Here is a 230,686-nt window from a genome sequence, read left to right on the forward strand (position 1 = left end):
CCCGACGAGGGGCCACAACATAGCGTAGCCGTAGAGCCGTTTTATATGGGTAAGTTTGAGGTCACCTGGGATTTATACGACCTGTTTGCTTTTACTACTATGGAGAAAGAAATGGCCGCAAAATATACCCAGATGGACGCGAATCTGGCTAAAACAGATGCTACGACGCGCCCTAGTCCGCCTTATGTCGATATGTCGTTTGGCATGGGCCGGGCCGGTTATCCAGCTATTAACGTGACCCAGTACGCGGCCATTAAATTCTGCGCCTGGCTGTATGCCAAAACGGGAGTTTTTTATCGCTTACCTACCGAAGCTGAGTGGGAATATGCCTGCCGTGGGAATGATAAAAATGCTACGTTGGCTTATTCATTTGGCGCCGATGTGAAAAAATTAGGCGAATACGCTGTCTTTAACGGTAATAGCGAAGGTGGCTACAAAAAAGTAGGCACGAAAAAGCCAAATTCGTTCGGGCTGCATGATATGCATGGGAACGTAATGGAATGGACGAAAGACCAGTACATCGAAGATTATTACAAACAGGTTGCCAGTGGGAAAGTGAAAGAGCCCTACGCGCCAACCACTACGTTATACCCGAATTCTGTACGTGGCGGTTCGTGGGATGATGGCCCTGAAGTGCTACGTTCGGCGGCTCGAACACCATCGGTTCCTGCCTGGAAAGTAATCGATCCGCAAAGCCCGAAATCAGACTGGTGGTTAACCTCCGCTTCGTTTCTTGGTTTCCGGTTGGTACGTCCGGCGAAAACCCCATCTGAAGAAGAAATCAAGGCCTATTACGATATTAAGCCCATCAAAGATTATTAATAAATGAAAGAGCGAAAGAATGAAAGAGCGAAAGGGTGCGAACAGAGCCAAAGCAGTAGTTTGGGCCATGTGGAGCACGCTTTCGCTCTTTCACCCTTTCGCTCATTTACAACCTTCCTTCTCCTCGGGGCCAACCTTGGCGACCGTGCTGCTACGTTGCAGAAAGCTGTTAAACGGATTGAATACTACGTTGGGAAGGTTCAACAACAGTCGCCATTGTACGAAACGGCTCCGTGGGGCGTAACTGATCAGCCTGCTTTTCTGAATCAAGTAGTTACTGTTGAAACGACGCTGGAACCCGAAGCTGTGTTGAAACAAACACAGACGATTGAGCAGGAATTGGGTCGTGTTCGGATGGAGAAATGGAGTGCACGAACCATTGATGTTGATATTCTTTACTACGAACACCTGATTTGGCAAAGTGCTACGTTAACAGTACCGCATCCTTATCTGCATCAGCGTCGATTTACGCTAGTTCCATTAGCCGACGTAGCACCAGATTTCGTCCACCCTATTCTTGGTCAGACAACCCTTGATTTGTTAGCCATCTGTGCGGATAATGGTGAAGTGAGCCGTTTTTCAATGAATAATGAATAACGCAAAATAAATAATGCCCTTTCGGTAGGGGTAGGCGTCTACCATTGTTCATTATCAATTATTCATTTTGCATTAGCCAGACAATCCGAGCCTATTTTTCTTCGTTATTCAGCCGTGTTGTACGATTAACCCTCTTTGGTTATGCATGTGCGAGTGGCTTTATCCCTACCTCTTTTTTTTATTACGTCTTTGATGCACGAGCCTGTAACGGCTCAAACCAATGCGCCGGTACTGCCGTTTGGCTCAGGTGCTTTTATCTGTAGTTACACGGGCGGCAGTGTTGGGCCGCAGGTTGTCTGTTCACCCAAAACGTCTTCAAATGGTCATGCCGAGCGTGTGGTCGACCGGATTCTGAAGCCCATCGGACTGATGCGGAATTTTAAAGTAATTGAGTGTTCCAATACCGACAATTGCTTTGCTACGGTGCTGAAAGGGCAACGCTATATTGTATACGATGGCGCGTTCATGGCCCAGATTGATCAGGATACCGAAACGGACTGGGCTGCTATTAGTATTATGGCGCACGAAATAGGCCACCATTTGCAGGGACATACCATCGACGGTCGGGGAGGGCAGCCGCAGAAAGAAATTGAAGCCGATAAATTTTCAGGCTTTGTGATGCACCAGTTGGGCGCATCGCTCGAAGACGCTTCTGCTGCTGTAAGGGCTCTTGGCGATGAACATGCTACGTCGACACACCCAGCTAAACCGGCCCGTGTCGAAGCCATTCGGAAGGGGTGGCTCGAGGCTGAGTCCATGTATCCAAAAAGTCGGGTATTAGCGAAAGCTCCGGCTGCTATGGCTCCAAAACCAATCACTACGTCTAGTACTCCCGTTGTGGCTTCACGTGCTGTAGTTGCTCCTAAAACACCAACACGTGCTACGGTAGGCTGTATTTCGGGCGACTGTCAGGATGGAAAAGGTACGTTTGTGTACCCAACCCGCGAACGCTACGTTGGCGAATTCGAAGAAGGAGATAAGCACGGCGAAGGCGTTGAGTATTATGCCGATGGAAAGGTAAAATACAAAGGAAATTTCCGTGATAACCTTCGCTGGGACTACGGGGCTTACTATTATCAGAATGGCGATAAATATGTGGGCTGGTTTAAAAATAACGTGCCCAATGGCAAGGGCACGTATCATTTTGCTGATGGTGAAAGTATAAGCGCTACGTTCAAAAACGGGCAGCCGATGCAATGAAACCAGTTTATAAAGCGGTTTGGAAATATAGCATTTTGTTATTTCGACCCTAGGGTCGAAATAACAAACATTACTGAAATACAACGTAACGAGTGAAAAAAGCTTTACATAAAGCCCGCTACGTTGTTAAAACGCCAGAATCGTTTTTTCGATAATGTCGCAGGATTCGTGAATCTGCTCTTCGGTGATGACCAGTGGAGGAGCAAATCGAATTTTATCGCCGTGAGTTGGACGGGCAAGCAAGCCGTTCTCTTTGAGCTTCATACAGATTTCCCAAGCTGTTTCTTTGCCGAATTCTGGACGCTCGGCAATCACTACGGCATTCAGCAAACCTTTGCCTCGGATAGAGGTAATCAGATCGGTCTGCTGACGTAGCGTTTCCATACGAGCCCGGAAAATTTCACCCATAGCGGCTGCATTTTCGGCAAGCTTTTCATCTTCGACCACTTGTAAAGCCGCAATCGTTACAGCGCAGGCCAGCGGATTTCCGCCATACGTACTGCCATGTTCGCCGGGTTTAATGGTCAGCATCACTTCGTCGGAAGTTAGAACTGCGGATACAGGCATAGTACCACCCGATAGAGCTTTACCCAATACCAGTAAATCGGGCTTAACATCCTCGTGATCACAAGCAATGCGTTTACCGGTACGTCCGATACCCGTTTGTACTTCGTCGGCAATGAACAGTACGTTGTATTTAGTACATAGGTCGCGTACTCCACGCAGATACCCCTCGTCAGGAACAACAACACCCGCTTCGCCCTGAATTGGTTCGACCATGAAACCCGCAATATTCGGGTCACTTTTGAACGTATCTTCTAGTGCGTTGAGATCGTTATAAGGAATCACAATATAGCCCGGCAGGAGTGGACCAAAATCGTTGGTACTGCTTGGGTCGGTCGAGGACGAAATAGCGGCAAGGGTTCTCCCCCAGAAATTACCGGCAGCATAGACGGTTTTTGCCTGATTCTGCGGAATGCCTTTGACTTTATACGCCCATTTACGGGTGAGTTTCAGCGATGTTTCGCCGGCTTCGGCACCAGAGTTCATCATCAACGCTTTGTCGTAGCCAAAATAATCGCAGAGGTATTTTTCGCAAAGGCCCGTTTTGTCGTTGTAAAAAGCACGCGATGTTAGCGTTAATTGCTGGGCCTGACGAATCATGGCATTAATGATTCGCGGATGGCAATGACCCTGACTGACGGCACTGTAGGCCGAGAGAAAATCGAAGTAGCGTTTCTGCTCTACATCCCAGACAAAAACGCCCTCGCCCCGTGTCAATACTACCGGAACGGGGTGGTAGTTATGTGCGCCATATTGCCATTCTAACTGCATGGCCTGCTCAGCCGATGCCACAGAGAGTGTTGGTTCGAGTATCATGGTGAATGTGGTTGAGTTGTGTTTGTTGATGGAATGTTACGTTGCTGAAACTTCCGGGCAAGAATGCCCGTTTTTCAAAAATACGGTTTCTTCCAGAGACACCAAAACCAATGCCTACCCAGTTCTCGAAGAAAAAAATCCCCAATCTGGCCGATGACGATTATTACTACACACCCGAAGGCTACGTTGTGTTTACGGCAGCGTATCATCAGAAACGAGGGTATTGTTGCCAGAATGGTTGCCGACATTGTCCTTATGGATTCAAAAAAAAAGAGAAATGACTTGCAGATTATGAATTATTTAGCCAATTTTGCGCCCTCATACGGAAAACGAGTACGGTAATGGCCAGAGTTTGTCAAATAACAGGAAAACGCACACGCTCGGGAAACAATGTTTCTCATGCTAACAATAAAACGAAGCGTAAATTTTACCCAAACCTTCAAAAGAAGCGGTTCTTTATCGAATCGACTGGTGAGTGGGTTACGCTAAAAGTGGCTACGTCGGCCATTAAAACCATCAATAAAAACGGGCTGGAAGCTACGTTACGGAAAGCGTACGAACGCGGAACGTTGTCGCTATAGTCTGTTTGCGAATACATTGATTACAAGCCTCTTCCGGTTAGGATGGGGCTTTTCGTTTTTAGTCAATAAGCCTTACTCGTAGAATAAACGGCGAAAAGGCTCATTGATTAATAGCTGACCAATTCGATGAAACTGAATTTTGAAGACCTTATTCTTTTCGAGAATGAGGACTATATTATCATTAACAAGCCGCCACACGTAGCGTCGCTCGATGAACGTACTACGGATCGGACTGGAGTAAGTATTGTCAGGATGGCTAAAGCGTATCATGCCGATGCACAACTTGGCCACCGGCTGGATAAGGAAACGTCTGGGATTCTGGCAATAGCCAAGAATCCGGGAGCATACCGGCACCTGGCTATGCAGTTCGAGCATCGTGAGGTGACCAAACGGTATCATGCCGTAACGAATGGCATTCACGATTTCGATGGTATTTCAGTTTACCTGCCTATTTCGCCCATTAAAGACGGTACAGCGGTTCGGATTGACCGGGAGAAGGGAAAAGTAGCGGAAACGATTTTCAATACGTTGCAGGCCTATCGGAATGCTACGTTAGTTGAATGTATGCCAATTACAGGCCGTATGCACCAGATTCGGGTTCACCTGATGTGCCTCAAAGCGCCGATTGTCAACGACGGAACCTATGGCGGAAAGCCAATTTTTCTCTCCGATCTGAAACGGAAGTTTAATTTAAAACAGAATACCGAAGAACAGCCTCTAATCCAGCGAGTTGCTCTACATGCGTATTCGCTGACCTTTACGTTGCTCAATGGTGAAGAGCAAACATTTGTGGCACCTTATCCGAAAGATTTTAACGTATTGGTGAAGCAGTTGGAGAAAAATAGTTAGAAGTTTGTGGTTCGATGGTTATGGTAGTAAATAACCTTGAATCAATTAGTCTAAAAACTTCTCTTCTTTTTCTCATGTTTGTTCATACCGTTTTTTTCTGGATGAAACACCCAGAAAACAAGGCTGACCACGATGCGCTTCGGGCGGGGCTCGAATCGCTCAAAGAAATATCCGACATTTCGGTCGCTTATGTTGGTACGCCTGCCGAAACCCGTCGGCCAGTAATTGATCATTCTTACGATTTTGCGCTAACACTTGTCTTTGCCGACAAAGCCGCTCACGATACGTATCAGGAGCACCCAATTCATCTGAAATTTGTAGCCGACTGCGCTCATATTTGGGAGGGTGTAAAAATATATGATGCGGTGAGTTAAATTAAATGGTTGAGTTGTTGAATGATTGAATGTTATGCTTGTGCCCACAATTTAACCATTCAACAACTCAATCATTTAATCTACACCAGTACCTCGATTTTCATATCCATATTACCTTTCACCGCTTTAGAGTAAGGGCATACGGCATGGGCTGTTTCGGCTAATTGCTGTAACTGGTCGTGATCCATGTGAGGAGCTTTCACGGTGATTTTGCCGGATAGAAACATATTATTGCCATCCTTATTCAGCGAAATACTCACCTCGACCGCATGTTCGGGAAGTATGATTTTCCGACGTTCAGCTACGGCCATCAAGGCTCCATCATAACATGCGCTGTAAGCAGCCGCAAACAACATTTCCGGGTTTGTAGCGCCCCCTTCGCCGTGCATTTCAACAGGCCGTTTGAGGTTTAATTCCAGAATTCCATCTAACGATTTTACGTCGCCATCGCGCCCGCCAACATTACTGACCGTGGCCGTATATAAAGTTTCCATTGACTATTAATTATGTTCAACGCTTTTTGCGTAAATTTTTACAACAAGTAAACTCTGACCTGCCCGAAAAGTTATTGCTGCTACGTATCATTTTGAACCACTACGTAGTGTTTTGCGACCTAAAAGGCAAAGTATTTGCAATAGCATACGTAGCAGCAAAAAGTTCTTAATCTGGTAAATGAAATAGGTGAAAAGAGCGTTTAGAGCCGTTCTGTAAGGCTATTGGGCGTATGCAAATCATTCCATCATTTTGAACTACCTTTGTCTAAGGGGATTAGTCGGATGAAAGCTGCAATAGAACGAGACAGAGCACGTTTTGATAAATAAGTTCCTCCGAGAGTAAACAGCATGAACACGTTATACACACATCGCGGCAATCGATACCTACTGAGAAGCCTGGGCATCTTTGGATTGCTTTTGTGGGTTGGCTTATTTCCGGCAATGGCTCAGCGTCAGTCGGCTAAAGCTGACACGGCACTGGCAAAGGCCGGTACCACCACAACGGTACGTATTGAAGCCGAAACGCAGTTTACCGAAGGTATCCGGTATCTAATGACCGACGAGCCGGCGAAGGCAATAACGCAGTTTGAGAAGCTTTTACAAAAACAACCCTCAAATGCCGCAGCTCATTATTCGCTGGCAAACGCATTGGTCAAAAGCGGGAAGTTAAATGATGCTGTTGCTCATGCCGCTAAAGCGCACAATCTGAGTGCTGATAATAAATACTATTCCTTATTACTAGCCGAATTATATGTAAAACAGAAACGCTACGCAGAGGCCGAAGCACTATACGAAGCTATTCTGAAAAAAGGTTCCGAAAATGCCGAATATGGTGTTGAACTTGCGGCTATTTATCTATTCGATGAAAAGCCAGATCAAGCTTTAAACGCGTATAATCTGGTTGAACGGGAGCTAGGCACGAATGAAGAAATTACCCGCCAGAAGCAGCGTATTTATCTGAAACAGAATAAAATTGATAAAGCTATTGAAGAAGCCGAAAAGCTGGTTGCGTCGGAGCCCAGCGAACCGGATTATCTTCTCGAAGGTGCCGAATTGTTGATTGCCAATGATCGTGTTGATCAGGCTATTACCTGGATTGACCGTGCACTTAAACTAAATTCGGATTTACCACAAGCTCACGTACTGCTGGCCGATATTTATCGGAAAAAAGGCGACATGGCGCGGGTTAAAACCGAGCTGAATCAGGTACTGGCTAATCCAAATCTGGAAGCTGGTCTGAAAGCAAGAATATTGTCGAGTTACGTTAACCTGACAGGCGAAAGTCCAACGGCTCAACAAGATGCGCTTGGAATGGCCGAGAAATTGGCTAAGTCGTCGCCAAACGACCCTAAAACACAGGTTATGCTAGCCGATTTGCTGGTGCAACAGGGTAAAAAAGTGGAAGCACGCGACGCCTACGCCAGAGCTGCCAAACTCGATGGTTCCATTTATGAAGTCTGGGGTGCCTTATTGCAGTTAGATGGTGAACTGAATCACGTTGATAGCTTACTGGTTCACTCTGAGCAGGCACTCGAAGTATTTCCAACGCAGGGATTGTTCTGGTATTCTAACGGGTCTGCCAATCTATTCAAACGAAAATACCAGCAAGCTGTCGATGCGCTCGAGGAAAGTCGTAAATTGTTGGCTGCCAGTACAAATACAGAATTGAGAAAAGGTATCGACGCTCAGTTGGGCGATGCTTACAACGGACTAGGCGATTACCCTAAATCTGACGAAGCCTACGAAGCTGTATTAAAAGTAGATCCGTTGAATGACCACGTACTGAACAATTACAGTTATTTTCTCTCGCTACGAAAAGACAAGCTTCAGCGGGCACAGCAACTGGCGCAGAAACTGGTGGAACGAAATCCGACCAACGCTACGTATCTGGATACTTACGCATGGGTGCTATACGTAGCGAAAGATTATACTAAGGCACGTCAGTATCTGGAAAAAGCACTGGCAAATCCGGCCAATGTAAGTGGAACAATTATTGAACACTACGGCGACGTACTTTACCAACTCGGCCAGCACGATAAGGCATTAGAGCAGTGGAAGCAGGCCAAAGTCAAAGGCGGGGGCAGTCCTGAGCTGGACAAAAAAATTGCTACCGGCAAGCTGTAAAACAGTTTCGATTTTCTGACAGTTGCTCGTCATGAAATCGAAGCCGAAACTACCCTAAATGAATAAACATATTTTGTTTGCGCTGTTGCTGAGCGTATTTGCTACCTCCGAAGGGTGCCGAAGACAACAGCTAACGCATACTACGTCTTCAACTACACCAACTACTCCGCCCGATACTGCGAAGGTGGTTGAACGTCAGCCACCTTCGCCAACTACCGATGCTCCGACAATTCCACCAGCAGCTACCGGAGGAAATGAACTAGCTCGTGCCAACGTAGCAGAAGTTGATTTTCGTTACCTGACAACGAAATCGAAGCTGTCATTTAAAAGTCCAAAGCAGGAAATCGACAATGCCAACGTAACGATTCGGGTACGTAAAGATAGCCTGATTTGGATCTCGGTTTCGAAACTTGGCATAGAGGCAGTTCGAGCCCAAATCACCCGCGATTCGATTATGATTATCGATAAAATTCATCGAGAATATGCTGCTTCAGACTTTTCAACATTGAGTCGGCAGTTTAATTTTCAGATGAGTTTTGAGTTATTACAAGCGTTGCTTGTTGGCAATTTGCCGCTGCCGAATGCGCCTGCTCAAAAGAGTAAGGGTGAAAATGGTAATCTGCTTTTGCGCCAGAGCGAGGGTAAATTAGTGGTTGAAAACTATATTGGTGAGCAGGATCGGAAATTAAAGAAACTGACATTGTCGGAACCATCGACCAAAAATACCCTTCGGATGGAGTACGAAGATTTTACTTCGCTTGCTACTTATCTGTTTCCATACGGAAGTCAGGCAACTCTTGATTATCAGTCGAAAACCGATGGGCAATTGAATCAGACGTTGTTACGAATCAAACATAGTAAAGTAGAACTGGCTGATCAAACGCCCGGATTTCCGTTCACAATTCCAGCAAGTTACCAGCGCCGTCCTTAATTTAGTGAGTCGTTACCTGTTACCAGCGTATCAATTTGTTAACCCCGACATGTAATCTTTACTTTTAGAGTTGTTTCAGTACCTATGCTTTCCCACTTTCGGTTTTCTTTCTGGTTTATGCGCCAAATTCTAACTGGGTTGATTCTGCTTGGTTTTTGCTGGCTGGGAGGCTCTGTGAAGGCTCAGCAACAGCAGCAACAAACCTTACGTAATCGGCAGGCGCTGGAAAAGGAAAAAAAGCAGAATCTGGAGCGCATGGGCCAGATTAATACGATTCTAAAACAGACAACTTCCGAAAAACAGGTTGGCCTCGGACAACTTAAAGCCCTAAATCAGCAGATTCAGACACAGTCGAATCAGATTAACTTATTAAACAAAGATATTCGCCTGACCGAAACTGAAATTTCCGAACTCCGTCAGGCCATCAATGCGCTTACCAAAGATTTAAACAAACTAAAGCGCGAGTATTCGTCCATGATTTATGCCGCCGACAAACGACGCCAGCAGGTTAATCCGCTGGGTTTTCTATTTGCGGCCGATAATTTCAACCAGTTAGTAGCACGGTATAAATACCTGCGTCAATATTCCAACGCCCGGCAAAGTCAGGTGCGGCAGATGAATAACGTGCGAACTATGCTCGATGGAAAGCAACAGGCTACACAGCGTAAACGTGAAGAGCAACGTAGCACTTTAACCGTAAAACTAGGCGAAACCAAAAAGCTGGAAACGCTGAAAACCGAAAAAAATGCTGTTGTGAAGGAACTGAGTCAGAAAGAATCTGAACTGGCAACTGAACTGGCCGAAAGCCGTAGAGCTGTAAATCGACTCGAAGCGATGATTACACGTATCATTGCTCGCGAAGCCAAAGAACGAGCTGAACGGGAAGCGCGTGAACGAGCCGAGCGCGAACGTATTGCTAAGCTTGAAGCGGCTCGAAAAGCGGCTGAACGTAAACGGGCCGAAGAAGCCATTGCCGCTGCTGAAAAAGCGGGAGAAAAACCAGCTCCTGCCGACGTAGCGAAAGTAGAACGTATCGACAAGGCCGGAGAAGCCGAAGTTGTGAAGAAGCCTGATGAACGACGTAATAACAACCTGAACGATGAGGAAACGGCTCTTGCTACATCCTTTACCTCATCGCGTTCGCGATTACCTTGGCCCGTCACAAAAGGGTTTATCTCTGATCATTTCGGACGTAAAGCCCACCCGGTTTTAAAAGGGATTTTCGTAGAAAATCAGGGTGTCGATATTCAGACAAACGCTGGCGAAGGTGTTCGTTCCGTATACGACGGTATCGTTCAGGACGTAACGAGTATGCCGGGAATGAATAACGTAGTAGCTATTCAGCATGGCGATTATTTTACGGTTTATGCCAAATTGAAAAGTGTATCGGTTCAGATTGGTCAGCGGGTAAAAGCGCGTGAGCCCATTGGCATAGTGGCTACCGACAAAAACGGTGTTTCTGAAATCCAGTTCCAGATCTGGAAGGAGTTTACCAAGCTTAATCCTGAGTCCTGGCTAATACCAAGGTAAGGTTATAGAGTTATAAAGTTGTAGGGTTATAGGGTTGTATGGTTGGCTGCTGTGTTCAAACTTTATAACTCTATAACCTTACAACTTTATAACTTTACAACTTCACAACCGTACAACTGCCCACAATGTCTGTTCATAATCCCGATATCAAGCGCGTTACGACGCATACCATTCAGGAGTTAAAAAATAAAGGTGAGAAGATTTCAGCACTAACGGCCTACGATTATTCGATGGCGCGGGTAGTTGATGCGGCTGGCGTTGAATTGATTTTGGTTGGCGATTCGGCATCTAACGTAATGGCGGGCCACGAAACAACATTGCCCATTACGTTAGATCAGATGATTTACCACGCCAGTTCGGTAGTTCGCGCCGTTAAACGGGCGTTGGTGGTGGTCGATCTGCCGTTTGGGTCGTATCAGGGCAATTCATCGGAAGCGTTACGTTCGGCGATACGTATCATGAAGGAGTCGGGTGCTCATGCTGTTAAAATGGAGGGAGGGCTCGAAATAAAAGAATCGATTGTGCGGGTTTTGAGTGCGGGTGTTCCTGTAATGGGCCATCTGGGGCTAACACCACAATCGATTTACAAATTTGGTACGTATGCCGTGCGAGCTAAAGAAGAGGCCGAAGCGGAGAAATTGATCGAAGATTCCCAGATGCTTGAAACACTGGGCTGTTTTAGCCTTGTGCTCGAAAAAATTCCGGCTACTTTAACCAAAACAGTGTCGCAGCAACTTCGAATTCCAACCATCGGAATTGGCGCAGGGCCAGATGCCGATGGGCAAATTCTGGTTTTCCACGATTTGTTGGGTATCAACAACGAATTTAAACCGCGCTTCCTGCGTCGATACGCCGAACTGCATAAAGTGATGACGGAAGCCATTGCGCACTACGTCGATGATGTGAAAGCGAATACATTTCCGAACGAGAAAGAAGCGTATTGAGTTAACGTAACGTGGTTGGACTGGCGCACCAGCCTGCTGTATGCAGTGCATTTAATTTGGCAAACTCCCTGTTAGTGCGCCAGTTCGACCGTATAACTATGAAAAAGAGACCATTTCAGGTAGTTTATGAAGATAACCACCTGTTGATTGTTAATAAAGAACCCGGTATTCTGGTACAGGGCGACCGTACGGGCGACGTTACGTTGCTGGACGTAGCGAAAGATTATATTGGAGAAAAGTACAATAAACCCGGCGAGGTTTTCCTTGGCTTAGTGCATCGGCTCGACCGACCAGTGAGCGGATTGGTTGTGCTGGCACGTACCTCGAAAGCGCTGGAACGAATGACGGAAATTTTCCGGAAACGGCAGGTGCAGAAAACGTATTGGGCTGTTGTTCGAAGAAAGCCGCCAAAAGACGCCGATAAGCTGGTGAACTGGCTGGTGAAAGATGAGCAGAAAAATCAGGTAGCCGTTTACGATTACGAGGTTCCGGGCTCCCAGAAAGCCGAATTATCGTATCGGGTATTAGGGAAAATTAATGAACACTATCTGCTCGAAGTAAATCCAATAACTGGTCGGCCGCATCAGATCCGGTCGCAACTGGCACATATGGGTTGCCCGATTCGTGGAGATATTAAATATGGATATGACCGGGCGGTGGCGGACAAGAAAATCTATTTGCACGCTCGTCGGCTTTACTTCATCCATCCTGTAAAGAAGGAACCACTTATTTTTCGGGCAGGTTTACCCAGCGATCCTTTCTGGGAGGAGTTTCTGGAGCTGGATAACGAAAGCTATAAAGACAAGGATTTAGATCGCCTGTTCGAGTAGGCGAGCTTAGGGTATAAACACAAAAGCCGCGTCTGGTTAGAAAACATGCAGACGCGGCTTTTGCCTGGCTGAGTCTGGTTCAGTCAATCAACAGTTGGGTGTGGTTTCCCATTCGGAATTACATCATCAACGAGTTGATCCATCACACGTTCTGCCATTTGCATTGCTCCCCGTATTGCTCCGTAAATCAGGCAGAGTGGTAAAATAATGGGCAGAAAAACGACCCATTGAAAAATCATGTAAAGTCTAACATTTCTCATTGGCTCAGGACTAAAATTTTGTAGTTAAGTGTACGGTTACGGAGATAAACAAACTTGCGCACTTGTGTCGGGTAGCCTGCTTTCAATTAAAATCAAAGTTAACCTTGTATTAATACAAAATCAAGGTCGACAAAAAAAAGTTAATTAAAAGTTTTTTTTATCAGACAGTAAATTACGTAAAATTGTTGTCACTCGTATAACCTTATTTCTATATTATTACCCTGTCAATTTTGATGCCAATTCAATTAATTCATCAATTGATACAATGAAATAAAGGAGGAGATGTATTTGTTGATTTGTATTTTTGTGGAATAACATTCTGTATTAGCGTGTTTCGTCTAGCAAATTGTCGGTTTGGGATTGCCCGCTTCCTGCTTGGTCTGTACGTTGCCGTACTGGTCAACGGAGTGGTGTTTCGCCATGCCCACCGATTAACCGATGGAACAATCATTTGCCACGCGCACCCGTACAAATCATCGCCGGGAACAGAATTTCCGAAACACGCGCACACTCGCGATGAGCTGATCTGGCTCGACGCGTTTACCAATGCTTTTTACACGAATCCGGACGTAGTTGGCTTAGTGTTAACTGCACTGATTGTTTTTCTGTTTCTGACCGTAACGGAACCCGCGAGACAGATTAGTTTTCAAACCGTCCATACGGCATTTCAGCACCGAGGCCCTCCCGTGCTTTGAGTTAATTCCTTATTTTCATGTCTGATAGTTCTATGCCTTTACAACCTCAAGCGAGGAATGAATTGGTATGGTATGACACTATGGGCATGAGTAATTCATTGGTTTTTCTCAAATGTTACTCCTCGCTTCATGCATCGACTACTCCTTATTTTCATGCTGGTGCCAGCTCTGGTATCAGCTCAAGCGACACTTGTTGGTAAAATCACCGATAAAGGCACCCGACAGCCTATTGTTGGGGTTACGATTTATTTTCCGGGCTTGCAAAAAGGCACCAGTACCGATACACTCGGTCAATATCAATTGGTTAATTTACCTGCTGGCTCGCATAAAGTGGATATTCGCTTTCTAGGCTATAAAAATCAATTACGTACCGTTCGCCTTTTAACAGGTACAACAACGTCCGACTTCGTACTTGAACCTGATGCGGCTGAGTTGCAGGAGGTTGTGGTTACGGGTCTAACAACTGGTTCGACTGTGAAAGACAGCCCGGTACCGATAATGACCTATAACAAAATTCAGTGGCTTCAGAACAGTTCTACGAATTTGGTCGACGCCGTTGGAAAATTGCCCGGTATGTCGCAGATAACCACGGGTGTTGGCTTATCCAAGCCAGTTATTCGCGGGCTGGGTTTCAATCGGGTTATTACGGTTCATGACGGCGTTCGGCAGGAAGACAATCAGTGGGGTGAAGAACATGCCCTGCAAATTGATGAATACAGTATCGACCGTTACGAGATTATCAAAGGCGCGGGCAGTTTGTTGTATGGGTCGGATGGATTGGGTGGCGTAATGAGTCTGATTTCGGCCCGCCCGCCCGAAGCTGGCGTATTTCGTGGTCAGTTACTGACCAACTACCAGAGCAATAACGGCATGGTTGGCGGTTCGGTGATGGTAGAAGGAACCTCGCAAAAAGGCTTGTTTGGCCGATTCAGGGCCAGTACAAAAAGTGCGGGAAATTATCAGAATCGTTACGACGGACGCGTATACGGTTCGGCCTATCGCGAATACGATTTTAACGGAACGATAGGTATTAATCGTTCGTGGGGTTATTCTCAGGTCTACGTATCAAACTGGCATCAGGATATCAATATCGTAACGGGCGAACGTGACCGTAGTGGCCGTTTTCAGGAACTGGTTCGTGTTTCGAGCGATTCAGAAGCACTGGCCCCCGTGTCTGACGCTACGTTGCAAGGACGGTCTATCGACCCGGCTAACTATCAGAACCTGAATCACCTCAAGTTTTCGTGGAATACGTTCGTGAAGATAGGAAAGGGCAATCTGGCCGGAATTGTAAGTTATAGTCAGAACCGTCGGCAGGAGTTTGCCAGTACGCTTACACCGGGCCAGCCTGCCCTGTATTTCTATCTGCAAAACGTATTCTATGATCTTAAATATTACCTCAGTGGTGGTAACGGCTGGGATTTTACAATCGGCGGTAATGGTCTTTCGCAGTATAATCAGAACCTGGGGCTCGATGTACTTTATCCCGGCTATCGGTCATTTGATAACGGATTATTCGTGTTCGCGCAAAAGAAAACTGACCGATTAACCTTGAATGGCGGTTTGCGGATGGACGTTCGGCAGATGCGAATCAATAAGCTCTATGCCAGCGCCGATGGCGTATTTAGCGAAAGCCCAATTGCGGGTGGCGAAACCCGTTTTGGTGGTCTGGATAAGACCTATTCGAACCCAACGGCGAGTTTCGGTGCTACGTACTCATTATCGAGCCGCTGGATTATCAAAGCGAACCTGGGACGCGGTTTCCGGGCGCCTGCTACGTCGGAACTGTCGGCCAATGGCGAACATGCCGGTACGTTCCGTTATGAAATTGGTAGTCCCAATCTGCTGTCAGAAACATCATTTCAGGCTGATTTAGGGATTAACTACGAATCTCCCGACGTAACAGTAACAGCCAGTCTGTTTCAGAATCGTATCAATAATTATACGTATTCGGAGAAAGTGCTTGATCGCTTTGGTCGCGATTCGATTGTTGATCCGGCCCGGCCTATTTTGACGTATCGCTATACACAGGGAAATGCTGTGTTATTTGGTGGAGAAGCCATGGTAACGGTTAACCCACGTTCGGCACGCTGGTTTCATTTCACCGGCAGCTATTCGCTGGTACGTTCGCGAAATTTATCGGCAAAAAATGATTCGGCGAAGTACCTGCCTTTTCTGCCGCCACCACGTCTGATCAGTCAGGTGAAGTTTACGAAGGCCGAAGCTGGTAATCATTGGAGAAATATGTACGCGTTGCTGGAAATTGAAAATAACTGGCGTCAAAACGAAGCGTTGCTGGCGTATGGAACCGAAACCGAAACACCCGGCTATGCATTGGTTAATGTTGGGGCTGGTAGTGACATCATTAACGGTAAAGGCCGAACCATGGTATCTGTTTACTTCACGGTGCAGAACTTATTCGACGTAGCATATCAGAGTCATCAGAACCGGCTTAAATATTTTGGTGTCAACGAAGCCACCGGCCGTAGCGGTGTATTTAATATGGGGCGTAACTTAAGTCTGAAAGTTGTAGTACCATTTGGAAACCGATAGACGCGATAAACAGAACGTCGTTCGTTTCTAGTTGTCAGGAAAAGGCCTGATTTACCAGAAACGAACGACGTTCTGTTTGCAAAGAATTAAGCTCTATTTCAACGTAGCAACCGCATCTTTGATCCGTGTAACGGCTTCGGTAAGGGCTTCATCAGAGGCTGCTGTTGAGATACGCAGGCAATCAGGAGCGCCGAAACCCGAACCCGCAACGGTCGCTACGTATGCCGTTGCCAACAACCATTCAGCGAAGTCATCCGAGTTACGAATTGTGGTCGTACCATCCGATTTACCGTAGTAATAGCTAATATCTGGGAAGGCGTAAAAAGCACCTTCGGGTACGTTCGTTCGGAAATGAGGTACTTCTTTCAGCAGTTTTACTACCAGATCACGCCGACGCTGATAGGCTTTGGCCATTTCCTGCGAAGGCTCCAGTGGGCCATTCAGGGCAGCAACCGTTGCTTTCTGAGCAATTGAGTTCGTGCCCGAGGTAACCTGACCTTGTAGTTTTTCAACGCCATCAGCAATCCATTTGGCGGCTCCGATGTAGCCAATACGCCAGCCCGTCATAGCAAAGCCTTTCGCCACGCCATTAACCGTAATAACACGTTCAGCAATCTCTGGAACCGAGCCAATGCTGAAATGCCCTTCTGGCGTGAAGTTGATGTATTCGTATATTTCGTCGGCCAGTACAAAAATGTTTTCATGGCGAGCCACTACGTCGGCAATGGCGCGCAAATCAGCTTCCGAATAAATAGAACCGGTTGGATTGTTTGGCGACGCGTACATAACGATTTTAGTACGTTCGGTAATAGCCGCTTCGAACTGTTCGGGCGTTACTTTAAAGTTATTGTCGAACGCACCGTCGATCACCACCGCTTTACCTTCGGCCAGTTTTACCATTTCGGAGTAACTAACCCAGTATGGCGAGAAAATAATGACTTCATCGCCGGGGTTAATCAGCACCTGAATCACGTTGGCCAGTGAGTGTTTGGCACCCGTTGATACAACAATATTTTCAGGCTTCCAGTCGATATTATTATCACGCTTGAATTTATCAGCGATTGCTTTCCGAAGATCGGGATAGCCAGCTACGGGGGAATAACCGTGAAAACCGTCGTCGATGGCTTTCTTGGCAGCTTCGCAGATGTGCTGAGGGGTTTTGAAATCTGGCTCTCCGACACTCAGGCTAATCACTTTGTGTCCCTGCGCGGCCAGTTCACGGGCTTTCTTGGTCATCGCCAGCGTGGACGATTCCTCCAGCGCGTTGATGCGGTCGGCTAACAAACTCACGGTGTCAAGCGTGGCAGACATAATTGGGATGTTTTAAGAAAATGATAACAAACTGGGCGCAAAGGTACTACGTTTTCAGCGGAGAGCCGATATTGATTCGAAAATAAAAACGCATGGGGCAAAGGGCATGGATATTCCTGCTATCAACTTTTACCCTATGCCCCTTGCCCTATGCGTTTTTATTTAAACTGCTGGATGGCTACTCGACCTTTGGCCCCAACGGCATAACAGGTTCCTTTGGCGCAGGCTACAGAATGAAATCCTTCGCTATCGAGTTGCTGCCAGGTTTGACCCTGATCGGCCGAAATACTGCTTCCCGATGGGCCGACTGCCAGCAGACGATCGTTTGGGAGTAAAGCAATCGCTTCCTTTAATCCCGGTGGGTCGGTAGCAGCAACCCGCTGCCAAGTCTGTCCGCCATCGCGGCTAATAGCTACGTTGGGGCCGGGCAATTGCTCTTTCTTGTAATTCCCGCCAACAACCATTCCTACTTTCTCATTGAAAAACTGCATACCGAAAAGCCCTGTTGCCTCACCCGCCGGTAAAGGCGTAACACTAACTCCCCAGGTTCGGCCCCGGTCAATTGATCGAAAAACTCGCCCGACCGTGCCTCCGCCTGAAGCAATCCAGGCGTTACGTTTACCCTGTACAATCAGCGACGTACCACTAGCGGCAAAAGCAGCTTCGTTAGGCTCCATGATTGGAAGCGACGAATGTGGAACGGGCTGCCAGGTTTGCCCACCATCGTCAGTAGTCAGCATGAACCAGCGACCTTCTACGGGATCACTAAAAACAAGACCGTGCTGTTTATCCCAGAACGCAATACCGTCGAAAAAAACACCTGCCTTTTTTGTTTCGTATTGTAACGTCCAGGTCTGGCCACCGTTAATTGTTTTGTAGATGCGAGCCTGACCTTGTTCGGCCGGTCCTGCGCTCATGAGGTAGGCCATTTGGGCATTAATGGCCTGAACATCGCGGAAGTCGCAGTTTTGAGCATCGGGAACACTGCCGGTGAGCCATGTTTTTCCGCCATCAATCGTGCGTAGAAATGTTCCTTTGCTGCCACCGATCCAGGCTATATTGGGACCTGCAATACTGACTGATCGAAAATTGGCATCGGTGTTTACCGTCTGTAATTGCCATTGGCCCAACGAAGGCAAGCTATAGCAGAAGAAAGTTGCTAGAAATAAGATAATATGGCTCATAGAGGTGGGCGATAATAATGTTGGATACTGTCGGTCAATAACTGATAGATTGCTGATAACCGGGGCTGATTGATGAGGTAGTTCAGGTGTGTTTCGATTGTTGTCTGATCTCCCCGCCGAGCCGGGCCTGTCTGTACATCAGCAGGATTTTCGGCGGCTAAACCTTTGCGAAAGGTCTCTGCAATCAGTGGACGTAGCAAGTCAAATTCTAATCCTTCACGCGTGGTCAGATCATGAGAAAGTGCCAGAAGATGATTGGTGAAATTGCAGGCCAGTACCGCTGCTACGTGTAATGAACGACGTTCTTCCGACGTAACAAGGTATACAATGTCACTGACCGATTGGCCTAATGTAACCAGTATATCTTCTGTTTGTGGGTCACTGGCTTCAATACAAAGCGGAATCTCATCGAATGCCATCAGAAGTTGTCCGCGTGTAAACGTTTGAAGCGCATAAAAAACACCCGTTTGAACTGGTACGTCGCTGTAAATACTCATCCAATGGGCCAGGGAGTCGAGCGAACGCCCGCCTGATGTGTGAACAAGAATTGCATTTTCGGGGAGAACGAGCCGTGAGCAAACCTCTTCAAGAGCATCGTCGGGAACCGCCAGAATAAATAATTGTGAAGGACTATCGGCAAAATTTAATTCGGAGTGTGTATGTGCATCATATAAATTATTGACTAACTGACGGGCATGTTGAAGCTGTCGACTATATATTTCGTTGATATGATGGCCCGAATTTTCGAGTGCCGGAGCAAGGTGCCAGGAAATATTACCAGCACCAATAAATGAAATTTCCATAGCTCAATTATACGTATTTTGTGCCAATAGAAGCCAATTTGATAACTATCAGACGATTACTACATAATAGAAGAAGGGAATAGATTCACTACGTTACGTTCATATATATACGCTTTCTTGGTTAATATTGATTGATTGTATCTACTAATCGTTGTTTCGAAGCGAACCAGAAGCTCAAATAAGGAATTTTAGACAGAGTTGGCCCGGTAATTGTAGACGCCAGTGGTACCGGTCAGGAGAAATTCGGAGAATAGATCGGCAAGCTTCGTATGAAGTCAGGTTAATTCTTACTTTTGTTACCGTATAGCCAAAAAATATGCTCGAAGAATAAATAAAAAATATGCGGTATCGTTAAACGATTGGCCCAAGGCTGGCCGTTTGATAGAATAACGAACCATACGCTACTAATACTGAACCCGAAAGTACCTTCTCAATGGTGAACCCCTACTTTGTTCACAATACTGTAATTAGCACGCCTATTGCCCTTATCAGCCGGTTTCTGTTTATGCCAAACGGTTGGTTGATAGTGGGTTGCTGGATGCTTTTAGGGGTAAGCAGCAGCTTTGGCCAGGACCAGCCAGCACCGGCCCGACGTGGGGCGGCTGCACGGCGGCAACAAGCGGCTGCCGACTCTGCCCGCGCGCAGGCACGCCGTAGGGCTGTTATACGTGCCGATTCGGTAAAAAAGGCACTTGAAGATCGGAATGACAGCATTCGGGCCTTACGTAACGCCAATCGTCGACCAACGATAAACTGGCCAGACCGCCGGGCAACCCGCTTCTCAGAACGGCCATCAAAGTCTCCTTTTATTCTGCGTGACCCAAAAGGCGTATCGACCGATTTTCGACTTGGATCAAATGGAGGTATAGGCGTATCAGAACGTGTTAAGACGGGCGTATCGCTGTCAGGAGCGCCTTTGGCGAATTCTGTAGAAGGACGTAGTGACCAGACAACACCAGCCTCTTCAGGAACGGTAACGCCGGGTCCTATACTACCACCTTCGCAGTTCGGAATGCCGTATCGACCGGCTGAAACGATTCCATTCTCTACGTTCAATCAGCTTCAAAATCAGCGGGTTGAAAAAAGCATTCTGCGCGAGTATAGTTCACAGCGCGATGGGCAAAGCGCCATGAGTGGGCGGGGATTGATTCCAAAACTCGAACTGCCTCCCATTATTGACCGGATTTTCGGCGGAAGCCAGGTCGATTTTAAGCCGAACGGATTCGTTACACTCGATTTTGGCTATCTCTATCAGTTCAATGACCGTCCTGATATTCCGGTACAGCAGCGCCGGAATGGGAATTTTATTTTTAATGAGCAGATTAGTATCAACTTCAATGGTAAGATTGGTGAACGGCTGGGCGTACTGGCCAATTTCGATACGAAAGCCAGTTTTAACTTTGAGAATGCGCTGAAACTTAATTATAAACCGGGTGGAGGTTTACCCGCATTCGGTACCGGACAAGGCTTACCTAATCTGCCAAACGCGCCTAGCTTACCCGGTGTGCCCAATTTGCCCGGTGCTGATGGGAAACTACCCGGATTTACGCCACAGAACGAAAGTATTTTACAGGGGCTCGAAGTCGGTAATATTAGCTGGGCTGTTAATAGCCAGTTGATTCCGGGTGTGCAGAACCTTTTCGGTATTAAAACCCAGCTTCGTTTTGGCCGACTTAATGCTACCTTGGTAGCCTCTCAACAACGCTCACGAAAACAGGAAATCGTTCTACGGGGAGGTACGTCGAATCGCCCATTTGAAATTCGGGCTGACCAATACGATGAAAACCGCCACTTCTTCCTGTCGCAGTTTTTCCGGGCAAATTATGAAGGGGCGCTGAAGACGTTGCCGCAGGTAACTTCGGGGGTAAATATCACACGTATTGAGGTCTACGTAACTAACCGGACCAACACTACTGAATCGCTACGTAACGTAGTAGGTTTTCAGGATTTGGGTGAAGGCAATCCATATAATCAGGCGAACCCGAACATGTCGCCGTTTACGCGGAACAACCGGACGCCAACCGATAACGTAGCCAACGGACTCTTCGGCAAGTTGACCGCACAGGCCACCAATCTGTTTCGGCAAGTTGACCGGACCAACGAGGTGCTGACAACTAGCTATAATCTGGCGAAAGGAACCGATTACGATCTGCTACGTGGTGCCAAGCGCCTGACCGACCGTGAATACAAACTCCAGCCCGAACTGGGTTATATTTCGCTCGTTACACCGTTACGTAATGACGAGATTCTGGCCGTTGCCTACGAATATACGTATCAGGGCCGACGCTATAAGGTTGGTGAGTTGACTGAAGATTATCAGTCGCGGGCCGATGATCAGGTGTTGGTACTCAAGTTGTTGAAATCCGCAACGTTACGTAACAACCTGCAATTGCCGATGTGGAATCTGATGATGAAAAACATCTATTCGCTCAACACGGCGCAGATTACCCGACAAGGATTCCAGCTTCGGATTATTTATAAAGATGACTTGACAGGTATCGACAACCCGAACTTACAGGAAGGACGTCTGACGCAGAACCGCCCGTTGGTACAACTTTTTGGGATGGACCGACTCAACCAGCAACTCGACGCGCAGCCCGACGGAAACTTTGATTTTGTTGATAACATCACGATAGATAGTCGATACGGAAAAATTATCTTCCCGGTTCTGGAGCCGTTTGGCTCTTACCTTGATCGGCAGTTTGGTCCCGACGAAGCGGATCTGAAAGCCAAGTACACATTCAATCAGCTCTATAACACTACGTTGGCTGATGCGCAACAGATTGCTGATAAAAATAAGTTTTTCCTGAAAGGTTCTTTCCAGTCGGGCAATGGCGCGGAGGTGCAATTGCCGTATGGCGTTAATGAACAATCGGTGCAGGTAACAGCCGGTGGCGTGCCGCTGACACCGGGTCAGGATTACGTACTGGAAGCACAGATTGGCCGACTACGTATCATCAATGAAAGTGTTACGAATTCAGGTCGTGAAATTCGTATTAGCTACGAACAGCCCGATTTATTTCAGAATCAGATACGTACACTTGTCGGTACGCGGCTCGATTACATGATCAACCGCGACTTTACGGTTGGGCTGACGGCCATGCACATGAAAGAGACGCCCGCTGGATATCTGACTCGCGTAGCACTCGGCAATGAGCCTGTTAATAATACGATTGTTGGGCTTAGTGCTAATTACCGGAAAGATTCGCCCGGCCTGACCCGACTGCTCGATGCATTGCCCATTGTACAAACCAAAGAATTGTCGACGATTCAGATCAATGGGGAGGTAGCGCAACTGTTTCCGGGCACAAACCAGCGTGCGAACAACGAAAGTTATCTGGACGATTTCGAAGCGGCACGTACCATTTTCGACCTGACCCGTCAGCCAACTCGCTGGCGTTTGGGAGCTACTCCCCAGCAGTTTCCGCAAGGTTCCTTTGCTGACCCCTTGCCGTATGCCTATAACCGTGCTCGTATTTCGGTCTATTCCGTCGACCCAACCATTTATGCGCAGGGTACAGTATCCGTTTCAACAAATGTCGATCCGGAAGATGCAAATCGGCACGTATATGAACGGTATTTTTTGCCAACAGATTTATTTCCAGGCCGGTCGGCCAGACCCGTTCAGCTTCCGGAGAACATTCTGGACGTAGCGTATTTCCCAAGTGAACGGGGTATATACAACTACAACCCAAATCTAAGTGCTGCCGGGTTGCTCTCTAATCCGAAGCAAAATTTTGGCGCTGTTACGCGAGCAATTGCGTCGGACATTGATTTCGACAATGCCAACGTAGAAAACGTTACGTTCTGGCTGATGGACCCGTTTGTTACGGGCGAAGCTGGTAGGGTTCGTGGTAGTAACGATCCGAATAAGAACATCAACAACACGACCGGTGGTAAACTGGTTTTCAATCTGGGCGATGTTTCGGAAGACGTAATGAAGGATGGTCGTTATACGTTCGAAAATGGCTTCCCGGTTGATGGCGATACCGTCACTACAACACGCCAGCGCGGTACAGACCCCACGGCATGGGGACGAGCTCCGAAGCAGCAGTTTGTAACCAACGCGTTTCCGAGTGGTGGCCGTGAGCAGCAGGATATTGGTCTGGATGGATTAAGGAACGACGCTGAAAAAACGCACTTTCAGAATTATATAAGAGCCGTTGAGTCACGGGTAACCGACCCAGCAGCCTTAGCTGAAATACAGGATGACCCTTCGGGCGATGATTTTAAATTCTATCTGGGCGAAGAGGCTGATGCGCAACAATATATTGTTGCGCGATACAAGAAGTACATGGGTATGGAAAACAACTCCCCCGAAAGTGTTGGAAGTACCCAGATTTTAACTCCAGCTTCATCGGTCCTTCCCGACATCGAAGATCTGAACATCGATAACACCATTAATGACACTGAAGCGTATTACGAATATGAAATTGACCTTCGCCCAGGGCGTTTGGAAGTAGGGCAGAAGTATATTGTCGATAAAGTATCAGTACCATCGGCGGGCGCACCGGGGGGCGTAGTGAACTGGTATCAGTTCCGGATTCCGGTGCGGGAGCCACTACGTAAAGTAGGCAGTATCAATGGCTTTAAGTCGATTCGGTTCATGCGGATGTATCTGACCGACTTCGACCAGCCTGTTGTGCTCCGTTTTTCGCAGTTGCAGATGGAAGCCAACCAGTATCGTAAATACACCGGCGACCTTACCCAGCGTGGTTTGCAGGAAGTTCCTGAACCCTACGACGCCAACTTTACCGTATCTACCGTAAATATTGAAGAAAATAGTAGTGTGCAGACGACCGCACAGGGGGGAGATAAATTCCCGTATACCGTGCCTCCGGGCTATCAACGTGACCGTGATTTTACGGCAGTAAATACGGTTGAATTGAATGAGCAGTCGATGCGGCTGAGCGTAACAAACCTACGGGATAAAGATTCGCGGGGGGCTTTCCGTAATACGAACTTCAACTTGTTATTTCGGGAACGGCTCAAAATGTTTATCCACATGCACAATCCCGATAATGAAGATGGACAGGTATCGGCTTTTGTGCGATTGGGTACAGATTATACTGACAACTATTATGAAATCGAAATTCCGGGTCTGAAGGCAACTCCGCCGGGCAATCAGGATGCCTCTGTTGTGTGGCCATCTGTAAATGAGTTAGATCTTGCGTTTGAAGAGTTAGTAAATCTCAAGGCAGCACGTAACAGAAGTTTAACTCGCCAGACCTCATTGCCATTTAGTTTATCGTCAGTTAATGGTCGATACAGGCTTACCATCGTTGGTAATCCGGATTTGAGTTCGGTGCAGTCAATAATGATTGGGGTGCGTAATCCTGGTATTATGGGCGATGGCGAACGACCAAAAACGTTTACTATCTGGGTCAATGAACTTCGGGCAAACGGCTACGACCAACATGCCGGAACAGCTGGTATTGGTTCTGTGAATCTAAAACTGGCTGATTTGGGTACATTAACGGCTTCAGGACGTATCACTACGTTCGGATTTGGCGGTGTGCAAACGCGGATCGGTGATCGTGCGCTCGAAACTACCTCGGAATTTGGGGTTTCGTCGGCCATCGCGGTCGACAAATTCCTGCCGGCAAATTGGGGACTTCGTATTCCGTTATATGTCAACTATGACCACCGGAACGTAGATCCACACTTTGATCCGCTCGATCCTGATATGCCATTAGAGACGTCGCTCTCGACCAAGCAATCGGAAGCAGAACGGGAAAGTTATCGTCAGCTTGTGCAGGATAATACGACGCGCCGGGGGTATAACTTCTCTAATGTCCGGAAAGTAAAGACTAACCCAAATGCCAAATCACATTTCTGGGATTTTGAAAATCTTGCTTTTACGTATGCTTTTAATGATACCAAGCGGACAAATATTCTGACACAGGAGTATTTGCAACAGCAGCATCGTGGCGGAATCGCGTATACGTTTGCCGGGCAACCAAAAGCATTTGAACCGTTCCGGAATGTACAGTCGTTCGAAGCACCGTATTTGCGTTGGCTTAAGGATTTCAACCTGACACTTTTGCCCTCACTGGTGTCGATTCGGGCTGATATGGATCGGAGTTTTATCAAAACGCAGCTACGTTCTTCCGACCTGACAACCAATGGTATTACACCGCAGTTTGAGAAATACTTCCTCTTTAATCGCTACTACGATCTGACATTTAACCTGACCCGTAATCTGGTGCTGACGTATCATGCACAGGCCAACTCAATTATTGACGAACCTGCTGGCGATATCAATACGGAAGCAAAACGCGATTCGATTCTGAATAGCATTAAGCGGTTAGGACGTCTGAAGAATTTCGTGCAGGACATCCGCGCTACGTATCGGATACCACTTGACAAGATTCCACTGCTCGACTGGATGTCGGCCGATGCTATTTATCGTATTGGCTATCAGTTTCAGGCTAACTCGTTCGGTGTTTCCGATACGCTTGGCGTACCGTTTGGTAATGTGATACGTAACGAACGAGAACGGGGTGTTACGGGGCGGGTCGATCTTATCCGCCTTTACAACAAAATACGTTACCTGCGTTTTGCCAATACGCCCGCACCTGTTCGGAAAAATTTCGCCCGAAATCCGGGTGACATTGAAGAAATTGAACGGGGTGATAGTAAGATATTGAAAAACTTTACGCGGGCGTTGCTTACAGTACGGGGAATCAATTTCTCGTATTCAGTACAGGAATCGACTATTCTACCTGGTTTCCTGCCAACACCCCGACTTTTCGGCGTTGATGAGAATAACGCACCGGGTTTGGGTTTTGTGTTAGGAAGCCAGGATGGTAGTATAGCGTATCGGGCGGCTCAGAAAGGGTGGTTGTCGCCGAGTACGGTGCAGAATACCGCTTTTCAGCAAAACATTACCAGGAAGTTTTCAGCCAATACTACGTTGGAACCGTTCAAAGATTTCCGGATGATTGTAAACTGGCGTTTAGATCGCACAGATGCTTATCAGGAGTATTTCCGGCCGGGTGCACAGGGTGGTCCATTTGAATCGTTCTCGTCTGTTCGAAATGGACAATTTAGTATGTCGTTCTGGTCGTTCCGGACGGCGTTTATTGGCCTTCGCTCTGATAATACGTCGCCAATCTTCGACCAATTTGAGAAATATCGCGAGTATTTTATCAACAAACTAACGGCTGCGAATCCAGAGAAAACAGGCAAATACACTAAAACATCGCAGGACGTATTGATTCCGGCCTTTTTTGCTGCCTACAGTGGTCAGCCAGTAGAAAAAGCAAGCCTATCTCCCTTCTATAATTTCCCTTTGCCGAACTGGCAGGTGACGTATAATGGCTTGTCGGGCCTGGAGTTTATTCGGAAACGATTTACATCGTTTACCGTTAACCATAACTATTCCTCAACCTATAGCGTAGGGAATTTTATCTCGAATCTGGATTATACAGCCGCATACGTGAATCTGGCGGTTCAGGGATACCCAATGGCGGCTTCGATCAACCAGCAGGGGCAGTTTGTGCCGGTGTTTGCCATGAGCACCATCACGATGTCGGAGAAGTTTGCGCCCATGTTGAGTATTCAGTTTCAGACAAAAGGCTCTAGCCCCAGCCCAGCCGCACCCGGTCAGCCAGCTACTGGACAGTCGAAAGGAATTACCGGACGGTTGGAATATAGCCAGAGCCGCGACGTAGCATTGAATCTCTCGAACTCGCAGGTGGCCGAACTGAGCAGCAAAGATCTGACGGCTTCGCTTGGTTTCACACGGCAGAACTTACGGATTCCGTTCCGGATCAATGGTGCCTACAAGCGGCTCAAAAATGACCTGACGTTTGCCTGTGCGCTTACCTTCCGCGATACACGTACCATTCAGCGGAAGATTGATGCCGAACAGATTATTACGGCGGGTAACGTTAACTTCCAGTTACGTCCGCAGATTAGCTACATCGTGAGTCGGCGTTTGAATTTTAACCTGTATTTCGAACGGACCTTCAACGATCCGCTCGTATCGACGAACTATTACACGTCCAGAACGTCGGGTGGCGTTCAGTTGAAATTCAATCTGGCCGAATAAAAATGGATAATGGAGAATGTATAGTGGAGAAATAGCCTAACTCTCCACTATACATTCTTCATTAAACGGTTAGTCATCATCAAATTCCTCATCATCGTCGTCATCACCTTTACCCAAACGGACGAACGCACCTCGTCGGGGAGCGGGCATTACGCTGTGTTGACCACGTACTGTTTGCCAGACAATTTCGCTGAAAACCAGATCGTCAATATCATCAGGGCGAGATAAATTGAATTCCGAAGATCGTTTCGAATTACGGTTTACAGCCACATTTTTTTCGGTCAAATCAATGCCGGGTTCTTTCGCTGTGAATGGCGTCGGGTTCACTTTTTTATCAAAGCAGCGCCACATAGGTGTAGCGGCAGCATCGTACTGACTCATTGGCTTTAAGCCTAAAATCAACTCGATAGTACGTAGCATTCCCGAAGTCGAATACATCGTATGATCGACGAAACCACGTTTTACAAATCCACCGGCTACAAATGCTATCGAACGATGGGCGTCAACGTGATCGGGGCCGTTCTGTGCATCATCTTCCAGAATAAACACCACCGACTCCTTCCAGATCGGGCTTTTGGATAAATGCTCTACAAACCGTCCTACGGCCAGATCGTTGTCGGCTACGGCGGCACTAGGCGTTGGCATACCAACCCGCGCACCCGATGTATGGTCGTTGCCGAAGCGTAACGTACTCAGTGTCGGTAACTTGCCCGATGCAACCAGTTGGTCAAACTCTTTTTCCCAGGACTCCTCCCGCTTTACGTCCATATAGCCAAGGTTATATCCCTTGAAGGTAGGCGAGTACTTTCCATCGACGGTTTTAATGTTCGCTTTTTCGTTGTCGGCAAACCAGCCATACGTGCGAAACGAAATACCCGCCTGCTGGCAATGATCCCAGATGAAACCATCGCGTGGGTGAGCAATTTCTTTCTGGCCTTCGTAGTCATACGTACCACCCCGACCGCCGTAACTCGTCACCCAGTTTTTTTCAACGTAATCATTAGCATAAGCCGCCGACGACCAGTTGTGCCCATCAGCACTGACTTCGGCATCGACGTAGAAATTATCCAGCAACACAAATTCACGGGCCAGCGCGTGCTGATTAGGGGTAACTTTTTCCGGAAACAGGCACAGTGCCGCATCACCATTTCCCTCCTTCATATCGCCCAATATCTGATCGTAGGTGCGGTTTTCTTTGATAATATAAAAGACATATTTGATCGGAGATGGAGCGCCTACGCGTCGGGGAATCGGGTTGCCCGCTTCGCCCTCACTTTCTAGTTCCTTGCTTTTCGTATAAGGCGTATTGGCATAGACTAACCGCGAGTAAGCGGCCAGTACGTCGGTGTTTGGTACGTCGATGACTGACAAGGTTCCTTTGAACAGACCAGCGATGTACTCAACAGGGCCAGCATTGGCTTGTGGATTTGGCCCTATTTGCTGAGCGGTACGTGCACGTACTGGATTGGGGCCTTTGGGATTGGCTTTCGAAGAAAACCCTTTTCCGTTAGTGACAAACAATTTAGAGCCAATGACTTTTACCGATGTCGGGTACCAGCCCGTTGGAATAAATCCGCTGGAGTGACTGTGCCCTTTCTGCGTTACGTCGAACACGGCCAGACAATTGTTGTCGGCATTGGCGATATATAACGTATTGTCGTCTTCGCTGATGGCGAGTGCGTTGGGCGTAGTGCCTACGGGTGCGTTTGGAAAGAGCGACGTAGTAAGCGTTTCCAGAACCTGCCGCTTTGCTACGTCGATTAAAGCGACTGTATTGTCGTTTCCATTGGCGACAAACAGGTATTTCCCGTCGTGAGTCAGCAGGAGATCGTTCGGGTTTTTATTGGTAGGAATCTGTGCAGTTATCTGATACGTATCGACGTCGATAAGCACTACTTTCGCACCGCCCCAAACCGAAACAAACAGTGTTTTCTTATCGGCCGACAACAGACACGTATATGCGGCCGCTCCGACGTTTAATTTGTGAATGACACCCCGTGTTTGAGTGTCTGTTACGTATAAAGAACTGTCTTCTTTTGTGACGACATACAACCGATTCCGCGCATCATCGACGCACAAACCGGTCGGTGAGATTTTTACGGGCCAGGGTTTGCCGAGTGTAATTGGTTGATCAGGCACCAATTGGTCGTTCTCAAGTTTGTAGACCAGAATCCGATTATCATTTCCGCCCGATGCATACAGCCGTTTTTCATCGGAACTGAAGGCCAGACCCAGCCAGGCTTTACCCACTTTTGCAGTATCAAGAATTTTCTCGGTCTGTGCGTCGATCAACGTAATGCTTTGCGTACTCTGCCCGTTGTTCGTAACGGCTACGTATTTTTTGGAAGGAGAAACCACCAGATTCAGCGGTAGATCGTCTAAGTTGAGACTTCGTCCGGTGGGCGTAAGCGACCAGCCATTGGGAAGATTTATGCGGTTAGCCGCTAATTTTTTGTAGGTTTCGGCTTCTTCGGACGAAGTTGTTCTACTACTTTCCCGTCTGCAATTTGTCAAAGAGAAAAGAACCAGAATAAGCAACCCATACGTAGCGGTCGAGCGTAGTGGTATAAAGGGGCGAGGTTTAAGAATATTACGTTTCATTGGCGTTTATAAGTAGCAGATATACAGCAAATTCAGGCGTTTTTGGGTAAATATCAAGACGCTGGAAATAACACAGCTCAAAATAGGTGTTCTTTCGATTTGTCAGACCTCCGAGAAGGTTAATTGATTGTAAATCTTATCAATAGGCGGACAAGCTGGCCAGTACTCAAGCTGGCCAGTACTTACGTTGCTGAGGAACTCCGAATTATACAGATGTTACGTTATTATGTTGATGCGCAGTTTTTGAACCCGTTATAAAGACAGACTGTTGCGGCTAAGGAAGTGCTTTATCAAGAACCTAATCAACTCAACTATGCAGTATAACCAACTCGGAAACACCGGCGTATTAGTATCAGAACTTTGCTTGGGTACCATGACTTTTGGCGGTACCGGTTACTGGAAAGCTATGGGTGAACTCCAGCAAAATGCCGTAAACGATATTGTAAAAACAGCTATTGATAGCGGAATTAACTTTATCGATACGGCCAACGTCTATTCGTTTGGTGAATCAGAGCAACTATTGGGGCAGGCGATTAAAGCACTGGGCCTGTCGCGCAATGAGCTTATACTAGCTACCAAAGTACGCGGACGTATGGGCGAAGGCAAAAATCAGGTAGGATTGGGGCGGTTGCAGATTATGCAGCAGATCGAAGGAAGTCTCAAACGACTCCAGACCGATCACGTCGATTTATACCAGATTCACGGATTTGACCCAATAACACCGCTTGAAGAAACGATGCGTGGGCTGGAAGATGTAGTACGTAGCGGAAAAGTGCGGTATATCGGTTGCTCGAATCTGGCTGCCTGGCAGGTGATGAAAGCCAATGGCATTGCTGATAAATACGGCTGGACAAAATTTATTTCCACCCAGAATTATTACTCTATTGCCGGACGCGATATTGAAAACGAGCTGGTGCCGATGGTAGAAGATCAGCACATGGCCATTTTACCCTGGAGTCCGCTAGCAGGTGGTTTTCTGTCGGGGAAATATACACGTAGCAACAAGCCAGAAGGCGATTCGCGCCGGTTAGGGTTCGATTTTCCTCCGGTTAATCAGGAACGGGCTTACGATATTATCGACGTAATGGCGAAAATTGCCGAGAGTCACGGCGCATCAGTAGCGCAGATTGCGCTGGCTTGGGTGTTGGCAAAACCCGGCGTAACTAGCGTAATTATTGGTGCAAAAAATACCGATCAGCTAACTGATAATATCAAGGCAACCGAAGTAAGCTTAACCAACGAACAGCTTCAGCAACTCGATGAAATCAGTGCTATGCCGAAGCCATACCCGCAATGGATGATTCAGCGGCAAAGCAGCGACCGCCTGGGAGCATATAATTTTTCCCCGAACCAGCCGGCGGTCGTGAAATGAGGTAACACTCGCGTAACGTAGCGTTTGCAAATCCGCCCTTGTCTACCGTATTTTGTGACCACAAATCAATTCTCTCTACAATGAATTTCCCCGCAGAGCTGAGTTACACAGAAGATCACGAATGGATTCGGATCGAAGAAGATGGTACGGCTGTTATTGGCATTACCGAATTTGCTCAGAATGAGTTAGGCGATATAATTTTTATAGATGTCAATACGGTTGGGCAGTCGCTTGCCAAAGGCGAGGTGTTTGGCGCAGTTGAAGCCGTTAAAACCGTATCTGATTTATTTTTGCCCATCGAAGGGGAAGTACTTGAGTTAAATCCGGCTGTTGAAAAATCACCTGAATTGCTCAACAGTGACCCCTATGGTGAAGGCTGGATTATTCGACTGAAACCGGCTGATGCGTCGTTGGCTGATGGCCTGTTGACTGCCGAGGCTTACCGGGAACTGGTTGGCGCCTGATCTAGTATTTATTGAACCAGAAGGCTCCGAGAGGGGCCTTTTTTGTGAACTAACTCAACCCCGCCCCGCTCGCTCAAACAAAGTGGGGAGTTGACTATGCAATTTCTGATTCGTTCGGCCCGTGTGATTGACCCTGCTTCACCGTTTGATGGTGAGAGAGTCGATTTATTGATTGATAATGGTCTGATTCGCCAGATTGGCCAAAACCTGGAAAGTGACTCCAATACGCAGGTTATTGAAGCCAATGATTTGCACGTATCGCCCGGTTGGGTCGATTTACGGGTAACTGCTCAAGACCCTGGCTATGAGCACAAAGAGGATTTAAACACCGTTTGTCGGGCGGCTGTTGCCGGTGGTTTTACCGACATTGCCGTATTGCCCAATACGTCTCCTGTAATCGATACAAAGGGAACGCTGGGCTACGTCCAGCGAATGGCCGAAGGTCACCCGGTACGTGTACACGTAGTGGCTGCCGTGACCAAAAAAGCCGATGGTGAGGATTTTACGGACATGCTGGATTTGCATCATGCCGGAGCCATTGCATTTTCAGACGGGCATCATCCCATCCAGAATCCGGATTTATTACTTAAGACCCTGCAATACCTTCAGCCCATTAATGGCTTGCTCATGAACCGGGCCGAAGAACTTTTGCTGACGCGGTTTGGGCAAATGCACGAGGGTGTTCAAAGCACATTGCTGGGGTTGAAAGGCATTCCTGCGCTGGCCGAAGAACTCATGATAGAGCGTGATTTACGCTTACTGGAGTATGTGGTTGGGGCAGCAGTAGCTCCAGGCAAGGATAGATCAGAGCAGAACGTATCGACTAGTGGATACTACGTATTTTCGGAAAATGGCGAGCCATCGGCACTTCATTTCTCTACTATTTCGACAGCTCGTTCGGTCGATTTAATTCGGAAGGCAAAAGCAACCGGGCTTCCTGTAAGTTGTGACGTAGCAGCACATCAACTCGTTTTTGACGATACGTCGCTGGCGGGTTTTGATACAAATTTGAAAGTGAATCCTCCGTTCCGGTCGTCGGAAGACGTAGCAGCTTTGTGGGCAGGTTTAGCCGATGGCACTATTGATGCCATTGTGTCGGATCATACACCGCAGGATGCCGAAAGTAAAAACGTAGAGTTCGACGTAGCAGATTTTGGGGTTATCGGCCTCGAAACCGTTTTTGCGGCTATTATGACTCATAATCGCCAATTGCCGCTGACGAAACTTGTTGATAAACTAGCGATACGTCCCCGGCATATTTTACGCCTGCCGCCCATTTCAATTGCTGAAGGACAGCCAGCCAGTCTTACACTTTTTGACCCCACCCGTAGCTGGACATATACGAAAACAGCCTCTAAATCGAAGAATTCGCCGTTTTTTGGACAGACGTTTGCCGGTCGGGTTATCGGAACACTATATCGGGGGCAGTTCAATGCTAATCTATGAAAACCATACTTGATTATTTCAGCCACCCATTGTTAAAAATTCCGCTGTTGGCGGGGTTACTAACGGGTGTGCTATGCTTTCTCTATTTTCTGGGCTTATATGCACTCAATATTCCTGCTTTGGGAAATATTCGGGTGCTCGATTACGGCATTCATATTATTATGATGGTGAGTACTGTCTGGTATTATCGGAAAAATATCGGTCATGGGCGGCTACACTTGTGGGAAGGATTGACTATTGGTTATGTGCTTAATACCGTAGCCGCTCTGATTACGGGGTGGCTTATTTATCTGTTCGTGACGCAAATAGATCCCGGTGTTTTTGCTGAGTACGTAACTAACTCGAAAAAGCTGTTGCTTGATGGCAAAAAACAGATAACCGACCAGTTCGGTCCGGAAACATTTACTGAGCAATGGACAAAGACCATCAACATGGAGCCGTCGGTATTACTGCCCGATGAGTTGACCAAGAAAACAGCATTGGCTGTGCTGCCTGTACTGATTATTTCGCTCCTATTCCGCAAGCAGGATTATAACGTAATGGATATCTGATAAGCTTCTATCAAGCACGTATCAAATCACTAAAACAAACGTACCGTTCGGATTACGTATGAATGAACAAGCTTCTCCAACACGTACTGCCCTAAAGTGGGGCCTTATACTCGGCATTGCCCTAATCGTATATTCGGCTGTTACGTTCCTGACCAACAATACGGCAAATACCTGGGCTGGCCTTGTTAGCTATGGTATCACCATTATAGGCCTTACGTTGGCTATGCGCAATTTTCGGTCTCTGAATAATGGCTTCATTACGTATGGCGAAGGGTTAACGATCGGTACGTTGGCAGCGGCAATCTCCGGGTTTATTTCGAGCCTGTTTTCGGTGTTTTATACAACCATAATTGATACAGGTTTTATGGAGCGGGCTGCCGAAAAAGCAAGGGAGCAGATGGAAGATCAGGGAACTATGTCGGACGAACAGATTGACCGGACCATTTCCATGATGGAAAAATTTCAGAGTCCTGGTCTTTTATTTGTGTTTGGCGTGTTTGGTTCTATTCTAATCGGCCTTGTTTTTTCGCTGATTATAGCCGCTTTTATACGTCGAACCAAAGACAATCCGTTTGATTAAGAAGTAGGTAAATCGTATTGGGTTTCGCATTTAAAATGTAAAGTAAAACCTGATAGTTAGAACATTAGAAAGCTTATCCCTGTGCTGGCTGTTTTTCGGAAAGAAGTCAATCAATTTTTCTCATCGCCCATCGCCTATATTATTATGGGCGTATTTTTAGTAGTAGTGGGCCTGATGTTGTGGGTATTTCCCGATACAAGTTTATTAGATAATGGCTATGCCGATTTAGGTACGTTTTTTAACGTAACACCTTACGTCATGCTCTTTCTGGCACCTGCCATTACTATGCGTTCGATTGCTGATGAAATTCGGGGAGGAACACTTGAATGGTTGCTGACAAAACCTGTAAGCCGCTGGGCTGTAGTAGCGGGAAAATTTCTGGCGAGCTGGTTGCTGGTTTTCCTGACCTTACTACCTACACTGATTTACTACGTTACGTTATACCAATTAGGCTCTCCTGAAGGTAATATCGACTCCGCTGGCGTGTTCGGCTCTTATATCGGGTTACTTCTTTTGGGTGGCGTTTTTGTGGCTATTGGCTTGTGGGCATCGTCGCTCAACGACAATCAGGTGGTAGCGTTTGTATTGGGCGTTTTTCTCTGTTTTATATTATATGCAGGTCTGAGTTCGCTGGCTGGCCTTTCGTTTACCGGAGATTTATCTTATTATCTGTCTTGGGTGGCAATGGATGAACAATATCGGTCATTGGGACGGGGCGTTGTCGATTCACGAAACGTAATTTATCTGCTTAGCCTTATTACCTTCTTTCAGGTATTAACAGTGCAGCGGTTAACAAGAAAAAAATGAAATTTCTACTAGGTTTTTTTAACAACGTAGCGGTGATGCGTGGGCTGGGTATTATCTGGACCGTCATTATTCTCATTGGCTGCCTCACACCACACGCCGAACTTCCGGGCGAAATACTGACCTTGAGCGATAAAGCGTTACACGTAGCGATATTTGTTCCGTTTGGGTTTCTGTGGGCACGAACGGGTTTTCAGTTTAGCTGGGTGTTTGTAGCGGGTACGTTACTCGGTGCTTTTATTGAGCTTCTTCAATATATGCTTCCGATTAATCGTACAGGCGAATGGGTAGATCTGGCGGCTGATGTAGTTGGAACGTTGGTTGGGATACTGATTAGCCGAGCTTTTGATAAAGTGCTTGTAAAGCAATAAGGTTATTTAGTACAGCTCTATAAATGATGCTGCACTAAATAACCTTATTGTGTGTATTGCTCTGTTTCTACTGCTTCATTGCCGTAACCCGTTGTACGTTATTGCATTTGGCTGCAATGATTTTATATGCATCTGAATAGCCCAGCTCTCCCGCCCGGCTCATATCAATACACGCGTTCGATTCGTCTCCTGCATCATACCGAATAATTCCCCGAAGGTAATAAGCTTCGGCATGACGGGAATTGAGTTTTATTGTGCTATTGCAATCAATCAGTGCGCCTTTCTGATCACCTAAGGAAGACCGAATCAGGCTCCGAATAAAATAGGCTTCAGCATTTGTAGGATTTAGTTCGACAGCACGGTTTAAATCCTGCAAGGCAACTTTACTATCTCCTGCCGAATTTTTCAGCATACCACGTACCAGAAAAGCATCCGAACGGTCGTCCGACATCTCAACAAATCTATAGCGATCATGCATAACCGATGCCAGAATAGGCATAATATTCGCCGTAATAAAATCACTATAGTACGCCTTGCTTTGCGCTGATGCCGAGCCCATTTCAATCGATTTGTCAAGATCGGCAATAGCCTGCTTGCCAGTGCCTAAGCGACCTTTGCAAAAGCCACGGCTAAACAATGCTTTGTGGTGAGCGGGATTTAACTGGATTGTTTTATCGAAATCAACAACCGCGTTCTCAAATTCGCCCAGACGAGTACGTACCAGACCCCGGCGATAATATAAATCGGCCTCGTCTTTGCTTAACTCGATGGCGCGGTTGAAATCAGCCATTGCTCCTTTATAATCTTCTAGTTTGAGCCGGGCCGACCCACGACCTGCAAGTGCCTGTGTTTTGTTAGGTGCCTTCTCAACCGCCAGCGAATAATCGGCCAGCGCTCCTTTAAAATCATTCAACTGCATTTTGCAGTTTCCACGAGCTGTCAGTACGTTAGCGTCGGCGGGTAGCAGGGTTGTGGCTTTGTTAAAGTCGGTTAGAGCGCTATTCAGGTAGTTAATCTGCAATCGGCACAGACCGCGCTGATAATAAAGTAAACCGTCATTACCATTTAATTCGATGGCGCGGTTGAAATCCTGCATGGCTCCCCGAAAATCTTCCTGACGAGTACGGTTTATACCCCGATATAGATACGCATTGGCATCGGTTCCGTTGAGTTCGATCGACTGGTCGAGGTCCAGATTGGCGCCCTGAATATCGTTCAGTTTAATTTTAGCCAGTGCCCTATTGTAATAACTGGGAGCATTTTCCGGATTGATGATAATGGCAGCAGTGAAGGCTTGTAATGCACCCGGATAATCTTTTGCATTACTTTTCTGGACGCCTTCGTTAAAATAATCGGTAGCGGTTTGCTGCGCCTTTGTAAAGTGGACTGAAAAGAACGTAATGAGGCATAATACACTTATGGAAAATTTTAACATTTTAAAGAATGGATTAGGTTAAAAAAGAGACTGTTAAAGACAAAAATAAGTATATATCTATTATTTGAAAGTATTAACAGATAAAAAGAAAATTAAAATAAATTAGGTACTAATACCTAAATGTATATTGCTAGCAACAAATGATAATAAAACAATATCTTAGATTGAATTAATTGTACTTTTCTGTAAAAACTCTTACTCCGATAAGGTCGTTGTTGGTCAGTTTTTTGTAGAAAAAAGAACTTTACAACTGAAAGTCGGACGTCATAAAGTTTTTATGAAACAATTCTTGATACTTTACCACTTATCTAAGTAGTGGAGTTTTCGAATTAAATCTCCCGTTGCTTTCGGAAAAGGTTTGAGGAAAAATCGCCAACTTGGTTATTTAAATCACAAACTAAAATGCATATTGGATTCATCGGTTTAGGCAAAATGGGGTTCAACCTCGTTAGTAATTTGATCGATCATGGCCACACAGTAGTTGGTTATGATATCAACCCGGCTTTAGTAGAAGCTGTTGAGAACGTGGGTGCAACGGGTGTAAATTCGCTAGACGATTTATACAAAGCATTGCCCGACAAACGTGTGCTATGGCTCATGATTCCAGCCGGGCCGCTGGTCGATACCGTGATTGAGCAATTGCTGGCGTTTATGCAATCCGGCGATGTAGTGATTGATGGAGGAAACTCACATTATAAAGATTCGCTACGTCGGCATGAGTATCTGAAGCAGAAAGGTATTGGGTTTCTAGATTGTGGTACGAGCGGAGGAATCAGCGGTGCCCGTCATGGAGCCTGTACAATGGTGGGCGGAGATGCCGACGTAATAGAGCCATTACACGGCGTATTTACCGACATTTCGGTGAAAGATGGCTATCTGTATACCGGACAAGCAGGTAGTGGTCACTTCACTAAAATGGTTCACAATGGCGTTGAATATGGCATGATGCAGTCTATTGCTGAAGGTTTTGAAGTGCTGGAAAAAAGCCAGTTTCCGATGGATTTTGAAGCAGTTGCCAAAATGTGGAATCATGGATCTGTGATTCGGAGCTGGCTGATGGAACTGGCACAGGATGCGTTTAGTAAAGACCCTCAGCTCGATGCCATCAAAGGAAAAATGTTCTCGTCGGGCGAAGGGAAGTGGACGCTCGAAACCGCGCTTGATTTAGGCGTTTCGACCCCTGTTATCGCCCTTTCTCTGCTTACGCGATACCGTTCTTTGCAAGATGATACGTTCTCGGGTAAAGTAGTTGCTGCACTCCGTAATGAATTTGGCGGCCATGCCGTTGAGAAAAATATATGATAGGTATTAGGCCGTAGTTCAATCTAATTAAAAAAAAATCGTTAGTATTACACAAGGTTCGGGCAGTTTCGATTGTTGACCAACGTGAAATCGAAACCCCGAACCTTTTTATAATCTTTAACCGCCGTAACATACATGAAGGCATTAGGCCCCATTCAGGACCCCACGTTTACATCGCGTCCCTACAATCGGTTCGACCGCTTTTTTCTTCAATACATCAAAGACGAACGTGATTTACCTTTCATCTATCTTACGCTGCGTATTACGTTTACTTTAATTCCACTAAGTGTATTGCTGTTCATGCCTTTCCTGACGGGCTGGGCCTGGTGGGCTGTAGTAGCGATCCATTTTTTTATCAGTAATTTCAGATTCAAAGGTCCATTCGGATTAATGCTGCACTGCACCAGTCATCGGCAGTTTTTTAAGCCAGAATACGATTGGATGAATAAGTATCTGCCCTGGGTGGTTGCTCCATTTTTTGGCCATACGCCCGAAACGTATTATAGCCACCACATTGGTATGCACCATCCCGAAAACAATCTGGAAGATGATGACAGCAGCACCATGGAATTTCAGCGCGATAGCTTTCGGAGTTTTCTAGCCTACTTTGGTCGCTTCTTCGTGGTAGGTGTACGGAATCTGCTACAGTATCTGCGCAGGAAAAACCGACCAAAATTGGCTACACGCGCACTAAAAGGGGAGATTGTTTTCGGAATTGTGTGTGTGTTACTTTGTTTTATTAGCTGGCCTGCTACGGTTTTTGTCTTCTTACTGCCTCTTGTTATTTACCGGCTTATTGCCATGCTTGGCAACTGGACACAACATGCTTTTGTCGATTTTGAAGATCCGGGTAATGCCTACAAAAACAGTATTACGTGCATCAATGTGAAATACAACAAAAAATGTTGGAACGATGGCTATCATATCAGCCACCACATTCGGCCAGCCATGCACTGGACAGAACATCCCGGATTTTTCCTGAAAACGATTGATAAATACGCGCAGAATCAAGCGGTTATTTTCGATGGACTGGATTTCCTGCAAATCTTCTTCCTGCTCATGCGCGGACGTTACGATGTGCTTGCGCAGCATATGGTAAATGTAAACGGAGCGTTTGCCAATGATAATGAAGCCATTGCCCTATTACGTCGACGTACGCAACGTATCATGCTACGTACGAACGTAGCAGAAGTATCGGAAACAGCCGCTATTGCCGCATAAGACCTTACAGTTTACGGTCTGTGTTGTCACGTATAAGAAGACAACACAGACCGTAAATTAATTTACGCTACCTCCATCGATACGTGCCTCAATGATACGTTGAATGTCGGTTGGTACGTTCGATAGGAAGTCGTAACCAGTAAGACTTTCCAGATTGTCGACGCTGGTGAGATAGGCGCGCCAGGGTTTGTCGGCAGCCGATTGTTCATTGGGAATAGTAACAGCAATCAAACGGGTATTTTCTGTTACCTCAAACGTATTAGCAGAACCAACCGGAATAACAACCAGAATTTTCCAAAGGGTAGCCGGAACAGTTAATTTTCCGCCCGCCAGTGCCGTTGCAGAACCATTTTGTCCGGTGCCTCCCATACCCATTGCACCAGCGATAATGTACACATCGTTTCCACTAAGCATTAGCTCTCGTCCATAATCTTCTAAATTTTTCCATACTTCGCGGTTATGACGTGGGGCTTGTGGCACGATGTTGGTTAGAAGAAATGTTGCGGCATTATCTTCGGGCGTTACGTCGCGGTCGTCAGAAGGGCAGAGGTGCCCCCGATCAAAGCCTGTATTGGTGTAATCCGAAGGTCGAGCCGCATACCAGCCTGTTGGTAAAGCCGGATCAGGTTTGAAAGCATCGGTTCTGCGGCTGTTGCCTTTCCAGGAAGGATTCAGGCACCAGCTAACCCAATTGGCAATGCCTCGGCTACGATTGTAGGATAAGATATATTGAGAACGGGTAATGAGGTAATTGTCAGGATCTTGAACCGAAGCTCCGCTTGGATTACCCAGTGCCATATTATCGGTACGATTTAGCTCGGTTTTGGCTGAAGTGGTTGGTTTAACCGTTAAACAGCCACTCAGAGACAGGCTAACGATAACAGTTACGAGAAATGTTTTCGCTTTATAATATACTTGAATTGATTTTGGTAACATTCTTATAGAACTTTGACAATCCATAAATGTAGTGATTCTCTACTTAGTCTACCCGAAAAACTGAGGAACGAGTCAGATTCATTTAAAACGACGAGTTATCTGCTGTTATGGCTAAAAAAAAGCAATCATTGGGCAACGATGCATCTCGCCCGGTGACTCCCAAAACTACCCCAACACCTAGTGGTCCGGCCCGTTCGACGAATGCGCGTACTGCCGAACCTGTTCAACGCCCTCCGGTACGCCCGGTAACCCCTAAACCGGCTGCTCCAGCCGTAACGTCCGATTTGCCAATAGAAACACGTCCTGTGGCCTGGTGGCCGGTGGCTGTGCTGACGTTACTCGGATTTGCGTTGTACATCAATACGTTCGGGCACCAATACGCCCTTGACGATATTGCCGCTGTTGGGCAAAACCTATTCGTGAAAAAAGGTCTGGCGGGTATTCCTGATCTGCTACGTACCGAATTCTGGCACTTTAGTAATATCTCGTTAGGGTATTATCGTCCGCTATCGCTCATTACGTTTGCGATGGAGCAGGAGTATTTTAAAGATAATCCGAATATCAGCCACATGATTAATGCGGGCCTATATGCATTAACAGGTCTGGTGATTGGGATATTACTCCAGAAATGGCTGAATGGCCAGACGATTATTGCTTTCCTGATTGGGTTGGTGTTCATTGCGCACCCGATTCACACGGAGATTGTAGCGAACATTAAAGGACGAGATGAAATCCTGAGCTTTTTGTTCATTGCATTGATGTTGCTGACGTATTGGAAGCATCTGGAAGCTAAATCGCAGTTCTGGTTTAAGGGCCCTGCTACCGATTGGCTGTTGGGCGGACTACTCGGCCTGTTTTCGATTGTTGGCGGATGGGTTATTGGTAGTAGCTTAATGGTCAACTCATTAGGTAGCACGGTTGGTGGTGTAATCGGTATTCTGATAATGGGCGCCTTGTCGGGAAGCTGGCTTGGGTTGGCCTGTGCATCGCTTTATTTCGCCTTCTTGTCGAAAGAGTCGTCTATTGTGAGTTTGGCGTTGATTCCGGCCATGCAGTACTGGTTCGCCCGACGTAACATCTGGCAATCGATGATTAGTTTGTGGCCGTTTCTGGTTGTAGCCGCGCTGTTTTTCTACCAGAAGCAGAAAATGATTGGTACCCTCAGCGGAGCACCGCCAGTCGACTGGGCCAACTATCCCTATGCTATCGAGAAGACGCAAAAGTCGACCATGTTCAAATTTCTGATGTATTACCTGCGTCTGCTGGCCTTACCGCATCCGTTGGTGTATGACTACTCCTACAACGTAATACCGTCGGGTGGCAAAGGTGATTTGCTCACGTGGGCTGGGTTTTTCTCGTTCCTTGGTCTAATCTGGCTTGCCTGGAAAGGTTTTATTAAGCGCACACTATGGGGCTTTGGCATTTTCTGGTTCTTCGTAACGATGGCTCCGGGATTGGGCTTCATCTGGATTCGGGGAGGTATTTTTGCTGAACGTTTTGCGTATGCGGCTGTGATGGGCTTCGGATTTGTGTTGGTTTGGGCGCTGCAAAAACTACTAGTACGCGATAAAACTAGTGTTGATGGCGACGTAGCAACTAAACCTGCTTTGGCGCGTTACGCTCCGTTGCTGGGGCTTATGGCTGTAGTAGGCGGATTATATTCGTTCAAAACTATTGAACGGAATCCGGACTGGGAAAATAACTTTATCCTGTTCAATTCGGCCTTGCCTTATGCACCAAACAGTTGTCAGGTGCAACGGCACGTAGCAAACGAATGGATCGAGAAAGGGTTGAAAGACCGTACAAAAGCCGATTCAATTGCAAACGCTACCAACGCCATCAAACCTCGACCAACGCCTGAGCAGGTCAAGAAAGCACAGACAGTGATTGACACAAACATTGCGCGGGCAAACAAGCACGGTCGCTGGGCGCTCGATCATTTGCAAGAGTCTACCCGTATTTATCCGAACTTCGGAGAGGCTTACTTTTCAATGGCTTATGTTTTCCAGAAAATTACGCCAAACGTGGACTCGGCTAAGTACTATTATAAGCAGACAATTCGGGCTGCCAATGCTTACGCTCCTGCCTACAACAACCTCGGCGTAATTTATCAGGGTGAAGGTTTTGCACAGAATAACCGCCAAAAGCTGGAACTGGCTTCGTATTATTATAATCGGTCGATGGTAGTAAATCCGGCTTATGTTGACGGTCAGAATAATCGCGCCAGCCTGATGAAAGCTACAGGCATCGATGTGAAAATCCTGCCCGATTCGGTTATCAATAAATATTAATCAGTATTATTAGTAAAATATCGCATAAAACAGAAAGCCCAATTCTTACTCAGGAATTGGGCTTTCTGTTTTATGGACAATGCTAGGCTGAGTAAATTAGCTTGCCAGCAGTTCCGTCAGAATTTTCTGGGCGGCCACTGAAATCACCGTGCCGGGACCAAATATGCCTTTTACGCCTGCATCATAAAGAGACTGATAATCCTGAGCCGGAATTACTCCTCCGGCAATAACCAGAATATCGTCACGTCCGATTTTTTTCAATTCCTCAATGAGTTGTGGTACCAGCGTTTTATGACCAGCCGCCAGACTTGATACACCTACAATGTGTACATCGTTTTCAGCGGCTTGTCGGGCTACTTCGGCGGGTGTTTGAAAAAGCGGGCCCATATCCACGTCGAAACCCAAATCGGCAAAGCTGGTTGCAATAACTTTGGCTCCCCGGTCGTGTCCGTCCTGCCCCATTTTCGCAACAAGAATCCGAGGTCGACGGCCGTCAATTTCGGCGAATTGATCACTCATACTACGTGCCAGTCGAAAGTTTTCATCGTCAGAAACTTCGGCAGAGTAAATGCCTGAAACGGCTCGAATAGTGGCTTTGTGGCGGCCAAACGCTTTTTCCATAGCATCAGAAATTTCACCTAACGTAGCGCGACAACGAGCCGCTTCAACAGCAAGAGCAAGCAGGTTCGACTGGAGGTTAAGGGTGTGGTTCAAAGCTGCATCTGTTAGCGCCTGTAACGCTTTTGCTACGTGCTCGTTGTTACGTTCGGCTTTTATCCGATTGATACGTCGAATCTGCGCTTCCCGGACTGCCTGATTATCGACCTCAAGTAAGTCAATGCTGGTTTCAGAAGCAGGCTGGTAGCGATTTACGCCGACAATTACGTCTTTCCCAGCGTCGATTCTGGCCTGTTTTCGGGCGGCTGCTTCTTCGATACGTAGTTTGGGTAAACCTGTTTCAATTGCTTTGGTCATACCACCCAACTGCTCCACTTCCTCAATCAATGCCCACGCTTTTTCGATTAATTCGTTCGTCAGAAATTCGACGTAGTACGAACCGCCCCAAGGGTCGATGGCGCGCGTTACGTTGGTTTCGTGTTGTAGATAAAGCTGGGTATTGCGGGCAATTCGAGCCGAAAAATCGGTTGGTAACGCAATTGCTTCATCGAGCGAGTTGGTGTGTAAACTTTGCGTGCCCCCCAGTACGGCGGCCAAGGCTTCGATTGTCGTACGTGCTACGTTGTTGAACGGGTCCTGTTCGGTAAGACTGTAACCCGAGGTCTGGCAATGTGTGCGTAGTGCCAGCGATTTCGGATTCTTGGACGGTTGGCCGCTGCCGTCGAACTGCTTAACGATACGTGCCCATAACAACCGACCCGCCCTGAGTTTAGCAATTTCCATAAAATGATTCATGCCAATGCCCCAGAAAAACGAAAGTCTTGGCGCAAAATCGTCAATCTGCATACCGGCTCGTAAACCCGTTCGAATGTATTCCAGTCCGTCGGCCAGCGTATAAGCTAGTTCGATATGCGCCGGAGCACCCGCTTCGTGCATATGATAACCGCTGATACTGATGGAATTAAATTTCGGCATATTCTGGGCGGTATACGCAAAAATATCACCTACGATACGCATCGACGGTTCGGGTGGGTAGATATACGTGTTCCGCACCATAAACTCTTTCAGAATATCGTTTTGAATCGTTCCTGAAAGTTTTTCTAGGGATACACCCTGTTCTTCGGCAGCTACGATATAAAACGCCATGATCGGAATTACGGCCCCGTTCATAGTCATACTGACCGACATCTGATCAAGCGGAATCTGGTCGAACAGGATTTTCATGTCTTCCACCGAATCAATAGCAACGCCCGCTTTACCAACATCGCCTACTACACGTGGATGGTCGGAATCATAGCCCCGGTGGGTAGCCAGATCGAAAGCTACCGAGAGTCCTTTCTGACCAGCCGCCAGGTTTCGGCGGTAAAACGCGTTCGATTCTTCGGCCGTTGAAAAACCTGCATACTGACGTATCGTCCACGGCTGACGAACGTACATACTGGCATACGGGCCACGCAGGTAGGGCGGAATTCCAGCCTGTAAGGACGTAACGTTTGATAAATTCGCATCAGCAGCCGTAAACGATGGTTTTAGTCTGATTCCTTCAGCCGTAGAAAAAGCAGGTATACGTAGTGACGACGTGGTTCCAGCTTCGGGTGCTACGTCGGTTTTTGACGCTACGTTATTCGTTGAAAAGTTTGGTCTCATAGGTCGGTCGCTACGGTTTATTCAAACGTTTCGGCAAGCCGCCGTTTGGGTAATAGATCGGCAGCATCGGCCTGAATCGGATTGGGTACAATCGCTGCTTTAGTGTCGTCTGAACGGAATTTGGTAACACCCACAATAACATTGCCTTGCCGTACAGCTTCTCGTTTAGCTTCATATGCTTTGTTTAGTTCAGTCTGAACAAAACCGCTGGCCAGAGCTTTTGCAAAGCCGCCCTGCTTTTCTATTACTAAAAATAAAGTCCATGCCTTGTTAACTAGCTGATACGTAGCGTTCTCTACGTAGTAAGACCCTGCTGATGGGTCGGCCACTTTATCCAGATAACTTTCCGATTTGAGCAGAATCGATACGTTCCGGGCAATACGTTCGGCATGACTTAGCTCAGCTTCACTGGCCGATTTGCTAAATATCGTATTGTACGGATGGACCGTCAGCGCATCACAACCACCAACAACGGCCGCCATAGCTTCGGTAGTTGAACGAAGCAGGTTGGTGTAAGGCGTTGCGATAGCGTCGTAGAATGTAGAGGTCTGGGCGTGAATAAATGGCGCCTGAAACGCTACGTTTGGCGAGTAATGCGACACTAAACGCCTGAACAAAACACGTAGCGCCCGTAGTTTAGCGATTTCCAGAAAATAGCTGGTTCCGATAGCAACCGAAAAAATCGTTTTTGGCACCAATTGCTCAATCGTCAATCCTGCATCTGTGAGCGCATCATACGTATCGACTAGTGAAGCCAGCGTAAACGCAAGTTCCTGTGTGGCGGTGGCTCCAGCGTTATGAAAAACAGTTCCATCGGCGTGAACAGTCCGAAATTGGGGCGAATCGGCAGTTTGGCGCGTGGTTTCGGCGGTAGCGTTGGTTGTGAGCAAACCACCTTTAATCTGATAAGGTGCTATCGCTTTTAGTTGTAGTACCAGTTCTGCGGCTGATGTTGGACTGATAGATTGAAAGAAAACAGGCGTTTCGCTCAGCTTGATTCCATTGAGAAGCCGTGATAAATCAACACCTGAATTAATCGATACTATTAGCGCATCAGCACCCCGATTTAAAGCGTCACGTAGTGTTTCATTCGTTGCTTTTTCGTCAAAAACGTTATAGGCTGGTGCATTTAGCCAGTCGGGTACCTGTTTCTGGGCAGACTGGATTTCCTCCAGTGGCAAACTGGCTAAATCGTCAAGCGTGTAATAGGGTTCCAGCGTAAACTCTTCAGGCGTATGCCAACGTAGTGTTTCATATGCATCCTCCGATTTAAGTTCACGTTGTACCTGCTTTAGCCAGTTGGCTTTGTCGGCAGCAGGGAAGTTAGTTGATGAAAAAGGCTCCATCAGGAAAGGTGTTTAGGTGCAATTCTGTTTACAGATTCCTTCTTATATAAAAGAAATTTGATTGACCGATTTACGCGAATGCTCTGGTTCCTAAAAGTACAGCTTTTTCTTTTTTCGGGAGACAAAGCTTATTTTTTCCGTTTCAAGCCGACGGCGTTGCATTATTCGAAGGGATTTCATTTAGCCCTTGATGTTCAGTTCGAATCACTTAATTTTAAGTTAACATTCCATCCGAACCCTGAATCTACACCATGATTAACACAAAAAAAACGTGCCTCAACATGTTCGAGCTGCCCAGATAATTCCTACATTTGCCTCCCTTTTTCGGTAACTCGAATCGTAACTGTCAATGTGCTTTCTTCATCAAACCTATTCTACAGCCAGGCATGCAGCGTGAGGTAATGACGGTGTGGAACCGCTGTTTGAGTGTTATCCGGGAAATTGTACCCGAACAAAGCTTTAACATTTGGTTTGAGCCAATTGTGCCGTTACGCCTTTCCGGTAGTGTGCTGACGATTCAGGTGCCAAGCGAGTTTTTCTACGAGTTTATTGAAGATAATTTTGTACATGCGCTCCGGAAAGCGCTCGATATAGCTATTGGGCGAGATGGACAATTGGAGTATTCGATTATTGTTGATAAAGGGAACGAGCAGAACCGGCCACTTACGGTTAACGTACCGACCACCAAAACTCCACAAACGTCGAAACCCGACAACGTTAATCCTGATATTCTAAAAAGTCCCTTTCAGCTTAAAGACCTCGATTCACTCTCGCTTGATTCATATCTGAATCCAACCTATACGTTCGATAACTACATAGAAGGTGACTGTAACCGGCTGGCTCGTTCGGCAGGCTATGCAGTGGCCGAACGACCCGGTGTTACGTCCTTTAACCCGCTGATGATTTATGGGGGAGTGGGGCTTGGTAAAACGCATCTGGTGCAGGCAATCGGCAACTACATCAAGAATAACAATCAGGATAAGTTTGTCCTATACGTTACGTCGGAAAAGTTTACCAATCAGTTCCTGAACGCAGTACGTACCGACGGCATCCGCGATTTTACGTCGTTCTACATGCAGGTCGACGTACTGGTCATTGACGATGTGCAGTTTCTCCAGAAGAAAGAGAAAACGCAGGAAATATTCTTCCACATTTTCAATCACCTGCACCAATCAGGCAAGCAGATTATCATGACGTCTGACCGCGCTCCCCGTGCGCTCGACGGGCTGGAAGATCGGCTGCTGTCGCGTTTCAAATGGGGACTCTCCGCCGATTTGCAAACGCCTGATTTAGAAACACGGATTGCCATTATCCAGAAAAAACTTCAAACCGAAGGTATTTATATTGACGATAATGTAATTGAATATCTGGCACATAGCGTCAATACCAACGTGCGTGAGCTGGAAGGAGTGATTGTTTCGTTGATGGCACAGGCTTCGCTCAATCGGCGTGATATCGATCTGGAATTGGCCAAACATACGCTACGTAACATCGTTGTCGATTCAGACCGTGAAGTGACCATCGATTCGGTTCAGGAGATAGTGGCCGATTATTTTAACGTAACCATTGCCGATCTGAAGGCCAAGAGCCGTAAACGCGAACTTGTTCATCCCCGACAGGTGGCTATGTATCTGGCTAAAGAAAAAACCGACCTGTCGCTTAAATCAATCGGGTATCATTTCGGTGGTCGCGACCATAGCACCGTGATTCACGCTATTCAGACAATCAGCGATTTAGTAGCGAAACAAGCCGAAACACGTGATTTGATCGAGAAGCTGAAAACACAGCTTTAATCGTTTTCTCTACGAGTTACCATAGTTTACTTTCTGCGTCAGCAGAAAGCTATGCTGAAAATTCTTCACCGCACAGAAATTGATACCAATGCCTGGAATGCCTGTGTAGCTGCATCAATGCAACGTATTGTTTACGGCTATTCGTGGTATCTGGATGCCGTATTGCCCTTGCCCATGTGGAAGTGGGAGGGCATCGTATTGACAGATGAATCTGCTACGTATCAGGCTGTTATGGCTATTCCGCTACGTCGGAAACAGTGGGCTGGTATTACGATTGGCTGGGTTGTGCATCAGCCTTTTTTCTGCCAGTTTCTAAGCGTTTTTTGCCGAACTGAAACAACAGACTGGCACCCTTTTTTTCAGTTGCTGGTGGAACGATATTCATACGGGGCCATACTCAATTTAATTGAGCGGCCAAATCCTACGTTTTTCGATACTATCGAGCGATTTTCAACACATACGATTGATTTATCGAATCACTACGTAAACATCTGCGGAAATTATTCTCTCGACCGAAAAACAAACCTGAAACAAGCCAGAAAAGCTAACTGGCACGTAGTGAAATCGACAGATGTGAGGCCGCTGATACGCTTGTTTCAGGAAAATCATGCCGCCAAAATTCCCGGTGGTGTAGCTGACTGGGCTTACGAAATTTTACAAAATCTGGTCAAGACATTGCAGAAGCACAACGTAGTACGGTTGTCTTACGCCATAGGTAACGGACGTATTGAAGCTGGCGCGTTGTTTGTTCAGGAAGGCCACCGAATTATTTACCTGTTTAATGCTGCGTCGAAAGAAGGGCGGAAAGGAAATGCGCGGACAGTATTGATTGACCAGCTCATTCAGGAACAAGCTGGCAAATCGAACGTAGCAGAACCAGTACTGTTTGATTTTGAAAGCCCATCAAGTCCGTCGATTCGGGCATTTTATCAGAGTTTTGGCGCTCTTGAGACTACGTTTTGGCAAGTAAACTGGAATCGCCTGAACCCGCTTATTAAGGCTGTGCTACGTGTCCGACAAGGATGGAAGTAATTGAGCCTAATAAAACCTGAGCGGATGCTTCAGACCGCTGTTATGCTTTAAGTCCATAACCATGGAGCCGACCCACAAATCGACTTCTACTTTCACTGGCACCTTATTAGGATCGTCGGAAACGAAAATACGGATGGATTCTTCTTCCTTAAAGAGCTTATTGGGCGGAAGCACCGGATTTAGTTTGAAGACGTTGATTTTTCCATGCTTGGTTTTAATTGTTGTTTTTCCCCGGTATCGAATTTTCATGTTATAGACCTTTTCATCGTAAAAGGCCGGCACTTCAATAACCTGACCGGAGTTGAGCCGCTCTAAATCAATGGTTCGAAGAAAATAGTATCCACTGATTAGATCATGCACATTATCAGGGACTTTGAAGATGTCTTTTTCGGTTTTTTCTTCCGATTTCGCCGTATTCGTTTCATGATTGAACGTAACGTTTTCTTCTTTACGATAGTTATTTTCCTGAAGATTGGTGTAAAACTTTTGGGGTAAAATGGCCGACGTATCGATGTACGAACGCCACGTATCGCGAATGCGCGTAACGAGGTCGAACGCGCCCACAGTACGCCCATCGACATTGACGCGATAGCAGGGGCGATCATTCACTTTATAGAGCGTAGGGCTTACATCAACTACAGCTTCAGCCGCGTTCAGAAAACCATAGTGTACACGATATTCGAGGTGCTCGCCCGGCCCAAAGCTGTTGTTCACAACCCGGCGATATGAGTCCATTGTTGTGAATCCCACGCCCAGAATCGAAAGAATACCAATGCCAATTAATAACTTCTTCATAAGGAACAGCCGCCTGATTATCAGGCTTCGTTTCGTTTAAAACGATGGATAGGTCTGTTTAAGATACGTTAGATACCGTTGAAAATCTCCGCCAAACTTCTGCTCAAACTCTTGCCGAAAACGATTTTGCTGTTTTCGGTACGTTAAATAACCCATAAAATACGCGTTATTCGGTAGGTTTAGTTTGTCGAGTCGTCGTTTTTTTACTAAACGTATCGGGTCAGGTTTTCGCTGATCGGTAATTGTGTCGGATGAGGTCACAATCTGGCGGATGGTTTGCCACTTCAGCGAATCTTTGACCATATTCGGCGTAGTAGGTTTAAACGTTCGGTATAAACTATCGAGCGTTTGGGTTCCCCGCAAAATATGGTCATCATATCGTTCATAAAACGCTTTTGTAGCCAGATAGTTTTTATAAGGTACAGAGTCCTTACCGTACTTCTGGGCCAAAAAACGTAACGCTCCATACTCTCCTACGAAGTCGGCCAGGTTTTCGTTGTACTCCAGATTATTTTTTATGAACAACGTACCATGCGTTAGTTCGTGGATAATCAATTCGGCCAGACTTCCCTCTGACCTGTCCAGAAAACTGGACAAGATTGGATCATTTAAAAATCCTAACGTCGACCATGCTGAAACTTCGCCGGTTCGGGTGTCGTAACCCTGTCTTTTCAAATCGGCGAGGGTCGAATCGGCCCAGTCTTTCTCAAAAAAACCTTTATACGAAAACGTACCCAAAATAGGGAAATGCCATTGTTTTGCAACTAGTTGATACGGTTCAGCGGCTGTAACGACCCACAGAATAGGATTCCCCTTCTGATCATAAAACGACTCGTAACTTCCCGATTCGTCGAGCTTTAACGAATCTATTGCAAAATGCTTGATTTCGCGGATAAGTTCAATTTTTCCCTTCAGCGAATCTGGATAGGCCGGATCTGCCAGTACGTCGGCAACGGGTGTAGTATTCCACAAAATTCGCAGTTGCCCACGTCCCTGCATCCAGCCATATCGAACCAGCTCCCATTGCCAGACAACTAGCACGAGTAATACCCCTATAACTACTAGAGCAATTTTTTTGACCATGCGTTGGAACTACGTATCATAAATTTGATACAAAAGTAGTGAATGGCGGCATTAAACAGAGGGCCTTAGGGTATGGTTAATTTATGGAATTAACTGGTTGATATACAGTGAGATTAGTGTATTTTGTTCCGTTGTATACATATCATTCCAGAGCCTGATAAACGGCTATGCGGAATTTCTTTACAAAATCACCATAATAGGCATACGGTTGCACGTTGGTGAAAATCAGCATAATAAGCTCTTCTTTTGGGTCGATAGTAAATTCGGAGCAGTACATGCCTCCCCACGTAAACGATCCTGGAGTCGCCTGATCGCCATAACGAGAATTTTCGGTAATTAGCTGGAAGCCAAGGCCGAACTTGTCTTTTCGATCCCAGACTTCAGCGGCTCCAATCTGATTCCGTCGCATAAGCTCGATTGTCTTACGGCCAAGAATCCGTTTATTATTGAACGTACCGCCGTTGAGCAGCATCTGACAGAATTTAGCGTAATCCTCTACCGAACTAATCAAACCCGCCCCGCCCGAAAAATACGTTTTAGCACCCGACGTAGCGGAGTTTCGGTATACCTCATTTGTATGAAGACTCAACGGTTTATCCATACTAGCCTTGCTATACAACTCTACCAGCCGATTTGCCTTATTTTCAGAAAGATAGAAATACGTATCGTTCATGCCGAGTGGCTCCAGTACTCGTTCACGCATAGCTATGTCAAGTGGTTTACCGGATAAGATTTCCACCAGTCGGCCGATGATATCGATGTTTAAGCCATACGTAAATCCGGCTCCCGTTGAATCCGTTCCGGGATCGCGCAGGAGTGGGCGTTTGGCCAGTTTGTTTACTACGTCCTCCAGTTTGTCGGGATCGGTTGAGTTAAAAAACGGTATTTTAAACTCAGGCCGTTTGTCGAGCGGGTGTTCGTAGGGAATACCAGCGTTATGACTCAGCAACTGACGAATGGTGATTTCACTTTTAGCTGGGCGCGTATCGAACGTACCGCCGACAGGGTCATTTTTATCGTATCGCGTAAGAACACGCGGACTTTTGAAAGCTGGAATGTATTTCGAAATTGGCTCGTCGAGGAGAAATTTTTCTTCCTCAAACAAGGTCATTAACGTAACGGTAGTAATGGCTTTCGACTGTGAGGCAATGCGGTATAAATCGTCGCGCTTGAGCGGAGTTTTCTTCTGTAAGTTACTATATCCGAAGGCTTTATAATGAACAATTTTGCCCCGATGTGCCACAAATGTAACGGCATTCGGCGCAATGTCTTTATCAACTAATTCCTGAAGCCAGCTATCGAGCCGTTTCAATCGTTCGGGCGAAAAGCCCGCTTCGGACGCTGATTTTGTTGGTGTAAACGATTGAGGGACAGGCTGCGCAGCGAGCGAAGACGTAACGAAAAGGGCAAGAATAAATAAACGCATTGCGGTTCAAGTTCGGGAAGAGACGTAGCAAAATCAACGTATTGTTGTAATCTCTAAATTCACTACGTCGTGAATTCTACTTTCCCAAATGCCAGGCCACGACAACCCACGTTTCACCAATCGTAGAGTCATAAAACTCGTGAATCGACTCAAAACCAACGCGGGCGTGGGCACGTAACGACCGGACATTATTGGCCGAAATATCGGTAATCAGCAATTGGTAGCGATTTCCGTAAACTTCCTGATGATGTTGAAACATCCGGTCGAACAACTGCTGACCGCGATAACCATCGGCCACGCAAACCTGCCCCATTACGTACCACGAATACTGATTCAATGGCTTCTCTTTATACGTCAACGTATTGATTAGCGCAAAAAGTGGCAACAGTTCCGGCACATCGGCCCCAAATTCGGGTAGCATGGTTAGTGCGTAACCAACCACCGTATCGCCATCTTTAGCAATAATACTCGGCGCTGCCTGATTCATACGTAGCAGCACACTTGGATCGTGTTCTACCGTAACAAAACCCTGACTAGCCTGTAAATCAGTTGATACGTTTCGGCGTAAATTAGCCTGTTGCAGGGTTAGAATACCTTGCACATCGGCCTCAGATTGAACAGTGGTAATAACAAGCATGTACTAAAAATAGATACGTTCGCCAACCTGACTTAGTTGGTGATTTTGTACATCATTCCATCAGAACGGGTAATAATGTAAAGTTCACCCTGCGCATCCTGACCGAATCGTAAATCAATTTTGCCGACCTGACAAAGGTCTTTCAACGTAGTGGGCTTGCCATCGAGCAGTAGCGGAAATTCGTAAATGATAGCCTGAGAACCTTCCCGAAGGTCGCTTAGATTAACAAAGAAAACCCGTCCCCGTACAATCTCGCCAAAGATATATTTGCCCTTTAACATCGGTAGCTGAGTGCCCGTATATTCGAAACCACCCATAATGGCATTGCCTTCGTCGTGATCATATTGTGCCACCGGATACGTATAACCAGCATCATCGGCAGGTAATGGGAAAACGGCGTTCACGGTTGTTTTGGGTTCTATCGAGAACGTGCCTTCACGCTCGGGCCAGCCATAATTTTTACCGGGTTTCAGCAGATAAAGCGATTCAATGTTTCGCTGACCGATGTTGGTAGCCAGGACTTTACCATCCTGCATCCATGAAATTCGGTTCGGATTTCGGAAACCGCTGGCATATACCTCGCTCAATTCGTTTTGACCCACAAACGGATTGGTTTTTGGAATTCCATACTGCCCGTTTTTACTATCCCGTCCGGTTGGATCGATCCGAAGAATTTTGCCCCATACGCTATTTTTATCACGGGCAATAAATCGGTATTCTTCTTCCACAGCTCCACCATCACCAATGCCGATATAAAGCAAGCCATAATCTTCATCGCCAGATTTGGCATAAGGATTAAACGCAATTTCCTGCATACCGTGAATCTGCGTAACGACATTTACACGCAGAATTTCGCGGGGTTTCCCAGTCACGCTACGTCCCGATTTATTGTCGATAGTCCATTCATTAATAATCCATTGTAGCTTCACCGGAATGCTATCGGCGTAAGCGAAATCGGCTTTTATCTGGCCGGGCGGTTCGGTATGAGTGGTGTAAAAAAGTCCATTCTGCGCAAAATCTGGATGGAAAGCGTAGCTCCCTAAACCGGTAGCCAGCCCCGGTACGTTCGTAAATTTGGGGAAATGCTGCTTGACGTCGAAAAAGACATCGGGCTGATTTTGGGCGTTCAGAATATAGATTTTCCCCTGCGAATCGGCTACCAGACTTTCCTTTGTGATCGGATGAAAGCCCATTTTGTTGATCCGCGTAAACGGCCGGATGTTATTTGTAGCCGGAAACTGGAGTACTTTTTTCAGATTCAGGTTAATATTGGCCAGTGGAATCGGGACTGGAATAGGATTTATGATCCCCTCTTTTTGCAAAACGGCTGATTTTTTTGCCGCAGGTGTTTTGAGGATATAGGCCACTAACTCTTGCATTTCACCCGGTTTCAATTGAGGAAAATCAGGCATGATATTGCCGAATTTCTTTGATTTTTCCAGCGCACGCGGGTGCTTCGCGTCGATCATCTTTTTAGGACTTTTGATGAACGCCGTCAGATATTGGGCATCAACAACACCTTTTAAACCGCTTAGTTGTGGGCCAATGCCATCCTGCTTGAACGAATGACACGTAGCACAATGGAGCGAAAAAAGCTTTTCACCCTTGGGTTCATTCTGAGCATTCACAGAACTGGAGTTGAACAGGCCAATTCCCGTGAACACGGTGAAAGAAAAAAGTCGTAGAAAGGATTTAGGAGCAGGAAAGTTCATGAGTCAACGTAGCAACGCCGATAAGGTAAAGGAATCAATCGCGAATGTTTAGGAAATGGTAACAGAGGGCATTCGTTTCAAAAAGGCGGAATCGACTTCGGCACCGATTCCGGGTGTTTCAGGTAGTTCAATTTGGTAACCGTCATACGTAATGCCTCCGTAAACAGGGTCGTCGGCATGTTCGAAACAGCCGTCTAAATCGTAAAATCGAACATTTTGTCGGGCCGATGCAAAATGCGCATTGGCCGTCAAGCCCAATCTCGACTCCGACATACAGCCAATCATACAGGGAATACCAGCCGCTTCGGCAATGGCGTTTATCTTAAGCGCTTCGAAAATACCCCCGCTTTTCGAGAGCTTGATATTAAAATAATCGACGGCTTCTTCACGCACAAGTCGAATGGCGTCAACACTGTCGAACAGGCTTTCGTCGGCCATAATCGGTACGTCCGAACGCTGCCGAATCTGACGTAGCCCGGCAATATCGTGTCGTTTTATGGGCTGCTCGCAGTATTGAACGTTCAGGCCGCCGATGGCTTTTAAGACCGCCGAAGCCGTTACTACGTCCCAACCCTGATTGGCATCGGTACGTATCGGTATTTGACCGCCAATTGCATGACGAATGGCTTCGATACGGTCAACATCATCGCGGAGGTTGGTACCCAGTTTCACCTTGATGGCTTCAGCACCTTTTTCCTGAATACGTAGCGCATCATCGACCATGCGTTCCGGCGTGTTGATGTAGATTGTTTCGTCGGTAATGAGCGTTTTTTTGCTGCCGCCCAGAAAAGCGTAAAGTGGCATTCGGGCCGCTTTGGCCGCAATATCGTACAACGCCATATCGAATGCCGAACGGGTAGTTGGGTGGGCGGGGAGGTAACGGATCAACGCTTGCAGACAACCCTCAATATCAAGTGGATTACGGCCTAGTAGTAGACGTGCCATATCATCGGCAGCCGCCAGACCCGATGCCTGTGTTTCGCCAACAATCATCCAGAACGGCGACCCTTCTCCCCAACCCGTAATACCTTCATCTGTCTGAATTTCAACCAGTATATTTCGCGCATTGTCAATAGTACCCAGCGAAATAGCAATCGGCGCTTTGAGCGGAATATCGTACCGATAAAGGGTAATAGCGGTAATTTTCATTAATGGCCAATTAATTGTCGAGAAAGTTATCGAGAATTGGTTTGAAATCTGCTAGTTGCACGCAATTGACTGAAGGAAACGGAATCTCTTTGAGCAAGCGATAATGTCGATCATTTGTGATGATGTAATCAGCATTAGCTGCTATGGCTGCATCAACAAATTTGTTATCATCAGGGTCGTTGACAATCAATAACCAATAAAACGATAACGGATTAATCCGAACTAAAGTGGGGAGATTAAGTAAGGCAATTAGGATAAATTCAGCATAATCGGGTGCATAAAATAATCCTAATTGCTCTTCGTATTCGGCCAATATTTCAGTCGTAACAACCAGATGGATCTCTCCATTTAAAATTGCATCGTATAACCAGCGATACTGAGATTTTCGAGGAACGGCAGCTAACAAACAGTTCGTATCAACAACAACGCGCATTGGATCAGGATTGGGTCGATTTTTTCAATGGGCCCTCCAGAATGTCGTCCATATCTTTTTGGGTCAATGCTCGTTTCGACCAAATTTCGTCCATTCTTGCATCAGCTTTTTGGGCGTAATACGTTACTATAAGTCGCTGGATTTCCTCGGTTTCCTGCTCAGATACAGGATGTTCGCTGAAGAAACGTAGCAGATGCATCTGCATTGAATTTAGTTTTTCTGGTAGCGCATTCATCTTGTATAAGCTGTTTATGCAAAAAAGTACAGTAACCAAATATACATTATTAGTTTGGAAACTGGCTTTTGTCGAGTCCTGGAATGATACGTAGCGCGTTCTTGTAATAGACTTTTTTCAGAATATCGTCGGGTAATCCCATGCCGTACATGCGCCAGAATGCGTGGTATTTTTTGTGGTAGGGAAAATACTCATCGTTGGTTTCGAGCACGCGGAAATACGTTGCGTATTCCGATGGAACCCAACTATCTTTACCAAACAGAATCCGGTTCTGGTATTTTTCAAAGAAAGCCCGGCTGGCTCTGGGCTGGCGACCCAATTCGGCAATGACGGCCCCGATTTCGACGTTCATGTTCGGGAAAACGGTCATGACGCTGTCGAGTCTTTTCAGGTCATTCGGATACCAGCCCATGTGTGCCGCAATGAAGGTGGTTTTGGGATGCTTGCGGAAAACGTTATGCTGTTCGGCCAGCAGTTGATCGAAAGGGACAGGGTCGTTTGGGCCGCGTTTCCGGCCACCGTGTAATTTAAGTTCGAGCCACCGTTCGTTATAGCGATCCATTGGGTCCCAGAACGATTTTGGGTCGGCGGTGTGAATCAATACTGGCACGCCCAATTCACCACATTTTGCCCAGATTGGGTCCAGACGTGGATCATCGACACGAACGCGGTTGCCCTTGTCGTCTTTTACACTAAAGCCTAAGCTTTTGTAAATTTTCAGCCCTTTGGCACCCTTCTTTACGTCTTCTTCGAGTGTTTTAACGGCCTTTTCTGTCCAGCCTTTATCGTTTACTCCTGAGAAGTTGATGTTTGTGAACAGCACCAGCCGTTTCGGATTGGTTTTCTGAATGTTAGTCAGTGCATTGTCGAAAAACTTGGTGCTTTCGACTTCGTTATCCGCAAATCCACGACCGCTCAAGTTCACCATCAGGCCCATGTTCAGTTCGTCCATCTGACCAATCAGCTTGCCCAGATCGCCTTTGTCCATCTGAAACTGGTGATTATGCACATCGATGAACGGAAATTTAGAGCGCGTCAGTTTGTGTTCCGGCACTTTCAGCGTCGAAACGGGGTCATATTCTTCAAAGCCCAGAGGTGCATCAGGTTGAGTCGACTTTGCAGATTGACCGCACGCCATTACTCCCGAAAGAAGAAAAACAGAAAGGTAGAGCAGACTTTTCATTGTCAGGTGGTTGTTTCGATTCTAATCTTTAAATATAAGTGCTACGCAGTGAGCCGCAATACCTTCGCTACGTCCAACAAAACCAATGTGTTCAGACGTAGTGGCTTTAATCGAAATATCTTCTTCTGAAATAGCCATTACCTCGGCCAGACAGGTTTTCATGGTCGGAATGTGCGGATTAAGTTTCGGCTCCTGCAACACAACCGTTACGTCGACATTCGAAATCTGATAGCCTGCACTACGTACCATGCGCAGTACTTCGGCCAGCAGGATTTTACTATCAACGCCTTTCCAGCGAGGGTCTTTATCCGAAAAATGGTACCCAATATTCCGCATGTTAGCGGCTCCCAATAGTGCGTCGCACAATACGTGGCACACTACGTCGGCATCGGAGTGACCAACAGGCCCGAATGTGCTTGGAATCTGAATACCGCCCAACCAGAACGGACGCCCTTCTTCCAGCCGGTGAACGTCATAACCTTGTCCTACTCGAATTTTCATAGGGTAAAACCATTGTCTCGTAAATATGCGTCAACATGGATTAAGAATTCTGTCGATTTTTCAACGGCATCCTGAGCGTCTTCTACTGAAATGTCGAAATCTATTTCATAATCGCTCCCCTGTCGAAGATTAAATAATTCAGTAATTGTATTGCTAGTTGTTCGAGCGAATAAACCTGTCTGTATAAACTGTTTTCGAAATTCAGTATGAGCACCCGTATGCGTTTTAGGGAGCGGCCCATTTGTTGTGAACAAAAGAGCAAGAATTCCATCAAACAGGGCGTAATACGCTCGGTTACAAGTGCCTTCAGCGCGATTGGCTGCCAGAAGTATTTGTGCATCGGCTAGGTTGTCTTTCGCTTTTTGTAAATAAGCAATTGCACGATTGCTGTCATTCATAGTAAGGCACCTTCCTGTTGCACAGATTGATAAAAAAATGTGTTGCCAGAATCGTATTTGAGACTTGTTGCCGGAAATACGGAAACCTCTACCGAATATTTGAGTGCAAGTGGGCCAATAGCTGGAGCCATACGTCTGACTTCTTTACCCGCTTGTACATTCTCATCGTTCAAAACCACCATATAATCCACATCAGATTCCGCATGAAAATCGCCACGAGCATAGGAGCCGTACAAAATAACACGGTCGAGCCGATTGCCGTACAACTCTGTCAACGTCTGTTTTACATCCTTCGACAAGGCACGTAGCTGATGGGCGGTAAGTGGTTTAGAACTATAGGCTACTTCCATCGTCAGTACTGATTTATATTATACGGCAACTTCTTCGGCGCGACGATAGTACAAGGTTGAACAGTTGTCTTTACGTAGCACCTGCTGGGCCATAGCCTGAATATCGACCGACGTAATTGCCTGAATCTGTTCCGCTTCCTGATTTACCAAGTCCGGGTTTCCTGCGTTGGCCGCGTAAGCCAGATTCATTGCCCGGTTCAATAGTTCAACTTCTGAAAATGCCAGCGTGGCTTCGGCCTGATTTTTTACTTTAGCCAGTTCTTCGTCTGATATCGGACTGTCGATAAATTCCTGAACAAGTGCTTCAACGGCGGCATCAGCTTCTTCGAGCGAAACATCATTGTTGAGCATTCCCTGAATAACGAGCAGGCCGGGGTCGATGGATGCGGTGATGTAGCAATTGATGCTGCTGAATATCGGATTGTCACGTAGCAGTTTCTGGTACAGACGCGACGATTTGCTACGTCCTAATAAATCGCTCAGGAGATCGACCTTATGAAAATCGGGGTCAAATCGGCCGGGCATATGGTAGGCTTTGTACAAACCGTTTAGTGGTACGTTGGCCGACATCTCCAGTTTACGCGCTTCCTGCTGAACGGGTTCGGAAGGCAACTGACGAACGTAAGGATCGCCCGCTGGAATCGGTGAGAACCACTTGGCACACAGTTGCTTTATTTGCTCAACAGTTACGTTGCCTGCCACTACCAGAATCGCGTTGTTGGGCAGGTAATATTTGAAGAAAAACGACTTCACGTCGTCTAACGTAGCGTCTTCGATATGGCTGATGTCTTTACCAATCGTGGCCCAGCGATATGGATGTTGCTGATAGGCCAGCGGACGAAGTTTGAGCCATACGTCGCCGTAGGGTTGGTTCAGATAACGCTGCTTGAATTCTTCGATAACCACTTTCTGCTGTACGTCAAGTGTTTTCGGGTCGAACGACAGACTTAGCATCCGGTCAGATTCGAGCCAGAACGCGGTTTCCAGATTGGCGGCTGGTAATGTAATGTAGTAATTTGTAATATCGGGGCTGGTGAAGGCGTTATTTTCGCCACCGACCTTTTGCAAAGGTTCATCGTAGGATGGAATGTGTTTCGATCCGCCAAACATCAGGTGTTCAAACAAATGTGCGAACCCTGTCTTGGCCGGATCTTCATCGCGGGAGCCGACGTTATATAAAATATTGACAGCAGCGATTGGTGTAGTGGCATCTTCATGCACAAACACCCGAAGGCCGTTGTCTAACACAAATTGTTCGTAATGAATCATAGGGTAATAGTTGGCAAACAGCCCTTATCAGTCAGGCACATTGAACAAAAGTACGCTTCCGGGCGTATAGAATCAAACGACATAATCTTAGTGAACAAATTGTCCCTTTTTAAAAACGTACTGCTGCTTCTCGCTGGGCTTTGGCTACCCATATTTTCGTCGGCGCAGGTGATCTCCGAGCCTATTACACAACAGACCATTCTGAAGACACTCGATAACATTTATAATCTTGAATTTGCTCAGGCCGATGCATTGATCCGGCAACTTCAGTCGCGTTATCCACAGCACCCAATTGGTCCTATTCTGCGGGCCACGCAGCTTGATATTCAGTATTTGCCTCTGTCTGAAAATAAAGCCGCTACGGCTCAGTTTATGCAGTTGGTTGGGCAAGCTATGGAACTGACGAAAAAAATGCTCGATAAGGATGAGAAAAACCCAGAAGCGGTATTTTTCATGCTTACCTGCCACAGTTATCTGGCTGCACTTTACCACAATCAGGGCGAATCGCTGAAAGCGGTGGGCGAATCGAAAAAGGCATATAGTTACCTGCGCGATGGCTTTAAACTGACCGAAAAAATTCCGGATTTTTACTTCACCACCGGCCTGTATAACTACTACGTAGAACGCTATCCTATTGATCACCCGATTGTAAGACCGTTCATGTTTTTCTTTGCCGACGGCGATATCGCACTGGGTATTAAACAAATGGACGTAGCAACGCGCAAAGCCCTGTTTATGCGGCCTGTTGCCAATTACTATCTGTCGCACGTATTGTTGAAGCACGAAACGAACGCAGGGCGGGCTGTTGGCTACATGAAATATCTGGTGGATAACTATCCGAATAATCCACTTTTTGCCATGACTTACGTCGAATCGCTCATGTTAGCAGGCCGTTACGTTGAAGCTCGCCCGTATGTTCAGCGACTTAAAACAATGCCTCATAAATTAGTGCCGCTAGCTTTTAATACGTTCTCTGGAATGTTGGCTGAGCAGGACGATAAAGACGACAAAGAAGCTACTACGTATTATCAGACAGCACTTAAACACCCTTTCGACAAAGGCTATACCAAAGAATATCAGGCTTTCGCCTATGCAGGTCTGGCCCGTATAGCGGCTCGGGCCAATGATCGAACTCAAGCCAAGCTGTATTATAAAAAAGCACTAGATGTAGGCGAATACAAATCGCTGATTAAGGAAGCGAAAGGATTTAAATGAGCGATAAGTGATGAGTAAGAATGAAGAAAAAATAAAAATAGTTTTGTAAATCACTCATCACTCATCACTCATCACTCATCACTCATCATGTTGTCTCGCCGGTCATTTTTGCGTAGTTCTCTGGCGGCTTGTAGTTTGCTACGTCGTCCGGAACGTATCGTATATACAGTGACAGGGGCAATGCCCGCTTCGAGAATGGGATTGACGCTCGTTCATGAACATGTACTGGTCGACTTTATTGGAGCGGATAAAATCACGCCAGATCGCTGGAAACACGAGAACGTAGTGGCGAAAATGCTGCCGTATCTGAAATCGTTGAAACAGTTAGACTGCCAAACCTTACTCGATTGCACGCCAGCTTACCTTGGGAAAGATCCCTTGCTTTTAAAAGAATTATCGGAACGTAGCGGCATCCGTATCTTGACTAATACCGGCTATTATGGCGCATCAGACAATAAGTATTTACCCGATTTTGTACGTAGTGAAACCGCCGACCAGCTCGCCGAACGCTGGATTGCCGATTGTCAAAACGACATCGACGGTTCGGGAATTAAACCGGGATTTATAAAAATTGGCGTCAATCCGGGTACTTTATCTGAACTGCATCGAAAACTTGTGATGGCGGCTGCCCGAACGCACAAACGTACCGGATTAACGATTTGCTCACATACAGGCCCTTACGTACCAGCTTTTGAACAGCTTGAGCTTTTGAAACAGGAAGGGGTTCGACCTGATGCATTTGTGTGGGTACACGCCCAGGGAAACAACATGGTTCACTACGGCCGTATGGTGCGTGAAGGAGGTTGGGTGAGTCTGGATGGACTTGACAGCAGTAATGTTGCTAAGTATGCCGATACGTTACTTCTGATGAAAGAAAATAAATTTCTTCACCGAACGCTACTCTCGCACGACGCCGGTTGGTATGACCCCGCTAAACCAAACGGTGGCTCCATTGATCGCGATTATACCGTTTTGTTCAGGAGCCTAATGCCCGCACTCAACAAACGAGGTTTTACAAAAAAAGACTGGAATCAGATTCTGATAGCAAATCCAGCCGAAGCGTTCGGAACTGGTATTTAGCTGATTGACGGATAAAACAGATTTTGTTGACTTACTTTCTGTGAAAGCGCTTCAACGAAGCGAAAAACAAAATCTGTTTTAATCCATCAATCAGTTAAACACCGCGAGGCCGCCCGGCGGTTCAGGGAACTGATTCCCTGTTACTTACAATACGTAGTGAAATTTTTTCTGAAATTATTGCAATCTGCATAAGGGTTTTTGCTGGGTGAGTGTGTCTACTGGTATTCGCGCTTGACGCACTTTTTAACCATTGGCACTCAATTCCTAAACATGCGGCAAAATGGTACCTTGCGGGTCTTTACGACTACCGAGTCACACCCAGATAAACGTATGGATTCACCTGTTCCGAATGAGCCTTCTGCTTCGGATACCGAACTATTTATTCGGCAGGCCTTCCAGACAGATGCCCGGCTGGGATGTGAATTGCTTTTTCGGCACTACTACGTTCCGCTGTGTAGCCATGCCGTTCGGTTTGTTGGCTCTAAGGCCATCGGCGAAGATCTGGTAGCCGACGTTTTTGAGCAGTTCTATTCGGAGCAGATTTTTCAGAACATTACGTCGTCGTATAAAGCCTATCTCTATAAAACGGTACGTCACCGGGCCTACAACTATCTCCGCCAAACACTACGTCGTGATACCGATCTGGAAATGGCGCAATATCAGGACGTAGCAGATGCCCAACAGCCCGACGCTATCACGCATTACGAAGAACTGTATCAGGACGTAGAACAGGCATTGCAAACCTTGCCCTTGCAACGACGACGTATTTATCTGCTGCATCGATTCGAAGGCAAAAAATACGCGGAAATCGCCGAAGAACTTGGCCTTTCGATACGTACAGTAGAAGTACAGATTCGTCAGGCCAGCCATCAATTGCGGAATCTGTTGAAAGATAAATGGCTCCTTTTGCTGCTTTGCGGGATTTTGCAGCAGCTACTCTGATCCGATAATCAGCTACTCAACTCAGGACGCCTATCGTTCTGAAAACTAAGACTATCCATGAACGAAAGCATCAATAAACAGCGACTTTTCGACTATTTCGCCGGGAAAGCAACCACCCTGGAGAAACAGCAGATTGACGAATGGTGCCGCGACCCTATCAACGAAGAGCAGTTCTACAACTGGCTCGACGAATGGGAACTGAGCCATCTTCAATACACCGCCAGCCAGCCCGTTGCGCTGGAGCGATACCACAGCTTTTTGTTTGCAGGCCAGCCGAACGATAATCAGCCAATAGTTGCTGATTCTGACAAAGTGACGGAGCGACCACGTAGCGTTCTGAATCGTCTGTCGTGGTGGGGATGGGCGGTAGCGGCATCATTGCTCATTATGCTGGGGCTTTTTGGGTTCCGGGAACAATTGCTGAATCAAACCTACACAACTGAATATGGAGAAACACGGTCGCTGACACTCGCCGACGGTAGCAAGGTTGTTTTAAATGCGAATTCATCCCTACGCGTGCCCCGGTTTGGATTTGGTTCCCACGGTCGGGATGTACATCTGTCTGGCGAAGCTAACTTTTCGGTCATTCATACAATTGATGATCAGCAGTTTATCGTACACACGGCCAAAGGTGTAAACGTAGTAGTACTAGGCACCGAGTTTACGGTTTTTACTCGCCCCCGCGAAACAAAAGTGGTTCTTGCCAAAGGGAAAGTATTAGTAAACTACCCAACCGCTACGCAACAAATTGGCCAGTTGATGCTTAAACCTGGGGACCTGATTACTCTCGACGGACGCGGACGACTGAAACGATCTACAACCCATCAGCCTAGTGACCATGCCGCCTGGCAACGCAATCAGTTTGTTTTCGATCATACCACACTCCAGCAAGTAGGTCAGCTATTGACCGAAAACTATGGTATTCATGTCCAGATAAACGGCGATACGTTATCCCATCAAACCCTTACCGGCTCTTTTCATGCCGAAACCGCCGATGAATTACTTCAGGCTATCTCAGAAGTGCTGGGTATCAACGTAGTACGGCATGATGACCAGGTAGTTTTAACTGATAATACTTTTTAAACCCTCATAAAATGAAGAAAACGTACCTACTTCGTTTGACTCCTCTGCTAACCATTTGCTTGATCACCGGCCTGTCGGGTACAGCTCAGCCGCTGGCGATGGCCCGATTGCAATCGGCTCGACAACAGAGAGTTGCAACACAGTTGGCCCCCACTGTTCGTCAGTTGAAAGATGTGCTGATCGAATTGAAGACGCATTATAATGTCGACATTCTTTTTGCTGACCGGGCGGTGAACGGCTTAACTGTTTCACAACCAATCAATTTCTCGGCTGCCATCGAGCGAAATCTGGATGCTGTCTTAAAACCCACCGGATTACGTTACAAGAAAATAAAAGCCGGTACGTATCTGGTAACCGAACGTAAGTCGGAGAAAAACAACCCGCGTACGTCTGAATCGCAGGGGTTTATCGATTTCGAAAACGAGACGGCTGAGTCAGAACGTAGCGTAGTTGCTCAGGAAGTTAACCTTCTGTCGTCGCTGCAACAAGCACAACGTGCTGACATACAGATAAAAGGCCGTGTTACCGATACTGAAAAAGGAGAAGGATTACCGGGCGTAAGTGTACTCGTAAAAAACTCAACACGCGGTACAACCACCGATGCCAACGGAAACTATCAGCTTGCAGTACCTGATCAGAACGCTACGTTGGTGTTCAGTTTTGTGGGATATGAACGGCAGGAAGTGGCTCTGGGCAACCGAACAACGGTGAACGTAGCACTGGCCGTTAGCGATAAAACACTGAGCGAAGTTGTGGTGGTAGGGTATGGTCAGGTAAAGAAAAGTGACCTGACAGGAGCCGTGGCAACAGTGCCGATGGATGAACTTCGCAAAGTAGCTGCTACGTCACTCGATCAGCAATTGCAGGGCCGGGCTGCCGGTGTGCAGATTACCCAGAATTCGGGTTCGCCCGGTAGCGGCACCACCATCCGGATTCGGGGAGGAAACTCGATTCAGGGTGATAATGAACCGCTCTACGTGATCGACGGAATTCCGTTTAAAAACGACGGAGGTAGTAATGGATCAAGCTTTAACGTATTGAGTACGTTGAATCCGAGCGATATTGAATCGATTTCGGTACTGAAAGATGCTTCATCCACAGCTATTTATGGGTCGCGGGGAGCTAATGGCGTGGTTATCATCACTACCAAACGGGGTAAAGCCGGTCGGTCAGTCGTTAATTTCGATGCTTACTACGGTATTCAGAACGTCCGGCGTAAATACCCAGTCATGAACGCCCGCGAATATGCTCAATTTGTCAATGACGCTAATACGAACGAAGGCCGGGCGGCTATCTATACGCAGGACCAGGTGAATGCGTTTGGCGAAGGTACCGATTGGCAGGATGAGATATTTCAGCAGGCACCCATTCAGAACTATCAGTTATCGCTCAGCGGGGGCGACGAAAAAACACAGTACGCCATTTCGGGAGGTTATTTTAAGCAGGGCGGTGTTGTAGTAAATTCGGATTTTGATCGTTTTTCGTTTCGGGTTAACCTCGACCGTAAACTGACTGACCGGCTTAAAGTTGGCAACAGCCTGACCGTTAACCGAACGGTTACGAATCAGGCACGTAGCGATGGCGATCTGGGCAGTGCGGGTCTGGTAACGATAGCCGCTCTGCAATTTCCGTCTATCCTGCCAGTCTATAACCCCGACGGTACGTATTTGCTCACTAGTCCGGCCCTGCCCTTCACCGCCGATAATCCGGCTGCACTGGCCCGCAATAGTAAAAATCGGAATACGGCTTTCCGTACATTTGGCAACGTATTTGCTGATTATCAGATCATTGAAGGGCTGTCGCTACGTGTTCTACTGGGTCTCGACGCCGTTCTTCAGAAACAGGATTCATACCTGCCTCGCTCGGTTTCGAGTGGTTTAGCACAGGGCGGATCGGCCTCAATTTTTAATGGGCAAGCGGTTACCTGGTTAAATGAAAATCTGCTGACCTATACCCGAACGTTCAACAGCACCCATAACGTGAGCGCTTTGGTGGGGTATACGCAACAGGCCAACCGTACTGAAAATAGCACAGCGTCGGCCCGTAATTTTGTAAACGACAATCTAGGATCGAGTAATCTCGGTGCGGCTTCTGTGCCATTGGTTCCCTCGTCGGGCATAGGAACCTGGGGATTACAGTCTTATCTGGCACGCGTCAATTATGGGTACCGAGACAAGTATTTGCTAACCGCCAGTTTCCGGGCCGATGGATCGTCGCGGTTTGGGGCCAATAAACGCTACGGTTATTTCCCATCGGCGGCAGTAGCATGGCGGGTGAGTGAAGAAGCATTTCTGAAGAATTCCAGCGTAGTGAACGATCTGAAATTACGGGCTACGTATGGATCAACGGGTAATCAGGATGGTATTGGGAATTACCCAGCTTACTCGTTGCTTGGCACCCAGAATTATGTATTTAACAACGTAGTATCGACGGGTATTGGCCCGAGCCAGATTGCTAACCCCGACTTATCGTGGGAAACCACTACGCAGGCTGATTTCGGTGTGGATGTGGGGTTGTTGAACAACCGGATTACCGTATCTGCCGATTTGTACCTGAAACGTACAAAAGATTTATTGCTGAACGTAACAATTCCGAGTACATCGGGCTATTCAAGTGCTATCAAAAACTTGGGTCGTGTTGAGAATAAGGGCGTAGAATTGAGTATTTCGTCGCGTAACATCGACAAAGCGTTTAAATGGAATACAGATTTGAACCTGGCTGCGAATCGCAATAAAGTGCTAGATATTGGCGGGGCACCGCAGATTTTTGCCGGACAGGTTGCCAACATCGGGCAGAACCTGACGTCGGGAATTATCCGCGTGGGCGAACCGTTGGGATCGTTTTATGGCTACGTAACAGACGGTCTCTACCAGACTACCGACGAGCTGAACACGATTGTTGACCCGCAGGCACGTAAACCGGGCGACCGTAAATACGCTGATCTGAACGGCGATAAAAAAATCGATGATAACGATAGAACCATCATTGGCCGGGCACAACCCAAATTAGTTTATGGCCTGAATAATACATTTTCGTATAAAGGGCTGGAACTGACCGCATTTTTTCAGGGAGTTTATGGGAATAACATTCTGAATGCCAACCGATTTGAGCTGGAATATCTGAATGCTACGTCTAACCAGGATCGGGATATGCTGAATCGATGGACGCCCACCAATACCAATACCGATATTCCTCGTGCATCGACTACGCGCCCGGCCAACCGGATTTCGACCCGACAGATTGAAGATGGTTCTTATTTGCGGTTGAAGAATATTCAGCTTGCGTATAATCTGCCCCAATCGGCGTTGAAAACACTGAAAATTCAGTCGTTACGGGTGTATGCATCGGCGCAGAATTACCTGACCATCACCAACTATTCAGGTTTCGATCCGGAGGTGAACCGGTTCGGTCAGGATAGCCGTAGTCAGGGTTTCGATTACGGTAGCTATCCATCGGCAAAAACCATTCTTTTTGGTCTTAACGTTGGCTTTTAATTAAAGAGCGAAAGTGTGAAAGAGTGAATGAGTTATAGACCTAATCGCTCTTGATACTTTCCTCGATACCTTAACGACACTGACATGAAATTACATCTTGCATTAACCGAAACAGCCGGGCGAAACCGTTCGCTCTTTCTCTCTTTCACTCTTTCGCTCTTTATTTTCTCCTGCGAAGTGCTGGATAAAACGCCCGAATCGAACTTTACGCCCGAAAATTTTTACCGCAACGCCGACGATGCCAAAGCCGCCGTCAGCACGGTATATGATCCCATGAATTCGGCCAATATGTATGGGCAGATCATGTGGATACTTCAGGATCAGGCTACCGACGATGCCGAATGGGGCAACGGTCGCTCAACGGCAAACCAGCCCAAAAACGATCTGGATAAATTCGCCTTTACACCTGCTACCGTTACGTTTCAGTCGCTCTGGACAACGGTTTATCAGGGAATCAACCGGGCCAATACGGTGATTGCCCGCGTACCAGGTATTGCGATGGACAATAACCTGAAGGCGCAATACGTAGCGGAGGCCAAATTCATGCGCGGATTTTACTATTTCACGCTGGTACGCCTGTTCGGGGGCGTTCCCGTAGTGTTGAATGAAACCACTTCGCTCAATAACCTGAACGTATCACGAGCATCGGTTGAGGATGTGTATAAGCAAGTAATTCAAGACTTTACGGATGCCGAAACCACACTGCCGCTCCGATTCACGGGGGCCGATCTGGGCCGGGCCACAAAAGGTGCAGCAAAGGCATATCTGGCGAAAGTATATCTGACTCGTCAGGAATGGGCCAAAGCGTCGGCCAAGGCGAAAGAAGTGATCGATTCGGGCGTGTATGACCTTTGGACCAACTTTAATGAAGCGTTTTTGCTGGCCAATAAAAACGGGAAAGAAGCGGTTTTCGAAATACAGGCTCTGGGCGGGGGCGTTGGCGAAGGTAGTCTGATGCAAGGCTACATGCGCCCAAACTTCGACCGGTTAAATGGCGTAGCGGGTTTTGGTGACGATCCTGTCACCGAGAATTTATACCGAACCTACCCGGCCGCCGATAAGCGACGTGACGTAACGATCAGAATATATTCGGCAACCACCACACCGGCGGCTCCAGCCAGTGTCGTGTTTCCGGGTTACGTGTACAAATACCTCGACCCAACCGCTACCGGAAATAACGACGGGGCCAACAATTATCCGCTTATCCGTTATGCCGACGTATTGCTGATGTATGCCGAAGCACTGAATGAGCAGACGGCCGGAAACGCTGAAGCATACGCGGCTGTCAATCGGTTACGTAAACGGGCGGGATTGGTAGACTTGGCTGGCCTGACACAAGACCAATTCCGGGACGCAATCTTACTGGAACGTCGGCTTGAACTGGCCTTTGAAGGTCACCGCTGGTATGATCTGGCACGTACCAAACGACTTATTAGTGCCATGAAAGCACAAAACCCAACCATCATTGTGCAGGATCGCCACTACCTCTTTCCAATTCCGCAAACGGAGCGGGATGCGAATCCATCGCTGGATCAAAATCCGGGTTATTGATTGAAACCCCACGGTAACGGCCTACCGTCCTAAATCCCTCCCTCACGGGCGAGGGATTTAGGACGGGGTTTATTTATATTTCTTTATGATACGTCGCAACTTTCTGCAAGCAGCATTAGCCATTACGTCTTACGGCTTGCCAAAGCCTAAACACGTAGCGTCAGCAATATCGCCTACCATTATTAATGCGGGGGTTGGGGGGAACAATACGGTCGATTTGCTGGCACGTATCGATACCGATTGTCTGGAGCACCAGCCAGAACTGACTATTCTTATGGTTGGGACGAATGATGTGAACAGCAAAAAATACGTTCCCTTACCCGACTATGAGCGAAATCTTCGTACCATTGTCAGTAAAATACTCACTATAAAAAGTCAGTTGGTGCTGATGACCATTCTGCCCGTTTACGAACCCTATCTGATGACTCGTCACGATCCTGCGTTTTACAAACCTGAAGGCCACGCAGCTCGCAAACAGGCCATGAACAACGTAATACGGAACGTAGCAACTGACAATCGATTGCCGTTGATCGATATGCACCATATTTTCGATACGGTCGGTATGATCGGTCTGGACGCGGCAAGTCTTATAAAAAATGAAGCCAACAGTGGTAAAACCGATGGTATACATCCAACACCGAACGGTTATCGAACGATGGCAGTGGCTATTTATACGTTCCTGATTCAGAATCAATTACTCAAAAATAAAATCGTTTGCTTCGGCGACAGTATTACCAGAGGAGACAGCGATGGTCAGAATTACCCGGCCTATCTTCAGAACCTGACTAAATCCTGATTATGAAAAAATACGTTCTCTTTCTTAGCCTTATCTGCGGTCTGGTTTCACTTACCGGCACTACGTTCTCTGTACAACCAACAACGGCCCCAACTACCGCCGTGAGGCAGGCTGATGTTATTATTTACGGCGGTACGTGTGCGGCTGTTACGGCGGCTGTACAAGTCAAAAAAATGGGCAAATCCGTTATCGTCGTTTCGCCAGATAAACACCTCGGTGGGCTTTCATCTGGTGGTTTGGGTTTTACTGATACAGGTAATAAGGAAGTGATTGGCGGGCTCTCGCGGGAGTTTTACCAGCGTCTGTATAACCATTACCAGAAACCGGAATCGTGGCAATGGCAGAAACGGGAAGAATACGGCAACAAAGGTCAGGGAACACCCGCCATCGACGGAGGTAGTCGCACGATGTGGATTTTTGAGCCCCATGCCGCCGAGCAGGTTTTTGAGGATTTTGTGAAAGAATACAAACTGACTATCTATCGCAACGAATGGCTAGACCGGTCGGCCAAGGGGGTGCAGAAAAAAGATGGCGTGATCCAATCTATCCGAACGCTAAGCGGGAATGTGTATCAGGGGAAAATGTTCATCGACGTTACGTATGAGGGTGATTTGATGGCTGCTGCGGGGGTGAAATATCACGTTGGGCGCGAAGCCAACAGTGTTTACAATGAAACGCATAATGGCGTGCAGGTAGGTGTTTTTCAACATGGCCATTACTTCAAAAAAGACGTAAGTCCTTACAAAAAAGCGGGTGATCCTGCCAGTGGTCTGCTTCCTGAAGTATCGTCCGAAAAACCCGGCCCGAACGGTTCCGGCGATTCGAAAATACAGGCTTACTGCTTTCGAATGTGTTTGAGCAACCACCCCGACAATCGGATTCCTTTCCCAAAACCCGCTGGCTATAATGCAGATCGGTACGAACTGCTAGCCCGTGTATATGCGGCCGGTTGGGGCGAAACGTTCCAAAAGTATGACCCGATTCCAAACCGAAAAACCGATACCAACAATCACGGACCGTTCAGCACCGACTATCTGGGCAAAAATTACGACTACCCTGACGCTACGTATGAACGCAGAAAAGCGATTATCAAAGATCATGAGTTGTATCAGAAAGGGTTGATGTATTTCCTGCAAAATGACCCACGCGTGCCCGCCGATGTTCACGAAGCGATGCAACAGTGGGGCTTACCCAAAGATGAATTCAAGGACAATGGCAACTGGCCGCACCAACTTTACATCCGCGAAGCCCGGCGTATGTTGGGGGTGTTTGTCATGAAAGAAATTGATGCGTTGGGGAAAACCGACGTACCGCAACCTATTGGCATGGGATCGTATGCGCTAGACGCCCACAACGCCCAACGTTTTGTAAAACAGGATGGCTTCGTACAAAACGAAGGCGACATTGGCGTGCATCCCGACAAGCCGTATTCTATTGCCTACGGCTCGATTTTACCCAAAGAAAACGAGTGTAAAAACTTGCTTGTACCTGTTTGCTTATCAAGTTCGCATATTGCCTTCGGGTCGATTCGGATGGAGCCAGTCTTCATGATTTTGGGCCAATCGGCGGCTACGGCAGCGGTTCTGTCGATCAACAATAACGTATCACCCCAACAATTATCCTACGACAAGCTTAAAGACGTATTACTAAAAGACAAACAGCGGCTTACATTATAGTCTGAACCGGAATTTTAACAAGATTGTAAAGATTGGCAGGATTGGACTACGTAACGAGAAGTTACACAGACAACAAAATCCTTTAAATCCTTCTAATCTTGTTAAAATTCCGGTTCTAATAATCAACTTCCAGATTCAGCAATTTTCTGAATTCGTGAAGAGCCGGATTTTTCTCGGCCAGAAAATTGAATTTGTCCTGTGAGCTGTAAATCATTTTCTTGACTTCCTGCACCACAACTTTTTGCTCAATCTGAATCTGCCTGTTTTGAAGTTCGTTACGTAGGTAGCCTAGCAAATCAGGTTTTAAGTCGTTCAGAAAATCGACCTGAAGCGTATTGTCGAGCGTCAGGTGAATAGTGGTTCCTTCTAACGTTAGTTCACGATTCAGCACCACCTGCTCTGACGTGTTGTCGTTACGTTGTCGACGGAGTCGGGCAAATGTATTCCAGGCATCCTGCAAATCCTCCTGAGTGAATGGTTTGTCGGGGCGAGTTACAGATTTTGCAGCAGGCGTTTCATCTACATTGGCCGAGGCCGCTATAGGCCCTGTTGTTAGCGAAACCGTTGAACGTAACCGACTTGTTGCCGGACGGGCAGGCGGAGTAATTACTGGATTAGTCGACGTACCGTTACGTACTGCGGTGGCCGTTTCGACACCATTCGTTCCTATCGGATACCCATTCGACGTTGCTACGTTAGCAGGCGAAGGCGTTGGATGGTAACCATTTACCGGCTCACTGGTGGTAGGGTGCGATTCGCTTAACTGGCCGTTTGACTCAGGCTGGGGTTGCGGATTGGCGTTTTTTTTTTCGGTTACTAACGTACTGCTTCCGTTTGTATCGCTGATGGCTGATTTGCTGAGGGGTAACTCCGGTAGTGCATCCCAATCTAGTACGTTACGTAAGTTAGCCAGTTTCATCAGCCAGAGTTCAACGTGTAATCGCTGGTCTTTGGCCTGTTTGTAATTCATATCGCATTGGCCGCCCAGACTCAACGCCGATAGTAAAAATGACATCGGCGCTTTTGCTGCCTGATCGAGATATTGCCGACGAACGTTTTCGGTGACCTGTAGCAACTGAACCGTGGCGGCATCTTTACAAACCAGCAAGTCGCGGAAATGTCGGCAAAGGCCAACTACAAATAGGTGCCCATCGAACCCTTTTCTTAGAATTTCATCGACGGTGAGCAACGTTTGCGGTAGGTTTCCGGCCAGCAATAAATCGGTCAGTTTGAAATAATAATCGTAATCAAGGATGTGCAGGTTATCAAGCACTTCCTTATAGCGAATAGTCCGATCAGTCGAAAACGTTACGTTCAGGTCGAACATCGACAACGCATCACGCAAACCCCCATCGGCTTTTTGGGCAATCAGGTCGAGGGCTTCTGTTTCGGCCGAAATTTCTTCTTTATCCGCAATTTTCGCCAAGTGATTCGCAATGTGCTGTGGCTGAATTCGGTTAAAGTCGAAAATCTGACAGCGCGACAGAATCGTGGGCAGAATTTTATGCTTTTCTGTCGTCGCCAGAATAAAAATAGCGTAGGAGGGAGGCTCTTCCAGCGTTTTCAGAAATGCGTTGAAAGCCGCCGACGAAAGCATATGCACCTCATCGATAATATAAATCTTGTATTTCCCCGATTGTGGTGGATAACGTACCTGGTCAATCAGATTACGGATATCTTCAACGGAGTTATTCGAAGCTGCATCTAACTCATGAATATTGAATGAGGCACTCTGATTAAAGCTTACACACGATTCACACTGGTCGCAGGCTTCGCCTTCGGGGGTTAGGTTTTGGCAATTGATGGTCTTGGCCAGAATACGGGCGCAGGTGGTTTTGCCAACACCACGCGGCCCACAAAACAGAAACGCCGACGCTAAGTGATTGGTCTTGATGGCATTCTGAAGTGTAGTTGTAATATGCTCCTGCCCCACAACGGTGTCGAAGGTTGCCGGACGGTACTTGCGGGCCGAGACCACGAAATTTTCCATACTCAAAGTTAACAAGGTCGGCTTGGATTTCAAACGTAATAGGGCGACGGAAGCGGATAGAGTTGCGTATCGGCTCCCCATTTAGGTAGTGCCTTATCTGGCTTATTTGAATACACGTACAACTATTTATAGATTTCTCTGTATTATTAGACGTTAGTTTGTGTAGTTATGCGGTATTGGTTGCTGGTTTTAACTTTTCTGGTTCTAGGATGTAATCGCGAACAATCGGCGAATCGTGTGTTAACATTCTGGTGCTCAAACAATGCCGGAGAAATTGCCTTTGCAAAAGAATTTTCCGATCAATGGCAACGTAACAGACCCGACAAACCGCTATTTTATCAGCCCATCCCCGAAGGGCAGTCGAGCGAAGAAATTATTCTGGCGTCGGTGGTTGGTAAAACAACACCTGATATTTACGCCAACATGTGGCAGGGTAGTGTAGAGATGTATGCCAAAGCAGGTGTGCTTATACCGCTCGATACGTTGAAAGGATTTACGGATTTTCTCCGAACCCGTTGCGATAGTGCGGTGATTAAAGAAATTACTTCGGCCGATGGTCATATTTATCAGATGCCGTGGAAAGTAAATCCGATTATGCTGCTCTGTAATACCCGTGCTGTCGATAAGCTACGTAACGCGCAGCCGCCCTATACCTACAATCGATATTTTGAAGCGGGACGCCAGTTTACGGTCGATAAAAACGGCGATGGTTATGCTGATCAATGGCTGGGATATACGGAAGTAAAACCGATCTGGTACGAACGCCTTTTTAACTTTTATCCGCTCTATCTGGCTGCTTCAAACGGTGCTCCGCTAATTGTCAATAACCGGGCGGCTTTCAACAATCAATACGCAATTGAGGTATTTCGGTTTTTACAGACGCTGTATAAAGACAAGTATTTTGCCCGCGAACGACTTTCTGCCGCCCGCGATCCGTTTCTGGCCGAACGTATCGCTACGCAATTTACGGGTCCATGGACGGTTTCGTTTCTGGAGAAATTCAAAGATAAAGGGTTTGAGTATGGTACGTATGCCATGCCCGTTCCTAACAACCATCGTGGCCCGGTCTACACCTATGGTGATCCTAAAAACATTGTCATTTTCAATACGTGTCGCGATCCGCAGGCAGCGTGGGAATTTGTAAAAACGATGGTCGATAAAACGGGCGATTTGAAATTGATGGAATTGACCAACCAGTTTCCACGCCGACGTAACATTGATTCTGACCCATATTTCGCGGATTTTCTGGCGAAGAATCCACGACTACGTCCGTTTGCCGAACAGGCGCGTTACATCAAAGGTGTCGATAACTGTGAAGTGATCGTTGAGGTTTTCGACATCATCTCGCAGGAATACGAAGCCTGTGTCATTTTCAATAAAAAAACACCCGAAGCCGCTATTGCCGATGCTGCCAAAGCGGTGGATGTACTTTTAAATAGCGAAAGAATGAAAGAGTGAAAGCTATTCGGTAGCCAATTTTCGCTCTTTCATTCTTTCGCTATTTAAACACTTACACTTATGAAGAAGTGGACGCCTTACCTGCTGGTTTCGCCATATATACTGCACTTTGTTGTGTTTGTGGCGTTTCCGGTTGTGTTTTCAATCGTGCTGACCTTCCATAGCTGGAATATCATTTCGCCGATGGAGTATGTCGGTCTGGCGAATTACGAACATCTTTTCAAAGACCGATTGTTCTGGCAAGCCGTCTGGAATACAGTACGTTTTCTGATTGTTCATATCCCGTTGCAGATTGGACTGGCGCTGGCGCTGGCCGAGTTGCTGAACCGAACTGTGCGCGGGACTTCGTTTTTTAGGGCGGCTTTCTTTCTGCCGGTTATCGTGTCGGGCGTGGTAGTTACGATTTTGTGGCAACAGTTGCTGAGTTTTAATTCAGGAATTCTGAATCGGATACTGACCGAATTAAGTATGCCTCGTGTGGCCTGGCTCGACGATCCGAACGTAGCAATGTATTCAATTGCGGTTATGGCAACCTGGAAAAACGTTGGTCTGTACACCATTCTGTTTCTGGTAGGGCTGCAATCGGTTCCTGTTCAATATTACGAAGCGGCTGATCTGGAGGGTGCCACGAGTTGGCAGAAATTCAGGCATATTACGTTACCGATGATCAATCCGACCATTTTCACCGTAGTGGTCTTATCGACCATTGGCGGGTTTTCGCTGTTTGTGGAGCCTTATATCATGACCGGCGGTGGCCCAATGAACTCAACGCTGTCGGCTGTGATGTACATCTACCGACAGGCGTTTCAGTATTATCACATGGGTTATTCCGCTACGTTAGGCTTCTGCTTTGCGCTGATTATTCTGTTTGTAGTAATTATTCAGCGACGCTACGTAGAACAGGAAGTGTAGCTATGAATTTCGTTATGACTCGAACCCTACTAAAATACGTACTACTCACGCTGGCGGCATTGTCGTTTATCTATCCGTTTATCTGGATGCTAAGCGCGTCGTTATCATCCGAAAACGGATTGGCGGAGTTGACTCTGTTACCCGTTGATTTTACGATCAATAACTACGTAACGGTTTTTACCAAAATTCCCCTCGATCGGGCTTTTTTGAACAGTGCTTTTGTTGCGATACTAACCACTACGTTGGTGCTTGTTTCGGGAGCTATGGTTGGCTATGCAATAGCGCGACACCGTTTTGCAGGGCGTGACCTGATTTTCTATCTTATCATTTTTTCGATGACATTGCCGTTTCAGATTACGCTGATTCCCAATTATATAACAATGGTAAAATTAGGCTGGGTCGATACGTATCTGGCGTTGATTGTACCGTTTTCGCTCAGTTCGTTGTCCGTATTATTGTTTCGACAAGCCTTTCAAAGTCTACCCGAAGCACTCATCGAAGCGGCTCGGATGGATGGAGCCAGTGAATTACGGATCATTTTTCAGATCCTCGTCCCAAACGTTTTACCTACCGTTTTGACCATCACGATTCTAACATTTATGGGTTTGTGGAACGAAGCCTTGTGGCCGCTGATCGTGATTCGCGACGAATCGACAATGACCATGCCGCAACTTGTTACGTTATTTTCGGTTGGTGGTCGGGCCGAAGCGCAGTTGGGCGTAAAAATCGCGGCTGCGGTGATGCTGGCCATTCCAATCGTGATTTTGTATCTCTTTTTTCAAAAGCATTTCATACGTAGCATGGCCTCGTCAGGAATGAAAGACTAGTAACGCGGCCGAGCTGACGTCCCAGAAATATGAATCGAATCACATCTATAAAAATACTCACATTGCAGGTGTTGCTGGCATTTTCGTATGCAAACGAAGCTGTCGCACAGACACCTGCACCAATCAAACGCTACGTTAATTTATTCCATCTTGAAAAGCTATATCAACCGGTAAAGTTAGCATCCAATGGGGTTGAAGTTGGTACGGTAGCTATTTACAGCGAAGCACCTGATTATCATCTCGTAACGGATGCCGATGAAGGTTTTACCTGTATCGACGACGTAGCACGGGCGGCTTTATTATACCTGCACGAGCCCGATTTGTCAGTTAATAAAGACAAACAGAGCCGGTTACGCGCAATGACCGAATTTGTGCTACAGCTACAGGCTGATAGCCGGGACCCCGGCGCGGGCTATTTTTACAATTTTCTCTGGCCTACTTTCACCATCAACAAAACCTTTCGGACGAGCGTTGCTGAACCTAATTTCTGGTCGTGGCGGGCTATGTGGCTGCTGACGGAAGCGTATCCGTATTATCAGAAAAACGACGTAGCGTTTGCCGCCCGAATCCAGTCAGCCATTCAAAAGCTAACCACGAATCTGATGCGTGATTTTGGGAGCAAGTCTAAAACGTATACGTCTGTTAAAGGAATAAACGTGCCGAAATGGCTTCCGTTTGGTTCGGGCACCGATCAGGCGGCTATCATCCTGCTCAGTCTGGCAAATCTCAATCAACAAGTCTCTGATGTCAACGTAGTAAAGCTGGCCGATCAACTGGCCGAAGGTATTCTCGCGATGCAACATGGCGATGCTACTACGTATCCATATGGCGCTATTTTAAGCTTTGAAAATCATTGGCACGCTTACGCCAGCGACCAGTCGTATGCATTACTACGTGCTGGAAAGGCATTTAACAGACCTGCCTGGATTGCCGCATCAAAACGTGAAATTGACAATTTCTATCCGTATCTGATTCAGCAAGGCTTTCTAGAGTCTTTCGAAGTTGAACAATCGGATAGTAAGATTAAACCTGTAAAAATCAGCCAGTTCTCACAGATTGCATATGGTATGCGACCTATGATCTGGACCACATTAGAAATGTATGACCAGACGAAAGAAGCTAAATATGCCAATATGGCGGGTAAACTGGCGAGTTGGTTTTTGGGTAAAAACGTGGCCAATAATGTAATGTATGACCGAAATACAGGTCGCGGGTACGACGGCATTGGTGCGAATGGAAAGGTAAATCGGAATTCGGGTGCCGAATCGACAATTGAAGCGCTTTGGACTTTTCAACGTATTGAGCAATATCCTGAAGCTATAAAAGCACTGGAGACTGCTAAATAACGTATTGCGCTACGTAGTAGGCAAATGTTCCGACAACCTATCTGTGACGAAGCGTAAAAAACGTAACTAACGTAGCGACGGCTGCGAGACCACCGGCAAACAGACCAATGGTAGGAGCCTGTACTACGTTCAGGGCATGGCCCGCCAAGTAAGACCCGGCAATATCTGAGAGATTTACAAAGGCCATATAGGTTGTAAACTGGGAACCTTCGACACCTTTTCGACATAAGGTCATAAGTACGGGCATAGCTGCTACGCTAATACTTGGGTCCATAAAATAAAGCGATACCAATCCCACCTGTGCCACCTCCTGATGCTTCCACAACGCTGATAAGCTATTGAAAGTGAGCAAATAAATAGCAACCAGACTCAGTACAAAAACTAATAATCGTCTGGGGCCAATCCGGTCGGCTACAAAACCACCGGTGAGGGCTACCAACGTAGCGACAATCATACCATACGTACCAGTAAGCAACGACACCGACGTATCGGCCCAGCCCAGCCTTTGAATCAAATGGTAGTTATAAGCTCGCAGAAATAGGCTGATGCTGACGTAAGCCATAACCACCGAGCCAAATAAAAGCAGGCTCTTTCTGGAAAATAATCCTCGAAACAATTCCGTAAATAACCACCGAAAATCGGGTTGATACGTAGCAGAAGAAGGAGTCGGTGTTGTGAGGATTCGGTTCGATGTAATAGCTTTTTTTCGGACAGGCCAGGGAAGAAGCTGGTCTGCTGGTCGTTCGCGGATGAATAACGTCAGCAATGTGAACGCGAGCAGGCAAAGTGATTGTGTCAGCGCAGCGGCATAAAAACCACGATTACTTAAGATATGTGAGAAAACGGCCGCGCCTACCCCCGTGCCAATCAGAAAACCAGCCCGCATAAATGCATTGATACGTCCTCGTTCATTTTCGGGTATAATACTGATGGCCATAGCATCGACGCTGGCATCCTGAATACCCGCAAATACACTATGTCCAAAGAAAAACCACGCCAGTGTAGTAATCTGATTCATAGGGTTTGGTAAGAATAAAATTCCCAATGAAGCCAGAAAAGCCAGAATTTGAGCGCCCAGCACCCACGGTTTTCGGCGGCCCATTACCGAATTCTGATAACGGTCGATCACCGGTCCCCATATAAATTGAAATGCCCAGGGTAAGCCTACAATAGCTGTGAATGAACCAATAGTAGAAGGATTAATGCCTTTGGCTGTGAGGTGATTTGTGAGCGCTGTTAAGGAAAAACCCGCCGGAATTCCCTGCATTACATATAGATAAAAAAAGACGACGTAACGAAGTGGCTGACTTCGGCTAAGGACAAGCCAGTGGCGTTTAGAAGCAAAAAAATCAGCCATACATTCAGTAGTGTCGGCCAGCGAACCAATCTCTGACCAACGTTTGAGCGTATAGGACTTGAGGATTAAGAAATATGTTTTGGCCGTTGGCGAACTATCCTAAAAAAAATCCGTTATGCTATTGCAAGACCCGGATAATCTATCTAAAATTGTCCGCGTTTTCGCACAAACCCAAATGGCAAAGCTCGTTTACATACCGACCTTCTTCCATACTACGCCATTTCGGTTTAGGTCCGAAAGGACTATTTCTTTTTGTTTGCCTATGTGGTAGACCTCTCCGCTCATTTTTTCGTTTTTTTTCTCACAACAGATCCGTACGGATTACACTGTCTCCGTTTCTGCGGCTTCACAACCGCCCGATAAACGACAATGATTAAACCCGAAGTAGTTAACGACGAATATATCGTTCAGGTAGCCAACGAAAACCATCTACGGTTGGCCGAAACCATCTGTAAAGAGATGGAGGAAAGTGCAAAAGCTCGGGGAACCGGTATTGCCAAGCGCTCGCCTATTTACATCATGGAAAAAATGCTGGAGGGCAAAGCAATTGTTGCCACAACAATCTCCGGCGATTGGGTTGGGTTTTGCTACATCGAAACATGGGAACATGGTAAGTTTGTGGCCAACTCAGGCTTGATTGTGCATCCTGAATACCGTAAGAGCGGTATTGCCACCAAGATCAAAGCCAAAGCCTTCGAGCTTTCGCGGACGATGTTTCCGACGGCTAAGATTATTGGTATTACCACGAGTCTGGCAGTTATGAAAATTAACTCAGATCTTGGTTATCAACCGGTTACGCTCAGCGAGTTGCCCGGCGATGAGGCTTTCTGGAAAGGTTGCCAGACCTGTACAAACTTCGACATTCTGACCCGCACCAATCGGAAGCATTGCCTATGCACGGGTATGCTTTATAATCCGGAAGAGCATAAGCAGGAAGAGAAGAATGAAAAGTGGAATTTCCTGAAAGAATCGAAATTGTACGAACGCTGGATGCGCCTGAAAAAGCGTATTCTGCTACGTATAAATCCAATTGAACGGGCGCGGCTAAATAAGCGCGAGCGCGAAATGGAGCCAGCCTGATTCAGCTAATAAATTCTTGAAGCGAGTTGTGAAAAAGTTGATGGCAAAAAATGCCGGACTTTTTCACAACTCGCTTTTTGTGTTTTTAGATGTAATAAGTACCCGGCTAAAATCCCTCTCGGCCTGTCGGAAAACGCTCGGCTTCTGCCGGACTGTGACCTCTGACTTTTTTAAGTCCCTCCTCTGGTTTTTAGGGGAGGGAATACGTAGCACGGCTACTTTTTACTGACGTAACGGTTGTCTTTGATATAGTAGCGATAAGGCAAATCGACTCCCTGTGTAATACCGATACGTGTTGTCGTAACCATGTCGAAATCGTGGAGAACAGGGCCGCGTATGAAGATATTACCTGTAATTAACGATGTATCATTGTCGCGCTCACGACGAATGCCCATTGCGATGGTGAGCTTGCTGGGGCCGTTACCTAAACTACGTTGACCTGCGGCATTTTCCAGATTGATACTGTTGTTTCGGTACCGTTCGAAACCCGTTTTAAACGCTTCATTCCGACGTAACGCCATCAGATCAAGCCCTTCGGTGGGTTCTAAAGCACGAATCAACACGGCCTCTCCTACGCCTTCTGGGCCGGTTACTACGTTGATGCAGTTGTAATGATTGTAAATCTGATACACATATAACGTACCGGCCGGGCCAAACATAGCGGCATTTCGGTTCGTTTTTCGGCGGTAGGCATGACAGGCCGGATCGCCGGTTAAATATCCTTCAGTTTCGACAATAATTCCCGACGTAGTGCCCTCGGGTGATTTATGTACGAGTTCACAACCCAGCAGTAACTGAGCTAGGGTGAGGGTATCGTGTTTCTCGTAAAAGGTCTGGTCAAGGATGGGCATTTCTTGTTATAAAGTTGTAGGGTTATAAGGTTGTAGAGTTCATGTTCGTCAAGCCAAGAACTTTACAACCTTATAACCCTACAACTTTATAACTCCCTTTGTTTAAATCACATTCATGGTCTGCTCTTTTATCTTTTCCAGTTCGTCTTTCATCTGTACTACGTAGCGCTGAATCGTGGCATCGTTTGCTTTGGAGCCAATTGTATTGATTTCCCGGCCAATTTCCTGCGAGATGAAGTTGAGTTTTTTACCGTTCGCTTCTTCGGTTGCCATCACTTCCAGAAAATAGCTGAGGTGGTTTTTCAGACGAACTTTCTCTTCAGAAATGTCAAACTTTTCGACGTAGTAAAGCAACTCCTGCTCAAAGCGGTTATGGTCGAACGTATCGTTATCCAGTAATTCTTTGACCGAATTTCGCATACGCTCACGAACAGCGGGCATACGGCGAATATCCTGTTCCTCTACGTCCTGCAAACGATCTGAAATAATCTGAATATACTCCTGAAACTTACCTTCCAGCACAGCACCTTCCTGCGTTCTGAATTCATTACAACGCCGGAGAGCTTCCTGCACTGCTTTTTGAACAGTTTCCCAATCGGAGACATCGGCCGTAGGGTCTGCTGATTCGGTCAAGAAGGCATTAGGTTGTTGCAAGGCTAACTGAAATACTTCGCCGTCGGGAATGCTCATGAGCATAGAATTCGCGGTTTCTTTCAGATCATTGACATAGGCAGCTACGAGTTGCCGATTGATCACAACGCCCGGACGAATGGCGTTGGTACGGGCCAGATTAAGCGATAATTCTACTTTACCTCGTTCCAGTTGATGGGTTAACTGCGCGCGGAGTTCAATTTCTTTATCCGAAAACTGACGCGGAATACGGCAATGAATGTCTAAAAATTTGGAGTTCAGCGTTTTTACTTCGGCTGTTACAGCCAGACCGCCTGCTTCTACGGTTGCATTGCCAAAGCCGGTCATTGATTTCAGCATCAGGAATAAAGTTATAGAGTTGTAAGGTTGTAAAGTTATAGAGTTATAAAGTTGTAAGGTTATAGGGTTGTAAAGTTGTAACGTTTCAACGGTTGTTACACTCACTTTATAACTCTAAAACCTTATAAGCTTACAACTCACTTAAGCGCTCCTGCTTCAAGTTCCAGAAATTCCTTTCGGTAGCGTGCTACGTCGATGGCGGTGTAAATCGCCTGAAGCATAGAGGTTTCGTCGGCAATTCCTTTTCCGGCTATATCATAGGCGGTGCCGTGGTCGGGCGAAGTGCGAACAGCAGACATTCCGGCGGTGAAATTAACACCTTCCTCAAACGCAATCGATTTAAACGGAATCAATCCCTGATCGTGATACATAGCCAGTACAGCATCGAACTTTGTATAGGCCCGTGTACCGAAAAATCCGTCGGCAGGGTAGGGGCCAAAAACCAGTTGCCCTTTGTTGCGCCAGTCATTCAGCAGCGGCTTAATTACTTCCTGTTCTTCGTTGCCGATGAGTCCTTCTTCGCCAGCGTGTGGATTTAGACCCAGTACAGCAATTTTTGGTTTCTCGATACCAAAGTCCTGACGTAGCGACTGCATCATCAGCGTAAGTTTCTGCGAAATACGGTCGCGTGTTACGTTCTGGCGCACACGTCCGAGCGGAATATGGCCTGTAACAACGCCTACACGCAGCTTTTCGCTCACCATAAACATCAGGTTATCCTGAACGCCAAATTCCTGCCCCAGATATTCAGTATGTCCCGGAAACTTGAACTCTTCCGACTGAATATTATACTTATTGATCGGGGCCGTAACCAGCGCATCCAGTTTCCCATCTTTCAAATCATCGACGGCACGTTGCAGGCAGGCAAAAGCGGCCTGTCCGGCTTCGGGCGTTACGTGTCCGGGCTGAATATCCTGATTCTGGTCGGGCCAGCACGTAATGACATTGGTAAGCTTATGACTGATCTGCCCAATTGTCTGCGCACCGTTCAGATTCCAGTCTTTTAAGTTTAACAGGTTCCGATACCGATTCAAAATCCGCATGGAACCGTAAATGACTGGCGTACAGATTTTCTGCAACCGATTGTATTGCAACGCTTTCAGAATTACTTCGGGGCCAATACCATTATAGTCGCCGAGCGAAATGCCAATAACCAGTCGATCTTCGCGCCCTCCCTGTTCTGCCAACGTAGGAGCCTGATTGCCAGAGTCGCGCGGATCGGCGTAGGGATTATTCATCGATTCGCGGGCCGACTGACGATTTTTAGTATTGTTGCTACGTTCGGGTTGGGCATCGTCGCGTTGGCGGGCTTCGGTCGGACGCTGATTATTTACTTGTGCAGCATCACGCTGCTGCTGTGGTCGCTGACCAGAACGCTGATTCCGGTCGGCCCCATTAGCATCGGGCGACTGGTTATTGCTGTTCCGATTTTCATTCCGCTCACCGCGATTGTTCCGATGCCTGTTATCGCGCTGCTGCGACGGTTGTCGGTTATCTGGATGCCCATTTTGAGGGGCATTTGCTGGTTTTTCAGTAGGCTGGGCATTGTTTTTTTGCCCATCTGCCGATGTATTTTGGGGTTGGTTCGATTCGCTGGGTTGGCGTTGTTCCATGCACTTTTCGTAGTTTCGCCAGAGTAAAATGGATAATTTACAATGAATAATGAACAACGGACAGAGCCTGAAGGGCATAATATCCCTTATTCAATTGTAAATTATTCATTTAATATTGGCGCAAGTTACAAAAACCCCACAGATGTTCCAGAGTCCTCCGTCTATTCTGATTGCCGATGAAATGCATCCATCGTTATTTGCGATGCTTACCGATGCGGGCATCCACTACGATTATCAACCTAAAATAAGTCGTAACGAGCTTCTGACGGCCTTAGAGCCATTTACTGGCCTGATCATACGTAGCAAAACAACTATCGACGACGAAGTGCTACGTAGCGCCCCCAACCTTCAATTTATCGGCCGGGCAGGTGCTGGTCTGGATCTGATCGACCTCAACGCGATTGAACGACGGGGAATTCAGGTTTTCCATGCGGGAGAAGGCAATCGCGATGCCGTGGCTGAGCATACTCTTGGTATGTTGCTAGGACTATTGGCTAATATTCTAAAAGCCGACCGAGAAGTAAGACAGGGTATCTGGGATCGCGAAGGCAACCGAGGCTACGAACTGGGAAATATGACAGTTGGCCTGATTGGTTATGGCAACAACGGCCGGGCTACGGCCCAGCGATTGAGCGGTTTCGGTTGCCGGGTGCTGGCATACGATAAATTTCTCACCAACTACGGCGATAGGTTCGCGCAGGAGGCTACACTGGAACAGATCAAAGCCGAAGCCGACGTAATTAGCTTACACATTCCGCTCACCAGCGAAACGCGGATGATGATTAACGATACGTTCATTGCAGAGGTAGCGAAACCGTTTTATCTGATCAATATTGCCCGTGGCGAAATTACGTCACTGGCTTCCGTAGTTCGTGGGCTGGAAAGTGGAAAAGTACGTGGTGCTTGTCTCGACGTACTGGAAAACGAGAAACTGGCAAAACTTACGCCCGAACAGCAGGATACGTTCAATTATCTACGCCAATCAGATCGGGTTGTACTTACTCCACACGTAGCGGGCTGGACGCACGAAAGTTACGTTCGTATCAACGAAGTTCTGGTTCGACAGATTCAGCCAATTCTTACTTCGTTACGGTAAAACTGGCAGTGGTACAAACGGTACCTGCTTCGTTGATCAGGCAGATTGGGCCTGTAACAGCGCCGGCGGGTACCGTCACTTTATACGTATTGCCTACCCCAACCATTGTAGCGGCAACCGACGTACCGTTTCCAAAACGAATTTCTTTGACCGACGCGATATTATCGCCCTTCATGATAATATCATCACCGACTTTCCCTGTCTGGGGAGAAAAGTCGATGTTAGTAATTAGCCGTATTGCTGTGAATGCGGGTGTTGTGGATTCGCCAGCCGCATTTACTACACGCATCGCGCCCGTCTGAGCCGTGGCAGGTACAGTTACCCAACGCTCTACATCCGTGTTCCGGCCACCGTCGGGGGCTTCGGTTGTCATGCCTGAAAAGAAAATCTGAGCGTTCAGCAGGAAATCGCCACGCAGCACCACGCGGTCGCCGGGGCGGGCTTTGGCCGGAATAATATCGGTGATAACTGGGTTCTGTACAACCACAAGCGGAGTTGTTGTAGCGATAAAACCTGCCCTGTTGTATACCGTAATGAGGCCGCTGGTTCCATTGGCTGGTACGTCGACAATAAGCGAACTTCCTTCAGTACGTGTTGTAATAGGCACCGAAATGTTATTGATACGAACTTCGGTAATCCGATGAAGATTTTGGCCAGTAATGGTAACTGGTCTGCTACGTATCTGCCGCACCGGACTAAACGTAATGGTCGATGGTGCTACGTAGAAGAAAAACGATTCTGTGGCTGTAGCCGCACCGCCAACACCACTTACGGCAATGGCAACTTGTGTTGGTGCACTCAAAGCTGGAACCGTAGCTTCGATTTGCGTATTACTCAACACCCGGAACGTAGCAGCCGTGTTGTTAAACATAACAGACGTTACGTCGGCCAGATTGAAACCGGATAGAACAATTTTATCCCCTGCAATACCATCACGAGCATTCAGACCACCAACATAAGGCGGCTGAATAATCAGCAGACTATCCGGACTTGTAGCCACCAGTTTTTCAAAAACGGTAACCGTAACAAACCCCGACGTAGCGGCCTGTGGCACGATGGTTCGTATCTCAGAATCTTTTACAGTGGTCTGATTTCTGTCCATAGCCAGCCCATTGATACGTACTACGCCATCGGTAAGGTTTGTGCCGGTAATAACCAGCTCGGTTCCCGGTCTGATTTTTCGGGTCGAAAGGCTGTTAATCTGCGGAGTACCGGCAACAATAAATGTAGTCGTGAATTGATATTGTTCCTGAGCGGTTTCAATGGCTAAGGTTCTGGGCCCGCGAATCACCGTTGCTGGCACACGTACTAAAATTTTTGTTGCCGAGCTATCAACAATAATGGCATCGATTTCGTCGAATCTGACCCGGTTTAATTGATTCAGATAATTGCCTGTTATCGTTACCAGAGTTCCGGGTAGCCCATTGGTTGGAGTTATCGAAACACCTGAAGGTGCGGGTTGCCTAACTGTGAAAGGAAGTGGATCAGATGAACCCTCGGTGTTACGTACCCGAACTTGAGTCAGACCGGGAGCCACGAGCGGAACCGTTACCTGAATTGTATTTTCGTCGTGGCTGATAATAGCCGCAGTGACGGCCGAAGCAGCCATCCCAAACGTAACAACTGGTTCTGAGCCAAACTGGTAACCAGACAGAACAATTGTTTTGCCAATGTACTCTCCTGAAGCCGATAATTTGATTAATTCGGGCGGGTTATTCTGAACACGACAACTCAGTGCACCAAGAAATAGAACGAACAGGAAGAAAAAAGATGTAATCGTCTTCATAACAGCTACCAGCAATCCCCTCGACGGTAATGGGGGCAAAATTAGTCAATTTAAGCGTCTAAAAACCATTTCCTTCGAAAGCCTGTTGTTTAAGTGATGAGTGATAAACGATGAACGATACGTAATGAACGACGGATGCAGTTGATGCATAATCGTTCTTTACATATCACTCATCGTTCATCATTCATTATTCATCACTTAGAAAAAATGAACTACCGCAGCCTGAAGCCATCAAAATTATTATCGATTACTACGTTAGGCGACCTGAAAGCCGCCGGTTATCAATCCCGTTCGATTAAGCAGGAACTTCGCGAAAATCTGATTGAACGAATAAAGGAGAAAGAAGTAGTGTTTCCCGGAATATGGGGCTATGAAGATACCGTTATTCCCGATGTGGAGCGCGCCATTCTATCGATGCACCATATAAATCTGCTTGGCTTGCGTGGTCAGGCCAAGACCCGGATTGCCCGTCTGATGGTCAATTTGCTGGATGAATATATTCCGGTGGTGGCTGGCTCCGAACTGAACGATGATCCGTTACAGCCCCTGTCGCGTTTTGCGCAGGACGTAGTAGCCGAAAAGGGTGATTTGACACCAATTACCTGGTTGCACCGTAATGACCGTTACACCGAAAAACTGGCCACGCCCGACGTATCGGTGGCTGACTTGATTGGCGACGTAGACCCGATCAAAGCCGCTACGCTTAAACTCCCGTATTCCGATGAACGTACCATTCACTTTGGTCTGATTCCTCGTTCGCACCGGTGTATTTTTGTGATTAATGAATTGCCTGATTTACAGGCTCGTATTCAGGTGTCGCTGTTCAATATTTTGCAGGAGGGTGATATTCAGATCCGGGGTTTCAAGCTTCGTTTACCGCTGGATATTCAATTCGTTTTCACGGCTAACCCCGAAGATTATACCAATCGCGGAAGCATTGTTACACCCCTGAAAGACCGTATCGATTCGCAGATTGTAACCCACTACCCCAAATCCATCGAAATCGGCAAGAAAATTACCATGCAGGAAGCTATCGTAAAAACGGAGCAGAAAGGCATGGTAAAAACCAACGAGCTGGTAGCGGATTTGATCGAACAAATTGCGTTGGAAGCTCGTGAAAGTGAATACGTCGATTCGAAGAGTGGTGTTTCAGCCCGGATGACGATTTCGGCCTATGAAAACCTGCTTTCTTCGGCTGAGCGACGCGCGCTTTTTAACAGCGAAAAAGAAACCTACGTACGTATCGCTGATCTGTATGGCGTAGTACCTGCCATTTGCGGTAAGGTTGAACTGGTTTATGAAGGCGAAGTTGAGGGACCGGTTATTGTGGCGCAGAATCTTATTGGAAAAGCTATTCGGAACCAGTTTTTGAATTATTTCCCGAATCCGGAAAAAGCCAAGAAAGATAAACGGGGAAATCCTTACAAGAAAATTACCGATTGGTTCGGCGATGGCAATACGATGGATATTCTGAGCAATCTGACCAATCGCGATTACGAAGCTCGCCTACGTAGCATCGACGGTCTGGATGATCTGATTGATGAGTTCCATCCCCGTATAGGCAAGTCAGAGAAATTGTTTATGATGGAGTTTGCTCTGCACGGTTTGGCCGAACATTCGCTGGTTGGTAAAAAAGCCATGGATACGGGCCAGTCGTTTAAAGATTTGCTCGGTTCGATGTTTAACCCCGGCTCACATTTCGGTGAAGAAGATGAGGAGGAAGACGACGATGACCGCTTCTGATTTCTATTAAATAATGCAAAAAGCGCTGAAAGCAATAACCTTTCAGCGCTTTTTGCATTATAAACCAGTCTATTACGATGCTATAACGGCTGTGCCGTTAGCACTCACCATTAGCATAGAGCCGTTACCACCGATGGTTTCGTAGTCGAGGTCAACTCCAATAATAGCGTTGGCACCGAGCCGGGTAGCCTGATCAATCATTTCTTTAATCGCAATACTTTTGGCCTCGCGCAGCCCCTGTTCGTAGGCGCCCGAGCGTCCGCCAACGACATCGCGGATGTTTGCAAAAAAGTCTTTGACGAAGTTTGCCCCAATGATGGCTTCTCCATTAACAAGTCCAATGTATTTGGTGATTTGCTTGCCTTCAATATTGGGCGTAGTGGTTACGAGCATGAAGAATAGTTCTTAGTATGATTCGTAAAGTTATAAAGTAATTATTTCCGGGAGAAACTCGAAAGAAACCAGGCCATCGGTTAATGATACGTATTGGCCTTTATAAATGACAGGATAATTTAATAAATCATTATGCTAAAAAAGGTTTCTCTGTTATTTGCATAAATTCTATTGGGTATATACGATGTGAAATTGAATTTTATGTATCAATTTTAGACGTAAAAGACTCATCTCCCTCTTTTATTAGCAAAAACGTATGCAAAAGCTCAATTTCTCGCATGTATTGGCATGGTCTCTTATGCTGACTATACCGTTCTGGTTTGGTTCCTGTAAGAAAGAAGAAACGACGCCCACTCCATCCAGCACTTCGATTGATGGTACGTATAAAATCAGTACGCTGAAAGTAGATCCGAAAGTTTTGGGTATATATGATGACCTCATTGCGGCATCTAAATTACTTTTCAATAATACTACCTGCCTGAACGACCTTACAATTACATTCAAAACCAATGGTGATGCCGCAGCCGATAACCCAACATCTTGCCAGAGCATCGGTGTGCCGGTTAGTATGTTCACCGGTATAAGTACCTCCAGTAAATGGACGTCGAGTAATAATAAACTTACCATTACACAGGCAGACGGTACAAAAACCGAGTATACGATTTTGTCGAATGCGGGGGGAATCCTGAAATTACAATGGCAGGGTTTACTGAACTACCCAACACCGAGCACAACCATGTATACCTATACGATGGAGTTGAAGAAATCGTAAAAAGGTCGCTCTGACAACAAATTGATGACCGATTGGACCATTCAGCAATAGATTGGCCGTTAAATAAGTCGTATAGAGAAAAACTTTTTGGAATATATAAGCTTTGCGGTTGAGTTTTAATCTTAATTTAACCGTAAGCAATCAATGAGAAAAGTAAACACAGTACGTCTATGGGCATGGGTATCGATTATAGCATTACCCTTATGGTTTGCTAGTTGTAAGAAAGGAAGCGACGACGTAGTAACACCATCGAAATCGGCAGTAGAAGGAAACTGGCAGTTTTCAGGATTAAAAATTAGTCCAGCCGTCGATTTCGGCACGGGGCAAAAAACGGACGATTTGCTATCTGTCTTTCAATTAATTCCGAATGGAAGTCAGCTTGTTAACTGCCTGAAAAAAATGACCATTACATTTAATGCCAATGGTACTGTTACAGGAAAAGTTGATAGCCAATGTGCGGCTTTGGTCGATGATGTGAACCCAATTGAAGATAAATCGACCTGGAAACTAGATGGAAGTAAGCTAACAGTTACCAGCGGTACGGAAGTAAATGTTTTTGACGTGAGTTTGAGTGGTAATCTGTTAAAACTATCGGCTCCTTATGTTGATGATTTTGACGGTGATGGAAAAGACGAAACCTACACCCAAACTATGGAATTGACCAAATTGTAATAAATCAATTAGCGTAGAAGGATGAAGAGCCGTGCTATTGACCGTAGCACGGCTTTTTTATGCTTCGTCTAGGCAGTCGTACAACGTAGTGATGTACTTTTTCCGGTATAATGCTACGTCTTTTGATTTATATTGAAGAATGTAACGTGGGTGATCTAACGTAACGATACGCTCAAAGAAACCTTGTTCTTTGTTCAGGCGCTGAAGATACGCTTCATTTTTACGTCCTAAGCAAACAGCTACCCGCCGGTCACTGCCAAACGTAAGCTGTGTTCGAACCGCTTCGGTGATGGCTGGCCAGAGCGCATTGGTTGTGTTTCGGTCGTCGTAAAAATTGTAATTTTCCCCTGCTTTCGTCAGTGCTAACGGGAATAGAGATGTCAGAAAAAAGTGTCTGTAAAATGCTTCGGCTCCACCAAATGCTTCGACAACCTGATAAATAAATCGGCTCGATAATTCGGGCGTATCGCGCAGATCATTTTCAATGCCGCAGTAGCGACGGAGATTCTGAGGGGTTGTAAACGAAATGCCGGTGACGCCCGCTCCAAACCGTCCGGGATTAATGCCAAGCAGAAAAACGCGTGGCTGATTATCACTGAAAAATCGCGTATAAAACTCTTCTACAAGGTGCTTGACAACAGGCGTTTGAAATGAATTTAATACGTCGACGTCTGGCGGCAGATTAGTTGGAGACGCCAGCGAATGATAATAAGGAATCGCTTTATCGGCAAAAGTGGTCATTAGTAAATTTTGTTGTTCATGTGTTACTACGTCGGCCGTTGCGATTTAGGATAAAAGAAAAGCCGAGACCTCGGCCCCGACTTTTTGTATTATCAATAACGTAGCGTTTGGCAGACGTTTCTGGAATTATTTGATATTCTTCCGGCGATTTCGCTGAAAATCCTCGAACATCATATTGCCAAGCCCTTGCAAACCACTGTAATAAGCCCGGCCGTTGTTCACCTTCGTAAATTCCTGAACAAACTGTTTCAGATACGGATCAGAAGCAATCATGAACGTAGTGATGGGAATATCGAGCCGACGACACTGTGCGGCCAGCGTGAGCGTTTTACTCACTACTTTACGGTCGAGGCCAAACGAGTTTTTGTAATATTTAATCCCTTCTTTCAAACAAGTCGGTTTTCCATCGGTAATCATGAAAATCTGCTTGTTTTTATTCTTCCGCCGACGTAGCAGATCCATTGCTAACTCAAGCCCAGCTACGGTGTTAGTATGGTATGGTCCAACTTCCAGATAGGGCAGTTCTTTAGCTTGAATTTGCCAGGCGTCATTCCCAAACACCACAATATCGAGCGTATCTTTAGGATACTTGAGTTTTACCAGCTCAACCAGCGCCAGCGCCACTTTCTTGGCAGGCGTAATACGATCTTCGCCATACAAAATCATCGAGTGGCTAATGTCAATCATCAGAACAGTCGATGTCTGGGTTTTCTGCTCTTTTTCCGTTACTTCCAGATCACGCTCCATCAGCCGAAACTCTTCAACGCCACTGTTAATCTGAGCGTTTTTGATGGATTCGGTCATCGAAATCTGCTCTAGCGTGTCGCCAAACTGATAGCTACGCAAGTCGCTACTGAGTTCGTCGCCAGTGCCCGTGTAAGGCGTTTTATGATTACCGCCTGATTTCGAGCGTTTCAGCTTGCCGAAAATTTCTTCGAGAGCCGCCCGACGTATCGTTTGCTCACTCTTGGGCGTCATAACGATACGTCCTTCCTGATTATCGTCGGTCAGGTAGCCTTTTTCTTTCAGGTCTTCGAAGAAATTTCCGATGCCGTATTTGTCGTCGGTTAAACCATACTGGCGGTCAAGCTGGCTCATCCACGACATGGCCTGCTCTACGTCGCCCGATGTCAGCAGCAATAACTGCTGAAATATATTGAGCAGCTTTTCGAAGTTGCTGCCTTCTTTTTGTTCGGGTGGAATATAATCTGAAAATCGGAAGCCTTTCATCAGTAAGAGTCGTTATTCGTTAATTGTATCAAATGATACGGTTGTCTTAGATAGCATCTTGCTGTCTGACGTGCGGCAACAGCTAATCGCTGTTTATAAACCTTTAGGAACGTAGCAGCGAATAAGTCCACAACAGGAGAACAGTATGGTTAGCGGATTTGTTCGCCTTACTTTTTCACAATCGGTAACCGAATCTGCGATGGATACTGCGCCGTGTGAATAACCTGATTACGGGCAATAACGCCTTTCGTTTCGGTGTAATTATCACCACCCGTATTCATATTTCGGTCGAAACGTGGGAAGTTACTGCTCGATATTTCAACCCGAATGCGGTGACCGGGCGCAAAATAATTGCTGGTCGACATGGGACTTAACGTAAGCTTATAAACCTTGCCTTTTTCTATCCATACTTCTTTGTCAAACCCATCGCGATAGCGGGCACGTAGTATCGTTTCGTCCAGATTATACGCTTTCCCATCTGGGTAAACGTCAATCAATTTAACGGTAAAATCAGTGTCTTTAGCATCCGACGATACGTAGAGCGTCGGTTCGATGGAGCCGGTTACCTCAACGCCATCGGCAAACGGTTCGGTTGTGTACACCAGAATATCCTGCCGCGTTTCCATCTGATGCTGATCAAATGAACCACCTTGCACGGCGCTTCCGGTGCAACAGACGTTGCCACCATAAGAAGGCACTGGATACGCAGGATCGTAAGCAAAAGCATCTGGTTTTTCGTCCTTGCCAACTGGTTTGGTTGTTAGTTTTCCATCACCATACAAACTGTTAGCTCGTCCACCGCTGGATAGGTAATATGTTGTCATGTCAACATTGGCGGGAGGCCAGGTTTCGGAGGTTTGCCATTTGTTAGAACCCATCGTATAGTATTTCACACGAGGCATATTTTTCACTACGTCGTTAGTTTCGCCTTTGAGCCAATGGTCGAACCAGCCGTAAATCATGGCGTCGTAATCCAGCCGGGCATCGCCAACGCTACGTTCGCCCACGATGGTGTTTGCTGTAGCGCGTTTGTACGCACAGTGCAGGGTAGGAGCGATAACCAAATACTGACTGTCGCGCATTTTGGGATCAACTGCATTCTTGCGGACGTGGTTGAACAACGCCAGATTCGGGCCGGTCGATACGTCATACCACGAGGCAAACCAGTAGCTCGGCACGTTGAAAGGCATATTATCGTGGTAAAGACCGCCTTTGTACCAATCCGGATCGTTGGGTTTACGGGCAATCATTTTCTCGTAAACGCCTTTCTGACCATTCACATTCTTAATTATATCCTGAACCGGCAAATGCTTTAACCCCTGTACCCAATCGACTTTGGGCATTTCGGGTGCCAGATCGTAGAAGCGCGAAACGCGGGTTAAATCTTCACTGGTGGCTGTTTTTGGGAAAAGTGGCCGTGCTGCCTGATCGACCTGCGTACCGTAAAGCCACGTAGTAAATAACATCTGTTGCGCCCCACCTCGATACCAGTTGCCTTGCTCGTAAAACTGCCCGACCCGGCCAACGCCAGCGCCAAAACCCATCGGAACCATAGCCGCATGTGATGGATGCGCCAAAGCCGCTACGGCCATTTGCCACTCGGCTGTTGAGGAGCAACCATACGTACCAATTTTTCCATTCGACCAGGGTTGTTTCGCCATCCAGGCAAAGGCATCGTAGCCATCGGTAGTTGGCGGCCCCAGAATATCCCATTCGCCTTCGGAAAAGAACACGCCCCGTTCGTTCTGTACTACGTAGGCATAGCCGTGTTTTACGGCGTCGAGAGCCGTCTGATACGTATTGGGTTTTTGTTCGCCATCGCCCCAGCTATTGAAATTGTAGGGTGTTTTTGAGAAAATAATCGGAACTTTCTGATTGGTTTTTGGGCGATAAATGTCGGTTACCAGCCGAACGCCATCGCGCATGGGCATCATCACTTTCTGCTCGATGATGGCAATTTCCTGTAATTTCTTGAGCACATCTTCCTGCGCGTATACGTAGCGTGTGAAGCAGAGGAACGTAACAAAAAGGACTCGAACTAACGTAGCGGATTGTTTCATTGATGAGGCTATACAAGTGGAGGCAACGTAGTGAAATAACGTATTTTAGGCCATAAAACAAAAGCAGAGCAACTCATCGGCTGCTCTGCTTTTGTTACGTTCAGGAAACGATAAAGCTTTATACGGCTATTTGCATACTTAACTCGGGCAATATGGTTTCGCCTGATAGGCTAACCGTTGGGCCATGTTTTATTTCGATAGAACCATCTTCCCGATAAACAAATACCTGATGCCCTGCCCGATCAATCAGCCAACCCAATCGGCAACCGTTATCGCGATATTCTTCCATCTTATCTTTTAAGTCTTTCAAATCGTCGCTTTTCGAGCGAATTTCGACAACAAAATCCGGGCAGACAGGCGCGAATCCTTGTCGCTCGATTTCTGGAATTGATTCCCAGCGTTCCAGACTGATCCAGCCAACATCGGGCGAGCGGACGGCTGAGTTAGGGAGTTTAAAACCTGTTGAAGAGTCGAATACATGGCCAAGCTTTTTTCGGCGATTCCAACTCCAGAGTTCGCCAGATAGATCGGCGTTGTAACGTCCTGTTTCTGTTCCGGTGGGGGGCATAAAAATTATGTTTCCACGAGCATCACGTTCGAGACGGGCTGTTTTGTTGGCCTGACACAGTGCAAGGAAAAAATCGTCATCGAATTTCTGATGCCGGGGAGGGTGTAATGTATGAAGTTCCAGTTCCATCAGCGATACGCTATTTTTTCAAAAATAAGAAATTGTCAGGAAACACTCCACCTTACCGCGTGCTTACGTTCGAGCCGGCTGCGTACCATAAGTTGGCGAGGGCTTTCTGTTGTTTTGAACGTAGTTCTTCCAGCTTTATCTGAAGATCGATCAGTTTTGATTCCCGGCTGTTGACCAGAAACAGCGAGCTTTCACCTAGCTGAAATTTCTCTACTTCAGCACGTACCAAAACCTGCTGATTGGCCGCCGTTTGCTGTTGGGTCGTGATTTGTCGTTCAAGAGCCGCCAGTTCATTCCAGCCCCGTTGTACATCGTTTACAATATCACGACCGGCCTGCTGACGTTCCAGCCCCGTTTGCTGGTTCTGTAACTGCACCTGCCGAAGTTTACCGCGTTCGGAACGTAGGAAAATCGGGAAGGCCAGATCGACGCCAATTTTGTGATTATCTGTCTGAAAACCGTAGTACGTAGCACCGTCGTTTGCCCCACTCGGCAGTGGCCCACGGCTTAACAGGCTGGCTTCTAAATTAACTTTCGGTAGTAAAAGCGAGCGCCGATAACGTTCTTCAAGCGTTAATTGCTGTTGCCGATTGCTTAACCGAATCAGTTCGGGATGCCGTTGCGATGCCCGTTCGACCAGCTCCTGAAGCCGGATCTGATTTGCCTGATTTGGTGGTGCTGTCTGGGGTGCTACCGACGCGGGTAAATCGATTGGTTGCGGATCTCCAGATTGGCTACTCCATAAAAACGTGCTCAGCAGCAGACGTGTATTCTGTAACTGAACGTCCATCTGTTGTAGCTGAACCAGCCGATCCTGAACCGTAATGAGCGCTTCGGTGGTGTCGATAGCGGCCGCGTCGCCAATCTGATTACGTTCACGAATGGCCAGAAACCGTGTTTGTGCCAGTTGATACCCCTGATCAATCCAGCGAAACTGCTGATAAGCCTGATACCAATCCCAATAGGCTTTGGCCGCGTTCAATAATGTTTTATTGATCAGATCTAGCTGCTTGGCTTCGGCCATATTCACCGATAGTTGTGCCTGACGTAACGTATTTCGGCGCGAATCGATCAGTAAGCCCTGTGTAATGGGTACATTAAGGCCAACGGCCATTAAGCCGGTTGGTGGTACGTTGTTTTCAGGATTCAGGTATTTACCAGTGTTTCGGTCGTAATACATTTTCAGATCAAGCCCACCCGGCAGTATGGGAACCGATACGCCAGAGCGCCATTTTTCGTAATACAACGTATTGCCGAAGTTTTTGCTGGCGTAATCGGTCATCAACTTTGGGTCGAAAGCACCACGAGCCTGCATCACCTGGGTTTGGGCCTCCTGACTAAGTAAGGTTGCCTGTTTCACAATTGGATGATGCTGCATAATGGCCTGATAAAACTCATCGGCCGTAAATACGGGTAACGTATCGGCCACAAGGGTCAGATTGGCAGGCTTTGTTGGTAATCCAGACGTAGTGCCCGTGTTTTCAATAACCGTGCGAGACAACACGTCATTTTTTGGCGTAGCTGTTATACTGTTTGGTACGTTGAGAGCGGGGCCAGTTTGTTGGCCAAACATAGAACCTGACCAGAGCAGAAAGCCCCCTATCCAACCATACGAAAGGAATAGCTTCATTATTTTTCTGTCTTAGCAGGTTCTTGTTTTAAACTGGGTGGAAATCCGTTCAACTGACGCCATATTTCATACCAGATCGGTACGTCGTCAAGCATTACCCAGCCGACAACGCCCGAACCAACCCGTAACTGTTTAGGCCAGGGCTGATCGCCTGGCATTACTTCCGGACGTACCAGTAAGCGATATTTGCCGTCGGTGCTGCTAACTGCGTCAATAACAGCTACCTTACCACCAAATGTACCAACAGCTACAGCAGGCCAGCCCGAAAACTGAATGGCGGGCCAGCCATCGAACTGAAGCCGAACGATTCGACCGCGTTGAATAAGGGGTACGTCCATCGCACGAACGTAGAGCTCAACGGCCATTGTTGGGTTATCTGGTTGTAACGTAGCAATGGATTCACCTTCTTTTATCGTCTCACCAATACCGGCTTTCAGGGCACGAACGATGTAGCCATTCTGCGGAGCACGAATGATGTATAGGCCACGACGTACTGCTACGTTACTAATTTTGTTGCGCATCACCGCAATCTCGTTGTAGGCACTGGCTTGACTCGATACAGCCGAGCTGCGATCTGACATCGTTTTGGCGATTTCCTGTTCATACTTGGCCTGAATCAATTGCAGGTTAAGTTGCGCATTTGCCAGCGCCTGACGCGATACGTTCAGTTTGTTGTCCTGAACAATCACCTTGGCGTAATCCTGCTGGAGAGTGATTCGGCGGGTTTCGAGATCGGTGAGCGAGAATAGCCCATCTTTATAGCCTTTTTCGTAGCGTTCGAGCCGGGTAACCGCAATCTGATAATTCCGGCGAATCGCTTCCAGGTCTGCACTGTCGATACGTACCTGCAACTGACTTTGTTTTACCCGATTTTTTGCTGAAGCCAGATCGACTTTCACGCCTGCGCTTAAGGCCTTCATTTGGCCGTCTAAAGCCTGAATTTTTGCATCGGTAGCCACTCGTGAGCCTTCTTTTGCGTTTAATTGTTCGCGAAGACGCTGGGGCAGGTTGGGATCAAAATATTCGTCTTTGATTTCCGAAATAACGAGCAATGTATCACCTTTTTTTACGTATTGTCCTTCCTGTACCGACCAGTGTTCGATTCGTCCGGCAATGGCGTTTTGAAGCGATTGCGGACGATCTTGTGGTGATAAAGCGGTTATTGTTCCGGTGCCGCTGATATTTTGCCGCCAGGGCAGGAACATGATGATGATAGTCAGTATGAGAAAGAAAAGCAGCCATCGGCCAAGCTTTCGACTACTTCGGGGATGCGGGAGTTTTTGTAATGATTTAAGCGGGTGCTTTGCAACAATCAGCTCATCATCAATTTGTTGATTGGATATGTTAAGCATGGGTTGGTGTGTCTGTTTCGATGGGTAAGTCGGTTACCATACCAATTTTTTCAACACTGGCCAGCATATCGAAAATGGTGTCGAAGCTGGAAATTAGTTTGTCGACAGCGGCTGTTACCAGGACGATAACTAACTCAGAAGCAACAAATTGACCCAGCGACATCTCGCGGCTAACCACCAGCGATGTGCCCAAAATGAGTAATCCACCCGTAACTAGCATCCGGAATGCGATGGATGTATAATAGAACCGTTTCAGGATGCTGAAATGCTTGTTCCGATTTTTTAGATAACTGGCCAGATGTTGGTCAATCTGGTCGATGGGCGAGCGGGAATCATCTAACGGACGATTTTGCGATACAGCAAGCGAATACGTTTCGAGCCAGTCGACTACCTGATACTTATCGCTCGATTCTTTAATGCTTGTATACGTTCCTTCTGGACCAAACAGGCGAACCACACTGTAAATAACCAATAACGTTACGACGCCAAAGCCAATAAAAACAGGGTGATAGAACGATAGCAGAATAACACCAAACAAAATCTGGATGATTGCTGCCGGTAAATCGATCAGGATTTTCGACATTCCCTTTTGTAATGTAACCATGTCGAAAAACCGGTTCATAAGTTCGGGTGGGTAATAGGACTTCAGGGCGTCGGGTTTAATACGGGGTAACCGATACGTGAATTCGAAGGCTGCTTTTACGAAAATTCGTTGCTGAATAATCTCGACCAATGTAAGTTGTACTACTGTTAATAAACCGCCAACCAGCACGCCGACAATAACCAGCCCGATCATTACGTAGACCGAGCTAAACAGCATACCACTGGATACTAAATTAAAAACTGCCTGAATACCAAGTGGTAAGGTTAATCCGATTATACCGGTGATGATGGCAAATAAAAGTGTGTATACTATATCTTTTCGTTCAGTTCCCAATAATCGCATCAATCGTCGGAAGGGCGATGGTGGGGGTTGTTGCGTAATAACCGCCATATAATTAGATTACTATTAACATTAAAAAGGCATTAAAACTCCTTTAACCACAACGACGTGAATAGATTTTTGGTTTACTCCGATTGATGAAAGTAGAGGCTTAAAACCGCAAATTTCACATTTTTTAACATTTTAATAATTTGTACTTTTTCAACAACGCTTGAAAAATAGACGTAGTAAAGAACCGTAATATTGGCCGTATTGTTCTGATTTTTAATCTGTTTAGCTGGCTTCCTTACGTTATAGAAAGTGTATTAAGACAAGTTATGATCAAGTCATAATTTAAGTCGGTGTATAGACTTATGACAATTGACGGGATGTGAGGTCGCTAAAAATGGGCCATTCTTAATCCGTTAAGCAGCAAGTAGCCGCTTAAGAAGAAGTAATACCTAAAGTATGAGCCAATACAAGCGAGTTTCTACAACTGTGCCAGCAAATACAGCACCGCCATACGTACTGCTACGCCGTTTTCTACCTGATCGAGAATGATGCTGTGAGGAGAGTCGGCTGCATCGGAAGTTAGCTCTACTCCGCGATTGATGGGGCCGGGGTGCATCAATACAATCGGCCGGTCCAGCTCGTCGAGCATTTGCTTCGAGATTCCGAAATAAAGCGAATATTCACGTAGTGAAGGGAAGTATTTAATCTGCTGACGCTCCAACTGGATACGTAGTACGTTCGCTACGTCGCACCAGGCTAAGGCGGCTCGCACATCATGCCCAACTTTTACGCCCAACGATTCGATGTATTTCGGAATCAGCGTTTTAGGGCCGCAAACCATTACCTCGGCTCCCTGTTTTTGCAGGCAGAAAATATTAGAAAGGGCTACACGAGAATGGGTAATATCGCCAATGATCGCGATACGTTTACCCGCTACGTCGCCCAGTTTTTCTCGTATCGAAAAGGAATCAAGCAGAGCTTGGGTTGGGTGTTCATGCGTGCCATCGCCCGCGTTTACTACGTTGGCTTTAATGTGTTTGGTAAGGTAATGCGGGGCACCGGGGCTGCTGTGGCGCATTACAACCATATCCACCTTCATGGCCAGAATATTATTGACCGTATCGAGTAGGGTTTCTCCTTTTTTGACTGAACTGCCCGATGCTGAAAAATTCACTACGTCGGCTGATAATCGTTTTTCAGCAAGTTCGAATGAAAGTCGGGTGCGGGTCGAATTTTCGAAAAAAACGTTGGCAATCGTTACGTCGCGCAGGGAGGGTACTTTTTTAATCGGTCGGTTAATGACTTCCTTGAACTGTCCGGCGGTTTCCAGAATAAGTTGAATATCAGACTCGTTCAGGTCTTTAATACCCACCAAATGGCGGACGCTAAGGGATTGGGCCATAAAAACGATGCAGCTAAAAATCGGGCAAAGATAGGCGACAGACCGATACAGATAACAGTTGACGTAGCGGTTGTGAAAGTGAACCGCTAAAAATAGGGCTACAACAAGGCTACTAATTGACGTAGTTCATCGGTAGGGGCTACATTACGTTCGACCGCATCCGTATATATCTGTTTGATACGATTATAGTCATAACGGGCTCCGTAGTGACGGGCGAAGGAGTTGAGTGCCGTCAGCAGACCTTCTTTATCGTGGGCATCGAAAGCAGCTGTTGCCCATTCAACGTAAACATCGGGTGAGAGCTGATGCCTATAAGGTACATGAACTACTCGTTTTACTAATCCCCCCGGATTCTTCATCATGTAATAGGCCTGTTTCACTAATGCAATATTAGCTATTAGTCCGGCATCGCTAAGTGTATACATCACGGAATCGGCTTGAACGGGCTTGTGATCTACTACGTAGGCAATGGCTTCGTAAACAACCGGAGTTTCCCATTTAGGCTCTAGCTGGTGGGCTTGTTGGAAAGCCGAACGAGCCATTGAAATAGATCCCTGTTGCATGTAGGCACTTCCCAGTTGAATAAACGTAGCAGGACGTTTTCCTTTTTCGATGGAAATTGCTTCTTGGTATAAAGGAAAAGCTTTGGCATAATCGTCTCGTGCTATGTAAAGTGATGCCAAACGGGCTTTGTAACGACTAGACTGCGGATGCTGCTGACAAACTTCGCTCCAGATAGCGACGGCTCGGTCGTAACATCCTTGTTTGTCAGCGGCTGACAGATTGGTATCGTTTAAGGATGACAAGGCCAGTGTAACTAATTGATCGGCAACATCTGTTTTGCCCACTGTAGCTGTGCGATACGTTTGTTCAAGCAACGTAGCACGTTCAAAGAGGGTTGGTTTTTGATTGAATTGGTTTAGCTGACGTAGCGTTTTGACAGGAATAGAGATAGCGAAATAGGCAAACAGTAGTAGAGAGACTGTAATCGCAAGACGGGTGGGCAAAAGCCACACAGGCGTACTAACCGAAAATTGTGTATTGACTAATCTGGAATTTTCTTTAGCCGTATTCTGGAACGACGTATCTATAAAGGCAAGCAGGAGAAAAAAGCCCTGCAACGCCAACATACTATCAGGGTTGAAAAGATTGAATAAAAAGTAGCTGGCCAAACCCGCTGTTAATACGCATTTCTGTAGAACTGGCAGTCCTGATCGGATAAGCTGCCATGATCCTACTACCCATATTGCTACGTATAGCAGTAATCCTAGTATGCCTCCTGAAAAAGCCCATTCAAGTGGTACGCTATGAACCCGATCGTACCAGTCGGTGCCTTCCAAGGCCAAACCAGGAACGTAATGCCGGGCAAAGCCATAGTTGTAAGTATCCTGCCCCCAACCTAACAGGGGTTTTTCGGCAGTGGCAGAAAGGGCAATTTGAGTACTCAATTGTCGTGGCCGCCAAGTGTCAAGTGATCCCGATAAGTGGGTGAGACGATAAATGACTGGTTGTTGCTGTAACGTATCAGTTTGTAAAATAACCCAACCAATACTTGCAAGCCCGATAGCAATTCCAGCAAATAACGCAACCTGTTTAGGGTGAGTGCCTACGTAGCGAATGCTGAGCAATACGCCTACTAAAAATACACCTACACCAAGGCTGATCAGTGCAGAACGAGATCCCGTCAAGAAAATTCCGGCCGTCAGTATGATACCTATAACGAGTAAGCCACCTATAGCTGGCCAATTGCGTAGGCCGTTGGAAGACTTTTCGATACGGCTTATAAGTAAAGCGCTGACAATGACCTGTTGAAGCAAGTAAACTGCCATAAACGCAGGATTTCCTACGGTTCCTATTAAACGGTGATCACTAGCCTGCCAGCCAAACTTGCTCCCAAAAGATAGGACAAGCACCAATAGCGCTATGACGACAGATACCACAAAAGCAACTGTCCATTGTTGATTTGAGAAATCAAGGCGTGATAGCAGTATGAAATAAAGGCCAAGATAGAGGTACGTAACGAAACCTTCCATTCGAGAAAATCCCGACCAGAAGCTGGCTTGTGGATCTATTCCATGCACATTGGCAATAGCCATTATGCCTAAAAAAGTAAAAACTGTATACTGTAATAGCGATACGTTCTGATGCCAAATCGTTTTCTGCCAGATGGCTGTGAGTGCCATAAGCGTTACTATAATTGAGAAATAGAGAACCCGAACCGAAGTAAATCCAAAGAAAACGCTGGTACTAAATACAACAGGCGAAAGTAAAGACAGGATCAATAAACCAAATTGTAGTCTACTGGCAATCGGCGAAGCGGGATTACTGGATTGATGATCTTTTTCTGGAATGGGCTTCGTCTGGATAGGTTTCGCAGATGGTGATGAGGGTATTTTTTTGTCGCGGGAGGAAGGTGTAGATGATTTGGCCATATTGTACACGTTGGATATTGTCAAAGATAACTTGTGCGAACTACCAAAAAAATACCCGGCTGTTGTTTCCAAAGCCGGGTATTTTTTTGACGATCTAGCGACTAGGGACCAACCCGCACCTTACCCGTAGTGGCAATGACAATTTTTCCTCCGTTGCTGTAGGTGATTTTCTGACTAAGACCCGTATAACTGGCTGGTACATTGACGATATGCCGAATGTCAACTGCATCTGCCGAGGTCGGTACCGCTCCACACGACCAGGTTGCCGGTGTATTCCAGGGGCCGTCCTGTACTGTATAGAAGCCACCAGCGCAACCACTACTTGTAGCGACAACAAGCGTGAACCCGTTCGAGACTGTGCTGCTATTACATCCGTTCGATACCACACAGTAATACGTACCGGCCTGACCAAATTGCACATTTGGTAGCGAGAGCACGGCTGAGGTTTGTCCAGCGACAATATTGCCCGGACTTGTGCCGTCTTTATACCACTGATACATTAGCGATGACCCCGTAGCTACTACCGATGCTGATGCTGTACTACCTACCACAAAAGTGGCTGAAGTAGGTGGCTGCTGAGTAATTATAGCTGGAGCACAGTTAGTGGTCCGGAAAGCGAGAATATTACTAAACGTACTGCCCTCACAGAGTACTCTGACCCGCCACTGGTAACATGAGCTGAGATTAAGGCCAGTGAGATTATAATTATTTGTCGATAGATTCGAGACGGTTGACCAGGGATTCCCTGCGCTGGTTGTATTGTTTATGCAACCACCATCACCTGTTGTAGCATTAGTGGCATTGGCCCGCCATTGAACTTCATATTGTACACCACTGCCCAGATTATCCCAATTGAGTTGGGCCGAAGTACCTTGAATTGGGTCTGTGCTCAATCCGGTAGGTGCTGGTCCGCAGGCAGTAGTGAAGTAACCCGTAGATGATGTAAGGCTGCTGGTACATGTGCCAATTACTCGCCACTGATAACAGGTACCGGCTGTCAGACCTGAAAGGGTTGTGTTGGTGGATGTCTGACTGCTTACGGCGGTAGTCCAGGGAGTACTGTTATTGGCCGTACACGACCCGGCTGGCATAGCCCGATATTCGACCGCATAGTAAGTGCTGGCGGCTGTCCAGCTCAGGCGGGCCGTAGTCGGCGTTACGATAGCCGGTGCGGGAACTGAGTAGCCACAACCAGACGTATAAAAATTGAATGAGTTGCTAAAACCGCTAGTGCCAGTAGTTGAACATATGGCTTCTACCTGAAATTCATAAGTTGTCGAAGGGGGTAATCCTTGCAATACGTATGGAGGAGCTGAAATGTTACTCACAGTTGTCCAGGGGGTTGTACCTTGTTTTCGCCAGCGCAAATTATACCCCAAAGCCCCAGCCGGAGTCCACGACAGCGAAGTATGAGTGGCTGCATAGACATTATACGAGCCATTGGTTGGAGCCTGGCAACCTGATGTAGTGAAACTAACGGGAGAAGTAAAGCTTGAGCTACTACTTGGCGTACAAAATACACGTACCTGATATTCGTAGGCCGTACCCGGTGTTAACCCGCTTAGTCTATAAGTAACCTGACTTGAGGTGACATATGTACCATTCAAATTAGAAACTACATTCCAGGTACTACTACCCTGTTGCCGCCACTGAAGTTCATGTAATGAACCGGGCGCTGGGGTGTACCACAGAAGGTTTGCCGAATTCGAAAAAGCAGTCGCATTGGGAGAGGTAGGTGTTGTGCAAGCTCCTGTTGTGAAGGTTCGAATGCTAGTTGCAGGTGACATATCAGTACCCCCACATAACGTTCTGACCGTCCACTCATACGTAGTAGATGTGGATAAGCCAGATAATGTGAATGGTTTGTATGTACTGCTTGATGTCGCAACCGCTGTGGTTGAATTCCAGGTAGTGGTTCCCTGCGGACGCCAGTTTACGTCAAAGGTTGAGTTAGTGTTATACCAGTATAATGAAGCCGAAGCTGCATATATTTCGTTCTCTCCCGAAGATGTTGGCTGGCTGCATACGGTGGTGAAATTAACCGGATTACTATATCCCGACGAACTGCTTTGGCCACATGTGGCCTGTACCTGAAATTCGTAAGCGGTGTTGTTGGTTAACCCTGTTAACGAATACGTATTTGTTGGTATGCCAGTTACAGTGTTCCAGGTGGGGTTTCCCTGCGGGCGCCATTGCATTGTATACGTAACACCAGTTCCTAAAGTGCTCCACCCAACAAGTGCAGAGTTGGAATAGATTGATGTTGAATTTACATAAGGGGATGAAGGTGTATTACAGAGCGGTGTGGTAAAGTTGCTGGGGCCTGCTAGTGAGGAACTAACTGTAGGTGAGCATGTTATACGTACTCCCCATTCATAAGATGTATTTGGGGTGAGAGTGGTCAGCGTATAATTTTGTGTTACAATACCAGGTATACTGTTCCAGGTGCTGCTACCCTGCGGTCGCCATAACACTTCATAGGAGCCAGCATTACTTTGATCATACCAGTATAAATAAGCACTAACCGGCGTAATATTATATTGACTAAGGCTGGTGGGTGCGTTGTTACAGTTTGTTGTAAATGTTGACGGTGCTGTCATTGCCGACGATTCAGTCGATGAGCAAATCCGTGTTACAGCCCACTCATAAACGGTATTGCCCATAAGTCCTGTCAGGTTATAGGCACCTGCATAGTAGCCCTCTGAAACGGTTGTTGAGGCTGGGGTCCAGGTTGTAGTGCCCTGAACCCGGTAACTGACCTGGTAAACATTGGCGTAATACCCTGTACTATTCCACAGCAGTGATGCTGTCGTGTAACCTACTGTTGATGTTCGTAGATTTGTCGCCGGATTCGTACAGTCGGCAAATGGTAGCTCATGATATTTAGTAAGGTTTGGGTTGTCCAATGTTCTGGCCGATACGGCCATTGCCAGCAAAGAGAACACGGCGAAGCATAGGGCAAGAATGGCCCGATGGGGGGCGTAAAGAAGGGGCATAGGCTTGGTGCAGTTAGATGTATATAACGAAAGTACTATAAGGGCCGATTAGCTACTGTAGAAAATAAGTGGATTTACTTTTCGGTAGTTCTAAATAGAAATTTGTCAAATACAATAGTTAGCCATTTTATTATTTAGGTACTCGCGTAGTCAAATTATTACCAGTGGCAAAAATTGTTTATATGTAAATATTTGACTTTTAGTACTTTGTTTTGATTAAGATGAACTCCGAGATTCTTTGTACAGCCTTTTTTTGTGGGAATAAAGGTCTCTTTGTTGATGTTGTGTAATTAAATACAGCAGAAATAATTTAAACTGGTTCTGTTACAGAGTTGAGTATTTATACTTTTTTCTTATAGCTTATACTGAATTTTTAAGGTGATGAAGGTACCGACGATTTGGCTAGGAGTTTCTACGGATGGTAAAGTCAAAGGGTATAAATCGTCAAAAAAATACCCGGCTATTATTTCCTGAGCCGGGTATTTTTTTGACGATTAGCTGATCATGGACCAACCCTCACTTTGCCCGTAGTAGCCATACTGATTTTGCCGCCACTGCTGTAGGTAATCTTCTGAGCAAGCCCCGTATAACTGGCTGGTATGCTCACTACGTGCCGTATATCGACTGGATCGGCAGACGTGGGAATTTGACCGCACGACCACGTACTGGCTACGTTCCAGGCTCCGTTCTGAACCGTATAGAAGCCACTCTGACAACCACCGACGGAAACTGTCAATGTAAAACCAGTTGAAAGGGTACTACTGCAATCATTGGAAATAAGGCAATAGTACGTATCGGCATCGTTAGCCTGTACATTAGTAAGCGACAACGTAGCGTTGGTCTGCCCGCTGAGTATATTGCCGGGAGCTGTTCCACCCTTGAACCACTGATAAATAAGTGGCGGAGCACCTGTGGCCGTAACCGAAGCCGATGTAGAACTACCGGCGCTCACCGTTGCCGATGCTGGCGGCTGTTGCGTAATTGAAACCGGCGCACAGCCCGACGTTCGGAAAGCGGATACATCACTAAACGGGCCTCCGTTGCACTGAACCCTGACTCGCCATTGATAACAACTGCTCAGATTGAGGCCGTTAAGCTGATAATTACTGCTACTTATATTCGATACGGTGTTCCAGGGATTGGCGTTATTAGTCGCATTATTCACACAACTACCGTCGCCAGTAATCACGTTCGTTCCGTTGACCCGCCACTGCACCTCATATTGAGCGCCACCTCCTAGATCATCCCAGTTGAGCTGGGCCGACGTACCGGCTGTTGAACGCGCAGTTAAACCCGTCGGCGGCTGATTGCAACCCGTTGTAAAATAACCTGTCTGAGACAGATACGTAGTACTGCAGGCTCCCGTTACTCGCCACTGATAGCACGTTTCTGTAGTCAGACCCGACAAGCTAAGCGTATTGGCGGTTATACCAGCAACGGCTGTTGTCCACGGGTTAGCCGGGTTTGTAGTATTGGAAAGACAGGAACCCGCTGGCATGGCCCGATACTCTACAGTATAATTGCTGGCCGTGGGTGTCCAGTCCAGACGAGCGGTGGTCGGCGTTGCACGCGCCTGCGACAGTACAGGTGTGGTACAACTTGTTGTCGAGAAATTAATAGTACTGCTAAAGGTGCTGGACGTAGCATCCGAGCAAACTGCCTGTATCTGATATTCGTAGAGCGTAGAAGGTGTGAGTCCCTGTAGTACGTAGGTTGAACCTGTCAGGTTATTAACGGCTGTCCAGGCGGTTGTTCCTCCTCGCAAACGCCAGCGGATGTTGTAAGCCATCGCCCCGTTATTCGTCCAGGTCAACGTAACGTTTGTGGCTCTGGGCGTGTTCGAACCACCGTTTAAAGGTGTAGCGCATCCTAACGTAGTAAAACTTGCCGGGGCCGAGAACGTAGAGCTACTGCCGGGCGTACAAAAAACGCTCATCCGAAACTCGTAGCCAGTAGCCTCCATCAACCCTGTAAGCGAGTAAGAGAAGCGGTTTGTGTTGAAGGGAATAAGCGTACCGATCAGGTTACTAACACTGTTCCACGTAGTACTTCCCTGCTGCCGCCACTGGAGTTCGTGTGGTGTATTCGGGGCTGGGGTTGTCCACTGAAGCGTGGCTGAATTGGCGTTTCTGATCGCCGATAAATTGGTTGGTTCGGTGCAGTCGGCCGTTGTGAAATTGCTGATGCTGGTGAGGGCTGAAAACTCCGTATTAGTACATTTCGTCCGAACCTGCCACTGATACCCGGTCGAAGGCGTCAGCCCGGTTAGGTTGTATCGCTGGGGAGCACCGGTAGTAAGAGTCGTATTGTTCCAGGACGTAGCACCCTGCTCGCGCCAATAGAGGTCGAACGTAGTATTACTACTTACCCAGCCCAAAATGGCAGAATTTGAATACGTAGTAACGACGGCCGGAAGAGTTGGTACGTTACAGCTTGTCGTAAAAGTAGTCGAATTGCTGTAGGATGAAGTAGCATTTACTCCGCAGGCACTCTGCACCTGAAATACATAGGTCGTATTATTGGTCAGTCCAGTTAATGTATAAGGGGAACTGGTCACTCCCGACACCGTGATCCATGTTTCGCTTCCTTGTGGTCTGTATCGTAAGTTATAGGTCACTCCAGTGCCGCTATTGCTCCAGTTCAGCAGGGCCGATGTTGCGGAAGGAGTTGGCGTAAACAGATTTGGTGTTGAACAGGAAGATGTCGTGAAATTGAGGGGGTTTGTAAATGTCGAACTTGCCGCTGCGCTACAAACGGTATTTACTCGAGCCTGATAACCTGTAGACGGATTTAAATTGACCAGTGTATAACTCGAACTCGTTGTTGTCGAGGTTACGGTTACGCTATTGGGCCAGTCTGGATCACCCTGTTGCCGCCATTGTATTTCGTAGGTGCCAACTGCATTGGCGTCGATCCAGTTTAAACGACTGCCACTGGAGCTAATCTGGTTGACATTGATACTCGTCGGGGCATTACAGGTTGCGGTTGTAAAACTAACCGGGGCCGTAAACGACGAACTCTCTGCTGCAGAACAGATACTACTTACCCGCACTTCATAAGCCGAACCAATGTCCAAATTGGTTAGAGTATAGTTGGACGAAGTGCTGGAGCTGTTGACTGTGAGACTGTTTGCCCACGTTTCGCTACCCTGTTGCCGCCATTGAAGCTCATATAGTCCCGTATTAAACTGGTCAAACCAGAGTACTTGTCTGGACGTTGGTTTGTTCAATGACGTAGTGGGCGTGTTTGGGGCTCTACAAGTGGTCGTAAAACTGATCGGGCCAATAGCTGTAGCGCTTTCCATTGCCGAACAAACCCGTGTAAGGGTCCATTCATAAGCCGTATTCGTTGTAAGGCCAGAAAGACTATAACTCATTGAAAAGTTAGCCTGAGCAACAGGTGGGGGCGGAGCGGTTGTCCAGGAGGTTTCTCCCTGAAGGCGGTACTGAATAGCATACGTACTAGCCGTATTGATCGAATTGATCCAACTCAAAGCGGCTCTTGTATAGCCAGCCTGTGTCTGTACATTCGTAGCCGGGTTGGTACAGGCCAACGTAGTGAAGCTGGCTGGTGCAGCATAGGTCGATGTAAAACTTGCCGAACATACGCCTTGCACCTGCCACTCATAAGGCGTATTGCTGGCTAGCCCCGTTAACGAATACGTAGTGGTTGTTACAGTGACTGGATTACTCCATGTACTGCTGCCCTGCGGTCGGAATTGAATGGCATATCCTGGTGGAATAGGTGCTGCGATCTGCCAGCTAAGGGTTACGCTGCTGGCTTGAATGGAATTGCTGGTGAGGCTCGTAGGAACCGAAGAACAATCTGTAAGAAAGGTTTTTAACGCACTGGGTACGCTGGTTGCCGTTGCTGAGCATACGCTGCTGACCCGCCACTCATACGTAGCACCCGGCGTTAAATCGGTCAAGGTATAGGCCGAAGTTGTCAGACTGGTTACCGATGTAAACGTTGCGCTGCCCTGTTGCCGCCATTCTAGGGTGTACGTGTTTACACTGCCATAACCAATCCAGCTTAACTGGGCCGATGAGCCCGATAAAACCGTAGTAGAAAGCACGTCAGGTGCTTCGCAGCTAGCCGCTATACCTACAGGATTCTCTTCGGTTGCTGGTCGTGATTTGGCCTCAAGAATACCCGATGGTATTATAAAAAAGAGGAGACAGACAGAAAGTAAAAAGGAGCGAAAGTAAAGATAAATCATACGCAAGAGCAGATAAGAGGGAGTACGAATGTAGACAAATAAACGGATGCTGGTTATTCTATGGATTTAAGCCTGAACCAGTGGAAGTTCAAATTTACTGGGCGGTACAAACCTATTTGTTAGGTTTGTAATTCTAACTTTTCAGTACGTCTCCGGTGCAGATGACGTAGTAAATCGGGATGGGGTTGTTCGGTTCATTTCAAAAGCGAAGACCAGTTGATAAGGATTGCGGTAGTTCGGGGCAATTTCCGTATTTTTGACGTTCTTTTTTATCCGACATGTCCCGTAATTATTTGATAGTGAGCCGTTTTTTGCTGATTTTCTGCTGGTTGTTCTCAATGCCGGCCTTCGCTCAGTTAGAGATTATTTATCCCACCGCCCGCATTGTTATTCAGCGCGGCACCGACAACAAAGCTTCTCTTTTTATTGCGGGTACATATGCCCTGCCTGTAGACAGAATAGAAGCTCGTGTGCTATCCGTAACAGCCAGCATGGGGCAATCTGCCGACTGGCAGGTAATTACTCCATCGCCCCAGAACGGCATATTTCAGGGTACGCTACGTGTCTCCGGAGGTTTGTATCGACTGGAAGTACGTGGGCTTCGGCAACAGCGGGTGATGATGCAATCGGCAGTGGAACGGGTAGGCGTGGGGGAGGTTTTTCTCGTCGCGGGTCAGTCGAATGCAATGGGGTTGCCCGATCTGGGTTCGAAAGGCGCGAGTGAGCGGGTCGTATCTATCAATGGAACCAATACATTTCTCAATAGCGACAACGTAATGGTTTCGGCTGATAAACCATTTGCACCGCCAGTTTTATCGCCACTACGCGCAACTAACCTCGTTTTTCCGATGGGTGAATCGGCCTGGTGCTGGGGAGACTTGGGTGATGCAATTGCTGATAAGCACAACGTACCCGTCGCTTTTTTTAACGTAGGATTTCCGGGGACGGTTGCCGAAAACTGGAGCTATACCGCACACGGACAAACGGCTACCAATATTTTTACCAGCAAATCATGGCCTTTTTTACAGCCATACGCCAACCTGCGTAATACGCTTCAGTATTATCACAGCCAGTTAGGGATTCGGGCTGTTTTATGGCACCATGGCGAATCGGATGCAGTTCCTTACAATACTCCGCTCGACGAATACCGCCGATTGATTCAGGATTTAATTGACCAGAGTCGGCAGGATTTTGGTCAGAATATGCCGTGGGTCGTAGCCCGATGTTCGATAACGCCATCGGGGCCGGTGTCGAGTACGGCTATTATTGGGGCACAGAATGCACTCATCAAAACACCGGGCAACAACGTCTGGGCCGGGCCAGATACCGATACCATTCAAACGCCCCGGCCGACACATGGCCATTTTGAGAACATTGCCGGTGGAAAACAGGGACTTACCGAGTTTGGCTTGTCGTGGCACCGGAGTATGACCGACCAGTTTTACAATTCAACAAAACCCATCCAGCCGCAACAATTTCTGCGTATTGGTCTGTTGCCCAGCCAGATTCCGGTGGGTAAAGAAGTTCTTGTTCCGTATGATCAAATGGGTTATTCGGCAAAACCCGATGTAGCGGTGCAGTTATTGAACCAAACCAGTACCTTCGTAACCAACGTATCGGCAGTAGCGAGCAATAACACGCTACGTGTTCGTTTGCCCGATACGTTACGTACAGGTCTGTATCAGCTACGTATCATTGCCAAATCGCCGGTTTTGCCGAGTGCCCCATCGGCCTTATTTCGGGTCGTTGGAGCCGGTCAGCCGCTGAATCCGCTTCGGGATGTGCAGGCCGAAACCGACGGCAACACCATACATATTCACTGGCAGTCGGCGCAGGAGCCACCGGGAAGCCGGTTTGTGATCGAACGTAGCGAAGGCCGAGATCAGTATGTATCAATTGGTTCGGTAGCTTCAGCGACTGACGGACTCCCGTATCATCTTTATTCGTTTACGTCGCCCGATTCCCAGACGGCAACAGGTACGTATCGGATTCGGCTGGATTTACCCGATGGAACCAGCGTTTATAATCCGGATGCGTTTATTACGGGCAATGCAGAACCGCTGCCAAAGCCGCAGATTTTCCCAAACCCAAGCAATGGGAAAACGCTGACTGTCCAGCTTCCTGAAAGTGGTCAGTGGCAACTTTCGTTAATTAACATTGCCGGACAACGTATTAACCAGCAGATGGTTACAGCTACAGCCAACGTAGCAGTTTCGGTTGCTTTTGATACGTTGCTATCGGAAGGAATGTATCTGATTCAGTTAACGTACCGCGACCACGTGCATACACAACGATTACTTGTGGTACATTGAGGAGGAAATTAGCGAGAGTTAGGCGGGTAGGTATACAGTGAACGTAGCACCTTCGCTCGGTTTGGCTGTGGCGGTAATAGCACCACCATGATTGACAACTATTTTTTCGCAGATGGCCAGACCAATGCCTGTACCCGTAAATTCATTTTTGCCGTGCAGCCGCTGAAAGACCTGAAAAATACGTTCTGCATATTTCTGATCGAAACCTATGCCGTTGTCTGCTACCTGAATCTGGTAATACGTTGCCGACTGGCGGGATGGAACAATGCTGGAAGGTAACTGGCTGGCAGCCAGAGTCTGATACGTAACGTTAACCCGGGGTTGATTGTCTGCACGATGAAATTTGATGGCGTTACTCAGTAAATTCTGAAACAATTGCCCCAGTTGCGATGCATCGCCCAATACAACTGGAAGTGGACTTACGGTAATGCTGGCGTTGGTTTCCTGAACGCGTAATTCTAAGTCGATGAGTACTGAATCAATCACCTCATTTAAAGAAATGCGTTTGGTAATCTCGCCCTGCGACGTAATGCGGGAAAAATTAAGAATGTCACGAATCAGCGCCGACATGCGGCTGGCAGCGGCCTGCATTCGTTCCAGATAATCCCGCTCCTCGCCTGTCGATTCCATATGACGGATTTTCAACAGGTCGCCAAACTGCTGAATCTTACGGAGTGGTTCCTGTAAGTCGTGGCTCGCTACGTAGGCAAATTGCTTTAAATTATCGTTCGAGCGATTTAGGGCCTGATTCGTAAACGCAAGTGCTTCGTTGCTGGTCTTTAATAATGCCTGAGTTTGTTTCTGAAGCGTTAAGTCGGTAAAAATCAGGCTTAGGCAGTCGCCTTCGTCAAGGGCAAGCGGTGTGGCTGATATGAGGCAGACAAGTTCGGTCTCACCCTGCTTCATAGTCATTTCTGTTTTTTCGGACGACAGCCAGCTCGCTTTTACAAAATTTTCATAAAGTTGCCGGCAACTGGACTTAACATACGTATGGAGCGCTGAGCCAATTACAGTCGATAATGGCAACCCGACCATACTGGCAAAGGTTGAATTACAGTAGAGAATCAAGCCTTCCTGATTAAGGGTGACCGCTCCCTCATGCATTGTTTCGATGAATACCCGATACGTCTGATCAGCCGTTTTGAGTGTGTAAATCTCATGCCCCTGATCGCCCTCAATCACTACGGCATCGACCTGCCCTGAACGAATTGCATGAATCGTTTCAGTTGCTTCCTCTAACTGGATGCGTAATTCTTCATTTTCAATAACTAACTGTTCGTACGTTTTGGGCGGATTCATAAGCTACTAATACCTAAACCTTTAAGTACTTTTTGAGTATCTGAGAGATCACCAATAAGTCGACGTTCAGGCCAGGGAGCTTGTTTGACGAGTAAAGGTAGTGCAACTAACTGAGCCGACTGTGCCAATTGTTTCTGCTGATGAACATCAATAATTTCCAGCGTATAGTTGTCAGCTATATACGTATCGCAAATGTGTTTGATATTCGCTATTGCCCGAACCGAGTGCATTGATGCGCCGGCAACAAACAAGCGAAGTATATACGGCTGGTTATTGCCAGTCAGATTTAAATTAGCATACTCGGCTGGCTCATTCATCTTATTTTTTCGCCGAGCGAATGTCTAAACCCACCAGAACTTTCTCTTCATTCGACAGATCACCAATGATCTTACGAATGGGTTCGGGGACTTTCTTAACGAGAGTAGGTACAGCTAAAATCTGATCGCCAGCGGCTAATTGAGGCTGTACCAGCAGGTCGATTACCTCAATAACATAGTTACCGGGCAAATGTTCTTCACAGTATTTTTTCAGATTGTTCAGGGCCATAACGGATTTGGGCGTCTTGCCCGCTATATACAGCCGTAGCTCCCAAACATTTGTAGTGTCTTGTTCCTCCATTAATTAAGGTATAGTAGGTAATCGATAATTACTGACCGCTATGACGACTCCGGATCAATTGTTCGCGGTTTTTCTCCAGTATCTCTTTGCGAAGTTCATCTTCGACAAAGGTTTTATTTAACTCGTCCTGTACCGACTCAAATTCTTCCTTGAGACTGGCAATCCGGGATTCAAGTACTGTTCGTTTTCGTTCGATTTCGCGGTCTTTTCGGCTTATGGCATGATCACGTAATGCTACCCCTGTTTCTTCCTGTAATTGCTGTGCTTCGCGCGCAGATCCTGTCAATACGCCATCAATACCCAGATAAACATCGATAAGCTCCAAACCTTTGTCGGTAATAACAAATTCACGAACCTGATTGGAATGTTTCATTCCCCGTGATTTCATGATGTACATGCCCCGGTTACGCTCACCATTCAACTCAATATCACGTACCAGTAACCAAGCGTCGACCAGCGACGAAATGCCTTCGTCTGTTTGTTCATTGACAACCGTATTAAGGGAAAGAGCTGTGAAAAGTACGGTTATCTGGTTTACCTGTAAAAAATCGATCAGCCGAATCAGCATAGATCTGACTTCACTCAGCGAACCAACCGTTACCAGATTTGTGATTGGGTCAAGCACCACAACATTAGGCTTAAATTCAGAAACTAGTTTATGAATCTTTACCAAATGCATCTCCAGGCCGTTGAGCGTTGGGCGAGATGCCTGAAATTGCAATAACCCATTGTCGATATGGGGCTGTAGGTCAATGCCGATAGAGTGCATATTCCGGCAAATTTGCTGGGGAGACTCCTCAAAAGCTAGGTATAGTGCACGTTGTTTTCGTTGGCAGACTGCGTCGACGAAGCTGGCGGCAATACTTGTTTTGCCCGTTCCGGCAGTACCTGATACCAGTATACTGCTCCCGACAAAAAAACCTTTGCCCTCCAGCATGTCATCTAAGGCTGGAATGCCGGATGAAATTCGTTTGTTTGATACGTCATGATCAAGTGTAAGCGATGTAACGGGTAGCACCGAAATTCCATCTTCATCGATCAGGAAAGGATATTCGTTGGTGCCATGTAGGGAACCCCGATATTTTACAATTCGAAGTAATCGGGTCGAAATCTGGTGAATTACCCGGTGTTCCAGCAAAATAACGCAGTCTGATACGTACTCTTCAAGCCCATGACGGGTCAACGTACCATCACCTTTTTCACCAGTAATCATGGTTGTTACTCCCTTGTCTTTCAACCACGTAAATAACCGCCGGATTTCACTACGTAATATGCCTTCGTTTGTGAGGCTGGAAAACAGATTTTCGATAGTATCGAGCACCACCCGTTTGGCTCCAATACGGTCTATAGCGTAGCCCAGACGAATAAATAATCCATCCAGATCATATTCGCCGGTTTCTTCTATTTCGATACGATCGACATGGACGTGATCGATTGTAAGAAGCTGATCCTTTTGAAGTTGTTCGAGATCGAATCCCAGCGATGCTACGTTCGCGGTAAGTTCATCCGCTTTTTCTTCAAAGGCCATGAATACACCGGGCTCGTTGTACTCAAGTGCTCCTCGAACAATGAATTCAAGAGAAAAAAGTGTTTTGCCGCAACCTGCTGCACCGCATATAAGCGTAGGACGGCCTTCAGGCAAACCACCATTTGTTATCTCATCCAAACCAATAATACCTGTAGGGGCTTTGGGTAAGGAGGGCAGCGATTGGGGCGTTTTTTTTGTTGAGGAGCGATTCATCAAATAAGCAATAAATGACAAACATATCAAAAAAACGAAATATATAGCCCACTAACCGTTCTTGCCAAAGCTCATATTTCTTACTTGGGCTACTGTTTATGTATAAACAAGCAAGTATATTTTTAGTTTTCGAATACCTACCAGTTGGTATTAATTATTTCTGGTAATATGGTGTGTTTTGGCGCTGTATAGTTATTGATTGCCAAAGGGAAATAATGTTGATTCAATATGCGATTTTTTCATCAACTGGCTAAGTTCCTGCGCTTTTTCTGGATTCGTTGCCGCTATATTTTTAGATTCGGTAGGGTCAGTTGCGAGGTCGTAAAGCTCAACCGGACTGTTGGGATTCGTGGCTGCCTGTAAACGTACCGCTTTCCAGTTTCCCTGCCGAATGGCCTGCCTGCCGCCGTTTTCGTGAAATTCCCAATAGAGGTAGTCATGTTTCTTTTGCGTGCCTTTGCCTGTCAACGTAGGCGCAAATGATAGACCGTCGATAGAAGTGGGTGTTTTGGCTCCTGCGAGTTCGGTAAACGTAGGAAGTAAATCCCAAAAAGCGCCGATGTAATTGCTCGTAGAACCGGGTTTGATAACGCCCGGCCAGTTGGCAAAAAACGGCTCCCGAATACCACCTTCGTAGAGATCACGTTTCACACCCCGGAAGCCGCCACTGCTATTAAAGAATTTTGGGTCGGCTCCGCCTTCGATATGTGGCCCGTTATCGCTTGAAAAAATGACCAGTGTATTTTTATCTAGCCCCTTGGCTTTTAGTGCGGCCATTACCTGACCCACATATATATCGAGTCGACCAACCATGGCAGCATACGTAGCGTGCGGGTAAGCCTGTGAAGCATAGCCACCTGTTTTGGCATCAGAACCGTAGTTGGCACCTTTAAACGGCTTTTCGTCAGGAAACTTTGTTTTATAGTACGCCAGCAGACTATCGTCGGGTGCAACAAGTTCGGCATGAGGGAGAATATAAGGAAGAAACAGGAAAAACGGCTTTTTGTCATCCTGCGTTTTCAGAAAATCCAAGGCCTGTTTCTGGATCAGATCGGGAGCATATTCTTTCGTTTTTTGCAGATTTTCGTTGGCTGCCAATACAATTTTCTCACTGTTGTTCCACAAATGATTGGGGAAATAGCGATGCGCCAGCGACTGACAATTATACCCATAAAATCGGTCGAAACCCTGTTTGTTCGGGTCACCTTCGGAGCCTACTGGTCCTAAACCCCACTTGCCAAACGCTGCTGTTACGTACCCGGCCTGCTTTAATAATTCGGCTACAGTAACCACTGAATCGGCAATCGGTTGCTGCCCTTCAGGCTCTACACTCTTATTTCCCCGAATAAATGTATGTCCGGTATGTTGCCCGGTCATAAATGATGAACGCGATGGAGCACAAACCGACGTACCGGCGTAGAATTGTGTAAACCGCATACCCTGATTCGCCAACCGATCAATATTGGGCGTTTTTATGAGCTTCTGTCCGTTAACGCCAACGTCGCCATAACCCAGATCATCGGCCAGAATAAAAACAATATTGGGCCGCGATGCTTTCTGATTTTGGGCCAGAATTGGTTGATTCAGCAACGTAGCAGCGAAGAGAAAGAAAAGAGAAGAACGCATGGTGTTACAAGAGTTGATACGTTATTGAACAGCCGTAAACGTCATTTTGGGCTGTTGCATGGCGTTTTCGAGAAGTTTGATTTCCAGTTTAAGAATCGCTTCTTCAGAGGCTACGTCGATTTTATCAGCATCGTCGGTGGGTTTGTGATAATCGGGGTGCCCGCCTGTATGGAAAAATAGCACTGGAATTTGTTTGGCGTAAAAAGCGGCATTATCGGAGCCACCGTTACCAGCCCGGTCAGTGAAAAATTTAATCGAACTTTCCACACCTTTAAAAACGATTGGCCAGGTATCGCTGGTACCGTATCCACCAATGCCAACACCCCGTTCGGGATTGTAACGTCCGATCATATCCATACAAACCATAAAGTTCAGTTTGTCTAACGATAGGGTCGGATTATTGAGAAAATAACGTGAACCCTGCAAGCCAAGTTCTTCGGCCCCGAACCCCATAAAAAGCAGATTATAAGGCTCTTTTACGTTGTTTTTGGCGAAATATTGGGCAAGCTCCAGCAAACCGGCCACACCCGAAGCATTGTCGTCGGCACCGTTATGAATTTTATCCTCCGGGGCTGTTTCCAGCGAACTACCTTGCCGACCCATGCCCAGATGATCGTAGTGAGCACCAACGACTATGGTGTAGGGAGCTTCGTTATCCAGAAAACCGATCACATTAGAAGCCCTACGTAGACTATCTGGAACAACTACACGCCTGACTTTCGCAGTAAAATCCTGATAATACCCATTGGTGCCCAGTGGTTTGAGTCCGTATTTGCGAAAGTGCCGGGCAATGTAATCGGCGGCTTTGGCATTTTCGGGGCTTCCGGTGCCCCGGCCTTTCATATCGTCGGATGCCAGTTTCTCAATATGCCGGGCAATACGTTTCTTCGAAGGCTCCTGCCCAAACAGAGAGTGCGTGAGAAACAATAGAAAGAGAAACAGTCGTAGGCTCATAATCAGTAAAAGGAATAGACAACGTTGCTATACCAATGCGTAACGTAGCAACCGTCAAATTTTAGGTGATTTACCGTAACACGACGCAGGAGTAGGCTGGTATGTGAACATGATCGTTGAGAAGCTGGCTTCCCGATACGGTTTCAAACTCAATACGATGGCACCAATATTCTGCGGGTGAAAGCACTACGTCCATCGGCTTTGCAGTCAGGTTATGAATCACCAGTGCTCGTTGTCGATTTTTGGAAAGACGTATAAATGAAACCGTTCCCGCTTGTCGGATACCTGTTTGTTGAAGGCGGCTCAGATTGTCGTTTAAGATGAGGTGACTATTCCGAAACTGAATTAACCGTTTGTAATGACTGAACAGTGAATCAGGATCGGCTTGCTGCTCGGCCAGCGGACGTACCGTCTGACTGGTGCTGTATTTGCCACGTCGCCAGCGAGTACGTTGCCTGTCGCGGGGGCGAATGTCCCACAGAAACGGTTCACGGATGTTTTCATCGGGTTTCAAACCAAGCATACCGATTTCTTCGCCGTAATAAATGTAAGGCAAACCGGGTAAGGTCAGTAATAGATTGGCTGCCACTTTCAGGTGGTTTAAATTACCCTTCAACAAACTGCCGATCCGGTCCTGATCGTGGTTCGACAGAATCAGCCCGTCAATAAAATTGGGGTTTACGTTGGCAAATGCCGCATGAACATAGGCCAGAAACTCAATCAGGTCTTCGGTATCGTCTTCCTGCCGAACAATTTCTTCGAGCATCAGGCGCAGGTCGAAATTGAAATTCGCCTTTAAACCCCGGAAATAAGGCGCGATACGTTCGGGCCGTGTCCAGACTTCCCCGACCGTATATGCACCGGGTTTCATTGCGTCAATGTTCCGACCGAATTCTTCCCAGAATTCATAGTTTTTCGGCTCTTCGGTTTCGCGATACAAGTGACGGGCGGCATCGAGCCGGAATCCATCGACACCAATATCCTGAAGCCAGTAACGCGCAATTTTATACACTTCTTCGCGAAGGGGCGGGTGGTCGAAATTCAAATCGGGCATACCGCTCCAGAACATACCGTAGTATTTTTCTGTATTTCGACCGCTACGTACTGAATGCCAGGGACTACGTTCGCCCGAATCGGCTGTAATATCGCGAGTTGCCAGATTCCGAGCTTTGATTTCGCTGGGAGGTAGCCATTTATAATAATTTCGGTACGTATTATCAGGGCCTTTGGCCGCTTCCTGAAACCACCGATGCTGACTGCTGGTGTGGTGAATGACCAGATCAATCACGATGGCGATACCTCGCTGGTGAGCTTCGTGAATGAGCCGCCGAAAATCATCGATCGTACCGTACTCAGGATCAATACCGTAGTAATCTGTTACGTCGTATTTATGATAACTTGGCGATGGACTGACGGGCATAAGCCAGAGTGCCGACACACCGAGTTCTTTCAAATAATCGAGGTTATTGGTAATGCCGTTGATATCACCAATACCATCGCCGTTGGAGTCGGCAAAAGAACGAACGAAAATTTCATAATGAACGCCCGTCTGACCAGTGCTAAGTTGCATAGGTAAATGAGCGAAAGAGTGAATGAGTGAAATCGGACCGCCGAAGCGGAGCGAATACCTGCCGGATGGCTCCGCTCTTTCACTCTTTCACTCTTTCGCTCTTTGTATATTGTTTCAAAACCTGATACACTTTATGCGTAGGTAGCCCCATAACCGTATAAAACGAACCCTCGAGTCGTTCGATACCTACCAGCCCAATGAAATCCTGTGCCCCATACGAACCTGCCTTGTCGAATGGCTGACACTCGTGGATGTAATACGTTATTTCATTGTCCGACAACGTAGCGAATGTTACGTGGGTTTCGTCGGTAAACGATTGCTGGGAAACGCCACCATTTGAATCAGGAGCGAGTACGCATACACCCGTTCTGACACGGTGAGTTTGCCCCGACAAGGCCCGTAGCATTCGACGGGCATCCTCCTCATTCTGCGGCTTGTTCATAATCTGTCCGTCCAGAATTACTACTGTATCGGCGCAGACGACGATACGTTCCTCCGGGTCGCGTAGAAATTGGGCGGCTTTCTGACAGGCGAGGTATTCTGCTACGTCGTCGACAGGCATATCATCGGGAAACGTTTCATTGGTGGGGCGAATTTCGACTGTGAACGTAAAGCCCGCATCGCCCATCAGTTGTTTTCGGCGGGGCGAACCCGATGCCAATGTAAGTGGGTAACGTAACGAAAGCATAAAAGAGAGAAAACGGTTCAGGTTATAGTGCTACGTATTAAGCTGTTAAAACGCCAGTGAGTAATAAACGGTATGCCGAAACATCGAACTTTAAACTCTAAACGTAAACAATCTAGTTACAAAGTTGTGTGCCCAGCGTTAAAAATCGTAATTCGTACCGCATAAACACGCCAAATAAAGTTAACTCCGCTTACTTTGCTGATCCAACCTGCTACTACTGCCGATGCGGCAATTCTGACCGATTTATCGGTAAAAACCATGCGCGAAGCGTTTGGTCCACCTCATAATCCTGCTGAACTCGTTGAAGAATACATTTCCCAATCGCTGGATGAAACTACACTGATTCAAGAGCTTAAAGACGCTCGATCATATTTTTTTCTGGCCCGTTTAGCCGATGGAACACCTGTAGGTTATATCAAACTACGGCGGCACGCGCCACCCCGCCGGATGGAGACACGTAATGCTATTGAAATTCAGCGTATTTACCTGTTACAGAGCCAGATAGGGCAGGGTAGCGGTCGCCAGCTTATGGATTTCTGTTTAAACTGGGCACGTAGTGCAGGGGTCGAAGCCGTGTGGCTAGGCGTGTGGGAACGTAACGAACGGGCACTGGCTTTTTATAAAAAAATGGGGTTCGAGCGGTTCGGGTATCATTATTTTCAGTTCGGCTCTGAACGTCAGCGGGATTTTTGGCTTCAAAAACAGTTATCTATAAAAGCTTAGTAACTGAGGTTATCTGTTAAACCATTCCTGACAACCTGGCTCTAAAGGTCGTTCCGACGTATCCATGAATAATTTGCATCCGACTACGTGCATGGCGAGCCTGCGGTGTATGCTGCTGGTATTAATTGCATTGGTCGGATATGGCCCATACGCTGTTGCACAGGAGGATACAACCCGAAAGGCATCGCAAAAAACATCAGGATTAGCCCCCGAACGGGTTCGTGTCGATTCGGTGGCTAAAAAAGTGGCTGCCGATTCGTTACCAACCGCCTATTCGGCCGAAGTTACGGACAGCATATTGGTACAGCGCGATAGCGTATTTTATACGCGGCTGAAAACCAAAATGTATAAACATCGATTGACGCGCCAACTCTACGATGCAGTGTTTCGGGACGTATACAATAGCCGTGTGCAAACGGGTGAGGTTAATCAGTTGGAAGTCAATCCATTTAAGGCGTTCGAAGGTAAGGTGATCGGCACCATTTACATTCGTCGGTTAAATGTGTTTGGTCAGACGGTTTATGATACGTTACGTAAACCGGCCAACTGGGTTGAGCGGGCTGGTAATAGTCTGCACCGAAACACCCGCGAAAATATAATTCGTCGTTCATACCTACTCTTTAAAGAAGGCGATCAGGTCGACCCAAATGTATTGCGTGATAATGAACGGCTGCTGCGTAATACGTCGATTTTTCATGATGCCCGTATTCTGGTGATGCCACGCCCCGGAAGCCGACAATTTGTTGACGTATATGTGATAACGCAGGATGTCTGGTCGTTGCTACCCAATGGAGGTTTCGGGAATTTTAAAAGCTTCAGTATTGGTTTCGATCAGCTTAATTTTCGTGGATTGGGGCATCAGCTTTTTGCACAGGTGGCATATTCTGGCAACGACCCGCGCCAGAAAATGGAATATCAGGCACGTTATAAAGTGCCCTTTATTGGGAAGACATTCTTAACCGCCGAAGGTGATTTCCGGTATCTACGCGACCTGAAGCAGGTCTCGGCCCGCGTTTATCGCCCGTTTTTAACCCCAGATACAAAATATGCAGGTTCGGCTGAATTGAGTTATACCGAGATTAACAACCGATTACTCACACGGGCTGATTGCGTCTATATTTTTCCGCTCAGTTACACCTATACCGATATTTGGGTTGGCCGCTCGTTCCGGTTGTTTTATCGGGAAGGGAATTCCGACGAAAAAGGGCGCGCCCGGCTTATTATAGCGGCACGTAACACCGGGTATACGTATTACCGACGCCCCGACGTAACAGCCGATACAAATCAGATTTATCAGGATAGCCGTACATCGTTGTTCAGCGTCGGTTTTTCCCGTCGTAAATACGTTCGCGACGTCCTGATTTATGGCTTTGGGCGTACGGAGGACGTACCAGTGGGCGAATCCATTGTGGCCATTGCTGGAATAGACAATGCCGAACTTGGGCGACGTAGCTATGCTGGTATCAATTATTCGCAGGGGCAATACATCAAACACGTTGGCTATCTGTATGGGTTAGTCAGCCTGGGAAGTTTTTTTCGGGGAAATAAAGTTGAGCAAGGGGTTTTTTCCTTCGAATCGAACTACTTCAGTCCGTTGATAAAGAGCCGATGGGGAAACATGCGGCATTTTATCAATACGCGCTACACCACCGGTATTGGCCGATTCGATAATGAGTACATTACGTTAGGCAGCACCGGAACCGGATTGATTACGGACGGAATCGGTGTAAATAGTGATGCGTTACGTGGCACGAAACGATTTTTGCTGAATTACGAAAATATTTTGTTTTCCCGGCTTAGCCTGATTGGCTTTCGGGTGGCGTTTATTACGTTCGCTAATTTTGGACTGGCTAGTTTTCCAGATAAGCCAATGTTGCAAGGGCCTCTTTACCAGGGATATGGCATTGGATTTCGGCTCCGGAATGAAAACTTGACGTTCAATAGTTTTCAAATTCGCCTAACGTATTATCCGAATATTCCGGGTAATACAATACCCTTCCGACAGGCGTTTGAAGGCGTACCAACCCTGCGATTTAGAGATTTTGATTTGTCGGCTCCACAAATTATTCCATACCGGTGAACTTAAATTTACTAAAATGATGTTGGTACATTAAATGCATTTGTCTTATATTTGCACCATGTCAATAGAAACCGACATCAAACAAGTCACCCCGTTCAGAACGCCTTACCACCGGGTAATGGTCAACCTGATTTATACCACCAACTGGGTTTCGGATAGTCAGAGTCGGCTGCTGAAACCGTTCGGGTTGACTATGCAACAGTACAATGTACTTCGAATACTACGCGGGCAGTTTCCAGCTCCCGTTAAGGTGAGCGACATTACCGAGCGCATGCTCGATAAAATGTCGAACGCTTCCCGATTGGTTGACAAGCTGGTCGCCAAAAAGTTTGTGCTACGTACCGAATGTCCCAGCGATCGGCGGGCTGTTGACGTAGTTATTACGGATAAGGGAATGGAATTACTGAACCAGTTAGACATCTTACAGGCCGAATGGGACAAAGTCCAGACCTGCAAGCTAACGCCCGAAGAAGCTACGTTGCTTAGTCAATTACTTGACCGAATGCGCGAATAATCGTTTGAATACAACCTGAATAAAATAAACCACAATACAATACAAAAAGTAACCATGAAAAAAGCAACCTTATTTGCTGCCGTACTATTTTCATCTGTAAGTGCTTTCGCTCAGAGCTGGACTCTCGATAAAGCACACTCAAGCCTAAACTTTACCGTAACACACATGATGCTGTCGGAAGTTGATGGTAAATTCCAGGACTTCGACGTGAAAATGACGTCTTCGAAAAGCGACTTTACCGACGCTCAAATCGAACTGACGGCCAATGTAAATAGCATCAACACCAATCAGGAAAAACGCGATGCTCACCTGAAAAGCCCCGATTTCTTTGACGCTGCCAAACACCCAACGCTGAGCTTTAAAAGCAAATCGGTTACCAAAGTATCGGGTAATAAATATAAAGTGGCAGGTGATCTGACCATGCACGGTGTAACAAAACCTGTTACGCTTGATGCAGTAATCACTGGTCCTGTTACCAACCCACAAAACAAGAAAACGTTAGCCGGTTTCAAAGTAACGGGCGAAGTTAAACGGGCTGACTTCACACTGGGTAGCGCTCCTGTTGCGGTTGTTAGCGACGAAATCGGTATTCGTGCCAGTGGCGAGCTGGTGAAGCAGTAAGAAATTACGTAGTACTGTTTGTTCTGGTTCAGAATCCCCGGTCTCATCAGGAGCCGGGGATTTTTATATAAAAAAGATTACCTCCCCCTGAAGCTAATCTTGTAGGGGTTTTGAGGTAACACTACGTAAAAGCTGGAAAATCGTCCATAAACTCGATTTCGGCTGTTGTATGATTGACAGAGCAGCAGTAATGCAATAAACCGTTAGAGACCACTAGGTAAGGAGCCCGATGGATGTGATTGTAACGGGCAATCTGGTCGAAAACATTTTGTGCGAGGGTTATGTGCGGAGCCTTGCATTCAACGATCAGAAACGGTTGGCCCTGTCGGTCAAATACAACTACGTCCGTACGTTTCTGGGTTTGATTGAGTGTTAAACCGCCTTCGGTACGTATCAACGCTTTGGGGTAAGCGTAATGTGTCAGCAGCAAATTCACGATATGCTGTCGGACCCACTCTTCGGGGGAGAGCCGAACGTATTTTCGACGTAGCGAATCAAAAATGTATACTTTCCCTTCGACATGTTTAGTTTTGTGCTCGAAAGGAGGTAGGTTTAACGTGACCATATATCAAAGTTACAAAAGAGCGAAAGAATGAAAGAGCGAAAGAGCGTATTTTCAGCGCAATCACCGCTCCGGCGACCCCCTCTTTCGCTCTTTCACACATTCACTCATTGACACCTATGAAAACAAAAGAAGAAATTGTACAGAACTGGTTACCAAGGTATACTGGTACGCCTATCGAACAGTTTGGGGAATACATTCTGCTCACCAATTTTATCAATTACGTCGAAATTTTTGCCAAAAAATTTGACGCCGAAATTTTTGGCATCGGACGGGCGATGCAAACAGCTACGGCCAACAACATTACTATCATCAATTTTGGTATGGGCAGTGCTATGGCGGCTACTGTCATGGATTTGTTATCGGCTATTGAGCCGAAAGCCGTTTTGTTTTTGGGGAAATGCGGAGGGTTGAAGAAAACCCAGATTGGCGATTTAATTCTGCCAATTGCAGCCATTCGGGGCGAAGGTACCAGTAACGATTACATGCGCCCTGAAATTCCGGCTTTGCCATCGTTCCGGTTGCAGCGCGCGGTATCATCGACCATTAAAAAATACGAACTCGACTATTGGACCGGCACTGTTTATACAACCAATCGACGTATCTGGGAGCACGACGAAGCATTTAAGGATTATCTGCGCGAACTTCGGACGATGGCTATCGATATGGAAACAGCTACCATTTTTACGGTTGGTTTTGTGAATTCCATTCCACACGGAGCCCTATTGCTTGTGTCTGATAATCCATTGGTACCGGAAGGTGTGAAAACGGAAGAGAGCGACAAACGGGTAACAAGCCAGTTCGTCAACGTTCACCTCGAAATCGGTATCGATGCTTTAATTGAGCTGGAATCGTCTGGCGATTCAGTAAAGCACTTGAAGTTCGAATAATAGATTCAGTTTATTGAGAAATTCGGGAAAAGCGTAAGTCCCATTTGATGGTAATTAGCTATCGAATGGGACTTACGCTTTTTCGTTCACCAGATATGACTTGTGCAAAAGCCCCCATTTACGTAGTGCTTCAATAACTTCGTCCAATGATTGACTGTGTGGCGTTAAGGCATACGTCACTTTAATCGGAAACGAGTCTTCTACGGTTCGTTTGACCAACCCGTTGGTAACAAGATCCTGTAATTCTTTAGACAGCATTCGGTCAGTAATACCATCAATTTCCTTCGCTATTTCGCCGAATCGTTTTTCGCCAAAGCGTAGCGCTACGATTATGGGCAATTTCCATTTGCCATTCAATACGTCCAGCGAGTCGCGAATGGGACGTAGCATGGTTTTACAGGCTGAATGATCTAGTGGGTCTATTTCGTTCATACAATTCTATCCTTGCTATTCTTTTGTATAGTGCTATCATAAAGTATAGTACTTACGATTGTATAGTAAAGATAGGTAAATTTGTTTCATACTAAATGACAGCCGATAATAAAGTTGAAAGGCTATCATGATTAGCTAACAGACGAACTCATGGAAAGGATAATAAACCAACAAACCACTACGTCGAGAAACGTAGTAGCCGTTCATACACCACCTCCACAACAAGGATTTTTGGGTCAGGATCACATTGCCCGTGCTGTTATACAAGCCGATTTTGCCACGAGCGATCCGTTTATTTTGTTGATGGATGACCAGCTCGACAAAAAGACCGATGAGCCTGTAGGAGGCCCCCATCCACATGCTGGATTTGAAACCGTTACGCTGATACTCGAAGGTGAGTTAGGAGACGATGATCATAGCATGAAAACGGGTGATTTTCAGATTATGACCGCCGGAAGTGGTATTGTGCATACGGAAACCATTGAGAAGAAAATAAAGATGCGGATTTTGCAGATGTGGCTCAACTTACCGAAGCAACATCGGTGGGCACAACCCCGCGTGCAGGATATCCGGTTGGAAAGTGTTCCTAAGTTGGTAACCGATGACCTGAACATAAAAGTCTATAGCGGTTCCTTTGCGGGTCTTCGCTCGCCAATCCAGAACTACGTGCCGCTGATTATTGCGGATATACAACTGAAACCAGGTGTTAGCACGACGCAACTACTTCCGGCCTCGTTTAGCGCTTTTATGTATGTGATTGACGGTTCTGTTACGGTAGGCGATGATCAGACAGTAATCCATCAGGATCAGGTAGGATGGCTAAATAAAACGACAGGAAGCGGTCAAAGCGAACTGCAACTGACTGCTGGAGAACAGGGTGCACGCCTGATTTTATATGCCGCTCAGCCTCAGCATGATCCTATTGTTTCGTATGGCCCGTTCATTGCCGATACGCAGGATGAAATCAGGGGATTATATAGAGATTTTCGGCAGGGAAAAATGGAGCACGTGTCTGTGCTTCCCCAAAGTCAACAGTACGTATATTAAATTAAAAAGCGTCGTAAGCTACTCTCAGCTTACGACGCTTTTTAATCAGTAAAAAGTAATTAGTTACAGTAATCGCTGATTGCTTTATAAGCAGGATTATAGCCTAACTCACCCGCTTTCGATAGATCAAGGCAGCCGCCATTTTCATCGCCTAAGCTGTGCTTGATAAGCCCTCTAACGTAGTACACTTCGGCGTAGCGTGGATTCAGTTTAATGGCACTGTTACAATCCATAATGGCCCCTTTCTGATCGCCCTGATTAGATTTGATCAAGCCCCGGCTGAAATACGCTTCGGCATACGTAGGGCTAAGCTCAATAGCCTTGTTAAGGTCAACGATGGCCCCTTTCTGATCGCCTTGTTTATTTTTGCTGACACCCCGGCTGAAATAAGCTTCGGCTCGTTCTGTTCCTAACTCAAAAATTTTGTTACGTTCCTGAACCTGATCGCGCAGTTTGTCGAGCGTAGCCCGGTTGATACGTCCGGTATAAACTACTTTCGAATCGGCATTCACATTGTTGATCTCAATTGCCTGATTCAAATCCTGAACCGAGCCACGTTGGTCATTTAGTTTGCTACGGCAAAAGCCACGACCGTAGAAAGCCCGATAATTATCTGGTTTCAACGTAATAGCCCGATCATAATCGGGGATAGCTCCTTTGTAGTCTTCTAATTTACTTTTTGCAAATCCACGGTAAAAAAACGACTCACCATCTTCTGGGCTGAGTTCAATAGCTTTGTTTAAATCAGCAATAGCTCCCGCGAAATCACTCAATTCGACTTTCGACATACCCCGACCTGCAAATGCCTGCGGTTTTTTGGGCTGCATTTCAATCATTTTGGTGAAGTCGGGCAAACTCCCGGCAAAATCGTCGAGTTTTTGTTTCGTGATACCCCGCGAGTAATACGTTTGCGGATTGGCCGGATCAAGCTCTATTGATTTGGTGAAATCGGCCAGTGCACCCCGATATTGTTCCAGTCGGCTCCGGCTGGTACCCCGGTTGTAATACGTTTGTGGATCGTCGGGGTTAAGTTCGATGGAGCGGCTAAAGTCGAGAAGAGCGCCCCGATGATCTTCCTGTTTGCTTTTGCTAATACCCCGGCTCAGGTAGGCCAGTGCGTCTTTACCGTTGATATCAATGGCGCGGTCATAGTCCAGAATAGCACCCCGGTGGTCTTTCAGATTGGCTTTGGCAACCCCCCGGTTGTAATAGCTTGCGGCATTGTCGGGATTCATTGTGATTGCCATGCTGAAGGCCTGCAAGGCTCCCATAAAATCACTTGCTTTACTTTTAGTTATACCGCTTTCAAAATAGTCGACGGCGGTTTGTTGAGCAAATGAGGAAATTGTAAGGCTGGAAAAAAAGAGGATAGCCAGCGGCAGTAGTTGTCGCTTCATAATAAGGGAATGAAATTTTGGTAAGTACGTACGTTTTGAGCGGTTTAAATTTAAAGCTTTGTTACCGAACAGCCAAGTTAATGAATGGTTAAGACGGTGATAGAGTTATTTGGTCAGCGAACGTACTGCAAAATAGTTGCCAATTTTACCGAATATATACGACAAAATGGCGTATTTTAGTCCCATGAAGATAATTATAATGACAAAGTGGCGTGTTTTTGATTGGAATATGAATTGGTACAACGTTTGAAGAAAGGGAGTTGTGTTTGACAGTAAAACAACCTAACAATTCAGAAATCATGGCAACTTTAGTTCGTTACAATAACTACCCTACGTTTTTCAACCCTTTCTATGGTCGTCCTGCTGTAAATCGCTATCAGGCTAACACAACCAACGTACCAGCAGTAAACGTAAAAGAAACCGAAACCGCCTTCCAGCTTGAACTGGCAGCTCCGGGTTTGAAAAAAGAGAATTTGAAGATTAACGTAGAAAACAACAGACTGACGATTTCCTATAATACAGAATCGAAAAGCGAAGAAACCACTGAAAAATTCACCCGTCAGGAGTTCGGCTTTACCTCATTCGAGCGGAGCTTCAGTCTTCCTAAAACGGTAAATGCCGACCAAATCAAAGCCGCTTACACCGATGGTATTCTAACGGTAGAATTACCAAAAGTAGAAGAAACGAAAGTGGTAAAAGAAATCACAATTGCCTAAGCAGGGCAGGGATTGCATGGAGCATTGGCAAAGGCCTTGCTTCATGCTTGATTATCAAAATGGGTCACGCTACGTAGTATGACCCATTTTTTTGCGCGTATAGAATTGTAAAAAACATTCTCTGCAATCCTCGCAACCCCAGCCATCTTTGCTATCCCAGCACTTCCTTCATAAACGCTTCGAGTTTACGCTCATCGAGTTGGCCGTTGCTACGTACTCCACTACAGATATCGAGGCCAAACGGTTGTACCGTATCAATCGCCTGACGAACATTCTGGATATTTAGCCCACCCGCCAGAAAGACTGGTACCAGTGATTGCGTTACAATCTGTTGACTGACAGTCCAGTTATGGACTCGTCCAGTGCCGCCAAGCTCTTTCACCGCCAGATTTGGATTGCCGGAATCCAGCAGTAAGGCATCGACGCCATCGTCAACAGCTTTCAGGGCTTCGTCGATGTTACGTTCGTCCAGTACGTGAATAACCTGAACCAGTTTAATAGCAGGGAGTACGATACGTAGCTGCTTGTACGTATCGGCAGGGACGGCATCAACCAACTGGATGGTGTTCGCACCTACGCGCTGTTGATGAGCCACAATGTCTGCTACGTTGGTTTCGCTGGTGAGCATGAACGTAGCGAGGGGAGGGGGCGTTGCCCGAACAACCTGAGCCGCCAGATCGTCGGCCACTACACCGGGGCCGCTCGGCATTCGACCAACCAGACCAAGCGCATCGGCACCGTATTTTATGGCTAAACGAGCTTCATCGACACTACTAATACAGCAAATTTTAACGCGGGTTCTGAACTGAGATTCCATTATTTGGGGTTGATAACGTAACGATTGGCCAACAAATATACAATTGGCCAGTCATTAGCATGGTACAACAAACCACCAACGACACCTTCGCTTCCCTCCGTTTTCCTGAATTCCGGTATTTCATATCAAATAGTTTCCTGATCACCGTTACGTTGCTGATTCAGGAAGTAATTCTGGGTTACGAACTCTATAAAATGACGCACGACCCGCTCATGCTGGGTTTGGTGGGGCTGGCCGAGGCTATTCCGTTTATTGCGCTATCTCTCTTTGGCGGGCATCTGGCCGACCGTCGCGATAAAAAAAGTATTCTGCAATGGAGTCTGCTGGTTATTATTCTTGGCTCTATTATTCTGTATCTGGTGTTTCAGCCATCTGTAGCGGCCAAGTTGTCGCAAACGGCTCAACTGGCCACTATTTATGGGGTTTTGATGCTGATCGGTACGGCCAAAGGATTTTATTCGCCAGCCAGTTCATCGCTGAAACCGTTTCTGGTTCCCCGCGAATTATACGCCAATTCTGCTACGTGGAGTAGCTCGTTCTGGCAGGCTGGCGCCATTGTGGGACCGGGCGTGGCGGGTTTCTTGTATAGTTTGGTGGGTTTCGATAACTCACTCATTGTGGTTATTGCGCTGCTTGTTGTCTGTTTTGTGCTGATCAGTCTAATTAGCCGAAAACCAGTCCCGGTAAGTAATGAACCTGAGCAGGGTTTTCGCGAGAGTCTGAAAGAAGGTTTTCGGTTTGTGTTTAAAACGCAGATTGTACTTTATGCGATCTCGCTCGATCTGTTTTCGGTTTTGTTTGGGGGCGTAGTGGCTATTTTGCCCGTTTTTGCCGAAGACATTTTAAAAGTAGGTGCCGAAGGACTTGGATTCCTTCGGGCGGCACCATCGGTAGGCGCTTTGCTAACGATGGCGTTTATGACAAAATACCCACCAACCCATAACGCCTGGCGAAACATGTTGCTGGCAGTAGTCGGGTTTGGTATTTCAACGATTGTCTTCGCCTTATCTACTGATTTCTACCTGTCGCTGGTGATGCTCGCACTAACGGGTGCTTTCGATAGCGTGAGTGTAATTATTCGCCAAACGATCCTGCAAATTTTTCCGCCCGATCACATGCGTGGACGTGTAGCAGCCGTAAATGGCATTTTTGTCAGTTCATCGAATGAAATCGGAGCCTTTGAATCAGGCGTGTTAGCCCGGCTGTTAGGAACGGTGCCGTCGGTGGCACTAGGTGGCGTGGTTACGCTGGTGGTCGTGACGTACATCTACACCAAATCGAAAGCCCTATTTGCTGTGCGGCTTAGTTAACGGCTCAAAAGCAGATTCCCGAAAAGTTGAACGTAATGCCCAGCTTTTCGGGAATGTTCGTTGTTGGGTGGAGTTAACTTTGGGTGATTTGAGAATTGAGATCCCGAACGAAGAGATTGATATCAATCGGCTTGTTGAGTAACACGCGCGTATTGAAAACCTCCCAGAACATCTCATCGGAGAGTTGGTAATCCTGTTGCAGCCGTACCATGTCGCGGATGCTCGGTTTGAGTTGCCCGACTGGTGTTTGCACCTGCGAAGCAAGGGATTGGTAATTTGCCATAACCTATTGTTTTTTAGTGTGCGATAGGGTAAACACATTCGTTTTTCGATTGTTTTTACCTGTATCGACACACAACTTGCTGATCGTTAGAATAATTATATTTTGTCTTTTACCTCTGCGTTATCAGGCAATTACGACCCCTGCATGATGCAACTAAAAAAAATCACAAAAAATTAACTCAGTATTTTTACTCATGCCGAATCGTGGTTGTTTTTTCGTATCATCAGCAACCATGCCAGTTTTTTTAACCCGCGACTAAATTTGCCAGACAGACCATGAAACAAACTCTCCTTGTTGCCGCAGCTTTTATTAGCGGAGCTAGTTTACTTGCCCTAACGCCACCCCCCGTTACGTCGAAACCGCCTAAACTGGTAAAAGTCTGGGAAACTGACACTACGTTACGTACACCCGAATCGGTACTCTTTGATGGACGTAGTACGTTATATGTAGCTAATATCGACGGCAAATCGGATGCATTGGATGGCAACGGATTTATTTCGAAGGTATCGCTGGATGGTAAGATCGAAAATCTTCGCTGGACGAGCGGTCTGAATGCGCCCAAAGGAATGGGTTTGTATAAGAATCGACTCTACGTGACCGACGTGTATCGGCTCGTGTGTATTAATACCCAGAATGGACAGGCCGAAAAAACATGGGATGCCGTTGGGCAGGGTGCTTTTCTGAACGACGTAACAATTGATAAAGAAGGCACCGTTTACGTATCGGATAATCGGAACAACAAACTATACCGGCTGAAGGACGAAAAATGGGAAGTTTTTATGGAAGGCGAACCGCTCAACAATCCGAATGGCGTACTGGCAGTTGGTACTGATAAGCTGATGGTTGGCAACACAAAAACGGGTGCTTTGTGCGAACTGGATCTGAAAACGAAAGCACTGAAGCAACTGGCCGATGGAATGGCCAATACAGATGGGATTGTGCCCGAAGGCAAAGGTAACTACTTCGTTTCGGACTGGAATGGTCGACTGTTTCACATTGCGGCTGATGGCACCAAATCCGAACTGCTCGATACCCGCACCGATAAAGTAAACGCTGCCGATATTGAATACGTAGCAAAGAAAAAACTGTTGGTCGTACCCACGTTTCTCAAAAATAAACTGGTAGCGTATAAGGTTGAATAAACGTAACGCAGTGGTGCAATGTAACGCGGACATTCCGTCCTCATAGTGACACGAACTAAATTGCGGACAGAATGTCCGCGTTACGTAAGCCACCGCCCGACCAGATTGGTCGGGCGGTGGTATTAATGGCTATTGTTGCGTATCGCATGACCGTTCCCTCAATACTTTAATAGGTTTTTAATTATAGACAAGATATTTGTTTTTCAACGATTTAGCTATTAACATATATCAACGTTTGGTATGCAAAAAGGTCTATTCCTTTGGTATCGTGCGGTTCCTCTACTCTTCTTTTATGGGTTTCTATTTCTTTTCTGTCTCATTCCTGATGCCAGTGCACAAATCATTAGAGCATTTGCGGGCAATGGTAGTGAAAACGTACCGGCCACCACTGCCCATTTGGCAACTCCCTATGGAGTAGCAGTTGATGGGAGTGGCAATCTCTATATTGCCGATCAGAATAACCACCGCATTCGCAAGGTGAGCCCATCGGGGGAGGTCACTACGGTGGCCGGTAATCGCATACCGGGCTTTAGTGGCGATGGTGGTCAGGCGACCTCCGCCCAGTTGAGCACCCCTACCAGTGTGATTGTCGATGGCCTTGGCAATCTCTACATTGCTGATAGGGGGAATAACCGGATTCGCAGGGTGGGTACAACGGGGGTAATTAGTACGGTGTCGGGTACTATCACTGCTGGTTATAGTGGCGATGGGGGACCGGCTGCCAACGCTCAGTTGGATAGCCCTAGTAGCGTAGTGAGGGATGCTAGTGGCAATCTCTACATTGCTGATACAGGTAACCACCGCATCCGTAAAATAAGTACGTCGGGAGTGATCACTACGGTTGCAGGTAGTAGCACTGCTGGACACGGTGGCGATGGTGGCCCGGCTACCTCCGCTCAGTTGTATGTTCCCAGTGGCATAGCCGTGGATGGGAGTGGCAATCTCTACATTGCCGATTATTTTAATCACCGCATTCGCAAAGTAAATACTTCAGGCGTGATCAGCACGATAGCCGGTACGGGTACGGCGGGCTACAATGGCGATGGGATCGCAGCTACCACTGCCCAGTTAAGAAACCCTACTAAGCTGACGGTGGATGCCAGTGGTAATCTCTACATTGCCGATCAGTTTAGCCATCGTGTCCGCAAAGTGAATCCGTCTGGCATAATAAGTACGGTGGCCGGAACGGGCACGCTGGGCTACAGTGGCGATGGATTGGCGGCTACGTCTGCCCAAGTCTATAATCCTAGTGATGTGGCTCTGGACGGAAGCGGTAACCTCTATATTGCTGATTCGCAGAATAATCGCATCAGAAAGGTGAGTACAACGGGCGTAATCAGCACGGTGGCTGGAACGGGCATATATGCCGATGCTGGTTTTAGCGGTGATGGTGGCGCTGCAACATCTGCCCAATTATATTTACCTCGTAGCATGGTGATGGACGGTAGCGGCAATGTCTACATTGCCGACCAGAAGAACCACCGTATCCGTAGAGTGAGCCCGGGTGGAATCATCACAACGGTGGCTGGCACGGGTACGTCGGGCTATAGTGGTGATGGGGGAGCCGCTACGTCCGCCCAACTAGATGATCCGGTTAGCCTGGCATTGGACGGGAATGGCAACCTCTATATTGCTGATCAATCTAGCAATTGCATCCGTAAGGTGAATTCGTCAGGGGTAATTAGTACGATGGCTGGTACGGGTACATCGGGCTTTAGTGGGGATGGTGGTCTGGCCACCTCGGCTCAGTTGAATTTTCCCAATAGTCTGGCGATGGATGGTAGTGGCAATCTTTACATTTCCGATCTGTACAACAACCGTATCCGTAAAGTAAATTCGTCGGGTATAATCAGCACGATAGCTGGCACAGGCATCTTTGGTTTCAGTGGCGATAGTGGCCCGGCTACCTCCGCCCAACTGGCTCAGCCTACTGGTGTGGCATTGGACGGAAATGAGAATCTGTATATTACTGATAGCCAGAATCATCGTATCAGAAAGGTGAGTACAACGGGCGTAATCAGCACAGTAGCTGGAACGGGCACCAGTGGTTTTAGTGGCGATGGTGGACCGGCCACCTCCGCTCGGTTGGCCAGCCCTACTAGCATAGCCGCAGATGGCAGTGGCAATCTCTATGTTGCTACAAACAATCGAATTCGCAGGGTGGGCGCAACAGGGATAATTAGTACAGTGGCAGGCACGGGTACGACAGGTTTTAGCGGGAATGGTGGAGCAGCCGTCTCCGCCCAGTTTTATACGCCTATGGGTGTGATGATCGATAGCCTTGGCAATCTCTACATTGCTGATTACTATAATCATCGCGTTCGTAAAGTGGATGGTCCTCCCAGCGTGCGTATCACCCCCACCAGTCCATCGGCCGTTTGCTGGCCCGGTACGTTTAGCCTAACAGCTACTGCCGCTAACTTCACACCCAACTCGTATAGTTGGAGTAGTCAACCAGCAGGTCTTTCGGCTACTGGCGCCACACCGACTTTTACGGTTCCTAAGCTCACTTCGGCCACTACCTACACAATTACCGTTATAGCCAGCGATGGTTCCCGTACCGCCCCATCCAGTGTTACGCTTGTTGTCAATGAGGCTACCTCTGCTGGTTTGATCACAAGCGGTACGTTAACCTGTGCCCAAACCAGCGTGAGCGTAACGGCCAGCGGTGGCGGAACGTATCAGTTTAGCGGCCCCGGTATTGTGAGTCAGTCAGGTAACGTAGCAACGGTTAATATAGGTGGTACGTATTCGGTAACAGCGACAGCGGTTAACGGCTGTACGGTAACTGCATCAACTACGGTTTCTTCCAATACTGCAGCACCCAGTGCTACGTTGTCGGCGAGCGGTACGTTGACCTGCTCCCAAACCAGCGTTACGTTGACGGCAGGGGGCGGCACTACGTATCAGTTTAGTGGTCCGGGATTGGTGAGCCAATCGGGCAACGTAGCGTTGGTCAATCAGGCGGGAACATATTCGGTGGTTGTTACGTCGGCTAATGGCTGTACGGCTTCCAGTAGCCTGACCGTGGGCTACCAGAACTGCCCGCCCACAGTAGCGAATGTGATTCCCACTCAGTCGGCTACGGCGACTGTGGCATTTAGTATGAGTATTTCGGCTAATACGTTCACCGATCCAGAAACACCCAACAGCCTCACACTATCGGTGAGCGGTTTGCCTTCGGGTTTAAGTTTTGTGGCTCCGAACACCATCTCGGGTATACTATCGTCCTCAGTGGGTTCGCCGTTTAGTGTGAGCGTAACGGCAACTGATTCGGGAGGTTTGACGGCCAGCACCAGCTTCAGCCTGACGGTGCATCACGCACCAAATTGTCCACAGATGGTTACTGTGAAGGTGGGAGACTGGAACGATCCGAGTGTATGGTCTTGCGGTCGGGTACCAGCAGTAACAGACGTAGTAACGATCAGTCACGTAGTGAATCTGCCAGCCAGTTATATCGGTAAAGCGCTACGGGTAATCTATACCGGAACAGGGCGCGTGTTGTTGAATGGCAGCAGTCGGCTCAAGCTGGCGGTCGAGTGAGTGAAAGCGATTGATGGATAAGTCTGATTAGCAGAATCATAGACTTATTCTTGGTTTCTTGTAGCTGTTCTGCATTGCTTATGAAACGGTGAAATGGTGCATTATTTATTTGTAATCAATCAATCAATCAATTATGTGCCAGCGTTCTATCCACGTTTAACTATGATGTTACGACTTTTCTTTCGTATAACCGCTGGATTTCTGATTCTGCTACGTATCGCCACTGCCGTCTGGGCACAGAACATCAGTACGGTTGCTGGTAATGGTAGTGAAAATGTGCCAGCCATTTCTGCTCAGATATCTACGCCCAATAGCGTAGCTGTCGATGCGAATGGCAACCTGTATATTGCCGACCGGAGTAATAACCGCATTCGCAAGGTAACCCCGGAAGGTATAGTCACCACCGTGGCCGGTACGGGTATTGCCGGATACAGTGGCGATGGAGGCCCTGCTACGTCAGCTCAGTTATTTTACCCGTTTGGAGTAGCCGTTGACTGGGGTGGAAATCTCTATATCGCTGATACCTATAACAGCCGTATTCGCAAGGTGACTCCAGACGGTATCATTACGACCGTAGCAGGCTCAAGCATTTCTGGTTATGGTGGGGATGGAAATTTGGCTACGTTGGCGAGATTAAATCAGCCTTATGGGGTAGCTGTGGATGGGCTTGGTAACATCTATATTGCTGATACAGGTAACCACCGCCTTCGGCGAGTGAATACGAGCGGCCTAATTCATACGATTGTAGGGAATGGTACGGCGGGCGATAATACAGGAGGAGGAGTGCCTGGTATGACCCAACTTAATGGACCTCAGGGTGTTGCTCTTGACGGTTCTGGCAATATCTATATTGCTGATACTGGTAACCACCGGGTTCGGAAGGTGCAAAATTCGTTTAGTAGCATAATTAATCTGGCTGGTACAGGAACGCTTGGTTATAGTGGCGATGGCGGACCGGCTGCCTCCGCTCATTTATACCGCCCTACGGGAGTAACAGCCGATGCCAATGGTAATGTCTACATAGCTGATTCGAATAACCAACGGATTCGCAAAGTGAACACCGGTTTCGTTATAACCACCGTAGCGGGTACGGGTATGGCTGGTTACAGTGGCGACAACGGGAACGCTACGTCGGCTCAGTTGAACCTTCCGTCAGGAGTGGCTCTGGATAGCAACGGCAGCTTCTATATTGCCGATCAAACGAATAGCCGTATTCGGAAAGTAAATGCCATGGGAACCATAACCACCGTGGCCGGAACAGGTATTAATGGTAGTGGTGGCTATAGTGGCGATGGAGGCCCGGCTATCGCTGCCCAGTTATATAGCCCGTTTAGCGCAGCACTAGACGGAAGTGGTAATCTGTATATTGCTGATTCGGGCAACAGTCGTGTTCGTAAGGTAAGTAGTTCTGGCGTGATCACTACGATAGCGGGCACGGGCAGCTTTGGTTTTAGTGGCGATGGAGGCCTGGCGACTGCTGCTCAACTAAATGGGGTTTACGGTACTACTGTAGATGGGAGTGGAAACCTATATATAGCGGATGCAAATAACCATCGGATTCGGAAAGTGAGTACAACAGGCGTAATTACAACCGTGGCGGGGGCGGGTAGTGTTGGCTACAATGGCGATGGAATACTGGCTACGTCGGCCCAGTTAAATTATCCCTCGAGTGTGGCAGTAGATGGAGCGGGCACTCTGTACATTGCTGATCGGTTTAACCATCGCGTTCGCAAGGTCAGTACAACGGGCATTATCACGACCGTAGTGGGTACGGGTATTTCAGGTTTTAGTGGTGACTTCGGGGACGCTACGTCGGCCCGATTAAGTAGCCCTTATAGTGTCGCGATAGATGGGAGTGGGAATCTGTATATTGCTGATCAATATAACCATCGTATTCGTATGGTGAGCTCGGGCATGATTACTACCGTAGCTGGTACAGGTTTCGCTGGATACAGTGGCGATGGTGGCGTGGCTACCTCCGCTCAACTGAATCTTCCGTATGGAATTGCGCTGGATGGGGGCAACAATCTGTACATTACGGATCGGAATAACCAGCGTATTCGCAAGGTAAATAGCGCAGGCATAATTACCACCGTAGCGGGTACGGGTACTGCTGGCTTTACGGGTGATGGAGGGGCTGCTACGTCGGCTCAACTAAATTCGCCTTTCGGAATCGCGGTGGATGGAACAGGCGCTATCTATATTACCGATACCAATAACAATCGAATCCGGAAAGTTGACGGTAGTAGTTGTTCGAACATGTATACGCTAAAAGCAGGTAGTTGGTCGGATGTGAGTGTATGGTCGTGCGGACGTTTGCCGGTAGTAACCGACGTGGTAACGATCAATCATGTAGTGAACCTGCCAGCCAGTTATGTAGGTCAGGCACAACGGGTAATTTGCAGTGGATCGGGCGGCCTTTTGTTGAACGCCAGCGGTCGGCTTAAACTGGCTGTTAATTAATAACGAGTTCGACTTTAAGTTAGTAATTGCTACGTTATAAATCCTGCCTAACTTATTTTGGTAATCAGATTCCTGAAATGACCTTAGTGAAGCCCCGGAGTCTAATCGAAAAGTTTAACTAATACTACGTATGCTGATTGAAAAAGACCTCTCCTTTCGGGGAATGATGCGATTTTCGGGCCATCACCTGATCTGGCTCACCATCTGGATGACTTTTGTGGCGACGCTCTATTATTACACTCGCTGGAAATGGTTGTCTATCCCGTGGCTGCCGGTTTCGCTGATTGGTACGTCTGTTGCATTTTACGTCGGTTTCAAGAGTAATCAGAGTTACGACCGCCTTTGGGAGGGGCGAAAAATATGGGGAGCTATTGTAAACGGAAGTCGGGCCTGGGGAAGCGTAGTACGTTCGTTTATTCAGAACGAAAATAGCCAGAATACGTTTTCCGACGCTGAATTACACGCCATCAAAAAGCAGCTAATCTACCGGCACATCGGCTGGATTTACACGCTACGTCACCAACTCCTGCAACCAACGTCCTGGGAGCACATGAGCCTGAAAATAATTGGTATTGGCAACTACAATGTTCAACGTAGCAAAACGCTGGGAATTGGCCTGTATGCCGACGAAACCTACGAGAAATTCCAGCAGAAATACCTCCCCAACGAAGAGTATGAACGTATCAAAACGAAGGCCAATCCGGCTACGCATCTGATTGATAGACAGGCACAGCAACTGGCTGAGCTAAAAAAGCAGTCGCTAATTAGTAGCTTGAATATGAGCGATATGCAACGGATGCTTAATGATTTTTATGACCAGCAAGGCAAAGCTGAACGTATCAAACGAACGCCTTTTCCACGTCAGTACGCCAACTTAAGCTTCATTTTCGTCTGCATATTTATTGGTCTGCTGCCCTTGGGTATCGTAGGCGAATTTGCCAAGATTGGCGATGGAGGAATCTGGCTTTCCATCCCGTTTGGCATCATCGTCGGCTGGGTATTTGTGAATATGGAACTGGTTGGCGACTACTCCGAAAACCCGTTCGAGGGTTTGTTTAACGACGTACCGATGCTGTCGATTTGCCGGAACATCGAAATCGATTTATTGCAAATGCTGGGCGAATCGGAAACACCGACTGCTATTCAGGCGAAGAATGGCGTATTAATGTGATTCTTCAGGCCCCAACAGGCTCCGGCTGTTGGATACGTAGCAATAAAACTGTTAACCGCAAAGGCCCCGACAGACTCTGGCTGTCGGGGCCTTTGCGGTTAAAAAATATCTATTCCAGTAATTTGGTAATTGCTTCCTGCGCCTGAGTTGCCCCAAAACCATTAATAGCCTGTGTCATTTGCTGCACAATAAGGTCATTTCCCAGATTACCAATGCTGCCTTCGTGGGTATGACGTAGCGTGCGAGGTGCTACGTAGGTATGTTCACCGATTTCTTTTCCCACCGTCCGATACGCTTCGCGAAATGGAACGCCCTGTAAGACAAGTTCATTTACACGCTCTACGCTGAATAGCAAATCATACTTCGGATCATCCAGCAAATTAGGTTTCACCTGAAGATGCTCCAGCATAAACTCGGTGATGCTCAGACAGTCGAGCATATCATCGAAAGCAGGCATCAAAATTTCTTTCAGAATCTGCATATCGCGATGATAGCCAGAAGGTAGATTACTCAACACCAGCGTTATCTCCATCGGAAGTGCTTTCATCCGGTTGGTTTTGGCCCGAAGCAGTTCCGCTACGTCCGGATTTTTCTTGTGCGGCATAATGCTGGAACCTGTTGTCAGCCCATCCGGCAAGATCAGAAACCCAAAATTCTGGCTGTTATACAAACAGATGTCCATCGCCATCCGCGACAACGTAGCGGCTATGGTTGCCAGCGCACCAAGGGCGGTCTGTTCGGTTTTTCCCCGGCTCATCTGCGCATATACTACGTTGACGTGCATGCCTTCGAAACCGAGCAATTCAGTGGTCAGTGTTCGATTCAAAGGGAACGATGAGCCGTAACCTGCGCCAGAACCCAGTGGATTGCGGTTAGCCAAACGATAGGCCGTTTGCAGCGTCAGCATATCGTCGGCGAGGGCTTCGGCATAGGCACCGAACCAAAGTCCGAACGACGAGGGCATGGCAATCTGCAAATGGGTGTAACCCGGCAAAAGATCGTCTTTGTGTTGATTGGAACGGCTGATAAGTTGATCGAAAACCCGCTTCACAGCTTCGGTAACCTGCCACAGTCGATTACGGGTGAAAAGTTTCAGATCGACCAATACCTGATCATTCCGCGAGCGGCCCGAGTGAATTTTCTTGCCAACATCACCCAATTTCTGAGTGAGCAATAACTCTACTTGCGAATGAACGTCTTCAATACCATCTTCAATCACAAATTGCCCGGCCTGTATTTGCCCATAAATCTGCTTCAGTTCGTTCTGCAATAAGCTTAAATCGTCGCTGGTAAGCAGCCCGATTGTTTCAAGCATTTGAGCATGAGCAAGGTTGCCTAATACGTCGAAAGGAGCGAGGTAAAGGTCCATTTCACGGTCGCGCCCAACGGTAAACTGTTCGATTTGTTCGGCTGTCGATACGCCTTCTTTTTGCCAGAGTTTCAACGTAGTAAAGAGTGAAAGAGTGAAAGAGCGAACGATTTGCACGCTCGTTAGCAGCTACAAAGGTCGTAAAGAAAGCCGGGCCGACAATTTATAATATAATTTGGGTTGCTTTCTTCTGCTAGATTCTTGCAAGAACTGTAGTGAAAATTGAAACTTTGCTTGGTTAAAGACTGGTATATCTGCACCGCCGGGAGTAATCCAGAAACTTCAACAAGCGTTGTCTGTAAACTTTGATTTATTTTCGATTGTACTGATAAAATATTCCAGTATCGAAAGGTGTCCAGAAACAAGCTAATTGATCACAGCTTTTAAGCCCGTTATTGGCCCACGTATTACATGTATGAAATAGATTATATCTACCTTTTGCTTCATAAAACGTATCACTATCACCATAATTAGCATTCGATTTTATATTGATCAAATGTCCGTTTGAGTCGAATTGGAAACTATTATTTATATACTGAATAAGCTTTATATACTGCGTTTTCGAGAGCATAATTTTTACGCAATCTTCACTTTCCGACATATTTTTATAGAACGTAGCGTGAATAGCTGTTGATCCTAAACCAAATGTAGCGTTGAATGCAGTACTAAATTTCAAATCGGCCCAGGTAGGCGTTTCGAGATAAAATCCTTTGTCGCCCCATCCGAGGGCAACGTATTGAAATAGAGTGTCTTTACTTACTGTATTTTCGAATTTTATTTCCTTACTCCAGTCAATTTGATCATTCCTGATTGGCATGACTAAATCAGTATGAACGCCGTTCGTAAGAATATAAATAGCGATATCATTTGTAATTTCACTCTTTTTATTGACGCTAATTCTTGATAATAAATAGGCTGAAAGTAGATATATTGCAGTTAAACTTATCAGGATTGCTAGCGAAATTCCAATAGACTTTATCAACCTGAAAACACTAGTTGGCATAGCGTTAGAACCAGTTTAAAAAGATATAATTTGTCTTGTAAAAACAGGAGATTAAACGATTAGTTGCAAGATTGAAAATATAAATTAATATCAGGCGTATCAGAAAATAGTTGTTGCTGAATTTTATAGTTATTACGTAGCAACAACAATTGATTTTTGGGTCTGATGCATTTGTTTCCCCAGCCACCAGAACCCAATGGCTGCCAGCAAACTAATCATGACAATGAGTAGCCAATGTATCGAAAAACCGAGTTGTGCTACTACCAGCGAGCCTAAAGCGGGGGCCGTTGTTTGAGCTAGTGCTGCACTCATCGATTGTAATGCCAGATACTGACCGCGCGTGGCTGGAGTAGAACGTTCAACGGTTAGCGACTGCAAAAAAGGCATAACCAGCATTTCGCTGAACGTAGCAAACAGAATGTAGGCCAGTGGTATAATCAGACTAGTCGAAAGAAGTGTTGATAAACTAGTGCCAGAACTCGTCAGCCAGCCGTGTAGGCTAAGAATGAGAAAGGAACAACTGGTCAGCAAAACGCCCCGCACAATCAATTTGGTTTTCGACCATTGCCGTTTTTCAAGTTCATACACCAGCGCCATTTCAACCGTAACAATCAGCAGCCCGTTTAACGCCATCAGCGAGCCAATGGTACGTTCATTCAGGTGCATGATTTGCTTGAAAAATAAGGGGACGATGGTGAAAAATTGCATAAACGCAATCAGAAACAGCGCATTACAACAGATGAAACCGATGAACATGTAGTCGCGATAGGGCGATACGTTCGCTGGTGGCGTTGCCGATGACGTAGCGTTTGTAGGCTGTGTTTTAAGCTGATTTTCGTTTTGGGGAACGGGTAAAAAAGCCCAGAGAACAAGCCCTGCTGATAAACAGGTTAAGCCATCCGTCCAGAAAAGCAGACTGTAGTTTACGCTGGCCAACCAGCCACCAAGCCCGCTACCTACGGCCCAGCCAAGATTGATCGCCAACCGATTAAAGGAAAAAGCACGGGTACGTGTTTCTGGTTTTGAATAGTGCACAATAGCGGCCTGATTGGCTGGACGGAAGGCGTCGCCTAGTAATGTAAACAGAAAAACACTCGCGCAGAGCAGGTGAAAATTGGTAATGAACTGAAGCGTGAGCAGGGCAGTTCCGCCAAACAGTAAACTGAGTAACTGAACGTAGTAAAATCCGAATCGGTCGGTCAGGTGCCCGCCGAGAAACGTACCAATAAAAGCGCCCGCTCCGTAAACGGCCATCACAATGCCGGTATGTGTAACGGAATAATGTAAATGCTGCGTCAGGTAAAGCGTCATATACGGCAACACCATCGTACCGCAACGGTTAATCAGCATTACCCCAGCCAGTAACCATACAGACGGAGAAAGTCCTCGATACGCCTGCCGATAGAGATGAAGAGTTCGCTGAAACATGGTCGAAAGTTACGACGAATGCCTGTCAGCGTAAATTGATTCCTGAGTAAATGGCCCAAAAACTATTGGAATCTGGAATGCTTTCTTCGGGCGTCGGGGTCTTCGCCGGGCGCAACAAATATTTTCTTGTCGACAATCAACGGTCGGTGTTCTTCCAGAAAGGCTTTAAACAAACGGATTTCCTCCAACTGTTTCTCAATCGGATGTGTCAGGGCATAACTTTCTACGTATACTTCTGAATTTCCGCCCGGTTGAAAATCCGTTATAACATATTCCATCAATTTGATTCCTTTCCGTTTCAGCGCATGCAGGTACAGATTCTGATGGTTGTGTAGGAAGCGGCCGGGCTGATATGAACCGGTCGTTTTTATATCTACGGCTTTGAATTTTCCGATTAAATCGACGTAACCGTAAAAAAGCACATCCTCAACTTCCAATTGGCAATACACCTGCGTATCGACAATAGGGCGGGGGAGAAGTTTACGTACTTTTTTGATGACTTCGGCATCGAATCGATCTTCGCCAATACCTTTTATAACCGCATCTTCAAATGAAATACCCCGTTCCTGAGCCGCAGTGGTTGGCGTGGGTACCCGATTGATGGAATCGATCAATTCCTGCGCCGACAAATTCCCGCCTTGTAGATAGCGTGAGAAAACATTGAGAATGGACGGATAAAAACGGTACTGAATCATCGACGTAGCATAAAACCGAATAGTGATATATCTATAGGTTCAAACCCGCAAGTTTAGACATAGTTTCAGAAACGAGAAATTCGTTGACCTGCTACGTAGTAACACCATCCTAAATCCCACCCCCGTAGGGCTAATCTTGTAGGGGTTTGATTTTACCACCCCTAGCCAGAACGCTGGCCCGGCCCTCCTACAACAGGAGGGGGGCAGGGGTGGTAAATAACTTCTCAAAAAGAAAAAGGCCCCGTCGAACGACAGGGCCTTTTTCTTTTCTCATCCACTAACTTCTAACGACCACGTGTCTTTTTGATGACAAACGGTACGCACTTGGCTGGCGGACAGTCGGTTTCCAGACCAGCGTCGATAGCTAGTACATCTGGTTGAACCGGATTCGTTGGATCAAGCGTAATTGGTGCCGAGCGACCTGTTGTTGGGTTTGCATCGCTGTTTTCGGTTGTTGGTACACCTGGCCGGTTCTGGTTCGGGCTGATGATAAAGCCCGGTGGCAAGGTGGTTAGATCGAACTCAACAATGTAGGTTCCAGCAGGCAGGTTGGTGAACAGATACTGTCCTCCGCCCGTCGTAACAGTTGTCGAAACAACCGTGTAGTTACCTGGCGATGTTTCCTGGAGTAGACGTACCGTAACGCCATCCACACCGGGCTCACCTGGATCACGCTGACCGTCTCTGTCGAGATCGTTCCAGACATGCGAACCGATGCTGCCTACTGGTATCAGGAAGCCTGCGTCTACCGACGTATTGTTCTCGCCAGAGGCTAACGTGATCGAGCTAACGATACCGCCAATTGGATCAGAATCAAGGGTGTCGTCTCCACCTTGGTTTGGCAACGTAGCACTGTAACCAGTCGGAGCGGTAAAGCTTAGCGAGTACGGTACACCCGGTGTTAGACCCGTGAAGCTGTATTGTCCCGTGCTGGTGGTAGTCACTGATGCAATCGGCGTGTTAGTACCATCGAGTAACGTAACAACTACACCTGCTAGCGGTGGTTCACCGGCATCCTGGATACCATCTCTGTTGAGATCAACCCAAACGTAGTCACCCAAAGAGGCCGGACGATAGTAGCCCATATCCACCGTCGGATTGAACTCGCTAGCTGTCAGACTATACGTTCCTGTCAGACCCGTTGTTGGATTACCGTCCGAGTCAGTGGCATCGTCACCCTGATTCTGCAACGTAGCACTGTAACCCAGTGGTGCGGTGAAGCTCACCGAGTACGGTGTGTTTGGTGTCAGACCGGTGAAGGAGTAGATACCGTTGGCATCCGTCGTTGTTGTACCTGCCAGTATAATTCCATTTTCGATCAGACTCACGGTCACTCCTGGAATACCGGGTTCCCCGGCGTCTTGCTGACCGTTGTGGTTGAGGTCTTCGAAGACATAATCTCCGAGTCCAGCCGTCACTGGTGAGAAACCTGCATCCTGGGTTACACTCTGACCTGAAGTCAGCGTCACTGATGGGGTCAATCCGCCAATGGCATCCGAGTCGATGGTGTCGTCCCCACCTTGGTCCGGTGTGGTGGCGGTGAAGCCAGCCGGGGTGGTGAAGCTCAGCGAGTACGGCACACCCGGTGTCAATCCGGTGAAGGAGTACAAGCCACTGGCATCGGTGGTGGTGGAGGCCACCACAGTACCGTTGCTGATGAGCGTCACCACGACTCCTGGCAGGGCAGGCTCACCGGCACCTTGTGTACCATTGCGGTCAGTGTCGATCCAGACATAGCCATTGAGCGAAGCCGGACGATAGTAGCCCATGTCGACAGTCGGGTTGAACTCGTTAGCCGTCAGACTGTAAACACCCGTCAGACCCGTTGCTGGGTTACCATCGGAGTCGGTAGCATCGTCGCCCTGATTCTGCAACGTAGCACTGTAACCCAGTGGCGCGGTGAAGCTTACCGAGTACGGCGTATTCGGTGTTAGTCCAGTGAAGGAGTAGAGGCCGTTGGCATCGGTGGTCGTGGAAGCCACCAGCGTACCGTTGCTGATGAGCGAGACGACCACATTCGGAATGCCCGCTTCACCCGTATCCTGCTGACCATTATGGTTGAGGTCTTCGAAGACGAAGTCGCCCAGACCCGCTGTCAGCAGATAGAAGCCAGCGTCAATCGACGTATTGTTCTCACCTGCAGTCAGCGTGATAGGCCCTGTAATGCCACCGATTGGATCTGAGTCGGTATCCGATGAGCCTACATTCGGCACAGTCGCCGAATAATTGAGCGGTGTCGTGAAGCTTAACGAGTACGGTATACCCGGAGTCAGGCCGGTGAAGGAGTACAAGCCACTGGCATCGGTAGTCGTAGATGCGATAGCCACACCATTCTGAATGAGCGTCACCACTACACCCGGAATTCCCGGTTCGCCCGGATCCTGTGTGCCATTATGATCAAGGTCATTCCAGACAAAGTTACCCAGACTAGCTTGTGGAATGTAGAAGCCTGCATCCAATGACAGGTTGTATTCGCCAGCCGCTAACGTAACAGAGGGTGTCAAGCCTGTGATTGGGTCTGCATCAGAATCCAGCTCATCGTCACCGTTGTAATGTTGGTGTGGCAACGTAGCTGTGAATCCAACTGGAGTCGTGAAGCTCACCGAATAGGGAATGCCCGGCGTCAGACCTTCAAATAGATAGAAGCCATTTGCATCCGTAAGCGTGCTTGCTACGATTGCACCATTTTGCAACAGTACAACTACCACATCCAGAATGCCCGGTTCGCCTGCATCCTGAACGCCATCGCGATCCAGATCATGCCAGACAAAGTTGCCTATAGCTGCTGCGTTCGATTGGCAGTTTTGAGAAAGCTCTTCTGTAACACTGCAACCGTTTAGCGATATCGTAATCGTAACGATTTGACCAGATGGAATTCCTGTAATCTGGTTACCAGCAATGGTTCCTACATTGGCCGTTACCGTAGCGCCAGCCGTTACCGTGAAGCTCACGTCATACGTAGCAATACCATTACAAGCGACAGTTGTTACTATAGTTGGTAGCGGATTCACTGTTACCGTAGCTGTCGTCGTGCTGATACAACCGCTAGCGTTGGCCACCGTAACCGAGTAGGTTGTTGTTGCTGTTGGGCCAACCACTAATATACCTGTCAGGTTTGTCTCACCTGTCGAGAAGGTGTAGGCCGTACCGCCCGAAGCGACCAACGTTGCCGATGTACCTTCGCAGGCTGTTGCCGAAGTTAGTCCGGCAACTGGTAGTGTATTGACATCCACCGTAGCCGAAGTTACACTGATACAACCGCTGGCATTCACTACAGTTACAGCGTAAGTGGTCGTACTAATAGGATTAACAACCAGTTCGCCTGTTGTATTTGTAACACCCGTCGAGAAGATGTACGATGCACCACCCGACGCAACCAGTGTAGCCGATTGGCCTTCGCAGATCGTTGCCGATGTCAATTGCGCTACAGGTAACTCATTTACCGTTACAGTCCCTAACGTAGTGCTTTCACAGCCTGCTGCGTTGGCTACCGTTACCGAATACGTAGTAGTGGTAGCTGGTGAAACGGCCAGTAAGCCAGTTGTATTGATGGTGCCATCGGAGAAGGTGTATAACGTACCACCCGTTGCGGTTAGCGTTACTGGCTGACCAACGCAGATCGTTGCCGATGCCAGTTCAGCTACCGGGTATGGTTCGATAGTGATGCTACCTGAACCCGTGCCATTGCAACCCGTTGAAAGGGCCGTTACACTATACGTTCCAGCAACAGTACCAACTGCTACGTTCGAATTGCCAACCTGCGCCAGACCCGGCGAGAAAATATACGTATCATAACCCGCTGTAGCAATCAGCGTTGCCGACTGACCAGTACAGATAGTAGCGGAGCTGAGTTGAACAATCGGATTCGAATTAATCAGAATTGAACCGGTTGCAGTAGCTGAGCAGCCTGCGGCCGTAATCGCCGTTACTGAGTACGTACCATTGGTTGAACCCGTTGCTTCGTTCGATGTGCCGATTTGTGTCAGACCAGCCGAGAAGATATAGGTTGCGAAGCCTGGCGTTGCTCTGAGAGTAGTGACCAGACCAGCGCAGATCGTTTCCGACGTGAGCGTTAACACAGGTAGGTCGTTTACCGTTACCGAGCCGCTCGTTGTGCTGATACAACCCGAAGCATTGGCCACCGTTACCGAATACACAGTCGTAAATATTGGATTGATAACCAATAGGCCCGTTGTATTTGACGTACCATTCGAGAAGGTATAGGAACTACCGCCCGACGCAACCAGCGTAGCCGACTGGCCTTCGCAGATCGTTGCCGATGTCATCGTTGCTGCTGGTAATGGATTGACCAAGATAGTCGCCGATGCAACGCTACTACAAGTCGTACCTGCGGATACCGTTACTGAGTAAGCTGTTGTCGAGCTTGGGCTCACGATAAGTACGCCTGTCGAATTGGTTATACCAGTTGAGAAACTATACGTCGTTCCACCGCTAGCCGTTAGCGTTACTGTTTGACCTTCGCAGATGGTTGCCGAAGCAGGAATCAGGCTCGCTACAGGAACCGTATTTACCGTTACTGATCCCGTAGCTGTGTTGAGACAGCCACTGGCACTGGCCACCGTTACCGAGTAAGGCGTAGTGCTCGATGGGCTTACCGTGAATATACCTGTCGAATTAACTTCGCTGGTTGAGAAGGTATAGGACGTACCGCCCGACGCAATCAGTGTAGCCGATTGACCTTCGCAGATCGTTGCCGAAGTTAGTGCTGCTTCTGGCAACGGATTCACAGTGATCGTAATTGCCGTAGTGCTTTCACAACCGCTGGCGTTGGTAACTGTTACAACATACGTAGTGGTTTGGACTGGGGTAACTACCAGAACACCCGACGTATTGATTGTACCCGATATGTTATACGACGTACCACCGCTGGCGGTCAGCGTTACCGATTGGCCAACGCAGATGGTCATAGCACTGGCTGCGACATTGGCTACAGGTATAGCATTTACTGTTACAGTACCCGACGTAGCGGCTGTTGTTGTGGTGCTTACACAGCCGCTGTCGTTGATGGCCGTTACCGAGTAAACCGTTGTCGACGTCGGACTTATGGCCAATTGACCCGATGAGTTCACATCACCCGTTGAGAAGGTGTATGACGTACCACCCGAAGCGATCAGTATTGCCTGTTCACCTGAACAGATTGTGATCGAGCTGAGCGTAGCGGTTGCCGACGGATTGACCGTTACAATAGTCGATGCCGTACTGGTACAACCGCTGGCGCTTGTTACTGTAACCGAATATGTCGTGGTTGTTGTTGGGGCAACTGCCAGCACGCCAGTAGTATTGGACGTACCGTTAGAGAAGATATACGACGCACCACCCGAAGCAGTTAACGTAGTTGACGTTCCTTCACAAATGGTAGCTGAACTTGCGCTTATCGTAGCAACAGGTAGTTCATTTACCGTTACCGAGCCGCTCGTTGTGCTGATACAGCCGCTGGCGGTGCCTACGGTTACGGAGTAGATCGTTGTGGTTGTGGGCGTTACCATCAGCACTCCGGTCGCGTTAACCAAACCTGTTGAGAACGTATATGACGTACCACCCGACGCAACCAGTACACCTGTTTGACCTTCGCAGATGGTTGCTGAAGTGATGGCTGGCGTTGGTAACGAGTTTACTATTACCGTTACGTTGGTCGTACTGATACAGCCATTGTCGTTCGCTACAATTACCGAATAAGTTGTGGTTGCTGTTGGTGCCACTTCCAGTCGGCCATCTGTACTAAGCGTACCGTTGGAGAAGGTATAGGAACTACCACCCGATGCAACCAGGGTTACCGACTGACCAATACAGATGGTTGGGGATGCTGGGCTGAAGACAGCCGTTGGCGGTGAGTTTACCGTTACCGTAGCCGACGTAGTACTTACACAGCCGCTGGCATTGGCCACCGTTACCGAATAAGCTGTGGTCGAAGTTGGACTCACCACCAGACTACCGTCGAGGTTGGAGGTACCAGTGGAGAAGGTGTAGGAACTACCGCCACTAGCCGTCAACGTAGCCGATTGACCCACGCAGATAGTGGCCGAACTGAGCGTTGGAGTTGGCAATGAATTTACATTAACAACCGCCGTGGTGCTGCTGACACAACCGCTACCGCTGCTGGCTGTCAATGCATACGTAGTAGTTGCTGTTGGCGCTACCACTAATTGCCCGTTGCTGTTAACCGTGCCATTTGAGAAGGTATAGGACGTACCGCCCGACGCAGCCAGCGTAGCCGATTGACCTACGCAGATGGTGGCTGGTGTTGGTGTTAACGTAGCGGTTGGTAGTTGGTTCACCGTTACGGTCACGCTGGTGGTGCTGACACAGCCGCTGGCACTGGCCACCGTTACCGAGTAAGCCGTGGTCGAGCTTGGGCTCACCACCAGTGCACCTGTGTTGTTGGAGGTACCGTCGGAGAAGGTATAGGAACTGCCACCCGACGCAATCAGGGTTACCGACTGACCAATACAAATGGTTGGGGATGCTGGGCTGAAGACGGCCGTTGGCGGTGGGTTCACCGTTACCGAGCCGCTCGTTGTGCTGATACAACCCGAAGCATTAGCCACCGTTACCGAATAAGCTGTGGTCGAAGTTGGACTCACCACCAGACTACCGTCGAGGTTGGAGGTGCCAGTGGAGAAGGTATAGGAACTACCGCCACTAGCCGTCAAGGTGGCCGATTGACCCACGCAGATGGTGGCTGAACTGAGCGTTGGAGTTGGCAAGGAGTTGACCGTTACCACGGCTGTGGTGCTGGTGATACATCCGCTGGCACTCACCCCAGTCACGGCATAGGTGGTGGTCACGGTTGGACTCACTGCTAAGCGACCCGAGTTGTTAATGGTACCGTTGGAGAAGGTGTGTGAGCTGGCACCCGTTGCCACCAGTGTGGTCGACTGGCCTACGCAGATGGTGGCTGGCGTTGGGGTGAGCACCAGATTCGGCAGTTGGTTCACCGTTACGGTCACGCTGGTGGTGCTGACACAGCCGCTGGCACTGGCCACTGTTACCGAGTAAGCCGTGGTCGAGCTTGGGCTCACCACCAGTGCACCTGTGTTGTTGGAGGTACCGTCGGAGAAGGTATACGAGCTACCACCCGATGCAACCAGGGTTACCGACTGACCAATACAAATGGTTGGGGAAGCTGGGCTGAAGACAGCCGTTGGCGGTGGGTTCACCGTTACCGAGCCGCTCGTTGTGCTGATACAACCCGAAGCATTGGCCACCGTCACCGAATAAGCTGTGGTCGAAGTTGGACTCACCACCAGACTACCGTCGAGGTTGGAGGTGCCAGTGGAGAAGGTGTAGGAACTACCACCACTAGCCGTCAAGGTGGCCGATTGACCCACGCAGATGGTGGCCGAGCTGAGCGTTGGAGTTGGCAAGGAGTTGACCGTTACCACGGCGGTGGTGCTGGTGATACATCCGCTGGCACTCACCCCGGTCACGGCATAGATGGTGGTCACGGTTGGACTCACCGCTAAGCGACCCGAGTTGTTGATAGTACCGTTGGAGAAGGTGTGTGAGCTGGCACCCGTTGCCACCAGTGTGGTCGACTGGCCTACGCAGATGGTGGCTGGCGTTGGGGTGAGCACCAGATTCGGTAGTTGGTTCACCGTTACGGTCACGCTGGTGGTGCTGACACAGCCGCTGGCACTGGCCACCGTTACCGAGTAAGCCGTGGTCGAGCTTGGGCTCACCACCAGTGCACCTGTGTTGTTGGAGGTACCGTCGGAGAAGGTATAGGAACTACCACCCGATGCAACCAGGGTTACCGACTGACCAATACAAATGGTTGGCGAAGCTGGACTGAAGACAGCCGTTGGCGGAGTATTTACCGTTACTGTACCTGTGGCTGAACTGATACAATTCGTTCCTCCAGAGGCTGTTACTGAGTAAGTCGTTGTTGCCGTTGGTGCTACTTCCAGCAGACCGTTGTTGTTGGTTGTGCCATTGGAGAAAGTGTAAGAAGCTCCACCGCTAGCCGTCAGCGTTACAGACTGGCCGATACAAATCGTTGCCGAACTCAGTGAAGATGTCGGAACCTGATTCACGGCTATAGTAGCCGTTGTAGTACTTACACAGCCGCTGGCACTGACTACCGTTACCGAATAGGCCGTGGTCGAGCTTGGGCTCACCACCAGACTACCCGTGGTATTTATTAGCCCTGTTGAGAAGGTGTAAGACGTACCACCCGAGGCTGTGAGGGTGGCTGAATTACCGATACAAATCGTTGCTGAGCTGAGCGTGGCGACAGGTAATTGGTTTACCGTTACTGTAGCCGACGTAGTGCTTACACAACCGCTGGCATTAGCCACCGTTACCGAATAAGCTGTGGTCGAAGTTGGACTCACCACCAGACTACCGTCGAGGTTGGAGGTACCAGTGGAGAAGGTATAGGAACTACCGCCACTAGCCGTCAACGTAGCCGATTGACCCACGCAGATCGTAGCTGGGCTAAGTGTAGCCACAGGACGTGGATTTACCGTTACGTTGATGCTTGCCGTTGCCGAGCAACTATTGGCATCTGTTACAGTTACCTGATAGAGGCCAGATTGAGCTATCGTTGCATTGTTGATAACAAGCGGGTTGTTGTTATTTCCGCCAAGACCTGGGCCACTCCATACATACGCTAAACCACCTGGGCTAGCCGTCAGCGTGATGGATTGACCTTCGCAAATGGTCGTCGTTCCGGCAATCGATACCGCTGGCGCATTTGGCACGGGGTCGATTGTTACGTTGGTAGCTGGAGAAACGCAGCCCGTAGCAATTGACCGTACTCGTAACTGATACACGTCAGGTACTAAACCTGCCAGTGTTGGCGAAGCCTGATAAGAAATACCGTTATTTAAACTGTATTGAACGCCGGTTGCTGGTGTCTGAATGATAACAGATCCGGTTGTTGTTGAGCAGTTTGGTTGCGTTGCCGTAAAGGTTGGCGCATCAGGTAGTGGACTGATCGGTAAGGTAATCGTTCCCGATGTTGTACAACTGTTGGCATCTGTTACAACTACTGAATAGCTACCACCACTTACGTTTGTAAGGTTTGGTGTTGTTTGTCCATTGCTCCATAAGTAGGTATAAGGCGTTGTGCCTCCGCTAACCAGACTGGTGATACTGCCCGTTGCCTGACCCGTACAAACCGAACCACTGCCCGTAAGCGAAACCGTTAGCTGGGCGGGTTGCGAAATCGTTGCCGACTGAACTACCGTACAACCATTGGCATCCTGAACGGTAACTGTGTAGCTACCAGCACCTGTTTGTAAGCTACTGACACTGGCGGTATTCTGCGTAGACACAACACCTCCGGCATTGGCGTAGGTAAGCGAGTATGGCCCATCGCCACCACTAATGGTTACTGTAATAGAACCCTGCTGACCAAAACATGCTGCATTAGTCGACTGAATGTTGACAGCAATTGGGTCAGGCTGGGCAACTGCTACACTCGCCGTGTTGCTTACACAACCGCTGGCGTCTGTAACAACAAGGCTATAGGTGTCGGCAACACTGAATATAGGATTGGCTGAGGTTGAGATCACACCCACTACGCCCGTCCGATACCATGCATAGCTTACCGGTGGCGCGCCACCTATTACCTGTGTAGCAATTGCAACACCTGGACCATTACCCGTACAAACAACACTGGTGCTCAGAATTTGGGCTACTGGTGCTGGTTTAACCGTTACGTTAAAGCTGGCTGTAGCCGTACAGCCATTTGCATTCGTAACTAATACCTGATACGTACCCGAATTAGCAGTGGTGCTGTTAGCAATTGTCAGCGGGTTGCTGCTGCCTAAACTACCGCCGGGGCCGCTCCATGCATACGTTAAGCCTGTTGTTGGGTTGGCCGTCAGCGTGATTGTCTGACCCGCACAGATGGAGGAGTTTCCTGAGATCGTTGGCGTTGGTAATGAATTCACCGTTACCGTGCCTGTGGCTACTGCACTACATCCTTGTGCCGACGTTACCGTTACTGAGTAGGTCGTTGTAGATGTTGGAGCTACTACTAATAGACCCGACGTATTCGTGTTGCCTGGGCCAAACCGGTATGAGCTACCACCCATAGCCACCAGCGTGGCGCTGGTACCACTACAAATTGTTACGCTGCTCAACGTGGCCGTTACCGATGGATTAACCGTTACCGACGTAGTGGCAATAGCACTACAGGTAGCTCCATTGGTTACCGTTACTGAATACGTGTTACTGCCGATAGCAGCGGGAATGACAGAAACGGTTCCTGTAGAATTCGTTGTGCCGTTGCTGAAACGGTAGCTCGAACCACCTGCTGCTGTTAACGTAACAGTCTGACCCGCACAGATAGTCGCTGGACTTGCAGATAAGGTTGCCGTTGGTAGTGTATTTACTGTAACTGTACCCGTTGCTGTGCCGATACAGCCATTAGCGTTGGTTACTGTGACTGAATAGGTAGTGGTGGTCGTTGGGTTTATCGCTAATTGACCCGTACCATTCGATAGACCCGTCGAGAAGCTATAGGACGTACCGCCCGTCGCCGTTAAAGTAGCAGTCTGACCCACACAGATTGTGGCGTTGCTTAACGTAGCGGTAACGGCCGGATTTACCGTTATGATAGCGGTTGTGGTACTGATACAGCCCGAGGCATTGGCTACTGTTACTGAATACGTAGTGGTGGCCGTTGGGCTTACCACTAATTGACCCGTGCCATTCGATAGACCTGTCGAGAAGGTATAGGACGTACCGCCCGTTGCTGTTAAGGTAGCTGTCTGACCCGCGCAGATCGTAGCCGAGCTAAGTGTTGCCGGTGGTAATGAATTTACCGTAACTGTACCTGTTGCCGTACTAACACATCCATTAGCGTTGGTTACTATGACTGAATAGGTAGTGGTGGCCGTTGGGCTTACCACTAACTGACCCGTGCCATTCGATAGACCCGTCGAGAAGCTGTAAGACGTACCGCCCGTTGCCGTTAAGGTAGCAGTCTGACCCGCGCAGATCGTAGCATTACTTAACGTAGCGGTAACGGCCGGATTTACCGTAACTGTACCCGTTGCCGTACTAGCACATCCACTGCCATTAACAACTGTTACCGAATAGTTAGTGGTGGTCGTTGGGTTTACTGCTAACTGACCTGTGCCATTAGAAAGACCTGTCGAGAAGCTGTATGACGTACCGCCCGTTGCCGTTAAGGTAGCAGTCTGACCCGCGCAGATCGTAGCATTACTTAACGTAGCAGTGACGGCCGGATTTACTGTTATAGTAGCGGTAATGGTGCTGATACAGCCACTGCCGTTAGCCACTGTTACCGAGTAGGCGGTGGTTGAGGTTGGTATTGTTACCAACCGGCCGGTATTGTTTGTCGTGCCGTTGGAGAATGTATAGGCCGTGCCGCCCGTGACAGTCAATGTAGCTGACTGACCCGCGCAGATGGTTGGGGAATTCACGGCAGCAATTGGCAGTGCATTCACTGTAACTGTACCCGAAGCGGTGCCCGTACAACCGTTGCTGCTTACCGTTACCGAATACGTAGTAGTGGTTGTTGGTGTTACCGCTAACTGACCCGTGCCGTTAGAAAGACCTGTCGAGAAAGAGTAGGACGTACCACCGGTTGCTGTTAAGGTGGCTGTCTGCCCTGCGCAGATGGTGGCATTGCTTAACGTAGCAGTGACGGCCGAATTCACCGTAACTGTACCCGTTGCTGTGCCGATACAACCGCTCGAATTAGCTACCGTTACCGAATATGTAGTAGTGGTTGTTGGATTTATCGCTAACTGACCCGTGCCATTCGATAGACCTGTTGAGAAGCTATATGACGTACCGCCGGTTGCTGTTAAGGTGGCTGTCTGCCCTGCGCAGATGGTGGCATTGCTTAACGTAGCAGTGACGGCCGGATTCACCGTTATGATAGCGGTTGTGGTACTGATACAGCCCGAGGCATTGGCCACTGTTACCGAGTATGCCGTGGTTGAGGTCGGGAATGTTACCAGCCGGCCTGTATTGTTGTTCGTGCCGTTGGAGAAAGTATAGGACGTACCGCCGGTTGCTGTTAAGGTCGCTGACTGACCCGCGCAGATGGTTGGGGAGTTGACAGACGCAATTGGCAGCGAATTTACCGTAACTGTACCCGTTGCCGTACTAACACAGCCATTAGCGTTGGTTACTGTAACTGAATAGTTAGTGGTGGTCGTTGGGTTTACCGCTAACTGACCCGTGCCATTCGATAGACCTGTCGAGAAAGAGTAGGACGAACCACCAGAAGCAACCAGCGTAACCGATTGACTCGCGCAAATAGTGGCTGAAGTAAGGGCTGCGGGCGGTAGTGAATTTACCGTAACTGTACCCGTTGCTGTGCTGATACAACCGTTGGCATTAGCTACCGTTACCGAATAGTTAGTAGTCGTGATTGGGGCTACTGCCAGTTGGCCGTTGTTGTTAATAGCTCCATTTGAGAAGGTATAGGACGTACCGCCACTAGCAACCAGATTCGCTGTTTGACCTACGCAGATAATAGTCGAACTTAACGTAGCGGTTGGTAACGTATTCACCGTTACACTACCTGTGTTTACGGCCGTACAACCGCTGGCGTTAGTTACCGTTACCGAATAATTAGTAGTAGTAACTGGAGCTACTACTAGTTGACCATTGTTATTGATAGTTCCATTTGAGAATCTATAGGACGAACCACCCGTAGCGATTAACGTAGCGGATTGGCCTACGCAGATGGTGGCTGAGGTGAGAGCTGCGGTTGGTAGCGTATTTACCGTTACCGTGCCCGAAGCGGTGCCCACACAACCATTGGCATTGATCACCGTTACCGAATAAGCCGTGGTAGAGGTTGGAACCACTAAAATCTGGCCGTTGGTATTGGTGGTACCCGTTGAGAAGGTATAGGACGTACCGCCCGACGCAACCAGCGTAACCGACTGACCTGCGCATATTGTTGATGAACCAAGCGTTGCTGTTACGGCAGGGTTGACTGTAACCGTACCCGTTGCCAGATTTGTGCTTCGACAGCCATTCGCATTGACAGCCGTTACCGAATACGTAGTGTTAGCCGTTGGTGTTACCGAGAGGATTCCTGTGACATTAGACGTACCGTTGGAGAAAGTATAGGACGTACCACCGGTTGCAGTCAGGTTTACAGACTGGCCTGCGCAAATAGTAGCTGAGCTAAGAGCCGCCGTTGGTAGTGCATTTACTGTTACCGTTACTGTTGCTGTGGTTGAGCAGATTGGACTCGTACTAACCGTTACGGTAAAGGTACGTGTGCCGGTTGCCGTCAGGCTCGATGCGGTGGCAGTTGCTGTGGTTGCTCCAGATAGCGTAATACCGGCAGGGGCACTCCACGCATACGTATAACTGTCGGCTGGGCTTACCTGAGCCGACAGAGTTACAGTACCTCCCTGACAAACGCTGGCACTACTCGCAAGTGCCGTAAGTGATGGTGGTACACAGGGTGCATAACCTGCATCATACGAAAAATTATTTTGCCCCGAAGAACCTAATGTGAAAACAATCCGACCTGCCGAGTTGGCATCTGTATCGATATTGCTGGCATTGGCGCCTGTGGCTGAGTTTGGTTTGCTGCTTATGTAAGCATTGCTGGCTGTTACGCTGGTTGGAAACGACAGCGTATAGGAACCGCCCGCTGTAAGACCTGTTAAACCATAAGTGAAACCACCTCCGCTCGTTCCGGCAGCATTCGTAAAATAATACTCACCATTGGCGTTGGTTGTTACAGTAGCAGTGCCGCTTATACCGGGGCCAGTGAGTGTTACCACAACACCCGCTAGGGCTGGTTCGCCGGGGTCTTGTATACCATTGTTGTTGGAGTCGAGCCAGACACGGTTCCCTATTTCGATTGGCGCAGGATTACACAAAGCCTGTATACCACCAAGGCCGTTTGCTTTACCGGCAGTCCCTGCCCCGTCGGCAGCTAATGTATTGTAAAGCTCTGCCGATTGAGTTCTGGCACCTGTTCGGTTGTTGAACCAGCCTATCCCTCCTGTAAAGATATCCGTCGGGTCCATTATGGTGGTTACAACTACGTTATAGCCAGGAATGGAATAGCCACTACCCATTGATGTTTCTTGGTGAATGGCAGTAGATGAGGATGGGTCGGTAAAGGATTCCTGGTAGTAGAATTCCCCAGAAGGAGTATTATAACCCGACGTCGTAGGTGTGCCCGGTCCCTGGCCGTTTCCGACTCCCCCCGCACTGGTCAAACCGCCAACTGTACCGTTATTTTCCAGTACCCACTGCGAGCCATTATAGTTTGCCCGCAGGAGATCTCCACCAATGTAGCCACCATATATGGTAGGGGTAGCGCTGTTGTCGGTAGTATTACGTTGCCGGTATCCCAACTGGAAACCCGTACGGTCGGCGAGGTCAAGAATCATGTCGCCATTATCCGCAAACGTAATATCCGTAAGCATGGGTTGCGGACGGCCTACCCGAACCCCCCCCGTTGCTGTAACGGAGCTAATGCCCAACTGACTGAATCCTGTAACCCAGGGTTGCCAGGTTGAGCCAATAGCGGCATCACCAACCCGTACGGCTCCTTTGGTATAATTCAGCCGGAACGAGAAGGTAGGAGTACTTGAAAGAGTCGAAGCACCTTCCTGCATCGAGTATACAGTAGCATACAGGTCGCTTGTTCCGCCTGACGTTACCGTGCCCGACATGCCGGAACAAACCCCGCCAACGTAAACCTGATTATTTTTGACGGAAACAGCAAAAGGGCGGAAGTCGCCGTTTGTACAGCCCGTAACAGGAATTGCGATTGTTGTTAATGAGCTGGTCGATGAGATTGCAGCTACGGCAGGGTTACCGACATTAAGCGCCAATAAGTTACGATTGTATAAATCGACAACGTACAGGATTTTACTATCGGAAGAGAACGCCATGCCGCCCAGACCGGCCGTTCCTACTAAACTAAACGCTGTTGGGTCGGTACTCGATACCGTACCACTACCGGGCAAGGTAGAGCGGGTGCCTAATTGAGTTTGCCCTAAGTTAATATTGAACGGTGCATTTTCTAAATCGACCAGTAGCGTAGTGGTGCCACTGGTTGTGGTGGCGTAGATACCACCTAAGCCCGCAGGCCCGAGTCCTACGTGGCGTTTTAAAAATGCAGAAGAGAATACCTTTTGTGTTTCGCGCTGATATGCCACCCCCCAGACACTACCAATGTCGGCTCCGTCGGCAATTGACGTTGCCGCAACAGCCGTGCCCGATGAATTATAGGGTAGCGTAACCAGTACGTGTTCGCTAGCCGCCGTACCAGTTATCAATGGATTACCATTTACATAACAAGGGACAACCAGATTGGGCGCGGCCTGACAGTAATCTAAGGGGTAGTTTATCCCAAAGTTTACGTTCCCCAGGCCAGTGGCTGTGGTTGGCGTAACGAATTGTACGGACGTTGCATTGTTGCCTGCGGCCGTGGCTCTGAACGACTCGTAATCACCTCCGCCCAGATTCGTAAATTCAACCCTATGGGGGTTTGTATTACCAATGGTGAGCGTATAGGTTCCGAGCGAAGCAGTAGCCGTACTACTAACTGTAGTGGCAACTGCTACTCCGGCAGCATTATAGGCGGTCACCGTAATGCCTCCTACGCCGGGTTCCCCATAGGAATAGGTGCCGGAAGAGGGAAAGGCGGTATACACGCCGTTGCTGTTGAAGTCGCGGAAAACAGTTCCCGAAATAGTCTGTCCAAAGCTGGGTAGTGCGCTTAAGAGCATCACCACAACAAGCATTACCGACGACGTGAAGAAAAGTTTCGTAGAAGTACGCATATAGTATCCTTTAAGTATTCAAGAGAGGCAACTCATCTCTTGAATACACAAATAATATGCCGCTTCCCTGTAGCAAGGTTACAAATAGAATTAATTATCTATTCTTACTATATTGTTAGTTGTAGAAAACGTTTATAAGTAATCTTTTGATATTATTTAGTTATACTAATCTCAAATACTATGCCAGAATGGTTAATTATTTTGCGATCTTAGTTACTGAAATTGTATTGTATTTAACTAGTAGTTTCCTGGTTTGATAATAGCAACGTACTGCTCGCCATTTTTTATACCAATTTTTTTATGGAAATTCTTATTCTGCTTTATCTCTTAACAACAAAACCTCCCATAAGGAGGCTTCGTTGTTAAGAGATAAAGCAGAAGTTACTGTTTAAGGATCGAAATAACTTTTCGTTCATTGTGTCGGATCACTTCGAGCAAATGATTGCCTGCAGGTAAGCTATTTACTTGAATAATACGTTCTGACTCTGCTCCGGTCATAGTTGCCTGATGGCGTACCTTACCATCAATGCTGATCAGACGTAACTGGGCTTCCTGGCCATTCGGTTTGATTCGTACCTTAACGTATTGATCGGCTGGGTTTGGATAAACGGTTACTTGAAGTGATTGATCAGTCACTGTTTCTGCTACGTCGTTGGCGGCTTCTCTCGCAACCGGGCTGCCACACGGATTGCTTACCGCCGGACCTATACCTGTTGGTGTATACGTAGCACTCGTTGTCATTACAATCTTGTCGATTCGAACCCCGTCTTCGCGCATCCATATATTCAGCGTATGAGAACCTGCCGAGTTGACAACCACTTTAAAAGCTGTGCTTCCGGCCGCTTTTAACCAGGTCCAGGTTGTACTACCGTTGTTGTAGTTGCTGCTATTCGGATTCAGAGTTACGGCTGTACCATCGAGCCCAATATGAAACGAATCGTCATAAATACCGTCGCTTCCGGCGGCCATTCGTACCCATACGTAGTATGTACCAACAGTGCTGAAATTCAATGAATAATCTAAACGGGGGCCAACCAGACTGTTCTGTACATTAACACTGGCACCGGTTATTGTCATGGCAGTGGTTCCCGATGCGTTGGCTACACTGACCGGCGTCCAGTTTCGACCTGCGGCAGCTCCTGTTCCGGCTGTTCGGGTTGTATAACCTTCAGCCTCAAATACAACCATTCCACCGGTTTCGCGATAGCAGTTTGTAGTGGGAGCTGCCTGTGTTTTCACCGTTGCGGTTGCATACGTAGTGCCACAAGATGATTTTACCCGCCAGTCATATGTCGTATTAGACGTTAGTCCGGCAAGAGTATATGTGGTTCCGCTGACATTGATATCTGCGGGCCATGCCGTTGTACTCTGTGGTTTTATGGAGACAGCATATGACGAACTTCCGGTAACTGCCGACCAACTCAGTGTGGCACCCGTTTGTGATACGTTGCTGGAAGTTAGCGTCGTTGGCGTACCGCAATTGTTTGAGAATGTCAGAGTCAAAGTATCCTTAATAACGGATAAACCATTATCTACAGCCACTTCAAACGGAATTTGAGTGCCATTGGGCGTATTGGCTGCAATAGAAAACGTAGTAGAATCAGGCGTCGACTGGAGCAAACCTAAACCGATATACGTTTTGGCAGGTCCGGTAGAAACAACGTAAGAACTCAAACCCGTTGTGGTTACAGTATAACTAGCGGGTTTTATACTGAAATTCTGAAATTGATAACGTAGCGAACTCGTCGTTGCACTGAAAATAGGAGAACCACTGGCGGTAGCGCGACCATAATACGTTGAGATACGTAGCATCTTCCGGTTCATGTCGATCATGGTATTACTCAGTGGAATAATTCGGGAAGAAGCGGGCCAGAAACCATCCGATGACGTACCGATTTCTGGCGTAAAACCATAGATTTTACTTTTAGCTACCTGCTCGCCAAACTCCCAGTCAGGGGCGGTTCCATTGGCTTTGTAACCAACCGTTTCATAGGCATTGCCAATTTTAAAACCGTTTTCAACGGTCAAATACGTAGCGGCACTTCGGAAAGTGTTTAATTCGGAATTGTTGTTCGGGTTAAGACTCTCAAACGGATAGATACATACGTTACTATATGAGTGATAGTTGAACGTAGTAACAAATTGGTGTTGAGCGGCAAAGTTGCGAAGAGCAGCCGTCTCTGGTTCAGAAAAAGCTCCTGTACCCCGATACGTATCAGACGAAGTCGTTGGCGATGAACCCGTATTATCTAGAGCGTAGTTGTATGAATAGTTGCGATTGAGGTCAACGCCATACGTACCACCTGAGTTTGCCCGCCGATTTTTTCGCCACATGCCCCCACCGTTCGGATTCGTAGTTTGATTATAAACGTAGCCATCCGGATTCATACAGGGAACAATGTAGATTTCGGAGCTATTGACAAGTGTCCGTATTTCTTTATCCGTATTATAGTTTTCAAGGATATGCCACATGAAGAAAATCAACTGGCTAAGGCTAACTGGCTCGCGGGCATGGTGCAATGCATTCAGCAAAAGTTCGGGCTCATTTTCATCCACATCCGGGTTATCGCTGATTTTTACTACGTATAAAGGCCGCCCCTGAACTGATGAACCAATTGTTGATTTAACTGTAATTAAATTCGGATACAGCGTTCGCATTTTATCCAGAATAGTTGGCAGTTCGGCAAAGGAGTAATAACCACCGAACGAACCTAAACTGAAATTAGTGGGTGTAGAGACAGCCTCGGCGCGTGCCTTCTGGCTGGAGCGGTTATTCTCCTTGTCAATACCTGCGTTGATCTTCTGGTAATTCTTTTCAAGGTCACGAATCAGGTAAGTAACCTTTAAACCATGTTTACGCAAAATGATAATATCGGCGTCTGATACTTCAGCCGTGAAAACAGATTTATTTTCGTAGGAAAAGTGATCGACTTCGAGACCGTTATTGAACAGATGTTCCAGTCGTTCGGGATTAATGTTAACCCGGATACGATGATATTTGAGCTGTTGGGCCAGACTGAATTGAGACGTAAAGAGGCACCCTAACAGAAAGAGGAATAGGTAGATTTTCTTCATATTATATAACCTTTAGAGTAATTTTCGGTATAATTTATGAGTAATTGTTACTAATATAAAGCGTTGATTAATATTTTATTTGTTTTTAATGTGGTTGTGGTCTAAGAATTACCCGTCAGCAAAAATCGCCTGAGCCGTTTTCACTAATGGGTAATTTTTGTGCCTCTATCTTGTACTGCTGGACACGACTGTGTTGCGAGTATATAATCGATATATAGCTATATAACAACAGAGGGACTCACATGAGTCCCTCTGTTGTTATATAGAATCCTGTTTGTTGTTAGCCATCAAGCATTACAACCTCGTTTTATCATCTTGTCCGTAGAATCAGGATAGGTATACATTGAGCTGGCGGACAACCCTGACATGATACGGGTGCGGTATAGGTAGTGCTAGCGGTTTGGCCTGCAAAAGTTACCGTTACCGTATGCGAACCTGTGCCGCTGGCAAGACCTGTCAACGAATAGGGAACCGACGTAGCACCGGCAGTTATGGCTACTGTTGTCGAAACCGCACCATCGGTAATGGTGGCCGTGCCAGCCGTAGCGTTAGTCAGGCTAAGCGTGCCTGTAATTGTGTAGCTATTAGTCGCACTCTGACAAACACCCGGCGTAACGGAAAGAGCCATTCCAAGTGTGCAGCTAGCGGGAGCGGTGTAGGTAGTGCTGGTTTGTCCGCAAGACGTAGCAGATGCCACCACGCTGTGTATAACGCCATCGCTGGATAAGCCAGTCAGTGTAAAGCTGGCCGGGCCGTTACCTGTTAGTGTGACGGTGGTGCTACGGGTGCCGCTGGTGATGGTTACAAGCTGACTACCGCTGGCATTAACTGCCGATACGCTACCCGTTAGTGCGTACTGGTTAGTAGCCGAGTTGCATACTCCGGGAGTAACAATCACATTAAGCGCACAAGGAGGGGCTACCGTACAACTTACTGGAGCAGTATAGGTAACACTGACTGTTCTGCTGGCGTAGCTGACGGTCACCGTGTGGGAACCTGTACCTGAGTTGAGTCCCGCCAACGTATACGGCACTGACGTAGCGCCCGCACTCACCGAAACGGTGGTTGTGGCCGTACCATCGGTGATAGTGGCCGTGCCGGCAATAGCGTTGGTCAAGGACAACGTACCACTCACCGAATACTGGTTCGTTGCTGACACACAAACCCCCGGTGTAACTGAGACGGCTACATTGACCGAGCAGGAAGCTGGTGCAGCATACGTAGTACTGGCTGTTTTGTTGGCATAGCTCACCGTCACTGTGTGCGAACCCGTACCAGAAGTTAATCCAGTTAGCGAGTAAGCCACCGACGTAGCACCCGCACTTATGGTCACCGTGGTCGACACTGCTCCATCGGTGATGGTGGCGGTTCCAGCCGTAGCGTTGGTCAAGGACAACGTACCACTTACCGAGTAGCTGTTGGTTGACGCTACGCATACACCCGGCGTAGCCGATATAGCGACACCTATCGTACAGGACGCTGGAGCCGTATAGGTCTGCGACTGGGTATTTCCATTGAAGGAAGCTACCAGCGTGTGCGAACCCGTGCCCGAGTTAAGTCCCGTCAACGAGAAGCTTACCGACGTAGCACCAGCCGCTACTGCCACAGTAGTGGACGTAGCACCATCGGTAAACGTAGCGGTTCCTGCCTGCGCATTGGTCAGTGAAAGTGTGCCCGTGAGTGCGTATTGGTTGGTGGCTGGTATGCAGGCGCTTGGTGTGATGACCAGCGCCACGCCCAACGTACAGGAAACTGGTGCGGTATAAGTCGCACTGGCGGTTTTGCTGGCGTAGCTCACCGTGACGGTGTGTGAACCCGTACCTGAGTTAAGACCGACCAGGGTGTAGGGTACCGACGTAGCCCCCGCACTCACCGAGACAGTTGTGGTACTGATTCCATCGGTGATGGTAGCGGTTCCGGCGGTAGCGTTTGTTAAGGACAACGTACCACTTATGGAGTATTGGTTAGTGGCTGGTACGCAAGCTCCCGGTGTAGCCGAAATAGCAACCCCTACTGTACAACTAGCCGGTGCGGCATACGTAGTGCTGGCCGTACCACAACTGCTTAATGTGGCGGTTACGGTGTGGCTACCGCTGCCCGTTGCCAGGCCTACCAGACTGAAGCTAACGGCTGTGGTGCTGGTTGCAACCGCTGCCGTCGTGCTTATGATACCATCGGTGATGGTTAACGTACCAGCCTGAGCTCCTGTTAACGAAACTGTTCCTGTTACGTTATACTGGTTGGTTGCTGTGTTACAAGTGCCGGGCGTAATAGCCAGACTTAAGCCGCTACGGATAACTTGTACCGTATCACTACAACCCACGCCCACCGAGAGAATAAAGTTATACGTGCCGTTGGCGGTCATACCGGCTACCTGACCACCCTGCGTAATAGTAGCACTGGCCGGATTACCTGCCTGTGCTGCCCAGGTTTGGCCCGCAGCAGCTGCAACTACCGTAGCGCTGGTAACTGGCGCACAGATGCGTACATCAGACCCCGCATTAGGCTTAACACAGTTCTGTACGATTACATCGATAAGCAGACTGGCATAACAACCTTCGGCACTATTGATGTTTACTTTATAAACCCCCGCATTTGCCGTTGTGGCATTGGGTATGGTTGGATTCTGTGTCGTAGAAACGAAGTTATTCGGTCCTGTCCAGTTATACGTAGCACCACCACTGGCCGATAGCGATACAGTACCGCCGATAGTCACCGGTGAGTTAGATGTTACCGAAGGCGTAATACCGCAGTAGATACCCAAATCCCAGCTTAGGTCTTCTTCCAGTGCATCTAACGTAGTGATTGACGTAATGTAAGCCGGGGCACCCAGATACGTGGTGGCTGTTCCGTCTGAGTCAATTGCATCGTTTGTACCCTGATTCGCTGGCGAAACCGAGTAGCTAACTGGTGGGAAGAAAACAGCGTAGTAATTGCCCGGCGTCAGGTTGGGGAAGAGGTATTTACCCCCGTTACCGGTGATGGTAAAGGCAATTTCGGTATCCGTAGCGGGATTGGCTACGTTGTCGCCGTTATCCTGAAACAGGATTACTTTAACCCCATCAACACCTTGCTCGCCGGGGTCCTGAAGGCCATTGTGGTTGGTGTCGTACCAGACAAAATCACCATAATAAGCCGGAGCCGGAGCGGCCAGACTGATACCTACTTTAATCGGTTCAGCCGCTAGTAACGTTACGTTATTGTCATTACGGGTCGCCACGAAGCCGAAGGAGTTCCAGGCGATTTCACCGTTGGCGGGTGCATCGATTGGCGCACGCATAGGCCAGGTTAATTGCAGCGAATCGCCGGGGTTGACGACAATGGTGCCAAAGTCGAATTTGAGTGATTGTACGGTAGTGATGTCACTAGGAGGCACTGTGCTCCAGTTGGCTGGTGTACAACCCGTTGGGAATGGTGAGGGGTCCGATGAGGATTTCATCTCATCGCGGCACGGATTCTGAGCAGTCGAGTAATAGACAGTAATGCCAGTCGGTGCAGAAATCGGTGCTGCCAGATTGGGGCGCCATTGCGTATCACGGTTGCTAAGATCAATAACGCCTTTATCGTTTATGAACGGAAGAATATCAACAATGGCTACATTCTTCATCGGAATGTTACCCGTGTTTTTCACAATGAGTTTGTAATCAGCTTTGCCTCCGCGCACGGTAAGCCCTGATGCAGGGTAGCGGGAATAGTCGGAATCAAGCTGGCCTTTTACCCACTTGACCGACTCCATCGAGGCTGAAGTTCTTACTGTAATACCACAGCTCCAATAGGCGGTTGCCTGTGTTCCTAGTGTATCGGTAGTGCGCCCGTTGTTATTAAGGTCATACTGATCAATTTGCGTTATTGAGGGGCTTCCGTTATAGTGGTGATACGCACCAATGTTTGTTCCACTCGTATAGAAACGCAATACATGCCCTGTTAAGCCAACATTGGTTAATCGGAATTTTGCCTCAACACTTACACCGCCACCACTAGGTAGTACAGTACCCGCTGGATACGTCCAGCGGAGGAGTGGCCGCCCAGTACCGGCATAGTTAGGTATATACTCAAATGTAGGCGTAACGGTTAGACTGCTAAACGCTGTTAGAACTATTGCACTGTTGGGTACATACTCAAAGTAACCAGCACCTTCAGGCATCATCATTAAAACAGGATTCTCGATGCCTGTACCACTCACAAGTGCCGATAACGAACCTACCTGAGTGAAAATTTGACCAATTGGATATGGTCCTGCGCAGGCTGGTGCGTGTGTTGTTCGAACAAAAGCCTGTGCGGTTGTTTGAGCAGCCGCTAACGTAACACTAGGCGCGCAGCTTGTGCGTGAGGCAGGTATACCTGACGTAGTACTGCTCCAGGAAGCACAGTTTGTGACAACTGTATTATCTGGCGTACCGGGAGCGCGGGAAAATCTAACTACCAGACAGTTATTACCTCCATTAAAATTACTTAGAGAGGTATTGGCCGGAAAAGGTGAAACGAGAACAAACTTGAGCCGAGTATAATACACACTGGGATCACCAGCAACTGGCCCTGGCCCAGCCAAGGTCAAGGTTTGCCAGGTAGAACTGACATTGGTTTGATATTCAATATGATCAACGCCACTAACATTACCGGTTCGGCCCACGTAGCGTAACGTAGCAGGGATTTCTTCAATGATTTCTACGTTTGCCAGTTCTACGTTACCACTGTTTCTAAAATTGAGACAGTAATCAATATTTTGCCCGACGGGAATGGTTGTACCCTGACCTGTATCCAGCGTTTTGGAAAAAGAAGCTTCAACATTGGGGGCCGCCAGCGTACTGGTTTCGTCCAGATCGTTGACGCAGGCGCCAGGGTCTAGCTGCATACCGTGGCTGACATGAACAGGAGTTCCACCAAACGGGGTAAACGTAATGCCGGCCCGATTTTGAATAGTCTGGCCAACCGCGAAACCATTGGCCGTGTTGTAGCGAACTGTGATAAAAAGACCATAGTCTGGAACAGTCCAGTCCGCGCCAGTTCTAGTCGCAATAAGGTCGGGTATGGTTGCCGTTATAATGCTGCCACTTTGGGTAATGGTTGTCGGAACAATAGTACTGCCACCACGGCGAAGTTCAGCACTGATAAAGGTAGCACCAGTTGGTAGGGTGTCCTGTACAGTTATGTTGGTTGCATTTAGGTAGCCATCGGCTACATAGTTATTCGTGCTGCTTCGACCAGTGACTCGGATCAAGTAGGTGATGTTATTATCAACGGTGGGTGCCGATTGAACTGTTTTCTGTCCGCAAATCATCGGATTGCCTGCCGTTAGGGTCACCGAATAGTTTTTTGGACCGGATGTGAAGCCGCCATTGCTGGTAAATTCGGCTGTAGTCGGCAGTACCGTACCATTCGGAACGTTCCCGTTAGCTGTATATAAACGGACGTTTAACGTACCATTCGAGCCCGAAGGAAGTGGACTGATGAAATTAATTTCCAGCTTTTTAGCCCCCGGTGTATTGGTAAATACAAAGTTGGCCACCGGGGCGTGAGTTGTACCAACAAAATTATCCGCTGCAATGATCTGATCGGGTAGGTTAAGAACCATCTTGGCCCCCGTAATACTGGTAGTCGTACTTGAAGCAGAATATTTCATCTCCATAAATAACTGACCACCAGCGGGCATGGTAGTTGTGTTATTCTGCTCAGTGTATTCCAGCGACAAGGTGACCTGTGCTTTTGTCTGGACACTAAAAAACAATAGTCCTACAAACCAGATTAAGCTCCAGAAGCCTGAATTGGATTTAGTAGATGATAGAAGCATATATAAAGTGGTTAAAGCGCTCGACAGAAATTGCTGATCAGAGTGAAATCGTTCTAGCAGAGATACTCTGGATAGAAAGAGGGTATGGTAGTTGAGAGTTAGCGATACTCGTGGCCAGATAACTCAAACTAGAGTTGGCTTGAAGAGAGGTTGTAGCTGCTTTCGGAAAAATCAACGTAGAGCAATATGGCATACCGAAACGAGTAGATTGGGACATTCTCAATCTATGCTTGCCTACTTACACAAAGGTTATGCCATCTGTAAAATGCCTATACTTATTTATGAATTGAGTCAATAATAAGTGTTTCAAATAACTTGTTAAGTTAATTTAAAGTGTTTGATTTTTTTTATGTGTAAGGTGGGCTATTTTTGAGCAATTACTATGCCATTTAGTGTTTTGATGCTATGAATAGTTGTTTTTGTGATTCAAATACGGATTAACTATTGTTTGTAGAATAAACAACCTTATAACAACACCGTCGAAGCCCAATCCTGTGCAGGATTGGGCTTCGACGGTGTTGTGTTCTACTTCTTTACCTTTCTCTTAACTACAAAATACACACATGTAGCTGGTGTTCATTATCGAGGATCGCCAATCCGTTTTACCCGCTTGGTTTGCTGAATTACAAACGGCACACAAACCTCCGCAGGGCAGCCGCATACGGTTGGTCGTAAGATGACCGTTACGTCGGTATAACAACCTGCACTGTTGTAGACACGTACAGTATAGAGTGCATCTGTTGTTGGGTTAGCCAGTGTATTGGCAATAATACCGTTAGCTGGTATGGGTTGTCTAGCACCCGATAAGGAAGCTGCTTCATCAAAAGTCGCTCCTGCTGAGTACTGATAGGTATAAGCGGAGCTAAAATCTGCTAGGACAATTTGCCCGTTCACCTGAACCGAGTTACCAATACAGGTGGCAGCGATGGCGTTTGCCCGGAAATTAGGTACGGAGTCTTCTTCGATAATGAATGGGCAGCAACTAAAATCGGGACATTGACCATTCGCATTGTTAACTCCCAGACTATAGCTGCCAGCAGCGGTTACGCTGAGTACATTACTGGTTTCTCCCAGAATTGGAGAACCGTCTTTATACCATTGATAGGAGCTTCGGCCTGTGGGGGCAGTCAATTCGAATTGGAAGCTTTCGCCCTGACAAACTCGATAGGGTATCGATGTGCAAACAGACGCCGTATCGCCCGGAATCATAGCTTTGTTATAGAGAATACCGCTACTGTCTGCTATGGCCTGAAAGGTAAGGGTTAAGCTCTGCAGTGGGGCCAGCGTTGGAATAGTCCAGGTGCTGACGGGAGAGCCGGGGGCAAACGTAGTACCTAATGGCGCAGTTGCTGAATTGACGGCATACCTAAGCCCTACAGTTACCGAATCTCTGACCGTTATTGCTGTGGCTGTTGCCGAACTCGTGTTGGTGATAACGATAGTATAGGTTAACAAATCTCCTACATTAGCTTTAGACTGACTGACCCTCTTTTCCAGCGATAATGTTGGTGCCACTGAACAGGATGCTGGCGCGGTATAGGTAGTACTAGCCGTTACGCTCAGGTAGCTGACGGTAATAGTACGATTGGCTGTACCTGATGATAAGCCCGTTAATGAATAAGGTATCGACGTAGCACCAGCCGTAATGGCAACAGTAGTCGAAACTGTACCATCGGTGATGATTGCTGTTCCGGCTTGAGCATTGGTTAGCGACAACGTACCACTCACACTATACTGATTCGTAGCAGGTTGGCAAGCGTCTGGAGTTGCTGACAACGTAACGCCGGGGGTACAACTTACCGGAGCCGTATACGTAGTTGAGTTGGTACCACAATTGGCGGCCGAAGCAGTTACCGTATGCAAAATACCATCGCTATTCTTACTGGCCAGTGTAAAGCTGACTGGGCCGGCTCCGGTAAGAGTTGCGGTTGTACTGGTTACTCCATCAGTAATCGTTACTATCTGGCTACCAATACCATTGACCGCCGATACCGAACCAGTTACTACGTATTGATTCGTCGTTATGTCGCATGGACCTGGCGTAACCTGCACAGTTAACAAACAGGGAGGTGCTACGGAGCAGGAGACTGGTGCGGTGTACTGAACACTGACGGCCTGATTGGCATAGCTTACTGTTACCGTGTGTGAAGCTCCATCAGAGGCTAGTCCGTTTATCAAATATGGAATCGACGTATCGCCAGCGTTAATGGTCACCGTTGTGGTGCTGGTACCATCAGTAATAGTAGCCGTACCGGCAACAGCATTGGTCAGTGACAACGTACCGCTAACAGCGTATTGATTCGTAGCTGGTGCACAGGCGCCCGGCGTTGCGCTAATGGCTACGCCTACCGTACAAGACACTGGTGCCACATACGTAGCGCTGGCGGTTTGTGTGGCGTAGCTGACGGTAACGGTACGATTGCCTGTGCCGGAAGTCAGGCCAGTTAGTGAATAAGGAACTGATGTAGCACCAGCAGCTATGGCAACCGTGGTTGAAATGGTTCCATCGGTGATGGTGGCGATACCAGCAACAGCATTGGTCAATGACAATATACCGCTCACGCCATATTGATTGGTGGCTGGCACGCACGCTCCTGGTATGACCGAGAGAGTTATACCAACCGTACAGGCAACCGGAGCTGTATACGTAGTGCTAGCGGTTTGGCTAGAGTAACTGACCGTAACCGTATGTAAGTCTGTTCCGCTGGTAAGGCCGGTGAGTGAGTAAGGTACCGACGTAGCGCCAGCCGAAATGGCAACAGTAGTCGAAACCGTGCCATCGGTGATAGTGGCCGTTCCCGCAATGGCGTTGGTCAATGATAATATACCACTCACACTGTATTGGTTGGTGGCTGGTACACAAGCCTCTGGTATGGCCGAGATAACCACACTTATAGAACAAGCAGTTGGTGCGTTGTAGGTCTGACTTTGCGTGTTACCGTTGAAGCTAGCCACTAGCGTGTGCGAACCTGTTCCACTAATGAGACCACTCAGAGAGAAACTCACCGACGTAGCACCAGCCGCAACGGCAACGGTCGTAGAGATGGCTCCATCGGTAAAGGTGGCTGTTCCGGCTTGCGCATTGGTCAGCGACAATGTACCACTGAGCGTATACTGGTTCGTGGTGGGTTCACAGGCACTGGGCGTGATAATTAGCGAAACACCTAGCGTACAGGAAGCCGGAGCGGTATACGTAGCACTGACAGTTTGATTTGCATAACTAACCGTTACAGTGTGCGAACCTGTTCCTGAGCTAAGTCCCGCCAGCGTATAGGGTACCGATGTTTGGCCTGCGCTAACAGATACCGTTGTAGTGCTGGCGCCATCGGTAATGGTGGCCGTACCGGCAATGGCATTGGTCAGCGACAACGTACCGCTTACAGTGTATTGATTCGTAGCTGGTACACAGACTCCCGGAATAACACTTACAGCTACTCCCACAGTACAAGCTATTGGGGCCGTATACGTAGCACTGGCTGTTTTAGTAGCATACGTAACAACAACTGTATGTGAACCTGTTCCGCTAGTGAAACCGGTTAATGAGTATGGCACCGACGTAGCACCAGCCGTTACAGCAACCGTAGTCGATACTGTTCCATCGGTGATGGTAGCGGTGCCGGCAATAGCGTTGGTCAGCGACAACGTACCGCTGATGCTATACTGGTTGGTAGCTGATACACAGACTCCTGGTATAGCTGCAATCGCTACACCTACCGTACAACTAGCTGGTGCAGAGTAGGTCGTACTGATAGTCTGATTGGCGTAACTGACTGTAACGGTGTGCGAGCCTGTTCCGCTGGTAAGGCCGGTGAGTGAGTAAGGTACCGACGTAGCGCCAGCCGAGATTGCAACTGTGGTAGAAATCGCACCATCGATGATGGTGACCGTTCCCGCAACTGCGTTGGTTAGCGACAACGTACCACTCACACTATACTGATTCGTGGTTGACACGCATATTCCCGGCGTTGCACTTAGAGAAAAACTTACAGCGCAGGCCGCTGGGGCCGAATACGTAGTGCTAACGGTTTTGCTGGCATAACTGACCGTAACGGTATGACTTCCAGTACCAGAGGTTAGCCCAGTTAATGAATACGGAACCGACGTAGCGCCTGCCGTTACAGCGAGCGTAGTCGAAACAACACCATCGGAGATGGTAGCGATGCCAGCAATAGCATTGGTTAAGCTGAGTGTGCCTGAAATAGAATAACTATTCGTTGCGGATTGACACACTCCCGGTGTTACGCTTAGTGCTACGCCCACAGTACAGGAAGCTGGAGCACTGTAGGTCAAACTAGACGGAAGAAGAGCCGTGTTCGAGTAACTAGCGGTTACGGTGTGTGAGCCACTGCCCGACAGTAATCCGGTTAGTGAAAACGTAGTAGACGTAGTACTGGCCGGGATCGCAAGTGTCGTACTAACTACCCCATCTGTAATGGTAAGTGTGCCATCTGGGACATTCGTCAAACTAACCGTACCGGTCAATACGTATTGATTCGTAGCTGTATTACAAACGGGTTGAGTGATTGCAATTGCCAGTGCGCCGGGCACATAACCTGCATCAAAAGAGTAGTTGTTTTGTCCAGATTCACCCAGCGTAAACGTTATTATGCCGTTTGTGTTTGCGTCAGAATCAATAAGATCTGCATTAGTTCCTGTTGCCGAATTTGGTTTCGAACTTAGTGTGTTGGTGCTGAAGCTGGTTGGGAAACTCAACGTATATGACCCACCCGATGTTAACGAAAGACTATACGCATAACCTGTGGCTGCTGTACCCGTGGTATTAGTGAAGTAGTATTCTCCATTGGCATTGGTCGTAACACTAACTGGAGAACTCAAACCCGGTCCGCTCAACGTAACACGAATGCCCGCCAGACTTGGTTCGTTCGGGTCCTGAACCCCATTATTGTTATCATCGCGCCAAACCCGGTTTCCTATCTGGATGGGTGACGGAGAACAAAGTGGTTCTATATCGCCAAGGCCATTTGCTTTTCCTAACGTAGCCGGATTAGGATCAGATCCACTGATAGATTGGTAAATCTGAACACGATCGGTTGTTGGAGCTGCCCCGGTTGTATTGTTAAATCGAGAGAATCCACCTGTCCAAACGGTGAGAGGATCCATCGTTGCGGCTAGTGTTTGGTTCGATCCCGGAACGATGGCGATACTTCCCATCGAAGTTTCCTCGTGAGTCGTTGAGTAATTATCCTCGTAGAAGAATTCTCGTCCACTGGCATAACCATTCGCATTCGGAGTGCCTGGCCCTTGCCCAGCAGCAGTACCTGCCGTGGTTAATGAGCCAACAACACCATTATTCTCCAGTGTCCAGTTTGTTCCATTAAAATTGGCTCGTAGAATATCCCCACCGATGTAGCCATTATAGAGTGGAGTAGTTCCAGAATTTGTTGTTCGTTGCTGGAATCCTAATTGATGGCCTCCTCTGTCCATAAAGGCCATGATCATATCACCGTTATCCGCAAAAGCAATATCCGACAGCATAGGTTGTGGACGGGCAACCCGCACACCGGCTGTCGATGAGCTACCAACATTAATACCCGAAAAATCGCTTGCCCAGGTTTCCCATGTCGAGCCTATGCCCGTGTCACCAGTGTGAACATACCCTTTCGTATAGTTCAGGCGGAAGCTAAAGATGGGAGTACTCGAAAGCGTAGTGCTGCCTTCATTCATTGAGTAGATGTGAGCGTATAAGTTTGAGGCTGATCCTCCACTACTTTCCCCTGTACAGACAACCCCAACATAGACCTTACCATCATGTACATGAACGGCAAACGGACGCGCCACGCCGTTTGTACAGCCTGGGTTAGGAATAGTTATGATGGTAAGGTCGCTAGCTACAAGCGAGGCTTTAGCTGGGTTTCCTATCGATAGTGCTAGAAGTCGTCGGTTAAATAAGTCAACCGTATATAACGTAGCGCCGTTACTGGATATAGCCATTCCGCCGAGCCCTACTTTACCTACAGCGTCAAAAGCAACTGCATCATTACTCGACGTAGTGCCGCTTCCTGGTAACGAACGACCGGCAATTTGAGACTGTCCGAGATTCAGATTGAAAGGCGTATTTTCCAGATCTACATAGGTAGAGTTACTGATTGTGCCAGTTGTTGTTGTCAGGTAAATTCCACCAAGTCCGGCAGGGCCAAGACCTGTATGCCGCTTCAGGAAGGCTGCAGAAAATAATTTATTGGTTTCACGCTGAAAGGCTAACCCCCAGACACTACCAATCTGATACGCATCGGATAGGGGGGTGATAGACGGAGAGGCCCCTGTTGAACCATAAGGTAAAGACACCATTACGTGTTCGTTTGCTACGGTGCTACCAGTAGCCAATGGATCGCCACTAACGTAACAGGGCGTGATTAAAGGTGGTGTTGTCTGGCAATAATCAGTACGGGTACTAACCGGAAAGTTAATGCCAGTTGCACCAGTTGCCGCAAATTGGATAGACGTACCAGCTCCACCACTTGCTCGAAAACCTTCATTCAGATAAGAAAAAGTAGCCGGAATCGTGAATTCGAGTCGATACGTACCGGCACCTGTTGTAGGAGTAACCGAATACGTTCCGCTGGCGGGAGTAGTTATTACACCACCAGGAGTCACATTCACGCCAAGGTTGTTAAAAGCACGGACTTCTACACCAGCAACGGCAGGCTCTGTGGTTTGCCTTGTCCCGTTAGCGTTGAAATCGCGGAAGACAGTTCCTGTAATACTTTGACCAAATAGGTTAATTGACGAAAAAAGTAGTGCTATACTAATTAATATAGAAAACTTAAATTCCTTTAAAGTAAAAATCCACATGATCTAATAGACAGCATGTTTTGGTTAGTGAATAATTAGTAACCACAAGACAAAGTGTATGCCGCAAAGATCTTTGTATCGATATAGTTTAATGTTTTATATAAAAAGTTATTTTTGTATTTTAATAAGTTAATAGAATTATATGATACAGTTCACTTATAATTATCTGTCAAATTTTGTGCCAGCAATTATATATTTTTAATTAGTTTTTGCTTACTTAATGGTTAGTAAATGCCATTCAAGCCATGATAATGTGTATATTTTGTTTGTGTTGATAATTTTATAGTGTATTTAAAATTTATTTTAGTTTATGAAGTTTTATCTTGGTGGATAAAAAGTAAAATTGTATTTTTCTAATCTAACAAAATTATTGATAATCCTCTTTTGTACTGATGAATAGATCATAATGCCCAATTAATCAGCGAGTTAAATGATGTATGTGTCATGTAATATTAATCAGTTTATATGGGTTGATTAATTGGACTAATAGTTAATTAGTGAACAAAAACTTGTTATTCGTGTCTGAGTTTACTTCTAGAGTACTTGGCATACGACACGTTTTCTGAGTACTTAGCCTGTTGATACAACAATTTCATTTCTATTGGCAAAGCTGTACCTTGCATTAACCGAGGAAGTACGTTAGATACGTATCAATTGTCTTTACCAAATTGTCAATGGCCGATAATGTTCTGATTAACCCATCATCACTTTCTATTCAGGTTTCTTCTGAAATTGGTACCCTTCGTCGACTCTTAATTCACAGTCCTGATCGTGGATTGGGGAAAGTGGTACCGTCGAAAGCACAGGACTGGCTCTTTGAAGATATTGTCCATCTCGACATGATGCGCCGGGATGAGTACGATTACTACGTTAAGCTTCTGTTATATTTTCTGGACTCAGATAAAATCAAAGGGAAAATCAGTGCCCTGAATCCCGGTTCTGATCGAGCCTTTTTCAAGCCCGATAATCCCGACTATTTTCGTTCCGATAAGGTTATCGATGTGCAGTCGTTACTGGCCGATATTTTGGCTGATGATACGATTCGTATTCGCCTGATTGCAGCTATTTGTGGTATCGAACGAACTTCATTTCGGACCCAGCAGCAACTCAATGAGTACGACCCCAACGAGCTGGCCAAAATCATGATTTCGGGTTCACTGCCCGATTTGACAATGCTTTTTGCACCATTGCCGAATTTCATTTTTACGCGCGACATTGGCATTGTTATTAATGATCACATCCTGCTGAACAAACCTGCAAAACTGGCCCGTACTCGAGAAGCTTTACTAACGCAATACATTTTCTTTAATCATCCATTATTTGCTGGTTATCAGGATAAAATTATTGAGATTCCTGACAACGAACACGCTTTTCTGCTGCCCGATTCCGACACAAACCGCGACGTAACCCGCTCAACACTGGAAGGGGGAGACGTAATGATGATTTCGAAACGACACCTGCTCATTGGGGTGAGCGAACGTACTACGTTATATGCTGCTCAGCAGGTAATGCGTCTTGTCTTTAGCAAAAATCTGGTTGATACGGTAACGATCATAAAAATTCCGAAAAAACGGGATTATATGCATATTGATACCATTTTTACACAGGTCAAACGTAATATGTGGGTGCTGCTTGGCGCACTGGCGCGTACGGGCGATGAAGCGAAAAAACGCGACGTAATCCACTTTTTTGCCCCAACCGACGTATCGGAAGATCTGAAAATCCTGCAATTCATTAAGGGCTTGGAACATAAGCCTATAGAAATTGAAAATCTGGAGGATTTACTGGCCGACATCAGTAAAAATGATCTTGGCGCAACTGAGCCTGTCCAGTTTATTTATTCGGGCAATAATGAATTTCCGTTTGGCGCCCGCGAACAATGGACGGATTCCTGCAATTTGCTGGCTCTAAAAGACGGGGTTGTTATTGGTTATGACCGAAATGATAAAACGGCTGAGGCATTCCGGGCTGCCGGTTTTGAAGTGATCGGTGCGGCCAAATTACTAGACCGTTTCGAGCGGGGAAAGGCATCGCCCGAAACTATTGAGAATACATTGATTATGCTTCCATCGGCCGAACTTAGCCGTGCTCGGGGAGGGTCGCACTGCATGAGTTTGCCACTTTTACGCGATGAAATATGATTTTGGCGATAAAGGAATACGTACCTAACCCGGCTTTTGCGTAACTTGGACTCAATTTAGAATTGTCATTACTGCACAGAATATATAATTTATGCAATCACAGGCTACTTCCCGTATATTAATGATTCGCCCGGTTCGCTTTGGTTTTAATGAGCAAACGGCCGAATCGAATGCGTTTCAGAATAGTACGCTGGCCGCACAAACGAAGGATATAGCTCAGGAAGACGCTCAGCGTGAATTCGATGAAATGGCTCGCCATCTTCAAGCTACAGGGGTAAACGTAATGGTTTATGAGGACACTACAGAGCCGCATACACCTGATGCAATCTTTCCCAATAACTGGGTTTCGTTTCATGCCAGTGGAACGGTCGTGCTATATCCAATGCAGGCCGAAAATCGCCGGCTCGAACGTCGACAGGATATTATTGATGATTTGTCGAAACGGTTTCACGTAGCACGAATCATTGACCTTACTCACTTCGAAAAAGAAGGTAAATTCTTGGAAGGGACTGGTAGTCTGGTGCTCGACCGTATGAATCGGGTGGCATTTGCGAGCCTTTCGCCACGGACTCACCCCGACGTAGTGGCCGAATTTGGCCGACAAACGGGTTATCGGACTGTTACGTTCAGTGCTGCCGATGCAAATGGACAGGCCATTTACCACACGAACGTACTGATGTGTATTGCTGATACGTTTGCGGTTGTATGCCTATCGGCCATCAGCGATCCCGATGAGCGACTCATGATACGTCAGGAACTGGAAAAACTAGGCAAGCGGATCATTGATATTTCGCTGGAACAAATGGCTGCTTTTGCTGGTAATATGCTGATGGTCAAAAGTAAAAAAGGACAAAAGTTGTTGGTGATGTCAACGCGGGCTTTTGAATCGCTCACGCCCAAACAGATCGACTTACTCGATGACTATACTACGTTACTTCATGTTGATCTAACTACTATCGAAAACCTTGGTGGCGGCTCGGCTCGTTGCATGATGGCCGAAGTCCATTTGCCAAGGAAATAGCAGGGTTTTAGTATTAGGAGTGAGGAGCGAGTATTAGGAGAAAGTAAGCGTCAGCAACTCCTAATACTCACTCCTAGTACTTTTTTAAACTTTTGTTTGCACATACAAATATCATTCTTACCTTTGTAGTCATAGTACAGAAGTAAACGTAATGAATAACGTAACAACGGTTGCCATCGACGAAGTAGATAAGTCATCTTCACGTTATAATGCTTGTCTACTTTTTTCGGCTAACGCTCTGGCGCGGGCCATCACAGCAATAGGAGACGAAGAATTCGGACGATTTGGCTTATGTTACTCGCATGCGTATATGCTTTGTGAAGTGGTTGCCCAACCAGGCATTACGCCATCGGAATTGAGTGGAACACTGTGCCTTACACCATCGACCATTACTCGTTTGGTGGAAAAATTAGAGCAGAAACGCCTTGTTCGGAGAGAATCGGAAGGAAAGAAAACATTAATTTATCCTACCGATGAAGGTGAAGCAATACAGCCTGAGATCTCCGCAGCATGGGACCGGGTAGGAGCGCGGTATTCGCAGGTGCTTGGTGAAACGAATGTTTGCCAGCTCACAAAACAAGTATTTAAAGCCGCTAAAGCGCTGGGCGAAGGCGTTTAAAAATTTAGAAAAGAAATTGTTTGCACATACAACAAATCCAATAGCCATGAAAACGAAAGAAGAAACAGTAGGACTAGTCGCTGGGAGAGCTACGAGCGCAACGAAAGATATTTGCCGACTACTGGCGAAAGAGGGAATTTCGGCTATTGTAGTACAGAAAGACGATAAAGTTGGTGAAATAGAAGAGCCTGATACGTTAGAAGATCAGCATCAATGGTCAGGTCAGCCGGGTAAAGATCTATTTTTTAATGGCTGGAAATTGCTTTTTTAATCATATAGCTATGCCGAACAATACGATCTACGAAATATAAAAGTGCTCATGATGGGCACTTTTTTTATTTGCACCCTCGACGAAAGCAACATTCCCTACAAAATGCTATCATTAGTACACAAAAAACGATAAAACAGATGAACAGACTCTTGACTATAATCATCTTTTGTGTATTAATTGTTTTCACTACGTATCAACCTGTATGGGCGCAGGATGGCATTGTTGGTAACGGACAAATTGAAAAGCAGCAACGTAGCGTTGGCGCATTTACCAAACTCAATGCACGAATAGGCGTGCGGGTACGTATTAGTACGGGCGATGCGGGTAAAGTCGATGTAGAAGGAGAAAGTAATGTGCTTGAATACGTAGTAACCAGCGTAAAAAATGGTGAACTGACCGTAATGCTGGATGAACACAAACATTTTCGCCAGACAAAAACTGTTACAGTCACGATTCATATAGCGAAGTTAGACCAGATATTGATTAGAACAGGAAGCTCTCTGCAGTCTGATTTACCGATTCAGGCTGATAATCTTACTCTGGCTGTAGAAACGGGTAGTAAACTAACCGCATCAATTACGGCTAAAACTCTTGATTTAACTGTGCGTGATGGCTCGCGGGCAAGTTTGCAGGGCAACGTGGCGGAAGCGGATATTCACATGTCGGGAGCAGGTAATCTGGATGCTGAAAAATTAACGATAGCCCGTTCTGACGTAAAGCTCGACGGGGCCAGCCGGGCTAATATACATGTTACAGAATCGCTGCAAGCATCGGCCGATGGCGTTAGTTCCTTGGTCTATTCTGGTAACCCAACTGTTAAGTCACAGGACGTTTCGGGGTTATCAAAGATCCGGAAACGGGGGTAATTTAACACAAAAATGGCGACGCCCAACGGTCGTCGCCATTCTGAAAACCCACTCTATGAGAAAGCTTTTTAATAATATCTTATCGGCCGCCCAACGGAAATTTATAGCCGATAGCAGCCTGTGCTAAAATAGTTTTTGAATCTGCATCGAACCCAGAATCGATAGTACCCAGTCCGTATAACCCCCGAACTTCAACCGTGAAATGACCCGGTCCAGCCTTTAGATCAGCACCTATACCTGCTGCCGCTCCATACATAAAACGGTCACTTGTACCCTCTAACGATCGTTTCTTACCATCAATACTCGAACTCGCCAGATATGCGCCGTAAGGGCCTATATTCAGGAAAAAGCGATTTCCATCGTAAGTACCTGATGAGATTTTGAGAAATAAAGGAACCTCGATCAAATCATTGGCATAGGTTGATGTCCCCAAAATTGCCACCTTTTGGCTATAACGACTATAGTTGATTTCGGGCTGAAAGGATAACGTTCCTGCGCCGAAATTGAACGTAACGCCACCTGTGAAACCAATTGCCGACTCAACTCCTCGCTGTTCTTCCAGATAAGCCAGATACGTAACGCCACCCCGTACACCAATTCGAACCCCTGAGGTGCTACCATATTCATCAGTCGATTGAGTGCGACTAGCTACCATTGGAGCTGACTGTTCGGCTGTGGTTGGCCGGTTCGCAACTGGCGCTGGCGATGATGTAGTTGTTGTGGTAGTAGTAGTTGACGACGATTTTTTGCTGATGCCATGATACTGGTCATACAGCTCCTGTTGCCGATTTGTACTGGTCGATGCTGGTTTGGGCTGGGTTTGCGCAACCGATGCACCAGCGATACAAACATTGAGTAACAGTACGGAATAAACTAGTTTCATATTGGCAATTCAAAAAAGGATGTTGCAAGATTAGCCGCTAATTAATAAAAAATCAGAATATTCTGAGCAAACGGTCTCACTGTTGAGCATACGGTTTATTTTTCATAAACATTTTAGCGATGTAAAGAGTAAGTAAGTAGACAACAGAACTACCTAAATGTAGTTAATCGATTTTATGAAAACGGAACACCAACGCACAGCACTCATAACAGGAGCAAATAAAGGAATTGGTAAAGAAATAGCCCGACAATTGGCGCAACGGGGATTTGCCGTTTTTATAGGCGCTCGCGACATAGCGAAAGGCCGCGAAACAGCCGAAGAATTATGTGGGCAAGGTTACGAAGCCACATTTATTCAACTCGACGTAACAGACCCTGTTAGTATACGTACTGCTTGTGGTACGTTCTCGCAAAAGGCCGACCACTTAGACGTATTGATCAACAATGCGGGCGTATTAGAAGATCATGGCGAAGATATTCTCCGGCTTAATGTGGAGATGTTAGAGCGGACGCTGAAAGCCAACGTAATGGGACCGATTCTGGTGACGCAGGATTTTGCTGAGTTTCTGGGGAAAAGCCCATCGGGAGGTCGTGTCATTAACGTATCGAGTGGGGCAGGAGCGTTAAATGATATGGATACCTATGCACCCGCCTATAGCATCTCAAAAACCGCCCTCAATGCTGTAACGCGCCAATTTGCTGGTGCTTTTAAAGGAAAGAACATCACCGTAAACTGTGTTGATCCGGGTTGGGTACGTACCGATATGGGTGGAGCGAGTGCCAGCCGCCCGGTAGAGAAAGGAGCGGAAACAATTGTGTGGCTGGCTGCCGAAGCTTCGGAAAGCGAAACTGGCAAATTCTGGTACGATAAACAGGAAATAAACTGGTAGTCAGAACTGCTCCGGCCTTTAGGTTTGTGAGGTGGCAATCTATACAAATCTTGTTTTTACCACCTTATAAACCTAAAGGCCGAAGCAGTTCTGAAATCATTTAAATCCCGTTTCTGACAGAATCAGTTTAACCGCTTCATATGCATTCACAATACCGCCCGACCGACTCAGTTCGGTAAAATTCACTTTCTGGCCAGCCCGCCCCGGTTTACGGACTTGAATGTTGGGGCGATACGCACTTTTAATCAAAATATTTTTTACCTGAACAGCAGTTAAACGCGGAAAATAGGAGCGGAGCAAAGCTGCAACTCCGGCCGTCATAGGCGATGACATACTAGTGCCCGAAAAACTGGCGTATCGGTTGCGGGGTAACGTAGAGAGAATGTCGGTGCCGGGTGCAAAAACATCGACCATCTGAATCCCGTAGTTTGATGAGCGGCTTGGCAGCGTTTCATTCAGTCGCCACGTATTATTGCCAACAACTAATATGTTCTGGGCGAGCTTTCCACCTTCGTAACGTGCCGATGGGTAAGAAGCTACGGAATCAGAGTTTTCACCGTTATTTCCCGACGAATGTACAATCAGTACGTCATGTTCTTCGGCATATCGGATGGCAGCGTCGACCTGTTCTTTAAATGGGGAAAGCCGTTTTCCGAAGCTCATATTGATAACCTTCGCGCCGTTATCAACAGCATATCGGATGCCATTCGCTACGTCTTTATCCCGTTCGTCTCCATTTGAGGGTACTACAGATACAGGCATAATTCGTACGTTATCTGCTACGCCATCTATTCCCAGGCCATTACCGCGTTTGGCAGCTATGATGCCTGCTACATGACTTCCATGGACGGCCAATTGCTCTGAATCACCGAGCAACATACGCGGGCTTCCGTAATAGCGTTCGTTTGGATTGGCTGGATCGTCGCCAACGGCTTTGCGAGGGTTGTAATACGGATTATAGGCGATATCTGCCTCGCTTCCCATAATCTGCCGAAAGCGAGCCCAGTTCAAACGAACCAACTGTATATATCGATCAAACGAGCCGTATTGAGCCAGATACGCATCAGCTAATATCGTCTGAACGGCGGCAGTTACAGAGTCTGTTTCCAGCTTTACATTTCGAATTGCCCCCTGCGACGTGACAGTATCGGGTAATTGAGAACTAATTTGCTTAGCTGTCTGCCAGAATTTTACGGTATCGGACAACGCTACGTGTTTGGGCCAGTCGGCCTTGAAATGCTGGAGAAATTGCCGTTTGGCTTGTTGATACGTATCATATTGGCGCTTTTCAGTAGCATTCAGTTTCGCTGAATTTGCATTATCGTATTTCGACTTCAGTAACACATACGTCTGAGTAATTTCGGGCTGGTCATATTCGTAGGTTGTCCCATCTTTAGCACCCATAAAATTCCAGCCGTTTGTGTCGTCGGTATAGCCGTTTTTATCATCGTCAATATCGTTGCCTGGCTTTTCCTTAGAATTCACCCATGCTACGTCGCGCAAGTCTTCGTGCGTTAAATCAACCCCAGAATCCAATACGCCGACCACAACCGGAACTGATACCTTTCCTTTGAGCAAATCATAGGCGCGATAAAGACTGATACCCGCTACCGAATCAGCTTTTGGATCGAGGTAAGGCCAGTTTCTTGGTGGTTGATTTTGGTTAGGGCGGATACGGGTAAATATAGGTGAGCTACTAAGCGCCATTCTACGTTCGGGGCAATCGTCGCTGATAAGCTGCCATTTCACTGTTTCGCCATTCTTATCGTAGCTCAGCCGAAATAATCCTTTTATGTCACTTCCACAGGGACTCTGGCCCGTAATCTTCTGTAAGTATAACGTATCGCTGGTTTGTCTGTAGAGCATTGTTTCCAGCACTACGTTATCTGGCTGTGTTGTTACCAGCAACGTATCATTTCTGAACACTAACCTAACCTGTACATCACCTGCTAGTGTACCTTGCCAGCGCGTATTACGTATCGGTAACTGCGCCCATGCTACGTTAGCCAATGAGGTGAATAGCAGACAAAGAAGCCAATGTTTTTTTAGTGAACACATTTATAGTAGTGGTAAGGTTTTATCTAAGCTAATCATTTTTACTGAAAGCTGCCAGTAAGTATTATAATGCCGGATATGAATCGGTAAATGATGCATCTCTTAAAAAAAAGAACCGCTCCCAGTTAGAGAGCGGTTCTTTTTTAAATACCCAGAAAAATTAATAACCTGGGTTCTGTTGTGCTGCCAGTGTTGGGTTAACCGACACTTCAGACGTTGGAATTGGCCACAGGAAACGGTTGTCGTTATAAGGAATAGCGGCAATTCTGGTGGCGATAACTGGCCGAGTTGTTAGGTCATAGCTTGCTGCTGTAACTTGCGCAACGTCAATTTTCGCAGGAATACCGTTAGTCGAGTATTTCGTGTCTAATGACAAACGGTGAATATCTGACCAACGACGTCCTTCTCCGGTAAACTCAATCCGACGTTCGTTTAGAATCGCCAGTGTTAAATCGGCAGGAGCAGCTGTGAAGCGCTCAGCAGCAGGAACTGCCCGGTTACGAACAGCATTCAGGAGCAGTAATGCTTGAGCCGTGTTGTTTTGACGAGAATACGCTTCCGCTACGTTCAACAGCACTTCAGCATACCGAAGAACAGGAGCCCAGTCGGCTCGGGTTGCATATTGACGGTATTTGTAGTTAAAGTAAAACGGATAGCTTCCGGTCGACTGCTTAATCTGTAATAATGTACGACGAGTATCGCCGGCTACCCAGAAAGAAGCGTTGTAAAGGTTCGGGCTTGTAGCCACCAGATCACGACCAGTTAACGAAACAGGGCCAAACATACTAGGCAAAGCTCCGTTTACACCACCGTTCGACGTAGCACTGTTTGCAATTGAGAACATTGATTCCGCATTTGCCTGGTAGCTCGTAAAAGGCGTTTCTACACTAGCTTCGAGTTTATAGGCTCCAATAGGGCTCGTAAACGTGCCAGTAGTAGCAGCAGCGCCAAGCTTGGTACCTTCAGCGATAACGCCAGCCCAGTCCTGCATGTGTTGCTTGATACGAGTTTTCAGGGCAATAGCAGCACCCGACGTAGCGCGCGAAATACCATTGGCCGAACGAGTAGCTGGTAGATTCGTTTCCGCGAAATCAAGGTCAGCCAGAATTTTCGTGTAAGTTTGAGCTACCGTACCACGATCCAGTGCTAATCCTGCTTGTACTGTTGCTGTAGAATTTACTGGATTTTCACGATAAGGAACACCTGGTTTTGAGCCATTACCATCAGCGAAAGGCCGGCAGAAATGGATCAGCAATTCGTGATGAGCCAATGCACGCAGAAAACGACCTTCAGCTTCGTATTGGAGAGCCGCCGTTGGCGTAATCACACCCGTTGCTTTCTTAACACCATCGATTAGAATGTTTGTCTGGTTGACAAGAGCATATAATTGCTCCCAGTGGTTCACATTATTGGCCGATGTGGTGTTATATGTAGCTCGGTACGTAATATCATAGAAGGCTTGCAGGTTCACCATGTCTTCGCCCCGCATTTCACCCTGTTGGATAGAAGCGGCACCAAATGGATAACCCCGACCGGCTGCGCCATTATAAAGACCAATAGCCGCTGCCTGATATACACCGTTTGCAACTAATTCAATACTGTTTGCTGAGGTAAATGCCGTTGTTTCAGACAGCGAAGCTAACGGGTTAAGCTCAGTATAGTTTTTGCAGGAAGAAACAAGCAGCAGTGCACCCAGCAAGGTCCCCGACGCTACTTTCCCCAAGCTTAATGGATTTTTCAGTCCTTGTATCATTGATAGAATGTCAATTAGAAGTTCAGATTAAGACCCACAGTATACGTACGTGGTACTGGGTTCGTACGGTTATCCAGACCTGGCTGTGCATTGGCTGCCAGGTTGCTTGTCGTAATCGCGCTTAGCTCTGGGTCAAGACCTGAGTATTTGGTGAACACATGAGCATTCTGTATCTGTGCATAGATACGGAACGTGTTGGCTTTGATTTTATTCCGCAGTCCTGATGGAAGCGTGTAGCCAACGCTGATGTTCTGAACACGCAGGAACGAACCATTTTCGAGGAAACGGCTGTTTAGGCTTCCTGTTTGTAATACCGTCGCATCAGAGTTGAAGTATAGACGAGGAACGTCTGTTACTTGGCCTTCTCCAGTCCAACGATTTAACAGTTCTCTACCAGCGTTAGCGAAAACCTGGTTGTTCAACAACTCTTGCCGAGTAACGTTATAAATTTTGTTACCACCAGCAAACGTCAGGAACAGCGAAGCGTCGAAGTTTTTGAATGTAAAGTTGTTGTTGAAACCACCATACCAAGTTGGGTTACCAACGCCAAGAACTTTCTTGTCGCTCTGTGTTAGCGCGTTAGCTGCAGTTGCTACGTTGCTTGGGTTTGCTGGATCATACGTAGCCCATAAGAAGCTATTAGTAGCAGTGGTTACTTTACCTGTCAGGTACTGAACCTGTGAACCATCAGCCTTTTCGAAAATTGGATTACCGTTAGAAGCATTTACGCCACGACTAACATAGCCAAAGAAAGCACCAATTTGCTCGCCTACACGAAGTATGTTATAAGCTGAAGGTACATCCTGACCATTTACTAGTTGCGTAATTTTGTTGTTAACAAACGTAACGTTCAAGTTCGTGCGCCATGAGAAATCGCTGGTTTGGAAATTCACTGTGTTCAGCGAGAATTCAAAACCTTGGTTGTACATCTTACCAATGTTTTGGGCAATGGTATTGATGTTTGTGCCAGGGCCAGGAACGCCTAATGAGGGAGGAGTTGGCGCTTGCAGAATCAGGTTGTTGATGTTGTTGCGGAAATACTCAGCAGTTAAGCTAATGCGGTTAGACAGGAACGAAGCATCAATACCGAAGTTCAGTTTGTTACTGGTTTCGAATTTCAAGTCGCTATTACCCACTTGGTTGAAACGAATACCGCTTAAGTCGCCATATTGAGTGGCCGCAAATATACCTGCATATGGGTAAGCACCAATTTCTACGTTACCAACCTGTGCATAACCACCACGTAGTTTCAATTCACTTATCGCAGAAATTCCTTTCAGAAAACCTTCTTCTGATAAGCGCCAGCCGACAGAAACACCTGGTAGCAAAGCCGCTTGATTACCATGTGGTAATGAAGAAATTTTATCCTGACGAACAGTAGCACTTAACAAGTACCGGTCACCGAACGAATAGTTAGCACGGCCAAATACTGATTCAAATGCACGCTCAGAGGCAGAACCAAAGATAAACTGGTTGGTAAGAGAACCTGAAATAATATTGTTAGTACCGAAGTATTTATCCGACAAACCTTGTCCATTGGCTTCGAACCAACGGAACGTAGACTTCTGCAACTCGTAACCAGCTACAGCACCAATTTTATGCTGACCGAACGAGCGGTTATAGCTCAATGTATTCTGCCAGTTATAACGGAATTGTGGCTGATATGTCTGATCAACATAGCCCTTATAGCCATATCCATCGCCATGATCAGGGTTCCAATATACAAAATCTTCATTCGCTAAGTGGGTGATACCAATTTGCGTTTTTGCATTTAAACCCTTCACGATTTCGACATCTACGTATGCGTTACCTGTAATGTTCAGGTTCTGATTTTTATAGATGTTATTCTCAAGTACGAACTTCTGGTTCGTATAGTTACCATAAATGGCCCGTGTGTTTGCACCGCGACCCAAGCTCTGACCTTCTACGTTGTAGGTTCCATCTGGAAACTGAGCAGGAACGTTTGGAAACGCATATATTGCTCCGTTTACGTTACCCGAAAGAGCGTTCGTACCTTGGTTCAAGCCAGTGTTGGTTGTTTGCGTAACAAAAGCATTTAGACCAAAGGTTACTTTATCCTTGAAGGCTTTCTGATCAACCCGTGCCCGGAAGCTATATTTTGTCTGATCGTTGGCCATAATATTACCCTGCAATTTGGCGTAGCCCACTGAGAAGTAATAATTGGTTTGATCAGTAGCACCGCTGAACGAAAGAGCGTGGTTCTGCTGGAAACCATTGCGAAGGATAATATCCTGCCAGTTGGTATCGTAGTTCTGGCCTGTAGCGGTATTCGACGTTGGAAAGGCAGATGCTGCCAGTCCTGCATTAGTTAATTTTTCGTTAGTGACTGTGACGAACTCACTTGCGTTCATTAAGTCAAAACGTTTTGAAGGCTGAGCAACAGCTAACCAACCATCATACGAAACCCGTGGAGCACCTTTTTTACCTTTTTTGGTGGTTATCAGAATAACACCGTTAGCTGCCCGTGAACCATAGATAGCTGTTGCCGAACCGTCTTTCAGTACTTCAACACTCTCTATATCATTCGGGTTAATGTCGCCCAGTGGGTTATATGGGTTGCTTGTTGTAGCACCCTGGTTACCCGTAATGTAAGGAAGACCATCAACTACGTACAGAGGATCGGCTCCGTTCGAAATAGAGTTTGTTCCACGAATCCGAACCTTAGCTGCTTGACCTAACATACCACCAGGAACCGATGCCTGAACACCAGCTACTTGCCCTTGCAGGTATCTGTCAAAGCTAGGAATAGCAATGTTTTTGAAACCTTCGCCTTTGATGGTTCCAACTGAGCCTGTTACGTCCCGACGTTGCTGAGTACCGTAACCTGTTACAACAACTTCGCTTAATTGTTGTGAATCGCCGGTTAAAGCTACGTTAACCGATGTGCGGTTGCCGATGGCTACCTCCTGATTCGTGTAGCCGATGAAGCTAAATATCAGCGTGTTGTTGGCCGATGCACTGATTTTGTAATTTCCGTTGGCGTCCGTGTTCGTTCCACGATTTTCGCCTTTTAGCTGGATGGTTACACCTGGTAATGGTGATCCATCATCTGATGAAGTGACGCGGCCGCTTATAGTTATCTCCTGTGCTAGCACGGGTAGGCATAGCAGTAGAGAAAGCAACCAGCTTCCAAATAAAACTTTCCGCATTTGTGAGTAAAGATTAAATAAACATTAAAAATTAAAACGAAAATGGGAGACAAATATAACTGTTATCTTTGGAATGGTACTATTTATATATAAGATTTTTTCTAGCCATACAGTGAAAAGTTTAACGAGTATAAGTATGTAAAAAATACGCTATAGCGCTATGTAATAAGGCTATTTATCAACGTTTAATGCAAATTTGGTCATTAGCACTTATGCGTAATAGTGGATAAATTATGGGTAGACGAAATTGAATATTTTAATGAACGTGTAATTGCGAAGTTCTGTAACGAAAATTTAACATCTAAGCTTATTTGATAGTCGCAAAAAAGGCCAGACAATGCCTGGCCTTTTTTTATAAATAGATATTACGTTTAGTTATCTGTTGCTAGTTTATTCAGAGCTAATTCGCTCGAAGAAATTGGCCAGATATAATTTGGCTCGCTAGGTGCTTTGGCACCCACTGTGCCTTTTGCCGGAATGGTTTGTAACAGACGTACCAAATCATTGTTCCGCAAACCCTCGCCCAGAAATTCAATCCGACGCTCTAACAAAATGGCGTTGATAAGTGCAGTGGGCGTAGCAAAGCTGGCTGCAGTGTAGGTTTTGGTCGCATCAGAACGGTTCCGAACAGCATTAAGCAGAGCCACAGACTGGGCATCTATCGCGTTAGTGCTACGTACCTTAGCTTCGGCCAGATTCAGTAGAACCTCAGAATAACGGATCACCGGAACGTAATCAGTGTACGGGCTTGGAGCTTTGTATTTGGTCAGCCAGTTTTTTACCGTTGTAGTTCCCGTCTGCCGAATAAATGAACGACGTTTGTCGGTATTACGCCAGGTTGTATCCGCAATGATACCTCTTGGATTTAATGAATATTCGGCATTGCCCACACCGCCATTGGCTGACGTTGGCGAGTAATAATAGGCCAGCTGATTTTGTGTTCCTGGGAAATCGCCTGCTGTCGATGTCATCGGCATCGACATAATCGATTCGGTATTAGCATACGTAGTGAAAACCGTTGCGATGTCTGCCTGCAATTGATGTGCTACGCCTGTTGCGGCTCTGAAAGGAGCGGCTGAGCTAACAATTTTATTCGCTTCCGTAATAACACTGGCGTAGTTCTGCATGGTCAGATAAACACGGGTTTTCAGCGCAATAGCTGTGTTCTTATGCGCACGGGTCGTGTTATCTGAACTTGCTGTATACGTAGCAGGCAAACCGGCTTCTGCTTCGTTCAAATCTTTCAGAATCTGCGTATACACTTCGGCAACGGTGCTACGTGCCAGATCGGATTGGCCAACGCTGTTGATGCCGGTTAAACGTAGTGGAAGACCGGGTTTGTTACCGTTTCCGTCGGCATATGGACGAGCATAATACTGAAGCAGACTATAATAGCTAAGCGCCCGAATCAATTTAGCTTCTGCAATATAACGAGCTGCCAGATCGGCGCTAACCACTGTTGTGCCACTGGCTGCCATGCCATCCAGAAAGACGTTGCACTTGTTGATAGTCAGGTAAGCAAAGTACCAGAGGTTAACTACCGCCGTTGCACTATTGGTTGCGTTTAGGCCCCATACGTCAGAACCTGTTACAAGGTTCGACGTTTCGTTAATGAAATCCTCACCCCGAATATCGCCATAGATAACGTAGCGACCGCCGTAGAAATTACCGTCTTTCATGGCGCCATAGAGCGACAGAAGCTGGTTTTGTACGCGAGCCGGCGTACTTAGCGCAAGGGCATCGAGAACTGTTGTCTGCGGGATTGGATTGAGTAAACTCCTGTCGCAGGAGCTAAGCCCCAGCAGTGTCAGGCAGAAAAATATAGAATAATGTATTTTCTTTTTCATGATGTCTTTCTCTGTCAAAAATTAAAAACCAGCGCGCAGACCAATCGTGATAGTACGAGCATTACCAATCGTATTTCTGTCGACACCCTGGCTGGTGTTGCTGCCTGTACCAATACCGTTCGAGGAAACTTCTGGATCTGGACCAGGATATTTGGTCAATACAGCTAGATTCTGGCCGCTTACGTAAACCCGAAGGTTACTGATTTTTGCCTTGTTAAGCAGCGAAGTTGGCAGTGTGTAGCCTAGTGTCAGCGACCGAACTTTCAGGAAATCGCCTTTGAATACGTTGATATCCAGCGGGAAAGCCGAGCCGTTCGACGTATTGTCGTTGAATACAGGCCTTGCATATTTTTTGCCTGTATCGCCTTCTTTCTGCCATGCGTCGGTCAGTACGTCACGGTCGTTGTTCCAGAAGCGTTGATCGTGCAAACCGGAGTTCGTGCCGTAGTAAACCGAGAAGCCTAACTGATACGTCAGCAGAACACCCAGATCGAAGTTTTTAAACTTGAAATTGTTGTCCCAGCCACCATACACTTTAGGGTTTACATTAGCATACATAACGCCATCGGCAGCCTGTGTAATCGACGAGCCACCCGTTGGGCTAACGTAGCGTGTGGTACCGTCAGGTGTAGTCGAGTAGTTGAATTGACCCGATGGTGCATAGAACTGATAGTAAACGTTCTGACCTGCCGAGTTAACGAAAATACGTTTGCCGGTTGCCGGATCAACACCGTTTGTACGTACCACCCAAAGCTGACCGAGTGAGTAACCTGGCGCCGTCTGGTTAACCGTTTCCAGCGAGCCTGTAGACGTTTGGATTACGCCAAGACCCGGAGCCAATGCAGTAACTTCGTTCTTGTTGAACGTAATATTGAAGTTCGACGACCATTGGAATGCCTGTGTATTAACAACGCGAGCGTTCAACGAAACCTCAAGCCCCCGGTTATACATAGCCCCTACGTTTTGCGGAGGATAAACAACCGTAGTAACAGGGCCAAGTGGTCCTGGAATACCCGTCGATGGCGCTTGTGCTACGTTCAGAATCAGGTTGTTGATATCGTTGTTGTAATAGGCAATCTCGCCGGTGATACGGTCGTTGAGGATACCAAAATTAATACCAACATCAGTTTTGGTACTGGTTTCCCATTTCAGGTTGGTGTTACCCACATTCTGGAAAAACAACGTTGGAACACCACCGTATAGACCTGAGCCATACAATGAATAGGGTGAGTAATCATTGATACCACCAATGTTACCGACTTTACCGTAGCTACCACGTAGTTTGAAACTGCTGAAGATGTTATCCAGATGGGCTGATTTCCAGAAACCTTCCTGAGCAATTTCCCAACCAGCCGAAAGACCATAGAACGTTCCTTTTTTCACGCCTAACGCCGAGAATTCATCCTGACGTAAGTTACCACTCAGGTAATATTTCTCTTTGAAATTATAGTTTAACCGACCGAACGCAGAAAGCAGGTAGTTCTCAGTAAAAATAGCGTTCGAAGGGTTGTTGGTTGCCCAACCTGCCTGAATAACCGTGTAGTTCGGGTCAGAGATGTTCTGGCGGTTCAAGCCATAACCAACCTGCGTAGTACGTTGCTGCTCCTGACCCAATAAGAGACTGAAATTATGGGCACCGCCAAACGAACGGTCAAATTGAGCCGTATTAGTCCACAACCAGGTTTGTAATTTACGGAAGTTGCTCGTCGCGTTTCCTGTTGAAGCATAACCATCGCTCGTGATTGGCGACTGATATAAATCGTTATCAACCAGCAGATAATCAATACCGTATGTGCTTCTTAACGTAATCCAATCCAGCGGTTTAAACTGCAAATAAGCGTTCGACTGGATGTGGTCATTCATAGTGTTAGACCGGTTTAAGTCTAACATTGGTTGCGGGTTAGGATAAGAAATCGACGTACCAATCACATTATTGGCAAAACCGATGGCCGAACCATTCAGGTTATACGTACCGTCGTTGTTATATGGCGAGAGTAGTGGAGGAAGAACCAGACCAACACGACCTAAACCGGCTGTATTGAAAGCCTCTCCATTCAGTGAGCCAGATGTTCCGGCCGACAAGTTTTTCTCATTAGAATAAGCGATTTTGCCACCAATTGTAACTCGTTTGCCGAGCTTGCTATCAACGTTAAACAGAACGTTCATCCGACTGAAATCATTTCTGCGAATAATCCCCTGTTGATCGGTATAACCAACTGAAAAATAATAGTTTGTGTTTTCACTGCCACCCGAAACATTCAGGTTGTGGCTATGTGATACACCTTGCCGATAGATGAGGTCATACCATTTTGTGTCGATGGGATTACCGTTGGCATCATTGGTCTGAACAAATCGTACAGCAGAAGCTGTAGGATTATTGGCAACGGCAGATGATTTGAAGTTGATATACTCCTGTGCATTCAACAATTTAGGTAAGCGATACGTATTCGCGAAGCCAACCCATCCATCGTAGGTTACTTTCACTTTTCCGGCTTTACCGCGTTTAGTTGTAATAAACACAACGCCATTAGCCGCGCGACTACCGTAAATAGCTGTGGCAGCAGCATCTTTCGCTACGTCCATGCTCTCAATATCGTTCGGGTTGATACTGGCCAGCGGGTTACTCGGTGCGTTGGTAGAACCCAGGTCGCCGGTGAACGTAGGTATACCGTCAACAACAATAAGGGGATACGAGCTAAGTGAAATCGAGTTTGTGCCCCGAATCCGGAATACAGGCGGGTTATTGACAATACCGTTGGGAACGGTGATTTGAACACCAGCCGTACGCCCAGCCAGACCCGATTCAAAGCTCTGAATCGGCATTTGGGCAATAGTAGATCCTTTCACTGATCCGATACTTCCTGTAGCATCCTGACGGCTTTGTGTGCCGTAACCGATAACCACCACTTCGCTCAATTGCTGTGCATCGCTTATGAGCGATACATTAACAACCGAGCGATTATTAACGGCTACTTCCTGCGAGGTATAGCCGATGAAGCTGAAAATTAACGTACCGTTAGCTGGTGAATTGATCCGATAATTTCCGTTGGCGTCCGTATTACTTCCCCGGTTTTCGCCTTTTACCTGAATGGTCACACCTGGTAGCGGAGACCCGTCGTCTGATGAAGTGATGCGGCCACTTACAGTAATATCCTGCGCTAAAACGGGTAGGCAGAACAAGATTGAAAGCAGCCAGCTTCCAAATAAAATTTTGTGCATTTGTGAGTAAAGGTTAAATTAACATAAAAAAGAATGAAAATACGCAACAAAGATATTATAGAGTAATGGAACATTAAATGCCGTATATGAGATTTTTTTTAGCTTTGTTCGAAATGCTGATTGTAAATACTCTATAGAGTTCAGACAGGTGAGATTCTGTAATAAAGCTATATATCAGTAGATAAGGTAGATTTGGAATTGGTTAGATAAGTTTATATAGGTCGTTGCAAGGATGGAGTAAAATAGGATAATTTCATGAATACGGCATATTGAAGCGAAAATAGCGGTATCCTAAAAGCGAAAGCCTAACTAATTGTAACCTAGTTATTCATTGTATTGATAGTAGATGATTTCAAGCCTATAAACAGGATAATAGTAAGAAGACTATTTGTAGAGATGGCTTGCCAGTTGATCTATCAGACTTGAAATGAAAAATCAATAGTAAGGGCTATTGGCAAAATGGGAAATTTTGAGTGCAAATAATCATGAAAAAGAATATTTTCTACGTTTCTCCTAGTAAATTAGGGCACAAATGAGAAAAATAAATAAATAGGATATTTTCATGAATAAATACGTCTCGGTTATAGCTGCTCTGGCAATTGGTGGTCTGGCTGTCCAGAATGCCGTTGGGCAAACAACAGCCCTGAATGCCCGAATGGATAAACTTGCCGAAGGGTTGGAAAAGAAAGTGGTAACGTGGCGTCGGGATTTTCATGAGCACCCAGAACTCGGTAATCGTGAATTTCAGACGGCGGCCAAAATTGCGGCTCACCTTAAATCACTGGGTATGGAGGTGCAAACGGGCGTAGCAAAAACAGGTATTGTTGCTTTGTTGAAAGGTGGTAAGCCTGGCCCCGTTGTTGCGCTACGTGCTGATATGGATGGGCTGCCGGTAACCGAGCGTGTCGATCTGCCATTTAAGTCGCAGGTAAAAACGGAATACAATAACCAGCAAACGGGTGTCATGCACGCTTGCGGGCACGATACACACGTAGCGATGCTGATGGGTGTAGCAGAAGTATTGAGTAGTGTTAAAAGCGATCTGCGCGGTACGGTTAAGTTTATCTTCCAGCCTGCTGAAGAGGGTGCACCGGAAGGCGAAGAAGGTGGGGCTTTTTTGATGGTGAAAGAAGGAGTTCTGGAAAACCCAAAGGTTGACGCCATTTTTGGTCTGCATATCAATTCGCAAACGGAAGTTGGCACCATCAAATACCGGCCGGGTGCTACGATGGCAGCCGTTGATTCGTATGCAATTAAAATTAAAGGTCGTCAGGCGCATGGAGCCGCTCCATGGTCTAGCGTTGACCCGATTGTTACGTCGGCACAGGTAGTTATGGGGCTCCAGACTATTGTAAGCCGAAATCTGCCGTTGACCGAAAATCCGGCTGTTGTAACGGTGGGTGCACTGCACAGCGGTATTCGCCAGAATATCATTCCAGAAGAGGCTAATATGATCGGTACCATTCGGACGTTTAGCCCGACTGATCAGAAACTGGTTCACCGACGTATCAACGAAATTGCGACTAATATTGCCGAAAGTGCAGGAGCAAAGGCTGATGTGAAAATCGACATCATGTACCCCGTTACGTATAACGATCCCAAACTGACCGACCAGATGGCGCCCTCACTTGAAGCAGTGGCTGGTAAGAATAATGTGAAATTGACCACTGTACAGACTGGCGCCGAAGACTTCTCATTCTATCAGCAGAAAGTACCGGGTTTCTTCTACTTTCTGGGCGGAATGAGCAAAGGGAAAAAAGTTGAAGAGGTTCCATCGCACCATACGCCCGATTTTCAGATAGATGAAAGCTGCTTCGTATTGGGTATGAAAACACTTTGCCATTTGACCACCGATTATATGGAATTTGCCAGTAAAGGAACGGCTGTCAAAGAACTTACCGCTAGCGGAAAATAGTTTTTGAGAACGTAGTGAAAAGCGGTCTGATACGTAGTAAAAGGACGTATCAAACCGCTTTTCTGTTAAACGTCAGTACGTTTTTTCAGAATCGTAGATAGTAGACCCGGAAGAAACCGTTTCAGGTAAATGCCGTAGATTTCCTTTCCTCCAATATAAACTTCCTCCTTCTTGCGTTTCACGGCCTTAACAAGCTGACGGGCAAACTCTTCAGGAGCCATTCCCTGATTCTGGTTATCGTCCATTTTGCTATGCTTATTACCATCGCCACCCAGCGCGTTGAACGAAATGGGTGTTCGGATGTAGCCGGGGCAGACGATTGTTACGTTCAAACCAGTATGGGCCGTTTCGGCACGTAGCGAGTCGAAAAAACCGTGCAGAGCGTGTTTACTCGCGCAATAACCCGAGCGGTATTTAGTCCCTAACTTGCCTGCTACGCTGCTCGTGACAATGAAATGACCACTTTTCTGCGCTAGCATACCTGGCAAAATTGCCTTGGTAAGTGCTACGACTCCGAAGAAATTAACATCCATCAATTGCTCATATACCGAGAAATTGGTGTCGGCTACGCTGCTACGTTGCGTAATGCCTGCATTCTGAAACACATAGTCAATACGTCCGAATCGTTGACGTACCGTTTCTACGTGCGTGGGTAAGATTGCCTTATCCGTAATATCGATTGGTAGAATCAGTATGTCACTTTCGGGCAAACCTGTCTGATTAGCAACCCGTTGTAACTCGTCCTTTCGCCGGGCCGATAAAACAAGTTTGGGCTTGTATTGAGCCAGTTCCAGCGCAATCGCTTCGCCAAGACCGGAAGATGCTCCCGTAATCCAGATAACAGAATCAGTGAAAGACATACGATTTGAAAATCAATACGTTTGTTTGAAAATAGTGGGATACGTAGTAATCGTGCTACGTTATTACGTTTGCTTGTACTTAAAATTGATACGTCCGTTTGCGGGTTGTACGACCAATTCAACGGTATGGCCAATGGGTAACGCCAGATTGTACGGTACGTGTCCCGCCGGGAAATCGAACAGAACCGGGTAGTTATAGGGTGCTACCGTGTCGGCAATAATTTCGAAAGCGTCTTTGCCGAAAGGTAAGGATGTGCTGATGCGCATGTCGGTAAATTGCCCGACAACCAAACCGGCTAACTCGGCCAGACGCCCCGACCTGCGTAATTGCATCATCATCCGGTCAAGCGAAAAAAGTGTTTCGTCAATTTCTTCGATAAACAGAATCTTTCCGGCAAAACTCAGGTCGGTAGGCGTATCAATCGAATTAATAAGCAAGGTCAGATTTCCGCCAATGAGTGGGCCAGTTGCACGACCCATACGATTAAGTGGATGATTTGAAACCGTATAGTGAGCGGGTGGCTCGCCGAACAGCCACTTACGTAGCGATTCTAATGACTCGATTCGATCTGAGCCTCCAAAATTACGCGCCATCAGACCATGCAGACTGACAATATTTTCTCGCTGTAATAGGCTAAGTAGCACAGTAATATCGCTGAATCCGACGAGCCATTTTGGATGTTTTTTAATGCCTGCTAAATCAAGACCATCGGCAATACGATAACAACCATATCCACCACGAGTAGTGATGATAGCCCGAACAGAAGGGTCATCAAAAAAGCGTTGTAAATCGGCCCGGCGGAGATTGTCAGATCCGGCAAACGGTCCATCTACTGCCTGTACGCTTTCACCTTCGATCACATTTAATTGCCAGTCTTCGCGCAGAATCCGCAGTCCATCGGCCAATTCATCATACGGAAACCAGCTTGCTGGTGAAACAACACCAACCGTATCGCCAGGACGTAAAAAAGGAGGGAGAATCAAAATTGTATACGTTTCAGGTTATCAATGTACAGCTAGGTCGTTACGTTGCTCATCACCCGGAACAAACTGGCCCTTTTTTGAGATAGAGCGAGAAAGTTGACTTGTTGATGAATTCATAGTGAATAGTTTTGTTACGTAACAAACCGCCAATAGGCTCCCGGCAAAGGTATAGCAAATTTGGGGAGCCAGTATGCGGTTGTCAGTCTGTCACCATTCTAGTTTATTCCATGCACCCAGTAGAAATTATAACTGGCCTACTCGGCGTTACTACGTTAATGACTGTAGTCTCGCGATGGCTACGTATATCTTATCCAATTCTGTTGGTTATTGTTGGCTTGTTGATTGGCTGGATACCTGGTTTGCCGCCTGTTGTGTTATCGCCCGATGTTGTCTTTCTTATTTTTCTGCCTCCTTTGTTGTATGGTGCTGCCTGGCAGATTGATAATGTAGAGTTAAAACTATATAGCCGCCCGGTTTCATTGTTAGCGCTTGGTCTGGTGCTGTTTACATCAACTATTGTAGCGCTAGTGGCCTACACCTATATTCCGGGTTTTTCGCTGGCACAGGGTTATTTATTAGGAGCCATCATTTCGCCACCCGATGCCGTGGCTGCATCGTCGGTAATGAAAGGGCTGACCGTACCGAAACGTATTTCAACGGTGCTGGAAGGAGAGAGTCTGGTGAACGATGCCACCAGTCTGATTATTTATCGTTACAGTCTTGCTGCTATCTTAACGAACCAGTTTGTGTTATGGGAAGCAAGCGTTCGTTTTGTGGGTATTGCTATCGCGAGCGTAGCACTTGGGCTAGCTATTGGCTGGGTCATGATTCGGGTGCATCGCATGGTAGGTAAAGATGGCATCAGCAGTACCGCCATTACGCTTCTGACGCCTTACAGTTCCTACCTGATTGCCGAAGAATTTCATATTTCGGGCGTATTGGCTGTAGTAACAACCGGTTTATATCTGTCGGTACGTACCTCCGAGTTTTTTACCCATCAGAGCCGACTGCAAACGAATTCGGTTTGGGAAGTTGTAACGTTTCTGATGAATGGGCTGGTTTTCATTCTGATAGGTCTGCAACTGCCATCCATCGTGGCTGATTTAAATGGCTACACCCTGCCGCAGGCGGTTAATTATGGACTGCTAATCAGTCTGGTAGCGGTCTTGTGCCGGATTGTCTGGGTGTTTCCGGGGGCCTACGTGCCGCGCTGGCTGAGTCAACGAATCCGGTCACGCGAGCAACGACCAACCTGGCAGCAGATCGCTATTATTAGCTGGTCGGGGATGCGGGGTGTTGTTTCGCTGGCAAGTGCACTAGCATTGCCCAACGTATTGCCCAACGGGACACCTTTTCCAGGCCGTGACCTGATTTTGTTTATTACGTTCATCGTTATTTTTTGCACGCTGGTGATTCAGGGTCTTACGTTGCCGCTGCTGATTGAGGGATTACAAGTGAGAGAGGCCATTGACGAAAAACGCGAAGAGCTTCGGTTACGACGTAGCATGGCCCAACAAGCCATTACACATCTGGAAGCCAACCATTCGGCCGGTTCTGTACACGACGACGTGTTGAACTATGTTAAAAATGCATATGAGTTAAAAATCAACGAATTGAATGGTACGCTACGTGCCCAGGGTATTGGAGAGCGTCCTGCGGAACTTTATCAGCAGGCCATTCAGCTTCAGTTAGAATTAATTGTAGTTGAGCGTGGTGTATTGGAATCACTACGTCAGGGAAGTTTATTAGACGGTGAAATACTTAGAAAAATAGAACAGGAGCTAGACCTCGAGGCAGCGCGGCTATCGTTGGTTCAACCTACTGAAATTGCCGCAGGAAGCAGCAGAAATTGAGCTTATTTACCAACAAGTAAGCACGTTTTGAAAAAAAACAAATAATTAAATTTAAGTAATAGTGATAAATTATTAAGTAAAATTACTTATTTTAGCGGACGCTTTGAGAAAGCCTGCCGTAACTCTTTTTAAGATAAAAATTATGAGATTGGAATCAGGTATGATTAGTCTGATTGTACCCGCTTTTAATGAGGAAGAAAATTTGCCTGTACTGGTTCATCGGCTCATTGCTGTAATGGAACAGTACAAGTCTTACGAGATTCTGATTATTGATGACGGAAGTTCCGATCAGACCCGTCATGTACTTCGCCAGCTCAGTAAAGCTTATCCCGTAGTTCGTTTCCTCTCTTTTTCACGCAACTTCGGCCATCAGATGGCGCTAAGGGCTGGTTATGACAATGCCCGTGGTGAAGCTGTTATCTGTCTCGATGCCGACCTTCAACACCCTCCCGAACTGATTCCGGCGCTCATCGAAAAATGGCGGCAAGGATACGAAGTTGTATATACCGTTCGGCAAGTCGATCAGAAACTTTCGTGGTTCAAACGTACTACGTCGACTCAATTCTATAAACTGTTACGTAGCGTATCGGGTCTGGAAATTGAAGATGGCGCGGCTGATTTTCGATTGCTCGACCGTAAAGTGGTCGATACGTTGAAACAGTTCAAAGAGAACGATCTGTTTTTGCGGGGAGCCATTTCATGGGTTGGCTTTAAGCAATGCCGGATTCTCTATCAGCCAGCCGCTCGTTATGCTGGCCGTTCGAAGTACTCATTCCGCAAAATGCTGAAACTGGCGGCAATGGGGATTACCTCATTTTCCACCAAGCCTTTATATTTGTCGGTATTATTAGGCTTTGGCATGTCGCTGTTTGCGCTGCTCTTTGGTGCCGAAGCTACCTACGAATATTTCTTTACCGACGCTACGGTATCGGGCTGGACCACGCTGGTTGTACTTTCTGTACTGATTGGTGGCGTGCAGTTTATCATGATCGGCATCATCGGCGTTTATCTAGGAAAAACGTTTGTTGAAGTAAAAGGGCGACCTGCCTACATCATCAGCGATACAAGTGAGATCGAAGAGACCGTAACAAAATGGCAAGTCCCGAACGAACAGGAAGACGACATATTTTATTTACCGTTGACGTAGAGGAGTTCGATACGGCTGTTGAGTTTGGTCATGATATTCCATTAAGCGAGCAAATAGACGTATCGACGCGCGGTTTAAAACCACTTGCCGAACGCTTCGACGCGGTGGGTGCCCGTACTACGTTGTTTACAACGGCTAACTACGCGCTCCATGAACCGGGTCTGATTCGGCGGCTTTCGCAACATCACGAAATCGCTTCGCACGGCTATTACCATACTACGTTCGAACCAGCCGATTTGCTTAAATCCCGGCTGGCGCTGGAAGAACTTCTGCAAAAGCCGATTCTGGGTTTTCGGCGGGCGCGAATGGGCTTTGTCGATCCGAACGACGTACAGCAGGCTGGTTATCAATATAATTCGTCGCTTCATCCGACCTGGCTGCCGGGTCGGTATAATCATTGGGGCGAACCCCGACACCCGTTTCGGGAGTCGGGCGTTTGGCAGATTCCGGCGTCTGTTACGCCAACACTACGTTTACCCCTATTCTGGTTAAGTCTGAAGAATTTTCCGTTTAGTTATTACAAACAACTCTGCCGCCAGACGCTCAAAGCAGACGGTTTTCTGAATCTGTATGTGCACCCCTGGGAGTTTACCGATTTGGCAGCTTACGAGAAAATTCCAACCTACGTTCGTCGTCATTCGCGTAATGAACTGCTCGACCGGGTTGAACAACTGCTACGTTATTTAAAACCGCTGGGTGAGTTTAGCACCATGAGTGAGTTTATGCAACAGCTTGGTACTGAACGTAGCGTTGTCAATAAATAGAAAATAACCTTCACCAGATAAGGTGGATTAGGTGAAACAAACGTCTGTTTCTGATGCTATCTTTTTTTCGAAAGCCCATCTTTCGTGACTATCGATTTATTTTCGGTGTATATACAGCCTTAACGCTGTTTGCCAGTTGCCGGATCGTTTTTAAATCGGGCTCCAATAATTATAAAATTTTCTATTACTCGCTCCAGCATCTGATTGAGGGAATAAGCATGTATTCGCTCTATCCGGCGCAGTATTCCGACCATTATCATTACGCGCCTACGTTTGCGGCTTTGTTTTCGCCCGTGTTTGCGTTGCCGTTTTCAGCAGGGCTATTTATCTGGCATTTTCTGTTTGCAGGTGTCTGGGTTTGGGCCATTTATCGGATGCCGCTTACGCATCAGCAGAAAGTATTTGCCTACTGGTTCAGCTTACAGGAGCTTTTCACATCGCTTGTCAACAGCCAGACTAATCCGCTTATTGCTGCCATTCCCCTGTTTGTTTTTCTCTGTTTTGAAAAACGCCAACCCTTCTGGGCTGCCTTTTTTATCATTCTTGGATTCAATATCAAAATCTACAGCCTGGTTGCGGCTGCGTTGTTTTTACTCTATCCCGGTAAAGTTCGTTTTCTAGGATCGTTGCTTATCTGGGGAGTTGTTCTGGGGATATTACCAATCCTGTTTACGTCGCCGGATAAGCTCTACATGCAGTATGAGCTATGGGTTACGCAACTGTTCATCAAATCGGACGGCGATAAATGGGCCAATACGTCTATTCACCGGCTGGTTCACGTATTCATCTCGCCCGACGTAGCAACGCCTGTAATTATCGGTTTGGGGGTAGTATTGTTCTGTACGGTTTATGCACACGTAAAGAAGTTTACAGAACGCACCTTTCGGTTGCAGATGGTGGCATCGATACTCATTTTTCAGGTTATTTTCAATCCGGTGGCTGAGTCGCCTACCTACATCACGGCCGTAACGGGCGTAGTGCTCTGGTGGTTTTATTGTCCGCAAACAATACTTGACCGGGTTCTGTTAATTAGTTGTCTGATACTCACGGTTTTTTCTCCGAGCGATATTTTTCCGGTTTTTCTGCGTGAGCAGTTTGTGAAACCCTACGTATTGAAAGCGCTTCCCTGCGTATTAATCTGGTTCAGAATTATCTACTTAATGCACGTATCGACGTCGGCAACGCAGGCGCGTCGCGAGGTAGATGTACCAGTATATTCTTAACTTATAAAAGAACTAACGTAACGAGTGATATGGCGTCAACCTGGCTGGATTTTTGGCAAAAAGAAAATAAGTTCGACAATGCCATGTCGAACAACTATGCTTACTTTCTGGCAAAGGTTGAGAAATACGTAACCCTGTCGAAAACGCAACGGGTGCTGGATATCGGTTCGGGGCCGGGTAATCTGGAAGACGCCTGGCACGACCGGGTTGCCGAAATTCATGGAATTGATATTTCGCAGCGTTACAACGAAATGGGTCGTGACAAGCATGCCAATCATCCGACTGTTTTCTTTCATGATTTGTCGCCCGACGATTATCTGAATTTCAGTCCGGTAGCCAATAAGCAGTTTGATATTATCATCGTGATGAGCGTAGTACAATACTACCGAAATGCCGATGAAGTAGAGAAGTTGCTACGTAACATCAAACAACTGGCGGCTCCGGGAGCGAAAGCACTCATCTGTGATATTATGGTTGGGGGTGGAATCATCAAAGATATTGTGAGCATTGTTAATCAATCCGTGCGGGAGGGCAGGCTGTTCGCGATGATGAAACTGCTTTTTGAATTACGGTTTTCATCCTATCACGAAGTACGAAAAGCAAACGGCTTTCTGGAACTTCCCGAACTGCAATGGCTCGCTCTTGCGCGCAAAGTCGGCCTGAATGCTCAGTTTACGAACGAGCCGCTAACGCTTCAAAAAGATCGTAAGAATCTGCTGATAAAGTTTTGATTAAACCGGCTGATACGTAGCAGGTTATCTACTTACCTGAAGGAAATTAATGACGTGTTAATCAATTGAACATGTCGTCGGTTGTAGTTTTGCCTGATCAGATTGCTAGGAATATAGCGCTGAGGGCTCAACTACATGACACACTTTTTCCAGCATCCTTTCTTTTTCAATAAACGTACTATTCTGGTTATCTGGACGCTACTGGGCGTTCTGACGGGCGTTAAGCAATATTATCTGGGAGAGCCGGGGGCTTTTATCAATAATTTTCTGCTGTTCATCAACAGCTTCAAACATTTGCTGGCTCACCAGAATCTGTTTCTGGAATACCCGGCTGAAACGTTCGATTCCTATCATTACGGCCCCATTTTCGCGTTGCTGATTGCTCCGTTCTATTGGATGCCGACGCTCCTGAGCGTTACGTTATGGAACGTATTTAATTCCCTATTTCTGCTTTACACCATTTACGAACTGCCACTGACCAATCGGCAACGGGCCATCGTAAGCTGGCTAGTACTTAATACGTCGTACACGTGTTTGCTAAATACTCAGTTTCATCACATTTGTGTGGGTATGATTATTCTGTCGTATACGCAACTGCACAAACAGCAGGAAGTTCGGGCAGCTGCGAACGTAGCGCTTGGGACGCTGATTAAATTATATGGTGTAGTTGGGCTGGCATTTTTTCCGTTCGCCCAGAATAAGCTGCGCTACGTAGTGGGGGGAATTCTATCGACAATCGTATTTGTTACGTTGCCCATGTTATTTGTAGGCGTCGATTACACTATTCAGTGTTATTATGACTGGTACGAATCACTGTCTTATAAAAATCAGCTAAATGTTGATCTGACCAATACCCGAACCGACGTGTGTGTAATGGGTATGTTTCGTCGGTTGTTTCACGACGCTACGTTGTCTAATCTATACTTTATTATTCCCGGATTGCTGATTTTTGCGACGGCTTACCTGAAAACAAACCTGTATCAGAACGTTCGGTTTCAGTTGAGCATAGTAGCCTCAACACTGTTATTCCTGAATCTGGCCAGCACCGGTTTCGAATCGCCCACGTTTATCATCAGCTTTACAGGTGTAGCAATCTGGTACGTCGTATCGGCCAAAACATCGCTGGATAACCTGTTGTTGGCGTTTGCGCTGCTGATTTCCAGTTTCTCGCCCACCGATATTTTCCCCGCCTATATTCGCGATCATTACGTGAATCAATACGCCCTAATGGTATTGCCGCTACTATTCGTATGGCTACGTTTGCACTGGACAATCTGGAAAGGAATGCCCGAAAAACAGGTAATGCAGGAAGAATTGGCTAGATAAAAATAACGTCGTCGATAACGTCGGTCCCCATGTCTTTGTTGACAAGTTGAATCAACTTCTGTTTGGCGTTGACGAGTTCGTTACGTAGCGGTGCTGACGAAATTTCGATGTGAAGTTTACGGTCGCGAACGTAGAGCCGATTGGTACGTGAAGCAATAGCTGGCCCCATCATACGGCCCCAGAACGCTTCGAGGTAGGTTTCGTTGAAGCGTCCCTGAAGTTGATACGCTTTCAACAACTGACCGATAGCGTCCTTTAACGTTGTGGTTCCTGCTACTCGGGTAGCATTATCGCGGTTATAACGGTAAGTCGGATTCATGACGGCGGTGAGTCTTACTGCAAAAGTAAACAATCCGTTGACTTATCAAGAAGCGATTTACGATTAAGCCCGAAAAAATCTGTTCGTGATCAGAAAAAGCTTCTAGTGTTTGGATTCCCATTATTTGGCTAGTATACTTGCGCCATCAAGTCAATTCCTACGCGTCTTCTAACGCGAATTGATTTATACAGAAGCGGGGAGAGATCAGGCTCTGCGAACCGCTGGCAACCTACCACATGGCAAGGTGCTAACTCCTGCCTAAAAGCATTTTAGGGACTATAAATCGAAATTAACATGCTCTACATCCGGTGCTGTATGCCCTTCAGGGCCAGCTAAATTTCCTCTGACCACTGCCGCGAAAACGGGAGAGTTCTTCGTGTGCTTTTTTGTGCTGTAGTGTTGTATGGTCATACTATTGTAACGTTTCCTACACCAGCCAGCTCTATTCCTACAAAACTCTATATCTGTATAACAACAAAACCTTTCACCATGTCAGAACTTCATTTCGATACGCTTCAGTTGCATGCCGGTCAGGAGCCCGACCCAACAACCAATTCACGGGCGGTACCTATATATCAAACCACATCGTTCGTTTTCAATGACTCGGCGCACGGAGCCGATTTATTTGCGCTAAAAGCATTCGGTAATATTTATACCCGGATCATGAACCCAACGTCCGACGTTTTCGAGAAGCGAATTGCTGCGCTCGAAGGTGGCGTGGCGGCATTGGCAGTATCGTCGGGGCAGGCGGCTCAGTTTATCGCGCTGACCAATATTCTTAGCGCGGGCGATAATTTCGTGACCACCTCTTTCCTCTACGGTGGTACGTATAATCAGTTCAAGGTGTCGTTTAAGCGGTTGGGTATTGAAGCGCGATTTGCCGATGGCGACAAGCCCGAAGCGTTTGCCAAACTGATTGACGAGAATACAAAAGCCATTTATCTCGAAACCATCGGGAATCCGGGTTTCAATATTCCTGATTTCGAAGCAATAGCGGCTCTCGCAAAAGGACTTGATTTACCCTTGATTGTTGATAATACGTTTGGCGCTGGAGGTTATCTGTTCCGACCCATCGAACACGGTGCTGCTGTAGTAGTGGAATCGGCGACGAAATGGATTGGCGGTCATGGAACCAGCATTGGCGGAGTAATTGTCGATAGTGGAAATTACAACTGGGGGAATGGCAAGTTTCCGCAGTTTAGCGAACCGTCGGAAGGCTATCACGGGTTGGTATTTAGCGATGTTTTTGGCGTAAATGGACCATTTGGCAACATTCAGTTCATTATCCGGGCTCGTGTTGAAGGACTACGTGATTTCGGACCTGCCATTAGCCCGTTCAACTCATTCCTTCTGTTGCAGGGCTTAGAAACCTTATCGTTACGTGTAGAACGTACTGTGCAGAACGCGCTGGCACTAGCCCAGTGGCTCGAACAACACGAGCAGGTTGAGTTTGTCAACTATCCGGGTCTGGAAAGTAGCCCGTATCATGAACTAGCTAAAAAATACCTGAAACGCGGTTTTGGGGGCGTATTTAGTTTCAAAATCAAAGGCGATAAATCAGCGGCTGATACGTTCGTAAATAGCCTTAAACTAGTGAGTCATCTGGCTAACGTTGGCGACTCAAAAACGCTGATTATTCACCCGGCCGCTACTACACACCAACAACTGAGCGAGTTAGAACAGGCTACCGCAGGCGTTGAAGCGGGCGTACTACGTGTGTCGGCAGGCATCGAATATATTGACGATATTAAAGCTGATTTCGAGCAGGCATTTGCGAAGATTGCCGAAACGGTACGTGTATAAACTGGATCAGGCGTTACGTTTCAGTTGCTCATGAAGCTGAAACGTAACGCCTGAAACGTGAAATAGAAATTTCGTTGGACTTACAATACTTCGATTACAAATACTCTTTTCCGCTCGAATCGGGCGAGAGCCTGGCTGGTTTCCGTCTGGCCTACACAACACGTGGTGCCTTACAATCTGACGACGTAGCATCAGGTCATTCGAACGTTGTCTGGGTATGTCATGCGTTAACGGGCAATGCCGATGCAGGCGATTGGTGGGGTGGAATGGTAGGTTCGGGCAAATATTTTGACCCGAATAAGGATTTTATTGTCTGCGTAAATGTATTGGGGTCGTGTTATGGATCAACGGGGCCACTGTCACCAAATCCGGCAACGGGACAGCCTTATTACCATGATTTTCCGGCCATTACCATTCGCGATATGGTAGGGGCTATGGATTTGCTACGTCAGGAGTTAGGTATCGAAAAAATTCACACCTGTATTGGCGGATCGGTTGGCGGTGAGCAGGCTGTGGAATGGGCTATTCTTCAACCCAATCTCATTCAAAACCTAATTTTAATTGCTGCCAGTGCTGTGGCATCGCCCTGGTGTATTGCCTTCAACGAAGCGCAGCGGATGGCCATTGAAGCTGACCCAACCTGGCGCGAACAACGTAACGATGCCGGAAGCAATGGTATGAAAGCGGCACGGGCGATGGCGATGATTTCGTATCGGAATTATGATACGTATGGCTTTACGCAAGCTCTGGACAACAATGAACAGCTAGACGAATACAAAGCGGCTAGTTATCAGCGGTATCAGGGCGAAAAGCTGGTCGACCGATTCAATGCCTTTACATATTGGACACTTTCAAAGGTGATGGATTCGCACAATGTGGGCCGAAACCGGGGAAGCATTCTGAATGCATTGGGCCAGATTAAATCGCGGACGCTGGTTGTCGGTATCCGGTCCGATTTGTTGTTCCCTCCTTCAGAACAGCAGTTTCTGGCACGCCATATTCCTGATGCCAGTTACGAAGAAATCGACTCGCTTTATGGTCACGATGGGTTTCTGATAGAGTTCCGTCCATTGGCAAATATTATTCGCAAGTGGATGGCGAACGTAGCTAATCAACCACAATCGGTAAAAATTGCGGCAAACCAATAATCGAAAAATCGGAGATTAGGGCGTTATGGTAGTTTTTCGGCCAGATACATGTAAGGCGGGTGGAAGTGATGCGTAAAAACTTTCTCCTGACTGTTCGGGTATTTGGCGAAGTAAGCACTATCGGCACGTAGCACTATGGTAGTGCCCGTTCGGACGTAGTGATTGCTGTTGTAATATTTAGGCGATACGTAGCCGTTGAGGTTTTTCTTTATCGTATTAGCCGCTACGTTTCCGAGGTATTTCTGGTAGTTTTTCTGTGCTTTAAGCGAAGGTTTGCTCAAGCTGTTGTATACGTGTTTCAACACAATACGATTTAGTAGCTTTTGTTTTTTGATAAGCGCAGGCGCACCCGCAAATGGATTGGTCGGGTTAAAATCATTGACCGTTTGAACCGTTAACGGCACTTCCGGTACCCAATCCGCCGAATTCACTACGTTATAAGCCCAGCCCTCCTGTGTAGACGCTTCATAGTCATAAGCGAAATACAGATTTCCTGGTTTTGGGCCAGCACTGCAATACGTTTTAAAACGAATATCGGTCGGAAGTTGCGCTTTTGTTTGCAGATTTTTTAGGTAAGCCGTCAACAAATAGGCAATCGCTCCCCCCTGACTATGCCCCATGATAATCATGTCTTTAGTACCCGCTTTATAACTCGAATCGATTTTGGGGAGAATATCTTTTACCAGAAAAGCCGTACTGATCAGCCAGCCAACATGCACAGCAGCCTGTGGATTAGACGCCAGTTCGTACCGAAACGTATCGGTATCACTCACTTGCAATTCGCCTTTTGCGGGTACCATAGCCGCATAAAAATTCGCCAGCCAGCTAACGCTATTGGCCGTAGTTCCCCGAAGACTTAGTACCGCAACCCCCTGATTATTGGTCCATAAATCCCACCGATTGTCGAGGCCCATAGTGGGTGAGCGATAAACGGGTTTGAATTGTTTTGGAACCGGAAACGCACTCACATAGGCCGAATCACCAAAACGAGCTGACACTTTAAGAAGCTCGATATACTCAGCTTTATCAAAGCCCGGCTTGAGTTTTTGTGCGAATAATAAAGTTGGTATTAACGGAATTAGGATCGATACGTACAGGAGCTTTTTCATGATGTTGATGATAGTCACTACGTAGTACAACTTACACTTGTAGCGACAGAAAGATACAAAAGAATCAGTCGCTTATAGTTTCCTATTCGAGTGAAAGGGAAATAAAAAAAACTGCCAACCCAGAATGAGATTGACAGTTTCAGGCTAATCTATGATAGGAATTACTTCAGAATCGGTTCAAGAGCGGCCCGGTTTTCATCAAGCCAGTCGTGAATGTCCGTTACGATTTCGCGGATGCCGAGTTGCGGTTTCCATCCGGTTAATTTTGTTACGTTGGTGTTGTCGGTAATGTAAAGCCGAATGTCGGCGGCCCGGTTTTCGGTAACCTGTTTGATCGATATCGTTTTGCCGGTTACTTCCTGACAGATTTTAGTTAGCTCCTGCAACGAGGCACTACTTTCTAGGCCACCACCTGCGTTCAGAATCTGACCGTTTACGTTATCCAGATGATGTAATTCCCAGTCGATCAGGCGATATAGATCGGCAATGTGAAGCATATCGCGGGTTTGTTTGCCGGTGCCACCGTACCCTATATACGCCAGTTGCTGTTCGAAATAATGTTTGGCAATCCAAAGCACCATAACACCCTGATCGACTTTGCCCATTTGCCACGGACCCGTAATGACGCCACAACGGTTAATCACGGTTTTCAGCCCGTAAAACTCGTTATATTCCTGAATCAGCAGTTCCGACGCCAGCTTGGTGGTGCCATAAAGTGAGCGTGCACCATCGAGCGGAAAGTTCTCCGCAATTCCTTTTGACGATACGCCCGGAACCGGTTGGTTGTCCGTCAGGACAAAACGGGTGTCGGCTTCTTCGAAGTTGAGCGTTTCGATGGTTTTGATCGGATACACACGGCTTGTCGATAGGAAAATGAAATTAGCCTTGTGTTTCAGTGCATAATTCAGGCAGTTGACCGTACCAAACAGATTAGTATTGATCAAGTAATCGGGCGTACCGTCGAGACCGGCCAATACAGAGGGTTCGGCTGATGCTTCAATCACCGTATCAACAGCCGGTAACGTATCAAAATCTTCCTTGTTACGTATATCACCGTGTAGAAACTCGATTCCAGCCGCTTTGAGCCGCGACAGGCTTAATTCTGAACCGCGACGTTTCAGATTGTCGAGCGCAAAAATCTGATACTGCGGGTAGTTCTGTTTTAATGAAATGGCCAGCGATGCCCCAACAAATCCGGCTCCGCCGGTGATAAGAATCTTCATAAATAAAGAGCGAAAGAGCGAAAGAGCGAAAGAGTGGCTGATACGAGAACTTCGCACTTTTACTCATTCACTCTTTCGCTCATTTATGATGTGATACGTTTGAGTTGTACGTTTTCGACTGGGCGGATTACCAGCGGCACTTTTTCGATTTTGACGGAACTACTGTCCAGACCAAACCAGCGATCTTCGGGCGTAGTGAAGCTTTTAATATTGAAGTAAAGATTCATAATCAACCGCTCGGTGGTCGGTAATTCGTTTTCGAAGGAGAGAAATTTCTCGAGTACAACGAAACGGAAATCACCGATAACGTTCTGACGGCTAAGCGATTCGTAGCGACTCGTAATATCCACTTCCTTATTTTTTACCATGTCTTCGATTACCTTCCGAAAGAACAGGTTGATACGTTGTTCGACTCGGAAACCTAGTTTGAACGTCACTTTGTAGGCATCGTCGGGAGCAATGGTATTTACTTTATACTCCATCGTATACGGGTCGTCAGTTGTGTCTACGTGTACGAACCAGTAAATGTCAGCGCGCTTAGGCCGTTTCTGGAAGATGGAGTAAATAATTTTGGATTCGATTTCCGACTGCCGGGCGGCATTGCTCATGAATACTATGTGCGTAGCATATTTCGGAATACTGATGTCGCGACTTAGTTCTTTGATTGCCTGTATATACTGATCGATGCGGACATATTCGGTTAATCGGAGTTTGATCTGGAATGCCCTTAGCCAGATAATCATAACAGCTGCCATAACACCGGCAATCAAGACCGACACCCAGCCGCCATGCATAAACTTGGCTAAGTTGGCAACCAGGAAGCAGCTTTCTAGCGCCACATAAAATACCAGAAATAAGGCAACCAACCACGCATTGTACTTGTGTGAATACATATAGTAGCTGAACAGGACCGTACTCATTAGCATAGTTAACGTAATGGATAGTCCATAGGCAGCTTCCATTTGCGACGATTCCTGAAAGTAAAGAACAACGCCGATACAACCGGCAAAAAGCAGCCAGTTGATACTAGGCACGTAAAGCTGACCTTTCTGGTTAGATGGATAGCGAAGTCGAACTTTAGGCCAGAAATTAAGTCGAATGGCTTCACTAATAAGGGTATACGCGCCGGTTAACATAGCCTGACTGGCAATAACAGTGGCGGCTGTAGCCACGCAAATACCGATAATCAGAAACCAGTCGGGCATCAGTGAGTAAAACGGATTTCGATCGCCGAGTGGTTGACCGATCAAACTTTCAACGAAAGCACCTTGCCCAAAATAGTTCAACATGAGGCAGGCTTTCACGTAAATCCAGCTCACCCGGATATTTGACCGCCCGCAGTGCCCCATATCTGAATAAAGTGCTTCGGCGCCCGTTGTTGAGAGGAATACCGCCCCTAATAACCAGAAAGCGCCTGAATAGCCCGTCAGAAAATCATAGGCATACATCGGGTTAATGGCCGCCAGGATCGTAATATCGTCCAAAATATGAATAAGCCCGAGCGTACCCAGCATGGTAAACCAAACCAGCATGATAGGCCCAAACGCTGTACCGACAACACTGGTACCCAACGTCTGAATCAGGAACAGAATGGTAAGAATACCAATAACGATTGGCACTGTTGGAATGTGAGGATATAGAATCCGCAATCCTTCGATGGCTGATGAAACCGAAATTGGGGGCGTAATGATACTATCGGCCAACAGAGCACTACCGCCAATAATAGCCGGAATGGTGAGCCAGCGGGCATGCCGACGTACCAGTGCGTAGAGTGCAAAAATACCCCCTTCACCCCGGTTGTCGGCCCTTAGAATCAGGATAACGTATTTGACGGTGGTTTGTAACGTAACCGTCCAGAAAATACAGGAGAGCGCTCCTCGGACGATTTCAGCCCGGATGGGCTCGGTAGTGCCTACGATTGACCGTAGTACGTATAGGGGCGACGTACCGATGTCGCCATAAATGATACCCATTGCCACCAGCAGGCCAGCGGCTGAAACGGTATCTAAATGCTTCTTATCTTCCATATAGCAGGCTTTCGCCTTCCTGGTTTACAAGCGGAACCAAACGGCGCAAATATAAACATCGTTTATATTCATTATTCGTGTTTTATCTGAAAGTTGGAGAGAAGCCAAAACCATCTGACAAATACAGGATTACAGCAGGATTTAATGTGACTTTATATATTGCCGAGTGCTCAAAATTGTGAATAACTCGCCGTCAGATCCTGTGTAGATTACAAGCTTTTCTCTATATTGCTTAGTTATTTGCCTATCTATCCTGCATGTCTTCGCCATCTGACCCTATCAGCAACAGCCAACTGGAAAAATTGATTGACGATTTTTCACAAAGCGTTATTTATACCATTGGTAGGGGACCGGCTAATCGAATTATTATTGCCAATCCGAAGATAAGCACCCAGCACGCCCGATTAATTCAATGTGCGCCAAACGTATTTCTGCTCGAAGATCTAGCTAGTAAGAATGGCGTTTTCGTGAACGATAATCGCATCACACGAAAATTAATTGATACTGCAGATAAGCTTCAGCTTGCCGACGCTACGTATACCGTTGATCAACTTTTGCAATTGCGCAAAAATGATCCCGTATATGATCCTGTAGATCCTCAGAAAGAAGAAGGGAAGCCCGTCGATACGTTCGATTTTACGTATCAATTTGCTGGTTTACAGCAAGTATATGAGCACTATCCCAAATTACGTCGTGATTGCCGGAATCGCGATAAAATGATACGTACCGGCAGCGTAATTCTATCGTCGGTAGTTGGCATAAGTGCGGTTCTGGCAACTGGCGGAACGGCCGCTCCTGTACTGCATCTTTTATCGGGGGCTGGTTTAAGTGTATTGGTGCCAACCTTATGCTCCAGCTTTTTATCGACAGACGAGAAACTGGAGGTGCTGGACAAGCAATATCGGGAGCAATACCGATGCCCGAATCCAGACTGCCGCGACCCATTCGGCTCACGAGAATGGGACTTACTCGCCCAGCAGAAAACCTGCCGCCGTTGTCAGGCGATCTGGGTAAAATAATTTTTACCTTTTTGACTTACCTTTTTCAATCATTCCCGATATAAACCCACCTATCAATCAGTAATCTGTAAAACCTATGTCCGACTTCTCCGCTCAAACTGACCTCCAGACCGACGCCATGTCTATGTCACCAAGAATTCCATCTTCCAGCGCATCTCCTGATCGAAAAAAAATGTTAGGTATCTCTGCCGCTGCGCTTTTGCTGGGCGGGGTTTCATGGGCTATCAGCCAAGAAATTACCAAGAAGAAAGATAAAGACGGGCTAGGAGGTAAAGACAGTGAAACCAACGAAACTGGTGGCACTACTATAATCGCCAAACAAGAAATTCCGGCAGACATCGACGTCGCTGGGAAAGTAAAGGACGATATGACCTTTGAGCAGGCGTTTAAAGCAGCTCGTGATGAGGTTAAGATGGGGGGCGTATTTAGCTGGCATGGCCATTGGTACAATACGTTCGAAAAAGAAGAATGGAGTAGCCTGTCGTTGCAACAGCGGCAAGAGTATACGGAGATGATTACCAAGGAGGAACTTCCGATTAAGGTATACGTAGCATCTTCTGAAACAACGGCACACGCTCAGTCTGCAACTACAACAGCCGATATAAAGCCTACTTTAATCGAAGGGTATCTGAATGGACAACCCGTGATAGGCCTCGATTTTGATCTCGATGGTGTTATTGATTCAATTGTGCTGGATGGGGCCGATGGCAATACGTATCAAGTGGTTGATACCAGTGATACGCAGGGACTCGATACGTTGTATCGTTATGATTCGCTGAGTGGCGAGTTGATGGGCGTTGAGCGGCTGGATCAACCGTTTGTACTTAGTAACGAGCAGTTTAATCAGGCACTCGAAGAAAGCATGTCAAGAGAAATCGTGGACGATATTCTCGAAGCCGATCTACCTGCTTACGAACCGCAGCCAAGCAGTCCGGCTGATCACGTAACTACCGAAAAACCAGTAGGGGAGTATTCCGATTATGATAGTCCGGCTGATTATGGAGCCGACGATGCTACGTATATCAACAATGGGAATGTGCAGGATATGGACGAGTAAATTTCATGAGTAAATTCAAAACGTCTCTTATTTCCTGCCAGCAATGTGGTCGGCGAATTATGGTGCGAACGGCCGATATGGAACGCGGTTCGATTATCTGTTCACACACAGGCTGCGGAACAATGAATGTGCTGGCAACCGATGTGCATTACGACGAAAATCTGATTACCGATTTACCATCATTTGGTCAGCTAACGTATCTGGGTAATGTTCCTAAAACGTACTCGCTGCAATTCGGGGCTAACGTAATCGGTACGTCCAGTTCGTGTACAGTTCAGGTTGAACGTATCATGCACAATGGTCGCTGTTTTATCAGCCGACGTCATTGCATGCTAACCGTTACGTTCGATAAATGGACAGGTCAGCTACGTTATCAGCTTCAGGACGGAACCATAGATCCCGCTACACAGGCCATATTGCCAAGCATGAACGGTACTCAATTAAACGGGAATGCACTGGCAAAAACGGAGTTGGTCGACGTAGCAGACGGAGGCATCATAACACTGGGTAGTGTTGATCGTTTTCGGTTAACGCACGCTGTGATAAGCCAATCAATTCTTGACGCACATAAAATTCAGACCGTATTCAATCCCGACCAAACACAGTAATCAATGCTTATTCAAACTGCTTTGCCGCTAGCCTTTTCGCACATTGGCCAACGACAAAGTAATCAGGACGCTTTGTATCCGGCTGTCGATACGGCCAATGAGCAAACACAGTTGTTTATTGTATGCGATGGCATGGGGGGGATCGATAAAGGCGAAGTGGCCAGCCAGTTGCTTTGCAATACGGTGGCCCGCTACGTATCGGGAATGGGTTTTCCTGTACTTGATAGTGTTCACATACAAGTGGCTATAAGTCAGGCGTATGATGCGTATTGTGCTTATCTGGAACAGCACCCGCTCGTAGGTCGTATGGGGTCAACATTGGCTTGTTTACAGATTCATAATCAGGGTATTACCGTTGCCAATGTGGGCGATACGCGGGTGTATCAGATACGTAGCGGCAAAGTTATTTTCCGAACGCAGGATCATCGGCAGGTCAATGAAATGGTTGAAGCCGGAATTATTGCGCCGGAACAAATAGCAACGCACCCTTGGCGAAATCGGCTGAGCCGGGCGATTGTTGCAGGATCAGGTGAGCAAAACAGATCAGCCAATCGTTCAACTCCAGACGTAGTGTTAGTAACTGACGTTCGGCCCGGCGATTATTTTTTTATATGTACCGATGGCGTTCTGGAGCAATTGACCGATCAGTTACTGGTTGAAATATTGGCAGGTGACGAGCCAGATTCTGTGAAAATACAACTCGTGCAGCGAGCTTGTGAAGAACAGACGAAAGATAATTATTCCGCATATCTAATTGGTATTCAATGCGTAGCACTTTCTGTGGAAACAGTTTGAAATGATATACAGGATACTTTTAGTAGGGTTAAGTTTTCTGCTGAGTTGCCAGAAAACCGTTTCGCAGGGACAAACATATGCCGTTGTGGTGGGTGTGTCCGATTATCAGGCACTTTCGTATGCTACCGGCGATTTACGCTTTGCCGATCAGGATGCCCGACAGGTTGTCTCGTTTTTGCAAAGTAAAACAGGTGGGGACGTACCGTCGTCGCACATCCGGCTATTAACGAATAAAAATGCTACGTATTCGTCTGTTCATCAGGCCTTATCACTTTTTCAGCAAGCCAAAGCCGGTGATAAGGTTATTTTTTACTTTTCAGGACATGGTATGTCCGACAGTTTTGTGCCTTACGATAACTGGCCGGGCGATACGCATAAATTGCTGACCCATGCCGATATTAAAGCCGCTTTTCGAGCGTCGGAAGCAAGTACGAAACTGTGCATTGCCGATGCTTGTCTGTCGGGAAGTATGACCAAACAGCAAACATCGCAGACCACTACGTTGCAAACCATAGCACGTAGCGTCAGCACCGAGAAAAATGTGGCTATGTTATTGGCTAGTCGATCTACGCAGGGAGCCATAGAAGCTGGCCGGTTGGGTGGCGGGGCGTTCACCTACTTTATGCTGAATGGTTTGAAAGGACTGGCCGATCTGGATGGAAATCAGATTGTGACGATACGTGAGCTGCATCAATACGTAGCACCACGGGTAAAGAAGATAACCCGTGGGCGGCAAACACCTGTTTTCTATGGTCAATTTTCGGATAATCTTCCTTTGTCTTATCTTTGAGTTGTAACTTGTTGTTTACGCAAAGTAAACCATATGGATCAAACGTTTACCTCTTTTCAGGACTTCAGGCAGAGGTATCCCATTCGCCCCAACGACAAAGGGGCGTTTTTGGGAAGCGGTTCCTATGGGCGGGTAATAAAAGTCGAAGATCAGGTCGAAACCGAATGGGTTGCCATTAAAATTAGTGAGTTTAAAGGCAACGATGCCCGCTCTCTCAGGGCCGAAGTAGAGCTAGCAAAACGGGTTCCGCGACAGACAAACATTGCCCGTTATGATGCGTGTTACCGGCTAGAAACCGATACCAGTGTGAGCGATTTTGCCATCATGAAATATTATTCGGATGGCAATCTGGCCGATTTGCTTCACCACCAAAAACTCACATCTAACCAGATTTATGACATCACCCGAGGCATTCTTCTAGGCCTTCAGCATCTGCATAACCATCGGATTGTACACCGCGATTTTAAACCAGCCAATATTCTTATCTCGCGTGATAATGCTGGGCGGTTTGTGCCGAAGATTGCCGATTTTGGTCTGAGCAAACTAGTAAGCGACGAAGAACTGGACAGTTCCGACTTCGATCTGAGCGATGGCCGGGGTACTCCATCATACAAAGCACCCGAGCAGATTGAAGGAAGTCGAGTAAGTTTTAACCTTGATCTATGGGCTTTCGGGGTTATTCTGTATGAAATGCTGGTTGGCGAAAAACCGTTTCGGGCCGATCTGAAAAATAGCAGCGAACAGTCAGTTCGACGCGAAATCGAAAAGAAAATTGTAACAGTTCAGTTGCCCGAACGTGTAAACCAGATTGAGGAACCATACCGAACCATTATCCGACGGTGCTTGGTTCGCGATATTCACGAGCGGGTTCGGAAAGAAGAAGAATTGCTGGATTTGCTCGACCGGATTCCGCAGTTAATGCATGAGGCAAAATCGCTTTTAGCTGCGCAACAATATGAGTCGGCACTTTCACTTTTTGAAAAGGTGCTTTCGAAACGTAGCAACCACGTAGAAGCAAAAAAAGGGGTAGTGCAATGCAAAACTGTGCAGGTTCAACAGCAAATTAGCGCATTGTTATATGAAGCGCACCAAGTCTGTCGACAAGGAGAATTTGCACGAGCGCAGCAATTGTATCAGCAGGTTTTACAGCAACAGTCAGCCAATGTCGAAGCCGCTCGTGGGTTGGATGTGTGTCTCAAAGCACTTCAGCCAAAAGCCATAGTTGAACCCATCGAACAAACCGATGTATACCAGCCCGAAGAGCGAACCGATATTTATATAAAGCCAATTAAACCGATTGGCAACGATCAAGGCTCAAATGTATTGAACTCTTCTGAACAGGACGTAGTAAAATCGCCTATCAGGTTGAGTACGGCTGCGAAGCCTTTGCCTGTGGCAGGAAGTGTTACGTCTAGGAAAACGTTGTCAAGACCTGCTTTATGGCAAATGGGTTTGTCGGCGGCTGTTTTCGCTGGAGGGTTAATGTGGTATCTGAACGGAAAAGAACCTGAAACATCCACTACGTTATCGACAGAAACTACACGTACTGAACAGACTCCGGTTCAGCGCGAGCCGGAAACACCGTCTACCGCTACGTTGCCTGCCCATGAAAACGTACCTATATCTGTGAAAGAACAGAAGGCGACCATTCTCCCTAATCCGAACGTAATAACAGAAGATTCGAGAAAAGAAGGCGATGATTATTATAAACAGGCTTCAGTAGCGTTTCGTAATAACGATTATACACGGGTCATTTCGGTGGCAGACGAAGCCTTGAAACGTTTCCCCGCTCGTCAGGACATTGCCGGAATACGTAAGGCCGCCCTAAACGAACTGGAGAAAAAAGCGTCGGATAATCCGCGCTCTTCAACTGTGGTTGCTGAACCCAAAAATGAAGACGTAGCATCTCTGCCAATAACAAAACCCACACCTGTCGAAACTGAAGAAGAGCTTAAAGAAAAAAAAGGTAAAGAGAAACGGGAGCATCAGAATACGTATAATCAACTGATTGATGATGGCCTGAAATCGGTTACCAATACCAACAATAAAACAAAAGCGAAGGCGGCTTTTGCGAAGGCGCAGGAACTGGCCAAAGAACATGCATTAGATATGGCGAAGGCCGACAATGCCTATAGTTACGTAATGAATAAAGGAAAAAGCTATTTCGAGCGAGATGAATTAGAAGGAGCAAAAGCCTGGTTCGAACTGGCGCAGGTGCTGAAAGATACCGATGAAGTCCGCCGAAAAATCAGACAATGCTCAAATTAGTAATTCGATTATATGACAAAACCACTACACCTGTTCTATTTTTTTCTTCTGATTGTTTTTGGATTGATGCCTTTGGCGCGGGTGATGGCGCAAAGCCCGGCCCGAACTACCATTGTCGACTACGAGTATGAACGATACAAAAAACGGGGCGACGACTTTTTTAAAGAAGGCCGCTATCAGGAAGCGCGTCGGCAATATCTTAACTGTCTGGAAGTGCCTGGTTTTGAGAAAGATCAATACGCAAACGCTCAGATTAACGAGTGCAAAACGGGACTAACGCTACGTCAACAGGCCGACGATGCACTACGGTTAGGGAAACGTAAAGAAGCCATTCCGATATTAGGGCAACTGCTGAATCTGAATCCTGATGATGTGCTTACAAGAGGGCAATTAGCTGATTATTACGAACGCGATGGAAATCAGTTGTTCAATCAGCGGCAGTACGTAGCGGCCAAAGCCAGTTATCAGGAAGCGCTCAAATATGCCACTACCAAACGCGAAACGTTACTTATTCAGATAGGAACAATCGATGAAATTCTGAATCCGAAACCGTCGAAACGTATTGGTCTGAAAATAGCTGCGGGCGTAGTGGCTGTAGGAGCGAGTGCTTATGCGCTTATGTTACGTAATGATTACCAGACAAAACTTGCTACGTTAAACCGAATCAGCGCGGCCGCCGATCCCACAGGTAGTGGCCAGATTGATACAGAGCAGATGTATCTTCAGTACGATAATGCCTACGTAGCAGCGGAAGCCGCCCGGAGCAAAAACGGATTGTTCAAGGCGTGCATTGGCGTTGCGGCAGTAGCCGTGCTGGCCGAAGCTTATCTGCTGATTCACAAGCCCCAATCAGCTACAAATGCATTCTACTGGAAACCTTCGTCGGAGTCAGCAGGATTGGCTATCGGTTACAAATTTTGATTGAATCCCACCATAATCATGAAAAATATCTTTATCTATTTATGTAGTCTTGCTACGTTAGCGGGGCTTCTGTGGAGTTGCGAAACCTGGGATTTACCGGGCAAAAAAACGAAGCGCAATTGTATAAAACCGTCGGGCACGCTCAACACTCAAATGCAACAGCGCCGGGTCGATTTTTCGGTTACGAACGCGAGTGGCACCATCGACAAAGTAGTTTGGGATTTTGGCAATGGAAACGTAACCAACACAACTAGCCTGACCTATACCTACATTTATCCGCAGCCAAATACCTACACGGTTAAGGTTACGTTAACGAATGCTTGTGGTATAGAAACAACGCTCCAACAATCGCTTGCTGTAAGCGATGCCATACCGCCTACTGTTACGTTACAGCCAATTACCAATATTTATAATACGTCGGCGGTGGCCGGTATGACCATTACGTCGGCGGGTAACGCAGCAATTATTCGCTACGGTATCTGTTATTCGTCTACCAATCAGGAACCTGTTCCGGCTAGTGATTCGAAAGAAGAGGTAGTTGGAAGTGCACCCGTTAATATATCGATTCCCTTGTCGTTATCGAACCTACAGCCTAATACGCTTTATTACGCTCGAAGTTATGCCTATAATGCTGAAAAGGGGCCAGGATATAGTCCGGTTGTGACGTTTCGAACGGGATTTTCGCCAGATATCATTATCGAATCCATTGGGGCGGGTATTTCGACGGCAACCGTTAATTTTCGGGTAAACTCGTTAGGAAGCCCAGCCGTTACGTCGTATGGTATTTGCTTTTCGGAGAAAGAAGTAATGCCGGAGATTCAGAATTCAATTAGTAGAATCGTTACTGATCCGAAGGTAGGAGTCAATCTGGCTGATTTGAAAGGACTCATTCCCAATACAAAATATTATTATCGGTTGTTTACAATACAGCCGAATACGAACAAACCTGTATATGGAAACGCAGCAACATTTAACACTACGGTCGATCCGGTAAAACAGGATCTAGTGGCTGCTATTTCGTTCTCCGATCAGTCGCTTCAAGATGAAAGTGGTTTTAATAATCACATTAAACTAGTTGGTAATCCAACATTTACGACCGATCATACCAATAAAGCAAACTCGGCTATTCTGCTCGATGGTATAGATGATTATATCTATATGCCTGAAAATTCGAACAATAGCCTGAACCCCGAAGCGCTCTCAATCAGTATCTGGATCAAACCCGCTCCGCTGACGCATCGAATGCAGATTTACAATAAGTCCCGGTACGAAAATAGTGCGAATGAAGTCTACAGCTCGTTATTGAAGAAAGAAAACGATGTTGGCCCAGGTACCACGATCATGACCGATATTAAACAAGGGAGCAATTGTGAACCAGGAAAAGGGTGGCAGAGTTTTCCGGTTACTAGTAGCATAGAAATGGATGTATGGCATCACCTCGTATTTACATATACTGGCAACACCGCCCGTATGTATATTGATGGTGCACTATTGTCAGTAAAAAATGACCTGCCAGCCAATAAAATTGACGTTTGTCCGGGAGCGGAGTTGAAGTTTGGGGCAGCCATCAAAGGACTTAACTGGTTCTTCAAAGGCGCTATGGATGACATTCGTATTTATAAGCGCGCGTTAACGTCAACCGAAGTGCAAACGCTGCATAATCAATAAACTACGATATTAATCGATTTTCTGTAGCACACGCTGCGCTACCGATTGGAAAGGATTGGCCGGGTCGGCGCTGATACGTTTCAGCATCGGAACGGCCTTTTCTTTCTGATTGGTTTTAACATAAGCCAGCGCCAGAAACCAATCCGCTTTCTGACGGATTTCAGCAGAAGGAGCCGCCTGTGCCTGAGCAAGTAAAGGAATGGCATTGCTGGCCTGTTTGTTGGCCAGATAACTCAATCCCAGAAAATAATTGCGGTAGTGAACTGTCTGTTTATCTGTTGGTGACGTGCGTAGCTGAGCAATAACTTCATCATATTTTCCGGCCTTATAATTTGTTAAGGCATCTAAGAATTGCTTGCGGGTATCTGGTGTCAGTTGCTCCGATGGAAACTCTTTAATGAGTTGATCGCTTGAATCGGGCGTAAAATTCTCGGCATACGCTACGTCTGTCTGGCGATCAGAAACTTGTTGATACGTAAAATAACCGATACCTACCAATAATACTACCGAAGCTGCTGCCACCCAATAACGCCAGGTCGATAAAGGACGAACAACCGTCTGTATAGGTTGAGACTGATTCTGATGAGATGGTGTTGCTGCTACGTTGTACTGAGCTTTAGCACGTTCCAGCGCACGTTCAATACCGATTGCCCGCAAACCTAGTCGAATGCTACGTTGCCGGTCTACTTCATCGCGAAGCTCCGGATTCTCCTGCATATCGCTCTCGAATGAAGCCATATCCGTTGCCGACAATTCGTTGGTCAGATAGGCTTCAATGATTTCGTATTGTTCTTCCGATAACTTCATAATCCTTTTTGTTTAGCCAGTTGCTGGTAAAACGCTTTCATTTTTTCGGCACAATCGTATCGTTTCGACTTCACCGACGATTCTTTCATGCCCAACCGTTCGGCTATTTCACGTAGCGAGAGTTCATCGACATAAAACCACTCGATGAGTTTCTGGCACTCGCCTTTCAGTTGATTCAGCGATTGACGTACTACGTTCACTACCTCCATCCGTTCCAGATCTTTTGCTACGTCGGCCGTATCGACAGCGTCGAACGTATCGGGCATGGCGTTACGTGTTCGCATTCGGGCCGAGCCTAATTCGGTGAACCATACGCGCTTGCAATACTCAAAAACAACCGTAGTGATTCGTGTACTTTCCTGAAACTGATATTTCCCCGTTTCGACGTTGAGAAAAAAATTAAGCAATCCTTTCTGAAAAGCATCTTCGGCGTCCATCTCGGTACCACTGTTCTGTTGCATCCAATGCTGAAAAGAAGGGTATAGCTCTGCATAGAGATGTTGATAGGCCCGTTCGTCGCGACGACGTAGCGCTTCATAAAAATCCCGGTCGGTTGAGTAAATGGGTAACGGTCGAAGTGCCATAGGGAGATTGAATGAACGAAGATAAAGCCTAAGGCTCTATTTCAGCGTTCGCCAGCCCTTTCCCCGACACGTTCATTGATTAATCGGTAGAGAAGGGAAAAGGTGATTGAAAATTTTTGAAAAAAAGTTGAAAAGTTCACTCACTTTTTTGCTTGTGGGCAGATACATAGCAAAATCCGGGCTATATGGCCTATCTAATTTCTAAAACGCTAAACAGTACGCTCATGAAAAAACTTCTTTATCTGATTCCGCTACTGATAGGACATTCGTTACTAGCGCAGACCAACTACGTTGCCAACTCGGCCAATTCGGGCAGTCCCGGCACAAACAACACGCTGATAGGTCCTTCAGCAGGAGCGAATACTACGTCGGGGAATAATAACGCATTTGTGGGCTTCGGAGCGGGTACACAAAATACAACAGGCTCTTATAATGCGTTTTTGGGAGGATTGGCCGGTTTTAATAATACCACAGGCAATAACAACTCGTTCATGGGATTCTATGCGGGATACACGAATACATTGGGTGGAGACAATACCTTTTTAGGGTTTAACTCGGGTTACTTTAATACTACAGGAGGAGGTAATACATTTATAGGATCGATATCGGGCCTTAGAAACACAATCGGTTACCAAAATTCTTTTCTTGGAAGCAATGCAGGCTCAGCCAATACAACAGGTTATAACAACTCCTTTATAGGAACTAGTGCAGGCTTTAGTAATACGACCGGGAATCAGAATACCTTCTTGGGAGGATATGCAGGAATGGCGAATACAACAGCTAATAGTAATTCATTTATTGGATTTAGCGCAGGCTCAAACAACACAACGGGTGATAAAAACGCTTTTTTTGGCGCCAATGCGGGGAATGCCAATACAACGGGCGTTAATAATGTGTTTACGGGCTATCGGGCTGGGTATTCAAATACGAGGGGAGATTCCAATTTATTTACGGGCCATCAGGCAGGTTTTTCAAATACCACGGGTCATCGTAACGTCTTTCTGGGCAGTTTAGCAGGTTTTAGAAATGAAATAGGTAATGATAACGTCGTTATTGGCGATTCGGCGGGGTATAATAACACCGTATCAGGTAATCTGTTTCTGGGGTCAAAAGCAGGTGTTGCTAACACTGTAGGAAATGGTAATGCTTTTTTAGGGTATCAGGCTGGTTTTTCCAATATATCTGGCGCGGCAAACGTGTTTTTAGGACATCAGGCGGGGTATAGTAATACAACCGGGCTGGGAAATTTGTTTCTGGGGCAACAGGCTGGGGCAAATAGCAACGGTTCATACAACTTGTTCATGGGCAATGGGTCGGGTAGTGGCAACACAATCGGAACGGGAAATACAGCCATTGGCGATGGAGCATTTCTCAACAGTACTAACGGTGAAGAAAATACCGCTATTGGCCGTTATGCCGGAATCAATAATACAACGGGCTCGAAAAATACATTTATTGGGGTAGCCGCTACCAATCCGCCCGGTAGTGGAACGCTCACCAACTCAACGGCTATTGGCTACAATGCGTCTGTAACGGCTTCTAATGCGCTGATTCTGGGCAACAACAGTGTAAATGTTGGTATCGGAAACACGGCTCCTCAAAACAAACTGGAGATTACGAAAGGTGCGCCTAACCAGTCGGGGCTACGGTTTACGAATTTGACCAGTGCTTCGCCAGCCAGTCTGCTGAATCAGCATAAATTTCTGAGTGTGAACGAAAATGGCGACGTAGTAATGGCGAGCGCAAATGGATCAGCCCGTGAAGGAGTAACCGAATCATATTGGCAACGTAGCGGTCAGCATTTGCAGAACACACAGGGCGAAGCGGTAATCATTGGCAGCAACGTAGCAAAAACGCCAGCAGGTTATAAGCTTTACGTTGAGGAAGGTGTATTGACCGAAAAAGTGAAAGTCGCCATCAAAAATACCGACGAGTGGAGCGATAAAGTATTTGACGAAGGCTATCGGTTACGGGGTCTGTCAGAAGTTGAGCAGTACGTTAAAGACCATAAACATCTGCCGGGTATTCCGAGTGCGGGCGACGTAGTAGAACAGGGTATCGATCTGGGGCAGATGAACGCCAAACTGTTGGAAAAGATTGAAGAATTGACGCTCTACGTGATCGACCTGAAAAAAAATAACGAGCAGTTGTACCAGTCTAACCGTAGTATACAACAGCAAAACCAGCTTATCAAACGCCAGTTAAACCGATTGGCTCATGATACGTATCAGTTGAAGAAACGTGCACAGACTGCAAAGTAATACCCCAACCTCTCAATAAAATCGTTATTCGGCAGTCTATATTTCTAGATAAACTGACGAGCGGAAAATTGAGGTAAATAGTTTTATTCTATCCCCACCTAAAGTTTAGCGCGGCCTCTTTACTCAATAATTGAGTAAAGAGGCCGCGCTATTTTAATCGTGTTTCTAGGCTACATGATTGTATCCCAGAGCAAATAGCCGTTGAGACAGATAATAATCGTGGCTACTACCCAAGAGGTAACTTTCATCCAACCGGGATTTACGAAGCGGCCCATTTTGAGCTTATCACTGGTAAATTGGACTAATGGTACAACGGCAAAGCTCAATTGAAGGGATAAAATTACCTGACTTAATACCAGCAACTCACTGGTTCCATGTTCGCCATAGATAATGGCAACAACAAGGGCGGGAACAATGGCTAGTAGTCTGGTAATCAGTCGGCGTATCCAGGGTTTTAGGCGTAGATTCAGAAAACCTTCCATCACAATTTGCCCGGCTAACGTACCGGTTAGCGTAGAGTTTTGGCCCGAGGCCAGTAGCGCAACGGCAAACAGAATACCTGCTAGTTTGACGCCTAGAATAGGGTCGAGCAGGCGGTGCGCATCGGTAATATCGGCTACGTTCAGATTGCCCGACGTATGGAACGCAGCAGCCGATAAAATTAAAATGGCTGCGTTGATGAAAAACGCGAGAAACAACGAAACGGTTGAGTCGATGGTAGCGAATTTGATGGCTGATTTACGTCCAGCATCGTCACGGTCAAAATCACGGGTTTGTACGATGCTCGAATGTAGATACAAGTTGTGCGGCATTACCGTAGCACCCAGAATACCAATAGCGATATACAGCATTCCGGGATTGGTAACGACTTCAGGCCGGGGCACTAATCCATCCACAATGCTGGAAAAGGCTGGTTGCGAAACAATAAGTTCGTAGGAAAAACAACCCAGAATCAAAAAGATAAGGCTGGCTACGATACGTTCCAGCAGTTGAAATCCTTTATTCTGAAGATATAAAAGTAGCAGTACGTCGAGAGCAGTAATCAAAATGCCGACAGTAAGGGGTAAGCCAAACAACAGATTCAGGGCAATGGCTGAACCAATCACTTCGGCCAGATCGGTAGCGGCAATGGCGATTTCGGCCAGCACCCAGAGCATAAACGCTGTCGGACGACTGTAGTGGTCGCGGCAGGCCTGCGCCAGATCGCGCCCGGTGGCAATGCCTAATTTTAAAGAAAGATGCTGCAACAGCATGGCAAACAGATTGGAAATCATCACTACCGACAGCAGCCGGTAGCCAAACTGTGCGCCACCAGCAATATCGGTTGCCCAGTTGCCGGGGTCCATATAACCAACGGCCACCATCAGTCCGGGGCCAAAGTAGGCCATCAGCGTCTTGAAAAAACCGCTGTTTTTTGGTACGTGAACCGACCCATGCACATCGGGCAACGAATGATCGTTTTCGTTCGCCTGTACTTTTTTTAGTAACGTATTGGTCGCTTCCATTCGACTCAGGTCTTTTGTATTCATCACGTTCCTTAATAATCAGACGTATGGCTTAGGAACGGTACAAATGTAAGGAATATTTAAATAAAAATTTAGGCTAGTCTAAATTTTTAGAAAGTTTAACATAAAAACTACCTTTGTGGCCAAACTGTTTTCATTTATTTAGCTGTTTACTGAAGTAGTGCCGTTTTATGCTGTCGTTCACCGAAGAAAATTATCTAAAAACGATTTACTATCTGGCTAGCCGACAGGAAGGCGAGGTAAGCACGAATGCGTTAGCAGAAATGACAGCTACCAAGGCGGCTTCGGTTACGGATATGCTTCGAAAATTGGCTGATAAACAGTTGATTCACTATAAAAAATACCAAGGTGTTCGGCTGACAGAAGAGGGCCAGCGGCTGGCTCTGCAAATTATTCGACGCCATCGGCTCTGGGAAGTTTTTCTGGTTGAAAAGCTGGGATTTGGCTGGGACGCTGTGCATGAAATTGCTGAGGAACTGGAACATATTCGGTCTGAAGAACTGGTGGCCCGTTTAGATACGTATTTAGGCTGTCCGCAGTTTGATCCGCATGGTGACCCCATTCCAACATCGGCCGGGCAGATGCCCCAGACGGGTTATCAGAAGCTGTCGGATGTAACAATGGAACAGCAAGCTCAACTGATGGGCGTATTGGAACATTCGACCGAATTTCTGCAACATTTAGACCATTTGAACCTGACGCTTGGTTGTTTTGTAATCGTTCTGGAAACAAACGCCTTCGACAAGTCATTGCTGATTCGGCTCGAAAGTGGACGTACTGTTTTTGTTAGTCACGAAGTGGCGAAAAATTTATTAGTCGATGAAAGCCGCTAGTTGTCGGTCGACGGATTACTGCCAACTCCTTTTATGAAATTATTAGACTGGTATATACTTAAGCGTTTTCTACAGACCTACATCTTCGTGGTGCTGGTGATTGTATTGGTGGTTGTGATGATCGATTACACCGAAAAAGTCGACAATTTTCACAAAAACAACGCGCCAGCCGCCGAGATTCTAGGGAGCTATTATCTCAATTTTATTCCCTACTGGGCTAATTACATCAGTCCGCTGATGGTCTTTATCGCAACGGTTTTTCTAACCTCACGATTGGCGGCACGTACTGAAATTATTGCGATTCTGAGTAGTGGGGTGAGTTTTATCCGTCTGCTGTTTCCCTACGTATTAGGCGCATCGGTATTGGCTGTACTGACCTATTTTATGGTCAATTACATTATTCCGAAGGCCAATAAAACCCGCATCGCCTTCGAGATAAAATACATCAACGATGCCTATACGTATTCAGGACGTAACGTACACCTGAAAATTGCGCCCAATACGTATGCATATCTGGAAAGCTACAGCAACCAGAGCAATACGGGCTACCGATTCACGCTGGAAAAAGTCGAGGGAAATCAGCTTAAGCAAAAACTCTCGGCCGACCGTATTGAGTGGGATGCCAAAAAGAAAAAATGGACCGTTTACGACTATAAAATTCGTGACATCAAAGGACAGCTTGAGACACTGACACCCGGTAGCCGTATAGATACGACGCTGAATCTGAAACCCGATGATTTCGATTCCGATTTCAACCTGTTCGAAACCCTCACTCGTCCAGAGTTAAACAAACACATTGCTCTGTTGCAAAGCCGGGGTTCTGACGGTCTGGAAACCTATCTCCTCGAAAAATACAGCCGCGACACGCGCCCGTTTGCCATTATTATTCTGACCGTGATTGGCGTTATTATGTCGGCCCGGAAAAGTCGGCGTGGCGTTGGCTGGCAAGTGGCGCTGGGTTTCTTTCTGGCCTTTACCTATCTGTTGTTCTTTATGTTAGCC

At 47.1% G+C, this 230,686-nt stretch carries 161 protein-coding genes and 1 riboswitch (2 of these 162 cut by a window edge); of the genes, 83 read left to right on the forward strand and 78 right to left on the reverse strand.

From position 1 onward, the window contains the following. The 3 genes from ACYVD4_RS09925 to ACYVD4_RS09935 all read left to right on the forward strand — a co-directional run. Positions 1 to 822, forward strand: the 3' portion of a protein-coding gene (locus tag ACYVD4_RS09925) for a formylglycine-generating enzyme family protein (RefSeq protein WP_460945005.1). 192 nt of this gene lie to the left of the window's left edge; 822 of the gene's 1,014 nt are visible here — the last part of the coding sequence; its start codon lies beyond the left edge, outside the window; the stop codon is at positions 820 to 822. A 3-nt stretch (positions 823 to 825) separates the two neighbouring features. Next, a complete protein-coding gene (gene folK / locus ACYVD4_RS09930) occupies positions 826 to 1,419 on the forward strand; it encodes a 2-amino-4-hydroxy-6-hydroxymethyldihydropteridine diphosphokinase (protein ID WP_460945007.1) in 594 nt (197 codons plus the stop codon). Between the two features lie 141 nt (positions 1,420 to 1,560). Beyond that, positions 1,561 to 2,619 carry a M48 family metalloprotease gene (locus tag ACYVD4_RS09935; protein ID WP_460945009.1) on the forward strand — a complete coding sequence of 353 codons (1,059 nt, stop codon included), beginning with the start codon at positions 1,561 to 1,563 and terminating at the stop codon, positions 2,617 to 2,619. Between the two features lie 126 nt (positions 2,620 to 2,745). Here ACYVD4_RS09935 and rocD read toward each other — a convergent pair whose 3' ends face one another. Beyond that, positions 2,746 to 3,999, reverse strand: a complete 1,254-nt coding sequence (gene rocD / locus ACYVD4_RS09940; RefSeq protein ID WP_460945011.1) for an ornithine--oxo-acid transaminase — start codon at positions 3,997 to 3,999, stop codon at positions 2,746 to 2,748. A gap of 110 nt (positions 4,000 to 4,109) precedes the next feature. Here rocD and ACYVD4_RS09945 point away from each other — a divergent pair, with 110 nt between their 5' ends. The 4 genes from ACYVD4_RS09945 to ACYVD4_RS09960 all read left to right on the forward strand — a co-directional run bounded on the left by ACYVD4_RS09945 (position 4,110) and on the right by ACYVD4_RS09960 (position 5,803). Further along, complete coding sequence (locus ACYVD4_RS09945; RefSeq protein ID WP_460945013.1) at positions 4,110 to 4,280, forward strand: DUF5522 domain-containing protein; 171 nt, start codon at positions 4,110 to 4,112, stop codon at positions 4,278 to 4,280. Positions 4,281 to 4,340: 60 nt separating this feature from the next. Next, positions 4,341 to 4,580 carry a 50S ribosomal protein L28 gene (rpmB, locus tag ACYVD4_RS09950; RefSeq protein ID WP_460945015.1) on the forward strand — a complete coding sequence of 80 codons (240 nt, stop codon included), beginning with the start codon at positions 4,341 to 4,343 and terminating at the stop codon, positions 4,578 to 4,580. A 126-nt stretch (positions 4,581 to 4,706) separates the two neighbouring features. Then, on the forward strand, positions 4,707 to 5,429 hold the full coding sequence (locus tag ACYVD4_RS09955) for an RluA family pseudouridine synthase (RefSeq protein WP_460945017.1): 723 nt from the start codon (positions 4,707 to 4,709) through the stop codon (positions 5,427 to 5,429). Positions 5,430 to 5,503: 74 nt separating this feature from the next. Then, on the forward strand, positions 5,504 to 5,803 hold the full coding sequence (locus ACYVD4_RS09960) for a Dabb family protein (RefSeq protein ID WP_460945019.1): 300 nt from the start codon (positions 5,504 to 5,506) through the stop codon (positions 5,801 to 5,803). An 80-nt stretch (positions 5,804 to 5,883) separates the two neighbouring features. On the opposite strand, the gene ACYVD4_RS09965 is transcribed toward ACYVD4_RS09960, so the two are convergent. Next, positions 5,884 to 6,297: an Ohr family peroxiredoxin gene (locus tag ACYVD4_RS09965; protein WP_460945021.1), complete on the reverse strand. Its 414-nt coding sequence runs from the start codon at positions 6,295 to 6,297 to the stop codon at positions 5,884 to 5,886. Between the two features lie 348 nt (positions 6,298 to 6,645). Between ACYVD4_RS09965 and ACYVD4_RS09970 the strand changes: the two genes are divergently transcribed. The 5 genes from ACYVD4_RS09970 to ACYVD4_RS09990 all read left to right on the forward strand — a co-directional run bounded on the left by ACYVD4_RS09970 (position 6,646) and on the right by ACYVD4_RS09990 (position 12,656). Beyond that, a complete protein-coding gene (locus ACYVD4_RS09970) occupies positions 6,646 to 8,421 on the forward strand; it encodes a tetratricopeptide repeat protein (RefSeq protein ID WP_460945023.1) in 1,776 nt (591 codons plus the stop codon). A gap of 58 nt (positions 8,422 to 8,479) precedes the next feature. After that, positions 8,480 to 9,352: a DUF4292 domain-containing protein gene (locus ACYVD4_RS09975; protein ID WP_460945025.1), complete on the forward strand. Its 873-nt coding sequence runs from the start codon at positions 8,480 to 8,482 to the stop codon at positions 9,350 to 9,352. Positions 9,353 to 9,436: 84 nt separating this feature from the next. Beyond that, positions 9,437 to 10,882: a murein hydrolase activator EnvC family protein gene (locus tag ACYVD4_RS09980; RefSeq protein ID WP_460945027.1), complete on the forward strand. Its 1,446-nt coding sequence runs from the start codon at positions 9,437 to 9,439 to the stop codon at positions 10,880 to 10,882. A gap of 125 nt (positions 10,883 to 11,007) precedes the next feature. Continuing rightward, positions 11,008 to 11,826 (forward strand): 3-methyl-2-oxobutanoate hydroxymethyltransferase, encoded by an 819-nt coding sequence (gene panB, locus ACYVD4_RS09985; RefSeq protein ID WP_460945029.1) that lies wholly within the window; start codon positions 11,008 to 11,010, stop codon positions 11,824 to 11,826. 98 nt (positions 11,827 to 11,924) lie between these two features. Beyond that, positions 11,925 to 12,656, forward strand: a complete 732-nt coding sequence (locus ACYVD4_RS09990) for an RluA family pseudouridine synthase (RefSeq protein WP_460945031.1) — start codon at positions 11,925 to 11,927, stop codon at positions 12,654 to 12,656. Positions 12,657 to 12,739: 83 nt separating this feature from the next. Here the strand turns inward: ACYVD4_RS09990 and ACYVD4_RS09995 are convergent, their stop codons facing one another. Then, positions 12,740 to 12,895, reverse strand: a complete 156-nt coding sequence (locus ACYVD4_RS09995; protein WP_460945033.1) for a hypothetical protein — start codon at positions 12,893 to 12,895, stop codon at positions 12,740 to 12,742. A gap of 350 nt (positions 12,896 to 13,245) precedes the next feature. On the opposite strand from ACYVD4_RS09995, the gene ACYVD4_RS10000 reads away from it, so the two are divergent. Then, entirely contained in the window at positions 13,246 to 13,611 is a 366-nt protein-coding gene (locus ACYVD4_RS10000) for a hypothetical protein (protein WP_460945035.1), read from the forward strand. Positions 13,612 to 13,740: 129 nt separating this feature from the next. After that, entirely contained in the window at positions 13,741 to 16,164 is a 2,424-nt protein-coding gene (locus ACYVD4_RS10005; RefSeq protein WP_460945037.1) for a TonB-dependent receptor, read from the forward strand. Positions 16,165 to 16,257: 93 nt separating this feature from the next. On the opposite strand, the gene ACYVD4_RS10010 is transcribed toward ACYVD4_RS10005, so the two are convergent. The 3 genes from ACYVD4_RS10010 to ACYVD4_RS10020 all read right to left on the reverse strand — a co-directional run bounded on the left by ACYVD4_RS10010 (position 16,258) and on the right by ACYVD4_RS10020 (position 19,462). Then, complete coding sequence (locus ACYVD4_RS10010; protein ID WP_460945039.1) at positions 16,258 to 17,475, reverse strand: pyridoxal phosphate-dependent aminotransferase; 1,218 nt, start codon at positions 17,473 to 17,475, stop codon at positions 16,258 to 16,260. A 158-nt stretch (positions 17,476 to 17,633) separates the two neighbouring features. Further along, the gene (locus ACYVD4_RS10015; protein ID WP_460945041.1) at positions 17,634 to 18,659 is read right to left on the reverse strand and encodes a WD40/YVTN/BNR-like repeat-containing protein; all 1,026 of its coding nucleotides are present in this window, start codon (positions 18,657 to 18,659) and stop codon (positions 17,634 to 17,636) included. Next, the gene (locus tag ACYVD4_RS10020) at positions 18,656 to 19,462 is read right to left on the reverse strand and encodes a Rossmann-like and DUF2520 domain-containing protein (protein ID WP_460945043.1); all 807 of its coding nucleotides are present in this window, start codon (positions 19,460 to 19,462) and stop codon (positions 18,656 to 18,658) included. Before ACYVD4_RS10020 ends, ACYVD4_RS10015 begins: the two co-directional genes overlap by 4 nt. Before the next feature lie 433 nt (positions 19,463 to 19,895). On the opposite strand from ACYVD4_RS10020, the gene sov reads away from it, so the two are divergent. Further along, entirely contained in the window at positions 19,896 to 27,518 is a 7,623-nt protein-coding gene (sov, locus tag ACYVD4_RS10025; protein WP_460945045.1) for a T9SS outer membrane translocon Sov/SprA, read from the forward strand. Positions 27,519 to 27,587: 69 nt separating this feature from the next. On the opposite strand, the gene ACYVD4_RS10030 is transcribed toward sov, so the two are convergent. Continuing rightward, complete coding sequence (locus ACYVD4_RS10030) at positions 27,588 to 30,119, reverse strand: bifunctional YncE family protein/alkaline phosphatase family protein (RefSeq protein ID WP_460945048.1); 2,532 nt, start codon at positions 30,117 to 30,119, stop codon at positions 27,588 to 27,590. 313 nt (positions 30,120 to 30,432) lie between these two features. Here ACYVD4_RS10030 and ACYVD4_RS10035 point away from each other — a divergent pair, with 313 nt between their 5' ends. The 7 genes from ACYVD4_RS10035 (at position 30,433) to ACYVD4_RS10065 (ending at position 35,707) form a co-directional block, all read left to right on the forward strand. Further along, positions 30,433 to 31,491, forward strand: a complete 1,059-nt coding sequence (locus ACYVD4_RS10035) for an aldo/keto reductase (RefSeq protein ID WP_460945050.1) — start codon at positions 30,433 to 30,435, stop codon at positions 31,489 to 31,491. Positions 31,492 to 31,571: 80 nt separating this feature from the next. Further along, positions 31,572 to 31,955: a glycine cleavage system protein GcvH gene (gene gcvH, locus ACYVD4_RS10040; RefSeq protein ID WP_460945052.1), complete on the forward strand. Its 384-nt coding sequence runs from the start codon at positions 31,572 to 31,574 to the stop codon at positions 31,953 to 31,955. A gap of 96 nt (positions 31,956 to 32,051) precedes the next feature. After that, positions 32,052 to 33,401, forward strand: coding sequence for a dihydroorotase (locus ACYVD4_RS10045; protein WP_460945054.1), 1,350 nt, complete (start codon positions 32,052 to 32,054; stop codon positions 33,399 to 33,401). Beyond that, positions 33,398 to 33,952 carry a DUF4199 domain-containing protein gene (locus ACYVD4_RS10050; RefSeq protein WP_460945056.1) on the forward strand — a complete coding sequence of 185 codons (555 nt, stop codon included), beginning with the start codon at positions 33,398 to 33,400 and terminating at the stop codon, positions 33,950 to 33,952. Before ACYVD4_RS10045 ends, ACYVD4_RS10050 begins: the two co-directional genes overlap by 4 nt. A 58-nt stretch (positions 33,953 to 34,010) precedes the next feature. Further along, entirely contained in the window at positions 34,011 to 34,532 is a 522-nt protein-coding gene (locus tag ACYVD4_RS10055) for a DUF4199 domain-containing protein (RefSeq protein WP_460945058.1), read from the forward strand. Positions 34,533 to 34,613: 81 nt separating this feature from the next. After that, a complete protein-coding gene (gene gldF / locus ACYVD4_RS10060; protein ID WP_460945060.1) occupies positions 34,614 to 35,339 on the forward strand; it encodes a gliding motility-associated ABC transporter permease subunit GldF in 726 nt (241 codons plus the stop codon). Continuing rightward, positions 35,336 to 35,707: a VanZ family protein gene (locus tag ACYVD4_RS10065; RefSeq protein WP_460945062.1), complete on the forward strand. Its 372-nt coding sequence runs from the start codon at positions 35,336 to 35,338 to the stop codon at positions 35,705 to 35,707. The genes gldF and ACYVD4_RS10065 overlap by 4 nt, the downstream gene beginning before the upstream one ends. A gap of 67 nt (positions 35,708 to 35,774) precedes the next feature. Here ACYVD4_RS10065 and ACYVD4_RS10070 read toward each other — a convergent pair whose 3' ends face one another. After that, entirely contained in the window at positions 35,775 to 37,142 is a 1,368-nt protein-coding gene (locus tag ACYVD4_RS10070) for a tetratricopeptide repeat protein (RefSeq protein ID WP_460945064.1), read from the reverse strand. A gap of 402 nt (positions 37,143 to 37,544) precedes the next feature. Between ACYVD4_RS10070 and gnd the strand changes: the two genes are divergently transcribed. Then, positions 37,545 to 38,444: a phosphogluconate dehydrogenase (NAD(+)-dependent, decarboxylating) gene (gene gnd, locus ACYVD4_RS10075; RefSeq protein WP_460945066.1), complete on the forward strand. Its 900-nt coding sequence runs from the start codon at positions 37,545 to 37,547 to the stop codon at positions 38,442 to 38,444. Positions 38,445 to 38,579: 135 nt separating this feature from the next. Continuing rightward, positions 38,580 to 39,665, forward strand: a complete 1,086-nt coding sequence (locus tag ACYVD4_RS10080; protein ID WP_460945068.1) for a fatty acid desaturase family protein — start codon at positions 38,580 to 38,582, stop codon at positions 39,663 to 39,665. Positions 39,666 to 39,722: 57 nt separating this feature from the next. Here ACYVD4_RS10080 and ACYVD4_RS10085 read toward each other — a convergent pair whose 3' ends face one another. Next, positions 39,723 to 40,601 carry a DNA/RNA non-specific endonuclease gene (locus tag ACYVD4_RS10085; RefSeq protein ID WP_460945070.1) on the reverse strand — a complete coding sequence of 293 codons (879 nt, stop codon included), beginning with the start codon at positions 40,599 to 40,601 and terminating at the stop codon, positions 39,723 to 39,725. Positions 40,602 to 40,708: 107 nt separating this feature from the next. On the opposite strand from ACYVD4_RS10085, the gene ACYVD4_RS10090 reads away from it, so the two are divergent. Further along, on the forward strand, positions 40,709 to 42,892 hold the full coding sequence (locus ACYVD4_RS10090; RefSeq protein ID WP_460945072.1) for a tetratricopeptide repeat protein: 2,184 nt from the start codon (positions 40,709 to 40,711) through the stop codon (positions 42,890 to 42,892). A 96-nt stretch (positions 42,893 to 42,988) separates the two neighbouring features. Here the strand turns inward: ACYVD4_RS10090 and scpA are convergent, their stop codons facing one another. Both scpA and ACYVD4_RS10100 read right to left on the reverse strand, forming a co-directional pair. After that, positions 42,989 to 45,157 carry a methylmalonyl-CoA mutase gene (gene scpA, locus ACYVD4_RS10095; RefSeq protein WP_460945074.1) on the reverse strand — a complete coding sequence of 723 codons (2,169 nt, stop codon included), beginning with the start codon at positions 45,155 to 45,157 and terminating at the stop codon, positions 42,989 to 42,991. A 17-nt stretch (positions 45,158 to 45,174) separates the two neighbouring features. Further along, a complete protein-coding gene (locus ACYVD4_RS10100; RefSeq protein ID WP_460945076.1) occupies positions 45,175 to 46,503 on the reverse strand; it encodes a methylmalonyl-CoA mutase family protein in 1,329 nt (442 codons plus the stop codon). A 386-nt stretch (positions 46,504 to 46,889) separates the two neighbouring features. On the opposite strand from ACYVD4_RS10100, the gene dnaA reads away from it, so the two are divergent. Then, a complete protein-coding gene (dnaA, locus tag ACYVD4_RS10105) occupies positions 46,890 to 48,296 on the forward strand; it encodes a chromosomal replication initiator protein DnaA (RefSeq protein ID WP_460945078.1) in 1,407 nt (468 codons plus the stop codon). A 51-nt stretch (positions 48,297 to 48,347) separates the two neighbouring features. Then, a complete protein-coding gene (locus tag ACYVD4_RS10110; protein ID WP_460945080.1) occupies positions 48,348 to 49,328 on the forward strand; it encodes a GNAT family N-acetyltransferase in 981 nt (326 codons plus the stop codon). 6 nt (positions 49,329 to 49,334) lie between these two features. Here ACYVD4_RS10110 and ACYVD4_RS10115 read toward each other — a convergent pair whose 3' ends face one another. The 13 genes from ACYVD4_RS10115 to ACYVD4_RS10175 all read right to left on the reverse strand — a co-directional run bounded on the left by ACYVD4_RS10115 (position 49,335) and on the right by ACYVD4_RS10175 (position 60,499). Further along, complete coding sequence (locus tag ACYVD4_RS10115; protein WP_460945082.1) at positions 49,335 to 50,123, reverse strand: DUF3108 domain-containing protein; 789 nt, start codon at positions 50,121 to 50,123, stop codon at positions 49,335 to 49,337. 36 nt (positions 50,124 to 50,159) lie between these two features. After that, a complete protein-coding gene (locus ACYVD4_RS10120; RefSeq protein ID WP_460945084.1) occupies positions 50,160 to 51,206 on the reverse strand; it encodes an aminopeptidase in 1,047 nt (348 codons plus the stop codon). A 142-nt stretch (positions 51,207 to 51,348) separates the two neighbouring features. After that, positions 51,349 to 52,632 carry a serine hydrolase domain-containing protein gene (locus ACYVD4_RS10125; RefSeq protein ID WP_460945086.1) on the reverse strand — a complete coding sequence of 428 codons (1,284 nt, stop codon included), beginning with the start codon at positions 52,630 to 52,632 and terminating at the stop codon, positions 51,349 to 51,351. Positions 52,633 to 52,708: 76 nt separating this feature from the next. After that, on the reverse strand, positions 52,709 to 53,269 hold the full coding sequence (locus ACYVD4_RS10130; RefSeq protein ID WP_460945088.1) for a GNAT family N-acetyltransferase: 561 nt from the start codon (positions 53,267 to 53,269) through the stop codon (positions 52,709 to 52,711). A 32-nt stretch (positions 53,270 to 53,301) separates the two neighbouring features. Further along, positions 53,302 to 54,897, reverse strand: a complete 1,596-nt coding sequence (locus tag ACYVD4_RS10135) for a PQQ-dependent sugar dehydrogenase (RefSeq protein ID WP_460945090.1) — start codon at positions 54,895 to 54,897, stop codon at positions 53,302 to 53,304. 132 nt (positions 54,898 to 55,029) lie between these two features. Continuing rightward, positions 55,030 to 56,130 carry a mandelate racemase/muconate lactonizing enzyme family protein gene (locus tag ACYVD4_RS10140; RefSeq protein WP_460945092.1) on the reverse strand — a complete coding sequence of 367 codons (1,101 nt, stop codon included), beginning with the start codon at positions 56,128 to 56,130 and terminating at the stop codon, positions 55,030 to 55,032. Between the two features lie 10 nt (positions 56,131 to 56,140). Continuing rightward, entirely contained in the window at positions 56,141 to 56,563 is a 423-nt protein-coding gene (locus ACYVD4_RS10145) for a putative toxin-antitoxin system toxin component, PIN family (RefSeq protein WP_460945094.1), read from the reverse strand. Positions 56,564 to 56,567: 4 nt separating this feature from the next. Then, a complete protein-coding gene (locus ACYVD4_RS10150; protein ID WP_460945096.1) occupies positions 56,568 to 56,798 on the reverse strand; it encodes a hypothetical protein in 231 nt (76 codons plus the stop codon). A gap of 49 nt (positions 56,799 to 56,847) precedes the next feature. After that, entirely contained in the window at positions 56,848 to 57,981 is a 1,134-nt protein-coding gene (locus ACYVD4_RS10155; RefSeq protein ID WP_460945097.1) for an amidohydrolase family protein, read from the reverse strand. A 21-nt stretch (positions 57,982 to 58,002) separates the two neighbouring features. Continuing rightward, positions 58,003 to 58,482, reverse strand: coding sequence for a 2-C-methyl-D-erythritol 2,4-cyclodiphosphate synthase (gene ispF / locus ACYVD4_RS10160; protein WP_460945099.1), 480 nt, complete (start codon positions 58,480 to 58,482; stop codon positions 58,003 to 58,005). Next, entirely contained in the window at positions 58,479 to 58,880 is a 402-nt protein-coding gene (locus tag ACYVD4_RS10165; protein ID WP_460945101.1) for a HEPN domain-containing protein, read from the reverse strand. Before ACYVD4_RS10165 ends, ispF begins: the two co-directional genes overlap by 4 nt. Then, on the reverse strand, positions 58,877 to 59,230 hold the full coding sequence (locus tag ACYVD4_RS10170; protein WP_460945103.1) for a nucleotidyltransferase domain-containing protein: 354 nt from the start codon (positions 59,228 to 59,230) through the stop codon (positions 58,877 to 58,879). The genes ACYVD4_RS10165 and ACYVD4_RS10170 overlap by 4 nt, the downstream gene beginning before the upstream one ends. Positions 59,231 to 59,248: 18 nt before the next feature. Further along, positions 59,249 to 60,499, reverse strand: coding sequence for a M16 family metallopeptidase (locus tag ACYVD4_RS10175; RefSeq protein WP_460945105.1), 1,251 nt, complete (start codon positions 60,497 to 60,499; stop codon positions 59,249 to 59,251). Positions 60,500 to 60,589: 90 nt separating this feature from the next. Between ACYVD4_RS10175 and ACYVD4_RS10180 the strand changes: the two genes are divergently transcribed. The 8 genes from ACYVD4_RS10180 to ACYVD4_RS10215 all read left to right on the forward strand — a co-directional run bounded on the left by ACYVD4_RS10180 (position 60,590) and on the right by ACYVD4_RS10215 (position 72,336). Next, on the forward strand, positions 60,590 to 61,714 hold the full coding sequence (locus tag ACYVD4_RS10180) for a tetratricopeptide repeat protein (RefSeq protein WP_460945107.1): 1,125 nt from the start codon (positions 60,590 to 60,592) through the stop codon (positions 61,712 to 61,714). Positions 61,715 to 61,822: 108 nt separating this feature from the next. Beyond that, complete coding sequence (locus ACYVD4_RS10185; RefSeq protein ID WP_460945109.1) at positions 61,823 to 62,794, forward strand: phosphotriesterase family protein; 972 nt, start codon at positions 61,823 to 61,825, stop codon at positions 62,792 to 62,794. Between the two features lie 330 nt (positions 62,795 to 63,124). Beyond that, the gene (locus ACYVD4_RS10190) at positions 63,125 to 63,736 is read left to right on the forward strand and encodes an RNA polymerase sigma-70 factor (protein WP_460945112.1); all 612 of its coding nucleotides are present in this window, start codon (positions 63,125 to 63,127) and stop codon (positions 63,734 to 63,736) included. 57 nt (positions 63,737 to 63,793) lie between these two features. Beyond that, on the forward strand, positions 63,794 to 64,819 hold the full coding sequence (locus ACYVD4_RS10195) for a FecR family protein (protein WP_460945114.1): 1,026 nt from the start codon (positions 63,794 to 63,796) through the stop codon (positions 64,817 to 64,819). Positions 64,820 to 64,830: 11 nt separating this feature from the next. Further along, a complete protein-coding gene (locus ACYVD4_RS10200; protein WP_460945116.1) occupies positions 64,831 to 68,313 on the forward strand; it encodes a SusC/RagA family TonB-linked outer membrane protein in 3,483 nt (1,160 codons plus the stop codon). Positions 68,314 to 68,397: 84 nt separating this feature from the next. Further along, positions 68,398 to 69,864, forward strand: coding sequence for a RagB/SusD family nutrient uptake outer membrane protein (locus ACYVD4_RS10205; protein ID WP_460945118.1), 1,467 nt, complete (start codon positions 68,398 to 68,400; stop codon positions 69,862 to 69,864). An 85-nt stretch (positions 69,865 to 69,949) separates the two neighbouring features. Beyond that, positions 69,950 to 70,660, forward strand: coding sequence for an SGNH/GDSL hydrolase family protein (locus ACYVD4_RS10210; protein ID WP_460945120.1), 711 nt, complete (start codon positions 69,950 to 69,952; stop codon positions 70,658 to 70,660). 2 nt (positions 70,661 to 70,662) lie between these two features. Beyond that, positions 70,663 to 72,336, forward strand: a complete 1,674-nt coding sequence (locus ACYVD4_RS10215) for an FAD-dependent oxidoreductase (protein ID WP_460945122.1) — start codon at positions 70,663 to 70,665, stop codon at positions 72,334 to 72,336. Positions 72,337 to 72,451: 115 nt separating this feature from the next. Here the strand turns inward: ACYVD4_RS10215 and ACYVD4_RS10220 are convergent, their stop codons facing one another. Next, positions 72,452 to 74,326: a DNA polymerase III subunit gamma/tau gene (locus tag ACYVD4_RS10220; protein ID WP_460945124.1), complete on the reverse strand. Its 1,875-nt coding sequence runs from the start codon at positions 74,324 to 74,326 to the stop codon at positions 72,452 to 72,454. A gap of 168 nt (positions 74,327 to 74,494) precedes the next feature. Here ACYVD4_RS10220 and ACYVD4_RS10225 point away from each other — a divergent pair, with 168 nt between their 5' ends. From ACYVD4_RS10225 to ACYVD4_RS10240, 4 genes are read left to right on the forward strand one after another with little or no spacing between them, the layout of a single operon-like run. After that, entirely contained in the window at positions 74,495 to 75,784 is a 1,290-nt protein-coding gene (locus ACYVD4_RS10225; protein WP_460945125.1) for an extracellular solute-binding protein, read from the forward strand. 60 nt (positions 75,785 to 75,844) lie between these two features. Then, positions 75,845 to 76,696 (forward strand): carbohydrate ABC transporter permease, encoded by an 852-nt coding sequence (locus tag ACYVD4_RS10230; protein WP_460945127.1) that lies wholly within the window; start codon positions 75,845 to 75,847, stop codon positions 76,694 to 76,696. A 14-nt stretch (positions 76,697 to 76,710) separates the two neighbouring features. Then, on the forward strand, positions 76,711 to 77,523 hold the full coding sequence (locus tag ACYVD4_RS10235; RefSeq protein ID WP_460945129.1) for a carbohydrate ABC transporter permease: 813 nt from the start codon (positions 76,711 to 76,713) through the stop codon (positions 77,521 to 77,523). Positions 77,524 to 77,552: 29 nt separating this feature from the next. Then, on the forward strand, positions 77,553 to 78,869 hold the full coding sequence (locus tag ACYVD4_RS10240) for a hypothetical protein (RefSeq protein WP_460945131.1): 1,317 nt from the start codon (positions 77,553 to 77,555) through the stop codon (positions 78,867 to 78,869). A 37-nt stretch (positions 78,870 to 78,906) separates the two neighbouring features. Here ACYVD4_RS10240 and ACYVD4_RS10245 read toward each other — a convergent pair whose 3' ends face one another. Next, positions 78,907 to 80,226, reverse strand: a complete 1,320-nt coding sequence (locus tag ACYVD4_RS10245) for an MFS transporter (RefSeq protein WP_460945133.1) — start codon at positions 80,224 to 80,226, stop codon at positions 78,907 to 78,909. 369 nt (positions 80,227 to 80,595) lie between these two features. On the opposite strand from ACYVD4_RS10245, the gene ACYVD4_RS10250 reads away from it, so the two are divergent. After that, complete coding sequence (locus ACYVD4_RS10250; RefSeq protein ID WP_460945135.1) at positions 80,596 to 81,306, forward strand: GNAT family N-acetyltransferase; 711 nt, start codon at positions 80,596 to 80,598, stop codon at positions 81,304 to 81,306. A 215-nt stretch (positions 81,307 to 81,521) separates the two neighbouring features. Here the strand turns inward: ACYVD4_RS10250 and ACYVD4_RS10255 are convergent, their stop codons facing one another. The 3 genes from ACYVD4_RS10255 to pdxA form a co-directional block, all read right to left on the reverse strand. Next, the gene (locus tag ACYVD4_RS10255) at positions 81,522 to 82,157 is read right to left on the reverse strand and encodes a DNA-3-methyladenine glycosylase (protein WP_460945137.1); all 636 of its coding nucleotides are present in this window, start codon (positions 82,155 to 82,157) and stop codon (positions 81,522 to 81,524) included. A gap of 102 nt (positions 82,158 to 82,259) precedes the next feature. Then, a complete protein-coding gene (locus ACYVD4_RS10260) occupies positions 82,260 to 83,147 on the reverse strand; it encodes a YicC/YloC family endoribonuclease (protein ID WP_460945139.1) in 888 nt (295 codons plus the stop codon). 137 nt (positions 83,148 to 83,284) lie between these two features. Further along, complete coding sequence (gene pdxA, locus ACYVD4_RS10265; RefSeq protein WP_460945141.1) at positions 83,285 to 84,760, reverse strand: 4-hydroxythreonine-4-phosphate dehydrogenase PdxA; 1,476 nt, start codon at positions 84,758 to 84,760, stop codon at positions 83,285 to 83,287. Positions 84,761 to 84,902: 142 nt separating this feature from the next. On the opposite strand from pdxA, the gene ACYVD4_RS10270 reads away from it, so the two are divergent. Beyond that, entirely contained in the window at positions 84,903 to 85,856 is a 954-nt protein-coding gene (locus tag ACYVD4_RS10270) for a 2-hydroxyacid dehydrogenase (RefSeq protein ID WP_460945143.1), read from the forward strand. On the opposite strand, the gene ACYVD4_RS10275 is transcribed toward ACYVD4_RS10270, so the two are convergent. Then, positions 85,840 to 87,642 carry an IPT/TIG domain-containing protein gene (locus tag ACYVD4_RS10275; protein WP_460945145.1) on the reverse strand — a complete coding sequence of 601 codons (1,803 nt, stop codon included), beginning with the start codon at positions 87,640 to 87,642 and terminating at the stop codon, positions 85,840 to 85,842. The two genes, ACYVD4_RS10270 and ACYVD4_RS10275, sit on opposite strands and share 17 nt — an antisense overlap. A gap of 207 nt (positions 87,643 to 87,849) precedes the next feature. Here ACYVD4_RS10275 and ACYVD4_RS10280 point away from each other — a divergent pair, with 207 nt between their 5' ends. Beyond that, positions 87,850 to 89,385 carry a P-loop NTPase family protein gene (locus ACYVD4_RS10280; RefSeq protein ID WP_460945147.1) on the forward strand — a complete coding sequence of 512 codons (1,536 nt, stop codon included), beginning with the start codon at positions 87,850 to 87,852 and terminating at the stop codon, positions 89,383 to 89,385. Positions 89,386 to 89,457: 72 nt separating this feature from the next. Here the strand turns inward: ACYVD4_RS10280 and ACYVD4_RS10285 are convergent, their stop codons facing one another. Continuing rightward, positions 89,458 to 89,778: a heavy metal-binding domain-containing protein gene (locus tag ACYVD4_RS10285; protein ID WP_460945149.1), complete on the reverse strand. Its 321-nt coding sequence runs from the start codon at positions 89,776 to 89,778 to the stop codon at positions 89,458 to 89,460. A 256-nt stretch (positions 89,779 to 90,034) separates the two neighbouring features. Between ACYVD4_RS10285 and ACYVD4_RS10290 the strand changes: the two genes are divergently transcribed. Both ACYVD4_RS10290 and ACYVD4_RS10295 read left to right on the forward strand, forming a co-directional pair. Next, positions 90,035 to 90,550 (forward strand): lipocalin family protein, encoded by a 516-nt coding sequence (locus tag ACYVD4_RS10290; RefSeq protein WP_460945151.1) that lies wholly within the window; start codon positions 90,035 to 90,037, stop codon positions 90,548 to 90,550. Between the two features lie 144 nt (positions 90,551 to 90,694). Then, entirely contained in the window at positions 90,695 to 91,222 is a 528-nt protein-coding gene (locus ACYVD4_RS10295) for a lipocalin-like domain-containing protein (protein ID WP_460945153.1), read from the forward strand. Positions 91,223 to 91,279: 57 nt separating this feature from the next. Here ACYVD4_RS10295 and ACYVD4_RS10300 read toward each other — a convergent pair whose 3' ends face one another. The 11 genes from ACYVD4_RS10300 to ACYVD4_RS10350 form a co-directional block, all read right to left on the reverse strand. Then, the gene (locus ACYVD4_RS10300) at positions 91,280 to 91,963 is read right to left on the reverse strand and encodes a uracil-DNA glycosylase family protein (RefSeq protein WP_460945155.1); all 684 of its coding nucleotides are present in this window, start codon (positions 91,961 to 91,963) and stop codon (positions 91,280 to 91,282) included. 126 nt (positions 91,964 to 92,089) lie between these two features. Then, positions 92,090 to 93,193, reverse strand: a complete 1,104-nt coding sequence (locus ACYVD4_RS10305; RefSeq protein WP_460945157.1) for a vWA domain-containing protein — start codon at positions 93,191 to 93,193, stop codon at positions 92,090 to 92,092. Between the two features lie 167 nt (positions 93,194 to 93,360). After that, a complete protein-coding gene (locus ACYVD4_RS10310) occupies positions 93,361 to 95,253 on the reverse strand; it encodes a CocE/NonD family hydrolase (protein ID WP_460945159.1) in 1,893 nt (630 codons plus the stop codon). A 118-nt stretch (positions 95,254 to 95,371) separates the two neighbouring features. Further along, positions 95,372 to 95,950, reverse strand: coding sequence for a Uma2 family endonuclease (locus ACYVD4_RS10315; RefSeq protein WP_460945161.1), 579 nt, complete (start codon positions 95,948 to 95,950; stop codon positions 95,372 to 95,374). Between the two features lie 52 nt (positions 95,951 to 96,002). Continuing rightward, a complete protein-coding gene (locus ACYVD4_RS10320) occupies positions 96,003 to 97,580 on the reverse strand; it encodes a TolC family protein (RefSeq protein ID WP_460945163.1) in 1,578 nt (525 codons plus the stop codon). Next, the gene (locus tag ACYVD4_RS10325) at positions 97,580 to 98,932 is read right to left on the reverse strand and encodes an HlyD family secretion protein (protein WP_460945165.1); all 1,353 of its coding nucleotides are present in this window, start codon (positions 98,930 to 98,932) and stop codon (positions 97,580 to 97,582) included. Before ACYVD4_RS10325 ends, ACYVD4_RS10320 begins: the two co-directional genes overlap by 1 nt. Then, positions 98,925 to 99,926: an ATP-binding cassette domain-containing protein gene (locus ACYVD4_RS10330; RefSeq protein ID WP_460945167.1), complete on the reverse strand. Its 1,002-nt coding sequence runs from the start codon at positions 99,924 to 99,926 to the stop codon at positions 98,925 to 98,927. The genes ACYVD4_RS10325 and ACYVD4_RS10330 overlap by 8 nt, the downstream gene beginning before the upstream one ends. Positions 99,927 to 100,344: 418 nt before the next feature. Further along, positions 100,345 to 101,268, reverse strand: a complete 924-nt coding sequence (locus ACYVD4_RS10335; protein ID WP_460945169.1) for an aspartate carbamoyltransferase catalytic subunit — start codon at positions 101,266 to 101,268, stop codon at positions 100,345 to 100,347. A 98-nt stretch (positions 101,269 to 101,366) separates the two neighbouring features. Continuing rightward, the gene (locus ACYVD4_RS10340) at positions 101,367 to 103,700 is read right to left on the reverse strand and encodes an O-antigen ligase family protein (RefSeq protein WP_460945171.1); all 2,334 of its coding nucleotides are present in this window, start codon (positions 103,698 to 103,700) and stop codon (positions 101,367 to 101,369) included. Between the two features lie 101 nt (positions 103,701 to 103,801). Continuing rightward, complete coding sequence (locus ACYVD4_RS10345) at positions 103,802 to 106,696, reverse strand: fibronectin type III domain-containing protein (protein WP_460945173.1); 2,895 nt, start codon at positions 106,694 to 106,696, stop codon at positions 103,802 to 103,804. Positions 106,697 to 107,198: 502 nt separating this feature from the next. Next, entirely contained in the window at positions 107,199 to 110,915 is a 3,717-nt protein-coding gene (locus ACYVD4_RS10350) for a fibronectin type III domain-containing protein (RefSeq protein ID WP_460945175.1), read from the reverse strand. Positions 110,916 to 111,253: 338 nt separating this feature from the next. Here ACYVD4_RS10350 and ACYVD4_RS10355 point away from each other — a divergent pair, with 338 nt between their 5' ends. Next, entirely contained in the window at positions 111,254 to 113,227 is a 1,974-nt protein-coding gene (locus ACYVD4_RS10355) for a T9SS type A sorting domain-containing protein (RefSeq protein ID WP_460945177.1), read from the forward strand. Positions 113,228 to 113,245: 18 nt separating this feature from the next. Here ACYVD4_RS10355 and ACYVD4_RS10360 read toward each other — a convergent pair whose 3' ends face one another. The 8 genes from ACYVD4_RS10360 to ACYVD4_RS10395 all read right to left on the reverse strand — a co-directional run bounded on the left by ACYVD4_RS10360 (position 113,246) and on the right by ACYVD4_RS10395 (position 121,723). Further along, positions 113,246 to 114,526 carry a sensor histidine kinase gene (locus ACYVD4_RS10360; protein WP_460945180.1) on the reverse strand — a complete coding sequence of 427 codons (1,281 nt, stop codon included), beginning with the start codon at positions 114,524 to 114,526 and terminating at the stop codon, positions 113,246 to 113,248. Further along, entirely contained in the window at positions 114,523 to 114,843 is a 321-nt protein-coding gene (locus ACYVD4_RS10365; protein ID WP_460945182.1) for a circadian clock KaiB family protein, read from the reverse strand. The genes ACYVD4_RS10360 and ACYVD4_RS10365 overlap by 4 nt, the downstream gene beginning before the upstream one ends. Before the next feature lies 1 nt (position 114,844). After that, entirely contained in the window at positions 114,845 to 115,144 is a 300-nt protein-coding gene (locus tag ACYVD4_RS10370) for a circadian clock KaiB family protein (RefSeq protein WP_460945184.1), read from the reverse strand. 28 nt (positions 115,145 to 115,172) lie between these two features. Continuing rightward, positions 115,173 to 116,885, reverse strand: coding sequence for a circadian clock protein KaiC (gene kaiC / locus ACYVD4_RS10375; protein ID WP_460945186.1), 1,713 nt, complete (start codon positions 116,883 to 116,885; stop codon positions 115,173 to 115,175). A 192-nt stretch (positions 116,886 to 117,077) separates the two neighbouring features. Continuing rightward, positions 117,078 to 118,511, reverse strand: a complete 1,434-nt coding sequence (locus ACYVD4_RS10380) for an arylsulfatase (protein WP_460945188.1) — start codon at positions 118,509 to 118,511, stop codon at positions 117,078 to 117,080. Positions 118,512 to 118,532: 21 nt separating this feature from the next. Next, complete coding sequence (locus tag ACYVD4_RS10385) at positions 118,533 to 119,465, reverse strand: M20/M25/M40 family metallo-hydrolase (RefSeq protein ID WP_460945190.1); 933 nt, start codon at positions 119,463 to 119,465, stop codon at positions 118,533 to 118,535. A gap of 70 nt (positions 119,466 to 119,535) precedes the next feature. Then, positions 119,536 to 121,035: an alpha-amylase family glycosyl hydrolase gene (locus ACYVD4_RS10390; protein WP_460945192.1), complete on the reverse strand. Its 1,500-nt coding sequence runs from the start codon at positions 121,033 to 121,035 to the stop codon at positions 119,536 to 119,538. Between the two features lie 79 nt (positions 121,036 to 121,114). Beyond that, complete coding sequence (locus ACYVD4_RS10395; RefSeq protein ID WP_460945194.1) at positions 121,115 to 121,723, reverse strand: Maf family protein; 609 nt, start codon at positions 121,721 to 121,723, stop codon at positions 121,115 to 121,117. Between the two features lie 195 nt (positions 121,724 to 121,918). On the opposite strand from ACYVD4_RS10395, the gene ACYVD4_RS10400 reads away from it, so the two are divergent. The 4 genes from ACYVD4_RS10400 (at position 121,919) to ACYVD4_RS10415 (ending at position 125,661) form a co-directional block, all read left to right on the forward strand. Continuing rightward, on the forward strand, positions 121,919 to 122,446 hold the full coding sequence (locus tag ACYVD4_RS10400) for a GNAT family N-acetyltransferase (RefSeq protein WP_460945196.1): 528 nt from the start codon (positions 121,919 to 121,921) through the stop codon (positions 122,444 to 122,446). Positions 122,447 to 122,510: 64 nt separating this feature from the next. Further along, positions 122,511 to 124,526, forward strand: coding sequence for a hypothetical protein (locus ACYVD4_RS10405; protein WP_460945198.1), 2,016 nt, complete (start codon positions 122,511 to 122,513; stop codon positions 124,524 to 124,526). Positions 124,527 to 124,584: 58 nt separating this feature from the next. Next, positions 124,585 to 125,040, forward strand: a complete 456-nt coding sequence (locus tag ACYVD4_RS10410) for a MarR family winged helix-turn-helix transcriptional regulator (RefSeq protein WP_460945200.1) — start codon at positions 124,585 to 124,587, stop codon at positions 125,038 to 125,040. Positions 125,041 to 125,094: 54 nt separating this feature from the next. Further along, on the forward strand, positions 125,095 to 125,661 hold the full coding sequence (locus ACYVD4_RS10415) for a YceI family protein (protein ID WP_460945202.1): 567 nt from the start codon (positions 125,095 to 125,097) through the stop codon (positions 125,659 to 125,661). A gap of 121 nt (positions 125,662 to 125,782) precedes the next feature. Here the strand turns inward: ACYVD4_RS10415 and ACYVD4_RS10420 are convergent, their stop codons facing one another. Beyond that, entirely contained in the window at positions 125,783 to 126,226 is a 444-nt protein-coding gene (locus ACYVD4_RS10420; protein ID WP_460945204.1) for a type I restriction enzyme HsdR N-terminal domain-containing protein, read from the reverse strand. Between the two features lie 116 nt (positions 126,227 to 126,342). Between ACYVD4_RS10420 and ACYVD4_RS10425 the strand changes: the two genes are divergently transcribed. After that, positions 126,343 to 127,113 (forward strand): AMP nucleosidase, encoded by a 771-nt coding sequence (locus ACYVD4_RS10425; RefSeq protein WP_460945206.1) that lies wholly within the window; start codon positions 126,343 to 126,345, stop codon positions 127,111 to 127,113. 72 nt (positions 127,114 to 127,185) lie between these two features. Here the strand turns inward: ACYVD4_RS10425 and ACYVD4_RS10430 are convergent, their stop codons facing one another. Continuing rightward, positions 127,186 to 127,545 carry a winged helix-turn-helix transcriptional regulator gene (locus tag ACYVD4_RS10430; RefSeq protein ID WP_460945208.1) on the reverse strand — a complete coding sequence of 120 codons (360 nt, stop codon included), beginning with the start codon at positions 127,543 to 127,545 and terminating at the stop codon, positions 127,186 to 127,188. Positions 127,546 to 127,695: 150 nt separating this feature from the next. On the opposite strand from ACYVD4_RS10430, the gene ACYVD4_RS10435 reads away from it, so the two are divergent. After that, positions 127,696 to 128,592: a pirin family protein gene (locus ACYVD4_RS10435; protein ID WP_460945210.1), complete on the forward strand. Its 897-nt coding sequence runs from the start codon at positions 127,696 to 127,698 to the stop codon at positions 128,590 to 128,592. Between the two features lie 59 nt (positions 128,593 to 128,651). On the opposite strand, the gene ACYVD4_RS10440 is transcribed toward ACYVD4_RS10435, so the two are convergent. After that, complete coding sequence (locus ACYVD4_RS10440) at positions 128,652 to 129,989, reverse strand: tetratricopeptide repeat protein (protein WP_460945212.1); 1,338 nt, start codon at positions 129,987 to 129,989, stop codon at positions 128,652 to 128,654. A 299-nt stretch (positions 129,990 to 130,288) separates the two neighbouring features. On the opposite strand from ACYVD4_RS10440, the gene ACYVD4_RS10445 reads away from it, so the two are divergent. After that, a complete protein-coding gene (locus ACYVD4_RS10445; protein WP_460945214.1) occupies positions 130,289 to 130,705 on the forward strand; it encodes an Hsp20/alpha crystallin family protein in 417 nt (138 codons plus the stop codon). A gap of 151 nt (positions 130,706 to 130,856) precedes the next feature. On the opposite strand, the gene ACYVD4_RS10450 is transcribed toward ACYVD4_RS10445, so the two are convergent. After that, complete coding sequence (locus tag ACYVD4_RS10450; RefSeq protein ID WP_460945216.1) at positions 130,857 to 131,522, reverse strand: phosphoribosylanthranilate isomerase; 666 nt, start codon at positions 131,520 to 131,522, stop codon at positions 130,857 to 130,859. A 59-nt stretch (positions 131,523 to 131,581) separates the two neighbouring features. On the opposite strand from ACYVD4_RS10450, the gene ACYVD4_RS10455 reads away from it, so the two are divergent. Next, positions 131,582 to 132,832, forward strand: a complete 1,251-nt coding sequence (locus ACYVD4_RS10455; RefSeq protein WP_460945218.1) for an MFS transporter — start codon at positions 131,582 to 131,584, stop codon at positions 132,830 to 132,832. A 73-nt stretch (positions 132,833 to 132,905) separates the two neighbouring features. On the opposite strand, the gene ACYVD4_RS10460 is transcribed toward ACYVD4_RS10455, so the two are convergent. Then, on the reverse strand, positions 132,906 to 133,115 hold the full coding sequence (locus tag ACYVD4_RS10460) for a hypothetical protein (RefSeq protein WP_460945220.1): 210 nt from the start codon (positions 133,113 to 133,115) through the stop codon (positions 132,906 to 132,908). 275 nt (positions 133,116 to 133,390) lie between these two features. Here ACYVD4_RS10460 and ACYVD4_RS10465 point away from each other — a divergent pair, with 275 nt between their 5' ends. The 4 genes from ACYVD4_RS10465 (at position 133,391) to ACYVD4_RS10480 (ending at position 141,434) form a co-directional block, all read left to right on the forward strand. Further along, entirely contained in the window at positions 133,391 to 134,257 is an 867-nt protein-coding gene (locus tag ACYVD4_RS10465; protein WP_460945222.1) for an SMP-30/gluconolactonase/LRE family protein, read from the forward strand. 240 nt (positions 134,258 to 134,497) lie between these two features. Further along, positions 134,498 to 137,800, forward strand: coding sequence for an NHL domain-containing protein (locus tag ACYVD4_RS10470; protein ID WP_460945224.1), 3,303 nt, complete (start codon positions 134,498 to 134,500; stop codon positions 137,798 to 137,800). A 162-nt stretch (positions 137,801 to 137,962) separates the two neighbouring features. Continuing rightward, positions 137,963 to 140,263, forward strand: coding sequence for an NHL repeat-containing protein (locus ACYVD4_RS10475; protein WP_460945226.1), 2,301 nt, complete (start codon positions 137,963 to 137,965; stop codon positions 140,261 to 140,263). Positions 140,264 to 140,393: 130 nt separating this feature from the next. After that, positions 140,394 to 141,434: a bestrophin family protein gene (locus tag ACYVD4_RS10480; protein WP_460945228.1), complete on the forward strand. Its 1,041-nt coding sequence runs from the start codon at positions 140,394 to 140,396 to the stop codon at positions 141,432 to 141,434. Positions 141,435 to 141,543: 109 nt separating this feature from the next. Here the strand turns inward: ACYVD4_RS10480 and argH are convergent, their stop codons facing one another. The 8 genes from argH to ACYVD4_RS10520 all read right to left on the reverse strand — a co-directional run bounded on the left by argH (position 141,544) and on the right by ACYVD4_RS10520 (position 177,381). Beyond that, positions 141,544 to 142,878 carry an argininosuccinate lyase gene (gene argH, locus ACYVD4_RS10485; protein WP_460946203.1) on the reverse strand — a complete coding sequence of 445 codons (1,335 nt, stop codon included), beginning with the start codon at positions 142,876 to 142,878 and terminating at the stop codon, positions 141,544 to 141,546. A gap of 235 nt (positions 142,879 to 143,113) precedes the next feature. Further along, a complete protein-coding gene (locus ACYVD4_RS10490; RefSeq protein WP_460945230.1) occupies positions 143,114 to 143,806 on the reverse strand; it encodes a TIGR02117 family protein in 693 nt (230 codons plus the stop codon). A 132-nt stretch (positions 143,807 to 143,938) separates the two neighbouring features. Next, positions 143,939 to 145,234 (reverse strand): MDR family MFS transporter, encoded by a 1,296-nt coding sequence (locus tag ACYVD4_RS10495; RefSeq protein ID WP_460945232.1) that lies wholly within the window; start codon positions 145,232 to 145,234, stop codon positions 143,939 to 143,941. Between the two features lie 62 nt (positions 145,235 to 145,296). Then, positions 145,297 to 145,929, reverse strand: a complete 633-nt coding sequence (locus ACYVD4_RS10500) for a hypothetical protein (protein ID WP_460945234.1) — start codon at positions 145,927 to 145,929, stop codon at positions 145,297 to 145,299. 284 nt (positions 145,930 to 146,213) lie between these two features. Continuing rightward, positions 146,214 to 161,705 carry an SdrD B-like domain-containing protein gene (locus ACYVD4_RS10505; RefSeq protein WP_460945236.1) on the reverse strand — a complete coding sequence of 5,164 codons (15,492 nt, stop codon included), beginning with the start codon at positions 161,703 to 161,705 and terminating at the stop codon, positions 146,214 to 146,216. 381 nt (positions 161,706 to 162,086) lie between these two features. Further along, the gene (locus ACYVD4_RS10510; protein WP_460945238.1) at positions 162,087 to 164,780 is read right to left on the reverse strand and encodes a M14 family zinc carboxypeptidase; all 2,694 of its coding nucleotides are present in this window, start codon (positions 164,778 to 164,780) and stop codon (positions 162,087 to 162,089) included. A gap of 310 nt (positions 164,781 to 165,090) precedes the next feature. Then, positions 165,091 to 170,568, reverse strand: a complete 5,478-nt coding sequence (locus tag ACYVD4_RS10515) for an SdrD B-like domain-containing protein (RefSeq protein ID WP_460945240.1) — start codon at positions 170,566 to 170,568, stop codon at positions 165,091 to 165,093. A 579-nt stretch (positions 170,569 to 171,147) separates the two neighbouring features. After that, positions 171,148 to 177,381 carry an SdrD B-like domain-containing protein gene (locus ACYVD4_RS10520; protein WP_460945242.1) on the reverse strand — a complete coding sequence of 2,078 codons (6,234 nt, stop codon included), beginning with the start codon at positions 177,379 to 177,381 and terminating at the stop codon, positions 171,148 to 171,150. Between the two features lie 674 nt (positions 177,382 to 178,055). On the opposite strand from ACYVD4_RS10520, the gene ACYVD4_RS10525 reads away from it, so the two are divergent. The 5 genes from ACYVD4_RS10525 to ACYVD4_RS10545 all read left to right on the forward strand — a co-directional run bounded on the left by ACYVD4_RS10525 (position 178,056) and on the right by ACYVD4_RS10545 (position 182,299). Beyond that, positions 178,056 to 179,522 (forward strand): arginine deiminase family protein, encoded by a 1,467-nt coding sequence (locus ACYVD4_RS10525; RefSeq protein WP_460945244.1) that lies wholly within the window; start codon positions 178,056 to 178,058, stop codon positions 179,520 to 179,522. 91 nt (positions 179,523 to 179,613) lie between these two features. Continuing rightward, positions 179,614 to 180,543 carry a citrulline utilization hydrolase CtlX gene (gene ctlX, locus ACYVD4_RS10530; protein WP_460945246.1) on the forward strand — a complete coding sequence of 310 codons (930 nt, stop codon included), beginning with the start codon at positions 179,614 to 179,616 and terminating at the stop codon, positions 180,541 to 180,543. Positions 180,544 to 180,694: 151 nt separating this feature from the next. Next, a complete protein-coding gene (locus ACYVD4_RS10535) occupies positions 180,695 to 181,162 on the forward strand; it encodes a MarR family winged helix-turn-helix transcriptional regulator (RefSeq protein WP_460945248.1) in 468 nt (155 codons plus the stop codon). 46 nt (positions 181,163 to 181,208) lie between these two features. Next, complete coding sequence (locus tag ACYVD4_RS10540) at positions 181,209 to 181,433, forward strand: hypothetical protein (protein WP_460945250.1); 225 nt, start codon at positions 181,209 to 181,211, stop codon at positions 181,431 to 181,433. A 137-nt stretch (positions 181,434 to 181,570) separates the two neighbouring features. Then, entirely contained in the window at positions 181,571 to 182,299 is a 729-nt protein-coding gene (locus ACYVD4_RS10545; protein ID WP_460945252.1) for a head GIN domain-containing protein, read from the forward strand. 79 nt (positions 182,300 to 182,378) lie between these two features. Here the strand turns inward: ACYVD4_RS10545 and ACYVD4_RS10550 are convergent, their stop codons facing one another. Continuing rightward, complete coding sequence (locus ACYVD4_RS10550; RefSeq protein ID WP_460945254.1) at positions 182,379 to 183,182, reverse strand: porin family protein; 804 nt, start codon at positions 183,180 to 183,182, stop codon at positions 182,379 to 182,381. Positions 183,183 to 183,357: 175 nt separating this feature from the next. Here ACYVD4_RS10550 and ACYVD4_RS10555 point away from each other — a divergent pair, with 175 nt between their 5' ends. Next, positions 183,358 to 184,071 (forward strand): SDR family oxidoreductase, encoded by a 714-nt coding sequence (locus tag ACYVD4_RS10555; protein WP_460945256.1) that lies wholly within the window; start codon positions 183,358 to 183,360, stop codon positions 184,069 to 184,071. Between the two features lie 96 nt (positions 184,072 to 184,167). On the opposite strand, the gene ACYVD4_RS10560 is transcribed toward ACYVD4_RS10555, so the two are convergent. The 5 genes from ACYVD4_RS10560 to ACYVD4_RS10580 all read right to left on the reverse strand — a co-directional run bounded on the left by ACYVD4_RS10560 (position 184,168) and on the right by ACYVD4_RS10580 (position 196,115). Further along, positions 184,168 to 186,129 carry a S8 family serine peptidase gene (locus tag ACYVD4_RS10560; protein WP_460945258.1) on the reverse strand — a complete coding sequence of 654 codons (1,962 nt, stop codon included), beginning with the start codon at positions 186,127 to 186,129 and terminating at the stop codon, positions 184,168 to 184,170. Between the two features lie 157 nt (positions 186,130 to 186,286). Beyond that, a complete protein-coding gene (locus tag ACYVD4_RS10565) occupies positions 186,287 to 187,879 on the reverse strand; it encodes a RagB/SusD family nutrient uptake outer membrane protein (protein WP_460945260.1) in 1,593 nt (530 codons plus the stop codon). A gap of 14 nt (positions 187,880 to 187,893) precedes the next feature. After that, positions 187,894 to 191,049 (reverse strand): SusC/RagA family TonB-linked outer membrane protein, encoded by a 3,156-nt coding sequence (locus ACYVD4_RS10570; protein WP_460945262.1) that lies wholly within the window; start codon positions 191,047 to 191,049, stop codon positions 187,894 to 187,896. A 371-nt stretch (positions 191,050 to 191,420) separates the two neighbouring features. Next, positions 191,421 to 192,896, reverse strand: a complete 1,476-nt coding sequence (locus ACYVD4_RS10575; protein ID WP_460945264.1) for a RagB/SusD family nutrient uptake outer membrane protein — start codon at positions 192,894 to 192,896, stop codon at positions 191,421 to 191,423. 21 nt (positions 192,897 to 192,917) lie between these two features. After that, on the reverse strand, positions 192,918 to 196,115 hold the full coding sequence (locus ACYVD4_RS10580; protein ID WP_460945266.1) for a SusC/RagA family TonB-linked outer membrane protein: 3,198 nt from the start codon (positions 196,113 to 196,115) through the stop codon (positions 192,918 to 192,920). A 562-nt stretch (positions 196,116 to 196,677) separates the two neighbouring features. Between ACYVD4_RS10580 and ACYVD4_RS10585 the strand changes: the two genes are divergently transcribed. Continuing rightward, positions 196,678 to 198,030, forward strand: coding sequence for an amidohydrolase (locus tag ACYVD4_RS10585; RefSeq protein ID WP_460945268.1), 1,353 nt, complete (start codon positions 196,678 to 196,680; stop codon positions 198,028 to 198,030). A 65-nt stretch (positions 198,031 to 198,095) separates the two neighbouring features. Here ACYVD4_RS10585 and ACYVD4_RS10590 read toward each other — a convergent pair whose 3' ends face one another. Continuing rightward, the gene (locus tag ACYVD4_RS10590; RefSeq protein ID WP_460945270.1) at positions 198,096 to 198,890 is read right to left on the reverse strand and encodes an SDR family oxidoreductase; all 795 of its coding nucleotides are present in this window, start codon (positions 198,888 to 198,890) and stop codon (positions 198,096 to 198,098) included. 63 nt (positions 198,891 to 198,953) lie between these two features. Beyond that, on the reverse strand, positions 198,954 to 199,874 hold the full coding sequence (locus tag ACYVD4_RS10595; protein ID WP_460945272.1) for a S66 peptidase family protein: 921 nt from the start codon (positions 199,872 to 199,874) through the stop codon (positions 198,954 to 198,956). Between the two features lie 227 nt (positions 199,875 to 200,101). Here ACYVD4_RS10595 and ACYVD4_RS10600 point away from each other — a divergent pair, with 227 nt between their 5' ends. From ACYVD4_RS10600 to ACYVD4_RS10625, 6 genes are all read left to right on the forward strand, one after another. Further along, positions 200,102 to 201,727 (forward strand): Na+/H+ antiporter, encoded by a 1,626-nt coding sequence (locus ACYVD4_RS10600; protein WP_460945274.1) that lies wholly within the window; start codon positions 200,102 to 200,104, stop codon positions 201,725 to 201,727. Positions 201,728 to 201,869: 142 nt separating this feature from the next. Further along, complete coding sequence (locus ACYVD4_RS10605) at positions 201,870 to 202,874, forward strand: glycosyltransferase family 2 protein (RefSeq protein ID WP_460945276.1); 1,005 nt, start codon at positions 201,870 to 201,872, stop codon at positions 202,872 to 202,874. Then, a complete protein-coding gene (locus ACYVD4_RS10610) occupies positions 202,820 to 203,638 on the forward strand; it encodes a polysaccharide deacetylase family protein (RefSeq protein WP_460945278.1) in 819 nt (272 codons plus the stop codon). Before ACYVD4_RS10605 ends, ACYVD4_RS10610 begins: the two co-directional genes overlap by 55 nt. Before the next feature lie 53 nt (positions 203,639 to 203,691). Then, positions 203,692 to 204,861: a glycosyltransferase family 87 protein gene (locus tag ACYVD4_RS10615; protein WP_460945280.1), complete on the forward strand. Its 1,170-nt coding sequence runs from the start codon at positions 203,692 to 203,694 to the stop codon at positions 204,859 to 204,861. Positions 204,862 to 204,890: 29 nt separating this feature from the next. Continuing rightward, positions 204,891 to 205,592: a class I SAM-dependent methyltransferase gene (locus tag ACYVD4_RS10620; RefSeq protein WP_460945282.1), complete on the forward strand. Its 702-nt coding sequence runs from the start codon at positions 204,891 to 204,893 to the stop codon at positions 205,590 to 205,592. 135 nt (positions 205,593 to 205,727) lie between these two features. Next, entirely contained in the window at positions 205,728 to 206,918 is a 1,191-nt protein-coding gene (locus ACYVD4_RS10625; protein ID WP_460945284.1) for a glycosyltransferase family 87 protein, read from the forward strand. Here ACYVD4_RS10625 and ACYVD4_RS10630 read toward each other — a convergent pair. Beyond that, complete coding sequence (locus ACYVD4_RS10630) at positions 206,911 to 207,237, reverse strand: DciA family protein (RefSeq protein WP_460945286.1); 327 nt, start codon at positions 207,235 to 207,237, stop codon at positions 206,911 to 206,913. The genes ACYVD4_RS10625 and ACYVD4_RS10630 overlap by 8 nt on opposite strands. A 180-nt stretch (positions 207,238 to 207,417) precedes the next feature. Next, positions 207,418 to 207,522, forward strand: a riboswitch (SAM riboswitch). A gap of 204 nt (positions 207,523 to 207,726) precedes the next feature. Here ACYVD4_RS10630 and ACYVD4_RS10635 point away from each other — a divergent pair. Beyond that, positions 207,727 to 209,040: an O-acetylhomoserine aminocarboxypropyltransferase/cysteine synthase family protein gene (locus ACYVD4_RS10635; protein ID WP_460945288.1), complete on the forward strand. Its 1,314-nt coding sequence runs from the start codon at positions 207,727 to 207,729 to the stop codon at positions 209,038 to 209,040. A 74-nt stretch (positions 209,041 to 209,114) separates the two neighbouring features. Further along, positions 209,115 to 210,188 (forward strand): homoserine O-acetyltransferase family protein, encoded by a 1,074-nt coding sequence (locus ACYVD4_RS10640; protein ID WP_460945290.1) that lies wholly within the window; start codon positions 209,115 to 209,117, stop codon positions 210,186 to 210,188. Between the two features lie 23 nt (positions 210,189 to 210,211). On the opposite strand, the gene ACYVD4_RS10645 is transcribed toward ACYVD4_RS10640, so the two are convergent. From ACYVD4_RS10645 to ACYVD4_RS10655, 3 genes are all read right to left on the reverse strand, one after another. After that, the gene (locus ACYVD4_RS10645) at positions 210,212 to 211,297 is read right to left on the reverse strand and encodes a lipase family protein (protein ID WP_460945292.1); all 1,086 of its coding nucleotides are present in this window, start codon (positions 211,295 to 211,297) and stop codon (positions 210,212 to 210,214) included. Between the two features lie 161 nt (positions 211,298 to 211,458). Continuing rightward, complete coding sequence (locus ACYVD4_RS10650) at positions 211,459 to 212,520, reverse strand: NAD-dependent epimerase/dehydratase family protein (RefSeq protein WP_460945294.1); 1,062 nt, start codon at positions 212,518 to 212,520, stop codon at positions 211,459 to 211,461. Between the two features lie 83 nt (positions 212,521 to 212,603). After that, positions 212,604 to 214,547, reverse strand: a complete 1,944-nt coding sequence (locus ACYVD4_RS10655) for a KUP/HAK/KT family potassium transporter (RefSeq protein ID WP_460945296.1) — start codon at positions 214,545 to 214,547, stop codon at positions 212,604 to 212,606. A gap of 257 nt (positions 214,548 to 214,804) precedes the next feature. Here ACYVD4_RS10655 and ACYVD4_RS10660 point away from each other — a divergent pair, with 257 nt between their 5' ends. The 8 genes from ACYVD4_RS10660 to ACYVD4_RS10695 all read left to right on the forward strand — a co-directional run bounded on the left by ACYVD4_RS10660 (position 214,805) and on the right by ACYVD4_RS10695 (position 223,673). Beyond that, positions 214,805 to 215,566, forward strand: a complete 762-nt coding sequence (locus ACYVD4_RS10660; RefSeq protein WP_460945298.1) for an FHA domain-containing protein — start codon at positions 214,805 to 214,807, stop codon at positions 215,564 to 215,566. Between the two features lie 76 nt (positions 215,567 to 215,642). Further along, on the forward strand, positions 215,643 to 216,623 hold the full coding sequence (locus ACYVD4_RS10665) for a hypothetical protein (RefSeq protein WP_460945300.1): 981 nt from the start codon (positions 215,643 to 215,645) through the stop codon (positions 216,621 to 216,623). A 5-nt stretch (positions 216,624 to 216,628) separates the two neighbouring features. Next, positions 216,629 to 217,231: an FHA domain-containing protein gene (locus tag ACYVD4_RS10670; protein WP_460945302.1), complete on the forward strand. Its 603-nt coding sequence runs from the start codon at positions 216,629 to 216,631 to the stop codon at positions 217,229 to 217,231. Between the two features lie 3 nt (positions 217,232 to 217,234). Then, positions 217,235 to 218,026 carry a PP2C family protein-serine/threonine phosphatase gene (locus tag ACYVD4_RS10675; protein ID WP_460945304.1) on the forward strand — a complete coding sequence of 264 codons (792 nt, stop codon included), beginning with the start codon at positions 217,235 to 217,237 and terminating at the stop codon, positions 218,024 to 218,026. A 1-nt stretch (position 218,027) separates the two neighbouring features. Continuing rightward, positions 218,028 to 218,816, forward strand: a complete 789-nt coding sequence (locus ACYVD4_RS10680) for a caspase family protein (protein WP_460945306.1) — start codon at positions 218,028 to 218,030, stop codon at positions 218,814 to 218,816. 33 nt (positions 218,817 to 218,849) lie between these two features. After that, positions 218,850 to 221,084 carry a serine/threonine-protein kinase gene (locus ACYVD4_RS10685; RefSeq protein ID WP_460945308.1) on the forward strand — a complete coding sequence of 745 codons (2,235 nt, stop codon included), beginning with the start codon at positions 218,850 to 218,852 and terminating at the stop codon, positions 221,082 to 221,084. Positions 221,085 to 221,096: 12 nt separating this feature from the next. Beyond that, complete coding sequence (locus tag ACYVD4_RS10690; protein WP_460945310.1) at positions 221,097 to 222,005, forward strand: tetratricopeptide repeat protein; 909 nt, start codon at positions 221,097 to 221,099, stop codon at positions 222,003 to 222,005. An 18-nt stretch (positions 222,006 to 222,023) separates the two neighbouring features. Then, complete coding sequence (locus tag ACYVD4_RS10695; RefSeq protein ID WP_460945312.1) at positions 222,024 to 223,673, forward strand: LamG-like jellyroll fold domain-containing protein; 1,650 nt, start codon at positions 222,024 to 222,026, stop codon at positions 223,671 to 223,673. A gap of 9 nt (positions 223,674 to 223,682) precedes the next feature. On the opposite strand, the gene ACYVD4_RS10700 is transcribed toward ACYVD4_RS10695, so the two are convergent. Together ACYVD4_RS10700 and ACYVD4_RS10705 are read right to left on the reverse strand one after the other, a co-directional pair. Continuing rightward, on the reverse strand, positions 223,683 to 224,480 hold the full coding sequence (locus ACYVD4_RS10700; RefSeq protein WP_460945314.1) for a hypothetical protein: 798 nt from the start codon (positions 224,478 to 224,480) through the stop codon (positions 223,683 to 223,685). Then, a complete protein-coding gene (locus ACYVD4_RS10705) occupies positions 224,477 to 225,064 on the reverse strand; it encodes an RNA polymerase sigma factor (RefSeq protein WP_460945316.1) in 588 nt (195 codons plus the stop codon). The genes ACYVD4_RS10700 and ACYVD4_RS10705 overlap by 4 nt, the downstream gene beginning before the upstream one ends. 224 nt (positions 225,065 to 225,288) lie before the next feature. Between ACYVD4_RS10705 and ACYVD4_RS10710 the strand changes: the two genes are divergently transcribed. Then, positions 225,289 to 227,325 carry a beta strand repeat-containing protein gene (locus ACYVD4_RS10710; RefSeq protein WP_460945318.1) on the forward strand — a complete coding sequence of 679 codons (2,037 nt, stop codon included), beginning with the start codon at positions 225,289 to 225,291 and terminating at the stop codon, positions 227,323 to 227,325. Positions 227,326 to 227,495: 170 nt separating this feature from the next. Here the strand turns inward: ACYVD4_RS10710 and ACYVD4_RS10715 are convergent, their stop codons facing one another. Beyond that, on the reverse strand, positions 227,496 to 228,830 hold the full coding sequence (locus ACYVD4_RS10715) for an Nramp family divalent metal transporter (protein ID WP_460946205.1): 1,335 nt from the start codon (positions 228,828 to 228,830) through the stop codon (positions 227,496 to 227,498). Between the two features lie 191 nt (positions 228,831 to 229,021). On the opposite strand from ACYVD4_RS10715, the gene ACYVD4_RS10720 reads away from it, so the two are divergent. Beyond that, a complete protein-coding gene (locus ACYVD4_RS10720) occupies positions 229,022 to 229,684 on the forward strand; it encodes a metal-dependent transcriptional regulator (protein ID WP_460945320.1) in 663 nt (220 codons plus the stop codon). Between the two features lie 33 nt (positions 229,685 to 229,717). Continuing rightward, positions 229,718 to 230,686, forward strand: the 5' portion of a protein-coding gene (locus ACYVD4_RS10725; RefSeq protein WP_460945322.1) for an LptF/LptG family permease. Its footprint extends 108 nt past the window's final position; the window shows 969 of its 1,077 coding nt (coding positions 1-969); its start codon is at positions 229,718 to 229,720; the stop codon falls past the right edge of the window.

Source organism: Spirosoma daeguense (assembly GCF_054776875.1).

Coding starts and splice junctions, on each gene's coding strand:
- folK (WP_460945007.1), top strand. CDS start 826: ATGAAAGAGCGAAAGAATGAAAGAGCGAAAGGGTGCGAACAGAGCCAA.
- ACYVD4_RS09935 (WP_460945009.1), top strand. CDS start 1,561: ATGCATGTGCGAGTGGCTTTATCCCTACCTCTTTTTTTTATTACGTCT.
- rocD (WP_460945011.1), bottom strand. CDS start 3,999: ATGATACTCGAACCAACACTCTCTGTGGCATCGGCTGAGCAGGCCATG.
- ACYVD4_RS09945 (WP_460945013.1), top strand. CDS start 4,110: ATGCCTACCCAGTTCTCGAAGAAAAAAATCCCCAATCTGGCCGATGAC.
- rpmB (WP_460945015.1), top strand. CDS start 4,341: ATGGCCAGAGTTTGTCAAATAACAGGAAAACGCACACGCTCGGGAAAC.
- ACYVD4_RS09955 (WP_460945017.1), top strand. CDS start 4,707: ATGAAACTGAATTTTGAAGACCTTATTCTTTTCGAGAATGAGGACTAT.
- ACYVD4_RS09960 (WP_460945019.1), top strand. CDS start 5,504: ATGTTTGTTCATACCGTTTTTTTCTGGATGAAACACCCAGAAAACAAG.
- ACYVD4_RS09965 (WP_460945021.1), bottom strand. CDS start 6,297: ATGGAAACTTTATATACGGCCACGGTCAGTAATGTTGGCGGGCGCGAT.
- ACYVD4_RS09970 (WP_460945023.1), top strand. CDS start 6,646: ATGAACACGTTATACACACATCGCGGCAATCGATACCTACTGAGAAGC.
- ACYVD4_RS09975 (WP_460945025.1), top strand. CDS start 8,480: ATGAATAAACATATTTTGTTTGCGCTGTTGCTGAGCGTATTTGCTACC.
- ACYVD4_RS09980 (WP_460945027.1), top strand. CDS start 9,437: ATGCTTTCCCACTTTCGGTTTTCTTTCTGGTTTATGCGCCAAATTCTA.
- panB (WP_460945029.1), top strand. CDS start 11,008: ATGTCTGTTCATAATCCCGATATCAAGCGCGTTACGACGCATACCATT.
- ACYVD4_RS09990 (WP_460945031.1), top strand. CDS start 11,925: ATGAAAAAGAGACCATTTCAGGTAGTTTATGAAGATAACCACCTGTTG.
- ACYVD4_RS09995 (WP_460945033.1), bottom strand. CDS start 12,895: ATGATTTTTCAATGGGTCGTTTTTCTGCCCATTATTTTACCACTCTGC.
- ACYVD4_RS10005 (WP_460945037.1), top strand. CDS start 13,741: ATGCATCGACTACTCCTTATTTTCATGCTGGTGCCAGCTCTGGTATCA.
- ACYVD4_RS10010 (WP_460945039.1), bottom strand. CDS start 17,475: ATGTCTGCCACGCTTGACACCGTGAGTTTGTTAGCCGACCGCATCAAC.
- ACYVD4_RS10015 (WP_460945041.1), bottom strand. CDS start 18,659: ATGAGCCATATTATCTTATTTCTAGCAACTTTCTTCTGCTATAGCTTG.
- ACYVD4_RS10020 (WP_460945043.1), bottom strand. CDS start 19,462: ATGGAAATTTCATTTATTGGTGCTGGTAATATTTCCTGGCACCTTGCT.
- sov (WP_460945045.1), top strand. CDS start 19,896: ATGGTGAACCCCTACTTTGTTCACAATACTGTAATTAGCACGCCTATT.
- ACYVD4_RS10030 (WP_460945048.1), bottom strand. CDS start 30,119: ATGAAACGTAATATTCTTAAACCTCGCCCCTTTATACCACTACGCTCG.
- ACYVD4_RS10035 (WP_460945050.1), top strand. CDS start 30,433: ATGCAGTATAACCAACTCGGAAACACCGGCGTATTAGTATCAGAACTT.
- gcvH (WP_460945052.1), top strand. CDS start 31,572: ATGAATTTCCCCGCAGAGCTGAGTTACACAGAAGATCACGAATGGATT.
- ACYVD4_RS10045 (WP_460945054.1), top strand. CDS start 32,052: ATGCAATTTCTGATTCGTTCGGCCCGTGTGATTGACCCTGCTTCACCG.
- ACYVD4_RS10050 (WP_460945056.1), top strand. CDS start 33,398: ATGAAAACCATACTTGATTATTTCAGCCACCCATTGTTAAAAATTCCG.
- ACYVD4_RS10055 (WP_460945058.1), top strand. CDS start 34,011: ATGAATGAACAAGCTTCTCCAACACGTACTGCCCTAAAGTGGGGCCTT.
- ACYVD4_RS10065 (WP_460945062.1), top strand. CDS start 35,336: ATGAAATTTCTACTAGGTTTTTTTAACAACGTAGCGGTGATGCGTGGG.
- ACYVD4_RS10070 (WP_460945064.1), bottom strand. CDS start 37,142: ATGTTAAAATTTTCCATAAGTGTATTATGCCTCATTACGTTCTTTTCA.
- gnd (WP_460945066.1), top strand. CDS start 37,545: ATGCATATTGGATTCATCGGTTTAGGCAAAATGGGGTTCAACCTCGTT.
- ACYVD4_RS10080 (WP_460945068.1), top strand. CDS start 38,580: ATGAAGGCATTAGGCCCCATTCAGGACCCCACGTTTACATCGCGTCCC.
- ACYVD4_RS10085 (WP_460945070.1), bottom strand. CDS start 40,601: ATGTTACCAAAATCAATTCAAGTATATTATAAAGCGAAAACATTTCTC.
- ACYVD4_RS10090 (WP_460945072.1), top strand. CDS start 40,709: ATGGCTAAAAAAAAGCAATCATTGGGCAACGATGCATCTCGCCCGGTG.
- scpA (WP_460945074.1), bottom strand. CDS start 45,157: ATGAGACCAAACTTTTCAACGAATAACGTAGCGTCAAAAACCGACGTA.
- ACYVD4_RS10100 (WP_460945076.1), bottom strand. CDS start 46,503: ATGGAGCCTTTTTCATCAACTAACTTCCCTGCTGCCGACAAAGCCAAC.
- dnaA (WP_460945078.1), top strand. CDS start 46,890: ATGCAGCGTGAGGTAATGACGGTGTGGAACCGCTGTTTGAGTGTTATC.
- ACYVD4_RS10110 (WP_460945080.1), top strand. CDS start 48,348: ATGCTGAAAATTCTTCACCGCACAGAAATTGATACCAATGCCTGGAAT.
- ACYVD4_RS10115 (WP_460945082.1), bottom strand. CDS start 50,123: ATGAAGAAGTTATTAATTGGCATTGGTATTCTTTCGATTCTGGGCGTG.
- ACYVD4_RS10120 (WP_460945084.1), bottom strand. CDS start 51,206: ATGGTCAAAAAAATTGCTCTAGTAGTTATAGGGGTATTACTCGTGCTA.
- ACYVD4_RS10125 (WP_460945086.1), bottom strand. CDS start 52,632: ATGCGTTTATTTATTCTTGCCCTTTTCGTTACGTCTTCGCTCGCTGCG.
- ACYVD4_RS10130 (WP_460945088.1), bottom strand. CDS start 53,269: ATGCTTGTTATTACCACTGTTCAATCTGAGGCCGATGTGCAAGGTATT.
- ACYVD4_RS10140 (WP_460945092.1), bottom strand. CDS start 56,130: ATGAAAATTACCGCTATTACCCTTTATCGGTACGATATTCCGCTCAAA.
- ACYVD4_RS10145 (WP_460945094.1), bottom strand. CDS start 56,563: ATGCGCGTTGTTGTTGATACGAACTGTTTGTTAGCTGCCGTTCCTCGA.
- ACYVD4_RS10150 (WP_460945096.1), bottom strand. CDS start 56,798: ATGAATGCGCTACCAGAAAAACTAAATTCAATGCAGATGCATCTGCTA.
- ACYVD4_RS10155 (WP_460945097.1), bottom strand. CDS start 57,981: ATGAAAAGTCTGCTCTACCTTTCTGTTTTTCTTCTTTCGGGAGTAATG.
- ispF (WP_460945099.1), bottom strand. CDS start 58,482: ATGAAAATTCGAGTAGGACAAGGTTATGACGTTCACCGGCTGGAAGAA.
- ACYVD4_RS10165 (WP_460945101.1), bottom strand. CDS start 58,880: ATGAATGACAGCAATCGTGCAATTGCTTATTTACAAAAAGCGAAAGAC.
- ACYVD4_RS10170 (WP_460945103.1), bottom strand. CDS start 59,230: ATGGAAGTAGCCTATAGTTCTAAACCACTTACCGCCCATCAGCTACGT.
- ACYVD4_RS10175 (WP_460945105.1), bottom strand. CDS start 60,499: ATGATTCATTACGAACAATTTGTGTTAGACAACGGCCTTCGGGTGTTT.
- ACYVD4_RS10190 (WP_460945112.1), top strand. CDS start 63,125: ATGGATTCACCTGTTCCGAATGAGCCTTCTGCTTCGGATACCGAACTA.
- ACYVD4_RS10195 (WP_460945114.1), top strand. CDS start 63,794: ATGAACGAAAGCATCAATAAACAGCGACTTTTCGACTATTTCGCCGGG.
- ACYVD4_RS10200 (WP_460945116.1), top strand. CDS start 64,831: ATGAAGAAAACGTACCTACTTCGTTTGACTCCTCTGCTAACCATTTGC.
- ACYVD4_RS10205 (WP_460945118.1), top strand. CDS start 68,398: ATGAAATTACATCTTGCATTAACCGAAACAGCCGGGCGAAACCGTTCG.
- ACYVD4_RS10210 (WP_460945120.1), top strand. CDS start 69,950: ATGATACGTCGCAACTTTCTGCAAGCAGCATTAGCCATTACGTCTTAC.
- ACYVD4_RS10215 (WP_460945122.1), top strand. CDS start 70,663: ATGAAAAAATACGTTCTCTTTCTTAGCCTTATCTGCGGTCTGGTTTCA.
- ACYVD4_RS10220 (WP_460945124.1), bottom strand. CDS start 74,326: ATGGAAAATTTCGTGGTCTCGGCCCGCAAGTACCGTCCGGCAACCTTC.
- ACYVD4_RS10225 (WP_460945125.1), top strand. CDS start 74,495: ATGCGGTATTGGTTGCTGGTTTTAACTTTTCTGGTTCTAGGATGTAAT.
- ACYVD4_RS10230 (WP_460945127.1), top strand. CDS start 75,845: ATGAAGAAGTGGACGCCTTACCTGCTGGTTTCGCCATATATACTGCAC.
- ACYVD4_RS10235 (WP_460945129.1), top strand. CDS start 76,711: ATGACTCGAACCCTACTAAAATACGTACTACTCACGCTGGCGGCATTG.
- ACYVD4_RS10240 (WP_460945131.1), top strand. CDS start 77,553: ATGAATCGAATCACATCTATAAAAATACTCACATTGCAGGTGTTGCTG.
- ACYVD4_RS10245 (WP_460945133.1), bottom strand. CDS start 80,226: ATGGCTGATTTTTTTGCTTCTAAACGCCACTGGCTTGTCCTTAGCCGA.
- ACYVD4_RS10250 (WP_460945135.1), top strand. CDS start 80,596: ATGATTAAACCCGAAGTAGTTAACGACGAATATATCGTTCAGGTAGCC.
- ACYVD4_RS10255 (WP_460945137.1), bottom strand. CDS start 82,157: ATGCCCATCCTTGACCAGACCTTTTACGAGAAACACGATACCCTCACC.
- ACYVD4_RS10260 (WP_460945139.1), bottom strand. CDS start 83,147: ATGCTGAAATCAATGACCGGCTTTGGCAATGCAACCGTAGAAGCAGGC.
- pdxA (WP_460945141.1), bottom strand. CDS start 84,760: ATGGAACAACGCCAACCCAGCGAATCGAACCAACCCCAAAATACATCG.
- ACYVD4_RS10270 (WP_460945143.1), top strand. CDS start 84,903: ATGTTCCAGAGTCCTCCGTCTATTCTGATTGCCGATGAAATGCATCCA.
- ACYVD4_RS10275 (WP_460945145.1), bottom strand. CDS start 87,642: ATGAAGACGATTACATCTTTTTTCTTCCTGTTCGTTCTATTTCTTGGT.
- ACYVD4_RS10280 (WP_460945147.1), top strand. CDS start 87,850: ATGAACTACCGCAGCCTGAAGCCATCAAAATTATTATCGATTACTACG.
- ACYVD4_RS10285 (WP_460945149.1), bottom strand. CDS start 89,778: ATGCTCGTAACCACTACGCCCAATATTGAAGGCAAGCAAATCACCAAA.
- ACYVD4_RS10290 (WP_460945151.1), top strand. CDS start 90,035: ATGCAAAAGCTCAATTTCTCGCATGTATTGGCATGGTCTCTTATGCTG.
- ACYVD4_RS10295 (WP_460945153.1), top strand. CDS start 90,695: ATGAGAAAAGTAAACACAGTACGTCTATGGGCATGGGTATCGATTATA.
- ACYVD4_RS10300 (WP_460945155.1), bottom strand. CDS start 91,963: ATGACCACTTTTGCCGATAAAGCGATTCCTTATTATCATTCGCTGGCG.
- ACYVD4_RS10305 (WP_460945157.1), bottom strand. CDS start 93,193: ATGAAAGGCTTCCGATTTTCAGATTATATTCCACCCGAACAAAAAGAA.
- ACYVD4_RS10310 (WP_460945159.1), bottom strand. CDS start 95,253: ATGAAACAATCCGCTACGTTAGTTCGAGTCCTTTTTGTTACGTTCCTC.
- ACYVD4_RS10315 (WP_460945161.1), bottom strand. CDS start 95,950: ATGGAACTGGAACTTCATACATTACACCCTCCCCGGCATCAGAAATTC.
- ACYVD4_RS10320 (WP_460945163.1), bottom strand. CDS start 97,580: ATGAAGCTATTCCTTTCGTATGGTTGGATAGGGGGCTTTCTGCTCTGG.
- ACYVD4_RS10325 (WP_460945165.1), bottom strand. CDS start 98,932: ATGCTTAACATATCCAATCAACAAATTGATGATGAGCTGATTGTTGCA.
- ACYVD4_RS10330 (WP_460945167.1), bottom strand. CDS start 99,926: ATGGCGGTTATTACGCAACAACCCCCACCATCGCCCTTCCGACGATTG.
- ACYVD4_RS10335 (WP_460945169.1), bottom strand. CDS start 101,268: ATGGCCCAATCCCTTAGCGTCCGCCATTTGGTGGGTATTAAAGACCTG.
- ACYVD4_RS10340 (WP_460945171.1), bottom strand. CDS start 103,700: ATGGCCAAATCATCTACACCTTCCTCCCGCGACAAAAAAATACCCTCA.
- ACYVD4_RS10345 (WP_460945173.1), bottom strand. CDS start 106,696: ATGCCCCTTCTTTACGCCCCCCATCGGGCCATTCTTGCCCTATGCTTC.
- ACYVD4_RS10350 (WP_460945175.1), bottom strand. CDS start 110,915: ATGATTTATCTTTACTTTCGCTCCTTTTTACTTTCTGTCTGTCTCCTC.
- ACYVD4_RS10355 (WP_460945177.1), top strand. CDS start 111,254: ATGCCGGCCTTCGCTCAGTTAGAGATTATTTATCCCACCGCCCGCATT.
- ACYVD4_RS10360 (WP_460945180.1), bottom strand. CDS start 114,526: ATGAATCCGCCCAAAACGTACGAACAGTTAGTTATTGAAAATGAAGAA.
- ACYVD4_RS10365 (WP_460945182.1), bottom strand. CDS start 114,843: ATGAATGAGCCAGCCGAGTATGCTAATTTAAATCTGACTGGCAATAAC.
- ACYVD4_RS10370 (WP_460945184.1), bottom strand. CDS start 115,144: ATGGAGGAACAAGACACTACAAATGTTTGGGAGCTACGGCTGTATATA.
- kaiC (WP_460945186.1), bottom strand. CDS start 116,885: ATGAATCGCTCCTCAACAAAAAAAACGCCCCAATCGCTGCCCTCCTTA.
- ACYVD4_RS10380 (WP_460945188.1), bottom strand. CDS start 118,511: ATGCGTTCTTCTCTTTTCTTTCTCTTCGCTGCTACGTTGCTGAATCAA.
- ACYVD4_RS10385 (WP_460945190.1), bottom strand. CDS start 119,465: ATGAGCCTACGACTGTTTCTCTTTCTATTGTTTCTCACGCACTCTCTG.
- ACYVD4_RS10390 (WP_460945192.1), bottom strand. CDS start 121,035: ATGCAACTTAGCACTGGTCAGACGGGCGTTCATTATGAAATTTTCGTT.
- ACYVD4_RS10395 (WP_460945194.1), bottom strand. CDS start 121,723: ATGCTTTCGTTACGTTACCCACTTACATTGGCATCGGGTTCGCCCCGC.
- ACYVD4_RS10405 (WP_460945198.1), top strand. CDS start 122,511: ATGAATAATTTGCATCCGACTACGTGCATGGCGAGCCTGCGGTGTATG.
- ACYVD4_RS10410 (WP_460945200.1), top strand. CDS start 124,585: ATGTCAATAGAAACCGACATCAAACAAGTCACCCCGTTCAGAACGCCT.
- ACYVD4_RS10415 (WP_460945202.1), top strand. CDS start 125,095: ATGAAAAAAGCAACCTTATTTGCTGCCGTACTATTTTCATCTGTAAGT.
- ACYVD4_RS10420 (WP_460945204.1), bottom strand. CDS start 126,226: ATGGTCACGTTAAACCTACCTCCTTTCGAGCACAAAACTAAACATGTC.
- ACYVD4_RS10425 (WP_460945206.1), top strand. CDS start 126,343: ATGAAAACAAAAGAAGAAATTGTACAGAACTGGTTACCAAGGTATACT.
- ACYVD4_RS10430 (WP_460945208.1), bottom strand. CDS start 127,545: ATGAACGAAATAGACCCACTAGATCATTCAGCCTGTAAAACCATGCTA.
- ACYVD4_RS10435 (WP_460945210.1), top strand. CDS start 127,696: ATGGAAAGGATAATAAACCAACAAACCACTACGTCGAGAAACGTAGTA.
- ACYVD4_RS10440 (WP_460945212.1), bottom strand. CDS start 129,989: ATGAAGCGACAACTACTGCCGCTGGCTATCCTCTTTTTTTCCAGCCTT.
- ACYVD4_RS10445 (WP_460945214.1), top strand. CDS start 130,289: ATGGCAACTTTAGTTCGTTACAATAACTACCCTACGTTTTTCAACCCT.
- ACYVD4_RS10450 (WP_460945216.1), bottom strand. CDS start 131,522: ATGGAATCTCAGTTCAGAACCCGCGTTAAAATTTGCTGTATTAGTAGT.
- ACYVD4_RS10455 (WP_460945218.1), top strand. CDS start 131,582: ATGGTACAACAAACCACCAACGACACCTTCGCTTCCCTCCGTTTTCCT.
- ACYVD4_RS10460 (WP_460945220.1), bottom strand. CDS start 133,115: ATGGCAAATTACCAATCCCTTGCTTCGCAGGTGCAAACACCAGTCGGG.
- ACYVD4_RS10465 (WP_460945222.1), top strand. CDS start 133,391: ATGAAACAAACTCTCCTTGTTGCCGCAGCTTTTATTAGCGGAGCTAGT.
- ACYVD4_RS10470 (WP_460945224.1), top strand. CDS start 134,498: ATGCAAAAAGGTCTATTCCTTTGGTATCGTGCGGTTCCTCTACTCTTC.
- ACYVD4_RS10475 (WP_460945226.1), top strand. CDS start 137,963: ATGATGTTACGACTTTTCTTTCGTATAACCGCTGGATTTCTGATTCTG.
- ACYVD4_RS10480 (WP_460945228.1), top strand. CDS start 140,394: ATGCTGATTGAAAAAGACCTCTCCTTTCGGGGAATGATGCGATTTTCG.
- ACYVD4_RS10490 (WP_460945230.1), bottom strand. CDS start 143,806: ATGCCAACTAGTGTTTTCAGGTTGATAAAGTCTATTGGAATTTCGCTA.
- ACYVD4_RS10495 (WP_460945232.1), bottom strand. CDS start 145,234: ATGTTTCAGCGAACTCTTCATCTCTATCGGCAGGCGTATCGAGGACTT.
- ACYVD4_RS10500 (WP_460945234.1), bottom strand. CDS start 145,929: ATGATTCAGTACCGTTTTTATCCGTCCATTCTCAATGTTTTCTCACGC.
- ACYVD4_RS10505 (WP_460945236.1), bottom strand. CDS start 161,705: ATGCGTACTTCTACGAAACTTTTCTTCACGTCGTCGGTAATGCTTGTT.
- ACYVD4_RS10510 (WP_460945238.1), bottom strand. CDS start 164,780: ATGAAGAAAATCTACCTATTCCTCTTTCTGTTAGGGTGCCTCTTTACG.
- ACYVD4_RS10515 (WP_460945240.1), bottom strand. CDS start 170,568: ATGCTTCTATCATCTACTAAATCCAATTCAGGCTTCTGGAGCTTAATC.
- ACYVD4_RS10520 (WP_460945242.1), bottom strand. CDS start 177,381: ATGTGGATTTTTACTTTAAAGGAATTTAAGTTTTCTATATTAATTAGT.
- ACYVD4_RS10525 (WP_460945244.1), top strand. CDS start 178,056: ATGGCCGATAATGTTCTGATTAACCCATCATCACTTTCTATTCAGGTT.
- ctlX (WP_460945246.1), top strand. CDS start 179,614: ATGCAATCACAGGCTACTTCCCGTATATTAATGATTCGCCCGGTTCGC.
- ACYVD4_RS10535 (WP_460945248.1), top strand. CDS start 180,695: ATGAATAACGTAACAACGGTTGCCATCGACGAAGTAGATAAGTCATCT.
- ACYVD4_RS10540 (WP_460945250.1), top strand. CDS start 181,209: ATGAAAACGAAAGAAGAAACAGTAGGACTAGTCGCTGGGAGAGCTACG.
- ACYVD4_RS10545 (WP_460945252.1), top strand. CDS start 181,571: ATGAACAGACTCTTGACTATAATCATCTTTTGTGTATTAATTGTTTTC.
- ACYVD4_RS10550 (WP_460945254.1), bottom strand. CDS start 183,182: ATGAAACTAGTTTATTCCGTACTGTTACTCAATGTTTGTATCGCTGGT.
- ACYVD4_RS10555 (WP_460945256.1), top strand. CDS start 183,358: ATGAAAACGGAACACCAACGCACAGCACTCATAACAGGAGCAAATAAA.
- ACYVD4_RS10560 (WP_460945258.1), bottom strand. CDS start 186,129: ATGTGTTCACTAAAAAAACATTGGCTTCTTTGTCTGCTATTCACCTCA.
- ACYVD4_RS10565 (WP_460945260.1), bottom strand. CDS start 187,879: ATGATACAAGGACTGAAAAATCCATTAAGCTTGGGGAAAGTAGCGTCG.
- ACYVD4_RS10570 (WP_460945262.1), bottom strand. CDS start 191,049: ATGCGGAAAGTTTTATTTGGAAGCTGGTTGCTTTCTCTACTGCTATGC.
- ACYVD4_RS10575 (WP_460945264.1), bottom strand. CDS start 192,896: ATGAAAAAGAAAATACATTATTCTATATTTTTCTGCCTGACACTGCTG.
- ACYVD4_RS10580 (WP_460945266.1), bottom strand. CDS start 196,115: ATGCACAAAATTTTATTTGGAAGCTGGCTGCTTTCAATCTTGTTCTGC.
- ACYVD4_RS10585 (WP_460945268.1), top strand. CDS start 196,678: ATGAATAAATACGTCTCGGTTATAGCTGCTCTGGCAATTGGTGGTCTG.
- ACYVD4_RS10590 (WP_460945270.1), bottom strand. CDS start 198,890: ATGTCTTTCACTGATTCTGTTATCTGGATTACGGGAGCATCTTCCGGT.
- ACYVD4_RS10600 (WP_460945274.1), top strand. CDS start 200,102: ATGCACCCAGTAGAAATTATAACTGGCCTACTCGGCGTTACTACGTTA.
- ACYVD4_RS10605 (WP_460945276.1), top strand. CDS start 201,870: ATGAGATTGGAATCAGGTATGATTAGTCTGATTGTACCCGCTTTTAAT.
- ACYVD4_RS10610 (WP_460945278.1), top strand. CDS start 202,820: ATGGCAAGTCCCGAACGAACAGGAAGACGACATATTTTATTTACCGTT.
- ACYVD4_RS10615 (WP_460945280.1), top strand. CDS start 203,692: ATGCTATCTTTTTTTCGAAAGCCCATCTTTCGTGACTATCGATTTATT.
- ACYVD4_RS10620 (WP_460945282.1), top strand. CDS start 204,891: ATGGCGTCAACCTGGCTGGATTTTTGGCAAAAAGAAAATAAGTTCGAC.
- ACYVD4_RS10625 (WP_460945284.1), top strand. CDS start 205,728: ATGACACACTTTTTCCAGCATCCTTTCTTTTTCAATAAACGTACTATT.
- ACYVD4_RS10630 (WP_460945286.1), bottom strand. CDS start 207,237: ATGAATCCGACTTACCGTTATAACCGCGATAATGCTACCCGAGTAGCA.
- ACYVD4_RS10635 (WP_460945288.1), top strand. CDS start 207,727: ATGTCAGAACTTCATTTCGATACGCTTCAGTTGCATGCCGGTCAGGAG.
- ACYVD4_RS10645 (WP_460945292.1), bottom strand. CDS start 211,297: ATGAAAAAGCTCCTGTACGTATCGATCCTAATTCCGTTAATACCAACT.
- ACYVD4_RS10650 (WP_460945294.1), bottom strand. CDS start 212,520: ATGAAGATTCTTATCACCGGCGGAGCCGGATTTGTTGGGGCATCGCTG.
- ACYVD4_RS10655 (WP_460945296.1), bottom strand. CDS start 214,547: ATGGAAGATAAGAAGCATTTAGATACCGTTTCAGCCGCTGGCCTGCTG.
- ACYVD4_RS10660 (WP_460945298.1), top strand. CDS start 214,805: ATGTCTTCGCCATCTGACCCTATCAGCAACAGCCAACTGGAAAAATTG.
- ACYVD4_RS10665 (WP_460945300.1), top strand. CDS start 215,643: ATGTCCGACTTCTCCGCTCAAACTGACCTCCAGACCGACGCCATGTCT.
- ACYVD4_RS10670 (WP_460945302.1), top strand. CDS start 216,629: ATGAGTAAATTCAAAACGTCTCTTATTTCCTGCCAGCAATGTGGTCGG.
- ACYVD4_RS10675 (WP_460945304.1), top strand. CDS start 217,235: ATGCTTATTCAAACTGCTTTGCCGCTAGCCTTTTCGCACATTGGCCAA.
- ACYVD4_RS10680 (WP_460945306.1), top strand. CDS start 218,028: ATGATATACAGGATACTTTTAGTAGGGTTAAGTTTTCTGCTGAGTTGC.
- ACYVD4_RS10685 (WP_460945308.1), top strand. CDS start 218,850: ATGGATCAAACGTTTACCTCTTTTCAGGACTTCAGGCAGAGGTATCCC.
- ACYVD4_RS10690 (WP_460945310.1), top strand. CDS start 221,097: ATGACAAAACCACTACACCTGTTCTATTTTTTTCTTCTGATTGTTTTT.
- ACYVD4_RS10695 (WP_460945312.1), top strand. CDS start 222,024: ATGAAAAATATCTTTATCTATTTATGTAGTCTTGCTACGTTAGCGGGG.
- ACYVD4_RS10700 (WP_460945314.1), bottom strand. CDS start 224,480: ATGAAGTTATCGGAAGAACAATACGAAATCATTGAAGCCTATCTGACC.
- ACYVD4_RS10705 (WP_460945316.1), bottom strand. CDS start 225,064: ATGGCACTTCGACCGTTACCCATTTACTCAACCGACCGGGATTTTTAT.
- ACYVD4_RS10710 (WP_460945318.1), top strand. CDS start 225,289: ATGAAAAAACTTCTTTATCTGATTCCGCTACTGATAGGACATTCGTTA.
- ACYVD4_RS10715 (WP_460946205.1), bottom strand. CDS start 228,830: ATGGAAGCGACCAATACGTTACTAAAAAAAGTACAGGCGAACGAAAAC.
- ACYVD4_RS10720 (WP_460945320.1), top strand. CDS start 229,022: ATGCTGTCGTTCACCGAAGAAAATTATCTAAAAACGATTTACTATCTG.